Below are 225,993 nucleotides of genomic sequence, written 5' to 3'. Positions count from 1 at the left end.
GGCGCACCCGGCCGAGCCCGCACCCACGATCACGTAATCCGCTTGCATCAGTTCCCCTCCGCGAGCTGGGACCGGGTCAAGGATGCGCAGCACCGCCGCAGGCGGCCGAAGGTCCTTGAGGCGGGCGCGGCTCGCAAAACGCTTGTGGTGGCCTGTTGGACGGCCTGTTGGACGGCAGACCTGCCGGCAAACGGCCTCTCAGCAGAAAATCCCGGCAATGCCCTGGCGCGCAGCGCCAGAGCGGATCCGTCACAGGTCCTCATTGCAAAAATCGGCGCGCGGCAGCGCACATTTTCTAGAAACCCCATCTCAGAAAGGCGCCTCGATCTGGGTCATGCGCACGAAGACCGATTTCAGTTGCGAATAATGCTCGATCGCGGTCTTGGCGTTCTCGCGCCCGACGCCCGACATCTTGGAGCCGCCGAAGGGCACCTCGACCGGCGCGTCGTTGTAGGAGTTGATGAAGCACGACCCCGCCTGCAAGCGTCCGATCACCCGGTGCGCGCGGGTGATGTCGCGGGTGAAGACGCCGGCGGACAGGCCGAACTCGGTGGCATTGCCCCGCTCGACCGCCTCGTCCTCGTCTTCGAACTTCATCACAGACAGCACCGGTCCGAAGATCTCTTCCTTCGCAATGGTCATGTCGTCGGTCACGTCGGCGAAAAGCGTCGGCGCCACCCAGTAGCCGGGGCCGTCCAGAGCATGCCCGCCCGCCACCAGCCAGGCGCCTTCGTCCTTGCCCGTTTCGATGTAGTCCAGAACCTTATCGCGTTGCTCGGCGCTCACCAGCGGCCCGAAGTTCACTTCCGGGTCCATCGGGTCACCGGTTTTCACCCCCTTCAGCCGGTCTCCCATGCGTTCGACGAACGCATCGTAGATACCGGATTGCACGAAGACGCGCGTGCCGTTCGAGCAGACCTGACCGGAGGAATAGAAATTCGCCAGGATCGCGCCCGAGACCGCGTCGTCAAGGTCGGCGTCGTCGAAGATCAGCAGGGGCGACTTGCCGCCAAGCTCCATGGTGACGTTCTTGATGCCTTCGGCGGCGGCGGCATAGACCTTGCGGCCCGTCGGAACCGATCCGGTCAACGAGACCTTGGCGATGCGCGGATCGGCAATCAGCTTAGCGCCGACATCGCCGCGCCCCTGCACCACGTTGAACAGCCCCGGAGGTGCGCCGGCCTCGACGAGGATCTCGGCCACCTTCAGGGCGCAGAGCGTCGTCGTCTCGGACGGTTTGAACACCATCGCGTTGCCGCAGGCCAGCGCCGGCGCCGCCTTCCAGCAGGCGATCTGGGTGGGATAGTTCCATGCCCCGATGCCGGCGCAGACGCCCAGCGGCTCGCGTACGGTATAGGCCCAGTCCGCGCCCAGTTGGATGTGCTCGCCGGTCAGGGACCCGGCCAGCCCGCCGAAATACTCCAGCGCATCGGCGCCCGACGTGGCGTCGGCCACGCTGGTCTCCTGATAGGGTTTGCCGGTGTCCAGCGTTTCGAGCTGGCTGAGTTCATGGTTGCGGTCGCGCATGATCTCGGCGGCCCGGCGCAGCACGCGCCCGCGTTCGGTGCCCGAGCGCTTCGCCCAGTCCCGTTGCGCGCTCACCGCTGCCGCGATGGCCTGCTCCAGTACGGAATCGGTGGCGCCATGCACCTTTGCGATCTGTTCGCCCGAGTAGGGATAGATCACCGCGATTTCGGGGCCGCTGTCGTCTTCGACATAATAGCCGCCGATGAAGTGGCTGGCCTTCGGTTGCGGGTCGGGCAAGGTCATGTTGCCGCCTCCTTCAATTCCATTTCGATCTGGTCCATCACGATCCGTGTGGCCCGGTTGCCGTCCGGAGGGCCGTTTCGCAGCGCCTCGCGCAGATAAAGTCCGTCAATCAGTGCCGCCACCCGGCGGGCGGGGTCCGCCACCGGACGCCCCGGCATCAGGTCGCGCAGTGCGTGGCGCAGGTTCGACCGCAGCCGCCGCTGGTAGATCTCGAGCAACCGGTGCGCCTGCGCCGACGACAGCGCCAGCGCGTAGAAGTTCATCCACGCGGTCACGATCGCGCGGGAAAAGTTGCCACCGGTGAATCCCGCACCTACGATCCCCTTCAGCCGGTCCATCGGGGTTCCGGCGGTTCGCAATTCTGCACGGACCTGCTGCCCATAGGTGCTCAGGATATGAGTCATCGTCGCCAGGAAGATCTGATCCTTGCCGCCGAAGTAATGGTGCGCCAGCCCGGAAGACACGCCGGCGCGGCGCGCGATCGCCGACACGGTGATGTCGAGCGAGCCCGTCTCGCCGATTTCGGCAATGGTGGCGTCGATCAGGGCCTGACGGCGGATCGGCTCCATTCCTATTTTGGGCATTTTTCGTGTCCGATGTTGCGATCCAGATGAATCATGATATTGATTGACTGATCAATCAATAAAAAATCAGGGAGTGAAAGACCAGATGAAAATGAAACTTACAGTCTCCGCGTTTGCCTTGGCCCTCGCGGGTCCGGCGCTGGCCGAATGCGATTCGGTCACTTTCTCCGACGTGGGCTGGACGGACATCACCGCCACCACCGCAGCCACGACGACGGTGCTTGAGGCGCTGGGTTACGAGACCGAGATCAAGGTGCTGTCGGTGCCTGTGACCTATACCTCGATCGAGAACGGTGACATCGACGTCTTCCTCGGCAACTGGATGCCGACGATGGAGGGCGATATCGCGCCCTATCGCGAAAAGGGCACTGTCGACACGGTGCGCGCCAACCTCGAAGGCGCCAAGTACACGCTGGCGGTGAACAAGGCCGCCGCCGATCTGGGCATCAAGGACTTCGCCGACATCGCCAAGCACAAGGATGCGCTGGACGGCGAGATCTACGGCATCGAGCCGGGCAATGACGGCAACCGCCTGATCCTGTCGATGATCGAGGAGAATGCCTTCGGTCTGGGTGAGTTCGAGGTCGTCGAAAGCTCTGAACAGGGGATGCTGGCGCAGGTCGCCCGTGCCGACCGTCGCGACGAGCCGGTGGTGTTCCTCGGATGGGAGCCGCACCCGATGAACGCCAACTACGAACTGACCTATCTGACCGGCGGCGACGACTATTTCGGCCCCGACTTCGGTGGCGCGACGGTCTATACCAACACCGCGGCGGGCTATGTCGAGGAATGCCCCAATGTCGGCAAGCTGCTTCAGAACCTCGAGTTCACGCTGGAAATGGAAAACGAGATCATGGGCGCGATTCTCGATGACGGCGAAGAGCCGTCCGAGGCGGCGAAGGCCTGGCTGTCCGAGAACATGGGCGTGCTGGACACCTGGCTTGACGGTGTGACCACCAAGGATGGCGGTGACGCCATGGCCGCGGTGAAAGCATCGCTGGAGTGATCTCTTCCGCTTCGAAAACAAGGGCCTCCGCCGTCAGGCGGGGGCTTGCGGTCTGCGCGTCAGTCGGGACGGGGCATCAGTGCATTGTCCAGCTCGATGGCGCGTATCGCGGCCGGGCGGCGAGCAAGCCTTTGCGCGTAATCGGCAAAGCCCGGGCGCTCGGGCAGGGTGCCGAATTGCAGCCCGAACTGGATTTGCGCACCGACATAGACATCCGCCGCGGTAAAGCGTGCGCCGCAGACATGGCTGCGCCCATCCGCCAGCATCGCGGCCAGTGCATCGGCCACGGCGTCGAGGCTGCCATAGCCCGAACGTCCCCGCGCCTCGTCCGTATCCGGCAGATCGAAGCCGAAGGCGGCATTGGTGATCGCGGCCTCGCCCGGACCTGCGGCCAGAAACATCCAGCGAAAGAAATCCGCGCGTTCGTCCGGTTCGGGCGCAAGGCCGGCCTCGGGGGCGGCAAAGGCGAGATAGGCACAGATCGCCGCCGCCTCGGTCACGACCTGTCCGTCATGGACAATGGCGGGCACCTTTCCCATCGGGTTGAGCGCAAGGTACTCCGGCGATTTCATCTCGGGCCCGTAGGCCAAGACCCGGGTCTCATAGGAAAGGCCGGTCTCTTCGAGCATCCAGCGGGCGATCCGGCCGCGCGACATCGGATTGGTATAGAACACAAGCGCCACTGGCGATCCCCCTCGGCTTTGGAGGAAAGAGTGACAGCAGACACGAAATTCGGCAACCCGGAGGCCCGCGCATGGATTGGCTGACCGACAACAAAATTCCGGTGGGCAAGGGCGCCGCGTGGGTTTTCGACCAGATGCAAACGCACGGCGCGTGGTTCTTCGACGGGTTGTCCGACGTGATGGATTGGCTGATCGAAGGCATCCTCTGGGTGTTGCAGACGCCGCATCCGCTGATCATCATCGCACTCTTCGCGGGTCTTACCTGGGTGTTGCAGCGCAACTGGAAGGTCACGCTGTTCGTGGTGCTGGGCTTCCTGTTCATCCTCAACCAGGGCTATTGGGAAGAAACCACCGAAAGCCTGACACTGGTGCTGTCGGCCTGCGTGGTCTGCATGGGGATCGGCGTTCCGGTGGGCATCGCGGTGGCGCATCGGCCCAAGCTATATGCCTGGATGCGGCCGGTGCTGGACCTGATGCAGACCCTGCCGACCTTCGTCTACCTCATTCCCGCGATCGTGTTCTTTGGCATCGGCATGGTGCCCGGTTTGATCGCCACGGTGATCTTCGTGGTGCCGGCGCCGATCCGGCTGACCCACCTTGGCGTGACCTCTACGCCTTCGGCGCTGCTCGAGGCGGCGGATGCCTTCGGCGCGACCGGCTGGCAGAAGCTGGTCAAGGTCGAGCTGCCCTATGCCTTTCCGCAGATCATGACCGGGCTCAACCAGACCATCATGCTGTCGCTGTCGATGGTTGTGATTGCGGCACTGGTGGGCGCCGACGGGCTGGGGGTGCCGGTGGTGCGGGCTCTCAACCAGGTCAACACGTCGCTCGGATTCGAGAGCGGTTTTGTCATTGTCGTGGTCGCCATCATGCTCGACCGCATGCTGAGGGTGGTTCGCAAATGAGCACTTCAAACAACGCCGTCGAGTTCGACAATGTCTCTATCGTTTTCGGTAATCATCCAGAAGAGGCCCTGCCGCTGATGGACAAGGGCCTCGACCGGGCCGAGATCCAGAACCGGACCAAGCAGGTGCTGGGTGTCCATAACTGCAATATCGAGGTCGGCGAGGGCGAGATCCTCGTGCTCATGGGCCTGTCGGGATCGGGGAAGTCGACGCTCCTCAGGGCGGTCAACGGGCTGAACCCCGTGGCGCGCGGCGCGGTGCGGGTGCGCTGTGGCGACCGGATGGTGGATGTCACCAACGCCGACAAGGCAACGCTGCGCGACGTGCGGCTGAGCCACGTTGCCATGGTGTTCCAGCAGTTCGGGCTGCTGCCGTGGCGCACGGTGCGTGACAACGTGGTACTGGGGCTTGAATTGGGCGGCATGTCCAAGGCCAAGCGCAATGCGCAGGCCGAGGAAGAGCTGGCGCTGGTCGGGCTGGCCGACTGGGCCGACCGCAAGGTCGGGGAATTGTCGGGCGGGATGCAGCAGCGCGTCGGATTGGCGCGGGCCTTCGCGACCAAGGCGCCGGTGCTGCTGATGGACGAGCCGTTCAGCGCGCTCGACCCGCTGATCCGCACCCGGCTTCAGGACGAGTTGCTGGACCTGCAACAGAGGCTCGGGCGGACGATCATCTTCGTCAGTCATGACCTCGACGAAGCGTTCAAGATCGGCGACCGCATCGCCATCATGGAAGGGGGGCGCATCGTGCAATGCGGCACCCCGCGCGAGATTTTCTCGAACCCGGCAACCGAGTACGTGGCGGACTTTGTGGCGCATATGAACCCGCTGGGTGTGCTCTGCGCACGTGACATGATGGCGGAGGGCCGGGCAGAAGGCGCGCCCGAAGTGGGACCGGAGACGCCGATCGACGCGCTGGTGCCGATGTTCTCGGACGAGGTCAATGCGATCCAGGTGGCCGACGAAGGCGGTAGTCTGGGTGTGGTGACGCGTGACACGCTGTTACAACGGCTGGCTGGGACGATGCCGGACCAGCAGGACCGGTCCCGGGCCTGACCCGGGACCTCATACCCCGGCCGGGCAGTGTGGCGGGGTAACGGCCCGAAGGCTCAGTTGCCCCGCTTTTCCGAATGAATGTCGCCGATGGTCAGCACCGGCGCGGCGTCGATGTCGCGGGCGTCCAGCATGGCGGCGACCCGTTCGAGCGAGGCGATGAGCTGCGCCTGCTCCCAGTCCTGCAGGGTGTTGAAGGAGGTCACGAAGCGCTGTTGCAGGGCGTCGGGCGAGGTTTCGACCGCCTTGCGGCCGGTTTCGGTGATGATGACGTTGGTCTGCCGCCGGTCACGCTGGGACCGCTGGCGCTGGACCATGGTGCGGGCCACCAGTTTGTCGACCAGGGTCGTCACCGTGGCCTGGCTGACCCCCATCTGCGCCGCCAGGGCCGAGGGTGTAGTGCCATCAGAGCCTTGCGAGGCCACTATCTGCAACACCCGCAACTGCGCTGAACTCAGGCCCGCGGCCTGCGCCAGCGACCGTTCGTAAAGCTCGGTCGCACGCAGGATTCGTCGAAGCGCGATCAGGCTTTGGTCGGTGCGGGGATTGTCTTGCGTCATCATGGCGACACCATCGCACGAATTTCCCACTGCGATCAATCGTTTGCTTTGTGCAGGGCTTCATCAGGAAGTCTAAGTAGTATTTTCCACTTTCCTTTAATAAAAATTGGCCTAAACGTGCCAAAATCGCGCTATTAGCGCATATTTTGCTTTAGATGTTGAAACAGTGGTCGCCGCTTGTTAGTTAGGTAGTCGAAGTAATCGAAGCGAGGATGACCCTATGCCGAAAGATCTCGATCTGCCCCGAAAGGGCACGCCCCGTCTGCGTAAACCCGAAGCGACGGACGGGGCCGAAATATGGGAGCTGGTAGGCAACTGCCAGCCACTCGACGAGAACTCGATGTACTGCAACCTGATCCAGGCCGATCATTTCCGCGACACCTGCGTGGTGGCGGAACTGGACGGCAAGATCGTCGGCTGGGTCTCCGGCCACATGATCCCCGGTCAGGATGCCTTCTTCGTCTGGCAGGTCGCCGTCAGCGCCGATGCGCGCGGTCTGGGCCTGGGCCGCAAGATGCTGGCCCACCTCGTGCAGCGCGACGAATGCGCTGATGCGAAAGAGATGAAAACCACGATCACCAAGGACAACGACGCGTCCTGGGGTCTGTTCCGCAGCTTCGCCCGCCAGATCGGCGGCGAGATGTCGGACGAGCCGCACTTTAAGCGCGATGCGCATTTCGACGGCCAGCACGCCACCGAACACATGGTGACGATCGAGCTGCCGGAAGAAGAGAAGCTGCTGCGCGCTGCCTGATCCCCGCGTCATCACCCTACAGATTTACCGAACCAAAGGAGGGCCTCATGACCGAGACCCAACAGAATACTATTTTCGAACGCCGCGAGAGCGAAGCCCGCTCGTACTGCCGCGGTTTCACCACCACCTTCACCGGCGCGTCCGGGTCGATAATGACCGACGTCGAGGGCCGCGAGTACATCGACTTTCTCGCCGGGTGTTCGTCGCTGAACTACGGTCACAACGACGCCGACATGAAGGCGGCGCTGATCGAGCATATCTCGAACGATGGCGTTGCGCATGGCCTCGACCTGCACACCAATACCAAGGCGGATTTCCTGAGCGCCTTCGAGGAGCACATCCTCAAGCCGCGCGATCTGGACCATAAGGTGATGTTCACCGGTCCGACCGGCGCCAACGCCGTCGAGGCCGCGATCAAGCTAGCCCGCAAGGTCACCGGCCGCACCAACGTGATCTCGTTCACCAACGGGTTCCACGGCGTGACGCTTGGTGCGCTGTCGGCCACCGGCAATGGCTATCACCGTGGCGGGGCAGGGACCGAACTGCCCGGCGTGACGCGGATGCCCTATGACGGCTACATGGGCGAGGATTTCGACACCACGCGCCTGCTAGAAAAGATGCTGGGCGACGCCTCGTCCGGCATGGACGCCCCGGCGGCGATCATCTTTGAAACGGTGCAGGGCGAGGGTGGCCTCAACGCTGCGTCTGCCGAATGGGTGCAAAAGGTTGCCAAGCTGGCCGAAGAGCACGGCGCGCTGCTGATCATTGACGATGTGCAGGCGGGCTGTGGCCGGACCGGCGGGTTCTTTTCGTTTGAGGAATTCGGCGTCACGCCCGATATCATCACCATGGCGAAATCCATCTCGGGCTTCGGCCTGCCGATGGGGCTGGTCCTTGTGCGTCCGCAGCACGACGTCTTCGGCCCTGCCGAGCACAACGGAACCTTCCGTGGCAACAACCACGCCTTCGTCACTGCCCGCGTCGCGATTGAAAAGTTCTGGGCCGACGACAGCTTTGCCGAGACGCTGAAGCGCCGCGAGCAGATCATTATTGACGGCCTGCAGGCCGTGGCCGACCTGTTCGACGGCGCCTACCTGAAGGGCCGCGGCCTGATGCGCGGCGTCGATGTCGGCTCGGGCGAACTGGCCGCCGACATCTGCGGGCGTGCCTTCGAAAAGGGTCTGGTGATCGAGACCTCCGGTCCGAACGACGAAGTGGTCAAGGTGCTGGCACCGCTGACCACCCCGGACGAGACCTTCAAGAAGGGCTTTGCCATCCTGCTGGAGGCCGCCGAGGAGGCCGCCAAGGCCAACGAAACCATGCAGATCGCAGCGGAGTAACACCATGATTGTCAGAGACTTCAACAAGATCGTCGAAAACCAGAAGTCGCGCGTCGTGTCGGATGCGGATTGGACATCGGTGCGTATGCTGCTGGCAGATGACGGGATGGGCTTTTCGTTCCACATCACCTTCCTCAAGGAAGGTTCGGAGCACACCTTCGAGTACAAGAACCACTTCGAGAGCGTCTACTGCATGCAGGGCAAGGGCTCGATCACCGATCTTGCCACCGGCGAGACGCACGAGATCGCGCCCGGTGTCATGTACGCGCTGAACGAACATGACCGCCACGTGCTGCGGGCCGAGGAAGAGCTTGTCATGGCTTGCTGCTTCAATCCGCCGGTGACCGGCAAGGAAGTGCACCGCGAAGACGGATCCTATGCGGCACCGGAGGAACTGGAGGACGCATGACCCATACAGTCGAGAAAATCGGCGGCACGTCGATGTCGCGGCTGGACGAGTTGCGGGACACGCTGTTTATCGGCGACCGTGACAACCTTTACGGCCGGGTGTTCGTGGTCTCCGCCTTCGGCGGAATCACCGACCTGCTTCTGGAACACAAGAAGACCGGCAAGCCCGGCGTCTACGCTGATTTCGCCAGCGCCGACACCGATCACGGCTGGCACGACGCGCTGGACCGCGTCGCTGCCGCCATGGTCGAGGCACATGAGACGGTGCTGGACCACACCGGCGATCGCGACCGCGCGGCGGAGTTCGTGCGCGAGCGTATCGAGGGCGCACGCAACTGCCTGATCGATTTGCAAAGGCTTTGTTCCTACGGCCATTTCCGGCTGGAATCGCACCTGTTGCAGATCCGCGAGCTGCTTTCGGGGCTGGGCGAGGCGCATTCCGCGCTGGTGGCCACGCTGCTACTGCAGCGCGCCGGCGTGAATGCACGCTTGGTGGACCTATCGGGCTGGCGCGACGAGGGCGTTGTGTCGCTTGACGAGCGCATCAACCAGGCGTTCGAGAACGTCGATCCGGCCATCGAGATGCCCATCGTCACCGGCTACGCGCAATGCGCCGAGGGCCTGATGCGTGAATTCGACCGGGGCTATTCCGAAGTGACCTTCTCGAAACTGGCGGCCCTGACCGGTGCGCGCGAGGCGATCATCCACAAGGAATTCCACCTCAGCTCTGCCGATCCCAAGCTGGTCGGCGCCGAGGCAGTGCGCAAGCTGGGCCGGACCAACTATGACGTGGCCGACCAGTTGTCGAACATGGGGATGGAGGCGATCCACCCCAAGGCCGCGAAGACCCTGCGCCAGGCGGAGGTTCCCTTGCGGGTGACAAACGCCTTCGATCCGGGCGATCCGGGCACGTTGATCGACGACCAGAAGACCGACACCCCGGCTGTCGAGATGGTCACCGGGCTGGACGTGATCGCACTGGAGGTGTTCGAGCAGGACATGGTCGGCGTGAAAGGCTACGACGCTGCGATCCTCGAAGTGCTGACGCGCCACGACGTTCGTATCGTGTCAAAGGTGTCCAATGCCAACACGATCACGCATTACGTCGACGCCTCGTTGAAGACCATGCGGCGGGTCGAGCGTGACCTGTCCAAACTCTATCCGCAGGCCGAGATTTCCTCGCGGACGCTGGCGATGGCCGCCGTAATCGGGCGGGACCTGAACGGCCTGTCGGTACTGACACGCGGGTTGCAGGCGATTGCCGACGCAGGTCACACTACGCTTGGCGCCAGCCAAGGGCCGCGCAACGTGGACACGCAGTTCATCCTCGAACGTGAGGACCTGAAGCCTGCCATCAAGGCGCTGCACAAGGTCTTCATCGAAGAGGCCGAAACGGCCGCCTTTCCGGTCGCCGCCTGAGCCGCCGCGATCGTGACGTGAAAGCCGCCCCTCCGGATCGGAGCGGGCGGTTTCCTTTTGGGCTATTTGCCGAGAATCTTACGGATATAGGTCTGCGTCTCCCGGTAGGGCGGCACACCGCCGTGTTTGCGCACCGCGCCCGGCCCGGCGTTATAAGCGGCAAGCGCCAGCCGCCAGCTGCCGAACCTGTCATATTGCTGGCTCAGGTATCGCGCCCCGCCGCGGATGTTCTGCACCGGATCATAGGGATCGACCCCCAACTCACGTGCCGTTCCCGGCATCAACTGGGCCAGCCCAATGGCGCCCACGGATGAGAGCGCCCTGGGGTTCCACGCCGATTCCTGACGGATCAGGGCTAAAAACAGCGCCTCGGGAATGCCATGCAGTCGCGCCTGTCTGCTAGCTTCATCACGATAGACCGCGATGGAATCGCCGTGGTCCGACCCTTCCGGTACAGAAGTCACGGGCGGGGCCACGCGCGTGCCGAGCGACGGCAGCGAGGCTTGCCAGAGGCTGCCGCGCGCGCCCGTGGCAGGGGGTATCTCGCTGGCCTGAAGTCCCGCGCCGGTCAGCGGAAGCCGCGGCGCATTTGTCAGCCCCAACCGATCGGCGCCGGCGGTGTCAAAAAGGCTCGCGGCCGCTGTGGCGGTAGGGCAAGCGAGGACACAGAGCAGCAGCATTCGGCCGGTCGCGGTCAAGGGCACATCCTTTTCGCACCTCGCTATCAGGCAAAACCTAACGAATTTAGAACACCGGTGCCGGAGACAGGCTGCACAGCTTGCCCCCGCCCATCGCTTTCCGTAAACCACCCCGAAACCGGAAGGAGAGCCTGATGGCGCGAGGAATGGGCCAGCCCAGCGAAGAGCGGGACAAGTCAAAGCAGATCGGCGCACTGGCCGCGCTCTGGCCATTCCTGAAGCCCTATCGCGGGCTGCTGGCCGCCGCGGCACTGGCGCTGATTTCGACCGCCTGCATTTCGCTGATCCTGCCGCTGGCCGTGCGCCGCGTAATCGACAACTTCAGCGCCGAAAACGGCGCGCTGCTCGATCTTTATTTCTCTGCCGCGCTGGTCATCGCTGCGCTGTTGGCCGTCGGCACGGCGCTGCGCTACGCACTGGTCACGCGGCTGGGCGAGCAGGTGGTGACCGACATCCGCAAGGCCGTCTTCGACAGGGTCATCGGCCTGTCGCCTGCTTTCTATGAAAAGATCATGACCGGAGAGGTCGTCAGCCGGATCACCACCGACACCACGCTGATCTTGTCGGTGATCGGATCCTCTGTGTCGATCGCGCTGCGCAACCTGCTGATCTTCCTAGGTGGCATGGCTCTGATGCTGATGACCTCGCCCAAGCTGACAGGGTTGGTGCTGCTGATCGTGCCGGCGGTCGTGGTGCCGATCCTGACGCTGGGCCGCCGGCTCCGGGTGCTGAGCCGCGAGAACCAGGACTGGATCGCCTCGTCCTCGGGCAGCGCGTCGGAAAGCCTGACCGCGGTGCAGACGGTTCAGGCCTTTACCCACGAAAGGCTGACCCAAGGCGCCTTTTCCGACGTCACCGACAAGTCGCTCGACGCCGCAAAGCGCCGCATCACCACCCGCGCGCTGATGACGGCAATCGTGATCTTTCTGGTTTTCACTGGCGTTGTCGGCGTGCTTTGGATCGGCGCCCGCGACGTAAGGGCCGGCGACATGAGCGCCGGGTCGCTGGTGCAGTTCGTGATATACGCGGTGATGGTGGCGGGGTCGACGGCCGCCCTGTCCGAGATTTTCGGCGAATTGCAGCGTGCTGCCGGGGCGACCGAGCGTCTGGTCGAGCTGTTGCACGCGCAGGACGCGGTGTCGGACCCCTCCGCGCCTCTGCCGCTGCCTGCCGAGGTCACCGGTGCGATCCGCTTTGAGGATGTCAGCTTCACCTATCCGCAGCGCCCCGACGTCTCAGCCCTGGATCACGTTGACCTGACCATCGCGCCGGGAGAGACCGTCGCCCTTGTCGGGCCGTCCGGGGCCGGCAAGACCACGATCATCCAGATGCTGCTGCGGTTCTACGATCCGGCATCGGGCCGCATCACACTGGATGGCGTCGACATTGCCGCGATGCGCCGCAGCGACTTTCGGCGCGCACTGGCGCTGGTGCCGCAGGACCCGGTGATTTTCGCCGCCTCGGCGCGGGAAAACATCCGATATGGCCGCCCCGATGCGACGGACGCCGAGATCGAGGAAGCCGCCCGCGCCGCTGCCGCCCACGACTTCATCATGAAGCTGCCCGAAGGCTATGACAGCCAGCTTGGCGAACGCGGCGTGATGCTTTCGGGCGGACAGAAGCAGCGCATCGCCATCGCCCGCGCCATCCTGCGCGACGCGCCGGTGCTGCTGCTGGACGAGGCGACAAGCGCGCTCGATGCCGAAAGCGAACGCGCGGTGCAGCGCGCGGTCGATGCACTCAGCCGCGACCGGACGACGATCATCGTCGCGCACCGTCTGGCCACGGTGAAGAAGGCCGACCGCATCGTGGTCATGGACCACGGGCAGGTCGTCGCCGTGGGCAGCCATGACGCGCTGGTGGCAGAGGACGGACTCTATGCACGGCTGGCCCGGATGCAGTTCACCGACGGAATCGCCGCCGAGTGACGCCCCGCGCCCGCGCTTGGACGCCGCGTCGCGCTGTGCTGGACCGTGCGTCACTCTTGCACGCGCGACATTTCGCGACCATCCTGCCGCGCAAGGAAAAGCCCGCGGGAGACGGGCTTTAGGGGAGGGAAAGACATGGGTTTTGCCAACGTTGCAGGTCGCGACGCCATTGAGAATGAAATGCCGTGGGAGGACCGCGAGGTTCCGGTCACAATCCACGGGTTGATCGACCGCGTCGCCACGCGGTTTCCGGATCGACCGGCAATCAGCTATCAGCTGTTTTCGGGCGCGACGGACCCGGCCGAGACCGCGACGTGGAAGCAGTTTCAGGAGCGCACCAATCAGGCCGCAAACCTGTTCCGCAGCCTTGGCGTCGGCGAGAACGACGTGGTGGCCTTCGTGCTGCCCAACTGCCTTGAGACCGCCTATGCGCTTTACGGAGGGATGATCGCGGGCATCGTCAACCCGATCAACCCGCTGCTGGAGCCCGAGCAGATCTCGGCCATCCTGCGCGAGACCAAGGCCAAGGTGGTTGTCACGCTGCGAAGCTTCCCCAAGACCGATGTGGCCCAGAAGGTCGCCACCGCGCTGGAAGACGCGCCCGGTGTCAAGCACGTGCTGGAGATCGACCTCAACCGCTATCTGACCCCGCCGAAAAGCTGGATCGTGCCGCTGGTGCGGCCCAAGAACCCGGTCGGGCACAAGGCCAAGGTCGCGAGCTTCGTGGCCGAGATGCAGCGCCAGAACACGAAACTGGATTTCGAGGACATCCAGAAGGACCGCGTCGCCGCCTATTTCCACACCGGCGGCACCACCGGCATGCCCAAGGTCGCGCAGCACCTCTATTCCGGGATGATCTACAACGGCTGGCTTGGCGCCCGGCTGCTGTTTGACGAGACCGACAGCATCATGTGCCCGCTGCCGATGTTCCACGTCTTCGCGGTGCACGTGATCCTGATGGCGGCCGTGAGCTCCGGCGCGCAGGTGGTGTTTCCGACGCCGCAGGGCTATCGCGGCGAAGGCGTCTTTGACAACTTCTGGAAGCTGATCGAACGCTGGAAGATCACCTTCATCATCACCGTGCCCACTGCCGTTTCGGCGCTGATGCAGCGGCCGGTGGATGCGGACATCTCTACGGTCAAGACGGCGTTTTCGGGCTCTGCTCCGATGCCGATGGAACTGTTCAAGCGGTTCGAAAGCGCCTCTGACGTGCAGATCATCGAGGGCTACGGGTTGACCGAGGCGACCTGCCTTGTGTCAGTCAATCCGACCGAGGGCGAAAAGAAGGTCGGATCGGTCGGCATCCCGCTGCCCTATTGCCACGTCAAGATCATCAAGCGGAACGGCAACGGCCCCGAGGAATGCGCGGTGGACGAGATCGGCGAGATCTGCGTCGCCAACCCCGGTGTCTACGCGGGCTCAACCTATACCGAGGCCGACAAGAACCACGAGTTGTTTCACGAGGATATCTATCTGCGCACCGGCGATCTGGGGCGCATCGATTCGGACGGCTACCTGTGGATCACCGGCCGCGCCAAGGACCTGATCATCCGCGGCGGCCACAACATCGACCCGGCCGAGATCGAGGAGGCGCTGCTGGAGCACCCGGCGGTGGCCTTTGCCGGCGCCATCGGACAGCCCGATGCGCATTCGGGCGAACTGCCCTGCGCCTATGTCGAACTTGTCGGCGGGGCCAGCGTCACCGAGGAAGAGTTGATGGCGCACTGCAAGACGCATGTCCACGAGCGCGCGGCGCAGCCCAAGCACCTGACAATCCTCGACGAACTGCCCAAGACCGCCGTTGGCAAGGTGTTCAAGCCCGACCTGCGCAAGCAGGCGATCAAACGTGTCTATGACGCGGCGCTGGAAGAGCGTGGGGTCAACGCCCACGTGGCCGAGGTGATCGACGACAAGAAGCGCGGCCTGGTGGCGCGCATCGCTCGGTCCGACACCGCCCGGGACGAGGATGTCAGCCACGTGCTCGGCGCCTACACCCGCCCATGGGAATGGGCCGAGTAGGACTGAACGAGGCGGCACCACGGCCGCCCCGCGCGTCTGCGCGACCCGGTCCCGGACGTGGTCCGGGACCTCACCGCCAACGTCTGAGAAGAGGTCCCGGATCAGGTCCGGGACGGTGGTTCCGTCTGTCGAGGCCCGTCTACTTCTGCCAGCGCCCGCCGAAATCTTCGGGCACCAGAAGCACATCGCGCCCGACATCGTTGATGTCGCGCTTGCCGCAGAGCGCCATCGACACGTCCAGTTCCTTGTGGATCACCTCAAGCGCCTTCGTCACCCCGGCCTCGCCCATCGCGCCCAGGCCGTAGATATAGGCGCGTCCGATCCAGGTGCCCTTGGCCCCCAGCGCCACCGCCTTCAGCACGTCCTGACCTGAACGGATGCCGCTGTCGAGATGCACCTCGATCTGGTCGCCCACCGCGTCCATGATCTCGGGCAGCACCCTGATCGAGGACAGCGCCCCGTCAAGCTGGCGCCCGCCGTGGTTCGACACGATGATGGCGTCGGCACCGACCTGAAGCGCCATTTTCGCGTCCTCGGCATCTAGTATGCCCTTCAGGATCACCTTGCCGCCCCACATCTCCTTGAGCTTGGCGATCTTGGACCAGTCGAGGGTCGGATCGAATTTCTCGGCCGTCCAAGCCATCAGCGAAGAAGGATCGGAGACGCCCTTTACGTGCCCCACGATATTGCGGAAGCCACGTCGTTTGGTCTGCAACATGCCCAATCCCCAGCGCCAACGCGTCGCCAGGTCGGCGATCACTGCGGGCGTCATTTTGGGCGGGGCTGAAAGGCCGTTTTTCAGGTCCTTGTGCCGCTGGCCGAGGATTTGCAGATCGAGTGTGATCACCAGCGCCGAGCACCCTGCGTCGCGTGCGCGTTCCAGAAGGCGGCGAACATAATCGTCGTCTGTCATTGTATAGATCTGGAACCAGAACGGCTTCGTGGTGTTTTCGGCCACGTCCTCGATCGAGCAGATCGACATCGTCGACAGGGTATAGGGAACGCCGAATTTCTCCGCCGCCCGCGCCGCCAGTATCTCGCCGTCCGCGTGCTGCATCCCGGTCATGCCGACCGGGGCCAGTGCCACCGGCATGGCCACGTCCTGGCCGATCATCTGCGTGGCGGTGGTGCGGTTCGACATGTCCACCGCAACCCTTTGACGCAACCTGATCTCTTCGAAATCCGAGGTGTTTTCGCGGAACGTCTTCTCGGTCCAGCTGCCCGACTCGCAATAGTCGAAAAACATCTTCGGCGCGCGGGCCTTGTGCAGGCGTTTGAGGTCTTCGATCGAGGTAATCACGGGCATGAGAGGACGCTATCCTTGAAATTGGTCAATATTTCTTACCGCTTTGCGGGTGCCCGCGCAAGTGGCGCGGAACCGGCTTAAGCCGGACTTTACCAATGCAGGTTTATTGGGGGAACAGGATGCGAAGGAGGAGCCGCATGAAGGGTATGGTATTCACCGAATTGCTGAGCATGGCCGAACAGACCATCGGCGAGGACGCGGTCGACGACATCCTCGACAACCTCGTGCTGGACAGCGACGGGGCCTACAATGCCGTCGGCAACTATCCGTGCAGCGAGCTGATGGCCATCGTTGACGCCATCGGCGATCACACCGGCATCGCCGTCCCCGAGTTGCAGCGCCGGTTCGGTCAATGGATCCATGGCCGCTTCGTCGAGACCTACCCCGACTTCTTCGCGGACAAGGCTAACGCCCTGATGATGCTCGACGCGATCGAGAACGAGGTGCACGTCGAGGTGCGAAAGCTCTATCCGGATGCCGAACTGCCCACCTTTCGCACCGAATGGCAGGGCGACCGCGCGATCAAGATGACTTACGCCTCCGACCGGCCGCTTGTGCCCTTCTGCAAGGGGATGATCGAGGCCTGCGTCGCGCATTTCGGTGAACCGGCCGAGATCTCGGTGGCACAGTCCGATCCCAAGAACGACAAGTCCGCGGAATTCTGCATCCGGCTCACCGGGTGACACCTTGGGCGAAGAGGCGCAAACCAAGGCCGATGGGCCGGTTTCCCGGCGGCGCTATCTGCGCGAACGCAAGGCGCGGGAAGAGGCAGAGCGTCTGCTTGACGGCAAGAGTCGCGAGCTGTTCGAAGCCAACGAAGCGCTGAAGCTGCAGGCGGCTTCCCTGGAAGAGCAGGTGCGCATCCGTACCGCCGCGCTGAACCGCGCCAAGGGTGAGGCCGAGCGCGCCAACGACGCCAAGACCGCTTTCCTTGCCATGATCAGCCATGAGATCCGCACCCCGCTGAACGGCATCCTCGGAATGGCTGAGGCACTGAACGAATCCGGTCTGGAGAACATGCAGAAGGACATGCTCGAGGTCATGACCGGCTCAGGTCAGGCGCTGCTGTCGATCGTCAACGACATCCTCGATCTGACGAAGATCGAGGCCGAGCAGCTTGAGCTGGAAACCATCGAGTTCGACCTGATCGAACTGCTGGACGGGGTTTTCCGCCTTTATGATCACAAGGCCGAGGCAAAAGGCCTGACCTTCACCCGCGATTTCAGTCTTGCGCCGGCAACGCGGGTAGTTTCGGATCCGACCCGCCTGCGTCAGGTCGTGTCGAACCTGGTGTCGAACGCCCTGAAGTTCACCTTGGCCGGGTCCGTCAGCCTTGCAGCCGAAATAACGCAAGGCGCGGAGGGCACGCAACTGGCGGTGACCGTCACCGATACAGGACCGGGCATCGCGGACGACAAGAGACACCTGCTGTTCAAGCCGTTCTCGCAGACTGACGCCTCGATCACACGGCGTCACGGCGGCACCGGACTGGGGCTTTGGATTTCGCGCAAGATCTGCCGATTGATGGGCGGCGACCTGACCTTTCAGCCCAATGCGAGGGGCGGCTCGGTCTTTACCGCGGTTTTCAATGTCGCCCTTTGCAAAGGCGACGAGGCCGTGCAGGAGACCGAGCGGCTCGACGCGGAAGCGGTTCTTTTCGCTCGGCCCTGGGCGATCCTTGCGGCCGAGGACAATCGCACCAACCAACTGGTGCTGCACCACATGCTGAAACGCTATCCGTTGCGGATGACGATGGTCGAAAACGGGGCCGAGGCGCTCAAGGCGTATCAGGCGGGCGGGTTTGACCTTGTGCTGATGGATGTGAACATGCCGGTGATGGGCGGGCTGGAAGCGGCAGCGGCGATCCGCGCGCATGAGGCGACCAACGGATTGCGCCACTGCCCAATCATCGCGCTGACCGCCAACGCCATGACCCACCAGGTCGAAGATTACCTGCGCCGAGGCATCGACAGCCACGTCGCCAAACCGGTCAAGCGCGAGGTCCTGGCCCGTGCCATGGCCGAATGGCTGGTCGCCCGGCTGGACTGATCAGGCGCTGTGCGCGCCGTCCGCCAACGATTTCACGAAGCTCAACACCTCGTCGGTGCTCTTGCCGTCGCCCAGCTTCTGCACGATGGCCGATCCCACCACGCAGCCATCCGCCACCGACGCCACGTCGCGCGCCTTGTCGGGCGTATTGATGCCGAAGCCCACGATGACCGGCAGATCGGTGCCGGCCTTGATCCGCGCCACCTCGGGGCCGACATCGCCGGCCTGCGCCTCGGCCGATCCGGTAATGCCGGTGATCGACACGTAGTAGACGAAGCCGCTGGTGTTCTGCAGCACCTTCGGCAGACGCTTGTCGTCGGTGGTAGGGGTGGCAAGCCGGATGAAGTTCAGCCCCGCGGCCTGCGCCGGGATGCAGAGCTCTTCGTCCTCTTCGGGGGGCAGGTCGACGATGATCAACCCGTCGATGCCGGCGTCCTTGGCCTGCCCGAGAAACTTGGCCACGCCGCGCGAATAGATCGGGTTGTAATACCCCATCAGCACGATCGGCGTGCTGTCGTCGCCCTCGCGGAACTTGGTCGCCAGTTCCAGCGTGCGGTCGAGCGTCATGCCACCGTCGAGCGCGCGCTGACCGGCCAGCTGGATGGTGGTGCCATCGGCCATCGGATCGGTGAAGGGCAGGCCCAGTTCAATCACGTCGACCCCGGCGCCCGGCAAGCCGCGGACCAGTTCCAGCGAGGCGTCGAAATCGGGGTCGCCAGCCATGACATAGGCGACGAAGGCCTTGCGGTTTTCATCCTTCAGCGCGGCGAATTTGGCGTCGATGCGGGTCATGGGTCCGGTCCTTGCAATCTGTCCCCGGACATGTGCCGAATTTGCGCGGGCTTGTCCATGGTCAGGGAGCGTGGCGGTGCTTGCGCTTGCCCCGCCGCGTCAATAGAAGCGGCCCGTACACAGGATAGGAGCGTGCGCCATGGGCTTCAGGATGGGGATCGTCGGACTGCCGAACGTCGGCAAGTCGACGTTGTTCAACGCATTGACGCGGACCGCCGCCGCGCAGGCGGCCAACTTCCCGTTCTGCACCATCGAGCCCAACGTGGGCGAAGTGGCCGTACCCGACGCCCGCCTTCACAAGCTGGCCGAGATGGCGAAGTCCAAGCAGACCATCCCGGCCCGCATGACCTTTGTCGACATCGCGGGTCTGGTGAAGGGCGCGTCCAAGGGCGAGGGCCTCGGCAACCAGTTTCTTGCCAACATCCGCGAGACCGACGCCATTGCTCACGTGCTGCGCTGTTTCGAAGACGGTGACGTCACCCACGTCGATGGCCGGGTCGATCCGGTAGCCGACGCCGAGGTGATCGAGACCGAGCTGATGCTGGCCGACCTGGAAAGCATCGAGAAGCGCCGCGCCGGGCTTGTCCGAAAGCTGAAGGGCAACGACAAGGAGGCTGCGCAGCAGGACCGCCTGCTTGCCGCAGCGCAGGAGATGCTGGAAGACGGCAAGCCCGCCCGTCTGGTCGAGGTCGATGAAGAGGACCGCAAGGCCTGGAAAAACCTGCAACTTCTGACGTCCAAGAAGATCCTCTACGTCTGCAACGTCGATGAAGCCAGCGCGGCGGACGGCAACGAGCATTCCGCCAAGGTCGCCGAAATGGCGGCAGAGCAGGGGGCCGGTCATGTCATCATCTCGGCCCAGATCGAAGAGGAAATCAGCCAGCTCGACGACGAGGAAGCCGCTATGTTCCTTGAAGAGATGGGGCTCGAGGAGGCCGGACTCGACCGTCTGATCCGCGCCGGTTACGACCTGCTGCACCTTGAAACCTATTTTACCGTCGGCCCCAAGGAGGCCCGCGCCTGGACCATCCGCGAAGGCACCCGCGCGCCGCAGGCGGCAGGCGTGATTCACGGTGATTTCGAAAAAGGGTTCATCCGTGCCGAGACAATCGCCTATGACGATTATGTCGCCGCAGGCAGCGAACAGGCCGCCAAGGAAGCCGGGAAGATGCGCGCCGAGGGCAAGACCTATGTCGTCAGGGACGGCGACGTGATGCACTTCCTGTTCAACACATGATCGCCATGGCTGGGCCGCTGCTCACGCTATGATTGCAAGCTGAAACATGATACCCTCTGGTATTTCCAGAGGGTATTTGCCGTGATTCAGCTAGAAATTCCAAATCTCGATTCCCAGAACCGGCTGTTCATGACCTGGGTTCCGATCCGGGTAAGGGTCCGACAGACCAATGTGCCCGCGGGGGCCCCCGACCTTGACCTGACCTTCCGCAACGGTGGGTCCACCGGCAGGTTCTGGTTTTCGCCCACGCGCGCCAACAGTGGCAATGACGAAATCGCCCTGACCATCCCGGCCAACGGTACGCCGGCTGAATTCTGGATGGCGGGCGAATTCGGCCAGCCCAGCGAAAGCTTCGGCGACGCGGCGCTGGAGGTGGCGATGAACGGTCAGGCACTGGGCGCGATCCCGGCGATGGTCCGCGTGCGCAAGAACGCCAACACCCTGACCGAGACCGAGCGTGACCGCTTTCTTGCGGCCTTCGGGACGTTGAACGGACAAGGCACCGGGCGCTTCGGCGACCTGCGCGCGATGCACACCAGCGAATCCGACCCCCAGGCCCATCGCGACAGCGGCTTCCCACCGTGGCACCGGGCCTACCTGCTTGATCTGGAACGCGAATTGCAGGCCATCAATCCCGAGGTCACGCTGCCATACTGGCGGTTCGACGAAGCTGCGCCGAACGTCTTCACGACGGAGTTCATGGGCGTCAACAGCCCATCCAACTTCGCCAGCTTCGCGCCCGGCCACGCGTTGGAGAACTGGGCAACGGACGGCAGCACCGGCATCCTGCGCACGATGAACTTTCAGCCGGACGAGGCACCGCCGCCAATTGTCTTTCCCGGCGGCAACTGGGTGATGAACGACGAAGTCACCACGTTGGGGCTGGGGGGCAACGACAGGGATTTCGGTCCCTTCCGCGCGGACTATGAAAGCAACCCGCACGGTTTCGCCCATGTCAGCTTTGACGGATACATCGGCGCCATCCCGACCGCCGCGCGCGATCCCCTGTTCTTCATGCTGCATTGCAACGTCGATCGTCTATGGGCCAAATGGCAATGGGTTCATGACCGCCACGATCGCAACACGCCCCAGACTTACGTGAACGGCAATCGCGATGGTCACCGGCTGGACGATACCATGTGGCCCTGGAACGGCGTGACCGGCGGCGGCCGACCGTCCACTGCGCCTGGGGGAGGGTTGCAGGGCTCTGTCGTGACCGATTTGCCCGGCGCGTCGCCGACGGTGGCGCAAATGGTCGATTACATGAATGTGACCGGTGCCTTGGAGACCGGCGCCGGTGGTGACATCGGGTTCTGCTACGATGACGTGCCCTTTGAAATCGAATCCGGAGCAGGCGCATGACCCCTGAAGAGCTCAAGCAACAGATCAAGGCCACTCTCGGCGGCAAGAGCGCCGACCGCTCTGCCTCGCCCGGATCGGATGCAAACGTGACGGAAAGCCTGTCCACGGTAGCAGACCCTGAAAAGCCCGAGCCGGAACGTCGCGGCGCGCTGCGCCTTTTGCAGGCAATGAATATCGCGGCCGACGATTTCGGACAGCACCGTCCGGGGTTTCTCGATGCTTTGCGTGGTATCGTGACGGATGACGACGCACCGCCGGCGCTCTATCGCGATGCGCTCGGCCTTCTGGCCATGGAGGCCGATGCCTTGGTCGAAGAGCTTCTTACTGCCACGCTGGAAGACAAGGACGGTGGGGCGCGCGTTTCGAAGGCCGAAGCGCTGCGGCTGCTGGCGACCGATGATCACAGCGATGTCCAGACCACGGCGCGGAAGCTGTTGGAAGAAAGCAGCGACGAGGAAACCCGTATCGAAGCCATGCGCGCGCTGTCGCAGGACGCCGGGGCGCAGGGGCTTATCAAGTCGGTCCTGGAAGACCGCGGCGAAACGCAGCAGATGCGCAGGGCCGCCGGCACGGCGCTTCGCAGCGTCGATCCCGACGGGTTTCGGGAGACCGCTTTGCGTATCGCGCGTGACGACGACGAGGACAGCGACTTGCGCGCCACGCTGGCCACGGGGCTGGCGACGCTGGAGAAAGAGATTGATGACGACCTGAAGGACGATCTGGGAAAGGTCGCCGCGGACCTCGAACGCAAGGGCTCGGCCGAGGCAGGCGGCCATGCCGCGCGCCTGCGCAGCCAGATGGCGCAGCCCAAGGCCGATCCGCAGCCGCAGGTCCTGCGCAAGGACGACTCGGCCACGGCTTCGATGGACGACGACACGCCGCTGATAAGCGTCACCAAGAAGTTCTGAGCACCGATGTCGGCCGTCAAACTGCAAACACTCGAGACCGGTCCCCCCCAAGAAGTCCGGTCTCGCATCGCCGCCGCGCTGGACGAACGCCACCCGATTTACGCGGGGCTGTCGCGCAACGCGGCAGACCGGCTGCGCGGCCACCTGATGGCGCGTCTGGCCGAGGTCGGGCTGCCGGACGCGGCCTTGCCCTTCATCCGCGAGGAATTGGAACTGGGCGACAGCCCCTATGTGGCCGCTGCTGCAGCCCGTGCACTGGCAGGCGCCGGGACCATGCCGGATTGGGCCGCCACCGCCCTTGATGCGGCGGCCCGACGGTTCGCCACCGCCGACGATACCATCTGGTTCAGTCCCCGCGCAATGATCCCCGCGGCGAAGACCACCGTATTGGGTGAGTTCGCGTCCGCCCGGTCGCTGGCGAAGAGACCTTCGTGTTGCTGCGGCGGTGGAGGGTCCGTGTCCGAGGGACGGGAGGTTAGCACCGGGCCGCTGCCCGGCGGCATCCGTCTGCAGGATCAGACCGGACGGGAAGGCAGCTTTGCCAGCTTCTTCGACGCCCCGGTGAACGTCGTGGCCTTCTTCTACACCCGTTGCATGAACCCGGCGAAATGCTCCGCCACCATCGAGAAGCTGGCGCCGCTTTCGCGTGCCTTGACGGCTGCCGGTTTGCCTGCCCGCGTCGGTGCCATCAGTTACGATCCCGACTACGACAGTCCCCGTCGTCTGGCGGCCTATGGCGGCAACCGGGACGTGACCGAAGACATTCCGCTGCTCCGCGCCACCGCGGGCATGGGGCATATCACCGATCATTTCGCGCTGGGCGTGGCTTATGGCGAGACCACGGTGAACCGGCACCGAGTCGAGGCGTTCCTGACCGATCCCGAGGGTCGCGTGTTCGACGCCCATCTCAGGCGGGCCTTCACCGTCGAGGATGTGGTGGCCGGCGTCACCCGGGCCCACGCCCGGGTGCTGCAACTCGACTGAAGGTCAGGCGAAGTCGACGAACTTGGAAAACGGCATCTCGCGCAGCCGCGTGCCAGTGGCGGCAAAGATCGCACCGGCCAGCGCCGGCGCGGCCGGCGGCACCGGAGGCTCGCCTATCCCGCGCACATTGTCGCCATTCTCTAGCCCGCGCACCGTAATCACCGGACATTGATAGAGGCGCATGCCCGGATAGCTGTCGAAGTTGGACTGTTGAGCCATGCCGTCTTCGTAGGTGATTTCGCAGTTCATGGCGTGCGCCAGCGCGAAGATCACCCCGCCTTGCACGAGGTTGTCGAAGTTCACCGGGTCGATCACCCGCCCGACCTCGGCCGCCACCCAGACGTTGTCGATAGTGATGCCGCTGTCGGTATTCGTAACTTCGATCACCTCGGCGCAGCGCACCCCGAAGCTGGTGGTCAGCGCCACACCACGGCCTTTGCCGTTGCCCAGAACGCCGTCCCACGACGACATCTCGCCCACCGCTTCCAGCACTTTCGCCGCCAGCGGATCGTCGCAGAGCCGCAGCCTTTCCTCCAGCGGATCGGCCCCCGCCGCATGGATCAACTCGTCCAGCGCGGCGTTCTGGAAGAAGCCGGCGTGCGAGGCCCCGACCGAGCGCCACGATGAGATCGGCGCCAGCGCATCGGCGCGGAAGCCCGTCACCCGGTGGTGCGGAACAGCAAAGGGTGCGTTCCATGCGCCCGAGACAATCTGACTGTCCGGTCCCGGCACGGAATAGCCCTGCCGGCCCATTTGCGAGGCCACGACCGAGGGCGCAGCGATCGACAGGTCCATCGCCTGTACCTGACCGTCCGCCACCTTGCCGCGCAGCCGCCCCATGGCGATCTGACGGGGGAAGTCGTGCGTCATGTCCTCTTCGCGCGAATAGGTCAGCTTGACCGGCGTGCCCTTCATCTGCACCGCGATCTCAGCGGCCTGCTTGACCACCTCGTCTTCGAGCCGGTGCCCGAAGGAACCGCCCATCATCTGTACGTGCAGCGTGACGTCGGCAGGCTCCAGCCCCGCGATCCGCGCCACATTGGCCTGCACGAAACGGGGGATCTGGGTCCCGGTCCAGACCTCGGCGCCATCCTCGTCGATCCGAACCACGGCACTGATCGGCTCCAGCGGAGCATGGGCAAGGTAAGGGGCGCGGTACTCGGCCGCGATCACATCGCCCTCGCTCAACGCCTCGTCGACATCGCCGACGTCCGTCTGCCGGCTGTCCTGCTTGTCCTTCGTGAAGGCGTCGCTGAGCGCCTGCCAGTGACCCTCCATGCTGGCGGGCATGGGCGAAGGCCCCCAGTCGGCCTCGATCGCCTCGACCGCCCGGAAGGCCCGCCAGGTGTTGTCGGCCACCACGGCGATGCCGCCGGTGACAGGCACCACGGCCTTCACGCCGCGCATCTTCTCGGCTTCCGCGCTGTCATAGCTGCGCAACAGGCCGCCACGCGCCGGGTTCACCCTCACGGCGGCATGGACCATGCCCTCGATCTCGGTGTCGATGCCGTAGGCTTGCGTGCCGGTGCACTTGGCCACCATGTCGATCCGGGCCATCGGCTTGCCGATGTAGCGCCATTCCTCGGGCTGGCGCAGCGGTACGTTCTGCACCACCTCGGCCTCAACAAGATCGGCAGCCAGATCGGCATAGGGCAAGGCGGTTCCATCAGGCAGCAGCACCGCGCCGCCTTCGGTCCGCAGGTCGCTAACCGCCACCCCGGCGCGCGTCGAGGCCGCGCGCTTCAGGGTTTCGCGGGCCGAGGCGGCGGCGGCGCGCAGCTTGTCGAAGCCATCCGGCACCGTGGTCGAACCGCCGGTGATCTGCATCCCCGAAAGCTTCATCACCGCACCCACGGCGCCCTCGGCCACGTTGCGCATGATGCCTGCAGCCGGGACCGAGAATTCCGCCACTTCCTCGGCCAGTGCCGTGTTCCAGTAGGCCGGGCCCGGCGGGCCGGGATCGACGCGCACGTCTTCAAGATCCACGTCCAGTTCCTCGGCCAGCAAGGCCGCTTGCACGTGATACGCGCCTTGGCCCTTGTCGGCGCGCGGCGTAATCAGCGTGACACCGTCCGCGTCGATGCGCACATAGGGCGTCAGCGCCGCCGTGCCCGGCTCAAGCTGCGCCAGCAGCGGATTTGCGGGTTCCTTGCGCACCTGGTAGACACCGAAAGCGACGCCGCCGGCGACGGCAGCGGTGCCGACGAGAAAGGCGCGGCGGGTAAAGGTCTTCATCTTTCCCATCTCAGCCCTCGCTCAGGCGGGTTGCGGCGGTATGCACAGCGGCGCGGATGCGCGGGTAGGTGCCGCAGCGGCAGAGGTTGCCCGACATCACCTCGTAGATGACCTCATCGGTAGGGTTCGGGTTCTCCGACAACAGCGCCGCCGCCTGCATGATCTGGCCGGACTGGCAATAGCCGCATTGCGCCACCTGATGTTCGATCCAAGCCGCCTGTACGACATGCAGCGCATCCGGCCGGCCCAGGCCCTGAATGGTGGTGATCTCTGCGCCTTCGGCATCGGCTGCCCAGACCTGACAGGACCGCACGGCTTCGCCATCAAGGTGCACCGTGCATGCGCCGCATTGCGCGATGCCGCAGCCGTATTTCACGCCCTTCAGGTTCAGTTCGTCGCGCAGCACCCAAAGGAGCGGCATGTCGTCTTCGACATCGACGTCATGCGCCGTGCCATCCACTGTAAGTCTCATCTACCCTCCCCCGGAATTGCCTGTCCTGAGAGGCAGATAAGCAGGGGGTGGGGCGGGGGCGAACCGAACGTAACGTAACCTGAAGAAGATTCAGAACAATTCCGCATCCCGTGCCACGATAGCGGCCTGCGTGCGATTGCCGACTTCGAGCTTGCGGTAAAGCGTCTTCATGTGAAGCTTGATGGTGGGCTCCGTCAGCCCAAGGTCGCGCGCGATTTCCTTGTTGGACTTGCCGCGCGTGAGACCTTCGAGCACCTGCAATTCGCGCTGCGTGAGCTTTTCGGCCAGTGGATGGTCCATCACTTCCGGCTCGGCGGTGAAGAAGTCGATCGGGGCGTATTGTTCGCCCATGGCCATGAAGCGGATCGCGCTGACCAGGGATTTGGCCGCCAGCGTCTTGGGCACGAAACCCGCGGCGCCCATCTCGAGCGCCTGTTCAGCGACCTCGCGTGTCGCCTGACCCGACATCAGCGCTACCCGCTGACCGCCGCAGAGCGACAATGCCTCGCGCAGACTGGCCAGACCGGCCATGCCCGGCATCTTCAGATCGAGGAGTACAAGATCGTAATTCGGCTGGGTCTCGATCTTCTTGCGCGCTTCGGGGAAGTTGGCGGCCTCGTCGGTGACTATGCCCGAATCTGCACTGAGAAACGCGGTCAAGGTATCGCGCAACAGGTCGTGGTCGTCTGCGATTAGGATGCGCACTAAACTTCCTCGTTCTAAGATTGAATACCTAGACGGAGCTGGGGGGCGAGGCAACAACTCATTCTCGCACCTGCATGTCTCGCCCTGTCTAGCGCGGCTGAATCGGTGTGTTTCCGACCGGCGGGCGAGGGGTGTTGCCGAGGCCGCGGCAACCGGGTACTCGGGTGTCGGAACCCGTCCCGAGAAGGAGCGGCACACGTGCCCGACGCCGTCTTGACGCTCTGCCGTCTATGCAATCCCGAGGCCCTTGACCGGCAGACCATCGACCTTCGCGCCGCTGTGTCGCGGGCGGGGCTGGACGTGCAGGTGCGCGGCCAGGATTGCCTGAACGCCTGTTCCCGGCCACAGGCCATGGCGGTGCAGGGGTCGGGCCGCGCGACATATGTTTTTGACGGTGTGGATCCGGAGACCGACAGGGACGACATCATCGGTACGCTCAACGCCTATTTCGCGGCGGAACGCGGCTGGATCGAGGATGCAGAGGCCTGCGGCCGCCTGCGCTTCTGCCTCCGTTCGCGCGTTGCGGCGCTGGACTGAGGCGTTTCACAATTAACCAGAGGCAGCGGGCATAGCGGGTGCGCTGAACGTGCCGCAGGGTTTTGGTTGTTCAGGGGTGTTCGACGTTGATCTGAACGGCGTCTGCGACCGGAGAACCGCCCACCACCAGCGGCCGGTGATCATTGCCGTAAAGCGCCGCTTTCACCGTCACCTCACCGGCGGGCAGGGCGTCCAGATGTACCCAGTCGCCGTAGGCCCGCATCACCTTTTCATCATTGACATAGACGTGCGCGTGGCCTTCGCCGGGAACATGCGTTGAGCTGACGCGCTCGGGTGCGAAGCGGAAGTTCCGCCGGGTCATCCGCAGGTTCCAGCCGGACATCGGATCGCGGGTCAGCGCGATGGTCAGGGCAGGGGCCCCGGGGCCTGCCGCGATCTCGATCGGCGTGGCATGGTCATGTCCGGCGCCTGCGGCGTGATGCGCAGGATCGCCGTGGTCATGGCCGGCGAGCGTCACGCCGTAGCCTGCGGCGGTGACAAAGCCGATGCCGCCGCCGAAGACCAGCCCGATCACGAGCATGGCAAGGGTCCGATCCATCAGGAGCCTCCGTTGCGCGGCGCTCAGGCCCGGCGCGCCGCCAGCGCCGCCTCGCCCTCGCGCTGCCAGAAATGGCCCGCAAAGACGCCGAGCATCACCCACGCCGCCAGTCCGACACCCAGTGCCCGCGACGCGAACAGCGCAGCGATCTCGGGCGGTACGGTGCCGGCAAAGGCTGCGGGATGCGGTGCGCCGACAAGATGCGGCACGAGCAGCAGCACCACGGCCGCGCCCCACATCGTCAGGCTGCGGCCAAAGGCGATCAGCCAGACCGCAACGCCCGAGGCAGCGACGGTGGCGAACCACCAGAATTGCCGCGCATCGACCTCTGCCGCGGCAACGCCGGGCACTTCCGGCGGCAACGAAACGGCAGGTGCAAGGTGAAAGACGACATAGCCTGCCAGACCCCACAGGATGCCCCGGCGGCCATCCACCACGACGCCACGCGCCTCGGCCAGCGCCATGCCGGCGATCAGCAGGAAGGCATAGCCGGTGTATGTCAGCATGGTGAAAAGGATGCTCAGCCCGTCACGCAGCGGGTCGAAACCGGATAGCGCCTGATGCGCCGAGGCGGTCTCACCCGCGCCGAAATGCACAAGCTGCCCACTTTCGTAAAGCTCGGCATGCAGAAGGACAGGCTGCACGAACAGCAGTTGCAGCAGCGCCGCGAGAACCCCGGCGGCTGCGCCAGCGAACAATGCGCTGGTCAGGATACGGCTGAACATGGCTCAGTGGCAGGGGAAACCGGTGGCGTGACGCACGTCATGAGCCGCCGCATGCAGGGTCGAAGCCTGAACGTGCCCGGTGACGCCGATGATGCCGAGGCCAAAAACGGCGGCAAAGATCACCGCGACAAGCGGCTGCGTGGCGGTCGAGGTCTGAACCGTCTGGGTCTGGGTCGTCATGGTCGTACTCCTTTCGCTGTCTCACCCGACAGCGTCGTCGGTTGCATTTGCAGGCAGGTCTCCTGGCTCGTGGATCGGCGCTGGCCCGTCCCCTTCCCCGTACCGGTGCACGAGTGGATCATGACGACAGCTACCCACTTACAGTCGCGGGGGCGGCTCCGGATTTCGCAGGCCGTGACCTGCTGCACCGGATTCCCTATTAAGCCTGGCCCGCACGCGGACCCCGGCACCTGTCTTCTCGTACCAGATAACGTCCGCGTTACGAAAGCCCAAAATGCGACCGGCGGGTCGCGAATTGCGTCAGTCCGGGGTGCCGCCGGCGGGTTTGACCTGCACCGGATAACCCGAGACGCAGAGCACCACCTCGTCGCAGGTCAGCGCAACCCGCTGGTTCAAGAGCCCCGCCTCATCGCGGAACATCCGCGCCAGACGGTTTTCCGGCACGATGCCGCCGCCGACCTCGTTTGTGACGAAGACCACCGGAGCGCGCTGCTCGGCGAGCGCCTCGATCAGCCCCGAGGTTTCGGCGCCGACGTCGCGGCCTGCATGCATCAGATTGGACAGCCACAGCGTCAGGCAATCCACCAGCCTCGGCGCATCGCCGTCGCTGTCATGCAGCGCCTGCGCGAGGTCGAGCGGCTCTGCGAGGGTGCGCCAGTCGTCGCCGCGCCTGGCCTGATGGGCCGCGATTCGCGCCGCCATCTCTTCATCGAAGGCCTGTGCCGTGGCGATGTAGACCGCCGGTCGCCCGATCTCGAGCACCCGCTGTTCGGCCAGAGCGCTCTTGCCGGAGCGTGCGCCGCCGGTAATTAGGATCGACTTTCCCATGGCAGCGTGACAAAGCAGATTCCCGATGCGGAAGGAAGCGACAATTCACGGCAGAACGTTGCCGGACGGCAGGGCCGCCGATAGGGGCGCGCCCGATGGCGTGCGCATCGAAAGCCATTTTGGTGAATGGTTGCAAGGGCGTATCGGGCCGGACGGACCGCTTGTGCTGCTCACCGTGGCTTGTCCGGTGCTTGGTGTATCGGCGCGGAGGCTCGGCAGCGGACCGCTGGAGATTGTGCAGAATCGACGGGTATTGACCGAAGCCCGCGCGAAGGCGTTCCTTGATCGGATCGGAGCCGCGACAGGCCGGTTTGCCCTGTCTGCCGACATGCCGCCGGGTGGCGGGGCAGGGGCATCGACGGCCGCCCTGCTGGCGCTGGCACGGGCTGCCGGGGCAGAGGGCGACCTCGCCCAAGCCTGTCTCATGATGGAAGGGGCCACCGATCCGCTGATGTTGCCCCGTCCTGACGCCGTGCTCTGGGCCCCGCGTGAGGCGCGTATCCACGGGCCGGTCGCCGCGTTGCCCGAGGCCGAAATCGTCGGCGGATTTTGGGGGGCGCCGCAGGCCACTGACCCCGCTGACCTCGACTTCCCGGATGTTACCGATCTGGCCGAGCGGTTCGCCAGCCCCTTGTCGCTGCCGGAGCTTGCAGAGATCGCCTCTACATCCGCCCGTCGCTGCACGGCGCTGCGCGGTCCCCGGAACGATCCGACCGCCGAACTGGCGCACAGGCTTGGCGCTGTCGGACACCTTCGTGCCCACACTGGGTCGGCCCGTGGTTTGATATTCGCCCCCGGCACCGTGCCATCACTGGCCGTGTCCACCCTCCGCGCGGCGCGCTTCACCGAAACCCTACGGTTTCCGACGGGCGGCCCATGAGCTTCGCCGCAATGATGCTTGTTGCCTGTCTGATCGACGCGGCGATCGGCTGGCCCGAGGCGCTTTATCGCCGTATCGGCCACCCGGTCACCTGGCTGGGTTCAGTTGTTGCGACCTGTGAGCGGCGCTGGAACCACGGCACCGCTGCAAAGCGTTTGCGCTGCGGAGCCCTTGCCACCTCGCTGACCGTCGCCGCTGCGGTGCTGCCGATGTGGGCGGTGCAGGCGATGCTGCCGGCCGGTGCGGTGGGCGTCCTGCTGGGCGGGATCCTGGCGTGGCCCTTCGTTGCCCTGCGCGCCATGCATGATCATGTTGCCGCCGTCGCCACCCCGCTGGCGGCTGGCGACACAAACGCCGCGCGCCAAGCGGTGTCCATGATCGTCGGCCGTGACCCCGCGCAACTGGACGACCCTGCCATCGCTCGCGCCGCGCTGGAGAGCCTTGCCGAGAACACCTCGGACGGGATCACGGCGCCGGTGTTCTGGGGCGTGGTGCTCGGACTGCCGGGCATTGCCGCCTACAAGGCGATCAACACGCTGGATTCGATGATCGGCCACCGTAACGACCGCTACGAGCATTTCGGAATGGTGGCTGCAAAGCTCGACGATCTGGTCAACCTGATCCCGGCGCGGTTGACCGGGGTGCTTTTCGCCGCCGTCTCGGGCCGGGCGCGCGAGGCTTGGGCCATCATGCGACGTGACGCACCGCAGCACCGGTCTCCCAACGCCGGCTGGCCCGAGGCCGCAATGGCCGCCGGTCTGCGAGTTCGCCTGTCCGGCCCGCGCAGCTACGGCGATCGCACGGTGCAGGAACCCTGGCTGAACGGCACCGATCCGGACCCGAAGGCCGGAGACGTCGCCTGCGGGCTTGCGCTCTACCGCCGCGCCATGGTTGGGATGGCCGCGATACTGGCGCTGCTGGCGCTTGTCTGAGGGAAGTTTCATGCGCGACCACGGCGGCGATCTGGACCGGGCACAAAAGACTTGGGGCGCAGGTGACTGGCTCGACCTGTCCACCGGCATCAACCCGGTGCCTTATCCGCTGCCCGCCCTGCCCGCGCGCGCATGGGGCGCCCTGCCGACCCACGCCGAGACCAGCGCCTTGGCCGGGGCCGCCCATCGCGCGTTTGGGGCCGGGGAGGCAACCCGGTGCCTGCCGTTGGCCGGGGCGCAGGCGGCGATCCAGCTGATGCCGAGACTGGGCGATCCGGGGCAGGCGCGGGTGGTGACGCCCACCTACAACGAACACGCCGCCGCGCTGCGCGCGCAGGGCTGGGACGTGGCGGAGGTGCCGGACCTTGAGGCGCTGAGCGGGGCCGCCCTGGGTGTCGTGGTCAATCCGAACAACCCAGACGGACGCAGCTGGACGCCCTCGGACATCCTCGGGGCGGCTGCGACGGTGGGCCTGCTGATCGTCGATGAAAGCTTCGCCGATCCGACCCCGGACCGCTCCGTCATCCCGCATTTGGACGGTGGCAACATCCTCGTTTTGCGCTCCTTCGGCAAATTCTACGGGCTGGCGGGCCTGCGCCTGGGCTTTGTGCTGGGCCCGGCAGATGTGATCGACAGGGTGCGCGCGCTTGCCGGGCCGTGGTCTGTCAGCGGGCCTGCGATTGCGGTCGGGCAAGCGGCGTTGGGCGATCTGCAGTGGCAAGAGGACACCCGCGCGAGGCTGGCGGAGGATGCCCGCCGGCTTGACACGCTGGCGGAGCGCCTTGGCTGGTCTCGTGTTGGCGGGACGACGCTGTTTCGCACCTATGAAACCGGCGATGCCCTCGCGGCGCAGGACCGGATGGCGCGGCATCACATCTGGTCGCGGGTGTTTCCCTACGCAAAGGGTTGGCTGCGGCTGGGTCTGCCGGGCGATGAGGCGGCATGGCAGCGGCTGGAAAGGGCGCTCCGAGACTGATCCTTCGATGGTCGCGGCTTGACGCAAGAGGTCACTGTAGGACGCTGCCGCGCGGGATCAAGGCCTTTGGCCGCCTGGCATCCGTCTACCTCCTCCTGAGAGGCGATATGGTGAGGGGCGCGCAACCGATCGAGGTTCTCGGGAGTCGAGGGTTCGAGTGGCCGCACCCCTGTCCTGTCCCCTCCCTGAAATGGCGGCTGTGCGGCTCGGCGTTCGGCGGCAACCAGAGAAGGTGGGTGTGATGACGCACCTTACGGCTTCGTCATGGTTCGCTGCAGCCTCTATCGGTGGCGCGGGGCCGTCTTCAACCCGCCGCCGCGAGCAGCCCGCCGACGTCCAGATGCGTCTCAAGATGCTCCGCCAACGCGTCGAGCACGCCATCCACCTCCGCATCATACCCAAGGTCCGATCCGACCCCGAAGCGCGCCAGCCACGCCGCTCTGAACCTGTCATCGCGGAACATGCCGTGCAGGTAGCTGCCCTGCACACGGCCATCGGTGCTGGCCGCGCCTTCGGGCTGGCCCTCCACAAAGGCAAAGGGACGCGCCCGGTCCGGCCCCTCGCTGCGGCCGATGTGGATTTCGTAGCCGTGCATCGACAGCCCGGTCGCCGCATGTTGCGCTTTGACCTCGCTCAGGTGCTTCTCCGGCGTCATCACCGTGTCGATCTGCAGCAGCCCCAGCCCCGGGTCGCTGCCCGCCGGCCCCTCGATTCCCTCCGGGTCCGAGACCACACGGCCCAGCATCTGGTAGCCGCCGCAAATTCCCAGCACATGGCCACCGCGCCTGACGTGCGCCGCAAGGTCCACGTCCCAGCCCTGCGCCCGCAGGAACGCGAGGTCGCCGCGGGTCGACTTGCTTCCGGGCAGGATCACCAGGTCGGCGTCACCCGGGATCGGCTCGCCGGCATTCAGCATGGTGAGCTTGACGCCCGGTTCCTGCGCAAGCGGATCGAGATCGTCGAAGTTGGCGATCCGGCTGAACCTCAGACAGACAATGTGGAAACCCTCGCACGCGCCGCCCGAGCGGATGTCCAGCGCATCCTCGGCCGGCAGCTTCCATGCATCCGAGAACCATGGCGCCACGCCATAGCCGCGCCAGCCGGTGCGTGCCTCGATCAGCGCGTAGCCGTCATCGAAAAGCCGAGGATCGCCGCGGAACTTGTTGATCAGGAAGCCTTTCACCAGCGCCGCATCGCCCGCGTCGATCACCGCCTGGGTGCCGACGATCTGTGCGATCACTCCGCCGCGGTCGATATCGCCGCAAAGAACCACCGGCAACCCGGCGGCCTGGGCGAACCCCATGTTGGCGATGTCGCCCGCCCGCAGGTTAACCTCTGCCGGCGATCCCGCGCCCTCGACGATCACGAGGTCATGCGCTGCCTTCAGCCGCTGGAAACCCTCCAGCACCGCCGTCAGCAGACCGGGCTTCAGCCCGGCATAGTCGCGCGCCTTTACCGTGGCGAGCCGCTTGCCCTGCACCACCACCTGCGCACCGACATCCGTCTCGGGCTTCAAAAGGACCGGGTTCATGTCCGTATGCGGCGGCAATCCGCAGGCCAGCGCCTGCAATGCCTGCGCGCGCCCGATCTCGCCCCCGTCTGCCGTGACCGCTGCATTGTTCGACATGTTCTGCGGTTTGAACGGCGCAACCGAAAGGCCTCGCAGCACCGCTGCGCGGCACAGCCCGGCCACCAGCATCGACTTCCCGACGTTGGAGCCGGTGCCCTGGATCATCAGCGCGCGGCTCATCCCTGTTTCGGCAGGAACGCCTCGACAGCCGCCTGCGCCACCACGGTGACTTCGCCGGTGTCGGGATTGGCTACGTCCAATCCGCCCAGCACGGCGCGGACCTCGGCCTTGCCGCGGGGCAGGGTGGCCGCCAGCGCGTCGCAGTCGACCGCGTCAGGCTCCTGCACACCCACCGTCACCTTGACTTGCATGTCATCATGGCTCAGCTCCAACACCCCGAACAGCGGGATCGACGAATGCCGCATGGCATCCTCGATCGCACGGTCGGCGGCCTTGGTGTAATCCTGCCCGTGCAGGTCGTTGCCCATGCCCATTTCGATGATGAACCGCTGCATCACTTGGCCTCCACGTCCAGCGCCACTGAGATCGCGACGTTGGCCATCACCGTCGGATTGCCGTCAGGCCGTGCCACATCCAGCCCGCCGCGCGTGACGTGGACCATGACCTGCCCGTAGGGAAACACCGCCTTCACGGCCTCCGCATCCACCAGTTCCGGCTGCGCCACGCCCACGTCGACTGTGATCTGCATGTCTTCCCTGGCCTTGCCGAATAGCTCGGCCAGATTGATCGAGTTGTGCCACAGCGCGTCCTTCACGGCCCGCGTCGCGGCCTCGGTATAGTCCTGACGGCGGAGCGAGGTGCCCATGCCGAATTCGGTGAGCAGGCGTTTGACGGGCATCAGAACTCCACCCCCTTCTGCGCCTTGATGCCGTCGCGGAACGGGTGCTTGACCAGGTTCATTTCAGTCACGAGGTCCGCCGCCTCGATCAGCTCCGGTTTTGCATTGCGTCCCGTCAGGCAAACATGGGTCATCGCCGGCTTCTCCTCCAGCAGGAACCCTACGACCTCGTCGATGTCCAGGTAGTTATAGCGCAAGGCGATGTTGATCTCGTCCAGCAGCACGAACCGAATATCTGGGTCCAGAATCTGCTCCTTCGCGATCCGCCAGCCGTTCTGCGCCGCCGCGATGTCGCGTTCCTTGTCCTGCGTCTCCCAGGTGAACCCCTCGCCAGAGACGAAGAACCGGCACTCCTCGGCGAAGCGCCCCTTCAGGAACTCTGCCTCGCCGGTCAGCCAGGCGCCCTTGATGAACTGGACCACCGCGCAGGGCATGCCGTGGGCGATGCAGCGCAGGATCATGCCGAATCCCGACGACGACTTGCCCTTGCCCGGCCCGGTGTGGACCATGATCAGGCCCTTCTCCTCGGTCTTGGTCGCCATCATCCGGTCGCGGGCGGCCTTGATCTTCTTCATCTTCTCGGCGTGGCGGGTGTTTTCGGCGTCCGACATCGGCGTCCCTTTCGCTTGACAAGCACCGGGCTTCCGGCGCAATTGCATCCCTGCTGGTGCCTGTCTAAACAGGTGAAAAGGGAATGTGCCAGCCCTGTCGACACAGGGTCAAGCGCAGCCGCCCCCGCGACCGTGACCGGAGAGGTCGTCCGTTTCGCCACTGGGTCCGCCCGGGAAGGCAGGATGACCGCGAGGCGAAGGGCCTCACATCCGCAAGCCGGGAGACCTGCCAGCCGAGAGACGAGACGAAAACCGGACGGGGTGTTCCGGTGTCGGGATGTGCCGGGCAAGAGGCCCGCTCCCGCCATCCGACCCGCGTGCCCCGAATTGGGACGGACGAGGTATGAAGGACACCAGCGTGGCTCAGACCGAACTGCTGGTCTGCGTCAAATGCCGCAGGGGTACGGACCTGCCCGAGGACGAACGCCGTCCCGGCCAGCGGCTTTACGACGAGCTCAGCGCCAACATGCCCGAGGGCGTGCGCCTGCGTGCCGTCGAGTGCCTGCAGAATTGCGACCACGGCTGCACCGTGGCGCTGCGCGGCCCGGGGCGCTGGACCTATGTGTACGGAAACATCCACGAAGTGTCGCATCCCGGCGTGATCGCCGACGGTGCCGCGCGCTATCACGCCACCGATGACGGGCTGATCCCGTGGCGCGAGCGTCCGGAGCATTTCAAACGCAACTGCATCGCCCGCATTCCCCCAGTGGAGGACTAAATGACCGATCTCGCAAAGCTTCCCGTCACCGTGATTACCGGCTTCCTCGGATCCGGCAAGACGACACTGATCCGCCACCTGATGCAGAACCCCGGCGGCAAACGCCTTGCCGTGGTGGTCAACGAATTCGGCGATGTCGGCGTCGATGGCGAGATCCTCAAAGGGTGCGCCATCCCCGATTGCCCGGAAGAGAACATCATGGAACTGGCCAACGGCTGCATCTGCTGCACCGTGGCCGACGACTTCATTCCCACCATCGAGGCGCTGATGGCGCTGGAGCCGCGCCCCGATCACATCCTGATCGAGACCTCCGGTCTGGCACTGCCCAAGCCGCTGCTGAAGGCTTTCGACTGGCCCGATATCCGTTCTAAAATCACCGTCGACGGGGTGATCGCGCTGGCCGATGCCGAGGCCGTTGCAGAGGGACGTTTCGCGCCTGACGTCGCCCGGGTCGATGCGCAACGTCTGGCCGACGACAGCCTTGACCACGAGACGCCGCTTTCCGAGGTATTCGAGGACCAGATTTCCTGTGCCGATATCATCCTGCTGACCAAGCCCGACCTGGCCGGACCAGAGGGTGTGGCCAAGGCGAAAGAGGTAATCGCCGCCGAGGCGCCGCGTCCCCTGCCGGTGATCGAAGTGGCCGAGGGTGCGGTCGACCCGCGCGTCATCCTCGGGCTGGAAGCCGCGGCGGAAGACGACATGGAGGCCCGCCCGAGCCACCATGACACGTCGCACGACCACGATCACGACGACTTCGAATCGATCGTGGTTGACCTGCCGGAACTGGCCGATCCAGCCGACCTTGTGCGCGCCATCGAGGGTCTGGCGACAAGCCACAACATCCTGCGTGTCAAGGGCTACGCAGCGGTCGCCGGCAAACCGATGCGCCTGCTGGTGCAGGCGGTGGGCGCACGGGTCAGGCACCAGTACGACCGCGCATGGAAAATCGGCGAGGATCGTCAGGGACGCGTTGTGGTGATCGCCGAGCATGACGACATCGACCCACAGGCCATCCGCGCCGCGTTGGGCGTGACCACGGCCCAAGCTGCAGAATGATGTAGGGCGGGTTTGCACCCCGCGCTCGGAAAGCTCTCATGCACGTCATCTTCCGCGAAAGCCATGGGTTGGAGGAAACCGACACCCCCCAGGACCTGGGTCAGACCCCAGCGGCGCTGGTGGTGATGTCCTTCTCCGACAGTGACCTCGGGGCATTTGCCGAGGCCTGGCGGCGGGGCGGGGGGAAGGAGGGCAAATTGCCCACCCTGCGCCTTGCCAACCTGACGGCGCTGAAACATCCGCTGTCGGTGGATACCTATGTCGAGCAGACGCTGTCCGGTGCCGAGGGTATCCTGATCCGGCTTATCGGCGGAGTGCCCTACTGGTCCTACGGGCTTGCCCAGGTCAAGGCACTGGCCGAGGAGAGGGGCATCGCTCTGGCGGTTCTGCCGGCCGATGGGCGGACGGATCCGCAGCTGGACGCGTTTTCGACGTTGCCGGTCTCGACGCTGCGGCGTTTGCAGCATCTTTGCGACGTGGGTGGCGCGGTCGCGGCGCAGGCGGCGCTGGCGCAGATGGCGCTGGCGGCGGGGCACTACGCGGGGCCGGTGATCGGGGCGAAGGTCCTGCCGTCGGTCGGGGCCTGGACGGCGGATCGGGGCGTGTGCTGTCCGGCGGTTGCGTGTTTCGAGCGCGTCGGAGGGGGGCAGCCCAATGCGGCTGCGCCGAACGCGTCGGGGGGCGGCGTCGCTGAAATACAGCGGAAGGTGCTGATCTGTTTCTACCGTTCGTACCTTGTGGCGGCGGATCTGGCACCGGTCGAGGCCTTGGTGCAGGCGTTCGAGGGCTTGGGCTACGCGGTGCAGGCGGTGTTCGTGCCGTCCCTGAAAGCGCCGGCAGCGGCGGGGTGGTTGCGGCGGCACATCAAGGCCTTCGGGCCTGATGGCATCGTCAATGCGACGGCGTTCAGCGGCCGGGGCGAGGGCGGTACTTCGCCTCTGGACACGGGCGGGGTGCCAGTGTTCCAGGTGGCGCTGGCGACCGCGTCGCGCGAGGCCTGGGACGGGTCGAACCGGGGGCTGTCTCCGGCTGACCTCGCGATGCACGTGGTTCTGCCAGAGGTGGATGGGCGTATCCTCGGCGGGGTGGCCTCATTCAAGGAGGCCGGGGTGCGCGACCCGGACCTGCAATTTGCCCGCACCGCGCACCAGCCCGAGCCCGAGCGGGTGGCGGCCATTGCCGCGCGGGTCGACGGGTGGTTGCGATTGGCCGCGCGGCCGGTGGCAGAGCGGCGCCCGGCGCTGATCCTGTCGACCTATCCCGGTAAGGACTGGAACATCGGTCACGCCGTGGGGCTGGACGCGTTGGCCTCAACCGGGGCGATCCTGTCTGACCTGCGCGACGGCGGCTATGATCTGCCGGCAGAGGTGCCGGAACTGGCAACCGCTCTGCCGGAAAGAGATATCAGGTGGCCGCTGTCGGAGTATGAGGCAGCGCTTTCCGCGTTGCCCCCGGAGTTGCGGGACGATCTTTTGGCTGCCTGGGGGCCGCCGGAAACCGACGCCGCAGACGGCGTCTTCCGCTTTGCCGCCCTCCAGCATGGCAAGGCGCTGATTGCGCTCCAGCCGGAGCGCGGCACGCCCGAGAGCCGCGACGACGATTACCACGATCTGGCGCGGGTGCCGCGGCACGCCTACGTGGCCTTTTACCTCTGGCTTCAGCAACAGGCAGACGCGCTGGTCCACATTGGTGCGCATGGCACGCTGGAATGGCTGCCGGGCAAGTCGGTGGCTCTGGGGCCTTGCTGTTGGCCGGAGGTGCTGACCGGCACGCTGCCGGTGATCTATCCTTTCATCGTCAATGACCCCGGCGAGGCGGCGCAGGCCAAGCGGCGGATCGGCGCGATCACCTTGGGCCACGTGCCGCCGCCGTTGAAGGTCAGCCAGACGCCCGACCGACTGGTGCGGCTGGAGGCGTTGCTGGACGAATTCTCCAATGCCGACGGGCTGGACCCACGCCGTCGCGACCGGCTGCAGGCGGACATTCGCACCGAAGCGCAGGCCTTGGGTGTCGAGGACGACCTCGGGCTCGACCGCGCCAGCAGCACCGCCGAGGCGATCACCCGCATCGACCGCTTCGTCTGCGACATCAAGGAAAGCCAGTTCGGTGACGGGTTGCATGTCTGGGGGCGTCCCGCAGCGGCAGGCGATCTTGATACCGGCGCGTCGGCAGAGGCCGAACGGCAGGCGCTTCTCGATGCGCTGGACGGCCGTCGCATCGCGGCCGGTCCCTCCGGCTCGCCCTATCGGGGCCGCAGCGACGTGCTGCCGACGGGGCGCAACATCTATACCACCGATCCCCGCGCGGTGCCGACGCGGGCGGCCCATGCGCAGGGGGTCAAGCTGGCCGAGGACCTCGTGCGCCGGCACCTGCAGGACGAAGGCGACTGGCCGCGTGGCTTGATCGTCGATCTCTGGGGCTCGGCCACCATGCGTACCGCCGGCGAAGAGTTCGCCATGGCGCTGCACCTGCTGGGCGTGCGGCCGGTCTGGCACCAGGGGTCCGAGCGCGTTTCCGGGATCGAGGTGCTGCCGATCGCCGAACTCGACCGGCCCCGGATCGACGTGACGCTCCGGGTGTCGGGGCTGTTCCGCGATGTCTTTCCGACGCTGTCGGCGCTGTTCGGACAGGCAGTGCGGGCTCTGGCCGGACGCGACGAGGCGGAGGACTGGAACCCCTATGCAGGGCGGGATGACCTCGCGCGGGTCTACGGGCCGCAGCCGGGGCACTTCGGGTTGGGCATGGGGCAGGTGCTGGAGGATTACAGCGACGAAGGCCGACGTGCCGCCGGAGAAGCCTGGCTTGCAGCCTCGTCCTGGGCGCTGGACGGCGACGCGGCGGAACGCGACGACAGTGGCATCCGGGACCGGGTGGCGCAGGCCGACAGCTTCGTGCACTTGCAGGACCTGCCCGAGACCGACCTGCTGCTCGCCGCCGATTATGCCGCGCACGAGGCCGGTTTCGCGGCCGCGCAGGAGCAGACAGGGACGGATACCGGGGGCAGGGCGGCGCTCTATCACCTCGACAACACCGATCCGGCGCGGCCCCGCACCCGGGCGCTGTCCGAGGAAATCGCCCGGGTGGTGCAGGCCCGCGCCGCCAACCCCGACTGGATCGCAGGGATGCGCCGTCACGGCTTCCGCGGCGCCGCCGAAATCGCCGCGACGCTGGATCACATGGCGGCCTTCGCGCATCTTGCGGGCGCGGTTGAGCCACATCTGTTCGACCTCTACCACGAGGCCACGTTGGGCGATCCCGAGACCGCGGCGTTCCTTGAAGACGCCAATCCGCAGGCCATCGCCGCCATGCGTGGCCGCTTCGCGGCACTTCTGGAGGCCGGCCTTTGGCAGACCCGGCGCAACTCTGTGCTGGCCGGGTTGGAGACGGGGGAATGAGGTCGCAGCCGAAGGGCTGGTGCCCCGGTGCCTGGCGGCCGATGATGTCCGGCGACGGGCTGATCGTGCGCATCCGGCCCTGGCGGGCGCGATTGACGGTCGAGCAGGTGACAGGGCTCTGCGACCTCGCACAGAGCCACGGCAGCGGCGTGATCGACATCACCAACCGTGCGAACCTGCAGATCCGTGGCGTGTCCGAACAGGACCACGAGACGCTGCTGCAAGGCCTCGCCGCGCTTGAGCTGCTCGACGCCGATCCGGAGGCCGAGCGCCGCCGCAATATTCTGACTGTGCCGTTCTGGCAGCGCGGCGACCGAACCGCGCGGATGGCGCGGACAGTAGCGGAGGGGCTGGGCGATCTTCCGAACATGCCGGCCAAGGTGGGCTATGCCGTCGACCTTGGGCCGAGCCCGGTGCTGGTCGACGATCCGGCAGACTTCCGTTTCGAGCGCGGCCGGACCGGCATGATCCTGCGGGCCGACGGGTGCGCTCGCGGACGTCCGATCACCGAAGACACAGCCGTCGACGCGCTGAAGGAAATGGCCGAATGGTTCGCCGCGCATCGGACCGACGGCCGCCGCCGCATGGCGCAGGTGCTCTGCGTGAATGCCCTGCCCGACGACTGGGCCAAGACGCCGCCGAAAGCCCGGGCCCCACGTCCCGCCCCCGGTCCGCATGACCTCGGCGCCCTGGTAGGGTGTGCTTTTGGCCAGATCGACGCGGCGACGCTGACGCAGGCCGTGACCCATGCCGACGGCCTCCGTGTCACGCCATGGCGTCTGCTGTTGCTGGAAGGGGCCGAGATGCCATCTGACGGCTTCATCACCGATCCGGCCGATCCGCTGCTCAACACCGATGCCTGTCCCGGCGCGCCCTTTTGCTCGCAGGCCAGTGTCGAAACCCGTCCGCTTGCCCGTCAACTCGCGCCCCTGACCGGGGGCACTCTGCATGTCTCCGGTTGTGCCAAGGGGTGCGCCCGCAAGGCCCCCGCCGAGATCACGCTGGTCGGTCGCGAGGGGCGTTTTGACCTTGTCCGCAAAGGCCACGCATGGGATGACCCCGGCCAGACCGGGCTGACCCCTGAGGCCATTCTCACCGGAGCCAATTGACCGCCGATGACCTACCATTATCAAACCGATGGCGCCGCGATCTACGCCGAAAGCTTCGCCACCATCCGCGCCGAGGCCGACCTCGCCCGCTTCTCCGAGGACGAGGAACCCATCGCCGTCCGCATGATCCACGCCGCCGGCATGGTGGGGCTGGAAAAGCACGTCCGCTTCTCGCCCGGTTTCTCGACCGTCGCCCGTGCAGCGCTGGTCCGTGGCGCGCCGATCCTTTGCGATGCTCGGATGGTCTCCGAAGGGGTCACTCGCCCGCGTCTGCCCGCCCGGAACAAGGTGATTTGCACCCTGCAGGACCCCCGGGTGCCGGAACTGGCGAAAGAGATGTCCAATACCCGCTCCGCCGCCGCGCTGGAGCTTTGGCGTGAGCATCTCGACGGTGCGTTGGTGGCCATCGGCAACGCGCCCACCGCGCTGTTTCACCTGCTGAACATGCTGGAAGACCCCGATTGCCCGCGCCCCGCGGCAATCATCGGTTGCCCGGTGGGTTTCGTCGGCGCGGCTGAATCGAAAGACGCGCTCTGGGCCGATCAGCCGGTGCCATGCTGCATCGTGGAAGGCCGTCTTGGAGGTTCCGCCATCACCGTCGCGGCCATCAACGCCATCGCGAGCCGCGCCGAATGAACGCGCCGCAGATCAAGACCGGCACCGTCTACGGTCTGGGCCTCGGACCCGGCGATCCGGACCTGATGACCGTCCGGGCCGACCGTCTGCTGCGCAAGGCACGCCACGTGGCGTTCTTTCGCAAGGCCGGTCGTAGCGGTCAGGCCCGTTCGATCGTCGACGGCATGATCCCCGAAGGCGCCTCAGAGATCCCCATGGAATACCCGGTCACGACCGAGATTCCTCTGACCGACCCGCGCTACAACGAACAACTCGCCGCCTTTTATGCCGATTGCACCGAACGTCTGTCTGCGCTGGCCGAGGCGGGCGAGGACGTGGTGGTGCTCTGCGAGGGCGATCCCTTCTTCTACGGCTCCTTCATGCACCTTTACACCCGGCTGTCGGGCAAGGTCCCGGTCGAAGTGGTGCCCGCCATCACCGGCATGTCCGCCGCCTGGACGGCCACCGGCGCGCCGATCACATGGGGCGACGACGTGCTGACCGTGGTCATGGGTACATTGTCCGAACGTGACCTTGTCCGCCGCATGGCCGACACCGACGCGCTGGTGGTGATGAAGATCGGCCGCAACATGGACAAGGTTCGGCAGGCGCTGCAAGCCTCTGGCCGCTACGATGACGCCTGGCTTGTGGAATACGCCGCAATGCCCAAACAGCGGGTCAGGCGGCTCGACGAGGTCGGCAAGGGCGGCGCGCCCTACTTCTCGATCATCGTGGTGCATGGCCGGGGCCGCCGGCCATGAGCGGTTGGCTGGCCATCGCCGGGCTGGGACCGGGGGACGAGGCCCTGGTCACGCCAGAAGTGCGGACAGCGCTGGCCGAAGCCACCGACGTGGTGGGCTACTTCCCGTATGTTGCCCGCGTGGCCGAACGCCCGGGGTTGACGCTGCACGCCTCGGACAACCGGGTCGAGATCGACCGCTCGCGCCACGCGCTCGAGATGGCCGCCGAGGGCCGCAAGGTGGTCGTCGTCTCCTCGGGCGATCCCGGGGTCTTCGCCATGGCCTCCGCCGTGTTCGAGGCGCTGGAGGCGGGACCGGCGGAGTGGCTGGGGATCGACATCAGCGTCCTGCCCGGCGTTACGGCCATGCTGGCCGCCTCCGCCCGGGCAGGCGCGCCGCTGGGCCACGATTTCTGCACCATAAACCTGAGCGATAATCTCAAGCCGTGGCCGTTGATCGAAAAGCGTTTGCGACTTGCCGTCGAGGCCGATTTCGCCATGGCCTTCTATAACCCGCGTTCGAAATCGCGCCCCGAAGGCTTCGCCCGCACGCTAGACCTCTTACAAGCCGCCTGCGGCGACGACCGTCCGGTGATCTTCGCGCGCGCCGTCTCGACCCCCGAGGAAGAGATAAGGGTCGTCCCGCTGACCCAATGCACGCCCGAAATGGCCGACATGCGCACCATGGTGATCGTTGGCTCCTCGACTACCCGGATCATCGCGCGCGACGGGGGCCCCATCGTCTACACCCCGAGGTCGGTCCCGGCATGAGCGATCCAGTCGAGCACCCCGGCCACGTCATGCGCCTCGCGTCGGTCGGGCAGGGCGGGGCGGTCGATCATGATGACCGGAAGGCCGAGCGTACGCGCCGCCGCCAGCTTGGCCGCCGCGCCGCTGCCGCCGGCGTTCTTGGACACCACCACCTCGATCCCGTGGTCCCGCATCAACGCCAGATCGTTATCTGCGGTGAAGGGCCCGCGATCCACCACCACATGCGTATCCGGCAAGGGCAAGGGCGCCTCGGGCGGGTCCACCAGGCGCAGGAGGTAGCGGTGCTGCGGGTTCGGCGCGAATTCCGCCAGGTGCATCCGCCCCACTGCCAGCATGACGTTTGCCCGGGGCCGGTCCAGCGCAGCCACCGCGCCCGCGATATCCGGCACGTAGTGCCAGTCGTCGCCCGGCTGGGCCACCCATGGGGCGCGGGTCAGCGCGATCAGCGGCACCCCGGCCTCCGCGCAAGCCGCGACCGCGTTGCGGCTCATCTGGGCTGCGAAGGGATGCGTCGCATCGACCACATGGGTGACCGCATGTTCGCGCAGATAGGTCACCAGCCCGGCGACCCCGCCAAACCCGCCCATCCGCTGCGGCAGCGGCTGGCGTACGGGCCGCTTCACCCGTCCGGCAAAGGACACTGTGCCGCGCAACCCGGCCTCGTCCAGCGCCCGGCACAATGCGCTCGCTTCCGTCGTGCCACCCAGCACCAGCAGGTTCGGTTCCATGTCTGAGGCCCCCTGGCTCACCATCGTCGGTCTGGGCGAGGATGGACCGGAGGGCCTGTCGCCTGCAAGCCTGTCCGCGCTGGCCGAGGCCGAGGTCGTCATCGGCCCGCCGCGTCACCTGTCGCTGCTGCCCGAGACCGGCGCCGAGCGGATCGAATGGCCGGTTCCCTTTGCCGACGGCATTGCGCGGCTGATGACCCTCAAGCCGCGTCGCACCGTGGCGCTGACCTCTGGCAATCCGTTCTGGTTCGGGGCGGGCACCAGCATCACCCGCCATATGCAACCCGGCGAATGGCGCGCGATCCCCGGGCCCTCGACCTTTGCGCTGGCCGCTGCCCGTCTCGGATGGCCGCTTGAGAGCACCGGCTGCTTCGGCTTCCATGCCGCGCCCTTCAGCCGCCTGCGCCCCTATCTCGCCCCCGGCAAGCGCTTTGTGGTCCTCCTGCGGGACGGAGAGGCCGTCGGCACCTTTGCCAGCTACCTCTCCGACGCCGGGTTCGGCACCTCGGCGCTGACCGTAATGGAGGCGCTGGGCGGCCCGCGCGAGCGCCTGACAACCACGACGCCGGCGACGCTGCCGGACCGCATCTACATGCATCCGGTCTGCGTTGCCGGCGTCGTGGCCGGGCCGGGTGATGTGTTGCCGCTGGCCTCCGGTCGTCCCGATGACTGGTTCGACAGCGACGGCACCATGACCAAGCGGCCAGTGCGCGCGCTGACCCTTTCGGCGCTTGCCCCGCGCCCCAATGAGTACCTGTGGGATATCGGCGGCGGCTCGGGCTCCATCGCCATCGAGTGGTTGCTGAGCGACGACACGCTGACCGCCGCCAGCATCGAGCCGCGTTCCGACCGTGCAGAGCGTATCAGCGCCAATGCCGCGCGGCTCGGGGTCGACCGGCTGAAGGTCGTCACGGGCGCGGCGCCCGAAGCGTTGACCGGCCTCGCCAAGCCTGACGCGATTTTCGTTGGAGGCGGTCTCAGCTCCGATCTTCTGGGCTGGCTCACCACGCAGTTCACCGGCACCCGCCTTGTGGCCAACGCGGTGACGTTGGAGACCGAGGCGCAGCTCATAGACGCTCAGGCGAAGCATGGCGGAGACCTGCTGCGCATCGACCTGTCGCAGGCCGCGCCGCTCGGGCCGCGCCGGGGTTGGAAAGCCAGCTATCCAATTGTGCAGTGGAGCGTCACCCTATGATCGTCGCCGGCTTCGGCTTCCGCTCGGCGGCCACCGTGCAGAGCCTCGCCAATGCCTATGCCAAGGCGCGCGGCGCCCATCGGCCCGACTGTCTTGCCACCGTTGCCGACAAGGCCGACACTGGGGTGTTCCGGTCGCTCGCGCGCGAACTCGATCTGCCATTCACCAAGGTCGATCCTGATGCGCTGCATGACGTTCAAACCATAACTCGTTCCACTTATTCGCAAAACGCCCGCGGCACCGGGTCGGTCTCCGAGGCCGCGGCGCTGGCTGCCGCCGGTCCGCATGCCCGACTCCTGACGCCTCGGGTGATATCCGACGACCACCTCGCCACCTGCGCGCTGGCCATGGGAGACGATACATGACCGTCCATTTCATCGGCGCCGGCCCCGGCGCGCCCGACCTGCTGACTTTGCGCGGCCGCGACATCATCGCGACCTGTCCCGTCTGCCTCTACGCCGGATCGCTGGTGCCCGAGGCGATCCTCGGCCACTGCCCGGAGGGTGCCCGGATCGTGAACACCGCGCCGATGAACCTCGACCAGATCATCGCCGAGATCAAGGCCGCCCACGCCGCCGGCCACGATGTTGCGCGGCTGCATTCCGGCGACCTCTCGGTCTGGTCGGCCATGGGCGAACAGATGCGCCGTCTGCGGGCGCTGAAGATTCCCGTGTCGGTGACCCCCGGCGTGCCGTCCTTCGCCGCCGCCGCTGCTGCACTGGGCACGGAACTGACGCTGCCGGGGCTTGCGCAATCAGTGGTGCTGACCCGCACCCCGGGCCGCGCCACGACGATGCCCGAGGGCGAGACGCTGGCCAATTTCGCCGCAACCGGCGCGACGCTGGCCATCCACTTGTCGGTGCAGAACCTCGCGCAGGTCACTGCCGACCTGACCCCGGCCTATGGCGCCGACTGCCCGGTTGCCGTGGTCTACCGCGCCTCGTGGCCCGACCAGCAGATCATCCGCGGCACGCTGGCGGACATCGAGGGCAGGCTCTCGGAGGAAATTTCGCGCACCGCGCTGATCCTCGTCGGCCCGGCCCTGGCGGGCGAGGGCTTTGATGAATCCTGTCTCTACGCGGTCGACTATGACCGCCGCTACCGCCCGCAAAGCGCCGACAGCCCCTGGGCCGGCTGGACACCGGAGGACGAGACCGCAAATGGCTGACGCAAAAGGCCTTCTGGTCTCCGCCCCATCCTCCGGCACCGGCAAAACCACGGTCATGCTCGGCCTTCTGCGCGCGCTCAGTGACGAAGGGCTGACGGTGCAACCGTTCAAATCCGGGCCCGATTACATCGATCCGGCGTTTCACCGCGCCGCCACCGGACGGGCGTCGTTCAACCTTGACACCTGGGCGATGGGCGACGGGCTGCTGAGGGCCATCGCCGCGCAGGCCGAGCGCGCGGATATCTGCATCGCCGAGGGCTCCATGGGGCTTTACGACGGGGTTGCCACGCGCGGCCAGCAGGGCTTCGGTTCCTCCGCCGAAACCGCGCGGCGCATGGGCTGGCCGGTGGTGCTGGTGCTCGACGTGGGCGGGCAGGCGCAATCCGCAGCTGCCACGGCGCTGGGCTTCCGCGAATACATGCCCGATCTGCCCTTCGCCGGTGTCATCCTCAACCGCGTTGCCTCGCCCCGGCACGAACGGCTGACGCGTCTCGGGATGGAACGCGCCGGCCTGCCGGTGCTGGGCGTCCTGCCCCGGCGCGGTGACCTGACGCTGCCGGAACGCCACCTCGGGCTGATCCAGGCCGTCGAGCATCCCGACCTTGACGCAGCCATCGCGGGCTATGCCGACTTCCTGCGCGACCACGTGGACCTGGCGGCGATCAAGGCCGCCGCGAAGGGCCTTGCCGTTCCACCCGCAACCGCCTTGCCGAAACCGCCGGCGCAACGCATCGCGCTGGCGCAGGACGCGGCGTTTTCCTTTACCTATCCGCATCTGCTGGAAGGCTGGCGCGCTGCCGGGGCCGAGATTCTGCCGTTCTCGCCACTGGCCGACGAGGCGCCCGATGCCGGGGCCGATCTGGTCTGGCTGCCGGGGGGCTACCCCGAGTTGCACGCAGGCAAGCTGGCCGCCGCGCAGACCTTCCGCGCGGCGTTGCGCAAACATGCCGAAACGCGCCCTGTCCATGGCGAATGCGGCGGCTACATGGCGCTGGGCGCGGCGCTGATCGACAAGCAGGGAGAGCGGCACGAGATGGCCGGTCTGCTGGGGCTCGTCACCAGTTACGAGAAGCGCAAGTTCCACCTCGGGTACCGCCGCGCCGTGTTGCAGGCCCCGTTGCCGGGCTTTGCCGCCGGCACCGCCCTGCGCGGCCACGAATTCCACTACTCCACGATCCTCGAACAACCCGACGCGCCCTTGGCGCAGGTGGCGGATGCCGATGGCAACCCGGTGCCGGAGACCGGATCGCAGAACGGCCATGTCACCGGCACGTTCTTTCACCTCATCACCGGAGAGGACGCATGAGCGGTTTCGTCAGTTTCGTGGGTTCCGGTCCCGGCGATCCCGAACTGCTGACCCTGAAGGCCGTGGACCGGTTGAAACGGGCCGATGCGGTACTGTTCGACGACCTGTCCTCGGGCCCGATCCTCGGCCATGCCCGGGCGGGCGCCGACCTTGTCGGCGTCGGCAAGCGTGCCGGCAGGCCATCACCGCGCCAGCACCACGTCAGCCGTCTGCTGGTGGATTACGCCGAAACCGGGCAGCGCGTGGTCCGGCTGAAGTCCGGCGACAGCGGCCTTTTCGGACGGCTGGAAGAGGAACTGGTGGCCCTGCGCGAGGCCGGGATACCCTATGAGATCATCCCCGGCATCCCGTCGGCCATCGCCGCCGCCGCCGCCGCCGGCATTCCCCTGACGCGCAGGCTGACCGCGCGGAGGGTGCAGTTCGTCACCGGCCACGACGTCAGCGGGCAGTTGCCGGACGACCTCAACCTTGCCGCGCTGGCCGATCCGCAGGCCTCGACCGTGGTGTTCATGGGCAAGCGGACCTTTCCGAAGCTGCTGGCGATCCTGACGGCAAACGGCCTGCCCGGCGCCACTCCGGCGATGCTGGCCGAGGGTGTCAGCACTCCGGATCAGAAGATCACCCGCCACACCGTCGCCTCGCTCGCCGAGGCCTTGGCCGACACCTACAGTGACCAGCCGGCGCTGATCCTCTACGGACCGTTGGCCGAAATGGGGGCCGGCCTTGACTGAGCTATGGCTGATCGGCATCGGCACCGGCAACCCGGGCCACGTGACGCTGGAAGGTCAGGCGGCGCTGCGCGCGGCGGCCACCGTGCTGATTCCGCGCAAGGGGCAGGGTAAGGAAGACCTTGCCCACCTGCGCCACGCCATCCTGCGTCAGGCAGGGGCCGAGGCGAGGGTTATCGAATTCAATATGCCGGTGCGGGACGAGGCGCTGCCTTACCAAGACCGCGTGGCCCGCTGGCACGACGCCATCGCCCTGCGCTGGACCGAGGCCCTGCAGGACGCCCCCGAAGGCCCGGTAGCGCTGTTGGTCTGGGGGGATCCCGGTCTCTATGACAGCACCCTGCGCATCTCCGAGCGGCTCACGCCCGCGCCGCAGGTCCGGGTCATCCCCGGTGTCACAGCCCTGCAGGCGCTGACCTCGGCTCATGCGATCCCGTTCAATACGGTAAATGGCGCGGTCGTCGTCACCACCGGGCGGCGCCTGCTCGATCATGGCTGGCCGGGGGGCGCGGACACCGTGATCGTCATGTTGGACGGCGCTTGCAGCTTCCAGAGCCTCGATCCTGAGGGCCTGCACATCTGGTGGGGCGGCTTTCTGGGCATGCCGGAGCAGGTCCTTGTCGCGGGCCCACTGGACGAGGCCGCGCCCCGCATTCTGGCCGCACGTGAAAAGGCCCGAGCAGAACACGGCTGGATCATGGATACCTATCTGCTGCGCAGGACCTGACATCTGTCGCAAGACCGGCGGCCACGATAGCCCACGGTTGACCTTTACCGTACCCAACAAACCGCATCTGACATCGGTTGCCGGTCCGCAATTGGGCCGCGTTTCGTGATTTGCACAAGGGCGTTGGCCCGTTCGATGTCCCGCATGGGTTAAGCCGTGTTCAGCGATGCGGCGGGCTAGCGGACGGTCCAGACTCATCCTGACGCCGTGCATTCGAACGGACGAAACCACACGGCTTGACTTCTCGCGGCAACCTGCACTAGCTTTCGCATTATCGGAATTCAATACCGCATGGTAGAATTAGGGGAGGAGACCCAATGAAGACCCTGCTAGCATCCACCGCAGCTGTGCTGTGTATGGCCACGGCGACGATCTCGTCGGCCGAGACCACGCTGATCCTTGGGGAAGCGGGGCCGAATCGCGGCGCCCGTGCCGAGGCTCTGCAATCCTTTGCCGATGATGTGACCGCGCGCACCGACGGCGAGGTGAAGATCGACATCCAATGGGGTGGCGCGCTTTTCAAGGCCAATGCCGCCGCGCAGGCCATCGCCGACGGCGTGGCCGATCTGGGCACCGTCATCGCGGTCTACTTCCCGCAAGAGATGCTGGGCTACGGCTTTGCCGACCTGCCGATGCGCAACGCCGACTCCTGGGTCGGGATGCGTGCCACGGATGAGCTGATGCGGACGTCGGACGCCATCGCCGCCAACCTGGCGGACCAGAACCTTGTCTATCTCGGCACCTTCACCACCTCCGAGGTCAACATCGCCTGCAAGGACACCGCGATTCGCTCGGTCGACGATATCGAGGGCCTCAAGGTCCGCGGCGTCGGCGCCTATGGCGACACCTTCCGCGACTTCGGCGCAAACATGGTCGCGATGTCGATCTACGACGCCTATCAGGGCCTCGACACCGGGCTGCTGGACTGCTCGCAGGGCTATTCCTACGCCGTCGCGGCGCTGAAGCAGCAGGAAGTCATGACCAGCTACACCCTGCTCGATTGGGGTCAGGTGGGTGCGCTGGGCATCTTCATGAACAAGGACGCCTACGACGATCTGGACGTCGAAACGCAGGCCGCCATGGGTGAGGCCGGCGTCGCCATGGCCGACAAGCTGGGCGAGTTGATCACCGCCGACAACGAGGCCGCCGTGCAGACCATGAAGGACGCGGGCGTCGAGATCATCGAACTGCCTGCCGAAGAGCGTGACAAGCTGGTGCAGCAAGGCCAGCAATATGTCGACGAATGGGTCGAGCGCGCCAATGCCGCCGGCCTCGACGGAACGGCGCTGCTTGAAGAGTACCGCGCCCTTCTGACCAAGTACGCCGAAGAGCGTGACACCCAGGGCTATCCCTGGACGCGCGGGTAGAACCGGGCGCACCTGAGGCTGCGGCGTCCCATCGGGCGTCGCGGCCACTTCCCGAGACATTTACCGGAGGAGACCGATGCTGCGTCGTGTCGAAAGGCTGCTGCTCGACTTGGCCGTCATTGCCGTCATCGGCCTTGGCGTGCTGATCACCGCAAGCGTGCTGCTGCGGATCACCGTCAACTCCGGCATTCCGGACACCATCGTCATGGTGCGCGAGCTCATGGTCGTCGCCATCGTGTTGCCACTGGCCGCCGCCACCGTGGACCGGGCGCATATCGTCGTCGAATTCCTCAGCAACAAGATGCCTGTCCGCGTGCAGGACTGGCTGGTGGTGCTGGGCAGCGTGATCGGACTGTTCGCGTTGCTGCCGCTGATCTACGCCGGCTGGCGCGAGGCCACGCATACGCTGGAAAACGGCGCCTTCTTCTTCGGCCAGCTCAACCTGCCGAAATGGCCCGGGCGGGTCGTCTTTCTGGTGGGCATCTCGTTCTGCTGGCTGCGGCTGCTGGTGATGACCGTCAGCGACATCCGCACCATCCGCGCCGGCGGCAGCATCACCGCCCCCGCCCATGACCATGAGGAGAGCGTCTGATGGACGGCACCCTGATCGGCATCATCGCCTTCGCCTCGGTCATCGGGCTGCTTGCGGTGCGCGTGCCTATCGCCTTTGCGCTGGCCAGCGTGGCGACCGTCGGAACCTTCCTGATGTTCGCCTTCCGCACCGGGGCCTTCACCCCGGACCGCGCCATCAGGCCCACGTCCTCGCTGGTGTTCTCGAATTCCTTCGACCTGATCCATTCCTACGACCTGTCGATGATCCCGCTGTTCATTGCGCTGGGACACATCGCCTATCGCGCTGAAATAACGACGAAAATCTACCACGCTGCGCGGGTCTGGCTGGCGCAGGTGCCGGGCGGGGTTGCCATGGCCTCGGTGGTGGGCTGCGGCGGGTTCTCGGCGATTACCGGATCCTCCATCGCCTGCGCCTCGACCATGGGCCGCATCTGCTCGCCCGAGATGCTGCGCATGGGCTATGACAAGCGCCTAGCCACCGCCAGCGTCGCGGCGGGCGGAACGCTGGGCTCGCTCATTCCGCCGTCGGTGCTGTTCATCATCTACGGCATCTTCACCGAAACCTCGATCAGCGCGCTATTTCTCGCCGGTATCCTGCCGGGCATCATTTCGCTGCTGGGGTTCATCCTTGTGATCTACATCTGGGTCCGCCGCTCGCCCGAGGATGCGCCGCGCTTTCAGGGCACCATCACCATGGGCGACCGGGCGAGGGCGGCGCTGGAGTCTTGGCCCGCCATCGGGCTCTTCGTGATCATCGTCGGCGGCATCTACGGCGGCTTCTTCACTGCCACCGAAGCCGCCGCGATCTGCGTCTCCGCCGCCACCGTGATCGGCTTCGTGCAGCGCAAGCTGACCTTCCGCGGCCTGATCGAGTCGCTGCGCGAAACCTGCATCCAGACCGCCAGCATTTTCCTGATCGCCGCCGCCGCCAAGATCTTCGTGGCCTTCATCGCCCTCACCGGCGTCGCGCCCACAATCGTCAACGCCGCGACCGAGGCGCAGCTGTCGCCGGTCATGCTGATGGCCGCAATCGCGGTGATCTACCTCGTGCTGGGCATGTTCCTCGATCCCATCGGCATCATGGTCCTGACCCTGCCGCTGATGATCCCGCTGGTGGAAACCTACGGCTTCGACCTGATCTGGTTTGGCGTCGTGGTCATCAAGCTGCTCGAGATCGGGCTTATCACGCCGCCCGTGGGGCTCAACGTCTTCGTCATCGCCAATGTGGTCGGCAAGGAGGTATCGATCGACAAGATCTTCTCTGGCATCCTGCGCTTCCTGACGGTTGACGTGATCGTGCTGATCCTGATCATGGCCTTTCCGATCATTTCGCTGCTCATTCCGAATTCGATGTGATCATGGCCCGACAACGCACCGAGGACACCATGGCTGACCCAATCGAGACCGACCGCAGGTTCGCCACCACGCTGGCACGGGGGCTGAGCGTCCTGCGGGCGTTCCGGCCTTCGGACGACGGGTTGGGCAATGCCGAGATTTCGGAGCGGACCGGCCTGCCGAAATCAACCGTGTCCCGCCTGACGTTCACATTGCAGAAGCTGGGTTACCTGAACCACGCGCGGCGGCACGACCGCTATCGCCCGGGCCCGGCGCTGCTGGCGCTGGGCAACATGGCCAGTGCGTCGATTTCCTTTGTCGACCTGTCGTCGCCCCTGATGCAGCGGCTGGCGGACGAGACCGGAACCCTTGCGCTGCTGCTGGTGCGTGACGGCGACAAGCTTCTGATCGTCAAGACCTGGCGACCGCGCGGCGTGGCATCGCTCTGGTTAGAGGTCGGACACCGGCTTCCGTTCAACGGCTCGTCATCCGGGCACGCGCTGCTGGCCTCGACGTCCGAAGAGGGCTTCGCCGAGATCGTGACCACCGCCGACGGTGACCGCGGCCTGACGCCGGAACGCGCGAACGAGGTCCGGCGGACCGCCCACAACCAGCTGGTGACCGCGGGCTTCGTAGTGACCGACCCGGGCGAATATTTCGCGGCCAATATCCACGCGGTCGCGGTGCCGTTCCATTCCCGCGACCTGACGGAGCCTGTGATCTTCACCTGCGGTGCATTGCCAGAGGTGCTGTCGGTGCCGCGGATGCGCTCCGAAGTCGGACCACGGCTGCGCGAGACGGTGCAGGAACTCGAACGGATGATGGGTCTCGGATCTTCCCTGGCCTATCGGGAACTATAATCCGATAAATTCTGCATAGTGGAAATTAGTATTGCATGTTGAAATTTGTGCGGGTTGAGGTATGAAGACAGTGAAGCTGGAAGGAGCGTCGTGATGGCAACCGTGTCCTACGAAATCGAAGACCGCGTGGCAGTGGTGACCGTCGACAATGCGCCGGTCAATGCCTTGTCGCACGCGATCCGCAGCGGGCTGTCGGAGGCCTTCACGCGCTTTCAGTCGGACGCCGCCGCCGACATCGCGGTGATCGTGGGCGCGGGACGCCTGTTCATCGGCGGTGCGGATATCTCGGAATTCGGCAAGACGCCGCAGGACCCGATCCTGCCGGACGTTATCCTCCAGATCGAACAATGCGCAAAGCCCGTGGTCGCCGCCCTTCACGGCATGGCCCTCGGCGGGGGCCTTGAGGTTGCGCTGGGAGCAAACTATCGCCTAGCCATGCCCGGCACCCGGCTGGGGCTGCCCGAGGTCAAGCTTGGCATCATGCCCGGCGCCGGTGGCACCCAGCGTCTGCCGCGCCTCGTCGGGGTGGATGCGGCTCTCAAGATGATCACCAGCGGGACTCCGGTGAGCGCGGAGGATGCGCTGGCATGGGGCCTGATCGATCGGATCGGCGAAGGCTCGGACGTGCGACAGGCCGGCATCGCCTTTGCCCGGTCGCTTCTGTCCGAGGGGGCCGCAGCGCGTCCTGTCAGCGACATCCCGCAGGCCACCGACGACGGCAGCCTGTCGGATTGGCGCGCGAAGCTCGGCAAGACCCTGCGCGGCGAGGTGGCTCCACTGGTCGCGGTCGATGCGGTCGAAGCCTCGGTGACCATGTCCTTTTCCGAGGGGCTGGCGGAAGAACGCCGCCTGTTCAAACATCTGATGCAGACCCCACAGCGCGAGGGGCTGATTCACGCCTTCTTTGCCGAACGCGCCGTGGCGAAAATCCCCGATATCAAGGGCATCGCCCCGCGCGCCTTCGGCCACGTCGGCGTCATCGGTGGCGGCACCATGGGCGCCGGGATCGCAACCTCCGCCGTACTGAACGGGTTGAAAGTGACGCTTGTCGAACGTGACGACGAGGCTGCCGAGAAAGCCCGCGCCACCATCACCCGCAACCTAGACACGGCCGTAAAACGCGGCAAGCTGGATGCCAGGAAACGTGACGCCATCCTGCAAGACGCCCTGCGCACCACAACCGGCTACGGCGCCTTATCCGACGCCGATCTGGTGATCGAAGCGGTGTTCGAAAGCATGGAGGTCAAGAAGGAGGTCTTCACGCGGCTCGACGCGGTCATGAAGCCCGGCGCGGTGCTGGCGACGAACACCTCCTACCTCGACATCAACGAGATCGCGGCCGCGACGTCGCGCCCCGGTGACGTGATCGGGCTACACTTCTTCTCGCCCGCGCACATCATGAAACTGCTCGAGGTCGTCGTGGCCAACAAGACTGCGCCCGACGTGGTGGCCACGGCCTTTGCGCTGGCGAAGAAACTCGGCAAGACGGCAGTGCGGGCCGGGGTCTGCGACGGCTTCATTGGAAACCGTATCCTGTCGCATTACCGCACGGCGGCCGATCACATGGTGCTGGACGGCGCCAGCCCGTTCCAGATCGACCGCGCGCTGACTAATTTCGGCTTCGCCATGGGGCCCTACCAGGTTTCGGACCTTGCCGGCCTCGACATCGGCTTTGCCACCCGCCAGCGCAAGGCGGCGGACGCGCATCCCCGCGATAGGGCACCGACCTTTGCCGATGCGCTCTATCACAAGGGCCGGCTGGGTCAGAAAACCGGTCGCGGTTACTACATCTATGACGAGGGTGACCGCAAGGGCCGCCCCGATCCGCAGGTCGACGAGATCGTCGCCGATGCCCGCCGCGTCGCCGGCATCACCCCGCGCGACTTCACTGACGAGGAGATCGTTAGCCGCTACATGGCCGCGATGGTCAACGAAGGCGCGCGCGTGGTGGCCGAGGGCATCGCGCAGCGGCCGCTCGATATCGATGTGGTGTTCCTCTACGGCTACGGCTTCCCGCGCTGGCGCGGCGGGCCGATGAAATACGCCGACATGCGCGGATTGGACAGCATCTTTGCCGACATCCGCAGCTTCGCAAAAACCGACGATCACTTCTGGACCCCCGCGCCGCTGCTCGAACAGCTGGTCGCCGAGGGCCGCAACTTCGACAGCCTGAACCAGCGCTGAAAGGGACCCCCATGTCACAAGCCGTCATCGTCTCCATCGCCCGCACGCCCATCGGCAAGGCCGGTCGCGGGGCTTTCAACATGACCCATGGCGCGACCATGGGCGGCCATGTCGCCGCCGAGGCCGTCAAACGCGCAGGCATCGACCCGGCGCTGATCGAGGACAGCATCTGGGGCTGCGGCTATCCGGAATACGTCACCGGCGGCAACATCGCCCGCCAGATCGTCATCCGCGCCGAGCTGCCCGTCAGCATCGCCGGCACCACCGTCAACCGGTTCTGCGCCAGCGGTCTTCAGGCGGTGGCGATGGGCGCGCACATGATCGAACGTGAGGGCGTCAAGGCGGTACTGGTAGGTGGGGTCGAGAGCATCTCGATGGTGCAGCCCCCGGTTCGGCTTTCGCGCGAAGCCTGGATCGAAGAGCACAAGCCCGACCTTTACCTGCCGATGATCGAGACCGCCGACATCGTGGCCCACCGCTACAATGTCAGCCGCGACGCGCAGGACGCGCTGGCTCTGCAAAGCCAGCAGCGCACTGCCGCCGCGCAGGAGGCCGGTCACTTCGACGACGAAATCGTGCCGATCACCGTGACGATGGCGAAAAAGGACAGGGCCAGCGGCGAAATCTCCGAGGTTGAGACCACCATCTCGCGGGATGAATGCAACCGTACCGGCACCACGCTGGAGGGCCTTCAGGGTCTCCAGCCAGTGCGCGGCGAGGACCAATTCATCACCGCCGGCAACGCCTCGCAACTCAGCGATGGCGCGGCGGCGTTGGTGATGATGGACGCGGACGAGGCCGAGCGCCTGGGCCTGACCCCGCTGGGCGCGTTCAGGGGTTTCGCAGTGGCGGGATGCGAGCCCGATGAGATGGGCATCGGCCCGGTCTTCGCGGTTCCACGCCTGCTGGAGCGGCAGGGGCTCAAGGTCGACGACATCGACCTGTGGGAACTGAACGAAGCCTTCGCCAGCCAGGCGATCTATTGCCGCGACAAGCTGGGTATCGACAATGAACGCCTGAACGTCGACGGCGGCTCGATTTCCATCGGCCACCCCTTCGGCATGACCGGCGCGCGGATGACCGGCCACCTGCTGACGGCGGGCCGCCGCCGCGGTGCCAAGCTGGGCGTGGTGACCATGTGCATCGGGGGCGGCCAGGGGGCTGCCGGCCTGTTTGAAATCTACTGAGGGAGACGCCCGATGGACCTGAACTACACTGTTGACCAAAAGGCGTTCCGTGACGAGGTGCGCAGCTACCTGTCAGAGCGTCTGCCAGAACGGCTGTCCGAAAAGGTCCGGCTGGGCAAGGTGCTGACCAAGCAGGACCACGAGGAATGGCACGCCATCCTGAACGAAAAGGGCTGGCTGGCCGGCAACTGGCCGAAACAATTCGGCGGCGCCGGCTGGGACGCCGTGCAGCGCCACATCTTCGAAGACGAGATGACCCGCGTCCACGCGCCCCGCATCGTGCCATTCGGCCTCGCCATGCTGGGGCCGGTGCTGCAGAAGTTCGGCTCGCAAGAGCAGCAGGACCACTACCTGCCGCGCATCCTGAATGGTGAGGACTGGTGGTGCCAGGGTTATTCCGAACCCGGCGCCGGGTCCGATCTCGCCTCGGTCCGCTCCACGGCGGAGCGGGACGGCGACCACTATGTCGTCAACGGACAGAAGACATGGACCACGCTGGGCCAGCACGCCAACATGATCTTCTGCCTGGTGCGCACCTCGAAGGAGGGCAAGCCGCAGGAGGGCATTTCCTTCCTGCTGATCGACATGGAAAGCCCTGGCGTCAAGGTGCGTCCCATCGTGCTGATCGACGGCGAGCCGGAGGTGAACGAGGTTTTCTTCGATGACGTCCGCGTGCCGGTCGAGAACCTCGTCGGCGAGGAACACAAGGGCTGGACCTATGCCAAGTACCTGCTGACACACGAACGGACCAACATCGCCGGGGTGGGCTTTGCCGCGGCGGGGCTGGAGAACCTCAAGCGGATCGCCCGCACCGAGCGCGCCGGCGGCCGCCCGCTGATCGAAAACCCGCATTTCGCCGCCCGCATTGCGCGGCTCGAAATCGACCTGATGGCGATGTCCACCACCAACCTGCGGGTGATCTCGAAGGCGGCTGCGGGTCAGGCGCCCGGGGCCGAAAGCTCGATGCTCAAGGTCAAAGGCACCACGATCCGGCAGGAGATCAATGCCCTGACACGCTCGGCCGTGGGGCCCTACGCCATGCCCTTCGTCTCGGAACAACTCGACGGCAGCAACGAGGTGCCGGTGGGACCCGACTATGCCCATGCGGCCACGCCGCAATACCTGAACAACCGCAAGCTCTCGATCTACGGCGGATCGAACGAGATCCAGCGCACCATCATCAGCAAGGCCATTCTGGAGTTGTAAGCATGAATTTCGAACTGACAGAAGAACGCCAGATGCTACAGGACGGCCTGCGCCGGTATCTGCGGGAAAGCTATACCCCCAGCCTGCGCGCCGGGCTGGCGGAGCAGGACGGCGGCTTCGATCGCGGCGTCTGGTCCGGTCTGGCCGAAATGGGCGTGATCGGCGCGCTGTTCACAGAGGACGACGGCGGCTTTGCCGGCGCGGGCTTCGACATCGCGCTGGTGTTCGAGGAATTGGGCCGCGTCGGTGCGGTGGCCCCATTGATCGACACCGCCGTACTCGGCGGCGGGTTGATCGCGGCGCTTGGGACCGACGCGCAGAAAGAGACCATCGACGAATTGATCGGCGGCGCGGTGCAACTGGCCTTTGCCCACGGTGAACCCGCCAGCCGTTATGACTTGTCGCGGGTCGAGACCACTGCTGTGAAGGTCGGGGACGGCTACGTGCTGAACGGACGCAAGGCGGTCGTCGTCAATGCGCCGGTGGCCGACCACATACTCGTCAGCGCACGGACCTCGGGCGAGGCTGCGGACAGAGACGGCATCAGCCTGTTCCTTGTGCCTGCCGATGCGCAGCGCCTGACGCTACGCAGCTATCCGCTGATGTCCGGTGGTGTGGCAGCGGAAATCGAACTGGAGGACGTGAAGGTCGACGCCGGCGCTTTGCTGGGCCGGAAAGGTGCGGCCTATGAGTCCATCGCCGATGCCAATGCCCGCGCCGTGCTGGCCATTTCGGCCGAGGCGCTGGGGCTGATGGAGGCGATCCGCGAGCTGACCACCGATTATCTCAAGACCCGCAAGCAGTTCGGCAAGCCCATCGGCAAATTCCAGGCGCTGCAACACCGCATGGCCGATGTGCTGATCGAGATCGAACAGGCGCGCTCGGCGGTCATCAATCTGGCCGGGCACCTCGACGGGCCAACGGAAATCCGTGACAAGCACGTCAGTGCCACCAAGAACCTCGTCGGCAATGCCGCCAAGCTGGTGGCCGAGGAAAGCATCCAGATGCACGGCGGCATCGGCATGACCGAGGAATACGAACTCGGCCACCTCGCCAAGCGTCTGGTCATGGTCGATCACCGCTTCGGCGACGCACTGCACCACCTCGAACGCTTCATAGCGCTGGCGGTGGCCTGATCCATGGCGGGCGAGTTGATCGAGAACGAGACCGGCACGCAAAGGCTGATCGGCTATGTGCTCGACGTGGGCCAGCCGGACAAACGCGCCCGCTGCATGCTGACGCTGACCGAGATGCACCTGAACCGGCACGGCGTCCTGCACGGCGGCATCGCTTCGGTGATGCTCGACAGCGCGATGGGGGCCACGGGAAGCCTCTCGGTCGATCCGCGTGGTCGTGCGCCGTTCCTGACCATCTCGCTCACGACGCAGTTTGTCGCCCCGGCGCAGGGCGGCTCGGAGCTTACCGCCACCGGCAAGGTCACCGGCGGGGGACGTTCGACCCTGTTCATCGAAGGCGCGTTGCACGACGAGGCAGGCAGGCTGATCGCGACCGCGACAGGCGTCTTCAAACGTGTGCCGCAGGACAAGCTGACCACCGGGGGAGACGCCTTATGACCCTTGCCCGCATCGAGGACCACGGCGACCGGCTGGTCGTCGTCAACATGAACGCCAGCAGGCGCAACGCGCTCTCGCCCGAGTATTACACCGTCCTGCACGAGGCCATGACCCTCGCCACGAAAGAGCCGCGCATCACTTCCGTCATCCTGCGCGGTGAAGGCGGCTATTTCTGTGCCGGCGGCAACCTCAAGATGCTGGCCACCCGCCGCGACCTGCCGCGTGACGAGCGTCTGGCCAGGATCGAGGACCTGCACGACGTGATCCGCGCCGTCATGGCCTGCCCCAAGCCGGTGATCGCCGCCGTCGAAGGCGGCGCCGCCGGGGCAGGGGTCTCGCTCGCCTTTGCCTGCGACATGATCGTCGCCGACCGCGTGGCGCAGTTCACGCTGGCCTACATCAAGGCGGGGCTGGTGCCGGATGGCGGCGTGACAAGCACGCTTGCCGCGCACCTGCCGCGCGCGGTGCTGATGCGCATGGCGCTGCTGGGAGAGCCGGTGACGGCCGAGCGACTGCATGCGTTGGGCGCTATTTCCCAGCTTAAAGCCGCCGATCAGGTCGTGCCCGCCGCGATGGCCCTGTCCGACCTGCTGGCGGCTGGTCCCTCTGTCGCGCAAGGCCGCGTCAAGGCATTGGTCAATGCGGCACATACCACACCCGTGACCGCGCAGATGAATGCGGAACGAGACGCGATGGCCGATGCCGTTGCCGCGCCCGAGGCCGGGGAGGGCATCGCTGCCTTCCTCGAAAAGCGCCGCCCCGACTTCGCCAAGACAAGAGGCCGCACATGACCGATCCGGTGTTCAATACCCCCGTGACGCGTGCCTTCGGCTGCCGCCTGCCGATCGTGGCGGGCGGGCTGATGTGGCTGTCCGATGCGGCCTATGTCTCTGCCGGTGCGCGGGCGGGCGTCATGTCCTTCCTCACTGCCGCCAGCTTTCCCGACCCCGCCGACCTGCGCGCAGAGATCGCGAAATGCCGCAAGCTGAGCGGCGACCGCCCCTTTGGCGTCAACGTCTCGATGCTGCCCAAACTGGTCGAGGGCGAACGCATTGCCGACACCTTCCGCCTGATCGCGGACGAAGGCATCAAGTTCGTCGAAACCTCGGGCCGCAACCCGGAAGCCTTCCTGCCGATCCTCAAGGCCGCAGGGATCACGGTGCTGCACAAGGTGCCCTCGGTCCGCTACGCGGTGAAGGCGCAGTCGGTGGGCGTCGACATGGTTTCCATCGTCGGGGCCGAATGTGGCGGGCATCCGGGGATGGACCTGATCGGCAGCCTCGTGAACCTCGGGCTCGCGGAGCAGAGGCTCGATATTCCCTTCCTGATCGGCGGTGGCATTGGTTCTGGCGGTCAGATTGTCGCCGCGCTGGCTGGTGGCGCCTCGGGCGTGGTGATCGGAACACGCTTTCTGGTGGCCGAGGAGATCTCGGCCCATCCCGGCTATAAGCAGGCGCTGGTCGAGGCCGGCGAGCGCGACACCATGCTCACCATGGGCAGCGTGCGCAACACCATCCGGACGCTGAGCAACGAGACCACCGAGGCCGTGCGCCGATTGGAGACAGAGAACCCGAACGTCGGCATTGCCGAGCTGATGCCGCTGGTGTCGGGGGCCATCGGTCGCAAGGCCTATGAAACTGGCGACGTGTCGAAGGGCATGCTCTCGGCGGGGCAATCGCTGGGACTGACCGACCGCATCGCACCGCTGGCCGAGATCGTCGGGCAGTTGGAAGCCGAGGCCGAGACCGCACTGGCCCGCCTGCGGCTCGCACCTGCCCCCCACCGCGCGGAGGCGCTGACATCATGAGCAATAGTCCCCGTCTCCACCACCTTGTCGAGGACAAGGCGCGCGAATATCCCGACGTGACCGCCGTGATGGACGGCAAGGGCTACAGCCTGACCTATGCCCGATATCTGGACGCAATCGCCGAGGCCGCCGAGTTGCTGAAGGGGCAGGGCGTCCAACCCGGCGACCGGGTCGCCATCGTGGCCGAGAACTGCCTTGTCACCGCCGTCTTCATCTTTGCCGCCAGCGGTGCCGGTGCCTACGCCGTGCCGGTCAACGCCCGCATGACCCCCGCCGAGATCGCCCGCGTCATGGACCACGCCACCCCCCGCGTCACCGTCTACACCACCGAGGTGTCGGCGGAGGCGGCAGCCCATGCGAAAACCGCCGAAGCCACCACTCACGGAACGACTTTCGGTACTTTCGCATGGGCCGTCACCGGACCCAGCAGCCCCGAACCGATTGTCGACGGACCGGACGAGACCGCCGTCCTGCTTTATACCACGGGCACCACCGGCGACCCCAAGGGCGTGATGCTCACCCATGGCAACGTGCTCTTCGCAGGCAAGGCCTCGGCCGAGCTGCGGGGAATGGATCACGGCGACCGGGTTTACGGCGTGCTGCCGCTAACCCATGTCTTCGGGCTGGCCTCGATGCTGGTTGCCGCGACCCACGCAGGCGCGACGGCCCAGCTTGAACTGCGCTTCCGCCCGGAACCGGTGTTCGCGGCATTAATGGACGGCGCGACGATCTTCCCGGCGGTGCCACAGATGCACGCGCTGCTGATGAAATACGCCGCCGATCAGGGAATGGAGAGGCTCGAGAACAGCAAGCTGCGCTATGTCTCTTCGGGCGCCGCCCCACTTGACCCGACGTGGAAGCGCAAGGCCGAGGCGTTCTACGGCCTGCCGTTGCAGAACGGCTATGGCATGACCGAAAGCACCGCCGGCATCTGCGGCACGCGCAATCCCATCGGCCTGCCCGACACCAGCGTCGGCACTGCCCTTCCGGGGGTCGAGATGCGCCTGGACACCTCCGTCGGCGCCGAGACTGACCCGCAGGTCGGCGAAATCCTCACCCGTGGTCCGCATGTCATGAAGGGGTACTTCCGCAACCCGGTCGAAACCGCCCGCGTGCTCGACGCCGAAGGCTGGCTGCGCACCGGCGATCTCGGCAAGTTTGACACGGCGGGCAAGATGCACGTCGTCGGCCGCTGCAAGGAGCTGATCATTCGTGGCGGCTTCAACGTCTATCCGCCCGAGGTCGAGGCCGCGCTGAATGACCATCCCGACGTCATCCAGTCGGCGGTGATCGGCCAGCCTCTCGCCAACGGAGACGAGGACATCCTGGCCTTCGTGCAATGCGCCGATCCGCAGGCGCTTGACCTCGAGGCCCTGGCGGCTTTCGCGGCAGAGCGGCTGGCAGGCTACAAGCGCCCTTCGCGCATCATCCTCGCGACCGAGCTGCCGGCGGCGCCCACCGGCAAGATTCTCAAGCACAAGCTGCTGGCGTTCTTCGCCGACAGGTGACGCGCCAAACGGTTTACAGCCCCCGACGGACGCAGTAGCAGGCACGGCGGCCAGACGGCCGCCTGTCTGCATCCAGTCCGGGGCTCCACGCATGACCATCACCCACCTTGTCACCCATTCCGGCGGATTCCACGCCGACGAGCTTTTGTCGTCGGTCATCCTGACCCGGCTGTTTCCCGATGCCGAAATCGTCCGTTCCCGCGCGCTCGAATGGATCACGCCGGGCGAGGGCCGGATCATCTATGACGTAGGCCGCGACTATGACGCCCAACAGCGGCTTTTCGATCACCATCAGCGGCCCGCTCCGCTGCGCGAGGACGGCCAGCCCTACAGCTCTTTCGGGCTGATCTGGAAGCATTACGGACGCGACTATCTGACGGCCTCGGGCATCCCCGAGGGCGATCTCGACGCCATCCACCACGGCTTCGACCAGAGCTTCGTGCTGCCGGTGGATCTTGTGGACAACGGCGCGCTGGCGCCCGCGACCGCCGGGCAACTAGCCGGGATGACGCTGCCGGTGCTGTTGGAGACCCTGAAGCCGGTGTTTGACGATCGCAGCCCGGATGCCGACGACCGCGCTTTCGCCGCCGCAATGCAGGTTGCGCGCGCCTTTGTCGAGGCCGCCGTGGCCGAGAAAGCCGCAAAGCGCCGCGCCGAGGCCATCGTTATGGAGGCAATTGAGGCGGCAGGGGATGCGCGCATCCTTGAACTGCCGATGGGCATGCCCTTCCGCCCCTCGGTCGAAAAGGCTGGCGCCAATCGCCTGCTCTTCGTCGTGCATCCGCGTGACACCGACTGGGCGGTCAATACCATCCGCAAGAGCGGCCAGAGCTTTGAAGCCCGCGCCGACCTACCCGAAGCCTGGGCCGGGCTGACCGACGCGGCACTGGAAGAGGCCAGCGGAGTGGAGGGAGCGAAGTTCTGCCACAACGCCCGCTTCATTGCTGTCGCTGCCACCCGCGAGGCCGCATTGCGTATGGCCGAGCTTGCCGTGGCCGAGGCTACGCGCACCTGAGCCCAGAGAAACTTTTTGCCGGTCCGGGCGTTTCCTGTGCATTCAGGAGGAAACGTCATGGCTTCACGCGCCGTCTGGAAGGGCCAGTTGCGTCTTTCGCTCGTCTCGATTCCGGTCGAGCTTCACTCTGCAGTGCAGTCGGGCGCAAGGCTGTCGTTCCGGCAGATCCACGGTCCCACGGGCAAGCGGGTGCGCTATGAAAAGACCGTGCCCGGCGTCGGGCCGGTCAAGGCAGAGGATATCCTCAAAGGCTATGAACTGGGCGACGACGAATACCTTCTGCTCGAGAAGGACGAGGTCGACGCGATCAAGCTGGAGACCAAGAAGACCCTCGAACTGGTGCAATTCGTCGGCGCCTGCGAGATCCCGCCGCTCTATTTCGACCGTCCCTACTACGTCGTGCCCTCCGACGATCTGGCCGAAGATGCATACCGCGTGGTCCGCGACGCGCTGCGTAAGTCCGAGAAGGTGGGCCTCGGACAGCTCACCATGCGCGGCAAGGAATACCTCTGCGCGATCAAGCCCTGCGGCGACGGCATTCTGCTGGAAACGCTCCGCTACGCCGATGAAATCCGCAAGGCCGACCCTCTGTTCTCCGAGCTTGAAGACGACCCCGCCGACGACGACCTGCTCGAGGTCGCCGCTCAACTCATCGAGCGCAAGACCGATACCTTCGACGCCTCGGCCTTCACCGACCGCTACGACCAGGCGCTGCGCGATCTGATCGAAACCAAACGCAAGTCCAAGTCGACGCCACGCGCCAAGGTCGGCGACGACGATTCCGCGCCCTCTGGTGGCAATGTGGTCGACCTGATGGCGGCGCTGAAGGAAAGCCTGAAAAAGGACGGCAAGCCGCCGGCCAAACGCAAGACCTCCACGTCACGTTCGAAAGCAACCACGAAGAAGAAATCGGCCTAGATGGGACGTCTCGACCGATACGTCGAGATGCGCGACTTCTCGCAGACGCCGGAGCCCTCCAGCGGCGGCACGCGGCACCTCGCACCGCGCTATTCCGTCCAGAAGCACGACGCCACGCGCCTGCACTTCGACCTGCGGCTCGAATGGGACGGCGTGCTGCTGTCATGGGCCGTCACCAAGGGGCCGTCCTTCGACACCAAGGAGCGGCGGCTGGCGGTTCGTACCGAGGACCATCCGCTCAGCTACATCGGCTTTGAGGGAACGATCCCGAAAGGCAACTACGGCGCTGGCACGGTCATGCTCTGGGACATGGGGCATTGGGAGCCGCTTGATCCTGTGGAAAAGGGCCTCAAAAAGGGCCACCTGAAATTCCGCATTCACGGCGCACGGCTGACCGGCGACTGGAACCTGATCCGCATGAACACCAAGGAAAAGCGCGAGAACTGGCTGCTGGTCAAATCCGATGATGAGGCCGCGGGCGCCCGCGATCCCGTCACCCGCTACCGCCGCTCTGTGGCCACACACCGGACCTTCCGTCAGATCGCCGCCGAGGACGCGCCGCAACAGCCGCACACCGGCAAGGGTCCGAAATTCGCGAAACCCCAGCTTGCCACCCTGTCTGACGATATGGTCGACGGTGACGACTGGTGGCACGAGGTCAAGTTCGACGGCTACCGCGCGCTTATCGCGCTGGGCGCGGGCGGGCCGAAGGTCTTTACCCGCAATGGCAAGGACTGGACCGACCGCTTCGACAGCCTGCTGCCCGCCTTCACCGAAGTCGATTGCGACAGTGCGCTTATTGATGGCGAAATCGTTGCCGGTGCGGGGCTGCAGGGGTTCTCGAACCTGCAAAAGGCGATCACCGCGGGCGGGCCGTTCCGGTTTTATGCCTTCGATCTGCTGAGCCTGAATGGTGATGACCTGACCGGCAAACCTCTGACGGAACGCCGCGCATTATTGGAGGCGCTGCTGAAGCCGCTTCCAGAGCTTGCCCCTGCGCAGCTCTCGCTGGTTATTCCCGAGAACGCCGAAGAGGCGTTCATGACCATCTGCGGGGCAGGGGGTGAGGGCCTGATCGCCAAGCGCATCGACGCCTCGTACCGCAACAGCCGCACCAAGGCCTGGCGTAAGATCAAATGCCAGCGCCGCGATGAATTCGTCATCCTCGGCTGGCAGGAAAGCGACAAGCGCGGCCGTCCGTTTTCATCGTTGGCTCTGGGCGCGCAAACCGGTGACGGGTGGAGCTATCTCGGCAAGGTCGGCACCGGTTTCGATGCCGCGCAGATGGATGTGCTTGCCGCCGCGATGAAACCGCTTGCCCGCAAGACTGCACCCGCCAAGGTGCCGGAACGCGAAGCCCGCGGTGCCCACTGGATCACGCCGAAGCTGGTCGTCGAAATCGCCTATGCCGAGCGCACCGACGAGGGCCGCCTGCGCCACGCGGTGTTCCAAGGGCTGCGCGAGGATAAGCCTGCACGAACCGTCACACTGGACAATGACATGCCAAAAGAAGATCGAACCGAGGTGGCCGGAATCGCGGTGTCTAGCGGTGATCGGCCCGTGTTTCCCGATGCCGCCTTCACCAAGCTCGACGTCGCCCGCTACTACGAGGTCATGGCCGATCGGATATTGGAAACCGCCGCCGACCGTCCATTGTCACTCGTGCGCCTTCCCGAAGGGCTGGAGGGGCAACGCTTTTTCCAGAAACACGCCGGCAAGGGATTTCCAGACGCCATCAAGACCATCGCCATCAAGGAATCCGATGGCGACACCGAGGATTACATGTTCGTCTCGGAAGCCGCCGGTCTTGTGGCTGCGGCCCAGATGGGCACGATCGAGTTCCACATCTGGGGCGCTACCCGGGACAAGCTGGACCACCCCGACCGCATGGTCTTCGACCTCGACCCCGACGAAGGGCTGGACTTCGCGGATGTCAAAGCTGCCGCAGTCGAAATACGCGACATGCTGGACACCCTCGACCTGCCGTCATGGCCGATGCTTACCGGAGGCAAGGGCATCCATGTCATCACCCCCCTGCGCCGCACGGCAGGCTGGGATACAGTCAAGCTTTTCTCGCGCATCTTCGCGCACCTCATGGCCAACCGTCACCCCGACAGATACGTGGCGCAGATGTCCAAGGCCAAGCGCAAGGGCCGCATCTTCATCGACTACCTGCGCAATGAGCGCGGGTCCACCGCCATCACCCCGTTCTCGCTCCGCGCCCATCCGGGTGCCCCGGTTGCCGTTCCGGTCTCGTGGTCCGAGCTTGAGGACATCGATACCGCCCGCGCCTTCGATCTGAAGACCGCGCAGAAACGCGACTGGAGCGCCCTCGACCTGCCCAACCCGATCAGCATCACCGAGGCGCGCATCGCCCGGCTGGAACAGGCCCTCTCCGAGGCGAAACAGGCCTGACCAACTCTTGCCCCCCGCGCCGAAACCCGGCAGATAGGGGACAGCGGTCCCTTAGCTCAACTGGATAGAGCAGCTGACTTCTAATCAGCAGGTTGAGGGTTCGAGTCCTTCAGGGATCGCCATGAACATCGCTACTGTCCACTGTCCGTGGTCGCGATAACGGGCGATGCCCGGACGCTTTGCATCGCGACATTGGCCTATGTGGGGAGCGCCTCCATTTCGCGCTCCGTGACAGCCTTCAAGGCCCGACGAGCTGCGCAGCGTTCGATCCACGCCCGAACAGACGGCTGGTCGGGCTGGGCGTCCGGCAGCCATTGGAAGGGGCTCGACAGCAGCAGGTCGACCGCAGAGTAGTGATCTCCCAGAAGGTAGGGTTGGCGGTCGAGTGCCTCGGACAGGCGGGCGAAGACGGTGTCTAGATCGCGAAAGGTCGCCTGCACGACCGGATGGTCGATCCCGGCCCAGCCGTGAACCAGCACCGGCTCCATCACGCCCTGATAGTAGAACAGCCAGCTCAGGAAGGCGCCGCGCTGCGGGTGACCGACGGAACGTCCCAGTGCGTTGTCGGGAAACCTGTCCGTCAGATAGGCGACGATGGCGCCGCGCTCGCGGATATGATCGTTGCCGTCGGTCAGGTAGGGCACCTTGCCCTCGGGATGCGGATTGCGCGGGTCTGGAGCTCCACTGCCATCCGGGCGCCTGACGGTGACGTCAACAACGTCGATGCGGTCGGAGACGCCCAGCTCCTCAATCAGCGCGAGGATGGATGTCGAGCGGGAATTCGGGGCGTGGTAGAGTGTCAGCATCAGGGCCTCCTTGGCGTTCAGGTGAGAGCCCTTGCCTTAACCACACCCTGCTGACAGATTGCGTCAGCATGGCCCGCACTGATCGCCTGATGCGCCTTATGGATGCGCTGCGCCGCCTGCCGGTACCGGTCACCGCCGCACGGTTGGCGGCCGAAACAGGCGTGTCGCGGCGCCAGCTGTATCGCGACATCGCCACCCTGCGCGCCGGCGGTGCGCTGATCGACGGCGAGGCCGGAGTGGGATATCGCCTGACCGAGGACCCCGCGTTGCCGCCGCAGAGCTTCTCGCAACTGGAAATAGAGGCGCTGGTCCTCGCGGTCGGAGACTTGCGGCGAACCGGCGACACGTCGCTGGAGGCCGCCGGCCGGTTGGCGCTCGCCCGCATCATCGCCACGCTTCCGGACGGCCAGTCGCGGCAGGCCATGCACACTGTGCTGCGCAGCTTCCGGGCGCCCGCAACCCGCGTGGCCGTCACCGCCGACATGGCGCTTCTGCGTCAGGCCTGCTGGGAGGAACTGGCGCTCGATCTCCGGTATCGCGACCTCAAGGAGCAGGTCACCGAGCGCGAGGTCTGGCCGTTGGGTATCAGCTATTCGGACAATACGCTGATGCTGCTGGTGTGGTGCTGCCTGCGGCAGGACTGGCGCGTATTCCACGTCGCGAGGATCGAAAGTGCCTGCCTCAATGGCCGCAGTTTCAGGCCCCGCCGTGTGCCTTTGCTGCGGGACTACGCGGCCCAGCAACAGGACAATTCGGTTGCGTCACAAAAAGGGTAGGGCGCGTTCGGCGCAGCACTCACGTGCCTGCGATCCCGGCTGCTGGATAGGGCCGGACCTAGGCTTTGGTACGGGTTCCTGTCGGGTCATACATCGGTTTCAGGCTGGCCTCCGCGCGGAAACGCCGGCCCGCGACATCGATCTCATAGCTGGAGGCGAGCAGCGCCTCTGCCATCTCGCCTTCGCATGGCACATAGCCGAGTCCGATCGCGCCGCCCAGATGATGGCCGTAGTTCCCAGAGCTCAGATAGCCGACGATCTTGCCGTCCCGCAGGATCGGCTCAGCGTGATACAGCAGCGGCTCCGGGTCGGTCAGGCGGAACTGCATCATGCGCAGCTTCAGCCCCTCTTCGCGCTTGCGGAGAACCGCGTCGCGACCGATGAAGTCTGGCTTCGAGGTCTTGACGGCAAAACCCAACCCGGCCTCAAGGACGTGGTCCTCGCAGGTGATGTCGTGGCCGAAATGGCGGAAACCCTTTTCGATACGGCAGCTGTCCATCGCGTGCAGCCCGCAGAGCTTCAGCCCGGAACCGGCGCCCGCCTCCATGAGCGTTTCGAATACATGGCCGGCCATGTCGGTGCTGACGTAGATCTCCCACCCCAGCTCACCCACGTAAGAGACACGATGCGCCCGGGCCAGCCCCATGCCGATCTCGATCTCGCGGGCGGTGCCGAAGGGATGCGCCTCGTTCGAGAAGGTGTCGGGCGATGCGGCCTGCATCACCTCGCGCGCCTTCGGGCCCATCACGGCAAGGACGGCCTCGCCCGCGGTCACGTCGGTGATGACAACCGCGCGGTCGTTCGCCTGGCGCCGCAGCCAAGTCTGGTCGGCCAGCCGGGTCGCCGCCGGCGTCACGACAAGGTAAGCGGTTTCGGTCAGGCGGGTGACGGTCACGTCTGCCTCGATCCCGCCGCGTGGGTTGAGAAACTGGGTATAGACGATCTTGCCTTGCGCCACGGCCATGTCGGCACCGCAGACATGGTTCAGGAAGGCCTCGGCATCGGGGCCTTCGACACGGATTTTGCCGAAGGAGGACATGTCGTAAAGGCCCACCCCGCCACGGATCGCTTCGTGCTCGGCCTTCTGGTTGTCGAACCAGTTCTGGCGGCCCCAGCTGTACTGGTAGTCCCGCGTCTGCCCGGAAGTGGCAAACCAGTTGGCGCGCTCCCAGCCGGCAAGTTCTCCCATAACTGCACCCTGTTCCAGCAGGTGGGCATGAAGCGGGCTGCGCCGGATGCCGCGCGCGGTGGCCTTCTGGCGGTAAGGGTAATGGTCGGCATACAGCAGTCCTAGCGTTTCGGTGGACCGCTTGGCCAGGTAGGTCTTGTTACCCTGAAAGGGCTGCATCCGCCCGATGTCCACGTCGCCCAGATCAAAGGGCTTCTGGCCATCCTCCATCCACTGCGCCAGCGCCATGCCGGCACCACCCGCCGACTGGATGCCGATCGAGTTGAAGCCGGCGGCCACCCATACATTGTCCATCTCGGGCGCCAGCCCAAGGTGATAGGCGTCGTCGGGGGTGAAGCTCTCCGGCCCGTTGAAAAAGGTGTGGATACCGGCGTCGGCGAGGATCGGCATGCGATTGACCGCCTTCTCGAGCACCGGTTCGAAATGGTCGAAGTCCTCGGGCAGCTGGTCGAACTCGAAGGTTTCGGGGATGCCGTTCAGCGCCCAGGGCTTGGCCACGGGTTCGAAAGCGCCCAACAGGATCTTGCCTGCGTCTTCCTTGTAATAGGCATATTCGTCCGGAACGCGCAGGACCGGAAGCTCGGTCAGGCCAGGCACTGCCTCGGTCACGATATAGAAGTGTTCGCAGGCCTGAAGCGGTATGCTGGTGCCCAGCATCTTTCCCACGGCGTGACCCCACATGCCGGCGCAGTTGATCACATGCTCGGCCTCGATCCTGCCCGACGCGCCGTCCTCACTGGCCCAGTCCACGGCGGTGATGCGGCGACCGTCGCGGGTGACGCTGGTGGCCTTCACGCGCTCGGCGACGGTCGCGCCACGCTGCCGCGCGCCCTTGGCCAGCGCCAGCGCGATATTCGCGGGGTCGCCCTGACCGTCCCTCGGCAGATAGACCGCACCGGTCACGCCGTCGATGTTCACATGCGGGTACTTGGCCAGCACCTCCTGCGGGCCGATCTCTTCAACCTCGACACCGAAGGCGCGCGCCATCGCAGCCTGGCGATAGATCTCTTCCTTGCGTTCGCCGGTCAGCGCCGCGGTGATCGAGCCGACGCGCTTGAACCCGGTTGCGACACCGGTTTCCGCTTCCAACGCGCCGTAGAGTTCCTGCGAATACCGCGCAAGCCGGGTCATGTTCTGGGTCGCGCGCAACTGGGCGATCAGGCCGGCGGCGTGCCACGTTGTGCCGCTGGTCAGTTGCTTGCGCTCCAGCAGCACAACATCGGTCCAGCCCAGCTTCGTCAGGTGATATGCGACGGAGCAGCCGATCACGCCGCCACCGATGATCACTGCGCGGGCCTTGCTCGGGATCTTGTTCATAATGGGTCCTCAGGAGGTGTGTCGGGCAACGCGCCGACAGGGCCGCGTGGCGGAGTGCAAATGGCAAAGGGTGGCCGTGGCCCGCGGCATCGAGATGTCGCGCGGGGCTGTGTCCGGCAGGCCGGTTCTGGACGACCGAAACGAGTGGTGCTCTTTGTCACGTTCCCATTCACCGTCATATGAAAAAATCCGCAATTTTTTCATTATGTCGCGGCTGCGGGGTCTGTTCAAGTTCTCTCTTTGCGAAACGGTTGGGCCGTAAGCGCTATGCTGGACGCGCCGTCAGCGCATCGCCCGAACACAAAAGACCAGAGCTGTCATGGATAGGCTTTGCAGGGGTGAATCACGTCCAGGATCGAGAATCCCTGGATCGTGGCTCCGTCCCGTAACGCAAATTGAGGCAAGGCTGCATCCCGTCATCCCATGGCGCATACACCCGTTTTCGCACACCTCAGTCCCTCTGCCGTACCCGTAAGAACCGAAATATGTTGCTAAATCAGCCGAGCAGTGCTCAGCTTGGCGAAAATGATAAGGGAGGATGTCATGAAGAAAATCACACGGAAGGCTGCCGGTTCGGTTCTTGCCCTCACCGTTTCGGCAGGTGCGGGCTATGCCGAAAATCTCACGCTCTATTGCTCGGCACAGGAAGACTGGTGCCAGCTCATGGCGCGCAGCTTCGAGGACGCGACGGGTATCGATGTCGACATGACCCGCAAGTCCTCGGGCGAGACGTTTGCGCAAATCCGGGCTGAATCCTCGAATCCGAAGGGCGACGTCTGGTGGGGCGGGACGGGGGATCCCCACCTTCAGGCTGCCGAAGAGGGCCTGACGATGGAATACATGTCGCCGATGCGTGACCAGCTTCATGACTGGGCGATCAGCCAGGCCGAAAGCGCCGGCAACAAGACGATCGGGATCTACTCGGGCGCGCTGGGGTACGGCTACAACACCGACCTTCTGGAAGCCAACAACCTGCCCGAGCCGTCCTGCTGGAAGGACCTTCTGAAGCCCGAATACAAGGGGCATGTGCAGATGGCGAACCCAAATTCGTCCGGCACGGCCTACACCACCCTGGCCTCGATGGTGCAGATCTTCGGCGAAGACGAAGGCTTCGAATTCATGAAGGGCCTGCACAAGAACATCAACCAGTACACCAAGTCCGGATCGGCCCCGATCAAGGCAGCCGGCCGTGGTGAAAACACCATCGGCATCGTGTTCATGCATGACGCGGTGAAGCAGGCGGTGTCAGGTTTCCCGATCAAGGTCGTGGCGCCCTGCGAAGGCACCGGCTACGAGATCGGTTCGATGTCGATCATTGACGGGGCTCGCAACGAGGACGAGGCCAAGCAGTTCTACGATTGGGCACTGAGCGCCGAGGCACAGAATCTGGCGCTGCAGGTCAACGCCTTCCAAGTGCCGTCGAACAAGAGTGCGGACACCTCTGAAAGCGCGCCGGACATGTCGACGATCAAGCTGATCGACTACGACTTCAAGAAGTATGGCTCGTCCGACGAGCGCAAGCGCCTGCTCCAGAAATGGGATGAGGACGTCTCGGTACTGCCGCAATAATTGCCTGACGCATTTAAAAAGACATCCCACCCGGTTCTGCTCTTCTGGATCATAACCGGGTGGGTGGGATACCTTGTCCTGCCCTGGTACATGGTGGACGGCGGGCTTTGGTCCTTCGAATGGCTGTTCGACGGCTATCCCTTCGACACCGACTATGCGCCGGCCGCGTTCCTGATCGGGCAGGGCGAAAAGCTCTGGCTGGCACCACTTCTGGTGCCGCTGGCCTTGCCGCTGTTGGCGCTTGGACGCGCCAGGTCAGACCCTCTCCATGCACAGATACTCATCCTGTCCGGCGCGCTCGGATTCGGCTGGCTGATCGCGCAGGGCTTCAGCATCGGCATCCGCGGGTTCAATTATGACTGGCTCGACGCCTTGTTCGGAGAACCCCGGATCCGCCAGTTCGGCATGGGCTATGGCGCGATGATCTGCGCGTCGGCCTTCCTGTTCCTGTTGACCCAAGGCGTCGCCGCGAGGGGCGCGGTCAATGGCGATGTGTTCGTTGTCGGGGCGATCGGCGGCGTGATCACGATCGTCACAGCGTTCGTCTTTTTCCCGATCGCCAAGATGCTGTTCGCCGCCTTCGTGACGGAAGACGGGGCCTATTCACTATCGGTCTTTGTTTCGAAATTCTTCGATGACCGGCTTTGGGGGCTGGGCTGCTTCGCCGGAGCCAAATGCGGGGCGGCCTGGAATTCGCTGTTTCTTGCCGTTCTGGTCGGGTTGATCACGACCGCCCTTGGCCTTTGTTTCGCACTGGTCGTGACGCGGTCCGGCTTCCGGTACAAACGCGCGATCCGTGCGCTGACGGTCCTGCCGATCATCACGCCGCCCTTCGTGATCGGCCTTGCGCTGATCCTGCTCTTCGGTCTTTCGGGGTCCGTTACCGTTTTCGTCTCGGACCTGTTCGGGGTTCAGCCGACGCGCTGGCTCTATGGGATGCCCGGTGTCCTGATTGCGCAGACGCTTGCCTTCACACCCATCGCGTTTCTGGTTCTGATCGGCGTGGTCGAAGGTGTATCACCTTCGATGGAAGAGGCGGCGCAGACGTTGCGCGCCAATCGCTGGCAGACGTTCCGCACCGTGTCGTTGCCATTGATGCGCCCGGGATTGGCGAATGCCTTCTTGCTCGGCTTCATCGAATCCATGGCCGATTTCGGCAATCCGCTCGTTCTGGGCGGCAATTTCGACGTGCTGTCGACCGAGATCTTCTTTGCCATCGTCGGCGCGCAATACGATCAGGGGCGCGCGGCCGTGCTGGCCATGGTGCTCTTGTTCTTCACCCTTTCGGCTTTCTACGCACAGCGCGCGTGGCTCGGGAAAAAGAGCTACACGACCGTCACCGGCAAGGGCGATGCAGGTGTTCACCCCCTGATGCCGACCGGTCTTTCGGTTCCGGTCATGATCATCGCGCTGGTCTGGGCGATGTTTACCGCCGTCGTCTACGCGATGATCGTTTACGGCAGCGTGGTCGAGCTTTGGGGCGTGAACAACTCGCTCACCTTCAAGCATTACGTCACCGCCTTCAGCATCCGGATCGAAGACGAAGGCATCCGCTGGACCGGTGCGGCATGGGACAGCTTCTGGACGACGATCACCATCGCTGCCATCGCCGCGCCGCTGACGGCGGCCGTCGGTCTGGTTACGGCCTATCTGCTGACCCGGCAAAGCTTTGCGGGCAAGAACGCGTTCGAATTCGGTACGATGCTCAGCTTTGCGATACCCGGAACGGTGATCGGCGTCAGCTATATCCTTGCGTTCAACGTCCCGCCGATCGAGATCACCGGCACCGGCGTCATCCTCGTCGTCAGTTTCATCTTCCGTAATATGCCGGTTGGTGTCCGCGCGGGCATCGCGTCGATGAGCCAGCTCGACAAGTCGCTCGACGAGTCTTCCCTGACGTTGGGCGCGAATTCGTGGCAGACGTTCAAGCGGGTGATCCTGCCGCTATTGCGCCCGGCCATCCTTGCGGCGCTGGTCTACAGCTTCGTGCGCGCCATGACGGCGATTTCTGCCGTCATCTTCTTGGTGTCAGCCCGGTATGACATGGCGACAAGCTATATCATCGGGCGCGTGGAAAATAACGACTACGGTCTGGCGATCGCGTATTCGACCACGTTGATCTTCGTCATGCTGGCGGCGGTCGGATTGCTGCAATTACTAGTGGGTCGCGTTCAGATCGGCCGGCGAACCCAGCTTGCGTTGGAGGCAAAGCCATGAGCGAAGCGATCATCAGTTCCAAGGCCGCGCCAGTCCGGTTCGAGAAGGTCTCGAAGGTCTTCGGCAGAGATGTCGTCGCCGTCGACGCCATTGACCTGCAAGTCGACGCGGGAAAGCTCGTCACGCTTCTGGGCCCGTCGGGCTGCGGCAAGACGACGACGCTGCGCATGATCGCAGGGCTCGAGATGGCCAGTTCCGGCCGCATCCTGATCGGGGATCGTGACGTCACGAAGTTGCCGGCGACGGACCGGGACGTTTCGATGGTGTTTCAGTCCTACGCGCTGTTCCCGCATATGACGGTTCTCGAAAATGTCATGTACGGGCTCACCTTCTCCGGCTTCAAGAAGGATGAGGCGCGCAGCCGTGCGCTGGCAGGCCTCGACCTTGTGGGATTGAAGGGGTTCGACAACCGGCTCCCGTCCGAACTGTCTGGCGGGCAGCAGCAAAGGGTGGCGGTGGCCAGGGCGCTGGTGCTTGAGCCACAGGTTCTGCTGTTCGACGAGCCGCTATCCAACCTCGACGCGAAGCTGCGCCGCCAGGTGCGCGAAGACATCCGCGCCATTCAACAGGACCTTGGCCTGACGGTCGTCTATGTGACCCACGATCAGGAAGAGGCGCTGGCCGTGTCGGACGAAATCGTTGTCATGCGAAACGCGGCAATTGCACAGAAGGGTACCCCGCGCGAGCTTTACGACGCGCCGAACGACCGGTTCGTGGCGGATTTCATCGGAGAGGCGAATCTTCTGTCCTGTAACATCGTCTCGGTCGACGGGGATGCTGCAACGATCGAGATAGAAGGCTATCGACACATCCTGCCGTCGCGCGGTCTTCCCCTGGGGCCGGCCAAGCTGGCAGTCAGGCCGTCCCGTATCACCCTGGGCGGCGACAGCGGCATTCCGGCGACGATCGCCAAGGCGACCTATGTGGGGGTTCGCATGGAATACACGCTGACCGGCGCGTTCGGGCAGGTCTTCGCCGTGCACGAGGATGTCGACGAACCGCTTGAGCCGGGTACGTCAGTCCATATGGCCTTTGCCGCCAAAGGTCCGGTTCTGCTGCCGGAGTGATTGCGCGGCGTCGCAGTCACTTTGCCCAGGCGTCATCGACGATAGAGACGAGTTCGGGAAAAACCGCCGGCGTCCCAACCACCACACGGCCACCGGCCCGGATCATCTGATAGGGATCCTGATCCTCGATCTTGCCGCCGGCTTCCTTGATGAGCAGTTGTCCGGCAAGGCAGTCCCAAGCGTTCATGTGCTCTTCGACGTAGCCCAGAAGCCGGCCGGCCGCGACATAGGCCAGCGAAAGCGCACCGCTCGCATTGCGGTGGTACATTGCGCCGCGCTCGATCAGGGCGGCAATGACCGGCAGGACGTTATTCGCCTCGACGCGGTTGGAATACCCGACCGAGACGGTGCCGGCGTCAATGGCCACATCGGCCGCCACGGACATCGCCTTTCCGTTCAACGTCGCGCCCATGCCGCGCTCGGCGACATACATCTCGTCCACGTTTGCATCGTGGATGACGCCGATCTGGGTGCCCTTTTCGGAAACACCGGCAAGCACGATGGTCCAGGCGGGGATGCCGTTGACGAAATTGGTGGTGCCGTCGATCGGATCGATGACCCAGTCGAACCCGCTCGTTCCGCCTTTCGAACCGTGCTCTTCTCCGAAAATTCCGTCCTCCGGCCACGCGGCCGAGATTTCCTGCCGAATGAACGTCTCGACATTCTTGTCGGCCTCGCTCACCCAATCCTGGGCACCCTTGACGTCGACAACCAGATTGTCGCGATCGCGGAAGTATCTGAGCGCGAGGTCTCCGGCGGCGCGGCAGGTTGCAACCGCAAATGCCTTTCGGCGAGAGATTTCACTGTCCAAAATTCCGCTCCCTCGAATGGTGTGAAAGGCACGGTAACGCCAATCGAGTTGAAGCTGAACTGCATTTCACCGCCCGTGCAAATGGCTCGCGCGGCGCCTTTGCACTTGGCGGGAGTCTGATACACCCGCGTCCTGAGCTCAATTTCGGCACATTCGGTCCGCATTTGCAGGCTATTCATGTGTCAGGGAATTGGACGGAGATGCCCCTTGAACATGACCGCTGCTCTCGGATCCGAGACCGGACAAGTCCTCTGCATGACAAGGATCGACAGTCTCGATGGGCTGAACGCGCTGCGTCGCGGTTGGCAACGTCTTGCCGAGATCGACCCGCACTCCGGCATCTTCCTGTCCTGGGACTGGATGCACAGACTGCTCACCGACAACCCCGGATCCTGGCATGTGATGGTCGTGCGCGACCGCTCTGATCATGACGATATCGTCGCCATCCTGCCTTTGCGCCATGCCTTCTACTGGAGCGACAGCGGCGCAGCGTGCCAGACCCGGTATGATGCGGCCGGCCGTCTCGGCCTGAGTGACGCGACCGGGTTCCTGTGCGATCCCGAACGTGAAGATGCCGCCCTCACGGCGCTGGCGCATGGCGTCGCGCGCCTGCCGTGGAAGCGCATGTCCCTGCGCTATGTCTCGGCCCCGCACCGGGGTCGGATTTTCGCCTCGGCACTGGACACCTCCGGTTTCCGGGTCGATTGGCCGTCCTACACCGGCAACACCGAAACCACCAATCAACTCCGGGTGCCGACCGTGGCATTGCCCGACAGCTTCAAGGCCTACCTGCACGGAACCGTGAGCAAGAGCACCCGCAGCAAGATCCGCCGCTTTCGCCGCAAGTATCTGGAGGGCGGACCCTATCGCATCTCTCTGACGACGCCGGAGACCTTCGACAGAAATGCAGACGCATTGCAGCGCCTCTGGCGGTCGCGCTGGGGCGATACACTTTCAGCTTCTGCGTTGCACAGCTATCAGAAAAAGCAGCGTGCACTGCTTGAGAGATGCCAGAGCATGAATGCTCTGTTCATGCCGGTGCTGTGGAACGACACTCAACCCATAGGCATTCTGGCCCGGTTGATTGATCTTCCGCACAGCACCATGATTGGCCTTGTTGCCGCACGTGATCGCCGTGATACGTTGCCCTGCATCGGCTTGCTGTTGAATGCCTACTGCATCGAAGGCGCCATCGGCATGAATTTGACCAGCTACGAGCTGGGTCACGGAAACGAGCCCTACAAATACCAATACGGCGCAGCCGACAAACATCTGGCGTATCTGACCATACGCCGCCGAAGCGACGACCCGTCCGAGGTTTTCGACACAGGTTCGATCGCCCATGCCGCGCGCCGCGCACGCGAAGAGCTTCAGAAGGGCAGGCTTGAGCGTGCCGGAGAAATCCTGACCCAGATCGAGACCGTCAGCCGCCGCTAGAAAAACCTTGAACCCTCACCGCTTGACTGATCCGGTCGCCCGCGAAGACTTCCGGTCTGGCGGTGAGCGACAGCCTTGCGACGTCTTGCACGCGGAAGGTCTTTCCGGCAGACACGACGTCAATAGCAAGCCGTTATCAGATCACGGCGGCGGCCTGCGCAATGGCGCTGTCGCTGCCGGATGACCTTGAATACGGTGTCCCGGCTGGAGAAGGATGCAGACATGGAGCTAATCGCAAAGGCAACCGCGTTGGTGGGCGGCACTGTCGCATTCCTGCGGCGCATGGGGGCGCCCGCGCATCAGGCCGTCGGCGCTGACCCGGACATTCCCGAGGCCCGCAAGCAGGGGATCATGACGCTGAAGATGCCCGTCGCGGAAGGCTGGAAGGATGGCCGCCTGCCGATTTGCGCACCCGGCCTGAAGGTCAATGCCTTCGCCGCCGGGCTGGATCACCCCCGGTGGATCGAAGTATTGCCGAACGGCGACGTGTTGGTGGCGGAATCGAAGGAACAGGCCGGACCGCCGAAGACCCTGATGGATCATGCCGCGCAGGCAACGATGCGGCGGGTCAAGGCAATCGGCAAGAGCGCTAACCGCGTGACACTGTGGCGCGACGCCGACGGTGACGGCACGGCCGAGATCCGCAAGGTCTTCGTCGAAAATCAGAACCAGCCGTTCGGCATGGCTTTGGTTGGCCACAGGTTCTATCTCGGCAATACCGACGGTATCCGCGTCTTCGACTATTCGCCCGGTGACACCGCGCTGTCCGGCGCAGGCGAGAAGCTCGTTGATTTCAAGCCGCACGGACACTGGACGCGCAGCCTGATCGCCTCGCCCGATGGCAAAAAGATCTACGCCGGCGTCGGTTCGCTGTCCAACATCGGCGACGACGGTATGGAGGCCGAAGAGGGCCGCGCCGCGATCTGGGAACTGGATCTGGAGACTGGCGAGGCCCGCATCTTTGCTTCGGGCCTGCGCAATGCGGTCGGAATGGCGTGGGAGCCGGTGACAGGCAAGCTCTGGACCGCCGTCAACGAGCGTGACGGACTTGGCGACGAAACGCCGCCCGACTATCTCACGTCGGTCGCGGACGGGGGCTTTTACGGCTGGCCCTATTGCTACTGGGGCCAGACGGTGGACGACCGTGTTCCGCAGGACCCCGCGATGGTCGCCAAGGCGATCACGCCGGACTATGCCTTGGGCGGCCACACCGCGTCGCTCGGCCTGTGCTGGATGCCCGAGGACACCCTGCCGGGGTTCGGGGAAGGCATGGTAATCGGCCAGCACGGATCGTGGAACCGGTCGAAGCTGAGCGGCTACAAGCTGATCTTCGTTCCGTTCACGGACGGCAGGCCGAGCGGCCCATCTCGCGATATCCTGTCCGGGTTCCTGTCCGAGGATGAAAAGCTGGCCTATGGACGCCCCGTCGGCGTGACCCTCGGGCCGGACGGCAAATCGCTTCTGATGGCCGACGACGTGGGCGACATCATCTGGCGCGTGACGGGCGCCGCCTGAGAATGGGCGCGACGGTGCCTGTTTTGCACTGGCGCGCTGCCGGGGCCAAATAGGGCAGGGCCTGGGATCGGATGCACGTCTGCGGGTTCGGGCCGAAACGCCTTGCCATCCGCTGCGGGCCGGTGGCAACAGAATTCCCTTTCGCTTTGCCCGGTTCTCTTCGCCTCCAGGTCTCCGGCAAACGCACAATCACATGACCCAGCGCACGCCCGTATTTGCCCCGTTGTGATTTTGTCCTGAACATCGCGGGTGCACCCCAAGCATAACCCGCGTTCGTCGCGGCCCCGCCAACCAGAGGCTGATACGTCGCGGACAGGCGCCTAAAACACCATTGTGTCTGGCTAGGGCGGAAATGAAAACTATACCAATCTCTTGGGGACAGAGTCCTTGTGACCCGAATTCGTATGGAGACACCTGTTGCACGACGAGAGACTCGAACGCTCTGCAAGTCCTTCCCAAGAAGGCGAAATGGAACAGCTGATCCGGGCTCATGACTGGGACGCTTCACCTTTGGGGCGGCCCCGCGACTGGCCGCAGGTTCTGCATGTGCTGATCGACCTGATGCTGGCGTCGAGCCAACCGATGTTCATCGTCTGGGGTCCGGAACGAACCTTGCTTTACAACGATGCCTATAGCGAGATCCTGGCGGCGAAGCACCCGTGCCTCGGCATGGCATTCGAACGCGTCTGGAGCGAAATCTGGGATCAGGATCTCAAGCCGATCGTGCAGCGCGCCTACGATGGCGAGGCGCTGCACATGGCCGACATTCCGCTGATGATGCTCCGCAAGGGATACCTTGAAGAGACGCACTTTTCGTTCTCATACACGCCGGTTCGCGGCCCTGACGACACCGTGCAGGGCTTCCTCTGCCCCTGTCTGGAGATCACCGAACAGGTGCTCGAGGAACGCCGGGCGCAGATGCGAATTCAGCTGACCGAAATATTCCGCACCGCGCGCGATCCGGCAACGCTTTGCGTCGATCCCGCCGCGCTGCTCGCCCGCCACTTCGGGGTATCGCAAGGCGCATATGCCCAGATCGACGAGACCGGGGAATACGCGATTATCCATCGCGACTGGAATGACGGAAGCATACCAAGCTGCGCCGGGACACACCGGCTGCAGGAATTCGGCCCTGATTTCATCGCCGACCTGAAGCAAGGCCGCAGCATCGTCATTTCCGACGTCAGCAAGGATCCCCGTACGTCCACACCCGAGGCGCTTCACAACTTCGCGGGACGGGGCATCCGCGCATTCCTGAATATCCCGCACCTGCGCAATGGACAGCTTGTCGCGGTGCTGGCCCTCCATTCGCCGCAACCGACCTTCTGGAACCCCGCCGATGTCGCACTGGCCGAGGAGGTCGCGCAGCGCACGCATTCCGCACTGGAAGCATCCCGCGCCGACGCGGCCCGCCGGGTCAGCGAACAAAGCTTGCGTGAAACCCGTGATGCGCTGGCGTTGGCGACAAAGGCCTCCAGCCTCGGATGGGCAACATGGGATTTTACCAACGGGTCGGCCAGCGTAGACGCTTGCGGCACCGAAATCATGGGCTTCGAGACGGGCGATGTGATGATCGAAGACTGGGTGAATCGGGTTCACCCCGACGATCTTGCACGGTTCGACGAAGAGGTTCGCAATTGTCTGCGCGAGGGGCGGCCGTTCGATTTGGAATACCGCATCCTGCACCCTGACGGCAGCTTGCGGCACCTGCACGGCACCGGCGTCTTCCAGACGGACGAGGACGGCGAACCCGTCCTCGGCACCGGTTTCGTCCGCGATGTCACCGAACGCAAGCGGTCCGAGCAGCGCCAGAACATGCTGATGGCCGAGCTTGACCATCGCGTGAAGAACATCCTCGCCGTCGTGCAGTCGATCGCGCGCCAAAGCCTTGCGCGCGGTCAGGGCGACAAGAAGGAGGCCGCGGACCGCCTGGTCGGACGAATCTCGGCCCTGGCCCAGTCGCACTCCCTGCTGGCTCGCAGCCGCTGGCAGGGTGCCAGTTTCGAAGTGCTGGTCGAAAACGCCCTCGCGCCCTATCGCGGCGAAGGCGCCGAGCGCGTCCACCTTGACGGCCCCGAACTCAAGGTCACTCCAAAAGCGGCGCAGACCCTGACGCTTGCCTTGCACGAACTGGTCACCAATGCGGCGAAATACGGTGCGCTCTCTGGTCAGGACGGCATGGTTGCGGTGACATGGCATCTGGCCGGTGTTGAGGATCGACGGTTGGTCATAGACTGGCGCGAAACCGGTGGCCCGACGATCGAAGCCCCGCCCAGCCGAACCGGATTCGGCGCCATCCTGATTGAGAGCATGCTGACCGCTGATCTCGGCGGCTGTGTGACGCTCGACTATGCCCGTGACGGGCTGCATGCGCTGATAGACCTGCCGCTCGACAATCTGCGGGCCGAGGTTGTGCAGTCCGACCATCCGGTGAACCCGGTCAGGGTCCCTGCGGGGGATCAGGCGCTGCTGGCCGGCAAACGGGTTCTGGTGGTCGAGGATGAACACCTCGTGGCGCAGGAAACCGTCGCGGCATTGCAGACCGTTGGCTGCTCGGTGGTCGGCCCCGTCGCCACGATGGAGGCCGCGCTGACAATGGCGGCGAATGAAAGCTTCGACACCGCGATCCTCGACGTCAATCTGAACGGCGATCTGGTCTGGCCTGTCGCGCGCGTCGTCCAGTCGCGCGGCATGCCGTTCGCGTTTGCCACCGGTTATTCCAGGATTATCGAAATTCCGGCCGAATTGAACGGCACGCCCTGGATCGAGAAGCCCTTTAGCCCGGACCAGCTGATCCAGACCCTTGGAGCGGCGCTGGACGGACACAGCGCGGACTGAGCGGTCTCAGAACACGCGCACGCCCTGGTTCCAGGCGCATCGCGGCACCGGGGTCTGCCCGATCAGCCCGATGCGCAGCAGGTCCCCCCGCAGCCCGGTCTCCAGCCGTCCGCGGTCCTTCAGCCCGGTCACTTCGGCCGGGCGCGCAGTGACCGTCGCCATGGCGCGCGGAAGGTCATTCCACAGCGCGCCCAGCCGGAAGGCCGACAGCAGCAGCGCCGAGGGCACATAATCCGACGACACGATGTCCAGCAGGCCCCGCTCGGCAAGATCAAAAGCAGAGACATTGCCGGAGTGCGATGCACCACGAATGATGTTGGGCCCGCCCATCATCACCGCGATGCCGGCGGCACGGCAGGCCTCGGCCGCATCAATCGTGGTCGGAAATTCCGCGAACCGCGCACCGTGATCCGCCGACCGCGTCACCTGCGCCGCGGTGGTATCGTCATGGCTGCACAACACCGCCCCATAGCGCCGGGCCTCCGCGACTGCGATAGCCTCGTGGCGCTGGCCGTTGCTTTGTTGCAGGTCCATCAGATGCGCCGCGTGATCCTCGAACTCAGTGTCAGTCATGCCCCGCTTCTTGGTGATATGGGTCCTCAGCTTCGCCATGTCGCGAAACTGCCGCTGGCCCGGCGTGTGGTCCATCAAGCTGACAATACCGACCCGGTCCTCCGCCCCGAACGAGGCCATTTCCTCGATCAGCGTCTCCGAGCAGATCTCGGCGCGCAGATGCAGGAAGTGGCTGATCCGCAGGGCCCCCTGCGCGCGCAGAGCCAGCAACTCGGTGGCCACCTGCCGCGCATAGGGTTTGTAACGCGCGCTGCTGTCGTGGATCGAGCCGACGCGCATGGCGTCGAACACGGTGGTGATCCCGGCAGAGGCCAACTGGCCGTCATGCGCAAGTATCGCCGACAGGTGCGGCCAATCGACTTCGGGTCGGGGCTCCAGGTGTCTTTCGAGATTGTCGGTATGCAACTCGACCAGCCCGGGAGACACGAAATCGCCGCCGCAGTCGATGGCTCCGTCCGGCACCCGGTCTCCCTCTTCGATGGCCGAGATCCGTCCGTCTTCGACCGTAATGCACCCCGTCATGACGGCAGCGGGCAGGATAAGGCGCGCATTCGCAAGGCACAGGGTGTCAGTCATGGAGATGTCGGCAGCCTTTGGATGGGAGGATGAAGTTGTCGAACCGTTCATGTCTGGCACGCGGATGTCAATTCTCTGCCGGCGCATCCGCCTTTTTCGACCGTCCGGCACCTACCGCTCGGTAGATAAAACGCCTGTCCCTGCCGCCCGCGAATTCGCGATTTCGGTGCATCATGGGCCTCCTGCGGCGCCCGCGACGGACCCATGGGTGCAAGGACGCGGGCTGGTGACCGGAGGTGGCTTTGTGGGACCCGGGGTCCCATGGTAAAGTTGACGTTAGGTCCGTTGCCGTCAAGCCACAGCCCGTGATCGGCGCCTCTTCAGCCGCGCGGCCTGCCTGCCGCGCGGGCAGAGTCCGAAAAAGCCCCATAATCCTAAGGAGAATCTGGATGTCACCTGCCGGGTCGCGACACGGGCGCGCACTTTATCCACATCCAAATCGCTGTGGATCGTGTTGCAAATGCACGGCTTTCAGTAGGTGAGTGGAAAAAGGTCTTTTTTGGGGCATACCGATCGGGTATCGCTAAAGGCAATGAAATGACGTGGCCCGCAAAAAATAATGAGGCTGCGCGAGGTAGAGCGGTGTTATCATGAATGCGATCGAGTACGTCGTCCGCACGGATGCGGGCGTTATCCAAGGTGATGCGGTGCAGCCGGGGGCTGTTCAGACGCTTGTTCCGGTGCATACCGGAAGTGAAATTTCCTTCAATCTGTCGAAGTCGGACATGCGGGGCTACACCCGCGTCGGCAACGACCTGCACATCGAACTGGCCGACGGCCGGGTGGTGGTGCTTGACAGCTACTTCGCAGCGTCCGCGGACAAGCCACGCCTGTTCATCAGCAGCGACGGCGATCTGCACGAGGTGTTCTTCGTCGATGGCGGCGACGGTGTGCTGTTCGCCGAATACGGACCGACCGCCGAATGGGGCAAATGGTCGCCGGATGATGCTCTGATCTTCCAGGACCGGCCGCAGGTCGCCTCGGTCGAAAGCTACGCGGCTGGCGGAAACGACGTGTCCATGCTGGCCGCGGGCCTTCTGGGCGGCACGCCGCTTCTGGGCGCGCTCGGCCTTGCCGGTGCCACGGCCGTCGGCGCGGCCACGCTTGGCAGTGACGCCGACAGCGGAGGCGGCAGCGGCAGCGGCAGAGACGTCGGCGGCGAAGGTGATGGTGAGGGCGGCAGCGGCGGCGAAGGCCACGGTGGCGGCGGAGAAGGGTCTGGTGGCGGCGGGCCCGTGATGCCGGCCATCGACGACACCGCCATCATCGTCGGCGGTGACGGCGCAACCGAAGAGATCGTGATCACCGGGACCGGGCAGGCCGGCGACGAGGTCAGCGTGACCATCGACGACATCACGCTGGACACCGTGATCGACGGCGACGGCAACTGGTCGGTGATCTTCGACGGCGATAACTTCCCAGACGACGGCATTCATGACGTCGTGGGCGAAATCGCGGTGTCGATGCCGGATGGAACCGAGGTCATTGTCCTCGACGGGCCGGAGGTCACCATCGACCTCACCGGACCTGTGCTTGACGTGACCGGCGGCACCATGGAAGCCGGCGACCTGATCAACCTTGCCAGTCACCCGCAGGGCCTGACCGTGACCGGGACGGGCGAGGCGGGGGCAAGCATCACCGTCACCATCGACGGCGTCAGCCGCGACACCGTGGTGGGCGACGACGGCAGCTGGCAAGTGGACTACACCGCAGATGAGATTGCACCGGGCGAATATCAGACCGAGGTCTTGGTGGTCTCGGCCGACAGCTACGGCAATACCACGACGCTGGCTCAGACCCTGACGGTCGACACCATCCCCAACGACATCACCATCGATCCGGTGAGCGGCGGACTGGTCAACGGCGCAGAGGCCGCTGGCGAAATGACCGTTTCCGGCACCGCCACTGCGGGCGCCACGCTCGAAGTCACCGTGGCAGGCGTCACCCAGACCGTCACCGCCGACGATCAGGGCAACTGGAGCTTCAGCCTTCCGGCCAACAGCTTTGCCACCGGCGAATACGACGCGACGATCACTGCGACGTCGGTCGATGCGGCGGGCAACACCAGCAGCGCCAGCGGCACGTTCGAAATTGACACCTTCGTCGATCCGCTTACTGCCAACGCAACTGGCGGCGCCGATCAGATCGTCAACGCGGCGGAAGCCGCGCAGGGGCTGACCCTGACCGGAACGGTCGAACCCGGCAGCAGCCTGATCGTCACCCTGGCCGGGGTCAGCCAGCAGGCGACCGTCGCGGCCGACGGCAGCTGGAGCGCCAGCTTCGCGCCCGGCGATCTGCCCTCGGGCGAGGTTGATGTTACCCTGGAGCTGGCCGCGACCGATGCCGCCGGCAACACCCGGACCGAAAGCCGGACGGTCCAGTTCGACACCGTCGCAGGCACCCTGACGCTGTCGTCCGACCCGATCGAAGGTGACGATGTGGTCAATGCGGCCGAGGCCTCTGACGGCGTGGTGATCCATGGCACCTCGGACCCCGGCGCCGTGGTCACAGTGACGCTGGCCGGTGTCACCCACACCACCGTCGCCGGCGCAGACGGCACCTGGACCACCACCTATGCCGCGGGCGAAGTCGTGCCGGGCACATATCAAGCCGATATCACTGCCGAGATCACCGACGCGGCGGGCAACCACCTTCAGGTCTCGGACACCGTCGCCATCGACACCGAGGTGGTGAACTTCGCCAATGTCGCGGTGGGCGCGGGCGCCGACGGTGTGGTCAACGCCGCCGAGGCCGCACAGGGCATCAGCGTCACCGGCACCACCGAACCCGGCGGTTCGGTCTCCGTCACCATCGACGGCGTGACCCGCCCGGCGGTGGTGAATGCCGACGGCAGCTGGGAAGCAGTGTTCGAAAACGGCACGCTGGCCTCCGGAGAATACGACACCACCGCCATCGTCGACACCACCGACCCGGCTGGCAACACGGCCCAGCTGACGCAGGTCGTCCACGTCGATACCTACGTCAATACGCTTGACCTGGGGGCGACTTCGGCCGGCGCGGACGGTGTGGTGAATGCGGCGGAACTGGCCTCGGGCGACGCGCTGTCGCTCTCGGGGCAGGTCGAGGCCGGATCGACGGTCTCGGTTCGGTTCAATGGCGCCGACTACCTTGCTACCGTTGCCGGGAACGGCAGCTGGACGCTGGACATCCCGGCAGCCGACGTGGCACAGGGCGACTACGACGCAAGCTTCGTGATCACCGCCACCGACGCGGCGGGCAACACCAGCACGATCACCGAGACGCTGCACATCGACACCGAAGCCCCCGATGCGCCGAACATCGTGACAGTCACCCAGGATGTGAACGGTTTCCCCGGTATCTCGACCGAACTGGCTGAGGATGCGCAAGACATCCTCGCCGTGGCGGCGGACGGTTCCATCACCGATGTGCCGCTGACCGAGATCGACCTGGCCGCCCGGGGAGAAACCGCCTTCTTCTTCGACCAGTCGGTGCCCGATGGGTCAGACCTGATTGTCAGCACCTCGGATGTGGCCGGCAACACCCGGTCGACCTACCTCGTACTCGACGACGGGGCGACAGGGACCGAGGTGACGCTGGATAACGCGGCCCTCGGCGCGCACAACGTCGAAGCGGTCGATCTGGAATTCGCCGAAGAGGCGCATCTGACGCTGACCGAAGCCGATGTGCTGGCTTTGTCTGCGGCGTCCGACACGCTGACCGTCCACGGCGACAGCGCCGACCGGGTGACGCTGACCGGGGCCACATACACCGGCAACGTCAGCGAGGGTGGCGAAACCTATGCCGCCTATCAGCTTGGCGAGGCTACTGTCCTGATCGACGACGACATCACCAACGTGGTGATCTGAACAGGATGACGGGGGCGCGGCAACGACCGCGTCCTCCACCGACAAAAAGACAGAAGCGCGAAAGGCAGTGCGCGTATGAGGCGGGGCAACCATCAGAGGGCACGAGCGGCATTGCTGCTGACAGCGATGCTGGCGGTATCGGGCTGTGGCGGTTTGCAGGCGCGCCTGGGCTTTGGTCCGGGCGGCGACGGCAATGTCGTGAGCCGCTTCCTGCAGGGCGATTTCCTGCCCAAGCCGGTGGCGATCACCACGGAAGAGGCCGCCATGACCCAGGGCGCGCCCTCGACCATCGTGTCGACCCTGCAAGAGCGGCGCAGCATTCTTGATCCGGTGTCGCCCTACGGTCGGGTCTCGGCGGCGGTGATGGCCTCGTCGGCGCGCGCGTCCGAGGCCGACCTGCGCGCTGCCCGGCTGCGGGCGCAGGCGGCAGCCAAGAACTGGCTGCCCTCGATCGGGCCGAACCTGTCGCTCAGCTCGATGGGCGAATTCGTGGCCTCGCTACTGGTCGAACAGGTGCTCTTTGACAACGGCCGCAAGAAGGCCGAGCGCGACTTTGCCGCCCATGACGTCGAATATTCCGCCGTTACCCTGACCGAGGACACCAACGCCCGGGTGCACGAGGCGCTGACGCTCTACCTTGCCGCCGAAGAAGGGCGCGAAACGGCCCAAACAGCCGACCGCTCGCTCGAAGACATGGGCCATTTCGAATGGGTCATGGCGCAGCGGGTCGAGGGCGGTGTGTCGGACCGCTCCGACCTGAACGTCATCCGCCAGAAACTTGCCCAGATCAGGGCCCAGCGCGAGGCCGCACTGGCCGATGCCCGCGCCGCGCTGGCCGAGTTGCAGGCCATGGCCGGGCGTCCGCTCGACAAAATCCGTGGCGTGCCGGCCATGCACGTCGACGCCGGCGAAGCCGAACCGCTCTCGGTGCTCAAGGCCGCCGCCGACCGTGACCGCAAGATCGCCCAGGCCCGCATCGCGCGCGCCGGTCATCTGCCCGGGTTAAAGGCCAGCGGTTCTATCACCGGGTCGGGCAGTACCAGTGGCGGCCTGACGGTAGCCGCCGATCAGCTTCTGGGTCTGGGCACCGGCGCCAGCCTGCAGGCCATCGACGCCGCCAAGGACGCTGCCGAACGCCAAGTCACGCAGGCCGGTGAGGACGCCCGCCGTCGCATGGCCGCGTTGCGCCAGAAGGAAACCGCGCTGGCGCTGCAACTGGTCGAGGCCAACAACCTGACGCGGCAGGCCAAGCGCAACCTCGATCTGTTCCAGGCCCAGTACAAGGGCGGCGCCCGCAAGGTGATGGACGTGGTCGGCGTCTATGAAACCTGGGCCCAGCAGAGCCAGACCGCGATTGCCTTGAAATACGATCTTGCCCGGGTGCAGATCGAGATGGCACGTGATTACGGGTTGCTGGCCGACGGAACCGACATTTGAGCCGCTGGCTGAAATCGGTCGCGCCGAAGATGGCCGCTTTGCGTGCGGTGAAGACCCCTGCGAACACGCCCGGCCCGGCCAAGGCCGATCACGACCAACGCATTCAAAACCGCGCAAAGCTGGCACGGACCTACGCCGGGCTTCTGGGCCGCGAGGTGCTCGCGCTGGACATCGAACAGGCGCTGGCCGGACGCATGGGCCCCGACGGGCAGGTGACGGCCGCCGCGCTGGCCGAAGCGATGGCCTCGACCGGCCTGCTGGCCACGGCACAGTCGACGCAGGCCTTGACGCCTGACCTGTGGCCCGCGCTGGCCGAGATGACCTCGGGGCAATGGGTGCTGGTGCTGGCGCAAGAGGGCAACGGCCTGACGGTTTACGACAGTTCGTGTTCCGGCAACCGCGCCTCGGTTCCGCTGACCGAGTTTCAGGCCTACTTCGCCGGCGAATTGGTTCGCGCCGAAGCGCCCTTGGCAGAGGTCGCGCGTGGCCATGAAACAGGCGGACCCCGGACGCATTGGTTCTGGGGGCAGTTCCCGAAGTTCTCGCGCTATTTTGCCGAAGTCGCGGTGGGGTCGTTCGTGGCCAACCTGCTGGCGGTCGCGGTGGCGCTGTTCTCGCTCCAGGTCTACGACCGCGTGATTCCGCATCAGAGCCAATCGACGCTTTGGGTGCTGGCCGCGGGCGCGGGGCTTGCACTGCTGCTCGAAGCCGGGCTGAAGATCGCCCGCGCGCGGCTGATCGACGGTGCGGGACGCCAGATCGAGATGAACGTGCAGACGCTGCTGATGAACCGCCTTCTGGGGATGCGCTCGGACATCGCGGGGCGCTCGCCCTCGCAACTCTTCGCCTCGATGCGCGAGTTTTCGTCGGTGCGCGAGTTCTTCACAGCCTCGACCGTGGGCGCGGTGGCCGACATTCCCTTCATCTTCGTCTTCCTGCTGCTGGTGGGCTCGATCGGCGGCAGCCTTGTCTGGGTCCTGGTGCTGGGCGGCGTGCTGATGGTGCTGCCCTCGGTGTTCCTGCAAAAGCGCATGATCCGGCTGACGCAGGAAATGCAGGGCGCTTCGACCCGGTCGTCGCGTCTGCTGCACGAAGCGGTGGCCGAGCTGGACACCATCAAGACGCAACGCGGCGAGGACCGGTTTCGCCGCCTCTGGGCTGAGCTGACGGCGCTGCAATCGCTGAAGTCCTCCGATCAGCGCAAGCTGTCATCGACCCTGACCTTCTGGTCGCAGGGCGTGCAGCAGGCAACCTATGTAAGCGCGGTGATAGCCGGAACCTACCTGGTGTTCGCCGGGCAATTTACCGTGGGCTCGATCATTGCCGTCGGCATCCTGACCAGCCGCACGCTGGCGCCGCTGACGCAGCTTGCCGCCACCATGGCACGCTGGGGCAACGTCAAGGCAGCGCTGGACGGGCTCGACACCATCGCACAGGCGCCGCAGGACGCGGCCGACGATCGCAGCTACCTGCGCCGGGACCGGCTCGAAGGTGGGTTCGAGCTGCGCGAGGTCACCTATCGCTATGACGAGGACGCGCCGGCGGTGCTGGACGTCCCCGGCGTCGGCATCCGTCCCGGCCAGATCATCGCGGTGCTGGGCGCAAACGGCTCGGGCAAGTCGACGCTGCTGAAGCTGATGAGCGGGCTCTACGCGCCTACATCGGGCCGCATCCTGCTGGATGGCACCGACATGGGGCAGATCGCGCCCAAGGATGTGCGGCGCGGGGTGGGCTATCTGGGGCAGGAGGTGCGGCTGTTCTCAGGCACGCTGCGCGACAACCTCAACCTCAGCCAACTCGAGCAGGACGATGAAAGGATCTTCGCCGCGCTGGACTTCGCCGGGCTGGGGCAATTCGTGAAGACCCATTCCCGGGGGCTGGACCTCGAGATCCGCGATGGCGGGGCCGGGCTGTCGATCGGCCAGCGCCAGTCGATTGGCTGGGCGCGGTTGTGGTTGCAGGACCCGGTGGTCTGCCTGCTGGACGAACCCACAGCGGCCCTGGATCAGACGCTGGAGAAGACGCTGATCTCGCGGCTGGAGACATGGCTTGAGGGGCGCACGGCGGTGATTGCCACGCACCGCGTGCCGATCCTGACGCTGGCCTCGCGCACCATGGTGCTGCAGAATGGCCGGCTGGCGGTGGACGGGCCCCGCGACAAGGTGTTGGAGCATCTGGCAACGACGCGGGGGACGCGGGCATGAGCACGACGAACCTGGCCGGACAGATGGAGGATCGGCTCCGCGGGCCGTCGCTGACAATCTGGCTCTGTGCCGCCACGGTGCTGGCCTTCGTCCTGTGGGCGGCCTTTGCCTGGATCGACGAAATCGTGCGCGCGGATGGCGAATTCATTTCGTCGTCGCGGCCGCAGATCATCCAGAACCTTGAGGGCGGTATCCTGGCCGAGCTGATGGTGAAGGAGGGCGACGTCGTCATGCAGGGCGACATGCTGGCGCGGCTGCACACCACGCAGTTCCAGTCCTCGGTGGACGACCTGCAGGACCAGATCGCCGCGCTCGAAGTCCGCCGCATCCGGCTCGAGGCCGAACTGGCGGGGTCGGATGCCTTCACGGCCCCCGACGACCTGCTGGCGCGGCTGCCCGAGATGGTGGCCTCGGAGCGCGCCTTGCTGGCAGCGCGGCAGAGCGACTTCCGCAGCCGGCGCGAGGGCGCCAAGCAGGTGATGGATCAATCCGCCAGCGAATTGCGCCTGATGGAGAACATGCTTGCCAAGGAGGTCGTTGCCCTGATCGAGGTGACGCGCGCGCGCAAGGCCCATGCCGACGCCAAGATCCGCTTCGACGAGGTGGTCACCCAGACCGAGCTGGAGCGGGCCGAAAGTTACTCGGAGACGCTGAAGGAGCTGGCGACGCTGAAACAGAACCTCAAGGCGTCGCAGGATCAGCTGAACCGGACCATCCTGCGCTCACCCATGCACGGCGTGGTGAACAAGCTGGGTGTCACCACCATCGGCGGGGTGGTGCGGCCCGGCGAAGAGATCCTGCAGATCATCCCGCTGGACGAGGAATTGTTCGTGGAGGCCCGGGTGCCGCCCGAGGATATTGCCAACATCCGCCGCGGGCAGGAGGCGACGGTGAAGCTGTCGGCGTATGATTACACCATCTACGGCACGCTGAAGGCGCGGGTGGAGTTCATCTCTGCCGATACCTTCAAGGACGACCGCGTGCGCGAGAGCGAACAGGACCCCTTCTACAAGGTCACGCTGCGGGTCGACATGGTCGCGCTGACCGACCGTCAGGCGCAGATCGAGATCCGCCCTGGCATGCAGGCGCAGGTCGAGTTGCACACCGGTGAGCGCACCGTGCTGCAATACCTGATGAAGCCGCTTTACAAGAGCCGCGAGGCCCTGCGCGAGCGCTGAGACCTGTCAAATCGAGCGCCTGCGGCGCACAGGGTTCCGGAGCCTGATCAGATGCGAGCCCGTCATTGCAGAAGTTGCGGTGGCGGCAGGCGCCTCCGGCGGGAGTTTTCCCGGCAAGATGAAGCGATTGGTCAGTTTTCGGTGTCGAGCCAGATGGTGACAGGGCCGTCGTTGGTGAGGCTGACCTTCATATCGGCGCCGAAGCGGCCTGTTTCGGTGGCGACACCCAGCGCGCGCAGTTCCTCGGCAAAGGCGAGGTAGAGCGCTTCGCCCTGGTCCGGCGCGGCGGCGGCGGAAAAGCCGGGGCGGTTGCCGCGGCTGGTGTCGGCGGCGAGCGTGAATTGGCTGATGACAAGGGCGGTGCCGCCAGTATCGGTGATGGCGCGGTTCATCTTGCCGTTGTCGTCGGTGAAGATGCGCAGTTTCGCGACCTTGGCGGCAAGCTTCTGCGCCTCGGCACCGGTGTCGCCCTGCATGCCGCAGACAAGGATCATCAGGCCGGACCCGCATCGGCCGATCACTTCGCCATCGACGGCGACCTCTGCCCCCGTGACACGTTGCAGCAGCGCCCTCATGCCAGTTCCCCGGCCCAGGGCGGGTTTGCTCCGGCGCGGCTGACAGTGACCGCGGCGGCCCGCATTCCCAGATCGATCGCCGGGCGGAAATCGTCGAGCCGCGCGGCGGCGAAGGCCGATTTGGTGGCGAGGTCTTGTTGTTCAAGCCCGGCCAGCATGCCGGCGTTGAAGGTATCTCCGGCACCCACGGTATCGACCACGGTGGCCTTGTGCGCGGGCATGTCGAGCGTGCCATCGCGGGAAATCGCCAGCACGCCCTCGGCGCCGCGCGTCATCAGCACCAGGCCGACGCCGCGATCCAGCAGTGCCGCCGGATCGGTATCCCCGGTGATCCAGGCAAGGTCCTCGTCGGAAACCTTGACCACGTCGGCCTGGCCCAGCATTGCGTCGAGCCTTTCGCGATAGCGGGCCTCGTCGCGGATGAAGCCGGGCCGGATGTTCGGGTCGATCATGATCAGGCGGTCGCCGGCCTCACGCGCGGCCAGCGCCGCATAGGTTTCGCCGCAGGGTTCGACTGGCAGGCTGATGCCGCCGAAGAACAGGGCGGTCACGTCTTCGGGCAGCGCGGGAAGGTCATCCTGCGCCAGCATCCTGCCGGCGGTGTTTTCGTCATAGAAGGCATAGGAGGCATGGCCGTCGGTCAGCGTCACGAAGGCCAGCGTCGTGGGCCGGTCGCTGCGCGGCGCCAGCACGGTGTCCACCTTGGAGGCGACGAGGTCCGCTTCCAGCAACTGGCCGAACATGTCGGTGCTCAGGCCCCCGAAATATCCGGCCGCCGCACCCAGACGACCGAGCGCGATGGCGGTGTTGTAGACCGCGCCGCCGGTATGCGGCGCATAGGCGGGCTCGCCTTGCGTCGATTCGCGGGGCAGCATGTCGATCAGGGCTTCGCCGCAGCAGAGGATCATGTGGAACTTCCCGTCCAAGGGTGGATTGTTTGCGCTAACATGCCGTAAGCTGGCCTGTGGTGCAAGGCTTTGCCGGACCTGTGGCGCAAGGTCGCGGACGCACACCGGCATGAGGGATCGATCTGTGGCATACTAGTGGATGCCGGAGCACCCGCCAACCTTGTGGGCTGAGGGAGCAAGTTGGCAGGGTCCTGCGGCAATCGGTTCGGGATAAGCTTGCACGCGCTGGTGCGCCCGGACGGCGCGCCAGCCTATTGCTGCTGGGTGGTGGCCCAGAGATATCCCAGCCCGGCGGCGATGATCAGCCCAATGATCACGGCGATAGCGATCTTGATCTTGGAATAAGGCCGTTCGCCCTGCACCTGACCGGTGCGCCCATTGACCACGAAGCGGTAGGTTTCGCCGCGGTACTTATAGGCGGCCAGCCAGACCGGCAGCAGGATGTGCTTGAAGGTGATGTCGCTGACTTGGGTATCGATGGCGCTGATCCGCTGACGATCGCCGCCGATGTCGAACTTGACGTCACGCTGGATCATCGCGTCCATGTGGGCACGGGCCTCGGTGAACCCCTCGGAAAGCTCGACCGAATAGCCCTCGGCGCGGAACCCGGCAAGGAACTCGGGGCGGTAAGGCTCCATCGCCGCCAGGTCCCAGGGCTCCAGCGCGTCGGTGTAGCGCTTGGGCAGCGAACGTGAGGCCAGCACCAGCACGTCATCGAAGAACCGCGCCACCCGGCCCGAGACAGAACGCCAGCGCACCTTGGCGACGCGCTGCTGCACCCGCTTGCCGTTGCGGGTGACGGTGCGGGTCTCGTAATAGACGGTGCCGCGCTGGCCCCGATAGCTGCTTTTCGTATCGGCATCGAAGGTCCAGTAGGGGACGTAGATGCCGCTCATCTTCCGCCCCTTGCGGGCGTATTCCTGCAAGCCGTTCGGCGCGAACCAGAGCTTGCCCAGCCAGTCGTTCATCGCCTTGTGGGCGTCGCGTTCGACCAGCGCAAAGGGCAGCAGGCCGCGCGGCTTGATGTGTCGGTGGGTGCCCGTGTCGATCACCACCGGCGTGGCGCAGAACGGGCATTCGCGGGCATGCACCTCGGCGTCGAATTCCACCTGCGCGCCACAGTTGGGGCAGGTCGAAACGCGGGTGACTTCGATTTCCTCCTGCGGCAGGCGCTGCGCGAGCGCGGTCTCGAAGTCCAGCTCCTTCAGCGCGGCACCGCCCCAGGGGCCGGTCTGAATATCCGCGGTGTTGCCGCAATGGTCGCAGGTCAGCCCGCCGGTGGCCGGGTCGAACCGCATGTCGGCGCCGCAGACGTCGCAGGGAAAGCGATGCTCGTCCTCTGGGGCCGGGGCGGGGGGCGGATCGAAGGTGTCGGTCATGCGGGCGGGCTTTCAAGGCTCGGGGCGGAAGGGGGCTCTGCCCCCGGACTGCGTTCTCCCCCGGGATATTTGCAGAACCGAAGAAGGACCGGACGGCTCAGGCGCCGGGCGGTGGCGGCGGCAGGATGGTGAAAAGCTGCGCCAGTTCCCGCACGTCCTCGGCGCGCTTCCAGCCGTCCTGACCGGCGGTCCAGACATAGGTCTCGCGGGTAATCTCACCGTTTGTGGCCATGCGGCCCAGCTTGGCCTTGGAGAAGGGGCCCTTGGTTTCGCCCGCCTCGGCAATGTGCCAGACGTGTTCGACCGGGGGCGGCGGTGGTGCGGCGCGCTGCTGCGCAGGCTGCTGACCCCACGGGCCCGCGTTGCCTGACATCTGGCCTGACATCTGGTTGGCCATCGCCATGCCCATCCCCATGCCAAGCCCGGCACCCATGCCGCCGCCACCGTTCGGGTTCGAGGCCGCCTTGGTCATCGCTTCGGCCGCCGAATACTGGGTGAACTTGCCCAGATCACCGGCCAGCCCCATCGAGGTGCGCTTGTCCAATGCCTCTTCCACGGCGGGCGGCAACGAGATGTTCTCGATATAGAACTCGGGGATCTCCAGCCCGTAGCCGGCGACGATCTGGCTGATCTCGGCGGCGATCATCTTGCCCAGGTCGGCGGTGTTGGCGGCCATGTCGAGCACCGGGATGCCGGAGCCTGCGATCACGCGGCTGAACTCCTGCACGATGATGTTGCGGATCTGGAAGCTGATCTCGTCCATGGTGAATTCGCCGTCGGTGCCGACGATCTCGGTCATGAAGAGCGCCGGGTCCTTCACCCGGACCGCATAGGTGCCGTAGGCGCGGATGCGGGTCGGGCCGAACTCGGGGTCGCGCAGCATGATCGGGTTCTTGGTGCCCCATTTCAGATCGGTGAAACGGGTGGTGTTGACGAAGTAGATCTCGGACTTGAAGGGCGACCGGAAACCGTGATCCCAGTGCTGCAGCGTCGTCATGATCGGCATGTTGTTGGTCTCGAGCATGTAGAGCCCGGGGGTGAACACGTCCGCCAGCTGCCCTTCGTGCACGAAAACCGCGGCCTGGCCTTCGCGGACCGTCAGCTTTGCGCCGTACTTGATCTCGTGCCCGTGGCGTTGGAACCGCCAGACCATGGTGTCGCGGGTGTCGTCGGTCCAGTGGATGACGTCGATGAACTGGCCGCTGAGAAAATCGAAAATACCCATCGGGTCTCTCCCTTGGTTACGTCGGTCCGCCGATCAACTCGTCGGCAATCGTTTCGACAATCGGTTTTGCCTGTTCCCAGGTCATGCCGGCGCGGAGCCTGCGGTCGTAGAGCATCTTCAGCAGAAGCTCGTCGTGCGAGGTCAGCAGCGCGAATTCGTCGTCGTCGTTGAAGATCGACGGCCGGGCGCGCGGGCTGTCGTTCGCCAGCCCCAGACCCTGCGCCAGCTCTTCGTGCACGCAGGACTTTCGCAGAAGCGACGGGTGCTCGGTACGGATGAGCGCGATGGCCTGCGCATATTCGTGACCGCCGGGCTGCGACGAGAAGGCGATCACCAGGCAATGGATCGAGCGCGGCAGATCTCGGAAAATCCCCAGCGCGTTGTCATTGATCCCCGGCACTATGGCCTTGATCCGGGCGGGCAGGGTGCCGGCATCGTCCTCGGACATGTAGAGAACGTGATAGTTCGGATTGGCCTGCGACATCGAGATCGGGTGCCCGCTGAGACGTGACAGCCGCGCCGCATAACGTGCCACCTCGCGCCGGTCAGTGGCTTTCTGCGCCTCGGACGCGCCCGAACCATGCTCGACCGCCATGCGGATGGGCTGGCCCCAGCGTTTCAGGCGGCTCTGCGATTCGGACGCAGCGGTCAGCCCGCCGCCGCGTTGGTATTCGTCATAGAAGGCGATGCGCTCGAAGTTCTCGATCAGCATGCGGCGGCTGAACTGGGTATCCGGTCCGCCACCGTCGGTGCGCAACAGTCCCTGCGCCACCAGCTGCGTCTCGACCTTGCCGTAATAGGCGGCGAGTTGCAGACTGCGTTCGGAGGGTTCGCTGACCGCCGCCGGCGGCGGTGTCGGCGTGACGGGACGCTCCGGCGGCACGGGCACTGGGTCAAGAGGTTCACAGGCGGCGAGGAAACCCGCGCCGCTTGCAATTGCCAGCCATGCCCGCCATCCGCGCATTCAGGTCACGCCGCCGGAACGGACGTGCCGGCGGTATCGCCCAGCCCGGTCTTCTTGGCCTTGGCCGAGGCCAGCGTGTCGCGCAGTTCGGCCTCCATCTTCTGAAGCTCTTCCTCGGCCTTGGCCCGCCGCGCCTTGCCTTCGTCGGCGATCTGCAGGCTTTCCTGAATTGTGCCGATCAGATCGGCATTGGCCTGCTTCACCGCTTCGATGTCAAAGACACCGCGCTCCATTTCCTCGCGGATCACCTTGTTGCTTTCGCGGAGGTTCTTGGCGTTGGCGGTCAGCAACTCGTTGGTCAGGTCGTTGGCTTCGCGCACCGCGGCTGCCGCCTCGGACGACCGCTGGATGGTCACCGCCTGCGCCAGCTGGGTTTCCCAAAGCGGCACGGTGTTGACCAGGGTAGAGTTGATCTTTGTCACAAGGCTCTTGTCGTTTTCCTGCACCAGCCGGATCGAGGGCAGGGACTGCATTGTCACCTGCCGCGTCAGCTTGAGGTCATGCACCCGGCGTTCAAGGTCATCCCGCGCGGCGCGCAGGTCGCGCAGCTCCTGCGCCTTCATCACCTGTTGATCCTCGGGCGCGGCGTTGACTTCGGCCTCCTTGGCCGGAATGTCCTTGCTGTCGAGCTGCTTCAGCTTCTCCTCGCCGGCCGCGATATAAAGCGCCAACTCATCGTAGAAGGCCAGCGTCTTTTCATAGAGCATATCCAGCGACTTGATGTCTTTGAGCAGTTTGTGCTCATGGCTCAGAAGGTTGTCGGTGATGCGGTCGATCTGGTCCTGCACCTCTTCAAAACGGGCGGTGAACTTGGCGAAGGGCGCGGCCTTGCCCAGCAGCTTTTCCCACCACGAGCGTTCCCGACGCACGTCCAGTTCAGAAACCGAGAACCCCCGGATCGTCGTCACGATCGAACGCAGGGAGTCGCCCGCAGGCCCGACATCCTTGTTGCGAACGTCCTGCAGCATCGACTGGCTGATTTCCTGCAACTCGGCCTGCGCGGCCGAACCGAAGGACACGATGGAGTTGGTGTCCTCCATGTCGATCTCGTCCATCCGCTGGCGGATCTCCGTGCTCAGGTCGGGGTCGGCTTGCTCCAGCGGCACGATGGCGTTTGCCTCCTTGGGTTCGGGCAGTACCACGGCGGTGACCTGTTGCACCTGCGCCAGATCCTGCTCTGCCTTCTGTCTCACGTTCTCGGACATGTCTTCCCTCGCTTTCCGGGCTCAGTCGAGCCGCACCCCTTCACGCTGCAACCGGTCGCGCAGCACGTCGATTTCGATGGCCAGGTCCGCGTTGCTGTCGTCCAGCAGCTTGCGGGTCTTGGCGGTGTAGTTCTCTTCCAGATCAGTCAGCAGCATCAGGTAATCCGATTTCGCCGCTGCGTCGCGGTCGCGCCCATAAATGTCGGCGAACTTGATCGTCGCGTCCCGCGCGCCCATCAGGTAAACGCCCAGGTAGCGGCGCGCCGAAGTCAGATCGCGCGGATCCTCCTCCACCGTGCGCAGCATTTCCCGAACCGTCTGCTGAAACCGTTCCACCCGCGCCTCGAGACGCGGATCCTCGGCGCGGCGGATGGCGGCCCGCATCGCTTGCAGATGCGCCTCGGCCTCGTCGATCACGCGGGCAACACGGTCCTGCTGGAACTCGTCAACGCCCTCCAGCGCCTTGTTTCTCAGGGGGTCCGGCCCGAAGGCGGTGATGTGCAACGCGGCCGCGATCACCCCGTAGAGCGCGCTTGCGGTCAGGCCCAGATCCTTGGACAGCCCGGCCAGCACCATGCCGCCGCCAACCAGAAACGACCCGAGGATCTTGCGCGGCAGGGCAGGGCGCCGTGCCACCTTGCGTTCGTGATAGGCCGCCTCAGCCTTCAGCCCCTCGCGCGTCAGCCAGGCCGCCAGTGTCCACACCGCCGCCCCGGCCAAACCCAGCGCCAGTCCCTCGGGGCCGCCGCCGAAAGAGGTAAAGGCCAGCAGCGCGCCGGGAGCGAACAGCAGGTTCGACCGCGCGCCGGTAGGGCTGACCGTCACCCGCGGATGTTTGGTGTCCCGGCCCTGCGGGGTCTTGCCCCCGGGGCTGTAGGCGCCGCCATACCGTTGTGCCATCAGTCCACCCCCAGCCAGCCGACGGTGACGCCGCCCATCACCGCCAACAGGCAGACATAGGCGATCTTCTGAACGTTGGTCAGCTTGCCCTGTCGGCTGTCTTTGCCGCTTGACCAGACGGCGACGACAACCGCGCCCACGGCGACGACGACCGCGGCCAGCAACAGCAGCGTGACGATCCGGATCATGCTCACTTCCCCTTTGCCTTCGCACGCAAGATAGGTCATCCGCACGGCCGCCGCCAGTGGCGTCCTGACCCTGATGCTCGCAAGCCCCGACAGCAGGGCCCCGGAGGTCGAAACCGGTCGGGTGCCGCGCTTGCCATCTACAAGGGGTCAACGGGTCGGTCCGGGTACCGGTTCCGGCGCCTGTCGCGCATGCGCGGCAAACTGCGCCGGTCAGCGCCGTTTGCGCGGCGGGCGCGTCACCTTGGGCCGGTCGGGTTTGGCGCCCTCCAGCCCCAGTTGATCGCGCAGGATGCGCGGCCGCACCTCCTGCACCTCGCCGGGCTTCAGCTGGCCCAGCTGGAACGGGCCATAGGACACCCGGATCAGGCGGTTGACGCTCAGGCCGATGCTCTCCATCGCGCGGCGGATCTCGCGGTTCTTGCCTTCGCGCAGCCCGACGGTCAGCCAGGCGTTCGCGCCCTGCTGGCGATCGATCGAAACGATCATCGGCTGGTAATCCGTGCCCTCGACGTTGATGCCCTTGCGCAATGGCTCAAGCGCCGCATCGCTCGGGCGGCCCTTGACGCGCACCCGGTACTTGCGCATCCAGCCGGTCGAAGGCAGCTCCAGCTTGCGCTTCACGCCGCCATCATTGGTCAGCAGCAGCAACCCTTCCGAGTTCAGGTCAAGCCGCCCGACGCTCATCACCCGTGGCAGGTCTTCCGGCAGATCGTCGAAGATCGTCGGCCGCCCCTGTTCATCCTTGTGCGTCGTCACCAGCCCGGTCGGCTTGTGATAGAGCCAGAGGCGCTCCGGTTCGGGCGCGTTCAAGGATTTGCCGTCGACCTCGACCTTGTCCGCATCGGTCACGTTCAATGCTGCCCGGTCGATCTTCTTGCCGTTGACCTTGACCCGCCCGGCCTCGATCATGCGCTCTGCTTCGCGCCGCGACGCAATGCCGGCGCGGGCGATGACCTTGGCGATGCGGTCGCCCTGGGGTGTCTTGTCAGCCATGGCCGAGCCTTAGAGCGTTGTCATGGGCCGCGCAAGCGGGCAAGAGGGGCCATGGTGTTCAGATCGCACATGGAAACGGCATTGTCCGAGGCCCGCGCCGCCGCGTCACGCGGCGAGGTGCCGGTGGGCGCGGTGCTGGTGGATACGGGCGGCCGGGTGGTGGCGCAGGCCGGCAATCGCACGCGCGAGCTGTCCGACCCCACGGCGCACGCCGAGATCCTCGTAATCCGCGCCGCCTGCGCCGCGCTGGGATCCGAACGCCTCCCCGGCCACGCCCTCTATGTCACGCTGGAACCCTGCGCCATCTGCGCCGGCGCTATCGCCGCCGCCCGTATCGCCCGTCTCTACTATGGTGCCTCCGATCCCAAGTCGGGCGGGGTCGCCCATGGTGCGCGCGTCTTCACCCACCCCCAGGCGCACCATGTCCCGGAAGTCTATGACGGGATCGCCGCGGGCGAGGCCGAGGCGCTGCTGAAGGCTTTCTTCCGGGGCCGCCGATGACCCGCCTGATCCTGTTCCACAAACCCTTTGGCGTGCTCAGCCAGTTCACCGACAAGGGCACCGAGAGCAGCTCCCGCGCCACGCTGTCGGATTTCATCGACGTGCCCAAGGTCTATCCCGCCGGCCGGCTCGACCGCGACAGCGAAGGCCTTCTGCTGCTGACCGACGATGGCCGGCTGCAACACCGTATCGCGCATCCCAAGGCCAAGCAGCCCAAGACATACTGGGTGCAGGTCGAGGGCCTGCCCGACGACGCCGCACTCGACGCGCTCCGCCGGGGCGTGACCCTGAAGGACGGCAAGACCCGCCCCGCCAAGGTCCGCCGCATCGACCAACCCAGCCCGCTCTTTCCCCGCGACCCGCCGGTGCGGTTCCGCAAGTCCGTCCCCGATTGCTGGATGGAGCTGACCATCACCGAAGGCAGGAACCGGCAGGTCCGCCGCATGACCGCCCACGTCGGCCACCCCACGTTGCGCCTGATCCGCGCGCGGATCGGGGAATGGCACCTCGGCGGTCTGCGGCCGGGCGAATGGCGCGACGGCCCGTAGGCCGGGCTTCAGCCCGGCACCCCCATCACACCCATTTCGCCAAGGGCGGCAGAGACATCAGCACCGCGTCCGGATCGTGCCCGGTGGCCAGCCCGAATTTCGTCCCCCGGTCATAGACCAGGTTGTATTCGGCATAGAGCCCGCGGTGGATCAGCTGGGCCTCCTTGTCGGCGTCGGTGAAGGCGATCATCCGCCGCTTCTCGACCAGCGGCAAATAGGCCGGCAGGAACGCCCGGCCGATGTCCTGCGTCAGCGCGAAATCCGCCTCCCAGTCGCCGGTGTTGCGGTCGTCCATGAAGATGCCGCCGACGCCGCGCGCCCGCTTGCGATGCGGGATGTAGAAATATTCGTCCGCCCATGCCTTCAGCCGCGGATATTCCGCCTCGCCGTGCGGGTCGAGATGCGCCCGCTGCACGTCGTGGAAATGCGCCGTATCCTCGTCGTACTCGATGCAGGGGTTCAGATCCGACCCGCCGCCGAACCACCAGGCATGCGGCGTCCAGAACATCCGCGTGTTCATGTGGACCGCTGGCACATGCGGGTTGCGCATATGCGCCACCAGCGAAATTCCCGAGGCCCAGAACCGCGGGTCTTCCTTCATCCCCGGCAGGCCCTTGCGCGCCGCCATTGCGTTCTGCGCCGCATCGCCCAGCTCGCCATAGACGGTGGACACGTTCACGCCCACCTTCTCGAACACCCGGCCGCCGCGCATCACGCTCATCAGCCCGCCGCCTGCGTCCGATCCGTCGTCGGCCACACGCGTGGTCTCCGTCACCTCGAACCGGCCCGGCGCCATCTCGGTGAACGGGCCCTCGTCGTGACTGTCCTCCAATGCCTCGAATGCTGCCACGATCCCGTCGCGCAGGTCGCGGAACCATGCCGCCGCGCGGGCTTTCTCTGTCTCGAAGTCGTCCATTCCAGATCCCCTTACTGCGCTCACCCCGGGCCTTCTTCCGTTCGCAATTGCTTTCGGGGGTGAGGCCGCGGGCCAACAGGGCAGACAGCCCCTCGACCCGCTCAGCCCGAATTCGCTCGCGCGATCAATGCGCCGGGGCGCCCACGGGGTCAAGCAAGGTCCGGCCGCCGTCTACGGTGATGATCTGACCGGTGACAAAGCCCGCGCCCTCCGAGGCCAAAAACTGTGTCGCCTCGGCGACCTCACCGGGGGCGGCGATCCGGCCCAGCGGCGTATGTTCCTCGATATCCTCACGATACTCGCTGTTGTCCTTCAGCGCGCCCTTCAGGCTGGCGGACATAACCGACCCGAAGGCCACCGCGTTCACCCGGATGCGGTTGGGGGCCAGGGCAACCGCCATCGACCGCGTCATCTGGTCGAGCGCGGCAGTCGAGACCGAATAGCCCAGCAGTTCGGGATGCGTCCGCCGCGCCGCGATCGACGACATGTTGATGATCGAGCCAAGCTGCCCGTCCTCCTGATCCTCGCCCTGCTTGATCATCCGCTTCGCCACCAGCTGCGACAGCCGAAGCGAGGTCATGAGGTTCTGCTGCAACAGCTGCTCGACACTCTCGTCGTCCATGTCCAGCGGGTCCGAGGTCATGATCTGCCGGCTGCCGTTTACCAGGATATCGACCCGGTCGAAGGCGTCGATGGTGGCCGACAGCAGATTGGCCAGCGTCAGGCGCTGTCTCAGGTCGCCGGCAAAGTACCGCGCGGGACCTTCGTCGGCGGTGCTGCCCAGCTCATCCTTCAGCCGGTCCTCGTCCATGTCGGCAAAGACCACATTGGCGCCCTTGTCGAGGAAGTGCCGTCCGATGGCCAGCCCGATGCCGTTGGCCGCACCGGTCACGATGGCGGTCTTGCCTTCGATCGAGAAACCCATGTCTCACTCCTGATTCCCTGAACGCCAGCCTAGCGAGGCTCACCGCTTGCCGCGAGTGGGTCTCTGGCCCGTCAGGATCTTGAACCGATTGTCGCCGGCCAGTTCCTCGACAGCCGCGAAACCGGCCTGAAGCGCGGCCTCATAGGGCAGATGGCGGTTGGCGACAAGCACCAGCCGACCCGAGGGCTTCAGGATCCGCGTTGCCGTGGCAATGAACGCCAGCCCCAGGTCGGGCGCGCCCTTGCGGCCCTGATGGAAGGGCGGGTTCATGATCACCGTGTCGAACTGCACCGGAGCCTGCCACCGGGTGACATCGGCCCAGTGAAACCGGGCGCGTGGGTCGGCCACATTAACCTTCGCGCAGTCCAGCGCGGCGGCGTCTGCTTCGACCAGGTGCAACTCCTTGACGCGCTCATCCTGCAGCACCGTCGCGGCCAGATACCCCCAGCCGGCACCCAGATCGGCGACGTACCGGCCAAGTCCCTTCGGCAATGCTTTGGCCAGCAGGGCGGATCCGGGATCGACCCCATCGGCCGAGAACACGCCGGGCAGGGTGCGAAACCCGTCCGCGTCCAGCGGCGCGGCCTGCCAGTCGTCGAATTCCCGCGCCGCCTGAAACCAGAACGCGCGGCCATGCGCCTTGGTCATCTGTCCAAGAACATCGACCCGTGCCCGGCATGCCTTGAACAACGGGTCCACCCCGTCGGTCTTCTGCCCATCGACAACGATCAGCCCCTCCGGGCATGCCGCCACCGCCTCGGCCACCAATGCCCGCGCCAGCGCCTTGGCTCGCGGCACGATCACCACCGCCGCGGCCAGCGGCCCCTCGGCCTCGGTGCGGCAGTCAAATCCCTGCAAGGCCCCATGCACCACCGCGTCGCGGCTCACCACCTGCCAGCGCTCGCGGGGCAGGGCGCTCAGGTCGGTCTCGCTCGTCGGGCCGAACACCGCCACCCGCCCGGTCTCGGGCAGGCCGGCTTCGGCCAGCGCAAGGGATAATCGTGAGGATGCCATGAACGAACGACGCGGACCCCGCGTCTATTCCTTTTCCATGGTGCATTGCAGCGGATGCTGGTGCCGGCGGGCGAAATCCATCACCTGCGCGACCTTGGTCTCGGCGATCTCGTGGCTGAACACGCCGACCACCGCGAGGCCCTTCTTGTGCACCGTCAGCATGATCTCGAAGGCCTGCGCGTGGTTCATGCCAAAGAACCGCTCAAGCACATGCACAACGAATTCCATCGGCGTGTAATCGTCGTTCAGCAACAACACCTTGTACAACGGAGGTCGCTTTGTCTTCGGACGCGTCTTGACCTCGACGCCGACATCACTGTCGCCGTCCTTGTCCTGCGACACCGGCGGGCGGGCCATCTGAAAGATCGTCTCGGTCATGGTCTGCGTGTCGCGTCCAATAGGGTCATCGGTCTATCCGGACCTTCTATATAACGTCGGAGCGAATTGAGAAAAGAGCAAGTCGTCGCATCACACGCGTTTCCCGACATGGACTCACCGCGCGGCAGGACCGCCGAAGGCGCGTCACAATCAGCCACAAAGGCGCCACAAAGCTGACACAATCCCCTCTATTGCGTCGCCCCTTTTTTCGGTCGCAACATATGGGCCGCCCGTTAGGCAGAAAGATGAAATATCTAGTGTGGTTAAGGGTTTGACGCGCGAAGCTGATATGGTAGCGTGATCTTAATAATAAGCCGACCAGAATACTGGCGGCACGAGGCAGAAGGCAGTGTGTATCGTGAAGGTCCGGAACGTGGAGTCCGCCCGCCTGGGCGTAATGGTTCTTGCAATCCTCTGGCTGTGCGTGGTGCTTCCGCTCAGCGTGGCGGCCGCCCCCTACGCGGCGATGGTGATGGACGCCAGGTCCGGCAAGGTGCTGCATTCCGAAAACGCCAACACCCGGCTGCATCCGGCCTCGCTCACCAAGATGATGACGCTCTATGTCGCTTTCGAAGCGGTCCAGAACGGCGAGATCTCGATGGATACTCTGGTCACCATCTCGCCCAAGGCCGCGTCCGAGCCGCCCTCGAAGCTGGGCCTGCGGTCCGGACAAAAGATCAAGCTGCGCTACCTTGTGCGCGCGGCGGCGGTGAAATCCGCCAACGACGCCGCCACCGCCATCGGCGAGGCGATCTCAGGATCCGAGGCCGCCTTTGCCCGCCGCATGAACCGCACCGCGCAACTGATGGGGATGAGCCGGACCACCTTCAAGAATGCGCATGGGCTGACCGAAAGCGGTCACCTCAGCACCGCGCGTGACATGACCGTTCTCGGGCGTCACGTGATCTATGATTTTCCGATGTACTACAACCTGTTCTCGCGTCAGTCGGCCGATGCCGGCGTGCGCCAGGTGAACCACACCAACCGCCGCCTGCTGAGCAGCTATACCGGTGCCGACGGCATCAAGACAGGTTATACACGCGCCGCCGGCTTTAACCTCGTGGCCTCGGCCGAGCGCGGCCGGGAGCGGGTGATCGCCACCGTGTTCGGCGGCCGGTCAACCACCACCCGCAACGCCCGCGTGGCGGAACTGCTTGACCTCGGATTCCAGCGCGCACCAACCCGCGTGGCGCTGTCGCGTCCGGCCAAGCCACGTTACCTCGGCAACAAGGGCCTGATCTCCGGCGGCTCGGACGTGGCGATTGCCTCGACGGTGGCCACCGGCGCGGCGGTCAAGCTCGCGGTCAACAGCAGCATCCGTCCGAAACAGCGCCCCGCGCCCACCATCAAGATCCCAGAGGCCATCGTCGTCGCCGCGATGGAAGAAACCGTCACCGAGGCCGCAGCCGAAGCCACCGCCGAAAAGATCGCCAAGGCGTCGCTCTATACCGGCAACAACCCGGCGACGCCGGCCATCCGCCCCGCGGCACGCCCCACCGATTTGGTTCTGGCCAGTGCCTCTGCCGTCAAGCCCGCCGCCGCCGATCCGATCGTCCGCGAGCAGGTTCAGGAAATCATCACCCGCGTCTCGACCTCGGGTGGCCGCCATTGGGGCATCAACATCGGCCGCTATGGCTCCCATTTCGCAGCTGAAAAGGTGTTGCTGAAAACCGCCCTGACCGAGATGTCGACACTCGACGGAGCGCTGCGCAAGGTCAACAAGCGGTCGAACGGTTTCGATGCGAACTTCATGGGACTGACCCGCGAAACCGCTGACCTCGCCTGCCGCCGTCTGCAGGCCCGGAACATATCATGCTTCATGATCGGACCGTCCTGACCGCCTGAAAGGGGCCACAGGCAAGGCCAAGTCATGTGGATAACCATGAATTCGTACGCTGTAGCAGAGGCTTAGCGGCCTCGGTTCATAAGGTAAACAACCTGTCGGTCTCCGCGCTTGCGAGGGTGCTAGGCAGGACGATCCTTGATATCAAATATAGAACCATTGGGGCGCGTTAAGCGGCATATATTGCTCGATTTCATGTCTATATCGAACTTTTCGAAGATCTTCCTGTCCCTGCGAAAGGGTCTAAAAAAGTCAGCAAAGCAAACCGCCGAAACACACGGTCAAATCCGCGCCGCGCCGCAATTGTATCCCCTGAATCATCCACAGACCCACCCGACGGGCTGATTGCCCCTCTGACGGATCACCACAAATTCAGAGCGTTACAGCCATCTCTTGACGTCCGTCCCGACAGCCTCGGCAACCGTGGCAAACCCATCCTCTCGCAGCAGGGTTTCCAGCCCGCGCGCGATGTCCTCCACCAGCGACAGCCCGCCAAATACCAGCGCCGTATACAGCTGCACCGCGGTCGCCCCCGCGCGGATCTTGGCGTATGCCTGTTCCGCCGAGCCGATCCCGCCGACCCCCACCAACGGGATGCCCCCGCCCGTCAGATCGTAAAGCCGCGCCAGGACCCTCGTGGAGCGGTCGAAAAGCGGCGCCCCGGACAGCCCGCCCTGTTCGCCGCGATGCGCAGAGACAAGCCCGTCCCGCGAGAGCGTGGTATTGGTGGCGACGATCGCGTCCAATCTGGCCGCCAGCGCAACCTCGGCGATTTCCGACAACGCCGCATCGTCCAAATCCGGCGCGATCTTCAGGAACACCGGCACCCGCCGCGCAAGCTCGGCGCGGGCCGCCATGACCCCCTCCAACAGCGCCATCAGCGCCTCGCGCCCCTGCAGGTCGCGCAGCTTTTCGGTGTTGGGCGAACTTACGTTGACGGTGACGAAATCCACGTGCGGCCCGCAATGGCGCAGCACCTGCGCGAAATCCGCCGCGCGATCCTGTGACGTCTTGTTGGCGCCTAGGTTCAACCCGGTCACCACGCCCTGCGGGCGCTCTGCCAACCGTGCGCCGATGGCTTCCATCCCGTCGTTGTTGAAACCGAAGCGGTTGATGGCCGCCCGGTCCTCGGTCAGGCGGAACAGCCGGGGCCTGAGGTTGCCGGGCTGGGGCAGGGGCGTCGCCGCGCCGACCTCGAGAAACCCGAAACCCGCCCGCGACAGGCCCGTCAGCGCGGTCGCGTTCTTGTCGAACCCGGCCGCAAGCCCCACCGGGTTGGGCAGGTCCAGCCCCGCCAGCCGCACCCGCAGCCGCTCGGAGGTGATAGCACCGGGCGCAGGCGTCACCCCTATCTGTAAGGCGCGAATCGCCAGCCCGTGCGCCGCTTCGGGATCGACGCGATAAAGCGCTGTCAGCCCCAGCCGCTCGATCAGCTTCACGCCATGTCCTCCGGAAAGGCGTGGCCGGTTTCCGTCAGGGGCAACGCCCGATCCCACAGCACATCCGCCCGACGCAACTCCCGGTACAGGTGCGGAAACAGCGCGCCGCCGCGCGACGGTTCCCACTTCAGGTCGTCGCCCAGCATGTCCGGGTCGAGGCCGAGCAGAACCAGCCCGTCCTCGCCGGCGAAATGTTTCGCCGCGGTCTCGCGCACCTGCGCCGCGGTCGAAAAATGCACGTAGCCATCGGCGACGTCGACGGGCGCGCCTGGGGTTGCCCCGTCACGCTGCAGGGCGGCCCATTCGTCGGCGCGGAATATCTTGTAGATCAGCATGGCCGTCCTATCCCGCGCCACAGTCCTCCGGTCAAGGGGCTCTGTCATGCGCCTGTCACGGCACGGGCCCAATTTGACGACGGACGCGACGGCAGGGCCCGACGCAAGTCTTTGACAACCCCCCGGTCCCGTTGCAGCATCGCGTCATAAAACAACGGAGAGGTTACACCTATGTCTGTTCGCCTGATGACGAGCGCCGCCGCCCTTGCCCTGAGCGCGGGGGTCGCGAGTGCCGAGTACTCCCTGACCATCCTGCACACCAACGATTTCCACGCCCGATTCGAACCGATCAGCAAATACGACAGCGGCTGTTCCTCCGAGGACAATGCCGCCGGCGAATGCTTCGGCGGCTCGGCGCGTCTGGTGACTGCCATCAACGAAGCCCGCAGCCGGTCGAACAATTCGATCCTCGTTGACGGCGGCGATCAGTTCCAGGGCACGCTGTTCTATACCTACTACAAGGGCAAGCTGGCCGCCGAGATGATGAACAAGGTGGGCTATGACGCGATGACCGTCGGCAACCACGAATTCGACGACGGGCCCGAAGTGCTGCGCGGCTTCATGGACGCGGTGGACTTCCCGGTGCTGATGTCCAACGCCGATGTCTCAGGCGAGCCGCTGCTGGCCGACGTGATCCAGAAATCGACGGTGATCGAGCAGGGCGGCGAAAAGATCGGCCTGATCGGCCTGACGCCACAGGACACCGACGAACTGGCCAGCCCCGGCCCGAACGTGATCTTCACCGAGCCCGCGGGCGCCGTGCAGGCCGAGGTCGACAAACTGACCGAAGAGGGCGTGAACAAGATCATCGTGCTCAGCCACTCGGGCTACAACGTCGACAAGCAGGTGGCCGAGAACACCACCGGCGTCGATGTCATCGTCGGCGGCCACTCCAACACGCTTCTGGGCGACATGGAAGGCGCGGCGGGCGCCTATCCCACCATGGTCGGCGACACCGCGATCGTACAGGCCTATGCCTACGGCAAGTTCCTGGGCGAGCTGAACGTGACCTTCGATGATGACGGCGTCATCACCGAGGCCAAGGGCGCGCCGCTGATCATGGACGGCAATGTCACCGAGGACGAAGAGACCGTGGCGCGCATTGCCGAGGCCGCCAAGCCGCTGGACGAGATCCGTAACAAGGTGGTGGCTGAAACCGCCGAGGCCATCGAAGGCGACCGCTCGGTCTGCCGCGCGATGGAATGCCCGATGGGCAACCTTGTGGCCGACGCCATGCTCGACCGGGTCAAGGACCAGGGCATCGAGGTCGCCATCGCCAACGGCGGCGGCATCCGCGCCTCGATCGACGCGGGCGAAGTGACCATGGGCGAGGTGCTGACCGTGCTGCCGTTCCAGAACACGCTGTCCACCTTCCAGGTCAGCGGCGCCACCATCGTCGAGGCGCTGGAAAACGGCGTCAGCCAGGTTGAGGACGGCGGCGGCCGTTTCCCGCAGGTGGCGGGGATGAGCTTTGCCTTCGACGCCTCGAAACCGGCGGGCGAACGGGTCTCGGACGTGATGGTGGGTGGTGAACCCATCGACATGGAAAAGACCTATGGCGTGGTGTCCAACAACTACGTCCGCAACGGCGGCGACGGCTACAAGATGTTCACCGACGCGGCCAACGCCTATGACTACGGCCCCGATCTGGCCGACGTGACGGCGGAATATCTGGCCGCACAGGGCGCGTTCAAGCCCTACACTGACGGTCGTATCACCGTGAAATGACCCATCGGGGCGGCGTCTTAGGTCGCCGCCCTTGCAACCTTCGGGGGCCCGGCGCATGGACCATCCGCTGATCGACCTGATCGATGCCCGCATCCGCGAGGCCGAGTTGCGCGGCGAGTTCGACAACCTGCCCGGCGCCGGCAAGCCGCTCCCGCACGAGGACGATCCCGAGAACGCGCTGCTCAACCGGCTGGTCCGGGAAAACGGCGGGGTGCCGGAGTTCGTCAGCCTGTCGCGCGAATTGTCCCGCCTGCGCGCAGAGCTGCGCGAGACCGGCGACCGCACGCGGCGGCGCGATATCCTGAAGGAAATGTCGCTGATGGAAGCCAAGATCGCCATGGCACGCCAGGCTTACAGGTAGCGCTGAAAATCTCTTCGAAGAGATTTGCAAAATCCGTCGACAGATTTTCCACCGCGCCGCGGCAATTGCCTTGCATCGCTGCGAACCTCCCGGCAAACCCGATCCGAACAGAGCCGAGGTCCCCATGGTCAGCGTCAGAGAACATTACGAGGCCTATCCCTATCCCGAACGCGACCCCGAGGACGAACGCAAACGACTGATCACCGGCTCGCCTTCGCACCCGGTGGAACTGGATCATTTCCTTTTCGCCGGACGGCGCGACTGGTCACAGCCCCTGCGGGTACTGGTGGCCGGGGGCGGCACCGGCGACGGGTTGATCCAGCTGGCCCACTACCTGACCGCTGCGAAACGGACCTACCAGATCACCTATGTTGATCTCTCCGAATCCGCCCGTGCCATCGCCGAAAAACGGGCGCAGGTGCGGGGCCTCAAAGGCATCACCTTCCACACCGGCAGCCTGCTCGATGCGGCCCAATACGGCCGGTTCGACTACATCGACTGCTGCGGCGTGCTGCACCACCTGCCGGACCCGGACGAAGGCTTTCGCGCGCTCCGTGCCGCGCTGGCCCCCGGCGGCGGCATGGGCTTCATGGTCTATGCGCCCCATGGCCGCTCCGGTGTCTACCCGCTGCAAGAGGCCTTCGGCGCGCTCTTTGCCGACCTGCCGCCGAAGAAGCGGCTGAAGGCGGCGAAGGCGGCCTATGCCAAGCTGCCCGAGGGCCATTCGTTCAAACGCAACCCGCACCTGACCGACCATCAGGTCTCGGACGCCGGGTTCTACGACCTGCTGCTTCATGGGCAGGACCGCGCCTATGACGTCACCGCTCTAGTGGCGACGCTGCAACGCACCGGATGGACGCTCGCTTCCTTCACCACGCCGGCATATTACGATCCGTCTCGCTTCGCCCCGGTGCCCGACGGCATGGACCCGGTCGCCCGCATGGCGCAGGCCGAGAAGCTCTGCGGCGCCATGCGGCTGCACGTGGCCTATGCGGTGGCCGATGACGCGGGCGAGAACCGGATTGCCGATGGCGGCTGCCCCGACCTCGTGCCGCATCTGATCGGCGTCGCTCCGGCGGCACTTGCCAAGGCCGTCTCGGACGGCCGCCCGGTGCCGGTGAAGAAGGGCGGTGAGCGCATCGAACTGCGGCTGCCGCGCGATGCCGCGCCGCTGCTTGCGGGGATCGACGGTCGCCGCACCCTGTCCGAGATCGCGCAGGCAAGGGGGCTGGCGCAGGACAAGTTCACCCGCCTTTGGACCCGCGCGGCGACGCCGCTGACCGGCTGGGGCTTGCTTCTCTACTCCGGCCTTCTACGCTAGGAGCATGTGCGGACGTTTCGCGGTCACCCTTCCACCTGACGCCATGGCGCAGCTCTTTGATGCCATCCCGGCCAACGATTTGCCGGAGGTGCCGAATTTCAACGTCTGCCCGACCACCCAGGTCGCCACCGTCCGCGCCGGGGATGACCGTCGCCTGCTGGCGCCGATGCGCTGGGGCTTCCTGCCGCATTGGTACAAGACGCCGACCGACGGCCCGCTTCTGATCAATGCCCGCGCCGAGACCATCGCCGAGAAACCCGCCTTCCGCGCCGCGTGCCGAGAGCGGCGCTGCATCGTGCCGGCCAGCGGGTTTTACGAATGGACCAAGGACGCCGAGGGCATGCGCCTGCCGTGGTACATCCGGCGCAGTGACGAGGCGCCGATCGCCTTTGCCGGCATCTGGCAGGACTGGGCGCGCGGCGACGACGCGTTTCGCACCTGCGCCATCGTCACCACCGCTGCCAATGACGCGATGTCGGCGATCCATCACCGAATGCCAGTGATCCTCGAGCCCGAGGACTGGCCGCTCTGGCTGGGCGAGGACGGCAAGGGCGCGGCGGCGCTGATGACGGCGGCAGACAATGACGTGCTGCGGTTTCACCGGGTCGATCCGAAGGTGAATTCGAACAAGGCGCGCGGCGCGGACCTGATCGAGCCGGTATAGGCGCGGCGACTGGCGGAAATCCGGACTGACCGACTCGCGCGAAAAGCGCTATCATGGCGGCGTTTTCATCTTCAGAGAGTATTCGCCATGTCCATTACGCTTGATATCCAGCAGCCGCAGCCGTTCGACCTTGTCGATTCGAAAATCCTCATTGCGGGCAATGCCGCCGCGTTCGAGGGAACGCTCAGCATCACCGTGTCGGAGGGCCACGACGAATTCTCCTCCTTCACCCAGGTCGGATCGCTGGGCCTGCGCCAGTTTCAGGGCTTCATCGACATCCCCGGCACCAACGCCTTTCAGCTCAGCCGGCTGTTCCTGACGCTGTCGGACGACACCGGCAATGAAAATGGGCCCTCGGTGGTGATCCCGGTGCTCTTCGGTCCGAAGATCCTGCCGGGCTACAACCGCTGGGTGCCCTACACCGTGCAGCCCGGCGACACGCTGACCAAGATCGCGCAGGATCAATACGGCAACAGCAACTTCCAGCCGATCTTCGAGGCCAACCAGAACACCATCGCCAACCCGAACCTGATCTTCGTGGGGCAAGAGCTGCGTATTCCGCGCAACGACTGACCTCGGCCTATTCCGCCGGGGCCGCCACCGCGAAGCCGCTGAACACGGTTTCGCGCCCCGGCTCGGGGTGGCGCGGAATCAGCAGCGCCAGCAAGAGCGAGCCACCGGCGATGCCCGCCGCGCCCATGAAGACCGCCGCCGGCGAAATCAGCCAGAGATAGCCCAGCAGCGCCGGCAAAAAGACCGCGGCGATGTGGTTGATGGTAAAGGCCACGGCGGCGGTGGGGGCGATGTCGCGGGGATCGGCGATCTTCTGGAAATAGGTCTTCAGCGCCAGCGCAAGCCCGAAAAACAGATGGTCGATCACATAGAGCGCCGCCGCCAGCGTCACACCCCACCCGAACACATAGATGCCGCCATAGGCCAGAAACACGCCGGCCAGCCCGGCGTATTCGAAGGTCAGTACCGCACGTTCCCCGAAGCGGCCCACTGCGTGGCCCATCAGCGGCGCGAACAGGATGTTGGCGACCAGCGTGATCAGGAACAGCGACGTGACCTCGTGGACCTCGAAGCCGAAGCGCTCGACCAGCATGAAGCCGGCGAAGACCACGAAGATCTGTCGCCGCGCCCCGCTGAGGAATTGCAGCGCGTAGTACAGCCAGTAACGCCGCCGCAGAACCACCGCCTTGATCTGCGGATCGGGGGCCTCGAACCGGGGGTAGGCCGCCATGCAGAACACGGCCAAAGCGGCGGTGATCCCGCCTGCGATCATGTAGACATGGGTATAGGTAAGCCCCAGTGCCTCCCACGTGATGACGATGGCGCTGTAAGCCACCAGCGTCGCTGCCGATCCGGCGGCCAGCAGCAGGCCCAGCAGCCTTGGCGCCTGTGCCTTGGGCAGCCATTGCAGTTGCAGCGACTGGTTGACCGTCTCGAAATAATGGAAGCCGATAGACGACAGCATGGTGATCGTCAGGATCCCCGCCAGGGACGGATAGAAGGCGGTCAGCGCCGTTGCCATTCCGAGAAGCAGCAATGCAACCAGCCCCAGCACCTGCTCGTGCAGGAAGACCAGCAAGGCGATCACGCCCACCGCCAGAAAGCCCGGAACCTCGCGCACCGTGTGCAGCCAGCCGATGTCCGATCCGTCGAAACCCGCGACCTCGATGACGAAATTGTTCAGGAGTGCCGACCATGTGGCAAAGGCAATCGGCATCGCCATTGCCATGACGAACAGCAGCGTGATCGGGCGGCGCCACAGCGGCAGCGCGCGCGCCTGGGAGAGAGGAACGGAACCTACCATCTGGTATCCATACGCTGGAACCGGGATCCGGTCGAGAGGTCTGCGTGCGCACAGTCACCGTGCGCCGGTGCACAGCAGTGGTTTATTCCGCCGTCCCGGGGTGTTACCAGAGGCCATGCTGAGTGCCCAAGACATCGAACCGCTGTTCACCCGTGCCGACGGGTCCTATCATTTCGCCCGCTGGGGACGGCCCATCGCGCCCATCGTCTTTGGCGTGACCGAGGGCACGCTGCCGGTGATCAAGGGCGCGCTCGAAGCGGTGGTGGCCATGGCCGGGCATCAGATGGCCGAGACCGACCCGGAACTCGGCTCGAACTGCATGTTCTTCTTCTTCCGCGACTGGGATGAGCTGACCGAGGTGCCCGACCTCGACAAGCTGGTGCCCGATCTCGGCCCGCTGGTGACCCGGCTCAAGGCGGCTGAGGCGAACCAGTACCGGGTGTTCCGCTTCGACGAGGCAGGCGCGATCAAGGCCTGTTTCGTGTTCCTGCGCATGGACGAGGCCCTGGGCGCGATGGCGGCGGAGGACCTCGCGCTGGGACAGGTGGTGCACGTCATGCTGCTCTGGGCCGAGGCCGCCTTCGCCACGACCTCTCCGCTGGCGATCGTGGGCGACAAGACCGTGCTGAGGCCGGAAGTGGGCGCGGTGATCCGGGCCGCCTATGACCCGGTCATGCCGGCGTCATCGCAGGACGGGACCCATGCCCTGCGGCTTGCGGCCCGGGTCGGTATGGCGCAGTAGATTTGTTTCGCGCGCGAAACATTTCGTATTTACAATTGGTTAACAGTTTCCAGGGCGGCGCGTGCCGACACGGGTGCGGCGCCCCGTGAGGCGCCGCTGGCATGCTGTTACCTAGTCGTCGTGCTGGCCCGGCGCATAGTCTTTGCCGTTGGTCCGGCCGTCGAGGTTGCGGTCGTCTCCGACGCTGGCGGAATAGCCGGGCGAATAGTCGCCGCCGTTGGCTTGACCGTTGCCATTGCGGTCGCCGATGTCGTCGGGGTTGTTTTTTGCGACCTGTCCCGGGGGATTGCCGCCTTCATGCAAGGCAAGCGCGGGGCCCGCGACGGCCATGATGCCGAGTGCAAGAACGAAATATTTCATAGTCTACTCCCTTTTTAAAAAATGACCGTGGCGTCGGTCATGGGGGAGTTACGTAACGGGGCGGTAAATAGTTTCAACGTCCGCGCCTGCGGGGGTCTCGGCGGGAATTCGAAGCGCCCTAGGCCACCTGTTGCGCGCCTGTCGCAACGGTTTGCCTGTCGGCAAGGGGCCAGTCGGCTATCAGGTCTTTCAGCAGGGGAAAGGCGGTGTGCATCTTATCCATTTCGGCCGCCTGCACGATGTCTTCGGAAAATTGCGCCCGGCTGTCGTTGCTGTCGTGCACAGCACGGATATAGGCCGGCTGGCGCGAATAGATCACCCGGCAGGGGCGGCGTTCGAGGATCTTCTTATGGGCGATGCCGAAGGGCTGGCGGCGGCTGGCCGTCGGCGCGACACATGCCAGCCCGAGGTTGGTGGCCGCGTTCAGCCGGTGGCGCAGCGACATCTGCCCGTCGCGGAACACCGCCGAGATGCCCCGGGCATGGGACAGAAAGCAATATTCCTCGCCGGGGGCGCGGAGCTTCTTGGCCGCCAACGCCTCGGCGCGGAGCCGGGCGGTGAAATCGGCGGAAACCGCATCGTCGTCGTCCAGCACGATCTGGCAGGTCCAGGGATCGCGGGCGAAGGTCCGCTTGCGGTATCTCTGGAAGCAGTCGCCGGCACTGGCGGGCGGCTCGAAGATCACATGCGCCCGGTCGCCCAGCACATCGCCGCAGACCTGCCGCAGACGGTTGGCATGGTGCGCGGGCAAATCCTGAGCGGTCAGCACGATCAGCGCAAAGTCGGTATCCGTCTGATCGGCCAGCGACCGCAGGGCGATCCTTTCGAGGAAGTAGTGGCGACTGTCGAGGCGTGCGTCATCAAAAAGCTGCGCCTTGTCGGACGAGGCCGCCGATCTCCAGCCGGACTGGCCGAAGTAGGAATACCGCATCTCGTAGATCATGTGCATTGCTCGCGCCTCACGCTTCAACTTTTGGCAAAAGTGTAGCGATCGGGCGCGTGGCGGCCAAGCAGAGGACGGAGGCCGGGCCGATTGGCGGCGGCGCTGTTGCGGAATCGTCGTCGCTCAGCCGTGTGGCGCGGTTAGCGGCCAGTCCGTCATGAGGTCATGCAGCAGTGGAAAGGCCGTGTGCACAGCCGCCATCTGGTCGGGCCTGACGATCCGGTCGCCGTATTGCGCGCGGCTGTCGTTGGCATCGTGCACGGCGCGCCGATAGGCCGGGGTGCGGGAATGGATCACCCGCACCGGGCGGCGGTCCAGCATCTGCTTGTGCGCGAAGTTGAAGGGGTTGCGGTTGGTGCCGGTGGGCGCCACGAGCGCCAGGCCGAGGTTGGTGCCCGGGCTGTTGCGATGGCGCAGCGACAGGGTGCCGTCCAGCATCAGCGCGGTGAGGCCGCGCGCATGCGACACGATGCTGTAGGCTTCGCCCGGTCCGCGCAGGTCACGGGCGGCGGCGGCCTCGGCGCGCAGGCGGGTGGTGAAATCCACGGCGAGGGCGTCATCGTCGTCGAGCACGATCTGCGCGGTCCAGGGCCGGGCGGTGTGGTGCTGCCTCAGGTGACGGACGAACCAGTAGCCGGCCTTGTGCGGCGGGCGTCCAATCACCTGCGCCCGGTCGCCCAGGAGGTCGCCACAGGTCTCGCAGAGGCGGGTCAAGTGGGGCCGGGGCAGGTCGTCGGAGGTCAGCACGACAAGGGCGAAATCGCGGTCGCTCTGGTCGGCCAAGGACCGCAGGGCGAGCTTTTCGAGGAAGTAATGCCGCGTCTTCAGACGGGCCGCGTCGAAGAGTTGCGCCTTGTCCCACGCCGCCGCCGATTTCCACCCTGAGGTGCCGAAGAAGGAATAGCGCATCTGATAGATCATCTGCATCGGCGGTCTCTGCTGTGGCAGGGCTGCTTGCGCGCCGTTCCGGTTGCTGGTTTGACTGGGTAGCGACAACCCCTGAAGGAACCCTTGATGAGCCACGACTTCACCTGCCGCGTCTATTACGAGGACACCGACATGGCGGGCATCGTCTATCACGCCAATTTCCTGAAGTTCATCGAACGCGCGCGCAGCGAATGGGTCGAATCGCTGGGCATCGACCAGCGGGCGATGAAGGACCGCGACGGCGTGGCCTTCGTGGTGCGCCGGATGGTCTGCGACTACCTGCGCCCCGCCCGTTACGGCGAGACGCTGCGCGTCGAGACCTGCCCCGAACAGGTCACCGGCGCGCGGATGGTGCTGCGTCAGGTGGTGTGGCGCGATGAAGACAGGCTGTTCGAGGCCTCAGTGACGGTGGTGGTGCTGGGTCCGGAGGGGCAGGCCCTGCGGTTGCCGCAGGAGATCCGCAAGCGGGCGTTGGGCGCGGGCTGATCGGCGCTGGCGCCTGCCGGGGCGGGGCAGTAATGTCCGCCCATGACTCTGCCCGCGCTGACATTTTCCGAAGATCAGGCCGATGCCTATGACCGTGTGACCGAGGCCCTCCGGGGTGTCGGCGTCGATGTCGAGGACGGCGTGCTGAAACCCCCGCGCGACGGCCGTTCCGGCGTGATGGCGGTGACCGGCAAGGCCGGGTCGGGCAAGACGCTGCTGCTGGCGGAGCTATACAAGGCGCTGAAGGACGCGGGCGTCGACGTGGTGTCGGGCGATTGGGAGGGCAAGCGCCGCAAGGACCGGCGCACGCTTGCGATCCTCGCCCCCACCAACAAGGCGGCCAGCGTGCTGCGCATGCGGGGCGTGCCGGCGACCACGATCCACCGCATCCTCTATACCCCGGTCTACGACCCCGAGTATGAGCGTATCGCCGAATGGCTGGCGGACAAGGGCGAGCGGCCCCAGATCGAGGGGCTGACCGAGGCGGCGCTGGACCGGGCGCATGCCTTTTATCAGTCGAACAATTCCATTCCCGGCGCGCTGGCGGCGGCAGGGCTGCGCGGATCGGACTTCATCACCGGCTGGAAACGCCGCGACGAGGAACTGGACATCGGCTTCGTCGACGAAGCCTCGATGCTCGACGACAAGCAGTTTGAGGACCTGCGCGAGATCTTTCCGACGCTCTTGATGTTCGGCGATCCGGCGCAGCTGGCGCCGGTGAACCAGTCCGGCACTATGGTGTTCGAGAAGCTGGACGAGGGGCAGGTGATGCACCTCAACCGCATCCACCGGCAGGAGGCCGACAACCCGATCCTCGATCTGGCCCATGCGCTGGCCGATCCAAGCCTCGAATTCCATGACTTCGAGCAGATGGTGGAGGACAAGGCCCGCACTGATGACCGCGTGGTCTGGGGCCAGCGGGTCGAGGTTGACCTGATGGCGCGCTCGCCTGTGCTGGTCTGGCGCAATGCGACGCGCATCCGTCTGATCAACGCCTTCCGCAAGGTGCACGACGCCCCCGACGACCGGCTGCTGGAGGGCGAGCCGCTGATCTGCGACGGCATCGAACTGCCCCTGAAGCACCGCAAGAAGCGGCTGGACCTTGAGGCGCGGGGTCTGATCAAGGGCGCGCAGGTGATCTATCTGGGCGAGGGACGCAAGCCCGGGTTCTCGCGCCTGCACGTGATGGGGGCGGAAGACCCGCGCGTTTCGGCCGCCTCGATCGTCAAGATCGAGAAGCCCGACGAGGAAGAGCCCTTCATCCCTTTCGCCGCCCGCATGGGCGCGACGTTCCTGCATGGCGCGGCGGTCACGATCCACAAGGCACAGGGAAGCCAGTGGGACGCGGTACAGGTGTTCGCGCCGGACCTTTTCGTCGCCGCGCGGATGGGCCGGGTCGAGGCCGGGCAGCCGCTGTGGAAGCGGCTGGCCTATGTGGCGATCACCCGTGCGCAGGAGCGGCTGATCTGGGTGGTCCGCAACCGGCTGGCGCGGCCGACCTACGAGCTGCGCATAGACGACCTGCCGGTGCCGCAACAGGCGCTGACGCTGGAGGTCGAAGAGGGCTAGTCCGGGATGCGCCCGGTCAGGAGGTTCCGGCGCGGGCGCCGGGACGGGCATCGCCTGCCTGATGACCCTGCGTGTTAACGGTAACTTTGCCTCTGCACATTCGCCGCCGGCACGGTTAGGATCGCCCGAAACCGCGACCGAGAGGGGAGACAGGCGCATGACCCACATACTTGCAATCGATCAGGGCACCACCTCGACACGGGCCATCGTGTTCGACGAGACGCTGACTATCGTCGCCTCGGCGCAGGAGGAATTCGAACAGCACTTCCCCGACAGCGGCTGGGTCGAACACGCGGCCGAGGACCTGTGGAACACCACCGTGGCGACCTGCCGTGCGGTGCTGCAGAAAGCCGGGGTCGCGGCCGGGGACATCGCCGCCATCGGCATCACCAACCAGCGCGAGACGACGCTGGTCTGGGATCGCAAGACGGGCGAGCCGGTCTACAAGGCCATCGTCTGGCAGGACCGACGCACCTCGGCGCTGTGCAAATCGCTGAAGGAAGAGGGCTTCGAGGAAGTGGTCACCGACCGCACCGGGCTGCTGCTCGATCCTTATTTCTCGGGCACCAAGCTCAAGTGGATCCTCGACAACGTCGACGGCGTCCGGGCGCGTGCCGAGGCGGGCGAACTGGTCTTCGGCACCGTCGATACCTGGCTGGTGTGGAAGCTGACCGGCGGCAAACAGCACCTGACCGACGCCACTAACGCGGCGCGCACCATGCTCTATGACATCCGCAAGGGGCGCTGGTCGGCCACCATCTGCGACAAGCTGGGCATCCCGATGGAGATGCTGCCCGAGGTGCGCGACTGTGCCGCCGATTTCGGCGCGACCGAGGCGGAACTGCTGGGCGCGTCGATCCCGATCCTAGGCATCGCGGGCGATCAGCAAGCGGCGACCGTGGGGCAGGCGTGCTTCAAGCCGGGCATGTTGAAATCGACCTACGGCACGGGGTGCTTCGCGCTCCTTAACACCGGGGATACTCCGGTCCGGTCGGAAAACCGCCTGCTGACGACGATCGCCTACCAGCTTGACGGAAAACCGACCTATGCGCTGGAAGGGTCGATCTTCATCGCCGGCGCCGTGGTGCAATGGCTGCGCGACGGGTTGAAGATCATCGGCTCGGCCGGTGAGACGCAGGGGCTTGCGGAAAAGGCCGATCCGCAGCAGCAGGTGGTGCTGGTGCCAGCCTTTACCGGGCTCGGCGCGCCCTATTGGAACGCCGAGTGCCGGGGCGCGATCTTCGGCCTGACCCGCGCCTCGGGTCCGGCAGAATTCGCCCGCGCGGCGTTGCAGAGCGTCGGCTTTCAGACACGGGACTTGTTGCAGGCGATGACGGCGGATTGGTCCGGCGACAGCAACACCGCGCTGCGCGTCGATGGTGGCATGAGCGCATCGGACTACGCGATGCAGTTTCTCGCCGATATCATCGACGCGCCGGTCGAACGCCCGGCCCAGCTTGAGACAACGGCGATGGGCGCGGCCTGGCTGGCGGGCCACAAGGCGGGTCTCCTGCCGGGGATGGAAGAGTTCGCCGCCGGGTGGCAGGCGGATGCACGGTATGAGCCGGACATGGAGGCGGACCGGCGCGACGCGCAATACGCGTGCTGGCGCAAGGCGGTCGAGGCCACCATCGGCTACGCGTCCTGAGGCTGCGGGCAACCCGGTCCCGCACTTGGTCCGGGACCTCCACGTAAGCGCCACCCAAGAGGCCCCGGATCAGGTCCGGGGCACGGGTGCGCGTGACCGCAGGGGGCGCGCACTGACGACGAGTACTTCAGGGATGAGATGGAGCGGGCGACGGGAATCGAACCCGTATCATCAGCTTGGAAGGCTGAGGTCTTACCATTACACAACGCCCGCCCGCTCGTTGCCGGTGTTAGGACATGGGGTTTTGGGGGTCAAGCGCGATTTGCCGAGACTCCGGTTCCCTGAGGGCCGGGATTTCTCAGGCGGTGGGTTGCAGCGCGGCGAGGGCTTTGCTCACCCGGTGGTGTAGGTCCTGGCAGACCGGCGACTTGCCGTCGCGATCCTGCAATTCGCATGCCAGTTCCCGGCGCAGTTCCTCGAGGGTTCGGCGGGCAGTGCGTAGCTTTTCATATTCGACCATTTCGGGCCTCCTTGATCCGGTGACGGGTTCAGGGGCGTGTCGGACCGATGTGCACGACGTCGGCACCTGAACCATCGTGTCATGAGGAAAACCGTTCCTCCGCCCGGTTGTTCCCGGTGACGGACCGCGCCGCATGACGACCAGCGAAGTACCGCGCGGCATTGGTGCCGTCGGCAGAGACCGACACACAGTATGACAGATCCATGGCGCAGATGTCGGGAGACGCCCTTGGCGCGAAGGGTCAAAATCGTGGGGTGTTCAGGAAGAAGTGGCAGCCCGTAGGGGAATCGAACCCCTCTTTCCAGGTTGAAAACCTGGCGTCCTAACCGATAGACGAACGGGCCACTCTGGGTCGCTGCGGGGGCGGATCGTCTCCAACCCTGCGGCGTGAGGCGGGTTCTAAGAAAACCGACGGATATGCGCAAGGGGAAAATTCAAAAAATCGCTGCACGGTCGAAAAAATCCACCCGAATGGCGATCTGTCTGGCAAGCGGTTGATCGGTAAGGAAAATTCTGTCGGCGCTAGTGTATGTCGGCCACCGGAGGGCGCGACGGGGGCCGGGCCCTGCAGGGACGGGGTGCCTCAGCCTTCGGCGCGGGCTGCATCGTCGAGGCGCAACTGTACCTTTTGCCGACCGCCCCAGGTGTTGATGTCGAGCTTGCCGGCGAGATGGAAGCGCGCGCCGCCATGGTTTTCAAGGACCGCGCCCAAGGGTCCGTCGTAGGCGCCGAAGGCGATGGCGTCGAGGGGGGGCACGACGCCGTCGGTGAAGCTCAGCCGCAGGTGGCTGTCGCCCGCCCGCTTGGCGAAACGGATCGCCATGTCGGGGAAGGCAAAGCGTGGACCGGCGGCCGAGGCCCCATAGGGGCCGGCGGTCTCGAGCCGCGTCACAAGGTCGGGGGTGGCAGCGCCGGGCATCAGCGCCCCGTCAAGGCGCAGGTCTACCGGGCCGGCCTGTCCGGCACCCTGCCGGGCCAGCAATGCGCTCAGCCGTTCCATTGCAGGCTCCAGCTGCGCGCGGCTCAGGCTGAGGCCCGCCGCCATCTTGTGGCCGCCGCCCTTCTGGATCAGCCCCTCGGCGGCCAACTTCTGGATCGCGGCGCCGAGGTCGACCCCGGCCACCGACCGGCCCGAGCCCTTGCCATCATCGCCGTCGAAGCCGATCACCACGGCGGGGCGGTTGGTCAGTTCCTTCAGGCGCGAGGCGACGATGCCCACCACGCCCGGGTGCCAGCCCTCACCGGCGGCCCAGACCAGCGGCGCGTCGAGACCGCGCCCCTCGGCCTGGTCGAGCGCGGCAGCGCGGACCGCGGCCTCGATCTCGCGACGTTCGCCGTTCAGCTGGTCGAGCCGCTCGGCCATGGCGCGGGCCTCGTGGTCATTGCCGCAGCACAGCAGCCGGGCGCCAAGGTCCGCCGCGCCGATGCGGCCGCCGGCGTTGACGCGCGGGCCAAGCACGTAGCCCAGGTGATAGGCGGCGGGGGCACAATCCAGCCGTGCCACATCTGCCAGCGCCACCAGCCCGGGGCGTTGGCGGCGCGACATCACCGCCAGCCCCTGGCGCACCAGTGCGCGGTTCACCCCGGTCAGTGGCGCCACGTCGGCCACTGTCGCCAGCGCCACAAGGTCGAGCAGGGCCATCAGGTCGGGGCCGCGCTTGCCGGCCTCGCGCAGCTGCCGGCCGGCTTCGACCAGCGCAAGGAACACCACGCCGGCGGCACAGAGGTGCCCAAGTGCGCCGTCTTCGTCCTGGCGATTGGGGTTCACCACGGCCAGCGCGTCGGGCAGCGTCTCACCGCCCAGGTGATGATCCAGCACCACCACGTCAGCGCCCGTCGCCGCCGCAATGGGGCCATGCGAAAGCGTGCCGCAATCGACGCAGAGGATCAGGTCATGGTCCTTGGCAAGTGCCGCCATGGCCGGTTCATTGGGGCCATAGCCTTCGTCGATGCGGTCGGGGATGTAGAGCGTCGCCTCGCGTCCGAAGTGCCGGAGCCAGTCGATCAGCAGCGCCGCCGAGGCGCCGCCGTCGACGTCGTAATCGGCAAAAACCGCAATCCGCTCGCGCCGGTCCAGCGCCCGCACTAGCCGGGCGGCGGCTGTCTCCATGTCGCGCAGGCTGCGCGGATCGGGCAGCAGGTCGCGCAGGGTGGGGGCGAGGAAGCCCTCGGCCTCGTCGACCGCGACGCCGCGCCGCGCCAGCACCAGCGCCAGCGCGCGGGGCAGGGCGGTCGCCTGCGCGATCATGTCGGCCTGTCGCTCGACCTCGAGCCCCGGCCCGATCCAGCGGCGCCCGGTCAATGAGGCGTCGACGCCGAGAAAGGCGCTCATGTCCGGGCTCCGAGGATGTCCGAAACGCTGCGCGCGGTGACGAATTCGCCGTGCAGGTGCGAAACAGCCATGGAGTGGATGTCCTCGGCAGAGGGATGCGGCAGCCCCGGCGACCAGCCGGTATCGGCATTGCCTGCAAAGGCCGCGCAGGCGTCATGCGCCAGCGTCACCCGGAAGCCGAGATTGGCGGCCATCCGGGAGGTGGTCGAGACGCAATGCGGCGTGGTCAGACCGCAGATTACCAGGTGACGCGCGCCTTGCCCGCGCAGCGTGACCTCCAGTTCGGTGCCGATGAAGGCGGAGTTCACCGATTTCTCGTGCTGGGTCTCACCGTCGCGGGGGGCGAACCCCGGCAGGAACCCGGTGCCTTCGCCGCTGAGGGGGCTGCCGTCCTCGACACTCAGATGCCGCACGCAATGCACCGGCCAGCCGCGGTCGCGCGCGCGGTCCAGCAGGGCAAGCGCCCGGTCTTCGGCATCGGGATTGTTGCGCGCCCCCCAGACCGGATCGCGAAAGCCCATCTGGAAGTCGATTGTCACCAGCGCGGTGTCCGCCATCACTCCTCCGGGTGGCGATAGATCATGCGCCGCACCGATCCGGTCTTCGACCGCATCAGCAGGGTCTCGGCGGTGGTCCAGCCGGGTGTGCGCTTCAGCCCCGGCAGGAGCGAGCCCGAGGTGACGCCGGTGGCGGCGAAAATCACGTCTGCGGTGACCATGTCGTCGCGGGTGTAGACCCGGTCGAAGTTGGTGATGCCGGCGGATTTGGCGCGGCCCTTCTCGTCATCGTTGCGGAACAGCAGCTTGCCGAAAATCTGTCCGCCCATGCATTTCAGCGCGGCGGCGGCCAGCACGCCTTCGGGGGCGCCGCCCGATCCCATGTACATGTCGATGCCGGTCAGCTCGGGTTCGGCGCAATGCATCACGCCGGCAACGTCGCCGTCGGTGATCAGCCGGATGGCGCAGCCGGTGGCGCGCAACTCCTCGATCATGTCCTCGTGGCGCGGGCGTTCCAGCACGCAGACGGTGATGTCGCGGGTCGAGCAGCCCTTGGCGGCGGCCAGTGCCGACACCCGCTCGGACGGCGACATGGTCAGTGTCACGACGCCCGGCTTGAAACCCGGCCCGATGGCCAGTTTCTCCATGTAGACGTCGGGCGCGTGCAGCATCGAGCCGCGCGGGCCCATGGCGATCACGGTCAGTGCGTTGGGCATGTCCTTGGCGGTCAGCGTGGTGCCCTCCAGCGGGTCGAGCGCGATGTCGACCTCGGGTCCGGTGCCGCTGCCCACCTCTTCTCCGATATAGAGCATCGGCGCCTCGTCGCGTTCACCCTCACCGATCACCACGGTGCCCTGGATGTCGAGCTGGTTGAGCTGGTCGCGCATGGCGTTGACGGCGGCCTGGTCAGCAGCCTTCTCGTCTCCGCGACCGATCAGCTGGGCCGAGGCGATGGCCGCCTGTTCCGCCACCCGTGCGAGGCCGAGCGAGAGCATGCGGTCATTGAAATCGGTGGGGGCCATGGGGAAATCCTTTGTGCAAGACGGTTGCCTGTTGACTACCTTGCGGGGGGACGGGGCCGCAAGGGGCTAGCGGCGCTAACAATCCGCCGGGTAGGGTCGTATGCGGCCCGAAGGGCGTCCGGGCGGGCGTTGCGAAAGGGGGCGCTGCCTCCTCGGAGTATCTTTCCGGCAAGATGAAGGAGAAGCGAACGCCTGGTCTTCATCTTGCTCGTAAACTCTGGGGGGTCTGGGGGGCAAAGCCCCCCAGCCGGTCGACGTGCGCAGGCACGGCGAAGAAATTGCGGCCATGTTCCGCCCCAGGCTGGACCCACGGGACCGGGTCATCTCAGGCAGCCGAAAGGTAGGGCACCGGGTGTCAGACGCTTTCGATCCGCAGCGCTACCGGATCGCCCAGCACCACGCCGGTTTCGGCGATCGCCTCCATCGCCTCGTTCAGCGCGGCGCGCTGGGTCTTGTGGGTCACGATCAGCACCGGCGCGGCCTCGTCGGCATGGCCATACTGGCGCATCCGGTCGATCGACACGCCCGAAGCCCCCAGCACGGTGGCCACCTTGGCCAGCGCACCCGGTTTGTCCTGCAGCGTCATGCGCAGGTAATAGGGCGCGGGCGTCGCGCTTTGGGCGGGCGTGGCTTCGGTCAGCGTGCTGGCCGGCTGGCCGAAGGTCGACACCCGCAGGCCACGCGCGATGTCCATCACGTCGCCCATCACCGCGCTGGCAGTCGGGCCTTCGCCGGCGCCGGGGCCGCGCAACACCACCTGTTCCACCGCGTCGCCCTCGATCACCACCATGTTGGTGCCGCCCTCGAGCTGGCCCAGCGGCGAGGACGCCGGCACCAGACAGGGCGACATCCGCTGCTCAAGCCCGCGTCCGGTCATCTGGGCAACGCCCAGAAGCTTGATGCGATAGCCCATGTCGGCGGCGGCACGGATGTCCTCGATCAGGATGCGGCCGATGCCTTCCAGTTCGACCGCGCCGAAGTTGACCTGCGTGCCGAAGGCGATGGCCGACAAGATCGCCAGCTTGTGGCCGGCGTCGATGCCCCCCACGTCAAGCTCGGGGTCGGCCTCGAGATAACCCAGCTTGTCGGCCTCGTCGAAAACCGTGTCATAGGGCAGGCCGGCGCTCTCCATCCGGGTCAGGATGTAGTTGCAGGTGCCGTTCATCACCCCCAGCACGCGCGTCACCTCGTTGCCGGCAAGGCCCTCGGTCAGCGACTTGACCACCGGGATGCCGCCCGCGACAGCGGCCTCGAACCGCAGCACCCGGCCATTGTCCTCGGCCAGCTGCGCGAGGTCCTGACCGTGCAGCGCCAGCATCGCCTTGTTGGCGGTGACCACGTCCTTGCCGGCCTTCAGCGCAGCCTCGGTCGCGGCCTTGGCGGGGCCGTCGGGGCCGCCCATCAGCTCGACGAAGACATCGACATCGTCGCGAGTGGCCAGCGCGACGGGATCGTCCTCCCAGTCGTAATGGCTGAGGTTCACGCCGCGGTCCTTGTCGCGAGTGCGGGCCGATACCGCGGAGATCTCGATCTTGCGCCCCGCGCGTGCCGCCAGCAGGTGCGCCTTTTGCCGCACGATGCGGACGGTGCCGGTGCCGACCGTGCCGAGCCCGGCAATTCCGAGGCGCAAGGGTGTGGTCATGGACGGGTCCTCCGGCAACAGATGCATGTTGGTGCCGCGATGTAGCGGCAAGCGGAGCGGCGTGCAATGGCGGGCAGGGTGGAATGGGGAATTAGGGTGGCGAGCGTTCGTGGTGCCTCCGTCCCGGATCAGGTCCGGGACGCGGGCGCTTCCGGCGGCACCCTCACCGGACCCCGCGCGCCATCCGCGCCCGTGTTGCCTGGTCCACCACCGGCCCGCCCAGCCGTGCGGCGCGGGCCTCCAGCGCCCGGATACGCGCCAGCAGCGAGGCCTCGACCGTCAGGGTCTCGGAACTGGCCGGGATCGCCCGCAGTTCCTGCGCGGTCAGCAGGCGGGGATAGGCCGCAGCCTCGACGCCCGGTCCCTCGGCGGTGGTAAGGTCCGGAAAGTCGGAACACCCGGCCAGGGCAATGCATAGGCTGTACCGGATCAGGCGCATGACGGCTCCGAAAATAGGACGTGTCCCGTTGTGACCGATGCGGTCGCGCAGGGCAAGGATTGGCAATTGATTTGAACAAATGTTCAGTTCTATTATGTGGCATGGCACGCACACAAGGTTCACACTCCGGCATCACCGGCCCTCGCATCCTCGACGCGGCAGAGAAACTTTTTGCCCGGCACGGCTTCGCAGCGGTCTCGATGCGGCAGATCGCCGGCGAGGTCGGCGTACAGGCCGGCGCCCTCTACAATTACACGCCCGACAAGCAGACCCTGCTGTTTTCGCTGCTCAAGGGGCACATGGACGACCTGCTCGAAGCCTGGGCGAAGGAGCCGCGCGAACAGGACGTGCTGCGCCGGTTGCGGACCTTCACCCGATTTCACATCCGCTTCAACGTCGAGCGCCCGGCGGCGATCTTCATCTCCTACATGGAGCTGCGCAACCTCGAGCCCGAGAATTTCGCGGTGATTGAAAGCTTGCGGCGAACCTACGAGAACGAGCTGGAATCGATCCTGCGCGCCGGCGTGGCCGAGGGCCGGTTCGAAGTGCCGGACCCGAAGATCGCCACCATGGCGGTGATCGCCATGCTGACGGGCGTGAACACCTGGTATCGCGCTGCCGGGCGGCTGACGCTGGACGAGGTGCAGGAGATCTACTGGGACATGGTGCGCCGCACGGTGGGGGCCGCCGACGTCACCCGGTAGGCCGGGCTTCAGCCCGGCACGGCCATCGCCGGGCTGAAGCCCGGCCTACAGCACAGAACGAGGTCAGCGCCTCACGTGCCCCGCCGCTTGGCCCGCAGGGTCGGGTCGGCCTCGCGCGGGTCTTCCGGCCAGGGGTGGCGCGGATAGCGGCCGCGCATGTCGCGGCGCACGTCGGCATAGGAGGTTTCCCAAAAGCCGGGGATGTCCATCGTCGTTTGCACCGGGCGCTGCGCCGGGGACAGCAGTGTGACCCGCAGCGGCTGTCCGGCCACCGTGGGATGCTGAGTCTGGCCGAACATCTCTTGCAGGCGCAGGGTGATCTCGGGGTGCTCGCCGGAATAGTCGATGGGGATCTTGCGGCCCAGAGGCGTGGTGAAGGCCGCGGGCACCGCGCGGTCCAGCGCCTGCTGCTGGTCCCAGCTCAGCCGCGCCAGCAGGGCGTCATGGATGTCGAAGCCCTTCCACTGCTCGGCGGTCTTCACACCGGTGAGGTAGGGCAGCAGCCAGTCGTCCAGCGTCTCCATCAGTGCCGAGTCAGAGGCATCGGGCATGTCGAGCCCGCCGGCCCGCGCCACGGCGATCCGCGCCCGCAGACGCGCCGCCCCCTTCGACACCTTGAGCCCGAGATCGCGGACCCCGTCCAGCATCGCCCGGGCCACCGCATCGGCAGGGACGTCCTTCCAGATGCGGTCCTGAAGCACCACCTGTCCCAAGCCTTCCTGCTGCCGGGCCACCACCCGACGGTCGCGCCGCGACCACGCGCAGACGTCCCGCCAGCCGATCTGTTTGGCGAAAAGCGCCCGAACTTCCGGCTCGGTGATCGGCATCGCCTGGCGGATGCGGGCCTCGCGCGGGTTGCCGTCGGTGTCGGTGACGACGATCAGGCGCTGACCGGCCAGCGGGTCGGCCTCGTCCATGACCGCGCCCTTGCCGCCCGAGAGCACGTAGCGCGGGGCGTCGCCCTTGCGCCGCAGGCCGATGCGGTCGGGATAGGCCAGCGCGGCCATCTGGGCGGCACTCCATGGGGCCGTCGAGGCGGGCGCCTGTCGCCCCAGCCGTTTCGCCTCTTGCCGGATTCGGTCGAGGGCAGGGCGGTTCACCTCATAGGGGCGCCGGGCGCGAAATCCCTTGGCGTCGCGCAGGGCCTCGAGCCTGAGCGACAGGTCCACCGGTGCACCGCGCAGCGGATCGCGGTCGGCCAGCAGCGCGGCCAGCGGCGCGGCCTCCGGTCCGGCCTCGGCCAGCATATGCGCCAGACGCGGATGCAGCGGCAGCGCGGCCAGCCTGCGGCCGTGCGGTGTGATGCGGCAGTCGTGGTCCAGCGCGCCCAGCATCCTCAGCAGGGCCTGTGCTTCGGCCCAGCTTCCGGGATTGGGCGGTGTCAGCAGCGACATATCCTCGACCGCGCCGCCCCAGAGCGCCAGTTCCAGCGCCAGCCCCGCAAGGTCGGCCACCTCGATCTCGGCGGGGGCGAAGGCGGGCAGTGCGCCCTCTTCGCCGCGTGTCCAGAGCCGGTAGCAGGTGCCTGGGGCCACCCGCCCGGCACGACCGGCGCGCTGCGTGGCCTCGGCGCGGCTGACCTTTTCGGTCACCAGCCGGGACATGCCGGAACCGGGATCGAACCGGGCGCGGCGCGCGCGGCCGGCGTCAACCACCACGCGGATGTCCTCGATGGTCAGTGAGGTCTCGGCGATCGAGGTGGCCAGCACCACCTTGCGGCCCTGCGCCTCGGGCCGGATCGCGGCGCGCTGCTGGTGAAAGGGCAGGGCGCCATAAAGCGGGCGGATGTGGCACTCCGCCCCGAGCCGCCCCTGCAACAGGCCCTCGCAGCGCCGGATCTCGCCTTCGCCGGGAAGGAAGACCAGCACGCCGCCGTCGGTCTCCGCGACCGCCTGCGCCACAAGGTCGGCGCAAGCCTCGGCGATCCGGGCCTTCGGCGCCAGCGGCTTCGGCAGCCAGCGGGTCTCGACCGGAAAGCTGCGCCCTTCCGATGTCACCACCGGGGCATTGCCAATCAGCTCGGCCACCGGCCCTGCGTCCAATGTCGCCGACATCACCACCAGCCGCAGGTCGTCGCGCAGCGCGCCCGCGATTTCGAGGCAGAGCGCCAGCCCGAGGTCCGCATTCAGCGACCGTTCGTGAAATTCGTCGAAGATCACCGCGCCGACGCCGGCAAGTTCGGCGTCGCTCTGAATCATCCGGGTCAGGATACCCTCGGTGACCACCTCGATCCGGGTCTTGCGGCTGACCTTGGCCTCGCCGCGGATGCGATAGCCCACCGTTTCGCCGGCCTGTTCGCCCAGCGTCTCGGCCATTCGTTCCGCCGCCGCCCGCGCGGCAAGCCGGCGCGGTTCCAGCATGACGATGCGGCCCGCGACCAGCCCGGCCTCGAGCAGGGCCAGAGGCACCCGCGTCGTCTTGCCCGCACCCGGCGGCGCCTGCAGGACCGCGCGGCCGTGCGCGGATACCGCCGCCAGTAGGTCCGGCAGCGCATCGTCGATGGGAAGGGGGGATCGGCGCGGGGTCACGCCCGCCTTATCGCCGAATGAGCAGCGCCCGTCCACGCAGAGTTTGCGCCTCGATCCGGCTCACCTTCCAGCGCTTGCCGTCGGGCGCATAGGACAGCGTGAACGAAAACTCGCGCCCCTCTTCCAGCTGACCCCTGGAAAAGCCGCCCTCGCGGATGTAGCGCCCCTTGCAGGTCACGATGTCGCTGCTCCGCCGCGCCCCGGACGTGACCATGCGCACCCGGCGCTGGCCATCGAAAGAGGTTACGTCGAGCTTGCAGAGATCATCTCCGGCGCGGTCGCGCAGCAACTGCCAGAAGGCCGTCATCGGATCGAGCGTGCCTTTCTGCGTCGCCGGGTCCAGCCAGTGATCCTTGCGCTTGTCATTGCCCTGCGGCACCGGCACGCCGCCCTGATACCGGATCTCGGTGTCGTCGTCGCGCTTCGACGAGCGCACCTTTTCGGTGTAGACCGCAGGCTGATACCGGTTGCCCGCGACCGCGCCCTTGACCGAGGTTTCATAGCGGAAATCCGCGAATGCGGCGATCAGGCCGGAGGAATTCACCCGGCCCGTCGCCGCATACTGCCCGCCTTCCTCTGTCATGCCGTAGGTCAATTCGCCGGCCTTGAGCCCCAGCACGTAGACGTCGAAGCGCCCGTTTTCGCGCAGCGGTTCAGCCGCCGTTGCCTGGGACACCGCCAGCCCGAATGTCAGCCCGACGGCGAATAGAAGGGTCCTCATCTGCTGCCCGATCCTGCTCTGCCTGAATGGATTGCCCGAGGCGTGATACCCCGTTGCTCTGGACTACAGAGCCAGCGGAGTGCAGAAAACGCCAGACAGGGGCGACGGCCGGGCGGCGACGCGCGGGACCTTGCCCAAAGCCGGGCCGTGGTTGTGCGGAAACATGCCGGTGGCGAAAATGTGAGGGGCGGATGGACATCACGGGGCTTGCAGAGCGCATCATCGCGGGCGAACGGCGCGCGCTGGCACGGGCGATCACGCTGATCGAAAGCGGGCGCGAGGATCACCGGGCCAAGGCGACCGAACTGATGGAGGCGCTGCGCGGGGCCGACCGGCAGGCGCTGCGAATCGGGCTTTCGGGGACACCGGGGGTGGGCAAGTCCACCTTCATCGAAAGCTTCGGGCTGATGCTGACCGCGCAGGGCAAGCGCGTCGCGGTGCTGGCGGTCGATCCGTCCTCGGCGCGGTCGGGAGGGTCGATCCTTGGTGACAAGACCCGGATGGAGCATCTGAGCCGCGATCCCAACGCCTTCATCCGGCCGTCGCCCAGCCAGACCCACCTTGGCGGCGTGGCGCGGCGCACGCGTGAAGCGGTGGCGCTTTGCGAAGCGGCGGGCTTCGACGTCGTGCTGATCGAGACCGTGGGCGTAGGCCAGTCCGAGACGGTGGTGGCCGAAATGTCGGATCTCTTCCTGCTGCTGCTGGCGCCCGCCGGCGGCGACGAATTGCAGGGCGTCAAGCGCGGCATCATGGAGATGGCAGACCTGATATTGGTCAACAAGGCCGATGGCGACCTGAAGCCCACCGCGATCCGCACCTGCTCCGACTATGCCGGCGCGTTGCGGCTGCTGCGCAAGCGCCCGCAGGACCCCGAGGGCTTTCCCAAGGCGCTGACGGTTTCGGCGCTGGAAGAGCAGGGCCTGCAGGCCGCCTGGGACGAAATGCAGACGCTGGCCGAATGGCGCCGAAGCCACGGCCATTTCGACGGCCGCCGCGCCGAGCAGGCCCGCTACTGGTTTGCCGAGGAGGTGCGTCAGGCGCTGCTGGCGCGGCTGGACACGCCTGACGCCCGCGCCGCGATGGACCACCTGTCCGAGCAGGTGGCGACGGGTGAGACCACCCCGGCGCTGGCCGCCCGCGAATTGCTGTCGCAGCACCTGGGGTCATGACGCCCGAGCGTCTCTTTGACGGCGATCTGATCCGCGCGACGGTCTTCAACCCGGGGCAGGAGCGGCTGTTCGTCAGCTTCCGCCAGCGGCTTGACACGCCCGGCGCCTTTGCCGAACCGCGCCCGGTGCGCAGCTTCACCGGCAAGGGCATGACCCATCTGCACCTGCAGGCGCGCTGGAACGACTGGTACGTCAACAACGAGACCGAGGCGCTGGAAGCCGCGCTGTCCGACTTCGCCGAAGGCTTTACCCATGCCTGTGCCATGGGCTTCTCGATGGGCGGCTACGCGGCCCTGCGCTTTGCCGGGGCGCTGCGGCTGAGGCAGGTGATCGCGGTGTCGCCGCAGTATTCCATCGCGCCCGAACACGTCGGCTTTGATCGCCGTTACCGCGACTGCGCCAAGGGGTTCGACGCGGCGCTGGGCGATCTCTCGCGGCGGGGCACCGACCTGCAGGGCGTGATCCTCGCCGACCCGTTTCGCCCGCTCGATATCCGCAACGCCGAGATGATCTGCGCCGCCTTTCCTGCCTTGCGGATCGCGCGCCTCGCCGCCGGCGGACACCCCGCGACCGGCGTGCTGGGCGAAGGTGGCCGATTCCCGAAGCTGCAGGCCCAATTGACCAAGCGGAGGGTACCGTTGCGCCGGGTCATCATGTTGCACCGCAACGCGCGCCGGGGCAGCGCAAAATACTGGCGTCATCTGGCGGCGCAGGCCCGCAAATCCGGCCGCGCGACCCTTGCCGCCACCGCCGAGGCGCGCCTTGCGGCCCTGGGCGAAAACCCCGGCGTAACATCACCATCAGCCCCTTGACGATCCCTCGTTCGGCGCGTAATAGCCTGCAAACCAGATTCCGGGCGCCCGTGAGCGGCGCCCTTGATATTTGCGGGGCGCGTGCGGGCATAGGGTCCGATGTCCTGCACCAGAGACGAGGATGATCACATGTCGCGCCGCTGCGAACTGACCGGAAAAGGCCCGATGACTGGCAACAACGTCAGCCACGCCAACAACAAGACCAAACGTCGCTTCCTGCCGAACCTGAACGACGTGACCCTGCAGTCCGAAACCCTGAACCGCGGCATCAAGCTGCGGATCAGTGCGGCGGCCTTGCGGTCGGTGGATCACCGTGGCGGTCTGGACAAGTACCTCGCCAAGGCGAAGGACACCGAGCTTTCGGACAACGCGCTGAAAGTGAAGAAGGAAATCGCCAAGGCGCAGGCCGCCGAGGCGTAAGCCTTCACGATTTGCGGCAGTCTCGATGACAGCCCGACCCTCGCCGGCCCACCCGGCGGGGGTCTTTTGCTTTCTGCGCCCGGCAAGGTTTCCGCCTGTGCGTCAATCTCATAAATTCCAGCGAGTTACGCTGCGTTCTTCATCGAATCTATGCGGACGTATAGCAGCGTTTACCTTATGAGCTTTTGCGACGCTGCCGGGCGCGGGCTAGAACGTGATGGCTCGTCGAGTGATCCGTTTCGCGGCACCACCCCTGGAGCGGTCCAAGGCCAGAACGGTCGAGCCATTCCCTGCTCCGGACCGGGTCACTCACGGCACTTCCTCTGGACACGCAGAGCGCGGGACAGGCTCATCCAGCCTGCCCGCGTTTTGTACAATTTGTACAAAAGTACCCCTGGTTTTGTACAAAAGCCCCCTGGCGGTTATTTCGCCTTTTGCGCGCCGATGTTGAGCGGCTTGCCGAGGTTGGAATTGGCGGTGGCGCTGACCTTGGGCTTTTCCTGCTTCGGCTTCTTGGCTTCGCGGTTGCCCTTGTTCTTGCTCTTGGACATTTGGTGATCTCCGATGGGTTGCCCTTGGCGGGAATCGCCGAGGGGTCGTCGCATCGTCAGGCGATCAGGGTTGCCCGCTGGGACGGGGCGATGATCCTTGGGAAGCGGCAGGGGGTGAGTCGTCTCACCAAGCCTGCGGAGTGCAATGTATGCTTGCGCGAGGTGTCCGGCAAGAGGGATGCTGTGGACCGTCCGGACTCCTGTGGGCGGTTCGGTGTGTCCCCGGCCCGGAATCAAGGCGAAGCCGCCGGGCCAGCGCCTGCCCGCCCCAACCGGGCTGGCGCTATGGGGAGGCTGGGTGGCAGGGTCTGAGCGATGCAGTTGAAGGCGGTATAAAGCGTGCCTCATGAGCGTTGCAGCGCCATCCCGCGGGCAGGCGCTGGGCCAATCAAATACAACGAGCCTTGACTTGTTATATAACAGATATTATATAACAAGCATCCGATGACGGACTATCATCGGACAAACCTAGAGTTCGATTTCAGATCGAACTCCTCACTGGAGCATTAGGAGCAACACATGATGTGCAGAAAAAGAGGACAACTCGCGATCAGAGAGCAGGCCGCCCTGGCCTGGCGCTAGTATGATCGCTGTTGGGCAATTCCAAGAAGAAGTTCTGAGGGCCGTGAGGTGCCTCGGGAGCCAAGCATATGGGATGAAAATCCGTAACTTCTTGGAAGAAAAATCAAAAGACAGGGCTATTCATATGCCACAAGTTTACGCAGCGCTGAGCCGCCTTGAAGCTCTAGGGTTGGTGAACTCGCATCTGGATAGTCAGGGTTCTGCAGGCCGTAGAGGCCGTACGCGTCGCATATACGAAATTAATGCGCACGGCCTGCAGTTGATCAATGCACGCGGACGGCACTCTCAAGGCGGAGGGCCAAAGGAGCCCGACCTTTATGCGGAGAGCGAAGCGCCCGCCACGGCCTAAAAAGTGGACGATGGTTGTTATTGGAAGCTGTAAGTTTCTACATGATGATCGGGACGAAATCCTCTTGAACTTCCGCGCGGAGTATCGAGAGAAGTTGAAGGTCGGTCGGCGGCGCGCTGATCATTTTGCTAAGGCAGAGGCTTTGCGAATGCTCCTAGCAACCACAAAGGAACTTTGTGTTAGGCTGGGAATAATTGGGAAGCAGATCTGGCTTGGATGACATTGCGCGGGCGAGGATCGGAGTAGTCAAAAAGGCCAGACGTAAAGTCTGGCCTTTTTTAGACATCCAACTCCTCAACGAACTTCGCATTCGCCTGGATATACTCGAAGCGTTTCTCCGGCTTCTTGCCCATCAGACGCTCCACCAGATCGCCGGTCTCGCCGGGTTCGTCCTCGTCTATGGAGACGCGGATCAGTTTGCGCGTCGCCGGGTTCATGGTGGTGTCCTTGAGGTCCTTGGCGTCCATCTCGCCCAGGCCCTTGAAGCGTGACACCGCGATCTGGCCCTTGCCGCCGAGACCTTTCTCCATCCAGATGTCGCGCTCGCGTTCGTCGAGGCAGTAGACGCGTTTCGCGCCTTGCGTCAGGCGGAACAGCGGCGGGCAGGCGAGGTAGAGGTGGCCGGCGTCGATCATCGGGCGCATCTGGGTGAAGAAGAAGGTCATCAAAAGCGCCGCGATATGCGCGCCGTCGACGTCGGCGTCCGTCATGATGATGATCTTTTCGTAACGAAGATCGTCGATGTTGAAGCGCGTGCCGAGACCGACGCCAAGCGCCTGCGTCAGGTCGGAGATCTCGGCGTTGGACCCGAGCTTGGAGGAGGCAGCCCCCAGAACGTTCAGGATCTTGCCGCGCAGGGGCAGCAGAGCCTGGGTCTTGCGGTCGCGGGCCATCTTGGCGGAGCCGCCGGCGCTGTCGCCTTCGACGATGAACAGTTCCGTGCCCTCGCGCGAGGTGGCGGAGCAGTCGACCAGCTTGCCGGGCAGGCGCAGCTTCTTGGTGGCGGTCTTGCGGGCGGTCTCTTTTTCCTGACGGCGGCGGAGGCGTTCCTCGGCGCGGAGCACGAGGAAATCGAGGATGGCGCCGGCGCTTTTGGTGTCGGAGGTCAGCCAGTGGTCGAAGTGGTCGCGGACCGCGCCTTCGACCAGTTTCGAGGCCTCGGTGGTGGCGAGGCGGTCCTTGGTCTGGCCGACGAACTCCGGCTCGCGGATGAAGCACGACACCATGGCGCAGCCGCCGGTCATCAGGTCGTCGCGGGTGATCTGCGCGGCCTTGCGGTTGTTGGACAGCTCGCCATAGGCGCGGATGCCCTTGAGGATCGCGGCCCAGAAGCCGGCCTCGTGGGTGCCGCCCTCGGGCGTGGGGACGGTGTTGCAGTAGGAGTTGATGAAGCCGTCGCGCGAGGGGGTCCAGTTGATCGCCCATTCGACCTTGCCGGGGGTGCCGAACTTTTCGCGGAAATCGACCAGCCCGGCGAAGGGCTTGTCGGCGTAGGTGGAGGCGCTGCCCAGCGTTTCGGTCAGGTAGTCCGAGAGGCCGCCGGGAAAGTGGAAGGTGGCCTCGGTGGGGGTTTCGCCGTCGTCGATGGCGGATTTCCAGCGGATCTCGACGCCGGAGAAGAGGTAGGCCTTCGACCGCACCATCTTGAGCAGGCGGGCGGGCTTGAAGCGGTGCTTGCCGAAGATCTCCTCGTCAGCGTGGAAGGTGACGGTGGTGCCGCGCCGGTTGGGGGCGGCGCCGACCTTGGCGATCGGGCCGAGCGGGATGCCGCGCGAGAAGCGCTGTTCGTAGAGCTCCTTGTTGCGGGCGACCTGAACGACCATGCTATCGCTGAGCGCGTTGACCACCGAAGCGCCGACACCGTGCAGGCCGCCCGAGGTCTCGTATGCCTTGCCCGAGAACTTGCCGCCGGCGTGGAGGGTGCAGAGGATGACCTCCAAGGCGCTCTTGTCGGGGAACTTGGGGTGCGGGTCGATCGGGATGCCGCGGCCGTTGTCGCGGACTGTGAGGGCGTAGTCCTCGTGCAGTTCGACCTCGATGCGGTTGGCGTGGCCGGCGACGGCTTCGTCCATCGAGTTGTCGAGCACCTCGGCGACCATATGGTGCAGGGCGCGTTCGTCGGTGCCGCCGATATACATGCCGGGGCGTTTGCGGACCGGCTCCAACCCTTCCAGCACCTCGATGTGGCTGGCGTCGTAGTCGGAGTCGTTCACCGGGGTGAGGAGGTCGTCGGCCATGTCCACTGCTCTTTGTCTGCTCTTGATTGGCGGCAATTATGGCAGAGCGGGCGGGGCGGGGGAAGGGTGTGGATATCTTCGGCCCGGGCCTTGCGGATCGGGCGCGGATGGCCATGAATGCGGGCCTCAAGGGAGGAGATCGTCATGCGCATCGCGTTTACCGGAGGCAGCGGCAAGGCCGGCCGTCATATCGTTCCATGGCTGCGCGAGCGGGGGCACCGGGTGCTGAACCTCGATGTCGCGGCACCGCAGGAGCAGGACAACCTGTCGGTGGACCTGACCGACAGCGGGCAGGTGTTCAACGCGCTGTCGAGCCTCTCGGGCTTTGATGAACTGGACTTGCCGGAAAAGCCCCGGTTCGACGCGGTGGTGCATTTCGCGGCGCTGGCGCGGATCCTGATCCGGCCCGACAACGAGACCTTTCGCGTCAATACGCTGTCGACCTACAACGTCATGGAAGCGGCGGTGAAGCTGGGAATTCCCAAGGTGATCTTCGCGTCGTCGGAGACCACCTATGGCGTCTGTTTCGCGCAGGGCGAGGTGATGCCGGATTATCTGCCGGTGGACGAGGATCATCCGACGGTGCCGCAGGACAGCTATGCGATGTCGAAAGTCTGCAACGAGGCCTGCGGACGGTCGTTCCAGGCGCGGTCGGGGATCGATGTCTATGGCCTGCGCATCAACAACGTGATCGCGCCGGAAGAGTATGCCAGCGACTTCCCGGCCTTCATGAAGGAGCCGGAGCTGCGGCGGCGGAACATCTTCGGCTATATCGACGTCCGCGATCTGGGCCAGATGGTCGAGCGCTGCCTGATGACCGACGGGCTGGGCTATGAGGTCTTCAACGTGGCGAACGACGACCTGTCGGTGGGGCTGACCAACGCCGAGGTGCGCGCGCGGTTCTATCCCGGGGTGCCGGTCACGCACGAGATGGGCGAACACGAAACGATGTATTCCAATGCCAAGGCGAAGCGGATGCTGGGGTTTCAGCCCCGGCATTCATGGCGCGATGTGCTGGGATAAGGGGCGGCCCCTGATGCCCGTGGACCACACGGGCAGGGCGCGTCGATCCTGCGCTGGCGGCCCTGCCGTCACGGGAGGGTCCATTCTTTTTGCCAAGGGCCGCATAAGTGCTAGGCTCTTTTCAGCGAGAGGGAGGAGCGGACGCGAATCGCAGATAGTTTAGAGCTAAACTATCTGCCATGCGTCTGGTGCATGAAGGCTATGCGTCTGCGTGACTACGTGGCGGAAACCTCTTGTGCTAAAGCCTCCCCAGACTGTTGAAAGCCTGACGCCAGCAATGGCGCATGTCGGAACGCCGGCGCTACGGAGGAGTAGTTTAGGGCTAAACAATCGCGCGATGGTCCGCGCAAAGAGGGAAGAGGATATATGACCGACCAATCCCAAGACATCGACCCGATTGAATCCCAGGAATGGCAGGACGCCGTTCAGGATGTGATCGAACGCGACGGTGCGAACCGGGCGCATTTCCTGCTGGACAAGGCGGTGCAACAGGCTCGTGCAGCCGGGGCAACGCTGCCGTTTTCAGCCACCACGCCCTATCAGAACACCATCCCCGTCGACGATCAGTACGAGTTTCCCGGCGACATGGAGATGGAGTGGCGCATCCGGACCATCAACCGCTGGAACGCCATGGCGACGGTCGTGCGGCGCAACAAGGTCAGCAGCGAATACGGCGGCCACATCGCCAGCTTCGCGTCCTCGGCGGCGATGTACGACATCGGGCTGAACCATTTCTGGCGGTCGAAATCCGCGATCCACGGCGGCGACCTGGTGTTTTTCCAGGGCCACGTGATCCCCGGCATCTACGCCCGGTCCTTCATGGAAGGCCGGATCAGCGAGGAGCAGCTGGAGAATTTCCGGTCGGAAGTGAACGGCAACGGTCTGTCGTCCTATCCGCACCCCTGGCTGATGCCGGATTACTGGCAGTTCCCGACCGTCAGCATGGGGCTTGGCCCGCTGATGGCGATCTATCAGGCGCGGTTCATGAAATACATGCACAACCGCGGCCACATCGACATGGGCGATCGCAAGGTCTGGTGCTTCCTCGGTGACGGCGAGATGGACGAGCCGGAATCGATTGGCGCGATCCACCTGGCTGCGCGCGAAAAGCTGGACAACCTGATCTTCGTGGTCAACTGCAACCTGCAGCGGCTGGACGGTCCGGTGCGCGGCAACGGCAAGATCGTGCAGGAGCTGGAAGGCAACTTCCGCGGCTCGGGCTGGAACGTGATCAAGCTGCTCTGGGGCAAGGGCTGGGATCAGCTGCTGGAGAACGACACCACCGGCAAGCTGCGCCAGTTGATGGATGAAACCGTCGACGGCGATTACCAGACCTTCAAGTCGAAGGACGGCGCCTATATCCGCGAGCATTTCTTCGGCAAGTACCCGGAAACGGCGGCGCTGGTCGAGGACTGGACCGACGATCAGATCTGGGCGTTGCGCCGGGGCGGGCACGATCCGCAGAAGGTCTATACCGCGTTCAAGAAAGCGACCGAGACCAAGGGCCAGCCGACCTGCCTTCTGGTCAAGACGGTCAAGGGCCATGGCATGGGCTCGGCCGGTGAGGGGCAGAACACCACCCACCAGCAGAAGAAGATGAACGAGGAGCAGTTGCGGGCGTTCCGTGACCGGTTCCAGATTCCCGTCAGCGACGAGGATGTGGCGAAGGCGCCGTTCGTGGCGCTGAACAATTCGCAGAAGGCGTATCTGGCGGATCGCCGCAAGGCGCTGGGCGGGGCGTTTCCGAAGCGGACAAGCGATGCGCCGAAGCTGGAGATCCCGGAGCTTGCCAAGTTCAAGGGCCAGCTTGAGGGCACCGGCGAGCGCGAGATTTCCACCACGATGGCGTTCGTGCGCATCCTGACGACGCTTCTGCGCGACAAGAAGATCGGCAAGCAGGTGGTGCCGATCGTGCCGGATGAAAGCCGGACCTTCGGGATGGAGGGGCTGTTCCGCTCGGTGGGGATTTATAACCCGCTGGGGCAGAAATACACGCCTCAGGACGCCGACCAGATGTCCTATTACAAGGAATCGGAGTCGGGTCAGGTGCTTCAGGAAGGCATCAACGAGGCCGGCGCCATGGCCGACTGGATCGCGGCGGCGACGTCCTATTCCAACCACGGCGTGCCGATGATCCCGTTCTACATCTATTACTCGATGTTCGGGTTCCAGCGGATCGGCGACCTGGCCTGGGCCGCCGGCGACAGCCGGGCGCGCGGCTTCATGCTGGGCGGCACCGCTGGGCGGACCACGCTGAACGGCGAGGGGCTGCAGCACGAGGACGGCCACAGCCATATCCTGGCCTCGACCATCCCGAACTGCATCACCTATGACCCGACCTTCCAGTTCGAGGTTGCGGTGATCGTGCATCACGGACTTCAGCGGATGTTTGTCGATCAGGAGGACGTGTTCTTCTACCTGACCCTGATGAACGAGAACTACAGCCATCCCGACATGCCGATGGGCTGCGAGGAAGACATCATCAAGGGGCTCTACCGCTTCTCGAAGACCGAGAAACCGGGCGAGAAGCACGTAAATCTCATGGGTTCCGGGACGATCCTCGTGCAGGCGATGAAGGCGGCGGAGATGCTGAAGGAAGACTTCGGCGTGACCTCGGACATCTGGTCGGCCCCCAGCTTCAACGAGCTGGCCCGCGACATGCAGGACTGCCTGCGCCACAACCGGCTGAACCCGCTGAGCGAGGAAAAGGTGCCGTTCGTCACCGAGCAGCTGAGCAAGGCGCAGGGTCCGATCGTCGTCGCCACCGACTACATGAAGAACTATGCCGAGCAGATCCGCGCCGCGGTGCCGAACCGCTATACGGTGCTGGGGACGGACGGTTTCGGCCGCTCGGACAGCCGCGTGAACCTGCGGCGCTTCTTCGAGGTGGACGCCAATCACATCGCCGCCGCGGCCATGGTCGACCTCTACCGCGAAGGCGCGGTCAGCGAGGACGACGTGCAGAAGGCGCTGAAAAAATACGAAATCGACGGCGACAAGCCGAACCCGCGTCTGGTGTAAGCGGGAAGGAGGAACAGTATCATGGCAATTGAAGTAAATGTCCCCGATATCGGCGATTTTTCCGATGTCCCCGTCGTGTCGATCCTCGTGGAAGTGGGCGACACCGTCGCCGAGGAAGACCCGCTGCTGGAGCTTGAATCCGACAAGGCGACCATGGAGGTGCCGTCGCCGGCCGCCGGCAAGGTGAAGGAGATCAAGGTTTCCGAAGGCGACAAGGTGTCTGAAGGCACGCTGATCGTGGTGCTGGAGGGTGAGGCCGGCGGTGCCGGTGACGCGCCGAAGGAAGAGGCCAAATCCGAGGCGCCGAAGGCCGAGGCGCCTGCCGCTGGCGCCGTGCCTGCGCAATCGACCGCGCCGGCCCCCGCCGCCGTGACCGATGCAGGTTTCGGCAAGGCGCATGCCTCGCCGTCGGTGCGCGCCTTTGCCCGCCAGCTCGAGATCGACCTGGCCAAGGTCAACGGCACCGGGCGCAAGGGCCGCATCCTGCGCGAGGACGTGACCAAGTATCTGAAGTCGTCTTCCGCCCCGGCGGCGGCGGCCTCGGGCGGTGCACAGGGCGGCATGGGCATCCCGCCGATCCCCGCCGTGGACTTTTCGAAGTTCGGTCCGGTGGAAGAGGTGGAGATGAGCCGGATCAAGAAGATCTCGGGCCCCGCGCTGCACCGGTCTTGGCTGAACATCCCGCATGTCACCCACAACGACGAGGCCGACATCACCGAGCTGGACAAGTACCGCAAGGAGATGGACACGCAGGCCAAGGAAGAGGGCTATCGCGTCACGCTGCTGTCGTTTGTCATTAAGGCGTCGGTCTCTGCGCTGAAACAGCACTGGGAGTTCAATTCGTCGATCCATCCCGACGGCGACAAGCTGATCAAGAAGGATTTCTACAACATCGGCTTCGCCGCCGATACGCCCAACGGGCTGATGGTGCCGGTGATCAAGGACGCCGACCGAAAGGGGTTGGTGGAGATCTCGAAGGAGCTGATGGATCTGTCCAAGGCGGCACGCGAAGGCAACCTGAAGTCCAAGGACATGCAGGGCGCGACCTTCACCATCTCGTCGCTGGGCGGCATTGGCGGGACTTCGTTCACGCCGATCGTGAATGCGCCTGAAGTGGCGATCCTGGGCCTGACGCGGTCCAAGATGGCACCGGTCTGGAACGGCGAAGAGTTCAAGCCGCGCCTGATGCAGCCGCTGTCGCTGTCCTATGACCACCGTGCCGTCGATGGCGCGCTTGCCGCACGGTTCACCGTGACGCTCAAGACGCTGCTCGGCGATATGCGCAAGTTGATGTGGTAAGGAGAGGTGACGATGGAAGTCAAAGTACCCGATATCGGCGATTTCTCTGACGTGCCCGTGCTGACCGTGCTGGTCGCGGTGGGTGACACGGTGGCCGAGGAAGACCCGCTGATCGAACTGGAAAGCGACAAGGCGACGATGGAAGTGCCGTCGCCTGCCGCCGGCAAGGTGGTGGAGATCAAGGTCTCGGAAGGCGACAAGGTGTCCGAAGGGACCGTCATCATGGTGCTGGAAGGCGCCGATGACGGAAGCTCGGACGATGCGCCCAAGGAAGACGCGGGAGGTGCCGGATCAGGTCCGGCACAGGGCCGGTCTTCTCAGGCGGAGGCCCCGAAGGCGATCGAAGCCACGGGATCGGCGTCCGGCAAGGGCGACATCCATGCCGAGGTGGTTGTTCTGGGCTCCGGCCCCGGCGGCTATACGGCGGCTTTCCGCGCTGCCGACCTGGGCAAGAAGGTGGTGTTGATCGAGAAGTATCCGTCCTTGGGCGGGGTCTGCCTGAACGTCGGCTGCATCCCGTCGAAGGCGCTGCTTCACGTCGCCAAGGTGATCACCGAGGCCGAGGAGATGGGCGCGCATGGTGTGTCCTTCACCAGGCCCGAGATCGATCTGGACGAACTGCGGGCCTTCAAGGACAAGGTGGTCGGTCAGTTGACCGGCGGCCTGAAGGGCCTGTCGAAAGGCCGCAAGGTCGAGGTGGTGCAGGGCTACGGCAAGTTCACCGGGCCCAACATGATCGAGGTCGAGGGCGACGGTAACAAGAAGACCGTGTCCTTCGATCAGTGCATCATCGCCGCCGGGTCCGAGCCGGTGAACCTGCCGTTCATTCCGCATGACGACGAGCGGGTGATCGATTCCACCGGCGCGCTGGAACTGAAGGACATCCCCGAGCGGATGCTGGTTCTGGGCGGCGGCATCATCGGGCTGGAGATGGCCTGCGTCTATGACGCCTTGGGATCGAAGATCACGGTCGTCGAACTGATGGACCAGATTATTCCGGGTGCCGACAAGGACATCGTGAAGCCGCTGCACAAGCGGATCGAGGGCCGGTACGAGAACATCCTTCTGAAGACCAAGGTCACGGCGGTCGAGCCCGGCAAGAAGGGGCTGAAGGTCACTTTCGAGGACGAGAAGGGCAAGACCAGCACCGACACCTTCGACAAGATCCTCGTCGCGGTGGGCCGCAAGCCCAACGGCAAGCTGATCGACGCCGAGAAGGCGGGCGTGGCGGTCGATGACCGTGGCTTCATTGCCGTCGACGGGCAGCAGCGAACCGGGGTGAACCACATCTTCGCCATCGGTGACGTGGTGGGCCAGCCGATGCTGGCGCACAAGGCGGTGCACGAGGGCAAGGTCGCGGCCGAGGTCTGCGCCGGGCAGAACCGCTACTTCGACGCGCGGCTGATCCCCTCGGTGGCCTATACCGATCCGGAAGTGGCCTGGGCCGGGATGACCGAGACCGAGGCCAAGGCGCGCGGCATCGCCTATGAGAAGGGCGTCTTCCCCTGGGCGGCCTCGGGCAAGGCGTTGTCGAACGGGCGCAGCGAGGGCATGACCAAGCTGCTGTTCGATCCGGAAGACGACCGGGTGATCGGCGGGCTGATCGTAGGCACCAACGCCGGTGATCTGATCGCCGAGGTGGCGCTGGCAATCGAGATGGGCGCGGATGCGGTGGACCTCGGTCACACCATCCACCCGCACCCGACGCTGTCGGAGACGGTGAATTTCGCCGCCGAGATGTTCGAGGGCACGATCACCGACCTGATGCCGCCGAAGAAGCGGAAAAAGCACTGACCGGGATTTGGCCGGGGTGTGATCGAAACAAGGGAAGGACCGGGTGCAGCACCCGGTCCTTTTTGTCTGCGCGTGGCGAGGTGTGGCAGGCGCGGTGCCCGTCCGGGTAATGCGTCGCCGTTTAGCAGCGTGACGATGTGCTAAAGGTGCGAGGAGTGGGCCGTCGTGGTTAATCGGCGCGGCTGGGTTGGCCCTGAGCCGACCTCGGCGCTCCGCGCGGCGAACGGCAGCTTCGAGCCCAAAGTGTCGAATGCTGCAAGGCGCACGAATGTCTGCAATGCGCCTTGCGATCAGGTTTGAGGCTTGCGCACCTATTTCAGCAATGTTTCTGCTGCCAGTCTCCCAAAAGCATTCGCGGCCTTGGGGCTTGCACCCGTAACTAGACGACGATCAATATGGCATGATGCATCTGCTTTTGTGTTGGTGATCTGCGCGCCCAGAGCAGTTAACTTCTCACACACCCACCACGGCATCGGACCTGGCAAGTAGCCGATCATGGGGGTTTGTTTGTCCACTGAATCTGGGAACACGGTCATCTTGTACCCGTCATACAAGAACCCATTTTCAGTTTTGGCGGCCAATAATGCGGCGGGGCCGTGACACAGTGCTAACGTGAATAGATCCTTATCATGCGCCCAGTGCAGGACTTTCGCCACGTCGCCATTGTCGGGTAGCCCGAGCATCGCACCGTGGCCGCCTGGAATGAATACAGCGGCATAAGAGGCCGCATTTTCCATGTCGTTCGCAACAAAACCTGCAAGGCTGCCAGGATTTGAAAAGGCATCTGCATAATCACGATACAGCCGTTTGACGTCTGCATCATTTGCAGGCATCGCCCATTCCTCGATCGCCACCGGAGCACCGGTTGGCGTCACCACATCAATTTCAAAGCCTGCATTTATCAGATGAAGCATTGGCAGGCCGATCTCGACCGGATGGTTGCCCGTCGAGAATTTTTTGCCGTTGGCCATCGTCATATTGCGCTCTTCGGTACAAACCATCAGCACGCGGTTTTTGCCGCCCTTGTAAGGCGTGGCATAGGCCCCACCGTCATAATCCGTGGTGGGCGACGTTCCCAATTTGATCGCCAAGGGGGATGGGCTGAACGCGCCGTCAGCGGTAGGCCGAGGTGTCGCGCGGAACAGTTTGCGCAAGATTCCCATATCAGTTGACCTCGGTGACGATGGTGTCGCGCGATTTGCGGACTTTGCCCATCGGCAGCAGCCAATCACCACCTTCGTCGCGATACCCCAGCGGCATCAAAACGACGGATCGCAAGCCTCGTTCTTTCAAGCCAAGGATCGCATCCACGGCTGCAGGATCAAAGCCTTCCATGGGTGTGCTGTCGACCTCTTGCTCGGCGGCTGCGACAAGGGCGATGCCGAGAGCGATATAGGCCTGACGGGCGGCATGCGCGTAGTTCACTTCGGCGTCGCGGGGCAGGTAATTCGCCTTGAGGTTATCGTAATAGCCGTGGATCAGAGGAAGATCGCCTCGGGCCGCAACATTCAGATCAACGACGTTGTCGATACGCTCGGCGGTGTAATTATCCCAGGCCGCAAAGACCAGAAGGTGCGAGCCGTCGGTAATCTGCGCCTGTCCGCCAGCTGCCTCGGTGATTTTGCTGCGAATGTCAGCGTTCGTGACCACGATCAGTTCAAACGGTTGCGTGCCGCTGGATGTCGGGGCCATGAGGACTGCCTCGACAATGGCATCAACCTTTTCCTGCGGGACGGCTTTGGTCGCGTCCATCTTCTTTGTGGCGTAGCGCCAGTTCAAAAGGTCGTTGAGTGGCTTCGCGGTCATGGATCTCATCCTATTGTCAGCGCCCTGTTTGAGCGGTATATATTTGTGACTGACTATCTATGAGGTACCAGAATGGGCCGCAAGAAGGCACATTTCTGAACCTTGGTCACAAGAAGGGAACCGAACATGCTGGACGACAAACAATGCCCTGACTGCAAACGCATCAACGAGGTGCTGTCGCGTGTAGGGGATCGGTGGAGCGTGCTTGTCGTGATCTCTTTGGCCGAATACGGGACGCTGCGGTTCAATGAACTCAAGCGCAACCTCGGTATTTCGCAACGGATGCTCAGCCTGACCCTGAAAGAGTTGGAACGCGACGGCCTTGTGAACCGAACCTATTACCCAACGATCCCGCCAAAGGTCGAATATAACCTCACCGAAATGGGCCAGTCGTTTCGTGAGCCGGTTAGTGCGTTGGGCATTTGGGCACTGGAAAATCTATCCAGGATCGATGTCGCCCGCGAAACCTATGACGAGGCCGTTGGGAAGTAGGCAACCATGCGAAGAGCCGTGGTCGCGTCGAAGAAAGCAGACATTGGTGTTGGCGCAGCGAATTCACACATTGTCCGCTGAGCTGACCTTCGCCCGAATTGCAGCAAAGGTCAGCTCCCCGCCCATGCTGATAAAGCTGCAAGTGGCCCAGCCGTCGGCCTCCGATCGATCATGCTGCGATGCAGCGCGTCGAGGCTGTCAGGTGCGGGATTTTTCGAATTCGGACCAGGCTGCGGCGAAATCCTCGAAGGTGAAACCCGTCTTGCGGGCCGCCTCCAGCACGATTTTTTCGGTGTCCAGAAGCTTCCGGATCGCGGCTTCCAGATGGTCGAACACCTCCGGCGGGATCACCAGCGCGCCGTGGCGGTCGGCGTGCACGAGATCGCCGTTCGTCACGGTCATGCCGAAGATCTTCACCGGGGTGCCAATTTCCTTCACATGCACGAAACCGTGGCTCGGCCCGATCGAGCCGGCCACCACCGGGAAGCCCTTGGGGCAGTCGCCAAGGTCGCGCATTACGCCGTTAGTCAGCGCGCCGGCCATGCCGAAACCCTTGTGCACGGTGGTGTTGATCTCGCCCCAGTAGGCGCCGATGCAATCGGGGAAGTCGGTGTCCTCGACCACCGCCACGCTGGGGCCTTCGCCCGCGGACATGTGCCTGTAATAGGCCATGCGGCGGTCCCTGATCACCTCCGGCGCTTCCTCGGGCGGGGTCAGCGCGGCGATCTTGGCGGTCCGGGCAAAGCCTACGATGGCGGGGTCCTCGGGGGCCGAACATAGCATGGTGCCCCGGGTGAAGTCGTTGAAGCCGCGCTTGCCTTGCGCCACTTCGATGGCGTTGCAGACGGTGGGCGTGTCGACGCTTTGCAGGAGTTTCAGCAGGGACGGGGTCATATATCCTCCAGCCAGCGGGCCAGCGCCGCCGTGGTCTGTTCGGGTTGTTCCAGCACCGGCAGGTGGCCGGCATTTTCGATGATCTCGAAACGGCTGCCTTGCAGCAGGCTGTGCATCAGGTCGTGCCGGTGCAGCGGGCAGAGCGCGTCGTCGCGGCCGCAGAGCACCAGCGACGGGCCGGCGTAGCGGCGCAGGGTCTCCGTCTGGTCCGGGCGGTTCATCAGGGCAACGGACTGGTTCAGAAAGACCTGATCGCCCAGATCCATCGCCATCGCCATGCAGAGGTCGAGGATCGCACCCTGTCCCGGCCCGTCGGCCAGGTAATTGGGCTTCATCTCCTCGCGCATCACCCGCCAGAGCCCGCCGTTGCGGACAGACTCCATCTGCGGTGCGCGGCGGGCCTGTATCGCCGGCTTTTCGGCCAATGGGTTGGTGTCCAAGAGCGCCAGCCCGGCCACCCGCTCCGGTGCCTGCCGCAGCACCTCCATCGCGACGATGCCGCCCATGGACAGGCCGGCCAGCGCAAATCGGGGCGGCGCGTGTTCCAGTACGTCGGCCGCAAGTTCCTGCACCGAGGCATGGTCGCCGATGGGGGCGCACATGACCCCACGCGTGCCGGAGAAGGCCGCGATCTGCGGCTGATACAGCCGGGCATCGCACATCATGCCCGGCAAGAGCAGCAGCGGGGTCACGGACGCCCCGACGCGAGGTTCGCGCCTTCGCAGAGCGCGGCCAGCTTGGCGTAGGCGATGTCGGGGTCCACCGCGCCGAAGCCGGCAAAGGTGCCGAAGCCGCAATCGCTGCCGGCGATCACGCGGGTCGCGCCGACGATATTGGTGAACCGTTCGATGCGCTGCGCCACCAGTTCGGGGTGCTCGACGAAATTGGTGGTGGTGTCGACCACACCGGGCACGAGGACTTTATCGTCCGGGATTTCGGCCTTGCGGTCGCGGAACACGGTCCATTCGTGCGCGTGGCGCGGGTTGGAGGTTTCGAACAGCAGATACTGCGCCTTGGCGCGCATCAGGGTGGAGAACACGGTGTCCATGGGAATGTCGCAGCAATGCGGGCCTTCGTAGTTGCCCCAGCAGATGTGGACGCGGACCTTTTCGGCCGGCACGTTTTCAAGCGCGTGGTTCAGCGCTTCGACATGCATGGCCGCGACCTTGAGGAATTCGTCATCGGAGAGGTCGTTGAACAGCATGTGGCGCGACAGGGCGAGGTCCGGGCAGTCGAGCTGCAGGTCGAGGCCGGCCGCCACGATGGTTTCGTATTCGTCTTTCATGGCATCCGCGAGCGCCGCCAGGTAAGCCTCGCGGCTGACGTAGAAGTCGTTCTGCAGGAACAGCGAGATCACGCCGGGCGAGGCGGCGTTCATGAAGCCGCGGTCCGCGCCGTGGTCGGCCATGGCGGCTTTCAGGTTGGCGATGTCCTTCTGCAATTCCCCCTGACCCTTGGAGCGCACCTCGCCGGTGCACATCGGGCGGGCGTATTGCGGCGTGCCGCCGTCATCGGCGAGCCGCTTCAGGAAGCCGGGGAACATCTTCAGGTCGGTCGGCGCATTGCGCGGGCTGTCACCGGAAAAGCCGGTGTAGCGGTCCTTGACGTAGGTGGCGTAGGAGATTTTCGAGGTCTCGCCGTCGCTGACGATATCGATACCCGCGTCCACCTGTTTCTTCACGGTGTCGCTGACCGCTGCGGTCATGCAGGCGTCAAATTCGGCCTGATCGTAAGGCTTCTCGTTCTCGCGCGCGAAGATGAAATCCACCACGTCCTGGCTGCGCGGCAGCGAGCCTACATGCGTTGTCTTGACCAATGAACTTCTCCTTTATTGCCTGTGATGACGTATGCCCCCGGTGCGCCGCATGATGCCGCACCGGGGGCGCGCTTCGTATTAGCCCTGCCAGGTGGCGCCGGCCGGGTCGTCGGTCGCGGTGATCCGGTAGAGCCCGGCCTCGCCGGTCATCGAGGGCGCGGCAAGATAGCTTTCGCCGGGCAGCACGAGTGCTGTGTCGCCGACCGAGATCGTGGTTTCGACATCATCGATCCTGATCCGCCAGTGGCCGCTGGCCGGCATCAGCACGACCGGTTTCGCCGCCTTGACCGGCGCGTCCTCGGCAGAGCCGCGGCTCAGGAAATCGACCTCGAAGCCCGGCCTGTCCTTCAGCAGTGCATCCTCACCGATCACCTTGGCCGATTTCTTTGCGCTCAGCGCCATCAGATCCCAGTAGCGGGCGACATGGCCGGGGAGGACGTCCTCGACCGGTACTTCCGGGAAGGCCTTCAGTTGCTCTTCGCCCAGCACCGGCATCGGGTTCACGTTGTGCGGCAGGCTTTCGCCCTTCTTGCTGTCGTAGAGCACGCCGTTTTCACCCAGCATAAGCCCGTGCGCCTGTGCCTCTTCGATGACATGCGGTGCCCATGTGACGCCGCCGCCGGCATCGTCGCCGCCGAGGATGGCCATGATCATCCCGTAGTCCTGACCGACGTTTTCGAAGCCGCGAAAGATGCCGGTGGGAATGTTGAAGATATCGCCTTCCTCGGCAATGAATTCGCCCGCGGTGCCGTGCAGGCCCCAGAAGAACCGCCAGCGGCCCTTGGCGACAAAGAACACTTCCGCCGTGGTGTGACTGTGCAAGGAGTTGCGGCATTTCGGCGGCTGGCCGGCGGCGCCGATGTTGAAGCCAATCTTGTCGGTGATGTGGACGTGCTGATCGGGGCTTTCGGACACCCCGCCGCCGATGATGGTGAAGTTTTCCTTCTGATCGGACCCGGGTGTATGGGCGTCGATGAAGGCGGTCTTGCAGGGTTTCAACTCGCCGTAGCGGACGATGCGGGACTGGATGGAGCTCATGAAACTGTTCCTTGGTTGGAGACGATGTGAGAGATGCGAGGCCTCCCTCGTCCCGGCGGGCGGTTGTTCAGCCGGCGCGCCCGCAGCGAGGCGCGGTGCACGTGCGAGCGCCGCGTTCCCTGCCGGTTGTCCAGCTGATATGACCCGCAGGACAGCACCCTTTACCCGGTCTGAAGCAGGATCTGTTTCCAGATCGAGGTTTCATCGAAGATGCAGAATTCGCGACGCAGCCTGGGATCACCGCTGATCAGCGCGCCAAACTCGGCGTGGCATATGCCCAAGACATAGACCTCGGCGCCGGTGGGCGTGCCGAAGCGGCCCCAGCCGTCGTGCTTTCCGGTAAGGCTCCAGCGGACCGCGGCGCGGGGCGGCATATCGGGGTCGCTGCGGCCAATCTGGTGGTGGATCTCGAACCTTGCACTCGGGAAGGACGCGCGCAGGCCCATCCAGAAGTTATCGACCGCGCCGTAGGAATGGCCGGTGACGCCACCGGGGTATTCGGCCTGCACCGCGCGGTCGTAGTCGCGCTCGATCGTGGCAATGTCGGCATTCATGATGCGGGTCAGGATTTCGGCGTAGCGCTGGCCCCATTCATTGTCATTGCCATGGCCCTTGTAGGGGCCTTCCTGATCGGTCGCCGGGGTCAGCGGCTTCACGCAGTTTTCCGGCCCGCCTTCCGTTTCGATCAGATCGGCGGCATAGGCTTTCGGGTCCCAGCCCATCTGGCGCACGATGGCGCCCTGATCGCGGATCAACCATTCGTCGTTGATCTGGTTATCGATCGCATGGCAATCGGCCAGGATACGATAGGTCAGCTTCTTGCCGGTGGCCGTGCCATAGACGCCGTCGCCCAGGTGGGTGGCGGTCGACAACAGCCGGTGCGACGAGAGCATGCCTTCCTCCGGCGTGCCGGACCAGATCACATCCTCGCCCAGCAGGGTGCGGTCGGGGAACTCTGCCAGCGTGGCCATGGTGGCGCCGATCACTTTCTGGTTGCCCACCACCACCGAGCCGGGCGAGCGCACCACGATGTCGTCACTGTAGTAGTGGTGCAGGGTGGCGAGGCCGCGGTCTTCCCAGATCTCCTTGGTGATGCCGATGATGTAGTCTGGAAAGTCTTTGAATTTCGGGTCAAAACCCTTCATGTATTCCATCCTTCAGGTATGCGGGCGGAGCCGCGAACTATCAGTGGCCCGTCGATCTCGACCCGGCGCGGCCGGGAGTCGGGGTCTTCGATCTTGCCGAGGAGAATTTCGACGGTTTCCGCCACCATGCGGTTGGCAGGCTGCCGCATGGTGGTGAGGTTGTACGTGGGCCAGGCGGCAGCGGTGACATCGTCGTAGCCAATGACCGAGACGTCATCCGGCACCTTGAGGCCAAGTTCGAAGCGCAGCGTGTCCATCACGGTAATGGCCATGTGGTCATTGGCGACAAAGACCGCTTCGGGCGGATCGTTCGCGAACATCCGGCGGGTGGCGTCCTGGGTCTGTTCGGTCACGAAATTTCCCACCTCGCGGGCATAGAGGGCGACGCCGGCCTTTTGCAACACGGCGCGGAAGCCGGCCTCGCGGTCGCGCTGGGTGGAGGCGCCCTCCCATCCGGCGATATAGCCAATTTTCCTGTGGCCGCCCGCCAGCAGGAATTCGGCCGCCTTGCGCCCGCCGGCGATATTGTCGGAGGTCACGGCCGACATAGACGGGTCGTCCTGCGCGCGGTTGAACAGCACCATCGGCACGCCTGCCGCCTGACAGCGGGCGGAGAGGTCCGACGAAAGCGCAACCGAGGCCGCGATGATGCCGTCGACCTGAAAATCGAGGATTTCCTCGACCACGCGGTCGACGTTGTCCGCGGTGTTCGAGGCCAGAAAGACCAGCACGTGATAGCCGCGTTCCTGCAGCGCGTTGGTCATTTTTTCCAGCGCTTCGGGGTAGAACTGGTTGTTCAGATAGGCGACCACCAGACCGATGATTCCGCTTTTGCCGGACACCATGGCACGGGCCAGCACGTTCGGCCGATAGCCCAGCTCCTCGGCTGCCTTGCGCACCTTCTCGATGGTCTTCTTCGAGGCGGAGGCGCCGGGGGTGAACACCCGGCTGACCGCGGATTGGCTGACCCCGGCAAGGCGGGCGACATCAAGGGAGGTGACCTTCTCTGCCATCAGTCCGCCGTCCAACCTCCGTCCACCATCATCGCCGTCCCTGTCACCAGCGACGCGGCATCCGAGGCGAGGTAGGCCACCGCGCCCATGATATCCTCGACCTCGCCGGGGCGGCCGAGCTTAATCTTGTCCAGCACCCAGGCGCGCTTGTCCGGGTCGTCGAAGGTCGACCGGGTCAGGTCGGTGAGAATGAAGGTCGGGCAGATCGTGTTGACGCGGATTTTTGCAGACCCGAATTCCAGCGCCATGGCCTTGGTGAAGCCTTCGACGGCGAACTTGGAGGCGCAATAGACCGCGCGCTCGCGGCCGCCGACATGGCCCATCTGGCTGGAAATGTTGATGAGCGAGCCCGGCCGGCCGGCGGCGAGCAGTCCCTTGGCGACGGCCTGTGTGAGGAAGTAGGCGCCGCGGACGTTGACCGCCATCACCGCGTCGAAGTCTTCCGGCGCGGTGTCGGTGGCCTTGCCGTGGCGGGCCAGACCCGCCGAATTGACCAGGATGTCGAAGGGGCCGTTTTCGGCCACCGCCTCGGCCGTTGCTGCAACATCGGCGACATCCAGTTTCAGCACGCGGGCGGTCCAGCCACGGGCCGTCATCCCGGTCGCGATGTCCTGCAGCGCGTCGGTGCGGCGGGCGGCAAGCGTGACCTCGGCACCCTGTTCCGCCAGAGCCACGGCGCCGGCCATTCCGATGCCGGAGGAGGCGCCCGCCACAAGCGCGTGTTTGCCGTTCAGGCTGAAACTGGGGGTGCTGGGAAAACTGGTCATGTCATACCTCGCCGACAGGGAATGGAATCTCGCCTGACACGCGGGCCTTGTTGAATTCGCGCAGGCGCGCGAAGACGTCTACGCCCAGCTGCCGGTAGACGTCCAGCAGGTCGACCGTCACCCAGTTCTCGCGGATGCGGCCGTTTTCGAGACGCCAGAAATCCAGCGAGCGCAGGGTGATGCGCTGGCCGGACGGCGCGATGCCCATCCAGCCGTCGTGGGTGACGGTCTGGATCATGTCGGGCCAGCCGGTCACCGCGGCGTAGTCGCCATCGCCAAAGAAGTGAAAGGTGATGTCTTCGTCGTGTTTGCCGCGGTCGGGCATGCCGTTCAGGAAGGGGATCTGGTGCCAGTTGCGGAAGCCCGCGATGCCGCGGGCGGTGCCGATGCCTGCGGGGCCGTACCAATTCATCCGTTCGTTCCAGAACCTTGGCATCTCCATCACCTCCGGGCCGCCCTGGCGCGGGTGCCTTTGAAGGTGCTCCAGCATCGCGAGGATATGCGCGCAGGAGGCCTGCGACTTCTGCGCGTCCCGCGGCCCCGGCACGATGCCATCCTGCGTTGCCGGGCCGGGGATGCAGAATTCCCGGCCGAGCGAGGGCGCCATCGGCCAGGCCCCGGCCTGCATCATCACTTCGGGAATGTCCCAGATGGCCTGAATCTCGACCACGCGGCCATCCTCGAAGCGGTAGAATTCGTGGAAGCGCATGTGGGTCAGGTGGCCGGTCGGGGGGATGTCCAGCCAAGGCCGCACGAAGGTGCCGTGGTAGTGGCCGCCGCAGCCGATCCAGTCGCCGCCGTGTTCGGTGCGCCCGCCCATGACGATCCAGTCGCGGCGCTCAAGGTCGGGCATCGCGGTCAGCAGCGGCGCATAGCAGGCATCGTAGAGTTCCACAGCACCGGTCAGATTGCCGAACGGGTGGCACATCTGCACCACCGCGTCCGGCGCCAGCAACGCTTCCAGCGCGGCGCGCACGCCCGTTTCGCTGAAATCGCGCATGGCCTTCCGTAACGGGGCGATCTGCGCCTTGTTGCTGCTGTGGACGTCCATGGTTACTCGGCGGCCATGCCATAGGGCACGTTCTTGCCGCCATAGCGGCGGACACGGATGTTGCACTGCTCGGCATGGCCGACAAAGCCTTCCAGCATGCAGAGGCGCGAGCCGTATTCGCCGATCATCGTGGCGGCCTCGTCGGTCGTGACCTTCTGATAGCTGTGGGTCTTCAGGTACTTGCCCACCCAGAGCCCGCCGGTGTAGCGGCCCGCCTTCTTGGTCGGCAGGGTGTGGTTGGTGCCGATCACCTTGTCGCCGTTGGCGACATTGGTGCGCGGACCGAGGAACAGCGCGCCGTAGGAAGTCATGTTCTCAAGGAACCAATCGTCACGGTCCGTCATCACCTGCACGTGCTCGGAGGCGATATCGTTGGCGACCTCGAGCATCTCTTCATAGGTGTCGCAGACGATCACCTCGCCGTATTCCTCCCACGAGACCTTGGCGGTGCCGGCGGTCGGCAGGATGCCCAGCAGGCGGTCGATTTCGCTCAGCGTCGCCTCGGCCAGCTTGCGCGAATTGGTGAGCAGCACACAGGGTGAGTTGTAGCCATGCTCGGCCTGACCCAGAAGGTCGGTGGCGCAAAGCTCGGCATCGGCGGCGCTCTCGTCAGCGATCACCATGGTCTCGGTCGGGCCTGCGAAAAGGTCGATGCCGACGCGGCCGAACAGCTGGCGCTTGGCTTCCGCCACGAATGCGTTGCCGGGGCCGACCAGCATGTGCACGGGGTCGATGGTTTCGGTGCCGATGGCCATCGCGCCGATCGCCTGAATGCCGCCCATCACGTAGATCTCATGCGCGCCGCCGAGGTGCATGGCGGCGATCACCGCCGCGTTGGGCTTGCCGTTGAAGGGCGGCGTGCAGGCGATGATGCGCGGCACACCGGCGACCTTGGCGGTGGCGACCGACATATGTGCCGAGGCGACCATCGGGAACTTGCCGCCGGGGACGTAGCAGCCCACGGATTGCACGGGGATGTTCTTGTGGCCGAGGATCACGCCCGGCAGGGTCTCCACCTCTATATCCAGCATCGAGTCGCGCTGGGCCTGGGCGAAGTTGGTCACCTGCTCTTGCGCGAACTTGATGTCTTCCAGTTCGCGCTCGGTCAGCGAGGCGATCAGCGTGTCGATCTCCTCTTGGCTGAGGCGGAAGCTTTCCGGGCTGTAGTTGTCGAACTTTTCGGACAGGTCGCGGACCGCGGCGTCGCCGCGGGCCTCGATATCCTTCAACGTCGCTTCGACCACGGCGCGGGTCTTGGCGTCATCCTCGGCACGGTCTGCTTCGGGCTTGCCGCGTTTCAGGTACTCGATGGTCATTTGTGCAATCCTCGAATTGGGGTGGCGGGGCGTGGCCCCCGCCGGGAAGGGTCAGTGCGCGGGGCGCGGCGGTGTCTTTTCGCCGCGGTCAAATGCTTCCCAGCCTTCGCCGTTGAACAGATCAACGCCGAGCTGGGCGGCGACATGGGGAAAATCGACGTTCACCCAGTTGTCCACGATCTTGCCGTCGACAACTTTCCAGAAGTCCATGTAGCGAATCTCGATCCGCTTGCCGGTGGCGGGGATGCCGAGGAATTCGCCCGAGTGGGTGGCCTCCTGGCGGCCGAAGGCGGCGGCCCATTCGCCCATGTAGAGGCGGGCCTCGTCGATGCAGACCTTGTCGGAAAACGCCGCCTGAAAGGGGCGCTGCCAGTTGTCCTGGAATTCCTTCAGGCCGGTCTTGGTGCCGCAGCCCTGGTTGCCCATCCAGCGGAAGCCTTGCGAGAAGAATTCGCCGATGTCGCTGATGCGGTGGTCGTTCAGCCCGTCCACCATGTTTTCGATCACGGCGCGGGTTTCTTCGGTCTTGCTCATGTCCGTGTCTCTGGTCAGCACGGCCTGTTCGGGGCGGGAACCTTTCATGGGTCAGTCCTTTGTTCGGGTTGCCAAGGGAAATTCGGGGCAGTCGGGGAGGATCATCCGGCGGTCAGAAAATCCCTTGGCATCCGGTTGAGCGCCGGGTGGCGCCCAACAGCGTTATGTCTGGCAGACGAGCTCATGCGGCCTGTTCGGAGAGGTCGGCGAAAACATCGTATCCAAGCTGAAGCAGCACGTGCGGGACGTCGACGAACACCCAGTTTTCCACCAGCAGATCATCTTCGCGCCGCCACCAGTCACAGACGCGCATGAACACGCGTTCGCCGCTGGCGGGCTGTTCCAGAAGCGGTTTGACGTTCACCCCTGTCAGCGCGGGCCAGCCGCCGGAACAGGTGTAGTTTCCGTCGCCATAGCGGGTGAAATGGCGGGTCATGCCATTGCCCTTGGAGCCACCGGACCAGCCTTCGAACGTGGCCTCGAAGGGCACCTGGAACGACGCGAAATGCTCGACCCCGATGAACGAGCCGAAGGCGCCGGGGCCGTACCACATCATGTTTTCGTCCCAGTAGGGGCGCCAGGCTTCGTCTTCCGTTGCCAGTTTCAGCAACATGTCCGACACGATTTGATAGCTCTTGTCCGAGGCCGCAGGGTCTTGCGAGCCGGTCATGACGCCATCCTGCGTCGCGGGCCCTTGGATCAGCCCGGTGTAGCCGCGTTCAAGCCCCGGCCCGGTGGCAATGGGCCATTGTCCGCTTGCGATCATCAGTTCGGGGATGTCCAGAAAGACGTAGCTTTCCACCGCCTGGCCGTTTTCCATCCGGTGGAATTCTCCGAACCGCAGATAGGCCAGCCGGTCGGTCGCGCGGATGCCCAGCCAGTCGCGCGCGAAATGGCCGACGTAGTAGCCGGTGGCGCTGATCCAGTCGCCATCCTCGAACTGGCCTGCCATGACGATATCGTCGCGACGATAGAGCCCGTCGAAAGCGGCCTGAAGCGGTACCAGAACAGCCGCGTGATATCCGGCGCCATTGCCGGTGTTGTTGAACGGGTGCACGACGTTGATGTCGGCGGTGTCTGCGAAGAACCGCGCGGCGGCCTTGGCGAAATCACCGGGGCGGCGCTGTGCGGCCGAGTATTGCAGGTAGGGGGTGCGGTCGGGGGTACCCATCTGGGGTTCCTTTCAGGAGTGAATTCGATTTGCCTGCGCGGTGCGGGCGCGGGGGCCTGCACGCATCAGGGCAAATGGAATTCTCCCGGCCCGTCTGGCGCGCGTTGCGGCCAGGGCGAGGGCGGCCGAGACAAGCCTCGCCTGAACGGACTGGGGATGGGTGCGTCCCACGGGGTTACCCTTTCACCGCGCCGGCGGTCAGGCCGCCGACGATCTGGCGCTGGAAGAACATCACAAGGATGAACAGCGGAACGGTGGCCGAGACCACGGCGGCGACGGCGAACATCACGTTGCCTTCGGTCTGCGTGGTCCCAAGGAAGGCCGCGATGGCAGGCACCATCGTCCGGTTGCTTTCGGACAGCAGCATCGCGCCCACCGCAAAGTCGTTGTAGGCCAGCAGGAACGAGAACAGCCCCGTCGTGATGACACCCGGCCACATCACCGGAATGATCACCCGGCGGAAGGCCTGGAACTGGTTGCACCCGTCGACCTTGGCGCTTTCGTCCAGCTCGCTGGGGATGTTCTTGAAGAACGAATGCAGCATCCAGAGCGTGAACGGCTGGTTGATCGCCACGAGCACGATGATCGTGGTCGGCAGGATGCCCCAGATGTTCCATTCGAAGAAGGGCAGCAGATACCCCGAGACAAGCGTGATCGGCGGCATGGCACGAAAGATCAGCGCCGTGATCAGAAGCCAGAAGGTGTAGTTGTAGGTCGACCGCGACAGGGCGTAGCCGCCGAGTGTCCCGATCGTCAGCGAGATGGTGACGACAAAGAAGCAGACGATCCCGGTGTTCAGCACGTTGCGCCAGAATTCTTCCTGTATCCACGCGCCCTCGTACCCGGTTGTGGTGAAGGGCGAGCCATAGACCGCCTCGGTCCGGGCGCCGGTGATGGCGTTGGTCCAGTCCGCGATCGAGAAGAAGTCGAGCTCTACCTTGAACGATCCCCAGACCGTCCAGAAGAACGGAAATGCGGCAAGGATGAACCAGAAGAGCACGAACACGGACGAGGCGATCCGAAGCCCCTTGGGCATTCTTTGTGCGCGGCTAGCCATGTTATCGTGCTCCTTTGAAATCGCGCCAGGTGCGGACAAGCACGGGCGAAAGAAGAATGGCGACCCCGATTATCGTGATCACGGAGGTTGCGGCCGCCGAAGACAGTTGCCGGGTCTCGCCGCCGAGGTCGTTGAAGATGAACGTGCTGAGCGATTGCGCATGTGCGCCCGCGCTGAACCCGATGATCGGTTCGAACACCTTGAAGTTGTCCATCAGCTGGATCAGCGCAACGAACGTGACCAGTGGCATGAGATGGGGAACGACCACGAACTTGACCTGCTGCCAGCGCGTCGCCCCGTCGATCTGGGCGGCCTCGATCTGGTCCTGCGGCAGGGTTTGCAGTCCGGCGTAGAATACCACGAAGGCAAAAGGTGCGGCGTGCCAGACGCCATAGACGATCAGCGCCACCCACATCAGACCGGTCGAGGCCTTCAGGCTGAAATCCGGGTCTCCGGCCAGGTACAAGAGGGCGTTGCCGATGATGCCGCGGCTGTCGATCATCCAGAACAGGATGAGCGAGCCGATCAGCGGGGTCACGATCATGGGCAGGAGCGAGAAAAAGATCATCAGCCCCTTGAGGTGCCGATGCAGGGAGTTGACCGCCAGGGCGATCATCAATCCCAAAATGATGGTCAGCGGGGTCACGACGAATGTGAATGTCAGCGTGAAGGCCATCGCCCGGTAGAAGGGCAGGTTGCCAAGTTCGGAGAAGAAACCGCTCCAGGTGTCGTTCGTCAACCAGATCTGACCGACTTCCTCTATCGCGAGGTGGCCGCGGTTGAAATAGATGTCCAGTCCCACAAACCGGCCCAATGGCTTCTCGGCACGAAGGGCGGCTGTCGCCTCCTGGTCGATGGTGGTCTCTGTCGTGCATCCGATGAGCGGGGTGCAGTTTTCGACCTCCATCAGAACTGCCGGGTGCGGGGCAAAGATCGATTGGGTCACCGCCGAGACAATGGGCATCGCGATGAACAGCAGCATCGCAAGACCTGTAGGCAGGAAGAACCAGAGAAATGTCTTGTGGCGCATGTCGCGATCCTTGCATCGGGTTGCTTGTGCGGACGCCGTTCAGGGACGCCCGCACAAGGCACGTCTTATTGGAGGTAGCCTTGCTCGGTCGCGGCAGCGCGATAGGCAGCTTCGACATCGGCCAGCGCCTGCTCGGCGGATTCCTTGCCTTGCATGAAGTCCGAAAGTTCGTTGCCGAGAGCGGTGTGCATCAGGCCCATGTAAGGCAGCATCGGATAGGGCGGTGTGCCCATCTTGGCCGCAGCGAACACACCCTGGGAATCATCGCCCGGCTCGTAGCCTTCGATCAGCCAGACCGCCAGCGGTGTGGTCTCATCATTCAGCATTTCCGGGCGGATACCGTGTTTCATGGCGATGAACGTGGCTTCGGCCTCTTCATCCGAGATGTTCTTGCCGACTGTCCAGCCGTCCCACCACAGGGTCGAAGCAGGGGTCGAACCGCCGCCGACCGTCAGCGGACCCGCGATAGCGTGACCGTCGATCACTTCCTGCAGAACGCCTTCGGTCGAGGTCTGCTGCGACGCGCGCGATCCCCACATGTTCATGATCGCCACGTTTCCTGCGCGGTATTCGGCGTTGGTGGCGTTGGAATCGTGGGTCAGGAAGTCGGGGTTCATGTATTCCGACAGCGCCTTCATCATGTTGAGGGCGTTGACGCCGGCCTCGGTGTTGACGTTCGGCTCGGCAGTTCCGGGTTTGAAGTGGCTGCCGCCATAGCCAAGGAACATGTTGTTAAATTCCTGCGCCAGGTTCCAACCCGAAGCGTAAGCGCCACCGACCGGGTTCTGCATGATGCCCTGCTCGCGAATTGCCTTGGCCACCTCGAGCATTTCCTCGTAGGTGGTCGGCACTTCGACGCCGGCCTGTTCCAGCACATCCTTGCGGTACATCAGGTGCTGGGCATTGGCCATGAAGGCCACCGCCATGATGTCGTCACCGATCTTGATCAGCTGTCCCGGCTGCAGATCCTGACCATGTTTTTCAACCAGATCATTGAGCGGGCGAATGACATCTTCGTTCATCAGCGCCACGATCGAGCTGTTGGCGATGATGGCCGTCGTGTATTCCGACGGATTGCCGGACAGGCCGGCCACGTTGATGGTCTGGTGCTCGGACGTCAGGTTGGACTCGACCGGTGCGCCGGTGCATTCCTTGGCAGCCGCAGCGACGGCCTGAATGGCCGCGAATTCGTTGCCGACGATGTTGACCCGTGCCCCGATTTCACAGGCAGAACCTGTGCTTGCTGCAAAGGCGGCCAGTGATCCGGCCAATGCGATTTTCTTTAGATACATTCGTATTCCTCCCTTAGAGAATGGGTGCATCTTCGAAGTCTGCACCCTGGTTTGACCCGCTTTGACGGGTGTGGATTCCGGTTTTCAGCCCTTAAAGGCGCGCCCCGGTCTGTGCGTCGAACAGATGGCAATGCTCATTCGGGATCGCGATCGAGATCGGATCGTCGATTTCGGCCCTGAAGGTCTTGTCCGCCTTGGCGCTGACCAGGGCCCCGCCGATCCGGACCGAGATCATGGTCGCGTCGCCAAGCAGTTCCATCGTGTAGATCGGCGCATTGATCTGGCCTTCGCCGGTGGCGGCGATCGCCGCATCCTCTGCGCGGAAGCCGAGCGTCACCTTGCCGTCAGGCGCGTTCAGACCGGAGATCTGGGTGTTGGGTGCGGTGAAGGTGCCGTTCCTGATGTCGCCGTCCACCAGATTCATGGCCGGGTTTCCGATGAAGCTGGCGACAAAGGCATTTGCCGGGGTGTCGTAGATCTCGGTCGGGCTGCCGACCTGCTGCACGACGCCCTGCTTCATGACCACCACGCGGTCGGCAAGCGTCATCGCTTCGATCTGGTCGTGCGTCACGTAGATCGTGGTCACGGCGAGTTCGTGGCTGAGGTTCTTGATCTGGGCGCGGGTGGACACCCGCAGCTTGGCGTCGAGGTTGGACAGCGGCTCGTCCATCAGGAAGACGTTCGGCTCGCGTACGATGGCGCGCGCCAGGGCCACGCGCTGGCGCTGGCCGCCGGAGAGCTCGGCCGGTTTGCGGTGCAGGAAGTCGTCCAGTTCGACCATGGCGGAGGCGCGGCGCACCTTCTCGTCATGGGTCGCGGTGTCGATGCCGCGGACCTTGAGCGGGAAGCGGATGTTTTCGTAGACGTTCATGTTGGGATAGAGTGCGTAGGACTGGAACACCATCGCCACGTCGCGGTCCTTGGGCTCCATGTCGTTGACGCGCTGCCCGTCGATCAGGATGTCGCCTTCGGAGGCATCCTCCAGCCCGGCGATCATGCGCATCGTGGTGGTCTTGCCGCAGCCCGATGGCCCCAAAAGCACGAGAAACTCCTTGTCGGCGATGGTCAGGTCGAAGTTTTCGACACCGATGAAAGAGCCCCAACGCTTGCCAACATTTCGAAGTTGTATCTCGGCCATGAATTCCCCCTGACGGCCCTGTCCAGCCATCCTTGCATACGTTTGCAAGAGGGTAGACTTATAGGTGACATTTTGGCAAGACTTTTTTGCAGGCGTATGCAAGGAGCGACCGTCCATGTTTGACTTTTCAGCGGAAAAGCAATTGATCAGAGACCTTTACGCTGAACTGGACGGGTCAGATCCGGGGCAGGAGAGCGATATCCTCGCGCAGCACTATGCGTCGAATCATAAATGGCGCGGCTTCCATCCGTTCGATGAGCAGCAGGGCGCCGAGGCTGTGGCCGAGGTGTTCTGGACCCCTTTGCGCGGGGCGCTGAAGCACATGCAGCGACGCGAGGACATCTTCATGGCCGGCGCCAACGAAATGGACAGTTTCGGGTCTGTCTGGGTGGTGTCCATGGGGCATGTGATGGGGCTGTTCGATGCGCCCTGGTTGGGGATCGCCCCGACCGGCAAGATGGCGTTCCTGCGCTATTGCGAATTCAACCGGGTGGAAGACGGCAAGGTCACTGAGACGGCGATGTATTTCGATATCCCGCATCTGATGATTCAGGCCGGATTGCAGCCCTTCCCGCCGCAAACCGCGGCGCATCTGGTCCAGCCGGGGCCGCTGACGCACGACGGGTTGATGTTGACCCCGCAGCCGCCGGAGGAAGGCGAAAAGACCCTTGCCGCGATCAACGCGATGATCTCCGACCTCGGCCAGTGGAACAGCGGGCTGACCCTTGAGGACGAGCTGCGCCGGACCTGGACCGACGACATGATCTGGTGGGGCCCGGCGGGGATCGGCGCGACCTACACGATCGAACGCTATGCCAAGCAGCATTCGGGGCCGTTTCGCGCGGGCTTCACTGACCGCTCAAAGACCAAGCATATCTGCCGCATGGCCGAAGGCAGCTATGGCGGCTTTTTCGGCTGGCCGAATTTCACCGCTCGCGCGACTGGCGGCTTCATGGGCATGCCTGCCACTGGCAAGCCGGGCGAATTCCGGGTGATCGACATCTACCGGCGCGAAGGCGACAAGCTTGCCGAGAACTGGATTTTCATCGACCTCCTGCACTTCTGGCACCAGCAGGGCGTCGACATTCTTGGGCGCACCACGGGGATCGCAGGCACATGAGGATCGACGCGCACCATCACCTCTGGAATTTGCAGCAGGTTCATTACCCTTGGCTGATGGAGAAGGGCGCGCCGCGGTTCTTTGGCGATCCCGCCGCGATCCAGCGTGATTATCTGATCGATGAATTCCGCCGCGACGCGGAAGCCCGCGGTTTCGCTGGTTCGGTGCATATTCAGGTGGGGGCGGCTGATGGCTGGCAGGAGGCTGAATGGGTGCAGACCGTTGCGGATGACAATCCGGACTGGGTGATGGCGCAGGTGGTGTTCTGCGACCTGACCGCAGCAGACCGCAAAGGGCAGCTTGACCGTTTTCAGACGCTTCCAACCGTCCGTGGCGCTCGCCAGATCGTCGGCCGCGCCCCGGGTGAGGACGCAAGAACCGGCACCAACGCGCTGCTGGACGATCCGCGCTTCGTTGGCGGCCTGCAGGAGCTGGGCCGCCGCGGGCTGTCCTTCGACCTGCAGCTTCTGCCGGAGCTGATGGAAAAAACCGCCGCGGTTCTGGTGCGGGCACCGGACACCAAAGTGGCGCTCTGCCACGCGGGGTCGCCGCATGACCGAAGCGCAGCCGGAATTCGAGACTGGGCCAAGGCGCTGGCATCGCTGTCGGCGCTGTCCAATGTCTTCTGCAAGCTCTCGGGCCTCGGCATGTTTGACCATGGCTGGACCGCCGAGACAATCCGCCCGGTCGTGGAGACCTGCCTGGATCAGTTCGGACCGGAACGCTGCATGTTCGGGTCGAATTTTCCGGTCGACAGCCTGAGCTCGGATTACGAAACGCTTGTGACGGCCTATGACGCCCTGCTTCCGGAGGCGGCGAAACCTGCGGTCTTCGGATCGACGGCCGCGGGGTTTTATGGGCTGGACCGGTGAACGGCGGAGGTGTTCAGAAAGTATCTGCCGGTCGCTGTTCGCGATGGTCGCGTGTGTGCCGCGCTGACGGCGCGGTGGAGATTTTGGGCTTGCCCGGAGATACTCAGCCCCGGGCTCTGCAGGCATTTTGATTATCCGCGCAGGGCCGGGAGACCGATGCCTGTACCTTCGAACCCGCCGTCGACGGCGATGCATTGCGCGTTGAGATAGGCGGCCTTTTCCGAGCAGAGAAAGCAGATTACCTCGGCCAGTTCGCGTTCGCTGCCGTAGCGATTGAGCGGGATGGCGTCGTGGTAGGCGGCGATGATCTCGGGCGAGTGCACGGCCATCGACAGCTTGGTCTTGACCGGGCCGGGGGCAACGACGTTGGCGCGGATGCCGTATTCGCCCAGTTCGACCGCCTGTTGCAGGGTAAGCTGGATGACGGCGGCTTTGGAGGTGCCATACGCCACCCGCAGGGTCGAGGCGCGCAGGCCGGAGATCGAGGCGATGTTGACGATGGCGCCACGGGTCTTCTTTAGGTCCGGGATCGCGGCCTGGGTCATCAGGAAGGGGCCGTCGAGGTTGACCTGCATGACGCGGCGCCAGCGGTCGAAGGTGGTGTCCTCGATGGGGCCGAAGTCGGCGACGCCGGCGTTGTTGACCAGCGCGTCGAGCTTGCCGAAGTGGGCCACGGTTTCGGCGATGGCGCGGGCGGCATCTTCGGGGTTGGAGACATCGGCGTGAACGGCCAGCACGTTGTCGAGATCGGCGCAGACCTTTGTGAGTTCGGGCCCGTCCCAGTCGAGCAGGGCGACGCGCCAGCCGTCTTCGAGAAAGAGTTGTGCAGTGGCCAGCCCGATGCCTCGGGCCGCGCCGGTGACGAGTGCGACCTTGCCTGTCATTGAAATCCCTCCGGTTTGGCGCCGAGACTGGCGCAGAACCGGAGGGGAGGGAAGTGGATCAGGCCTTTTTTCAGGCGACGTTTTCCAGCGTGACCCGCGGCGTGACGCCCAGAGCGAAACAGACATCGCGGGTCAGTTCCGGGCGGTTGAGGGTGTAGAAGTGCAGGTTCTCGACCCCCTCGGAGACCAGCCTGTCGCACATCTCGGCGCAAAGCGCGGTGGCCAGCAGGTCTTCGCGACCGTCGCGGGTGGCCTTGTCAAAGGCCTCGTCCAGCCAGGCGGGGATCGGGGTGCCGCAGCGGGTGGCGAAGTTGCGGATGCCCTTCCAGTTCTCGATCGGCAGGATGCCGGGGATGACGGGCGCGGCGATGCCGGCGGCGGCACAGCGGTCGCGGAACCGCAGGAAGGTCTCGGTTTCGAAGAAGAATTGCGTCAGGGCCTCATCTGCACCGGCGTCGATCTTGCGCTTCAGCCAGTCGACGTCGGCCTGTTCGGTCGCGGCCTCGGGGTGCTTGTCGGGATAGGCGCCGACGCGGATGGTGAAATCGCCGGCGTTTTTGAGCGCGGCGATCAGTTCGCAGCTGTCGCGGAAGCCTTGCGGGTGGGCCTCGAACCCGGCGGCGCCCTTGGGCGGGTCGCCGCGCAGGGCGACGATGTCGCTGACGCCGGCCTTGGCGAAATCGGCGGCGATGCCGAGGGTTTCCTCACGCGAGGCATTGACGCAGGTGAGGTGGGCCGCGACCTTGAGGCCGGACGATTTGTGCAGCGTGGCAACCGCGTCGCGGGTCAGTTCGCGCGTGGTGCCGCCGGCGCCGTAGGTGACCGAGACGAAGCGCGGTTGCAGGGGTGCGAGCACCTGAACGGTGTCCCAGAGGCGGAACGACGCCTCGAGGTCGCGGGGCGGGAAGAATTCGAATGAAACGGCGGGAACTGTCATGGTTACTGATTCCTGATCCAGGGTTTCCTCCTTGTCGCAAATCATCGGATGTGAGACAAACTCATAAATCTCATCACCATTATGAGTCAGACGGTAGGTCCCATGCATATCGAATTTCGTCACCTGCGCACGATCAAGGCCATTCACGACGCCGGCGGGCTGGCCAAGGCGGCCGATCAGCTGAACATCACGCAATCGGCATTGTCGCATCAGATCAAGGGGTTGGAGGACCAGGCGGGGGTTGAACTGTTTGTGCGCCGGTCAAAACCGATGAAGCTATCGGCGGCGGGATTGCGGCTGCTCAGAGCGGCAGAGACAATCCTCCCGGAGATCGAGAAATTGCAGGATGAGTTTAGCGGCCTGCGCGACGGCAAATCCGGGCGGCTGCATATCGCGATCGAGTGCCACGCCTGTTTCGAGTGGCTCTTTCCGGTGCTCGAGGCGTTCCGCAAGTCGTGGCCGGACGTGGATGTGGACATCAGGCCCGGGCTGGCCTTCGATGCCCTGCCGGCGCTTCAGAAAGAGGAGGTGGACCTTGTGGTGTCGTCCGACCCCGAGAGCCTGCCGCATGTGGAGTTCACCGAACTGTTCGACTATGCGCCGGTGTTCGTGGCGTCCAAGGCGCATCCGCTGGCTGCCAAGGCGTTCATCGACGCCGAGGATTTCCGCGGCCAGACGCTGATCACCTATCCGGTGGAGCGGACCCGGCTAGACGTGTTTTCGCAACTGCTGATCCCTTCACGGGTGGAGCCCGCAGCGATCCGGCAGGCGGAGCTGACGGCGGTGATCCTGCTTCTGGTGGCGTCGAACCGGGGCGTATCGGTGCTGCCGGACTGGGTGGTGCGCGAGGTGAAGTACAATTCGGACTACGTGACGCGGCCTTTGACGCAAAAGGGCATTACCCGCACGCTTTATGCCGCGACGCGGGTCGACGATGTGGCCAAGCCCTACATGCAGGAATTGATCGCGCTCGCCCGGTCCGAGGCGGCGCGTCTGCAGGCAGCTTGACGCGAAAACGGCCGCGCCGGTCCCGGGGGTCGCTTTCCCGGGCCTTCGGGCTGTCCTCGCTATGGTAAAGGTCAGGCGAGTTTGAGATCGGAGGCCATCTGGCGGCCGTCGCGGCCTTCCTCGAGCTCGTATTCCACCTTCTGATTGTCCGCCAGCCCGGTCAACCCGGAGCGTTGAACCGCTGAAATATGCACGAAGACGTCTTTGCCGCCCTCGCTCGGTTCGATAAATCCATACCCTTTCGTGGTATTAAACCACTTCACGGTGCCGCTTGGCATGTCCGCGTCTCCTTCAACTAACTTGCCGGACCACCCCTGCGGGCCCGGGTCTTGTGCGGCACCACCCGCCTCTCAGGCCGAGGCAGTCGGCTGATCGTCGAAGGTCACGCAGGGGAAGGATTACATGGGTTTGTAAAAAATCAAGGATTACGCGCTGGCGGCTGCGGGCGTGAGTGATAATTTGCGCATGCAATCATGGGGGGCAAGATGCGTCTGTACGGGCTGAAGACCTGCGATACCTGCCGCAAGGCGTTGAAAGAGTTGGAGAATGTCGAGTTCGTCGATGTCCGGGGCGCAGGTGTGCCTGCGGAGACGATGGCGCGGGCGTGGGAGCGCTTTGGCGAAAAGTTGATCAACGCGCGGTCGACAACGTGGCGCGGATTGTCCGAGCAGGAGCGCGCGACGCCTGCTTTGCAACTGCTGAGCGCGCATCCGACGCTGATGAAACGGCCCCTGATCGAAGCGGAAGATGGCCTCTATCTGGGCTGGGGGCCCGAGGTGCGGGCGGCGCTGACCGGCTGAGCGGGCTTGGATCCGGCGCTTGGCGTGACTAGGTGACACGCAGGCAGAGACAGGAGATGACATGCGCAACGCGGCCCTGACCCTTGGTGTGATCGGCGGGGTGATCGCCATGATCGTGGGATTTTTCAGCTACGGTTATACCGAGGCGGTGCATCGCTTCGGCGAGATCGAGGGGCTGGCGGAGCAGGTGAGCGATGTCGAATTGATCCGCGCGGCGGCGGTGGTGTCGCCGATCCTGGCGATTGCCGGTGGCGCGATGGCCAAGGCGCGGGCGCTGTGGGGCGGCGTGCTGATGCTGCTGGCGGCCGGACTGATGTATCACGCGCTGGGCTTCAACGTGTTTACCATGTTCCCGATCTCACTGGTCGGGTTGGGCGGTTTGCTGGCGGTGCTGGCCGGGCGGCCGGACGAACCGAAGGCGCATTTCTGAGGTGACGACCGGTCCGAAGCTGGGTGCGCTAGCGGTGCTGGTCGAAGACGGCAGGGTGCTGCTGGTCAGACGTGGCGCGGGCAAGGCAGATGCCGGGCTTTGGGGGTTTCCCGGCGGTCATGTAGAACCGGGCGAGACCGTGGCCGAGGCCGCCCTGCGCGAGTTGCGCGAGGAATGCTGCCTGTCGGCCAGGGCCGGGCGGGTGCTGGCGCATCTCGACCTTATCCGCCGCGACGACGCGGGGGCCCTGCTGTTTCACTATGTCCTGATTGCCGTGCTCTGCGACGCGGCGGAGGGTGTGCTGGCGGCTTGCGACGACGCGGAAGCCGCGGCGTGGCATCCGGTGGGCGACGTTCTGGATGGTGCGGTGCCGTCGAGTGCGGATGTCGCGCGGGTGGTGCGGGTGGCGCTGGGCGAGGATGGGTGAAGATCACCCGGCACCGGTCACGCTTCCTTGGGTCGGCCCAGCACTTCGCGGCTGAGCATCCAGTCTAGCGACAGGACGCCCGCGCCCTTGATGACCAGCACCAGCAGCAGGAACACCCAGAAGGCGCGTTGGTCGAGGATTGCCGCGTCCGGCACGCGGTCGAACCATGTGCCCAGCGTTTCGGGATGGGCGATGCCGCCGTGGCCATAGAGGTCGGTCAGGCTTTGCACGGCGATGAAGCCGATCATGCCGAGCGCCGCAAGCCGCGTGGCCAGCCCGATGACGATCAGCAGCGGCAGGATGAATTCGGCCCACATGCCGGCCACCACCACCAGCCAGTGAAAGACGCCCAGCTGGCTGACGTCGTAGCCGACCGCCTCCATCTGCCGGGGAAAGATCTGCGCGTAGGCGCCGGTCGACGGTTGCAGGAAGCCCAGCACCCCGTCGCCCAGCTTGGTCAGGCCGGAGTTCCAGAAGTACATCAGAAGCACCGCCGCGAAGATGAACCGCGCCAGAAGTGGCAGCAGGCCGGAAAGGCTTCGTTCCAGCGCCTCGAAGATCATGTCGTGCAGGTTCACAAGGGCGGTCATCGCGTGTCCTCCGTTACGGCCGTCAAAGCATTGCCCGCGAGCAGCAGCGTCAGCACGCGGGAGAGGTCGAAGTTTTCGGTCTGCGCGGCCTCGAAGGCGGCGCCGAGTATCTGGCCGTCCTGAATGGCGTGCAGGAAGGCCGCGCCGCCGGGGGGCAGCACGTGCGGTTCTGGGTCGAAGCCGGGGCGCAGGATCAGGGCGTCTTCGGCCCCGCCTTGCGGTTTGGGGCTGTCCGGGACCATGTTGTAGCGCCAGATCGACACCACCGGAAAGCGCGAGCGGAGCACCCGGACCGAGGGGGCCAGCGTCAGGCGGGCGGCCATCAGGGCGTCTGGCGCCAGCGCCAGGGCGTCGGGCGTCACGGGGGCGGCATCGGCGGCGTGGTAGCTTTCGCGCAGGGCGTATTCCAGCCGGGCGACATCGCCGAGGTAGGGGTATTTGCGCAGCGCGTCGATGCCGTCGAGGAAATCCGCGAAGCCGGCGCCATAGAGCATCATGCGCGGGCTGTCGGGCGGGGTGGTCCGCAAGTGGCGCGCGGCGAGGGTTTTGAAGTTGGTCTCTCCGAGCAGTTTCGCCACCGCCGGGAAGCCGGTGGCCAGCGCATCGCCCAGAGCGGTAACGATGTTGTTGCGGTAGACGTTGTAACGGCGGCCGGCGGGGTTGCCGTGACCGTCGTGAAGACCGTCGGGCCCCGGCTGCGCGGCATCCAGCAGCCCGGCGCGGAAATCGGCCTGACCGGTCATGCGGGCACCCGGGCGAGCGCCCCGGCGGCGCGTTCCGCCTCGGATCGGAGCACGGGCCAGTCGGGCACGTCGTTGTCCCATTCCACCAGCACCGGGCGCGCGCCGGAGCGCGCCAACGTGTAATCGAGCAGCGCCCAGACCGGATCCACCACCGCGCGACCGTGGCTGTCGATCAGGAGCGGCGCGCCGTGGTCGTCTTCGTCCTCGTCATGGCCGCCGAGGTGGATTTCGCCGACGCGGGCCAGCGGGAAGGCGTCGATGTAGCCCTGCGGCGAGAATCCGAGGTTGGTGGCCGAAACGAAGACGTTGTTGACATCGAGCAGCAGCCCGCAGCCGGTGCGGCGAACGATCTCGTTCAAGAAGGCGGGCTCGTCCCAGGTGCTTTCGGCGAAGGCGAGGTAGGACGAGGGATTTTCCAGCAGCATCTGGCGGCCCACGGCCTCTTGCACTTGGTCAATATGGGTGCAGACCCGGGCGAGGGTGGCGTCGGTATAGGGCAGCGGAAGAAGGTCGTTGAGGAAGTGGCTGTCGTGGGTCGACCAGGCGAGGTGTTCGGAGAAGCTGGCCGGTTGCAGCCAGTCGCACAGGTGCCCGAGGCGGGCGAGGTGGTCTTCGTCCAGCGGCATCTCGCCGCCGATCGACAGGCCGACGCCGTGGACGGAGATGGCGAAACACTCGGACAGGGCCCGGAGTTGCGCCAGCGGTCGGCCGCCGTCGCCCATGTAGTTCTCGGCATGGATCTCCAGCCATTCGACAGGAGCGGCGCCGTCAATGATCTGGGTGTAATGTTGCGGCTTGTAGCCGACGCCGGGCGCGGCGGGCAGCGACGGATGGTTGTGGCTGGCGTCCATGGCGGCGTCCTTGGTGGCAGGATGGGTGCCGTGCACCCACCCTGCAATTCGGTCTCAGCTTTCCGGAATGTCGCGTTCCAGCGCTTCAAGCGATCCCATGCGCAGGCTGCCGTCGGCCATCTCGGGCAGTTCGATGTCTGCGCAGGTGCCGGCGTCGACCAGCGTCCATGCGTTGCCCTGATAGTCCACGGTCGAGGTGCCCGCGCAGGTGGTGCCGGGGCCGGCGGCGCAATCGTTCTGACCGGCCAGCGACACGCCGTAGCACTTCTCTTTTTCCTGGGCGGTGGCGGTGGTGGTCTGGGCGGCCAGAGCGGCTGCGACAGCGCCTGCGACGGCAGCGGTTTTCATGATGTTCGACATATGGTGCATCCCTTTTGGTCTTTGATCTCAGATGGTTCGTCCAAGGCCGCCCCTGCGGCGGCTGAAACAAGACTACGCCCGGTGGGGCCTGCCGATCACTTCACAGGCCCGTTGATCACGGATGCGTAACCCGACGTCAGGCGCATGTGATGCCGCGAATGCGAGGATAGCGCGAAAAGCCTTTGAAATCAAAGAGGCGCGTCACCTGCCATGTGACGCGCCGCGGGGTTCCAGCGCTGGAATGTTACAATTGGTTGCAAAGCGCGTTTAAACCGGGCCGCCCGATCACGGGACGGCCCGGAATGTTACAGCTTTACGCCGCCGGGACACGGTCGGGCGGCAGCGCCTGGGTGGCGAGGTCCTGAACCACCTCGTCCAGCGCCGCGACGCGGGTCTGTTTCTCGCCAAGGCGGCGGACGGTCACGGTGCGTTCCTCGACCTCGCGCGCGCCGATGGCGAGGATCACCGGGACCTTGCCGAGCGAATGCTCGCGGACTTTGTAGTTGATCTTTTCGTTGCGGGTGTCGGCCTCGGCGCGGACGCCCTGAGCTTGCAGATTGGCCACTACCTCGGCGACGTAGTCGTCTGCGTCCGAGACGATGGAGGCCACCACCACCTGCCGCGGCGCCAGCCAGAACGGCAGCTTGCCTTCCCAGTTCTCGATCAGGATGCCGATGAAGCGTTCAAAGCTGCCCAAGCACGCGCGGTGCAGCATGTAGGGGCGGTGCTTGTCTCCATCCGCGCCGATGAAGCTGGCGCCGAGCCGTTCGGGCAGGTTGGGATCGACCTGAAAGGTGCCGCATTGCCAGACCCGGCCGATCGCGTCGGTCAGGTAGAAGTCAAGCTTGGGGCCATAAAAGGCGCCGTCGCCCGGCTCGAGCGTGTAGTCGCGGCCCACCGCCTTGATGGCGTTCTCCAAGGCGCCTTCGACGTAGTCCCAGCTTTCGTCCGAGCCCACGCGCTTTTCCGGGCGGGTGGCGAACTTGATCTCGAATTCAGGGAAGCCCAACTCTTCGTAGATGTTGGCGAGGAAGTCGATGAACTTGGCGCATTCCTCCTGGATCTGATCCTCGGTGCAGAAGATATGGGCGTCATCCTGGGTGAAGCCGCGCACCCGCATGATGCCGTGCAGCGCGCCCGAGGGTTCGAACCGGGCGCAGGAGCCGAATTCGGCCAGCCGGAGCGGCAGGTCGCGGTAGGACTTGAGGCCCTGGTTGAAGACCTGCACGTGGCAGGGGCAGTTCATCGGCTTCAGCGCGTTGATCCGCGTCTGTGCCTTGTCCTTCACGGCGGCATCGTCGTTTTCGCCGTCGCGGCTTTCATCGACCTCGACGAGGAACATGTGGTGCTGGTATTTTTCCCAGTGGCCGCTGGCCTCCCACAGCTTGCGGTCGACCACCTGCGGCGTGTTGATTTCCCTGTACCCGCCGGCGCGTTGCTTGCGGCGCATGTAGTCCTGAAGCTGGGTGTAGATGGTCCAGCCGTTCGGATGCCAGAACACCTGGCCGGGGGCCTCTTCCTGCATGTGGAACAGGTTCATCTCGCGGCCCAGCTTGCGGTGATCGCGCTTCTCGGCCTCTTCGAGGAAGTTGAGGTATTTGCGCAGCTGGTCCTTGTTCTGGAAGCCGACGCCGTAGATCCGCTGAAGCTGGGCGTTCTTGCTGTCACCGCGCCAGTAGGCGCCCGACACGCGCATCAACTTGAAGGCATCCGCCGGCACCTGACCGGTGTGCGCCAAATGCGGGCCACGGCAGAGGTCCTGCCACTGCCCATGCCAATACATGCGGATCGGCTGACCGTCGTCGGGAATGGCGTTGACCAGTTCGACCTTGTAGGGCTCGCCGTTGGCTTCGTAATGCGCGATGGCGTCCTCGCGCGACCAGACCTCGGTGCGGACGGGATCGCGGGCGTTGATGATTTCGCGCATCTTCTTTTCGATTTCGCCCAGGTCTTCGGGGGTGAAGGGCTCGGCGCGGTCGAAATCGTAGTACCAGCCGTTTTCGATCACCGGACCGATAGTGACCTTGACGTCGGGCCAGAGCTCCTGCACCGCGCGGGCCATGATATGCGCGAGGTCGTGCCGGATGAGCTCCAGCGCCGGGGCCTCGTCCTTCATGGTGTTGATCGCGACATGCGCGTCTTCGGTGATAGGCCACTGAAGATCCCAATGCGCGCCGTTGACGTTGGCCGATACGGCCTTCTTGGCGAGCGAGTTCGAGATATCGGCAGCCACATCCGCGGGGGTCACGCCAGCGTCGTACTGTCGTGCATTGCCATCGGGGAAAGTCAGGGAGATTTGAGCCATATCGGCCTCCTCGTCGGTTTGGCGCCTACAAAACGCCCGGTTGCGGGTATGTGGTGGGGTCGTGTGGCCTCTGCGCGGCTTTGTGTCAAGTCCGAACCCTTGGCGGAGCGATGGCAACCGGCCGCTGGCGGGGAGCGCCGATCCATGGATGGATCGGGTCTGATCCGTTGACGGATCACGGAGCGTCAGGTCGGGGCGGCGAGGCGGCGGAATTGATCGCTGAGGGATGCGGCCTATCCTTGACGGATCACCATAGGGGATCGGGACCATAGCAGAGCGCATCTTTCATCGCATCGCGGGCGAAAGCACCGGCGATACCGAGGCCCGGAACGGGTTGCGCCACATCCTGGCGCTGACCGCGTCGAAGCTGGCGGACGGGCTGGTCGATCCGAAGCTGATCCTGTCGTGGCTGCTGACTGCGCTGGGTGCGCCGGCGGTGCTGATCGGCCTGCTGGTGCCAATCCGCGAGGCCGGTGCCCTGCTGCCGCAAATCCTGCTCTCGGGCTGGCTGAGGCGGCTGCGGCGGCGCAAGTGGTTCTGGGCGGCGGGGGGCGTCGGGCAGGGGGTCTCTGCGGCGCTGATCGCGCTGGCGGGGCTGACGCTGACGGGATGGGCCGCGGGGCTGGCGGTCTGCGGCGCTCTGGCCGCGCTTGCCTTGTCACGCGCCGCCTGTTCGGTCAGCTACAAGGACGTGCTGGGCAAGACCGTCGGCACGTCGCGGCGCGGCAGCGTGACCGGCGCGGCGGGCAGTGTCTCGTCGGCTGGGGTGATCGTGCTGGGCGTGCTGTTGCTGACCGGGGTGTTGACCGAGCGGATCGCGGTGATCCTTGCCATCGCGCTGGCGGCCGGTCTGTGGATGGTGGCCGCGCTGGTCATGGTGCGGCTCGAGGAAGACCCGAGCGAGACCGAAGCGGCGGTGCTGCCGGACCTGTCGCCTCTGCGCGAGGACCGGCAGTTGCAGGTCTTCATCCTCGTCCGGGGACTGCTGGTGCCGACCGCGCTGGCGCCGCCGTTCTTCGTGCTGCTGGCGGCGCACGAGGCCGAACTGGCGCTGGATCGGCTGGGCGTGCTGGTGCTGGTGTCGGCGCTGGCCTCCTTCGCCAGTTCCTATTTTTGGGGCCGCATGGCGGACTGGTCGAGCCGCTTGGTGCTGATGCTGACCGGTGTGCTGGGGGCAGCGGCGATGCTGGCGGCGGTGGGCTTCGCCTGGACCGGGGTGGCGCAGACCGTCTGGGCGATTCCGGCGACGCTTTTCGTGCTGATGCTGGCCTATCACGGCGTGCGGCAGGGCCGGTCGGTCTACCTTGTGGACATGTCGCCGCCCGAGCAGCGGTCGACCTATGCGGCGCTGGCCAATACCGTGATCGGCACCATCCTGCTGGTGACCGGTGCGCTGGGCGGCGCGGCGGCGATGATCGGACCCGAGGCGGCGCTACTGGGGTTCGCGGTGCTCTGCCTTGCGGCCAGCGGGGCGGCGCTCTGGCTGAACGAGGTCGAGACGCGGGCGTGACACCGTAGGATGGGTGCTGAGCACCCATCCTACCCCGGTTGCGCTGATCCGCGACCCCCGGCACTATCGCCGCCGGACACCGCACAGGAGACCCCATGCCCCAGACCCATGAGACCGCGCAAGGCCGCCGCATCGCCTATTACAAGACCGCGGGCGACAGCCCCACCATCGTCTTTCTCGGCGGCTACAAGTCCGACATGACCGGCACCAAGGCGGTCTGGCTGGAAGAGCATTGCCGCGCGCGGGGTCTGGCCTATCTGCGGTTCGACTATTCCGGGCACGGGCAAAGCTCGGACCGGTTCGAGGACGGTTGCATCGGCGACTGGGCCGAGGATGCCGAGGCGGTGATCCGTGCCACCTGCGACGGGCCGCTGGTGTTGGTGGGCTCGTCCATGGGCGGCTGGATCTCGCTGTTGCTGAGCCGGCGGCTCGACAACGTCGCGGGGCTTGTCACCATCGCCGCCGCGCCGGATTTCACCGAAGACGGCTTCTGGGCGGAGTTCAGCGACGACCAGAGGGCGCAGGTCATGGAGCAGGGCTATTACGACCGGCCCTCGGAGTACGGCGATCCCTATCGCGTCACCCGGCGGCTGATCGAGGACGGACGCCGCCACCTCGTGCTGCGGTCACCGCTGGCGCTGCCGTTTCCGGTGCGGTGCCTGCAAGGAACCGAGGATAACTCGGTCAGCCGCGACACCGCGTTGCGCCTGCTGGATCATGCCGACAGCCCGGACATCGCGCTGACCTTTCTGAGGGGGGCGGATCACAGTTTCTCGGCGCCCGACTGCCTGCCGCTGATCGCCGGCGCGCTGAACGCGGTCATGGGCCGGCCCAAAGGGTAAGCCCGAAAGGCCGCGGCGCATTCAAAGGCGGCGCGGGAGATCCCGTATCAGGCCCGGGACGGCGTCGGAGCGATGGAGGTTGGGCCTGACGCGGCGGACCTCAGACCCCGATGTCCGGGCCGAGGCACATCATCGGCTTGTCATCCTGGTTGGCCTCGTAGAGCAGCGTGCCCTGCGGATCGTCCTCGAAGCGCGCCAGCAGGCCCCCGCCCGGGCTGCGCTCGAAATTCCAGCACTGCGGTTCGGGGGTGTCTTCGTAGACGAAGCAGATCATGCCGCGGCTGTCCTCGTACCAGTAGCCATCGCGGCAGCGCCCGTCGAGAAACGACCAGCGCACGCGGCGGTTCTCGCGGTACTCCTCGACCCCGTATTCGCGCCCGTCCGACCCGAAATAGAGCGTCTTGCCGGTGGTATAGGCCTCGAACTCGGCCGCCGACATGCCGGCGACGGCAGGGGTCGCCACCGCAAGCGCAAGCAAGGTGAACAGATGCTTCATCATGTCCCGACAGTGGCAGAGGCGCGGGCCGCGGGGCAAGTCACAAATCCGCAACTTCCCGACCGTTGGCCTGCCAGTGCGCGGCGCGCGGGTCCATGATCTGCCGCCAGCGCCGCGGCCAGAGCGCGAGCAGCGCCATGACCGGCAGGGCGTAGGGAAATGTGGGCATGGCACGATCGTCGAGCTTCAGCCCGGGATAGGCGACACGGGGCCGGACGTGGTGGTCGGAATGGCGCGGCGCGTTGAGCATCAGCGCCGACGAGAACCACTGCGGCGCGTTCCAGCTGTGCTGTGGGCCGCAGGGCTCGGTGCGGCCCTGCGCGTCGGTCCGGCGCGACAGCCCATAGTGCTGCACGTAGTCCGTCACCAGCAGCTGCGACTGGGTATAGGCCGCAAGCGCCAGCAGCGACACCGCCCCGGCCAGCCCGCCGATCAGCATTGCCACGGTCAGCGTGGCCAGCGAGATCAGCGCATAGATGCGATAGGGATGCAGGCCGGTTTTTCCGACGCGGGCCCTGCGCGCGGTTTCGGCCTTACGCCCGGCGCGGTATTCGCCGCGCACGGCACGCCAGGCGAAGCGGTAGAAGCTTTCGCGCCCGCGCGGTGTATTGGGGTCCGCGGGCGTGCCGACGTGGACGTGATGCACCAGCGGATGCGCCGAGGCATGGTGGCCATGAAACACCGAAGCATAGACAGTGACGCCCAGCCGTCTGAGCCTGCGGTCGGCGCGGTGGATCAGCTCGTGCGCAATGGAGTTGCTGACCTGCCCGAAGAACAGGCCGAAGGCGAAGAAGCCCGCGATCCGCGCGTCCCAGGGCGCGCCGCTGCCGCCCGAGACCAGCCAGACCGCCAGCGCCAGCAGCGGGAAATGCGCCAGCCCCAGCATCACCGACAACACGGTGCCGGCGGGAAGCTCCGCCCCCGGATCGGCGGGCGCCGCCATGGCGCGCAACTGGTCCAGCCCGAACACCAGCAGCGTCAGATAGGCCAGCGCCGCCCAGATCCAGACGCCGCCTGCCAGCGCCGCAAGCGCGAGCAGCACGACCGGGGTGAGCGTTGCGGCGGCAAATCGGATCAAGATGGCGTCTCCGGGCTGAGTCGTGCCGCAGATACGTTAGGAACTGGGCCGACCGAGGGCAAACCGATCCTCACCCCCGCCTGATCCTTCTTCTGGCCGACAATATCCCGGAGGTCTGGAGGCAGAGCCTCCGGGGCGCGCGCAGCGCGCCACCCCCCGGCGACGCGCGCAGCCGCGGCGCAACCCTCAGGCTCGCGACAGCGTCTCGACACAAAGCACCGTCGGCAGGTGCCGCGCCACCTCGGACCAGCTTTCGCCCGCGTCACGGCTTGCGAAGACCGAGCCGGAGTTGGTGCCGAAATAGACGCCGGCCGGGTCGCCCGCGTCCACTGCCATGGCCTGGCGCAGCACGGTGAAGAAGCAGTTTTCCTGCGGCAGCCCCTTATGCTTTTTACGCCAGCTGTCGCCGCCGTCGACGGATTTCCACACCGCCGCGCTGGCCTCGGGCGGATAGCGCCCGGCCATGTCGCCGTTCAGCGGGAGGGTCCAAATGGTGCGGGCCTCGCGGGGATGGACGCAGATCGGAAAGCCGAACTTCGAGGGCAGCCCCGCGCTGATCTCGTGCCACGACCTGCCGCCGTCCTGCGAGCGGAAGACGCCATGGTGGTTCTGCTGGTAGAGCAGGTCGCCGTTGGCACCGCCGGCGCGCACCATGTTGTGCACGCAAAGCCCGGTCTCGTCGCCCTGCCCGGCGGCGGGGTGGGGGTCCTCGGGGGCGGGGCCGTCTGCGTTCGAACGACGGTTGCGGCGCTCCCAGCTTTCGCCCCCGTCTTCGCTGGCGAAGACCCCGGCGGCGGAGATCGCCAGCCAGAGCCTGCCCGGCGTCTCGGGGTCGGTGACGATGGTGTGCAGGGTCAGGCCGGCGGCGCCCGGCTGCCAGTCCGCGGCGGAGGGATGCTCGTTCAGTGCCGGCAGCTTCTGCCAGCTGGTGCCGCCATCGTCGCTGGCAAAGAGCGTCGCGGGCTTGGCCCCGGCATAGAGCCTGCCATGGGCGTGTTTCAGCGACCAGATCGCCGAGACCTCCTTGCCGAAGGGCGCCGGGGGCGGCGGCGTCATGCCGAATTGCGCCGCCGTGTCGGGGTCATTGCGCAGCCAGTCGTCCAGCTCTCCGTCGGACAGCTTGCTGAGCGACCATGTGTCTCCCCCGTCAGTGGAGCGCCAGACGCCGGCGCCGGTCCAGTCGCCGCCGCCGCCGGCCCAGAGGGTGCCGGTTTCGGGATCGCCTGACAGGTGATTGATCGGCCAGCCGTCGCAGAACGGGCCACGCAGCGACCAATTTTCACGGTCCGGAGTGTCGAGCAGGAAGGCGCCCTTGGTGGTGCCGATAAGCAGGGTCATGGAGGTCATGGCAAACAGACCTTTGCAAAGACGGTGACGTCCGCGAGGGTATCACGGGGCAGGGAAGTTGCCGAACGCAATTCTTCGGCCAGCCTGATCCCTCACCGGGTCAGTCCCGATCCGGCGACGGATCGGCGCCCGCCCGGGTGAAGGCGAGGCGGCTGTGATGGCGATAGGTCTCGCCTGGCTTCAGCAGCGCCTGCGGTGCCCAGCTCTGGTTCGGCGCGTCGGGCCAGGCCTGCGGCTCGAGCGCGAGGCCGGCGTGGGGCCCGTGGCTGCGCCCCGCCAACCCGGTCTGGCCGGTGCGGTCCAGCGCCGCGCCGTCGTAGACCTGCAGGCCCGGCTCGGTGGTCGACAATTGCATCGACAGCCCGTCCACCGAAAGCGTCGCCGCATGGGTCAGGGCGCGGCGGGCCTGCGCGAGGCAGAAGTTGTGGTCCAGCGGCCCCGTCACCGGCTTCGACGCGCGGAAATCGAGCCCGCCCGCCACTGGCGACCGGCGGCCCAGGGGGATCTGACGCTGATCCACCGGCAGATAGCTTTCGGCCATGACCGAGAGCCTGTGATCCGAGACATCCCCGGCACCCGACAGGTTGTAATACGAATGATTGGTGAGATTGCAGTAGGTCGGCGCATCGCAATTCGCTGTCAGTACGATATCCAGCGCCGCACCACGGGTGCGGTAGGTGCAGTGCGCCTCGAGCTTGCCGGGAAAGCCCATGTGGCCGTCCTCGAGCATGATCGCGAGCGTCAGGTGATCCGGTCCGTGGTCGACCGCCTGCCAGCTGAGCGCCTGCACGCCCTCGGCGCCACCGTGCAGGCAATGGCCTGCCGGGTCGTTGCGGTCGAGTTCGCAGACCTGTCCCTCCAGCGTGAAGCGGGCGTCGGCGATGCGGTTTGCGCAGCGCCCGACCACCGCGCCCAGCTTGTGCGGATTGCGGGCATAGTCCATCGGATCGGCATATCCCAGCACCAGCGGCGGCGCATGGCCGGCGAGTCTCAGGTCCTGCAGCACTGCACCTAGCGTCAGGACCCGCGCCTGCAGTTCGGCGCTGCCGATGCGGAAAACCCGGAGTGGTTTGCCATCGGGCGCGGTGCCGAGGGTCTGGGGCGCGGGCGGGGCCATGGCGGTCTCCTTCGGCTTGCAGGAAACGCCAGCGCTGCGCCCGGGTCAATGCGAAAGCCGGGCCTACTTGGTGAGGATCAGCTTGCCCGCTCTGGTGATGCGCAGGGTGTAGATCATGCCATCGAGACGGATGCGCGCGGTGCCGCCGGTGCCGACCAGCAGGCGGGCGTCATAGACCGGACCCGCAGCGGGAATTTCCTCGGCCGTCAGGGACTGCAGTCTGAGCGAGATGGCATTCATAACCGCGCCTCCAGCAGGTCGAGCAGGCGCTCCAGCGATGGCCGCGACGACCGGCGGGGAGCGAGGGAAATGCCGTTGTCCGCCCAGGGCGGCGGGACGAGCGTGATCCGGCGGCGTTCGTGTGGCATGGGATGTCTCCGGTTGCGGTGGGAAACCGGGCTTTCCAAGTCTGGATGGCTGGGTCTTGCGAATAACCTGACTGAATCTCTCGGGTATGTCAAGCCAGCCCTTTAGACGGGCCGACCATTGGTGGCGGCGCGTCGTCCGCCACTCGTTTAAGAAAACTCCGGGCTCCTCGCCCCAGCCTGTCGGCCTGCACGGACGCTGCGAGTCTTATCAATCCTCGGCCGAAAGCTCTTCGAGGATGGGACAGTCGGGGCGGTCGTCGCCTGCGCAATGCTCGACCAGGTCCGAGAGGGTTTCGCGCATACGGGTGAGGTCGGCGATCTTGCGGTCGATTTCGTCCAGATGGCCGCGCGCGATCTTGCGGACATCGGCGGAGGCGCGCTGCTTGTCGCCCCAGAGCGCCAGCAGGGCGCGGCAGTCCTCGATCGAGAAGCCGAGCGCGCGGGCACGGCCGAGGAAGGCCAGCTTGTGCACGTCCGATTCGCGGAAGGCGCGGTAACCGTTGGCGTTGCGCAGCGGTTTGACCAGTCCGATTTCCTCGTAATAGCGGATGGTCTTGGCGGGCAGGTCCGCGCGGTCGGATACTTCGCCGATGTTCATGCGATGGCCTCTTTGGTCCGGTGTGGTGTCGTGTGGGCTGGGCGGGATGTCTTTCGGCCGATCCAGCGCAGGCGCAGCGCGTTCGAAAGCACGAAAAGGCTCGACAGTGCCATGGCGCCAGCGGCCAGCGGCGGCGACAGCATCGGCCCGCCGAAGATCGCCAGCACGCCGGCGGCGACGGGAATCAGCAGCACGTTGTAGCCGAAGGCCCAGCCGAGGTTCTGGCGGATGTTGCGCAGGGTCATGCGCGACACGCGCAGCGCGTCGGTCACGGCGCGCAGGTCGCCGGACATCAGCACCACGTCGGCGGCCTCGATCGCCACGTCGGTGCCGGTGCCGATGGCGATGCCGACATCGGCATGAGCCAGCGCGGGCGCATCGTTGATGCCGTCGCCGACGAAGGCAACCGGACCGGGCAGGTCCGACAGCGCCGCGACCTTGCCGTCGGGCAGCACGCCGGCGCGGACTTCGTCGATGCCCAGATCGGCGGCGATGGCACGGGCCGTGGTTTCGGCGTCGCCGGTGATCATGGCGACCTTCAGGCCCATGTCATGAAGGTCTTTGAGCGCTTCGCGGGTGCCGTCCTTGACCGGATCGGCGATGGCGAAGACGGCCTCGGCCCTGCCATCAAGGGCGAGGTGGATGGTGGTCTTGCCCTGAGCGGCGAGGGTGTCGGTCGGCGGGGTCTCGATGCCTTCGGAGGCCATGTAGCTGGCGGACCCGATCAGGATGCGGTGACCCTCGACCGTGGCGGCGAGGCCCTTGCCGGTGGTTGTGCCGAAGTCCTGCGCCTCGGGCAGTTCCAGACCGCGCGCCTCTGCTGCGGCGACGATGGCACGGGCGAGGGGGTGTTCGGATTGCGCCTCGGCGGCGGCGGCAAGGCGGAGGAGTGTGGCCTCGTCGCCCGTCGTCACGATGTCGGTGAGGGCAGGCTTGCCCTGGGTCAGGGTGCCGGTCTTGTCGAAGGCCACTGTGCGCACCCCTTGCAGCGATTGCAGCGCATCGCCCTTGCGGAACAGCACACCCATTTCGGCGGCGCGGCCGGTGCCGACCATGACGGAGGTCGGCGTGGCGAGGCCCATGGCGCAGGGGCAGGCGATGATGAGCACGGAGACGCCGGCGACGAGGGCATGGCTCATCGTGGGTCCGAAGATCAGCCATGCGAGGGCGGTCAGGGCGGCGACAACCATCACTACGGGCACAAACCAGGCCGTGATGCGGTTGACGAGGGTCTGGACCGGCAGGCGGGCGGACTGGGCGCTTTCGACCATGGCGATGATCTGTGCCAGCACGGTGTCGCCGCCCACCGCGGTGGCGCGGAAGACAAGTGCGCCGGTGCCGTTGACGGTGCCTGCGGTGACGTCATCGCCCTTCTCCTTGGCAACGGGGACCGGCTCGCCGGTGACCATGCTTTCGTCAATCCACGACTGCCCCGAAGTGACGCGGCCATCGACGGCGATGCGGCCCCCGGGGCGGACGTGGATGCAGTCGCCGCGGGTGATTTCGGCCACCGGGACCTCGGAGACCTTGCCATCACGTTCGACAAAGGCGGTGTCGGGTGCCAGCGTCATCAGCCGTCGGATTGCGGCGCCGGTGCGGCCCTTGGCGCGCGCTTCCAGCGTGCGGCCGAGCAGGATCAGGGTGACGATGACGGCGGCGGCCTCGAAATAGACGGCACGGGACGCTTCGGGAAGGAGACCGGGCAGGAACAGGGCCAGCGAGGAATAGAGGAAGGCGGCAGTGACGCCCAATGCCACCAGCGCGTTCATGTCGGGCGCGCGGCGCAGCAGGCCCTTGTAGCCCAGTGTCATGATCTCGCGGCCGGGGATCACGAGCACGAGCGCGGTCAGGACGAACTGGATCAGCCAGCTTGCGGTCTGGCCGATGGTGGCATTGATGGCATGGTGGATGGGAGGGTAGGCATGGCCGCCCATTTCCATCAGGAAGACCGGAAGGGTCAGCAGGGCAGCGGTCCGGAACCGGCGGCGCTGGCGGGTGGCCTCTTGGCCTTGCCGGTCCTCGGCGGGCTTGCTGGCGTCCTTGAGCCGCGCGGTTTTGCCAGTGCTGGCGACCGCTTCGATGAGGGCCTCGGGGTCGCGCAGGCGGGTGTCGACCTGCGCTTCGCCAGATGCGAGGTTGACGCGGGCGGAGGTGACGCCAGGGGTTTTCAAAAGCGCGGATTCCACGGAGGCCACGCAGGAGGCGCAACTCATGCCGTCAATCTCCAGCTTGACGCGGTGGTTGCGGGGGCCATAGCCAACCTTGTCGAGCGCCTCGAGCGCGGCGGTCCGGGCGGCAGGGTCGGCGGTGGTCGCACGAGCGCTTTGATCGGCGAGGTTGACGCTGACGTCGGTCAGGCCCGGGACACCGGAAAGGGCGGTGTCGATCCGTGTGGCGCATGATCCGCAGCTCATGTTGTCGATCTCGACCGTGAAGGTCCGGGGTGTGTTATCTGTCATGATCCAACAGATAAGGGTTCCCGTCACGGGAAGGTCAAGGGTTTAATGGTGAGAGGTGCTCATATGCTGTGGGGACAAGAGCCGTCATTTGGAAATTAGGGTGACTTCCCCTTCTACTGATATCCGTCTGGGTCTTTGGGGGCGTTAAGCAATGTGCCTTCGAACGCGTCGAGATCATCAGTCAATTGCAGCCATGGCAACTTGCTCTGCTTGTTGACGTGAAAAGTCGGTTTGAAATCTTCCGGGTTTTCGAGCGACGCAGCATAAAGGTGCATACGACCCGGATAGTGATCGGCTTCGAATCCCATGGGTGACCCGCACGCCCCGCAAAAGTGCCTGACAACGCCTTTGGAACTTTCATAAATACGGGGTTTGTCACCGGTCCACCTAAAGCGTTCCATCGGCACACCGAACCACGCAACCACCGGCGCGGCACAATTCCGACGGCAGTCATCGCAGTGACAGTAACATGCCCTTAATTGATCACCTTGGTAGACCCAGCGTGTTTTTCTACACAAGCAGTTTCCACGCGTCGCCATCCTATTTTCCTCCAAACCTCGGGAAACATAGGACGCAGGCGGCTCTTGAGATGGAGACTTTTGGACGTTTCATCAGCAAAAAACGTCGCAGCTCAGGTCCAATTTGGGCTCAGTGCTGTCATCACTCGGACATTGCGGCGTGTCGTGACGCGCCACACTGGGGTCCACCGGTTGGATCCCGGCCTGCCTCGCTGCGACTTTAGCCCGCCGAAACGGCGTGCGCGCAACGGCGTCAGGCCACCGCGGCCAGCAGGGTGCGGGCGTAGGCGGTCTGGGGGGCGTTGAAGATCTGGTCGGCGGGGCCGGCCTCGATCACGTCGCCCTGTTTCATTACCATGACGTGGTGCGACATGGCGCGAACGACCTTGAGGTCGTGACTGATGAACAGGTAGGCGAGGTCGTATTTGCGCTGCAATGCGCGCAGCAGGTCGACGATCTGCACCTGCACCGTCATGTCGAGCGCGGAGGTCGGTTCGTCCAGCACGACAAGCTTGGGCCGCAGGATCATCGCGCGGGCAATGGCGATGCGCTGGCGTTGACCGCCCGAGAATTCGTGCGGATATCGGTCCATCATCGCGGGGTTGAGGCCCACCTCCTCCATCACCTCTGCCACCTTCTCGCGTCTGGGACGCTTGTCGCCGCGGTCGCCGTGAACGCCCAGGCCTTCGGCGATGATTTCGGCGCAGGACATGCGGGGGGACAGCGAGCCGTAGGGATCCTGAAAGACGATCTGCATCTCCGAGCGCAGCTTGCGCAGGTTGCGGGTGTTCAGTCCGCGCAGGTCGCGACCGTCGAAGGTGATCTGCCCCTCGGACGGGATCAGCCGCATCATCGCCAGCGCCAGCGTGGTCTTACCAGAGCCGGATTCGCCCACCAGACCGATGGTCTCGCCAGCGCGGACCTTGAAATTGGCGTCGTTGACCGCCTTGACGTGGCCGACGGTGCGCTTCAGCAGGCCCTTCTGGATCGGGAACCAGATCTTGAGGTTTTTCGCCTCGGCCACGACGGGGGCGCTCGGCTCTACCGGGTCGGGCTGGCCGGTGCTTTCGGCGGCGAGCAGCTTTTGGGTGTAGGGATGGCGCGGGTTGGCGAAGATTTCCTCGGTCCTGCCGGTTTCGACGATCTCGCCGTCCTTCATCACGCAGACGCGGTCGGCGATGCGGCGGACGATGCCGAGGTCGTGGGTGATGAACAGAAGGGAGAGGTTTTCAGCCTCCTTGAGATCGGCCAGAAGGTCGAGGATTTGCGCCTGAATGGTGACGTCGAGCGCGGTTGTGGGTTCGTCCGCGATCAAGAGGTCAGGGCCGTTGGCCAGCGCCATGGCGATCATGACGCGCTGGCGCTGGCCGCCGGAAAGCTGGTGGGGGTAAGCGGTGAGGCGATCCTCGGGGTCGCGGATGCCGACCTTGTTGAGCAGGTCGATGATGCGGCGGCGGGCCTCGTCGCCCTTGACGTTCTGGTGCAGCTCCATCGACTCGCTCAACTGCTTTTCCAGCGTGTGCAGCGGATTGAGCGAGGTCATCGGCTCCTGAAAGATGAACGAGATGTCGTTGCCGCGGACGTCGCGCAGGAGCTTGTCGGAGGCGCCGATCATCTCGGTCCCGTTGTACTTGACCGAGCCGTCGACTTCGGCCGAGCCGCCGAGGAGCGAGACGGTGGACAATGCCGTCACCGATTTGCCGGACCCGGATTCGCCGACCAGCGCCACGGTTTCGCCCTTGGCAACCTCGAAGGACACGCCCTTGACGGCGCGGGTAGTCTGGCCGTCCTGACGGAACGAGACGTTCAGGTTCTTCACGCGAAGCAGGCTCATTGGAAGGTCTTCCTCGGGTCGAAGGCATCCCGGACGCCCTCGAAAATGAAGACGAGCAGCGAGAGCATGACGGCGAATACGGTGAAGGCGGTGAAGCCCAGCCACGGCGCTTGCAGGTTCTGCTTGGCCTGCAGGGTCAGTTCGCCCAGCGAGGGCGACGACGAGGGCAGGCCGAAGCCGAGGAAGTCGAGGCCGGCGAGCTGGCTGATGGTGCCGGTGACGATGAAGGGCAGGAAGGTGACGGTGGCGACCATGGCGTTGGGCAGCATGTGGCGGAACATGATGGTGGTGTTGGAGACACCGAGCGCCTTGGCGGCGCGGACGTATTCGAGGTTTCTAGCGCGCAGGAATTCGGCGCGGACGACGCCGACGAGGGCGGTCCAGCCGAACAGCACCATGAGGAAGACCAGCAGCCAGAAACTTCGCCCGAGGATCGCGAAGAGGATGATGATGATGTAGAGGCTGGGGGTCGAGCTCCAGATCTCGATGATGCGCTGGAAGATGAGATCGAGCCAGCCGCCGAAGTAGCCTTGCAGCGCGCCGGCGATGATGCCGATGACGCTTGCCAGCACGGTCACGATCAGGGTGAAAAGGATCGACAGGCGGAAGCCGTAGATGATGCGGGCCAGCACGTCACGCTTGGTGTCGTCGGTGCCCAGGAGGTTCTGCTCGTTCGGGGGCAGGGGGGCGGCGCCGGAGCGGTCGACGGGCGTGTCGTAGCTGTAGGGGATGGGCGGCCAGAGCGCCCAGCCTTCGACGAAATCGCCCGAGGGGGTGTCGCCGGTGTCGATGCGTTCGATCAGGCCTTCGGGGTCGTCCCAGCATTCCTCGAGCCCGCCGGAGCGGATCAGGCATTTGACCTCGACATCGCGGTAGACGGCCTCGGTCCGGAAGTCGCCGCCGAACGCGGTTTCGGGATAGAAGTTGAAGACCGGGGTGAAGAACTCGCCGCGGTATTTGACGAGGATCGGTTTGTCGTTGGCGAGGAACTCGGCGAACATGGCGAGGCCGAAGAGGATCAGGAAGATGATCAGGCTCCACAGCGCGCGGCGGTTGGCCTTGAAGTTGCGCCAGCGGCGTTTGTTGATGGGGGAGAGGGTCATGGTTAGAGCCTCCCGCCGGTAGCTATTCGCGAGACAAAAGTAGCTGAGAACCGCCCGGCGCGCATGCGCCCTGCCCGACCTCCCCCCCGGGAGGGCAGATTCCGACATATGTCACATTTGGTGCAGGTGGGGTTACTGCGAAGCATTTGCCTCATGTAGCTGATAGGCCCTCCCGAGGTCGGGCAGGGCGCATGCGCGCCTGATGTTGCGATTGAGTGCATGGTCAGCCCTCCCGCTTTTCGAAGTCGATGCGGGGGTCGACGAAGACGTACATCAGGTCGGACAGGATGCCGACGACCAGCCCCAGCAGGCCAAAGACGAAGAGCGTGCCGAAGATCACCGGGTAATCGCGGGCCACGGCGGCCTCGAACCCCAGACGGCCGAGACCGTCGAGCGAGAAGATGGTCTCGATGATGATCGAACCGCCGAAGAACACGCCGATGAACACTGCAGGAAAACCCGCGATCACGATCAGCATGGCGTTGCGGAAGATGTGGCCGTAAAGGACCTTGCGCTCTGACAGGCCCTTGGCGCGGGCGGTGATGACGTATTGCTTCTTGATCTCGTCCATGAAGCTGTTCTTGGTGAGCAGCGTCAGCGTGGCGAAGGCCGAGATCGTCGAGGCCAGCACCGGCAGGGTGATGTGCCAGAAGTAATCGACGATCTTGCCGCCGAGACTGAGGTTCTCGAAGTTGTCGGAGGTCAGCCCCCTGAGCGGGAATATCTGCCAGTAGGAGCCGCCCGCGAAAAGGACCAGCAACAGGATCGCAAAAAGGAAGCCGGGGATGGCGTAAGCGACGATGATGATACCGCTCGTCCATGTGTCGAACTTCGATCCGTCATGCACGGCCTTGCGGATGCCCAGCGGGATCGAGACGATATAGGCGATCAGCGTTGACCAGAGGCCCAGCGTGATCGACACCGGCATCTTTTCAAGCACCAGTTCCATCACCCCGATCGAGCGGAAGTAGCTTTCGCCGAAGTCGAGCCGCAGGTAGTTGCCCATCATGATGCCGAAGCGTTCGATCATGCCTATGGGCTGTTTCACGCAGCCTTCGACATCGAGATCCGGTTCGCCCTCGAAGCCCGGTTCGCAGACGATGCGGGCGAAGCCGAAGTCCACCTCGAGCTGTTCGATGAAGCCCTTGTCCAGCCCACGCGCGCCGACATAGGCGCTGTCGGAGCCGAAGGTCTCTTCGCCCACGTCCTCGCCACCGCCGGAGAAACCGCCGAAGACGTCGCCCTCGCCCTGTACGCGGGCGATCATCTGCTCGACCGGCCCGCCGGGGACGAATTGCGTCAGCGCGAAGTTGATCAGCATGATCCCCAGCAGCGTGGGAATGATCAGCAGCAGCCGTCGGAGGATATACGCGCCCATGGGTTACTTCAGCGCGCCCTTGGCTTTCAGATCGGCGAATTTCTCGTCGTTGAACCACCAGAAATCTAGTACGCCCAAGGCATAGGGGGGCAGGGTCTCGGGACGTTCGAACATGTCGTAGTAGGCGACCCAGTATTCGGGGACAAAGCCGTCGTGGGTGACGATGCGTTCGTACCTGAGCGCCCGGTCGAGTGCCTTCAGCGCGGCGATCTCGTCCTCGCGGTTGTCGGTGTCGAGCGCGGCCTGAATGATTTCATCCACCAGCGGGCTGCGCAGGGCGGCCCCGTTGTAAGACGAAACTTCGGCGGTTTCCGACCCGAACAACTGGTTCAGCCCGGTGCCAGCGGCGGCGAAGGTCAGGTAACGGGTGTGGATCAGGTCGTAATCCTTGTCGAGGAAGCGCTGCTGGCCCTGCGCGCTGTCCACCGCGTCGGCGGTGACCGAGATACCCCAGGCGTCGAGCGTCTGTGCGTAGGTTTCGATGATCGCCTTGCGGGTGTCGTCCCAGCTGGAGAGCACCAGGAAATCGAGCGTGAACGGCTTGCCCTCGGCATCGACCATGCGGCCGGAATCGTTGACCGTGTAGCCTTCGTCGGCCAGCAGCTTCATGGCCTTGCGCTGGTTGCGGCGGTCGTTGGGGCTGGCGGGGTTTGAGGTGTGGGGCATGACCGGTTCCTCGGTCAGCATCTCGGGCGGCACGAGGTCGCCAAGGGATTCCAGCAGCGCCAGTTCCTTGCCCTCGGGCACGCCGACGGCTTCCCATTCCTGTCCCTCGACAAATGACTTGCGCTGCGTGGTCAGGCCGAATTGCAGCGACTCGCGGACCCATTCGAAGTTGAAGGCCAGCGACAGCGCGTGGCGGATGTTGCGGTTGTCGAGCGGCGCGCGCAGGGTGTTGAAGATGATGCCTGAATTGTTCGGCGCGGTGCCATCGGGGATCTCTTCCTTCACCACGTAGCCGTTGTTGAGCGCCGGGAAGTCGTAGCCGGTGGCCCAGCGCTTGGTCGAGCCTTCCGTGCGGAAGGTGTAGACGCCGGCCTTGAACGCCTCGAACTCGGCGGCGTCGTCGGCGAAATACTCGATCCGCACGCGGTCGAAGTTGAAGCGGCCGATGTTTGCGGGGTGGTCCCAGCCCCAGTAGTTGGGGTTGCGTTCGTAGACCACGTAGCGGTTGAACTCGTAATCGCCGACCTGGTAGGGGCCCGAGGCCATGGGCGACTGCACCGAGGGCTCGTCAAGGCGTTCGCCGGTTTCCTTGTACCATTCCTCGGAGAAGATCGGCGTGCCGCCGACCTGAGAGATCAGCGAGCGGCGCGAGATGTCGTCGGCGAAGGTGTAGCGGACAGTGAGGTCGTCGATCACCTCGACCCCGGTTATGCGTTCCTTGACGGCGCGGGCGTAGGAGCGGATGCCCTGTTCGAGAAACAGGTTGTGGGTGAAGGCCGCGTCCTGGGCGCGCAGGGGTTCGCCATTGCGGAAAGTGACGTCGTCACGCATGTGGAAGACGCACCAGGTCTTGTTCTTCGGGTATTCGACCTCGCGCGCGATCAGGTTGTAGCTGTCGGTGATCGAATCCGCCGGCAGCCCGCCGCCCCACGGCATCTCGCCGAACATCGCCTCGGCCACGACGCTGGAATTGCTTTCGGCGTTGCCGCGCCACGCCCAGCGGTTGAACCCGTCGAAGGTGCCACGTGAGGACAGCGAGATCTGCCCGCCTTTCGGCGCATCGGGGTTCACGTAGTCGAAATGCGGGAAATCCTTGGGATACTTCAAGTCGCCGTAGAACGAGTAACCGTGGCTGATGATGGTTTCATCGCCCTCCGCGGTCTGGCCAATCACCCGCGTGCCCGGCAGCGCGGCGCCCAACGCCGAGGCGCCCAACAGGCCCAGCGCGCCGCGGCGCGTGAAGTTGAACCCGGTGCGCGGAATCAGAAGATCTCTGGTCATGTGGTCGCTCCTCTCGGGCCCGTGAGCGCGGGCCGGCATCCTGCTCTGTCGGCTTCGTACGCTAAGGCGCTGCGAAGGGGGCAATCAAGTCGATACTTCGTGAATGTAGGTGAAGTTGCGGCGGGGCAAGGGAAAAGCGTATTGAGTGAGGCGGGCGGAGCGATGGGCCTGTCGGCCGAGGGTGAATGCTCGGGCGGGTAGAACTGCACGCTGAGCCACGCATCGCCGGGCCGAGGTGTGGCGAACCTATTTCAATGGGAGCCACTTGATGGCTGTGGTTGCGGTAGACCATGAGATGTTCAGGCGTCCATCGACGATATCGCCGTGCCTTGGAGCGGCCCGGCAATGCGGGGCGGCTTCGCCGCCGTTAATCCGCTGGGTGTGTCCCGGAGTCCTTGCAGGGGGCGGACGGGCCAGCATTCCAATGAAATAAGGCCGCCGCACCGGGGTGCAGCGGCCTTGTAATTCGCAAAGCGACGGAATCAGCCGTCGATGCTGTCGAGCCACGCGATCAAGTCGGCGCGGTCCTCGGCCTTCTTGAGACCTGCGAAGGACATCTTGGTGCCGGGCGCGTAGCCCTTGGGATCCGCGAGGAAGCCGCTGAGGTTCTCGGGCGTCCAGACGTCGGCCACCGCAACCAGCGCACCGGAATAGCCGAAACCGTCGACCGAGCCGACCTCGCGGCCAACGACGCCGTAGAGGTGCGGGCCGGTGCCGTTGACGCCGTCCTCGACCTTGTGACAGGCGCGGCACTTGCCCCAGACGCGTTCGCCCTTGGCGGGATCGGCCGCGGCCAGCAGCTCTTCGAAGGGCACGCCGGCCTCTTCTTCGCCACCTTCGGCCTCGCCGGTATCGATCACATAGGCCTGTTCGGCATCGCCATGGCCGCCGCCGTGATAGATCAGTTCGCCGGCCCACTTGCCGAGAAGGAAGATCAGGAAAGCTCCGCAGAAGCCGCCCAGAATCTTGGTCGAGGTCATTGTATCCATGTCACGCAGTTCCTTACGTCCGGTCCTTGGGCGGGGTCTTACGTCTTTCCCCGGGCTGTCGCAAGGTATAGAAACCGCGACGAAACGCCCGGGCGGGGCCGAAATTACGGAAAAACATCATGACAGCACGTATCGCGTTTCAGGGCGAACCGGGGGCCTACAGCGACGAGGCCTGCCGCGACGCGAGACCGGACATGGACCCCCTGCCGTGCCACTCCTTCGAAGAGGCGATCGCTGCTGTACGCTCGGGCCAGGCGGAACTGGCGATGCTGCCGGTCGAGAACACCACCTACGGCCGCGTGGCCGACATTCACCGGCTGCTGCCGGCCAGTGGGCTGCGGATCGTGGGAGAGGCCTTTGTGCGGGTCCATGTCAGCCTGATGGCGCACGACGGCGTGCAGATCGAGGAAATCGACACCGTGCGCGCCCACCAGGTACTTTTGCCGCAATGCGCCGACTTCCTGAAGCGCTACGGCATTCGCGGCGAGGCGGCGGCGGACAGCGCCGGCGCGGCGGCGGAACTGGCGGCGAGCGGCGACCGGCGCTCGGGGGTGCTGGCCTCGGACCTCGCGGCCGAGATCCACGGGTTGCACATCCTTGCGCGGCATATCGAGGATCACGCCCACAACACCACGCGGTTCCTGCTGATGGGACGCGAGCCGGACATGCGCCGGCGCGGCGATCACGGGATGCTGACCACCTTCGTCTTTCAGGTGCGCAACATTCCGGCGGCGCTTTACAAGGCGATGGGCGGCTTTGCCACCAACGGCGTCAACATGACCAAGCTGGAAAGCTACATGGTAGGCGGGTCGTTCACGGCGACGCAATTCTATGCGGACATCGAGGGGCATCCGGACGACGCGGACGTGCAGCGGGCGCTGGAGGAGTTGGACTACTTCACCGACATGTTGGAAATCCTCGGAACTTATCCACGCGATCCTCGGCGGGACTGAGGGGCAAAATCCATCGACGGATTTTGACAAATCCGTTGACGGATTTGGCACCGTCAGATCAGCAGGCCGGCGGCGCCCTCGTGACGAAGCAGCCAGATTTTGGTTTCGACGCCACCCGCGCCGGAATAGCCGCCAAGTTTCTGCGCGCCGAGAATGCGGTGGCAGGGGATCAGCACCGGGATCGGGTTTGCGCCGCAGGCCTGACCGATGGCCTGTGCCGACGCGCCCAGTTCTTTGGCCAGATCGCCGTAGGTCCGGGTCTCGCCGAAGGGAATGCACTGCATGGCTGCGCAGGCGCGTTTGACGAGGTCGCTGCCGTCAGGCGCGAGGGGCAGATCGAAGCCTTTGCGAGAGCCGCTGAAATAGCCCGCAAGTTGCGCCGCCGCCTCGTCGAGCAAAGGGGAGGTGTCATGCCCGCCGTCACGCCATTCCAGCGCGCTGATCGCGTCGCCGGTCTGGCGCAGGGTCAGGCGGCCCAAAGGGGTATCGAGGCTGCGTTCCGGCATGGACACAGATTGGCCCCTGCGGGACAGGGGCGCAATCCGGATCCTGCGTTCTGGTCTCAGGCGACCTTGAGCTTGTCCTGGGTCAGGGTCTCGAAGTCGCGGGCCGAGTGACGTTCGTGCAGTTGCATGGCGGGGTCGCCGCCGGTGCGGTTGACCATGCGGCCGCGCTGAACGGCGGGCCGTGCGTCGATCCGCTTGGCCCATTCCACCACGTGGGTGTAGCTTTCGACGTCCAGGAATTCGGCAGCATCATAGAGGCGGCCCAGCACAAGCTGTCCGTACCACGGCCAGATCGCCATGTCGGCGATGGTATAGGTGTCTCCGGCCATCCAGTCGTTTTCAGCCAGGTGGCGGTCGAGCACGTCCAGTTGCCGCTTGCTTTCCATGGCGTAGCGGTTGATCGGGTATTCGTACTTCTCGGGCGCGTAGTTGTAGAAATGGCCGAAGCCGCCGCCGAGGAAGGGGGCGCTGCCCATCTGCCACATCAGCCAGGACAACATTTCCGCGCGATGTTCGGGGGCGGTCTGGAAGGCCCCGAATTTCTCGGCCAGATGCATCAGGATGGCGCCGGATTCAAACACGCGGACGAGTTTGTCGCCGGAACGGTCCATGAGCGCGGGGATCTTGGAATTCGGGTTGATGTCCACGAAGCCCGAACCGAACTGGTCGCCGTCGCCGATGCGAATGAGCCAGGCGTCGTACTCGGCGTCATGGCCCGCCTCGAGCAGCTCTTCGAACATGATGTTGACCTTCACCCCGTTCGGCGTGGCCAGCGAATAAAGCTGGTACGGATGTTCGCCCACGGGCAGTTCCTTGTCGTGGGTGGCACCAGCGATGGGACGGTTGGTGGAGGCGAATTCGCCGCCATTCTCGGCGTCCCACGTCCAGACGGCGGGCGGGGTGTAGGTGGGGTCGGACATTGCGGAAGGGCTCCTTTTGCCTTTCCGGCCTACTTAAGGCGCCTGTGGCCAATGCCAACCCGTTTAGCGCCGCACAGGGGATGTGCGCGGCGTCACATCAGGCATTCGCGGCACGGTAGCCGCTCTTGCCGGCGTCCTGTGCCTTCTGCATGGCGGACTTGGCCTCTTGTGCCGTCAGCAGCTTGGTCGTCGCTCCGCCGGACATCGCCCCGGTCGCACCCACCGCCATCACGGTGGCGGCCGCGGTCTGGTCATCCGGAGCCTCGAGCAGCGCGACCACGTCCTCGCGTCCGAAGCAGAAGAATAGGTGGTGCAGCTTGCCGCCCATGGCCTCGATCAGCTTGCGGGCCTCGGCCTCGCGGTCCTGCGGATTGTCGACCATGTGCTTGATGGAATCGGCCGAATAACGGCCTTGGAACATGTAGAAAGGCATTGCGAAATCTCCCTGAATGACAATCGCGGGAGGAAGGGCTGAAAATGGAACGACATGAAAAATGACGGGCCGACGAACGGCACCGGAACATCCCCCTCCGCGCGGGGAGCATAGCACAGCGGGCGGGAAAAATCCCCGCCCGCGCGCATTTCGTCAGCCGGTCGTCAACCCAGCGCCGTGTTGCAACGCTTGCAGGTGGCCGGGTTACGATCTCGTGTGAAGCGATACCAATTTCCAGCGTTTTTCCTGTTCATCTTGTTCGACGACGCCTTCGGCTTCCAACATAGAGAGCACTGTGCGTGAAATGTGGCCGACATGTTCAACGTGACCGGCATAAATCCCGAGCGTCTTCCCAATATCGACATTTCTAAGACCATCCTCGGGGCCTTCTTCCAGCACGGTTCTAACCGCCGACTTGATGTCTGAAATGGCGCGTTGAGCTTTGGCGTAGGCTTCATCTACTCGTGACATGTTCATTCCTTGTGTCTAAAGACTTGCTAGCTCAGCGCCGCGTCGCACCGCTTGCAGGTGGCCGGGTGCGCGTGGGTGCCGACGTCGGGGAGGATCTTCCAGCAGCGCTGGCACTTCTCGCCCTCGGCCTTTTCGAACACCACGCCCACGCCTTCGACCTCGGGCAGGCGGAAGGCTTCGCCGGGCACCGGATCCGCCGTGAGGTACATGCCCGAGGTGATGCAGATGTCGTCGAAGCTGACGGACTTCAGCGCCTTGAGCATCTCGTCGTCGCGCACGTGGACCACCGGCGCGGCTTCCAGCGAGGCGCCGATCACCTTATCGGTGCGCTGCACCTCGAGTGCGGCCGTCACCACCCGGCGGGCGCGGCGCACCATCGCCCATTTCGCCGCAAGCGGTTCGTCCAGCCAGTCGGCCGGCGTGTCGGGGATGTCGGTCAGGTGGACCGAACTGTCTTCGCCGGGGAAGCGTTCCAGCCAGACCTCCTCCATAGTGAAGACCAGCACCGGCGCCAGCCATGTGGTCAGCCGGTGGAACAGCAGGTCCATCACCGTGCGCGCGGCGCGGCGGCGCGGCGTGTCGCCGTCGCAGTAAAGCGCGTCCTTGCGGATGTCGAAGTAGAAGGCGCTGAGTTCGACGGTGGCAAAGTTGAACAACTGCTGGAACACGCCCTGGAAATTGTACTCGGCATAACCCTTGCGGACCATGTGATCGAGTTCGGCGAGGCGATGCAGCACCCAGCGTTCCAGTTCGGGCATCTCCGCCGGTTCGACGCGGTCGCCTTCCTCGAAGTGCGCCAGCGCTCCCAGCATGTAGCGCATGGTGTTGCGCAGCCGGCGGTAGCCGTCGGCCACGCCCTTGAGGATTTCCGGCCCGATGCGCTGGTCGGCGGTATAGTCGGTCTGGGCAACCCAGAGCCGCAGGATGTCGGCACCGTACTGGCGCACCACCTCGTCGGGGACGATGGTATTGCCCAGCGACTTGGACATCTTGTTGCCCTTCTCGTCGAGCGTGAAGCCGTGGGTCAGCACGCCGCGATAGGGCGCACGGCCTTTGGTGCCACAGGATTGTAGCATCGACGAATGGAACCAGCCGCGGTGCTGGTCGGTGCCTTCGAGGTAGAGATCGGCAATGCCGTCCTCGGACCCGTCCTCGCGGTCACGCAGCACGAAGGCATGGGTGGAGCCGCTGTCGAACCAGACGTCGAGGATGTCGAAGACCTGTTCCCAGTCGTCGGGGTTGTGGTCCGAGCCGAGGAAGCGTTCCTTGGCGCCTGCCTTGTACCATGCGTCAGCGCCTTCGGCCTCGAACGCCTCAAGGATGCGGGCGTTCACCGTTTCGTTGCGCAGAAGGTAGTCGGCGTCGGTGGGCAGAGCGCCCTTCTTCACGAAGCAGGTCAGCGGCACGCCCCAGGCACGTTGCCGCGACAGCACCCAGTCGGGGCGCGACTCGATCATGCTGTAGAGACGGTTGCGGCCCGTTTTCGGCGTCCATGTGACCAGCTGATCGATCGAGGTCAGGGCGCGTTCGCGGATGGTCTTGCCATAGGTGTCCTGACCGTCGCCGACAGCGCGGTCGATGGCGGCGAACCACTGCGGGGTGTTGCGGTAAATCACCGGCGCCTTGGAACGCCATGAGTGCGGGTAGGAGTGCTTGATCTTGCCGCGCGCCAGCAGGCCGCCGACCTCGACCAGCTTGTCGATGATCTTCTTGTTAGCGTCGCCTTCGCCGCCCTTGCGCGACAGGATGTAGCTGCCGCCGAAAAACGGCAGGTCGGGCCGGAAGGACCCGTCGTCCATCACGTTGTAAGTGATGACCTGTTCCAGCATGTTCAGATCACGGTAGAGCTCGTATTCCTCCATCCCGTGCGAGGGCGCGCAGTGGACGAAGCCGGTGCCTTCCTCGTCGGTGACGAAATCGGCGGCGCGGAAATCGCGGGGGTCGTCCCATTCTCCGTTCGCGCCCTCGGCCCCGGCCAGCGGGTGGGCGAGGGTCATGCCGGCCAGCAATTGCGGCGGCACGTCGCGGACCCGCCGGTACATGCTGTCGTTGAGCCGCGCCCGCGCAAGGACATCCTCGGCCAGCTTGTCGGCGAGGATGAAGCGGTCGCCGACGGAGGCCCAGCATTCGTCGGGCGTGCCCGTGACTTCGTAAAGGCCGTAAGTGATGTCCTGTCCGTAGACGACCGCCTTGTTCGACGGGATGGTCCAGGGCGTGGTGGTCCAGATCACCACCTGGGCACCGATCAGGTCGTGGGCCACCTGTTCCTCGGCTGCCATGATGGCGCTGCCTTCCTCGATGCCGGTCTCTTCGCCGGCCAGCGTCAGGTCGGGAAAGTCGAGGTCGGTGACGCGGAACTTGACCCAGACGGTGAAGCTTTCCTTGTCATGGTATTCGACTTCGGCCTCGGCCAGGGCGGTCTGTTCGATGGGCGACCACATGACGGGCTTGGAGCCCTGATAGAGCGTCCCGTTCATCAGGAATTTCTGGAATTCCTCGGCGATGACACGTTCGGCGTGGAAGTCCATGGTCAGGTAGGGCGCAGGCCAGTTGCCGGTGACGCCGAGGCGCTTGAACTCTTCGCGCTGGATGTCGATCCATTCGGCGGCGAAGCGGCGGCATTCCTGGCGGAAGTCGATGACGTCGACCTCGTCCTTGTTCTTGCCCTTCTTGCGGTATTGCTCTTCGATCTTCCATTCGATGGGCAGGCCGTGGCAGTCCCAGCCGGGGATGTAGCGTGCATCGCGGCCCATCATTTGTTGGCTGCGGACAACCATGTCCTTGAGGATCTTGTTGAGCGCGTGACCGATGTGCAGGTGGCCGTTGGCATAGGGCGGGCCGTCGTGCAGGGTGAAGGGTTTGCGGCCGTCACCCTTGTCGCGCAGGCGGTCGTAGATGCCGATCTTCTGCCAGCGGTCGAGCCATTCGGGCTCGCGCTTGGGCAGGCCCGCGCGCATAGGGAAATCGGTCTGCGGCAGATTCAGGGTGTCTTTGTATTCGGGCGTGTCGGCGCACATGTCGGGCGTCCTTGTCGGATTTTTTGGAGGTCTCGGGGTGGGTGCGGCGCGGCGGGCCTGACGCCTTTGTCCCGGCGGCTCGTGCTGTCAGAGCGCCGGGCATATAATTCGGATGATGATCGCGAATTGTGCCATGTCGGGGTCGCTTATAGGGGTGGGGGAAACGGGCGTCCAGAGGCCATCCGGACACGCGGAAAGGCCGGCCAGGGTGGAGCGATGCGCCATCCAGGCCGGCCCAATCTTGGAACACGCATCGGACAAGCCAACGCGGCAGTTAGGTCATAGGGCCTTGCGGCCCGGCAAATGCGTTGTAAAAAAGTCGCCCCCCTAGAATATCGCGGCAGGTGCGACAAACTGGCACCGAATCTGAAGCCCGGTAAACTTGAAATTCGTGAATTCGCGCTGGATTTCGTGAATGCCCTGGGGTCAACTGATCACGATGCGCCAAAGTTTAGCGAATATTATCGGTTCGGTCGGGTGGGAACGTAAGATTCTCGCATTCCTGATCGGCGTGTTGGTGCTGGCGTTGACCGGTCCGTTCGGCACTTACGCGTCCATGGGGTTCTATGAGCGGCTGGTATTCTGGCTGATCGTATTTACCGGCGTCGGCCTTTTCATGCACATATTCATGGTGACGTCGCTCAGCAGCCACATACTGCGCGGCTTGCCGCGATTGCTGCGGCTGGGTGTGGGGGCCGTGCTGGGCGCGTTGCCAGGTGCGGCGGTGGTGATCTTCGTGCATGGCGTTTTTCGGCCGCCGCTGCTTTCGGCCGAGGCGCTGCCGGTGCTTTGGGCGCAGGTGGCGCTGATCGGCTGGGTTGTGGGAATTCTCGAGTTCTACGACTTCGGCCGGAAGGCCCCCGACACGCAGACGCCGGCACGCGCCCCGTTTCACAAGCGGCTGCCGCCAGAACTGGGCGACGATATCGTGTCGATCTCTATGCAGGATCACTATGCCGAGGTGACGACGACCCTTGGCAACCACATGGTCCTGATGCGGTTGTCTGATGCGATGGCCGAGTTGGAAGGTATGCCAGGGGTACAGTTGCACCGCTCGCATTACGCGATGGTTTCGCATTTGGTGCGGCTGCACAGAAAGGGCGGGCGGCAGTTCGTGGAACTGTCGGACGGACGCACGCTGCCGGTCAGTGCGAGCCATGCCGAGGAAGTCCGACAGGTCATGTCCGCGGAGGCGGCCCAGACGCAGTGAGCGCCCGCGGCAGGCCGATTTACCGATCGACAGCGGAAGGACCGCAGGGGCAGAATCATCGAATGACGCCGCGTGCTTGCCTCCGGCCCTGCTTGCGGGTCACGACGGCGGTGACCCTGTACTTATGTCGCACCCCGGCCGGGCCGGGTGTTAGCGTCGCAACCTTGTGCTGATTTCCGGGCGGATGACCGAAGGTCAGCAGCAGGCTGATCGGCAAGCCATTGATATCAGGCATTTTAAAGGGGACATTCGCCCAATTTTACAACTTTTCACCTGAGGCTGTAGATTTATTTACAAAGAAATCCTTTGCGGTCCGTGAGGATGGTCACTTCCGCGCAATATTCTGTAAACTTGCCGCAACGTTGATCTGCCGGGCAGGCGGAGGAGCCTTTTGCCCCGGAATTCAAAGAAAAAGGGGGGAATCATGCCCAACGATCTATCCGCACGCCCGTATCACGTCGACGCCGCCACGTATGACGAGATGTACGCCGCTTCGATCAAGGATCCGGAAGGATTCTGGGCGGAGCAGGGCAAGCGCATCGACTGGATGAAACCCTATTCGCAGATCAAGGACGTGAGCTTTGCCCCCGGCGATATCCGCATCAAGTGGTTTCACGACGGTACTCTGAACGTCAGCGCCAACTGCATCGACCGGCATCTGGAGACCCGTGGCGACCAGACGGCGATCATCTGGGAACCGGACGATCCCGAGGAAGCGGCGCAGCATATTTCGTACCGCGAACTGCATGCCAACACCTGCAAGATGGCCAATGTCCTGAGCGATCTGGGCGTGACCAAGGGCGACCGGGTGGTGATCTACCTGCCGATGATTCCGGAAGCCGCCTATGCGATGCTGGCGTGTGCGCGGATCGGGGCGATCCATTCGATCGTCTTCGCCGGCTTCTCGCCGGACGCGCTGGCGGCGCGGGTCAACGGGTGCGACGCGAAGGTCGTAATCACCGCGGACGAGGCGCCGCGGGGCGGGCGCAAGACGGCGCTGAAGGCAAACGCGGACAAAGCGCTGGCCAACTGCGGCGACAGCGTGAAGTGCCTTGTGGTCAAGCGCACCGGTGGCGATGTCGCCTGGAACGACGCGCGCGACGTGGATTGCAACGCCAAGGCCGCGGAGGCGTCGGACAGCTTCGCCCCTGTGGAGATGAACGCCGAGGACCCGCTGTTCATCCTCTACACCTCGGGGTCGACCGGCCAGCCCAAGGGCGTGGTGCATTGCTCGGGCGGCTACCTTGTCTATGCCGCGATGACGCATGAGATCGTCTTCGATTACCACGATGGCGACATCTACTGGTGCACGGCGGACGTGGGCTGGGTGACCGGCCACAGCTATATCGTCTATGGCCCGCTGGCCAACGGCGCGACCACGCTGATGTTCGAGGGCGTGCCGACCTATCCGGATGCCTCGCGCTTCTGGCAGGTCTGTGACAAGCACCAGGTCAACCAGTTCTACACCGCGCCGACGGCGATCCGCGCGCTGATGGGGCAGGGCGACGACTTCGTCAAGAAATGCGACCTGTCCTCGCTGCGGCTGCTGGGCACCGTGGGCGAGCCGATCAACCCCGAAGCCTGGAACTGGTACAACGAGGTGGTAGGCCATGGGAAATGTCCGATCGTCGACACCTGGTGGCAGACCGAAACCGGCGGGCACATGATGACCCCGCTGCCCGGCGCACATGAGTTGAAACCGGGATCGGCACAGAAGCCGTTCTTTGGCGTCAAGCCGCTGGTTCTGGAGCCGACCACCGGCGAGGTGATCGAAGGCAATGGCGTCGAGGGCGTGCTGGTCATCGCCGACAGTTGGCCGGCACAGATGCGCACCGTCTGGGGCGACCACGAGCGCTTCGAGAAGACCTATTTCAGCGACTACAAGGGGTACTATTTCTCGGGTGACGGCTGCCGCCGCGACGAGGATGGCGATTACTGGATCACCGGGCGGGTCGATGATGTGATCAACGTCTCGGGCCACCGGATGGGCACCGCCGAGGTCGAAAGTGCCTTGGTGGCGCATCCGAAGGTATCGGAAGCGGCGGTCGTCGGCTATCCGCACAAGGTCAAAGGGCAGGGCATCTATTGCTATGTCACGCTGATGTCCGGCGACGAGCCGTCCGAGGACCTGCGCAAGGAGTTGCGCAACTGGGTGCGGCAGGAGATCGGACCGATCGCCAGCCCCGACCTGATTCAGTGGGCGCCGGGCCTGCCCAAGACACGCTCGGGCAAGATCATGCGCCGCATTCTGCGCAAGATCGCCGAGAACGACTACGGCGCGCTGGGCGATACCTCGACGCTGGCCGATCCGTCGGTCGTCGACGACCTGATCGACAACCGCATGAACCGGGACTGAGGTGATGGACGCATCTGTTCAGACCCGCCCCGCCGTTTACATCCTGCTGGGGCCGCCGGGCGCCGGCAAGGGCACCCAGGCGCGCAAGCTGGAAGAGACGTTCGGGCTCGTGCAACTATCCACCGGCGATCTGCTGCGTGAGGCGGTTGCCGCGGGCACCCCGGCGGGCCAGCAGGCCAAGGCGGTGATGGAAGCCGGCGAGCTGGTCTCGGACGAGATCGTCATCGCCATCCTGCGGGATCGTCTGGCCGAGGGCGACACCGGTCGAGGTGTGATCCTCGACGGCTTTCCACGCACCACGGTGCAGGCCAGGGCGCTGGACGGGCTGCTGGCGGAAAGCGGCCAGCAGATCGACGCGGCGATCTCGCTTGAGGTCGACGACGCGGCGATGGTCGAGCGTATCTCGGGCCGCTATACCTGCCCCGATTGCGGCGAGGGCTATCACGACAGCTTCAAGCAGCCCGAAACGCTGGGGGTCTGCGACAAGTGCGGCGGCACCGAGTTCAAGCGCCGCGCCGATGACAACGCGGAAACCGTAGCGCAGCGGCTGGTGGCCTATCACGCGCAGACCGCGCCGCTGATCGACTATTACGAAGGCAAGGGCGTGCTGCGGCGCGTCGATGCCATGGGCGGGATCGGCGAGATCGCCGGATCGCTCGGAGAGATTGTCGCCGCGACCCGCTGAGGGCCACGGCGACGACCACCCAGGACTTCATGGGTCGGGAAACACGCGGGAGGCATAGGCCGCCCGCGAATGGGGATCGTATGTCCGTGGCCATGGTGGCAGGACAAGTATGAGAGGGGAGGAACCGACATGTCGGACAACTCTGAAAGCTCGGGCTACTGGCAGGCGAACATCCGCCTTGTCACGATCTGCCTGATTATCTGGGCCATCGTGTCCTTCGGCTTCGGCATCCTGCTGCGCCCGATGCTGGCCGGCATTCCGGTCGGCGGCACCGACCTGGGCTTCTGGTTCGCGCAGCAGGGGTCGATCATCGTCTTCCTGGCGCTGATCTTCTTCTACGCCTGGCGGATGAACAAGCTCGACCGCGAACACGGCGTCGACGAGCAATAAGGAAACAGGATCATGGATCAGTTTACCATCAACCTGCTGTTTGTCGGCGCGAGTTTCGCGCTCTACATCGGCATCGCGGTCTGGGCCCGGGCGGGTTCGACCTCTGAATTCTATGCCGCCGGACGGGGCGTGAACCCGGTCGTCAACGGCATGGCGACGGCGGCCGACTGGATGTCGGCAGCCTCGTTCATCTCGATGGCCGGCCTCATCGCCTTTGTCGGCTATGACAACTCGACCTTCCTGATGGGCTGGACCGGCGGCTACGTGCTGCTGGCGCTGCTGCTCGCGCCCTACCTGCGCAAGTTCGGCAAATACACGGTGTCCGAATTCATCGGCGACCGCTTCTACAGCCCGACAGCACGGCTTGTCGCCGTGATCTGCCTGATCGTCGCCTCGGTGACCTATGTGATCGGCCAGATGACCGGTGTCGGCGTGGCCTTTGGCCGCTTCCTTGAGGTCAGCAACACCACCGGTCTGCTGATCGGTGCGGTTGTCGTCTTCGCCTACGCGGTGTTCGGCGGCATGAAGGGTGTGACCTATACCCAGGTGGCGCAATACTGCGTGCTGATCATGGCCTATACCATCCCGGCCGTCTTCATCTCGCTGCAATTGACCGGCAACCCGATCCCGGGTCTGGGCCTGTTCGGCGATCACACCGCTTCCGGTGAGCCTCTGCTGCAGAAGCTCGACCAGATCGTGCGTGAACTGGGCTTCTCGGAGTATACCGCCCACAACGGCGACACCTTCAACATGGTGCTGTTCACCCTGTCGCTGATGATCGGCACCGCCGGTCTGCCGCACGTCATCATGCGGTTCTTCACCGTGCCGAAAGTGTCGGACGCGCGCTGGTCGGCCGGCTGGTCGCTGGTGTTCATCGCGCTGCTCTACCTGACCGCTCCGGCTGTCGGCGCCATGGCGCGGCTCAACATCACCGAGCAGTTCTGGCCGAATGGCACTGACGGTGCGGCGGTGTCGGTCGAGACCATCGAGTCCGATCCCGCCTATGCCTGGATGGGCACATGGCAAAAGACCGGCCTTTTGGGCTGGGAAGACAAGAACGGCGACGGTCTGATACAGTACTACAACGACGAAGACGCTGCGATGCAGGAAAAGGCGGCGGCCAATGGCTGGACCGGCAACGAGCTGACCAAGTTCGACCGTGACATCCTGGTGCTGGCCAACCCCGAGATCGCGAACCTGCCCGCATGGGTGATCGGTCTTGTGGCGGCGGGCGGCCTTGCGGCGGCGCTGTCGACGGCGGCGGGTCTGCTGCTGGCAATCTCCTCGGCGGTGTCGCATGACCTGCTGAAAGGCCAGCTGACGCCCAACATGTCGGAGAAATCCGAGTTGATGTCGGCACGGATCGCAATGGCGGTTGCCATCGCGGTGGCCACTTACTTGGGCCTCAACCCTCCGGGCTTTGCGGCGCAGACCGTGGCACTGGCCTTCGGCCTGGCGGCGGCGTCGATCTTCCCGGCGCTGATGATGGGCATCTTCTCGAAGCGGGTGAACAACGTGGGCGCGGTTGCGGGCATGCTGGTCGGCCTGATCGCGACGCTGATCTACATCTTCCTGCACAAGGGCTGGTTCTTCATCCCCGACACCAACAGCTTCACCGACGCCGATCCCCTGCTGGGCACGATCAAGTCGACCTCGTTCGGTGCTGTCGGTGCGATCCTGAACTTCGCGACCGCGATCATCGTGTCGAAGCTGACCGCGGCCCCGCCGAAGCACATCCAGGAGCTTGTCGAAAGCGTGCGCGTGCCACGTGGTGCGGGTGCGGCTGTCGAAGGCCACTGAGCGTGACCGCCGGACCGGTGCTGCCTCATGGCGCCGGCCGGCCCACTGCGGCGCGTCCCCCTCCGGACGCGCCGTTTTTTTGTATCCATGGCTTGATTTGCCTCAATGCCACGGGCTTTTCTTTCCGCCATGACGGGCCTGGACATCGGAGACAGTTTGCATGCGCCCTGAGCTGAACGGCACCGAAGGCTTCCTCCGCTCGGTCCATCCCTACGACGCGCTCAGCCCGTCGCGGCTGGCGCAGGTGGCGCAGGCGGTGAAGACCCTGTCGTTCGCGGCGGGAGAGGGGATCTATGGCTACGGCGCGGCGTTGCCGGGACTTTACCTGATCGTGTCGGGTACGGTGACGATCCGGGATGGCAATGGCGTGCAGGTGTCGGAACTGGGACCGCGCAATTCCTTCGGCGAGCGCGGGTTGCTCAAGGATGGCCGATCGGTGACGCAGGCCGAGGCCAAGGCCGAGACGCAACTGCTGCTGCTGCCGATCGCGGTGTTCGAAGAGTTGCTGCGCGACGAACGCGCTTTCGCCCGGTATTTCGACCGGGCAAGACCGCGGCGCGCAGGCGGTCAGGATTTGGCCGAAATGCGGGTGAGCGACCTGATGGCGGCCGATCCGCTGTCCTGCCTGCCGGAGACCAGCGTGCAGGAGGCGGCGTCGATGCTGCGCGCGGCGCGGGTGTCGTCAATCGGCGTGGTCGAGGGGGGGCAGCTGACCGGCATCCTGACCACGCGGGATTTCACCACGCGGGTGCTGGCCGAGGGTTTGCCTGGAACCGTGCCGGTGTCCGAGGTGATGACCCGCGATCCCAGTTCGCTGAGCGTGAACGACCTTGGCTCGGACGTGCTGCAACTGATGCTCGAGAAGCAGATCGGCCACGTGCCGGTGACGGAGAACGGGCGCTTTCGCGGCATCATCACCCAGACCGATCTGACGCGGTATCAGGCCGTGGGATCGGCGGTAATCATCAGCGACATCGCCCATGCTGAAACCGTGGAGGACCTTTGCCGCTTCACCGCGCTGATCCCGCAACTGCTGGCGCAACTGGTGGCCACCGGCAAACCGCACGACGTGGTGACGCGGCTGATCACCGATATCGCCGACGCCGTGACCCGGCGGCTGCTGGCGATGGCCGAAGCGGAGCTGGGCGCGCCACCGGTGCCCTATCTCTGGCTGGCCTGTGGGTCGCAAGGCCGGCGTGAGCAGACCGGGGTGAGCGATCAGGACAACTGCCTGTTCCTGCACGATGACGTCCAGCCCGAGCATGACGCCTATTTCGCGGCGCTGGCAAAGAGTGTCTCGGACGGGCTCGATGCCTGCGGGTATTTCTTCTGTCCCGGTGACATGATGGCCACCAACCCGCGTTGGCGTCAGCCGGTGTCGCGCTGGCGCAGCTACTTCCGTGGATGGGTGGCGACGCCCGACCCGATGGCGCAGATGCTGGCCTCGGTGATGTTCGACCTGCGGCCGATCGCGGGCGACCGCCGGCTGTTCGCGGACCTTCAGGCCGAGACGCTGGAGATGGCGGCGCAGAACTCGATCTTCGTGTCGCACATGGTGGCGAATTCGCTGAAGCACGTGCCGCCGTTGAGCTTGTTGCGCGGCTTCGCCACCATCCGCTCGGGCGAGCACAAGGATACCATCGACCTGAAGCACAACGGCGTGGTACCGGTGGTGGACCTGGGACGGGCCTACGCGCTGCAGGGGCGGCTTTCGGCCGTCAACACCCGCGCCCGGCTGATGGCGGCGAGGGAGGCGGGGGTGATCTCACAAACCGGTGCGCGCGACCTGATCGACGCCTATGACCTGATCGCGCAGACGCGGCTGGAACATCAGGCCCACCAGATCAAGCACGGGCTCAGGCCCGACAACTTCATGGCCCCGACCAGCCTGTCGGATTTCGAACGCGGCCACTTGCGTGACGCCTTTGTCGTCGTGCGCACCATGCAATCCGCCATCGGCCATGGCCGCGGCACCCTGGGATAGACGCTCATGTTCTACGAACTTCTCGCCACGATTGTTGCAGGTTTTGTCGGGGGCGGGCTGGTGTATCTGGCCAGCCGCCTGACACGCGGCTTCGTGCCACGGTCGCTGGTGCTGGTGGTGGCGGCGCTTGCCATGCTCGGGTTCTCGATCTGGAACGAATACAACTGGTTTCCGCGCAGCCGCGCGCAATTGCCCGAGGGCGTCGCGGTGGTGGCAGTGAGCGAAAGCCAAGCCTGGTATCGGCCCTGGACCTATGCCACGCCATTCGTGAATCGGTTTGCCGCGCTGGATACCAATTCGGTCCAGCGCAACGAGCAGGTGCCACACCAACGCATCGCCGATCTCTACCTGATGGAGCGCTGGCGCACGGCGCTGGGTGTCAGGATCGCCGTCGACTGCGAGAAGCCGGGTCAGGCCCGGCTTGACGACGTCACCTATGGCGAGGGCGGCACGATGGTGAGCGACCGGTGGGAGGTGCTGGACGCCGACGACCCGCTGATCGAGGCGGCCTGCGGGTAGATGACGATGGAGGGCGCAAACATCCTGCTGGTGGAGGACGAACAGAACATCGCTCTGGCGCTGAAGTTCCTGATCGAACGGATGGGCCACAGGGTGACGCATATCGACGACGGAGCTGCCGCACTGGCGCAGGTGGAGGCGCTGGCGCCGGACCTCGTATTGCTTGACGTGACCTTGCCGGGGGCCTCAGGGTACGAGATCTGCCAGCATATCCGGGCGTGCCGGTCTCTGGATGCGACGCGGGTGCTGGTGCTGACAGCGCGCGGCGCGGATATCGAACGCAGGAAGGCCCTGGCGCTTGGGGCTGACGGGTTCATGTCGAAACCCTTCGAGATGTCCGACCTTCAGGCGCGGGTGAGCGACCTGCTGGCTACTCCGCGGGAGGTGTGAATGGCCGTGTGCGACGCTCCACCGCGGGTTGATGGCGATCAAGCCGTGCCGCAGCGCCGGGCCGTCCCTCGGACCCGGGATATGGCATCTGCTCGCGCTGCGGATCGGGGCCATGCGGCAATTGCCGGGCATAAGTGGCCGCTGCCGACGTCGGGTCGCCGCACCGGGGCTGGCCGTTGCACGGCTTGGGCACAGTTGGCGGGGGGCTGACCATGTCGCTCCGTCTGCGCTTGTTTGTGGTGTTCGCGCTGCTGGCCTTCGGCGCGGTAGTGCTGATCGCGGGCGGTCTCTGGCTGGGCTGGTCACGGTCGGAGCCTCGGTCCGATCCGGCAGGGTTCATCCTCGGCGGTGCGGCGGCGGGTTTCGCGGTGCTGGGGCTGATGACTTGGGTGTGGCGGCATCTTGACGAGACCTTCGCGCGGCCGGTGCAGGCGCTTGCCGCGCGGCTGCGTATCATTGCCCATGCCGATGATACCCCGGCGCCCGAGATGACACCTGCTCCCCTCGGCGACCTGATCCCGGCGGCCGAGGCCATGGCCGACCGGCTGACCGCCACCCGTGGCGACCTTGCCGAGGCGATCGAACGCGAGACCACGCGGCTGGCCGAGGAGAAGACCCGCCTCGAGACCCTGCTGGCCGATGTGGATGCCGGTATCCTGCTGTGTTCCGACGACCATGCGGTGGTGTTCTACAACTCCGTGGCCCGAAAACTGCTGCAAGGCGGCAATGCGCCGAGGCTCAACCAGAAAGTCACCGGGTGCCTGCGCGAAGGGCCGTTGCTGCACGCCTATGAGCGGCTGACCCCGGATGGACCGGGCGAGACCCAGTTCCTCTGTGCGACGCGGGACGGCGCGGCGATGTTCTTTGCTACGATGCGGCTGGCGCCGAAGGGCTATGTGCTGACCCTGCGCGACGTGACCGCCGACATCGGGCTTCACGCCGAGCGCGAGGCGCTGCTGGCCGAGATGGTCGAGGACATGCGGCGCAAGGCGGCCAACCTCGATACGCTGTCGCGGCTGCGCGAGGGAGACGATCCGCTGGAACTGGCCTTCCTGCAGGAAACGCAGGACCTCGCGCGGGCGGTCGATCGCTTCGGAGCGCGCTACAACGACGGCGCGGGCAGCTGGTGGCCACGGTCCGTGATCGACGCGCAGGATCTGATGGACAGTCTGGGCGCACGGCTGCGTGGCGTCGGGATCACGGTGACGACCGAGGCCGAGCCGCTGAGCCTTTCCTGCGATGGCTTCATGGTGGTCTCGCTGCTGGCGCAGTTGTCCGAACGGCTGGCGGCGGAGGGCCGCGGTGTGGCGCTGCGGCTGAAGCTGGCGGCAGACGAGGAGGGTGACGCGCTGGTGACGCTGGATTGGCAGGGTCCGTCGGTGGCTCTGGCCGATCTTGAAGGCTGGCTGACCGAGCCGCTGGACATCGGTCAGGCGGAACTGACCGGGCGCTTCGTGCTGGCGCGGCATCACACCGACATCTGGCCCGAAGCCGGGGCGGGCGGCAGCAACCGCCTCTGCCTGCCCCTGCCGCAGGGGCTGGGCGCCAGCGATCACGATCTGCGCGACGCGGTCTACGACTTTTCGCTCTTTGATCGGGCGCGGGGGGCGCCGCTGGCCGAGATGGCGCTGGACGATCTGACCTACGTGGTCTTCGACACCGAAACCACCGGCCTGCAGCCGGGGCAGGGCGACGAGATCGTGCAGGTCGCGGCGCTGCGGGTGGTGGGCGGCAAGATGCAGGAGGCCGAGCGGCTGGACATGCTGGTCGATCCGGGGCGGCGGATACCCGAGGCCGCGACCCGGATCCACGGGATCACGCAGGATATGGTGCACGGCGCGCCCACGATCGACGCTGCCGGGCAGGCGCTGCACGATTTCGCCGAGGGCGCCGTGCTGGTGGCGCATAACGCGCCCTTCGACATGGCGTTCCTGCACAAGCATGCCAACCGCATCGGCCGGCGCTTCGACCATCCGGTTCTGGATACCGTGTTGCTTTCGGCGGTGCTCTTCGGGATCACCGAGACCCATACGCTGGATGCGCTCTGCGACCGGCTCGGGGTCGTGATACCGCCGGATGAACGGCACACCGCGATGGGCGATACGCGGGCCACCGCGCGGGTTCTGGTAAAGATGCTGGAAATGCTGAAGGGGCAGGGGCTGACCAGCTTCGGCGCGGTACATGACGCCATGCAGAAACAGACGCGGCTCTATCGGCGCTGATCTGGCGGTGCGCCTGCGGCGCGCCGGTTGGTGCGGTTGGGGGTCAGCCCCCAAACCCCCGGGATATTTTTGAACCAGAGAAGTAACGGAGCTTCTAGGCTGATCGGCAAAGCTTGCGCGGCGGAACAGGCGGTGACGCCGATGGCCGCAACCGGAGAAGCCCCCTGCGTCCGTAATGGCGCAGGGGTGGACCCGGGATCATCTGTCTCTGGTCTGTATCCCCGCCGGAGGCACGCATGTTCCGGCGGGGCATTGGCCTCAGGCGGCGTCCTGCGTCTTGGTGAACCGGCCGTAGAAGCTCTGGTTTTTCGCAGCCATCTCGCGCAGCAGGTCAGGGCAGGCAAAGCGCTTGCCGTGGGCCTCGGTCAGCTGGTCGCAGCGCTCGGCCGCGTAGGGCGCGCCGATCATGTCGAGCCATGAGAACGGACCGCCCGACCACGGCGCGAAGCCCCAGCCGAGGATGGCGCCGACGTCGCCTTCGCGGATGTCTTCCAGTACGCCTTCTTCCAGAGCGCGGACCGCCTCAAGCACCTGGGCGAACAGCAGGCGGTGCTGCACCTCGGTCAGATCGGGCTGATCCTCGGATTGCGGGAAACGGTCCTTGATCTCCTGGCTGAGACCCTGGCGCTTGCCGGCCTCGTCGTAGTCGTAGAAGCCCTTTCCGGCCTTGCGGCCCAAGCGGCCCTGCTCTTCCATCCAGAAGATGATCTCGTCGACCTCTTCATCCGGGTAGGCATCGCCCATCGCGGCCTTGGTGGCGCGGGCGATCTTGGCGCCGAGGTCGATCGAGGTTTCGTCGACCAGTTGCAGCGGACCCAGCGGCATGCCGACCATCTTGGCCGCGTTTTCGACCAGCACGGGCGAGACGCCTTCCTTCACCATGCGCATGCCCTCGTTGATGTAGGGGATGATGCAGCGGTTGGCATAAAAGAAGCGTTCGTCGTTGACCACGATCGGGGTCTTGCGGATCTGACGCACGTAATCCAGTGCTTTGGCCACCGCGCGATCGCCGGTCGCCTTGCCCTTGATGATCTCGACCAGCAGCATCTTTTCGACCGGCGAGAAGAAGTGGATGCCGATGAACTGCTCGGGCCGCTTCGACGCCTTGGCGAGCTGGGTGATCGGCAGGGTCGAGGTGTTCGACGCGAAGATGCAATCCTCGCTGATGACCTCTTCGACCCTGGCGGTGACCTCGGCCTTGATCTTGGGGTCTTCGAAGACCGCCTCGATGATCAGGTCGCAGCCTTCAAGCGCGGCGTAATCGGTGGTGGCAGTGATCAGCGAGAGGGTGGCCTCTTTCTTCTCTTCCGTCACCTTCTTGCGCTTGATGCCCTTGTCCATATAGCCGGCGGTATAAGCCTTGCCCTTGTCCGCCGCTTCCTGCTTCTGGTCGATCAGCACCACTTCGATGCCGGCCAAGGCCGAGACCAGCGTGATACCGGCGCCCATCATGCCGGCGCCCAGCACACCGACCTTTTTCACCTTCTGGTCGGGTGCCTCGGGACGGTTGGCGCCTTTATCAAGCGCTTCCTTGTTGATGAAGAGCGACCGGATCATCGCCGCCGACGAGGGGTTCATCAGCACGTTGGTGAACCAGCGGGCCTCGACCTTGAGCGCGGTGTCGAAGGGCACCAGCGCACCTTCGTAGACAGCCGACAGCAGGGCTTTCGCGGCGGGATAGACGCCCTTGGTCTTGCCGTTGACCATGGCGGAGGCGCCGACAAAGGTCATGAAGCCCGCCGGGTGATAGGGCGCGCCTCCGGGGATTTTGTAGCCCTTCTCGTCCCAGGGTTTGACGAACTTCGGCTCGGACAGAATCCACTCCTTCGCGGCGGCCAGCGGGTCTTCGGATACCTCATCGATGATGCCGGCCATCTTGGCTTTCTTCGGGTCCGACAGCTTGCCCTCGAGCAGGAAGGGCGAAGCCGCCATGGCGCCCATCTTGCGCACCAGACGCGTGGTGCCGCCGGCGCCGGGGAAGATGCCGACCATGATTTCGGGCAGGCCGATCTTGGCCTTCGGGTTGTCAGCGGCGAAGATGCGGTGGCAGGCCAGAGGGATTTCCAGCCCGATGCCCAGCGCGGTGCCGGGCAGGACCGCGGCGACGGGCTTGCCGCCCTTGTTCTTGTCGTCCATGCCGCCACGCTCGATCCGGCGGAGGATGGCGTGCATCTGCATCGTGCCCTCGAAAAGGCCGCGGGCCGGATCATCGCCGGCGCTTTCCTTCATCTTGGCAATGACGTTGAGATCCATGCCACCGGCGAAGTCCTTCTTCGCCGAGGTGATGATGACGCCCTTGACGGCATCGTCGGCCAGCGCGGCTTCGACATGGCCATCCAATTCCCTGAGGCCGTCGAGCGACAGCACGTTCATGCTTTTGCCCTGCACGTCCCAGGTGATGACGGCAATGCCATCGGCGCCGGTCGTCATGGTGAAATCGGTCATTCGCGGGTCTCCCGTTCAGTATTTTGCGTGTCCGGCCTGTGCAGGCGGAAGGTTTTGTCTTGTATGGTGGCCCGGCCAAGGGTCCAGTTGATGTGGCCGAGCGAGGATCGGATGGCGCCGATGCGCCAGCCTGCGTCGGTGTCGCGCAGGACGAATTGGGCGCGGAACGGCTCGACCGCCAGCCCGCCATGGGTGAAGAAGGTGTTCAGCGTCGTGACCTCGACCCAGTCGGCAGCGATCTCGACCACCGAGACCACGTCGCGGCTGATATCGGTGATGCGATGGATCTGCATCGACGAGACATAAAGCTGCAGGTCTTGGCGCAGGGCCTCCTCGGTGGCGATCGCGTAGGGCTTGCCGTCACGCGGCTCGATCTGCACCGGCAGGCGGAACGCGCTGCGATAGAGATCGAAGTCGTTGCCCAAAAGCGCGCCGGTCAGCCGCTCGCCCAACTCTGCGAATGCCAGGTCCACGATCAGCCTCCTCCAGCTTCCAGCGTGCTGCCGCCAGACGCTTCGTCGCGCAGCCGTTCATGGCCGAGGATTGTCCGAGTAGGGTTACCAATTGGTGAATGGCCGCCGATGACCCGCCCGGGGGATTGCCTTGACGCCATTCCCCCGGCGCGCGCGATTTCCGCGACCCCGCCACTGCGCGCTGCGACCGTATCATGCAGCCCTGCGACGCCGGGCCTCAGGGTTGCCCCGGAAACCCGGCCGCAAGACGGCTGCAAGTTGTCGGCCGCGCTGCGCACGCCTTATACCCGTTCGATGATCGTGGCCGCACCCATGCCGGAGGCAATGCAGAGCGTTGCCAGCCCGGTGCCCTTGCCGGTGCGTTCCAGCTCGTCCAGCAGGGTGCCGATGATGATCGCACCGGTGGCGCCTAGCGGGTGCCCCATGGCGATGGAGCCGCCGTTCACGTTGACCTTGTCATGATCCACGTCGAAGGCCTGCATGAACCGCAGAACGACGCTGGCGAAGGCTTCGTTAACTTCGAACAGGTCGATATCGCTGATGCTCATGCCGCTGTCGGCGAGGATCTTCTCGGTCACCGGCACCGGGCCGGTCAGCATGATCGTGGGATCGGTGCCGATCTTGGCAGTGGCGCGGATGCGGGCGCGGGGTTTCAGCCCGTGCGCCTCGCCGAACTCCTTGTTGCCGATCAGCACGGCGGCGGCGCCATCGACGATGCCAGAGGAGTTCCCGGCATGGTGGATATGATTGATCCGCTCAAGGTGCGGGTACTTGAGCAGCGCGACGTTGTCGAAGCCCGGCATGGTCTCGCCCATGTCCTTAAAGGCGGGCTTGAGCGAGCCGAGGCTCTGCATGTCGGTGCCCGGACGCATGTATTCGTCACGGTCGAGGATCGGCAGGCCGTTGACGTCGCGCACGGTGATCACGGACTTGACGAAACGCTTGTCCTCCCAAGCGGCGGCTGCGCGCTTCTGGCTCTCCATCGCCAGTTGATCGGCGTCATCGCGGGAAAAGCCGTACTCGGTGGCGATGATGTCCGCGCTGATGCCCTGAGGCACGAAGTAGCTTTCCATCGCGAGCGAGGGATCGACGGCAATCGCCGCGCCGTCGCTGCCCATGGCGACCCGGCCCATCATCTCGACCCCGCCTGCGATATAGGCGTTGCCGGCACCGCCGCGCACCTGGTTGGCGGCAAGGTTGACGGCCTCCATGCCCGAGGCACAGAAGCGGTTGATGGCCAGGCCCGGGATGCGTTCGTCCAGGTTCGAGGCCAGCACGGCGGAGCGCGCAAGGCAGCCGCCCTGTTCGCCGACCTGGGTCACATTGCCCCAGATCACGTCCTCGACGGCGTGACCGTCGAGCCCGTTACGCTCTTTCACCGCGTTCAGGGTCTGCGCCGAAAGCCGCAGCGAGGTGACCTCGTGCAGCGATCCGTCCTTGCGGCCCTTGCCGCGCGGAGTGCGAAGCGCGTCGTAGATATAGGCGTCTGTCATGGTGTCCTCCTCAAAGTCCCCGGTCGGCAGGCGAGCCGGGCATCAGTTCATAGGGGTGCTTCCACCCCGGTGTCTCGGAAAGTCGGGTGAGCCAGGCGTCGATATGGGGCCAGTCGGCCCGGTCAAAGCCGAAGGGCTCGGGGTAATAAAGATAGCCGCAGCACGACAGGTCGGCATTGGTGATCCCGTCACCCACGACCCAGTCACGGCCCTCAAGATGCGCATTCAGCACCTCGTAGGCGGCTTTCAGGCGTCCCTGCTGGAAGGCGATGACCGGGGCGGGGCGCTTATCCTCGGGGATGAAGTTCATCAGGAAACGGGTGGCGCCGGCCTGGCCCGAGAGCTTGTGGTTGTCCCACAGCACCCAGCGCATCACCTCGCGCGCCTCCGACGCGTCGCGACCGCCGAACTTGCCGGTCTTCTCGGTGACATACATCTGGATCACGCCCGATTGGCTGAGCCGGGTGTCGCCGTCGACGAGCACGGGCACTTCGCCCATCGGGTTGATGTCCCTGCGGTATTCCGGGGTGCGGGCCGCGCCGTTGAAGAAATCGACAAACACCGGTTCCCAGTCGAGACCGGAGAGTTCAAGCGCCAGCGCGGCCTTGTAGGCATTGCCGGATTCGCCGAAGCAGTGAAGTTGCATGGTCATGTCTGTCCGTCCTGAACCCGTCGTTTCTGGCTGGTGTCGGAGTGGGGGTTTCACACCCCCACACCCCCGTGGAGTTTACCTGGCAAGATGAAGAAGCAGGTCTATTCCTCTTAACCCGGTGTTAAGCATGATCCGTCCATTCTTGATGCGCGTCGCAAACTGGAGAGTTGAGGGGCGTGCAAGGTGAAGCTCCGTCATCGTGCCCGCGTTCCGCGTGGCGGTCGGTCATGATGGCGGAGTGGGCCGCTCCAGCTTCATCTTGCAGAATAAACTCCCGCCGGAGGCTCCCGCAGCCCGCAACCCGCGCCTTCATTGGCGCGAACATGCCGCCGGTCCGTGTCACCTTTTCCGTGCCTCCAGTTCCGAGTTGAACAGCCGTAGCCGGTGGGTCAGCGCCTCGTCGTCGGTGATGCTGTCGAAGTGCTCGAAAACGAAGGACATTGCCTCGCCCTCGTCCAGTCCGGCAGCCTCGGCAAAGCGACGCAGCCGGCGATAACCGTCCTCGGTCATCGCCGCGTTGAACCGCCGCGTCAGGCGAAAGCGTTTCGGCATCGGGTTCTCCTTCGGTAGGATGGGTGCTTGCGCATCCATCGTGCCTTCAGAACCGCGCCTCTGCCAGCCCCATCACCGGCTCGGCGCCGGTTTCGATCCGCGCCAGGTGAACCTTGGTCATCGGCAGTTGCCGCGCCATGTAATAGCGTCCGGTGGCAAGCTTGGCTTCGTAGAATTCGGTGTCCGACGCGCCATCCGCCAGCGCCGCCAGCGCCGCCTTGGCCATCCGGGCCCACATCAGCCCGAGGCAGACGTGACCGAAGAGGTGCATGAAATCATAGGAGCCGGCCAGCGCCGCGTTCGGGTTCTTCATGCCGTTCTGCATGAAGAACATGCCGGCGGTCTGAAGGTCCTTCGAGGCGGCCTTGAGCGGCTCGATGAATTCGTTCAGGCCCTCGACCTCAGCGTTCTCCTTGCAGAAGGACTTCACCATCTCGAAGAAGCCCATCACGTGCTTGCCGCTGTCGGCGGCCAGCTTGCGGCCGACCAGGTCGAGAGCCTGCACGCCGTTGGCACCTTCGTAGATCATCGCGATACGGGCGTCGCGGGCGAATTGCGACATGCCCCATTCCTCGATGTATCCATGGCCGCCATAGACCTGCTGCGCACCCACGGTGCAATCGAAGCCCTTGTCGGTCAGGAAGCCCTTGATCACCGGCGTCAGCAGCGAAATCAGGCCGTCGGCCGAGGCGTCGCCGTTGCGGTGCGCGCGGTCGATCAGGCTGGCCCCCCAGAGACCGAAGGCCCGGCCACCTTCGACAAAGCTCTTCTGGTCCAAGAGGTTGCGGCGGATATCTGGATGCACGATCAGCGGATCGGCCGGCCCGTCGGGGTTTTCCGCCCCGGTCACGGCACGTCCCTGAAGCCGGTCCTTGGCATAGGTCAGCGCGTTTTCGTAGGCCACCGCGGCCTGTCCCAGCCCCTGCAGGCCCACGGCGATCCGCGCCTCGTTCATCATTGTGAACATGGCCCGCATGCCCTTGTGCTCGGTGCCCAGAAGCCAGCCCTTGGCGCCGTCATAGTTCATCACGCAGGTCGAGTTGCCGTGGATGCCCATCTTCTCTTCGATCTTGCCGACCGAGACGCCGTTGCGCTCGCCGAGCGAGCCGTCTTCGTTGACGATGAACTTCGGCACGATGAAGAGTGAAACGCCCTTGATGCCTTCGGGGCCGCCCGGGATCTTGGCAAGCACAAGGTGGATCACGTTCTCGGACATGTCATGGTCGCCGGCGGAGATGAAGATCTTCTGGCCGGTGACGGCATAGGAACCGTCGTCCTGCGGCTCGGCCTTGGTCCGCATGAGCCCGAGGTCGGTGCCGCAATGCGGTTCGGTCAGGTTCATGGTGCCGGTCCAGTCACAGGTGACCATCTTCGGCAAATAGGTGGATTTCTGTTCGTCCGTGCCATGCGCATGGATCGCGGAGTAGGCGCCGTGGGTCAGGCCCGGGTACATCTGGAACGCCATGTTCGCGGCGGTCAGCATTTCGCCCACCGCCGTCTGCACCAGGTAGGGCAGGCCCTGACCGCCATACTCCGGATCGCAGTCCAGCGCCGTCCAGCCGCCCTCACGCAGCTGGTCGAAGGCCTGCTTGAAGCCTTTCGGCGTGCGCACCACGCCGTTCTCCAGCTTGCAGCCCTCGGTATCGCCGACCACGTTCAGCGGTGCCAGCACGTCCCGGGCGATCTTGCCCGCCTCTTCCAACACCGCGCCGGTGAAATCAGCGTCAAGATCGTCATATCCGGGGACGTCTTGTTCGGACGCTTTCAGAACCTCGTGCAGGACGAATTGCAGGTCCTTGGTCGGCGGGGTGTAGCTGGGCATGCGGGTCTCCGTTGGTATTCTGCGGCGGCCGTTATTCAGCCGCCTTTTTCGTCTGGTTCATCGAGGCGAGCATCTTTTCGCCCCAGTTCAGCTGTTCTTCGAGATCGGCGATATTGGCCTCCATCTCGTCGCGTTGCCGCCGCATCTCGGCCAGCCGGAGCTGCGCCTTTTCGTACACCATGCGCAGCTGGGTCTGCTGCTGGTCGCCGATGTCGTAGAGATCGAGCAGCTGCCGGATCTCTTCCAGAGCGAAACCGAAGCGCTTGCCCCGCAGGATCAGCTTCAGCCGGGCCCGGTCGCGCCGGGTGAACAGCCGTTTCTGACCGTCGCGGATCGGGAACAGCAGTTCCTTCGCCTCGTAGAAACGCAGCGTCCGCGGGGTCACTTCGAATTCATCGCACATCTGGCGAATGGTCATGGTCTTGTCGTTGTTGTTCTGCACCTGGGGTCTCCTTGTTGTCCCCAAGTCAGTTACAGCGGCATCGACTTCCTACAATGCCGAAAACGGATAGTGTAACTCATACGCTACGTCATTTTTCCGTTGACGTAACATCACTGCGCGTAAACATTCCAAATTGAATATATATTTCTTCTGCAACGCAGAGATCAAAGCCCTTTGAGAGCCTATCTTACGGGGAAAGTTCGGCCGCCGTGCGATCGCGCAAATCCTTCAGTTCGCGCATCGCCTCTTCCAATTGGGCCTTCTGTTCGGTCAGCGCGGCCATCTGCCGGTCGGCCATGTCGATGAATACCTGCATCTGCACGTCGGTGCCCTGGTGATCGTAGATCAGCAGCCATTGACGGCAATCCTCCAGCGAGAATCCGAAGCGGCGACCCCGCATGATCAGCTCCATCCGGGCAATTTCGCGCGGTCCGTAAAACCGCGACCGGCCCTCGCGTTCCGGGGTGAGCAGTTCGATATATTCGTAATAGCGCAACGTCCGCGGCGTGACGTCGAATCTCGCGCACATCTCTTTAAAGCTCAGCCGTGTCTCGCTCATGTCTCGCACCCCGTATTCAGGTTCGCCGCCACCCGCCGGAGCGTCACCGAGATGTGCATCCCGGTGACATGGCGGGCCGTTTGCCGCAGCCGTACTGGCAGACTAGGCAATGCACCGCGGGGGTGCAACGGGGCGCGCGCGGGTCGGGTGACTTGCAACCTGCTGCGGGCAATGTGCATAACGAAACCGCAAGTGGAAGGACGCCCGATGCCCGTCGACAAGAAAGATTTCGCCCGCAAGTTCATCGAGCAGATCCCGCATTCGCGCGAACTGGGGATGCAGGTGTCAGAGGTGGGCGACGGAACCGCCACAATGACCATGGACTACAGCGAAAGGCTGGTGGGCGATCCCAAGACCGGCGTGATTCACGGCGGCGCGGTTTCGGCCCTGATGGACACCTGCTGCGGCACCGCCGTGGTGGCCCATCCGGACGTGCCCGGCCCGACGGCGACCATCGACCTGCGCATCGACTATATGCGCGCCGCCACCCCCGGGCAGACCATCACGGCCAAGGCTGAATGCTATCATGTCACCCGCTCGGTGGCTTTCGTGCGCGCCACCACCTATGACGAGGATTTCGACCGTCCGGTCGCCGCCGCCACCGGCACCTTCACGGTCGAACAGAACAAGGCAGAGCGCTGATGCATCAGGATCGCCGAGAACCGCTCCAGCAGGTCAAGCAACGCCGTGACGCCGCGCTGAACGCGCTGGCGGGGGGTATTCCCTATGCCCAGTACCTTGGAATCACCTTCGACCGGCGCGGCGACGAGCTGACCGCCGTGCTGCCCTACGACGACAAGCTGATCGGTAATCCGATGCTGCCCGCCCTGCATGGCGGCGTCACGGCGGCGTTTCTCGAGGTCACCGCCATCGTCGGCCTGTCGTGGTCCTACCTTTGGGAGGACATGGAATCGGGCGTGCTTACGTTTGAGCAGATGCAGGCGGGCGATTTGCCACGGCTGCCCAAGACAATCGACTTCACGGTGGATTACCTGCGCTCGGGCCTGCCGCGCGACAGCTATGCCCGGGCCAAGGTCACCCGGTCGGGACGGCGCTATGCCAGCGTCTTTGCCGAAACCTGGCAGGACAACCGCGACCGGCCGCATGCGCAGGCGACCGGACACTTCCTGATGCCGGCGCGTGGCTGAACCGGCACCCCTGACCCACCGACGCGTGCTGAAGATCGCCGTGCCGATCATGCTGGCGACGGTGACGGTGCCGATCCTCGGCGTGGTCGACACCGGCGTGGTGGGACAGATCCCCGAGCCCGAACCGATTGCGGCCGTGGGCGTCGGCGCCATCATCCTGTCGGCGATCTACTGGATCTTCGGCTTTCTGCGCATGGGAACAACGGGGCTGACCGCGCAGGCGGCGGGGCAGGGCAACGACGCCGAGGTGGCGGCGCTTCTCACCCGTGCGCTGATGATCGGCCTCGCTGGCGGCTTCGGCTTCATCCTGCTGCAACCTCTGCTCTACCGTGCGGCCTTTGCCATCTCGCCGGCCTCGGAGGAGGTCGAGACACTGGCCCGTGGCTACATGCAGATCCGCATCTGGTCGGCCCCGGCCGCCATCGCCATATATGGCATCACCGGCTGGCTGATCGCGCAGGAGCGGGCGCGGGCGGTGCTGGCGCTGCAATTGTGGATGAACGGCGTCAACATCGGGCTCGACCTGCTGTTTGTGCTTGGGCTGGGATGGGGCGTCAACGGGGTGGCCTTTGCCACCTTCATTGCCGAGTGGAGCGGGTTGGCGATGGGCCTCTGGCTCTGCCGCGCGGCCTTTGCGCATCCGTCTTGGCGCGACTGGGCGCGGGTCTTCGACCGGGTTCGCCTTAAGCGCATGGCCGCGGTCAATACCGATATAATGATCCGTTCGCTGCTGCTGCAGGCGATCATGGTCTCTTTCCTGTTGTTCGGTGGCCATTTCGGGGACACCACGCTGGCCGCCAACCAGGTCCTTTTGCAATTCGTCTACGTGACCGGCTATGCGCTCGACGGCTTTGCCTTTGCCGCCGAAGCGCTGGTGGGCCGCGCCTTCGGGTCACGGGCCGTCGCCCGTCTGCGCCGCGCGTCGCTGTTGGCAAGCTTCTGGGGGCTGGTGCTGGTGCTGCTGCTGGCCGTAGCCTTCCTGACCCTCGGCCCGACCATCGTCGACACCATGGCCAAGGATCAGGGTGTGCGCGACACGGCCCGCCAGTATCTGCCCTGGATGGTGCTGGCCCCGCTGACCGGGCTGGCAAGCTGGATGCTGGACGGCATCTTCATCGGCGCCACCCGGTCTGCCGACATGCGCAACATGATGGCCATTTCGACGGCCCTCTACTTTGCCGCGGTCCTCGCGCTGATGCCGCTGATGGGCAACCACGGGCTCTGGCTGGCGCTGCATGTGTCCTACATCGCACGCGGCCTGACCCTGCTGCTGCGCTACCCGGCGCTGGAACGCGCTGCCGCCAATCAGCCCTGATCCGGTCCGTCCACCGATCCAAAACCACTTTGCGGCAAGGCCGTCATCCTGCGGCGGTCTCGCGGATAACCTGCTCCAGCTTCTGCAACAGCACCCGGTTGTCGAAACGCGCCTCCGCCACCTGCCGCGCCTCGAGCGCCATGCCGTGACGGCGCGGCGTTTCCATCGCGGTCCGGATGGCCGTGGCGAAGCCGGCTTCGTCGTGTTCATCGACCAGCCAGCCGGTCACGCCATCGTCCACGGCTTCGGGGATCCCGGCGTGGCGCGTCGAGACCGTCAGACAGCCGCAGGCCATCGCTTCCTGGATCGCGGTGGGCAGGCCCTCGGTATTGCCATTGGCGGCGGTGATCGAATGCTGGAGGAAGAACTCGGTCTTGGCCAGCTTTTCGCGCACAGCGTCATGTGGCAGGGCGCCGTGGAAGGTCACCTTGCGCTCGGCTCCGGCTGCGGTGACAAGCGCCTGCGCCGGGTCGAGCAGCGGCCCGTCGCCGATGAAATCGAGATGCGCGTCTTCCATGCCCTCGGTCGCGGTCAGGAACGCCCGCAGGGTCACCAAGGGCGCCTTCTTCTCCACCATGCGTCCCACGGCAAGACAGGATCGGGGCACCTTGTCGCCGGGACGGAACAGCCGGACATTCACGCCGGAGGGGATGACGTGGGCATTGTCGTGACGGATGCCGCGCGCCGCCAGATTGTCGAGCAGGAACCGCGACACCGAGATCACCCCGGCCAGCCTGGGCATCAGTTTGGCATAGGCACCGGGTATGTTGCTTTGGCTGAGCGCCTTCGAGGCGTCGGTGCCGCGAAAGTAGGAAAAGCAGGGGATCCCCATTTCGTTCGCCAGCGGCGCGATGACCAGGGCCTGGGTGCCGAATTCGGCCAGGATAACCTCGATGCCATGGCTTCGCAGGAACGCCCGCAACTCTGCCTTGGTCCGGCCGTAGGGGGGGCGCCCGGTGCCGTGCCGCAGGCGGTTGACTGCCATGGCAAAAGGCGCCGCCACCCGGTCCCCGAGGGGCGTCACCCGTCCGCGCCGGTTGAAGAACGGCACGTCATAGGGGTTCTCGCCATGGTATCGCCCACAGACCACCGCCGTCGCGCCGCCGAAGATATGCTGGATGTGGCGGTTGATGAAGGTTTCGCCGGGCAGATGGTATTCCCCGGTGACGATGCAGGTCCGCATGGGGCGGCGCTCCTTTGGTTTGGGCGCCTGCCTAGCAGCGCCCCGTCGCCCGGGCAAGCGTGGGCGGCTCAGGCGTTGAACAGCGTCCCGACGAAATAGGCGATGCCCGCCGCCACGCCGCCGATCAGAAGGGTTTCACCGCCCGAGGCCCACCACGAGGCCAGCGACCAGCGGCTTTTGACCGCGCCGATGAAGAAGAACACGCCAAAGGTCAGCACGGCGGACAGCGCAAAGGCCTGCGGCAGGCCGAGGAGGAAGGGCAGCAGCGGGATCATGCCCGCGGTGAGAAAAGCGAAGAAGGTGACCAACGCGGCATGAAGCGGATGCGGCTCGACCTCGGTGACGCCGTATTCCGCCTCCATCATCATCGCGATCCAGCGTTCGCGGTCGCGGCTGATTTCCTCGGTTGCGGCCTCCAGGGTCTCGCCGCTCAGACCCTTGGCGCGCAGGATCTCCTTCAACTCCCGCCGCTCGCCCTCTGGATAGCGGTGCAGGTGGTGCTCTTCGACGCGGCGCAGGCGGCGGGCATTGTCCAGTTCGGCCTTGGTGCCAGAGTAGTTGCCCGCCGCCATGGAAAAACCGTCGGCGAGCACGTTGGCCAGCCCCAGTGCGACGATCACGAACGGCGACAGCCCAGCGCCTGCAACGCCCGCGACGATGGCGAAAGTGGTGACCGAGCCGTCGATGGCACCGTAGATCGCATCGCGCAGGTGGCCCGCGTTGCGGCTCTGGTTCAGCCGCGCGCGAATTTCGGTCTCGCTGTGCCCGGGCAGGGACATGGATTTCCTTCCAATGGGTTAAGAGGCGGACTTGAACAAGCCACCAAGCGCGCTTTGGATGATGCGGCGGACAGATGGGCGGGTGTTGCGCAGGAAGGGCACCGGGCGACAGACATCCATTGCCGCGACACCGACCCGTGCGGTCAATGCGCCGTTCACCAGACCTTCGCCGAACCGGCGCGAGACCTTGGCCAGCACCGACCCGCCCAGCACCGGCTCGATCAGGTCGTCGCCCACCGCCACTGCGCCGGTCGCCACAAGATGAGCCATCACCGCCCGGGTCAGCCGCCATGATCCGAGCGTGCCGGCCCGTCCGCCGTAAATCTCGGCTATCCGCCGGATCATGCGCAGGTTAGAGGCCAGCGCCGCGACCACGTCGGCCAGCGCCAGCGGCACCACCGCCGTTACCGTCGCCACCTGCCGCGCTGCCGCCTCGACTTCGCGGCGGGCGGCCGCGTCCAATGGTGCCATCAGGTCCAGTTCAATCTCGCCCAGCATAGTCTCGACGTCGAAGGAATCTTCCATCCCTTCGCGCAGCTTCTCACGCCCCCAGCGGGTATCCTCGCGCCCCGAATAGAAGCCGATCAATTCGCCGGCCAGCGCCCGCGCCGCTTTTACATCGCTCTCGGCCAATGCCCGGTCGGCCTTGATCCGCAGCCTGTCGATCCGGCGCAGCCGTCCGAAGGCGGAAAGTTCCTTTAGGCAGATCAGCAGCGTGACCAGCAGAAGCAACCCGATCAGCCCGGCGATCAGGTAGCCCAGCACCGGCTGCCGTTCGATCATGCCCCAGGCAAAATCCCAGGCCGCGACCGAGATTATCGCGCCGATCACCGCGCCCAGCAGCCCCCAGAACCAGCGTGCCAACCGCGACGGCGGACGCGCCGCCAGCGTGGCGGCGGTCTGCATCGCCTGACCCTGTGGCGACGGCGTGCCGAGATCGGGCACCGGCGGTGCCTCGGAGGGCGAGGGCGCGGGATCTTCGAGGTCGATCAGCACCGGTCCCATGTCAGGGCCTTTGCGCGGGCTCATGTGGATGTCTCCCAGACAAATCGGATATCGGGAAGGCCTTCGTCGTTGTCCCGGCCGTCTGTCCGCCGCGCCTCGGCAAAGCCTTCGCGTTCATAGAACCGCCGCGCCCCGGTGTTGAGCTGGAAGCACCACAGCGCCAGCCGGTTGCAGCGCGCCTTCAATTCGTCCACCAGCAGCTTGCCGAGGCCCTGGCTGCGTTCCGGTCCGGCGATATAGAGCGCATGCACTTCCTCATGCTCAAGCGCGAAGAAACCCAGGATGCGTCCGTCCTCGTCCTCGAGCACGCTTACCCAGCCCTTGTCGATCATCTGCCCGCAATGGGCGATGTCCTGTGCGCCGCTATATAGCTTCGATTTCCACGGCGGGGCGGCATTGCCTTCGGTCAGGATGGTGCCGATCTTGCCGGCATCGGTCGTCCTGGCCGGGCGGATGTAATGGCTCACAGCTTGTCTCCGATCAGGAACTGCGCCGCCCGGTCGAGCCGAATGTGAGGCGGTCCGTCGCCGGGCTTGAGCGTCAGCGGCGCCGGGGCAAAGCGCATGGCCTGGAAATCGCCGTCGAGCCAGCGTTCGACACCCTCGCGGGCGGGGCCCAACAGCACGTTGGGATCCTCCGGCAACTCACCGGGATAGAAGGCCGCCTGCTTGCCGCTGTCCAGAAGGGTGCCGCGCACACAGTCGAGCTCGCGGCCCTGGTGCGGCAGGGTCTGCTCGGTCGTGGCACGCAGGGCGGCGATCGACATGGCGGCGGTCTCGGCCCCGGCAAAGCGTGCACGGTCGCGTGCGTCGCGGGTCAGCGCCTCCATGATCGCGGTCAGGCGGGGGTGTTGGGAATGGTGCAGGTGGTCGGCCTTGGTGGCAGCGAAGAGGATTTTCTCGACCCGCTTGCCGCGCAGGAGCCGCGTCAGGAAGTCGTTGCGACCGGGCCGGAAGGCCGAGAGAATGTCGGCCATCGCGTGCCGCATGTCTTCGACCGCCCTCGGCCCCCTGTGGATCGCGCCCAGCGCGTCGACCAGCACCATCTGCCGATCAATGCGGGCAAAGTGATCGCGGAAGAAGGGTTTGACCACCTCGCGCTTGTAGGCCTCGTAGCGCCGCTCCATCTCGCGCCAGAGCGAGCGGCGCGGAGGGGCGTCGGGTTCCGGCAGCGGCGCGAAGGTCAGCACCGGCGCACCTTCGAGATCTCCGGGCAGCAGGAAGCGCCCCGGGGTGCAATCGTAGTAGCCGTTGTCGCGGGCGGTTTTGAGATAACGCGTGAATGCGGCGGCGAGGGCCTTCGCAGTTGGTTCCTGAAGGTCTGCCGAGGGGTCGACTTCGGCAGATAACGACACGAATTCAGCTGCTTCCGGGCGCGTCTTTATCCTTTGCATCACCTCGGCGGACCACACGGCGTAGCTCTTGTCCAGCAGGGCCAGATCAAGCAGCCATTCACCGGGATAGTCGACGATATCGAGGTGGACAACGCGCGGCCCCTGAAAGCCCGACAGGAAGCCACCGGGCTGGATTTTCAGCGACAGGCGCAGCTCGCTGACGGACCGGGTGCTGTCGGGCCAGGCGGGCGTGCGCGAGGTGAGATCGGCGAGGTGCGCCTCGTAGTCGAACCGCGGTACGGTGTCGTCGGGCTGCGGTTGCAGGTAGGCGGTCATGACGCGGCCCTCGGCGGCGGCCACCAGACCGGGCATGCGGCCCCGGTCCATCAGGTTGGCGACCAGCGAGGTGATGAACACGGTCTTGCCCGAACGCGCGAGGCCGGTCACCCCGAGCCGGATGACCGGCTCGAAGAGTGCGCCGCTCACCGTTCCGGTGACCGTCTCGACGCCGCGCAGCACGCCGTCCGCCAGAGTGTTGATGACCAAACCTGCCCTCGTGTGTTGTTGCGTAAAGGATAGGTGGCCGGGGGCGGGGTTTCCAGAGGTCATCTCGCCGGTTGCCCCGACATGAAACGCGGCCCCGGAACCGATCCGGGGCCGCGCG

Annotated in this window: 212 protein-coding genes, 3 tRNA genes and 2 riboswitches (1 of these 217 only partly in view); of the genes, 102 read left to right on the top strand and 113 right to left on the bottom strand. The window is 65.2% G+C overall.

The features are described from left to right. The 3 genes from betA to betI all read right to left on the bottom strand — a co-directional run. A protein-coding gene (gene betA, locus AC04PT_RS11135) for a choline dehydrogenase (protein WP_482873757.1) crosses the window boundary here: on the bottom strand, positions 1-48 show its beginning. The gene continues 1,611 nt to the left of window position 1, outside the view; only the first 48 of its 1,659 coding nucleotides appear in the window; the start codon lies at positions 46-48; its stop codon lies beyond the left edge, outside the window. 261 nt (positions 49-309) lie between these two features. Continuing rightward, positions 310-1,770 carry a betaine-aldehyde dehydrogenase gene (gene betB / locus AC04PT_RS11130; protein ID WP_482873756.1) on the bottom strand — a complete coding sequence of 487 codons (1,461 nt, stop codon included), beginning with the start codon at positions 1,768-1,770 and terminating at the stop codon, positions 310-312. After that, positions 1,767-2,354: a transcriptional regulator BetI gene (betI, locus tag AC04PT_RS11125; RefSeq protein WP_482873755.1), complete on the bottom strand. Its 588-nt coding sequence runs from the start codon at positions 2,352-2,354 to the stop codon at positions 1,767-1,769. The genes betB and betI overlap by 4 nt, the downstream gene beginning before the upstream one ends. Positions 2,355-2,439: 85 nt before the next feature. Between betI and AC04PT_RS11120 the strand changes: the two genes are divergently transcribed. Further along, positions 2,440-3,360 (top strand): choline ABC transporter substrate-binding protein, encoded by a 921-nt coding sequence (locus AC04PT_RS11120; protein WP_482873754.1) that lies wholly within the window; start codon positions 2,440-2,442, stop codon positions 3,358-3,360. Positions 3,361-3,419: 59 nt separating this feature from the next. Here the strand turns inward: AC04PT_RS11120 and AC04PT_RS11115 are convergent, their stop codons facing one another. Next, entirely contained in the window at positions 3,420-4,043 is a 624-nt protein-coding gene (locus AC04PT_RS11115; RefSeq protein ID WP_482873753.1) for a glutathione S-transferase family protein, read from the bottom strand. A gap of 71 nt (positions 4,044-4,114) precedes the next feature. On the opposite strand from AC04PT_RS11115, the gene choW reads away from it, so the two are divergent. Together choW and choV are read left to right on the top strand one after the other, a co-directional pair. Then, on the top strand, positions 4,115-4,948 hold the full coding sequence (gene choW, locus AC04PT_RS11110; RefSeq protein ID WP_482873752.1) for a choline ABC transporter permease subunit: 834 nt from the start codon (positions 4,115-4,117) through the stop codon (positions 4,946-4,948). After that, entirely contained in the window at positions 4,945-6,003 is a 1,059-nt protein-coding gene (choV, locus tag AC04PT_RS11105) for a choline ABC transporter ATP-binding protein (protein ID WP_482873751.1), read from the top strand. Before choW ends, choV begins: the two co-directional genes overlap by 4 nt. A 53-nt stretch (positions 6,004-6,056) precedes the next feature. On the opposite strand, the gene AC04PT_RS11100 is transcribed toward choV, so the two are convergent. Next, entirely contained in the window at positions 6,057-6,563 is a 507-nt protein-coding gene (locus AC04PT_RS11100; RefSeq protein ID WP_482873750.1) for a MarR family winged helix-turn-helix transcriptional regulator, read from the bottom strand. A 217-nt stretch (positions 6,564-6,780) separates the two neighbouring features. On the opposite strand from AC04PT_RS11100, the gene ectA reads away from it, so the two are divergent. The 4 genes from ectA to AC04PT_RS11080 are packed head-to-tail and all read left to right on the top strand — an operon-like array spanning position 6,781 to position 10,481. Continuing rightward, entirely contained in the window at positions 6,781-7,314 is a 534-nt protein-coding gene (gene ectA, locus AC04PT_RS11095; protein ID WP_482873749.1) for a diaminobutyrate acetyltransferase, read from the top strand. A 47-nt stretch (positions 7,315-7,361) separates the two neighbouring features. After that, a complete protein-coding gene (gene ectB / locus AC04PT_RS11090) occupies positions 7,362-8,654 on the top strand; it encodes a diaminobutyrate--2-oxoglutarate transaminase (RefSeq protein WP_482873748.1) in 1,293 nt (430 codons plus the stop codon). Positions 8,655-8,658: 4 nt separating this feature from the next. Further along, complete coding sequence (locus AC04PT_RS11085) at positions 8,659-9,063, top strand: ectoine synthase (protein ID WP_482873747.1); 405 nt, start codon at positions 8,659-8,661, stop codon at positions 9,061-9,063. Further along, on the top strand, positions 9,060-10,481 hold the full coding sequence (locus AC04PT_RS11080; protein WP_482873746.1) for an aspartate kinase: 1,422 nt from the start codon (positions 9,060-9,062) through the stop codon (positions 10,479-10,481). Before AC04PT_RS11085 ends, AC04PT_RS11080 begins: the two co-directional genes overlap by 4 nt. 62 nt (positions 10,482-10,543) lie before the next feature. Here the strand turns inward: AC04PT_RS11080 and AC04PT_RS11075 are convergent, their stop codons facing one another. After that, positions 10,544-11,161 carry a lytic transglycosylase domain-containing protein gene (locus AC04PT_RS11075; protein WP_482873745.1) on the bottom strand — a complete coding sequence of 206 codons (618 nt, stop codon included), beginning with the start codon at positions 11,159-11,161 and terminating at the stop codon, positions 10,544-10,546. 152 nt (positions 11,162-11,313) lie between these two features. Between AC04PT_RS11075 and AC04PT_RS11070 the strand changes: the two genes are divergently transcribed. Next, on the top strand, positions 11,314-13,107 hold the full coding sequence (locus AC04PT_RS11070) for an ABC transporter transmembrane domain-containing protein (RefSeq protein ID WP_482873744.1): 1,794 nt from the start codon (positions 11,314-11,316) through the stop codon (positions 13,105-13,107). Between the two features lie 135 nt (positions 13,108-13,242). Next, a complete protein-coding gene (locus AC04PT_RS11065) occupies positions 13,243-15,126 on the top strand; it encodes an acyl-CoA synthetase (protein WP_482873743.1) in 1,884 nt (627 codons plus the stop codon). A 139-nt stretch (positions 15,127-15,265) separates the two neighbouring features. On the opposite strand, the gene AC04PT_RS11060 is transcribed toward AC04PT_RS11065, so the two are convergent. Continuing rightward, positions 15,266-16,432: an alpha-hydroxy acid oxidase gene (locus AC04PT_RS11060; RefSeq protein WP_482873742.1), complete on the bottom strand. Its 1,167-nt coding sequence runs from the start codon at positions 16,430-16,432 to the stop codon at positions 15,266-15,268. 137 nt (positions 16,433-16,569) lie between these two features. Here AC04PT_RS11060 and AC04PT_RS11055 point away from each other — a divergent pair, with 137 nt between their 5' ends. Both AC04PT_RS11055 and AC04PT_RS11050 read left to right on the top strand, forming a co-directional pair. Further along, a complete protein-coding gene (locus AC04PT_RS11055; RefSeq protein ID WP_482873741.1) occupies positions 16,570-17,115 on the top strand; it encodes a heme NO-binding domain-containing protein in 546 nt (181 codons plus the stop codon). Positions 17,116-17,119: 4 nt separating this feature from the next. Next, on the top strand, positions 17,120-18,481 hold the full coding sequence (locus AC04PT_RS11050) for an ATP-binding protein (protein WP_482873740.1): 1,362 nt from the start codon (positions 17,120-17,122) through the stop codon (positions 18,479-18,481). Here the strand turns inward: AC04PT_RS11050 and trpA are convergent, their stop codons facing one another. Beyond that, complete coding sequence (gene trpA, locus AC04PT_RS11045; protein ID WP_482873739.1) at positions 18,482-19,273, bottom strand: tryptophan synthase subunit alpha; 792 nt, start codon at positions 19,271-19,273, stop codon at positions 18,482-18,484. Between the two features lie 139 nt (positions 19,274-19,412). On the opposite strand from trpA, the gene ychF reads away from it, so the two are divergent. From ychF to AC04PT_RS11025, 4 genes are all read left to right on the top strand, one after another. Beyond that, entirely contained in the window at positions 19,413-20,510 is a 1,098-nt protein-coding gene (gene ychF / locus AC04PT_RS11040) for a redox-regulated ATPase YchF (RefSeq protein WP_482873738.1), read from the top strand. A gap of 129 nt (positions 20,511-20,639) precedes the next feature. Then, a complete protein-coding gene (locus tag AC04PT_RS11035) occupies positions 20,640-21,872 on the top strand; it encodes a tyrosinase family protein (protein ID WP_482873737.1) in 1,233 nt (410 codons plus the stop codon). Continuing rightward, complete coding sequence (locus AC04PT_RS11030; protein ID WP_482873736.1) at positions 21,869-22,780, top strand: hypothetical protein; 912 nt, start codon at positions 21,869-21,871, stop codon at positions 22,778-22,780. The genes AC04PT_RS11035 and AC04PT_RS11030 overlap by 4 nt, the downstream gene beginning before the upstream one ends. Before the next feature lie 6 nt (positions 22,781-22,786). Beyond that, positions 22,787-23,764 carry an SCO family protein gene (locus AC04PT_RS11025; RefSeq protein ID WP_482873735.1) on the top strand — a complete coding sequence of 326 codons (978 nt, stop codon included), beginning with the start codon at positions 22,787-22,789 and terminating at the stop codon, positions 23,762-23,764. A gap of 3 nt (positions 23,765-23,767) precedes the next feature. On the opposite strand, the gene AC04PT_RS11020 is transcribed toward AC04PT_RS11025, so the two are convergent. From AC04PT_RS11020 to AC04PT_RS11010, 3 genes are all read right to left on the bottom strand, one after another. Further along, positions 23,768-26,008: a xanthine dehydrogenase family protein molybdopterin-binding subunit gene (locus AC04PT_RS11020; RefSeq protein WP_482873734.1), complete on the bottom strand. Its 2,241-nt coding sequence runs from the start codon at positions 26,006-26,008 to the stop codon at positions 23,768-23,770. Between the two features lies 1 nt (position 26,009). Beyond that, positions 26,010-26,471, bottom strand: a complete 462-nt coding sequence (locus AC04PT_RS11015) for a (2Fe-2S)-binding protein (RefSeq protein WP_482873733.1) — start codon at positions 26,469-26,471, stop codon at positions 26,010-26,012. 90 nt (positions 26,472-26,561) lie between these two features. Beyond that, entirely contained in the window at positions 26,562-27,176 is a 615-nt protein-coding gene (locus AC04PT_RS11010; protein ID WP_482873732.1) for a response regulator, read from the bottom strand. Between the two features lie 198 nt (positions 27,177-27,374). Between AC04PT_RS11010 and AC04PT_RS11005 the strand changes: the two genes are divergently transcribed. Next, a complete protein-coding gene (locus AC04PT_RS11005) occupies positions 27,375-27,713 on the top strand; it encodes a DUF1636 family protein (RefSeq protein WP_482873731.1) in 339 nt (112 codons plus the stop codon). Positions 27,714-27,783: 70 nt separating this feature from the next. On the opposite strand, the gene AC04PT_RS11000 is transcribed toward AC04PT_RS11005, so the two are convergent. The 4 genes from AC04PT_RS11000 to cobU all read right to left on the bottom strand — a co-directional run bounded on the left by AC04PT_RS11000 (position 27,784) and on the right by cobU (position 30,005). Further along, the gene (locus tag AC04PT_RS11000; RefSeq protein WP_482873730.1) at positions 27,784-28,272 is read right to left on the bottom strand and encodes a hypothetical protein; all 489 of its coding nucleotides are present in this window, start codon (positions 28,270-28,272) and stop codon (positions 27,784-27,786) included. A gap of 23 nt (positions 28,273-28,295) precedes the next feature. Then, positions 28,296-28,997: a CbtA family protein gene (locus AC04PT_RS10995; protein WP_482873729.1), complete on the bottom strand. Its 702-nt coding sequence runs from the start codon at positions 28,995-28,997 to the stop codon at positions 28,296-28,298. Positions 28,998-29,000: 3 nt separating this feature from the next. After that, positions 29,001-29,177, bottom strand: a complete 177-nt coding sequence (locus AC04PT_RS10990; protein WP_482873728.1) for a CbtB domain-containing protein — start codon at positions 29,175-29,177, stop codon at positions 29,001-29,003. 35 nt (positions 29,178-29,212) lie between these two features. Further along, a riboswitch (cobalamin riboswitch) is annotated at positions 29,213-29,426 on the bottom strand. Between the two features lie 51 nt (positions 29,427-29,477). Beyond that, a complete protein-coding gene (gene cobU, locus AC04PT_RS10985; RefSeq protein ID WP_482873727.1) occupies positions 29,478-30,005 on the bottom strand; it encodes a bifunctional adenosylcobinamide kinase/adenosylcobinamide-phosphate guanylyltransferase in 528 nt (175 codons plus the stop codon). A 58-nt stretch (positions 30,006-30,063) separates the two neighbouring features. On the opposite strand from cobU, the gene AC04PT_RS10980 reads away from it, so the two are divergent. The 3 genes from AC04PT_RS10980 to cobD are packed head-to-tail and all read left to right on the top strand — an operon-like array spanning position 30,064 to position 32,793. Next, the gene (locus AC04PT_RS10980) at positions 30,064-30,885 is read left to right on the top strand and encodes a propanediol utilization protein (RefSeq protein ID WP_482873726.1); all 822 of its coding nucleotides are present in this window, start codon (positions 30,064-30,066) and stop codon (positions 30,883-30,885) included. Continuing rightward, entirely contained in the window at positions 30,882-31,817 is a 936-nt protein-coding gene (cbiB, locus tag AC04PT_RS10975; RefSeq protein ID WP_482873725.1) for an adenosylcobinamide-phosphate synthase CbiB, read from the top strand. Before AC04PT_RS10980 ends, cbiB begins: the two co-directional genes overlap by 4 nt. Before the next feature lie 10 nt (positions 31,818-31,827). Further along, the gene (gene cobD, locus AC04PT_RS10970; protein ID WP_482873724.1) at positions 31,828-32,793 is read left to right on the top strand and encodes a threonine-phosphate decarboxylase CobD; all 966 of its coding nucleotides are present in this window, start codon (positions 31,828-31,830) and stop codon (positions 32,791-32,793) included. A gap of 304 nt (positions 32,794-33,097) precedes the next feature. Here the strand turns inward: cobD and AC04PT_RS10965 are convergent, their stop codons facing one another. From AC04PT_RS10965 to cobO, 4 genes are read right to left on the bottom strand one after another with little or no spacing between them, the layout of a single operon-like run. Continuing rightward, a complete protein-coding gene (locus AC04PT_RS10965) occupies positions 33,098-34,543 on the bottom strand; it encodes a cobyric acid synthase (RefSeq protein WP_482873723.1) in 1,446 nt (481 codons plus the stop codon). Next, positions 34,540-34,878 carry a Lin0512 family protein gene (locus tag AC04PT_RS10960; RefSeq protein ID WP_482873722.1) on the bottom strand — a complete coding sequence of 113 codons (339 nt, stop codon included), beginning with the start codon at positions 34,876-34,878 and terminating at the stop codon, positions 34,540-34,542. Before AC04PT_RS10960 ends, AC04PT_RS10965 begins: the two co-directional genes overlap by 4 nt. Then, positions 34,878-35,222, bottom strand: coding sequence for a Lin0512 family protein (locus tag AC04PT_RS10955; protein WP_482873721.1), 345 nt, complete (start codon positions 35,220-35,222; stop codon positions 34,878-34,880). Before AC04PT_RS10955 ends, AC04PT_RS10960 begins: the two co-directional genes overlap by 1 nt. Then, the gene (cobO, locus tag AC04PT_RS10950; RefSeq protein WP_482873720.1) at positions 35,222-35,833 is read right to left on the bottom strand and encodes a cob(I)yrinic acid a,c-diamide adenosyltransferase; all 612 of its coding nucleotides are present in this window, start codon (positions 35,831-35,833) and stop codon (positions 35,222-35,224) included. Before cobO ends, AC04PT_RS10955 begins: the two co-directional genes overlap by 1 nt. Before the next feature lie 37 nt (positions 35,834-35,870). After that, a riboswitch (cobalamin riboswitch) is annotated at positions 35,871-36,081 on the top strand. Positions 36,082-36,176: 95 nt separating this feature from the next. Here cobO and AC04PT_RS10945 point away from each other — a divergent pair. From AC04PT_RS10945 to cobJ, 7 genes are read left to right on the top strand one after another with little or no spacing between them, the layout of a single operon-like run. Then, entirely contained in the window at positions 36,177-36,551 is a 375-nt protein-coding gene (locus AC04PT_RS10945) for a DUF1636 family protein (protein WP_482873719.1), read from the top strand. Further along, positions 36,552-37,610 carry a cobalamin biosynthesis protein CobW gene (gene cobW / locus AC04PT_RS10940; RefSeq protein WP_482873718.1) on the top strand — a complete coding sequence of 353 codons (1,059 nt, stop codon included), beginning with the start codon at positions 36,552-36,554 and terminating at the stop codon, positions 37,608-37,610. 38 nt (positions 37,611-37,648) lie between these two features. Then, positions 37,649-41,005: a cobaltochelatase subunit CobN gene (gene cobN / locus AC04PT_RS10935; RefSeq protein ID WP_482873717.1), complete on the top strand. Its 3,357-nt coding sequence runs from the start codon at positions 37,649-37,651 to the stop codon at positions 41,003-41,005. Continuing rightward, positions 41,002-42,114: a precorrin-3B synthase gene (cobG, locus tag AC04PT_RS10930; RefSeq protein WP_482873716.1), complete on the top strand. Its 1,113-nt coding sequence runs from the start codon at positions 41,002-41,004 to the stop codon at positions 42,112-42,114. Before cobN ends, cobG begins: the two co-directional genes overlap by 4 nt. A gap of 6 nt (positions 42,115-42,120) precedes the next feature. Continuing rightward, positions 42,121-42,750 (top strand): precorrin-8X methylmutase, encoded by a 630-nt coding sequence (locus tag AC04PT_RS10925; protein WP_482873715.1) that lies wholly within the window; start codon positions 42,121-42,123, stop codon positions 42,748-42,750. Further along, positions 42,747-43,490, top strand: a complete 744-nt coding sequence (locus AC04PT_RS10920; RefSeq protein ID WP_482873714.1) for a precorrin-2 C(20)-methyltransferase — start codon at positions 42,747-42,749, stop codon at positions 43,488-43,490. The genes AC04PT_RS10925 and AC04PT_RS10920 overlap by 4 nt, the downstream gene beginning before the upstream one ends. Next, positions 43,487-44,239, top strand: coding sequence for a precorrin-3B C(17)-methyltransferase (gene cobJ, locus AC04PT_RS10915; RefSeq protein WP_482873713.1), 753 nt, complete (start codon positions 43,487-43,489; stop codon positions 44,237-44,239). The genes AC04PT_RS10920 and cobJ overlap by 4 nt, the downstream gene beginning before the upstream one ends. On the opposite strand, the gene AC04PT_RS10910 is transcribed toward cobJ, so the two are convergent. Beyond that, positions 44,212-44,967 (bottom strand): cobalt-precorrin-6A reductase, encoded by a 756-nt coding sequence (locus tag AC04PT_RS10910; protein ID WP_482873712.1) that lies wholly within the window; start codon positions 44,965-44,967, stop codon positions 44,212-44,214. The two genes, cobJ and AC04PT_RS10910, sit on opposite strands and share 28 nt — an antisense overlap. Here AC04PT_RS10910 and cbiE point away from each other — a divergent pair. The 22 genes from cbiE to AC04PT_RS10800 all read left to right on the top strand — a co-directional run bounded on the left by cbiE (position 44,966) and on the right by AC04PT_RS10800 (position 68,162). Then, complete coding sequence (cbiE, locus tag AC04PT_RS10905; protein WP_482873711.1) at positions 44,966-46,162, top strand: precorrin-6y C5,15-methyltransferase (decarboxylating) subunit CbiE; 1,197 nt, start codon at positions 44,966-44,968, stop codon at positions 46,160-46,162. The two genes, AC04PT_RS10910 and cbiE, sit on opposite strands and share 2 nt — an antisense overlap. Continuing rightward, positions 46,159-46,527: a cobalamin biosynthesis protein gene (locus tag AC04PT_RS10900; protein WP_482873710.1), complete on the top strand. Its 369-nt coding sequence runs from the start codon at positions 46,159-46,161 to the stop codon at positions 46,525-46,527. Before cbiE ends, AC04PT_RS10900 begins: the two co-directional genes overlap by 4 nt. Then, the gene (gene cobM / locus AC04PT_RS10895; protein WP_482873709.1) at positions 46,524-47,330 is read left to right on the top strand and encodes a precorrin-4 C(11)-methyltransferase; all 807 of its coding nucleotides are present in this window, start codon (positions 46,524-46,526) and stop codon (positions 47,328-47,330) included. The genes AC04PT_RS10900 and cobM overlap by 4 nt, the downstream gene beginning before the upstream one ends. Next, positions 47,323-48,636 (top strand): cobyrinic acid a,c-diamide synthase CobB, encoded by a 1,314-nt coding sequence (locus AC04PT_RS10890; protein ID WP_482873708.1) that lies wholly within the window; start codon positions 47,323-47,325, stop codon positions 48,634-48,636. The genes cobM and AC04PT_RS10890 overlap by 8 nt, the downstream gene beginning before the upstream one ends. Then, positions 48,633-49,367, top strand: a complete 735-nt coding sequence (cobA, locus tag AC04PT_RS10885) for a uroporphyrinogen-III C-methyltransferase (RefSeq protein WP_482873707.1) — start codon at positions 48,633-48,635, stop codon at positions 49,365-49,367. Before AC04PT_RS10890 ends, cobA begins: the two co-directional genes overlap by 4 nt. After that, positions 49,360-50,091, top strand: coding sequence for a precorrin-6A synthase (deacetylating) (cobF, locus tag AC04PT_RS10880; protein ID WP_482873706.1), 732 nt, complete (start codon positions 49,360-49,362; stop codon positions 50,089-50,091). The genes cobA and cobF overlap by 8 nt, the downstream gene beginning before the upstream one ends. Before the next feature lie 317 nt (positions 50,092-50,408). After that, on the top strand, positions 50,409-51,458 hold the full coding sequence (locus AC04PT_RS10875; RefSeq protein ID WP_482873705.1) for a C4-dicarboxylate TRAP transporter substrate-binding protein: 1,050 nt from the start codon (positions 50,409-50,411) through the stop codon (positions 51,456-51,458). Between the two features lie 76 nt (positions 51,459-51,534). Continuing rightward, the gene (locus AC04PT_RS10870) at positions 51,535-52,050 is read left to right on the top strand and encodes a TRAP transporter small permease (protein WP_482873704.1); all 516 of its coding nucleotides are present in this window, start codon (positions 51,535-51,537) and stop codon (positions 52,048-52,050) included. Further along, positions 52,050-53,387, top strand: coding sequence for a TRAP transporter large permease (locus tag AC04PT_RS10865; protein WP_482873703.1), 1,338 nt, complete (start codon positions 52,050-52,052; stop codon positions 53,385-53,387). Before AC04PT_RS10870 ends, AC04PT_RS10865 begins: the two co-directional genes overlap by 1 nt. A 2-nt stretch (positions 53,388-53,389) precedes the next feature. Continuing rightward, positions 53,390-54,226 carry an IclR family transcriptional regulator gene (locus AC04PT_RS10860; protein ID WP_482873702.1) on the top strand — a complete coding sequence of 279 codons (837 nt, stop codon included), beginning with the start codon at positions 53,390-53,392 and terminating at the stop codon, positions 54,224-54,226. Positions 54,227-54,319: 93 nt separating this feature from the next. Continuing rightward, positions 54,320-56,410, top strand: a complete 2,091-nt coding sequence (locus AC04PT_RS10855; RefSeq protein WP_482873701.1) for a 3-hydroxyacyl-CoA dehydrogenase NAD-binding domain-containing protein — start codon at positions 54,320-54,322, stop codon at positions 56,408-56,410. A gap of 11 nt (positions 56,411-56,421) precedes the next feature. Then, complete coding sequence (locus AC04PT_RS10850; RefSeq protein ID WP_482873700.1) at positions 56,422-57,597, top strand: acetyl-CoA C-acyltransferase; 1,176 nt, start codon at positions 56,422-56,424, stop codon at positions 57,595-57,597. A gap of 12 nt (positions 57,598-57,609) precedes the next feature. Further along, positions 57,610-58,803 (top strand): acyl-CoA dehydrogenase family protein, encoded by a 1,194-nt coding sequence (locus AC04PT_RS10845; RefSeq protein WP_482873699.1) that lies wholly within the window; start codon positions 57,610-57,612, stop codon positions 58,801-58,803. Positions 58,804-58,805: 2 nt separating this feature from the next. Beyond that, on the top strand, positions 58,806-59,939 hold the full coding sequence (locus AC04PT_RS10840) for an acyl-CoA dehydrogenase family protein (protein WP_482873698.1): 1,134 nt from the start codon (positions 58,806-58,808) through the stop codon (positions 59,937-59,939). 3 nt (positions 59,940-59,942) lie between these two features. Continuing rightward, positions 59,943-60,377, top strand: a complete 435-nt coding sequence (locus tag AC04PT_RS10835; protein ID WP_482873697.1) for a PaaI family thioesterase — start codon at positions 59,943-59,945, stop codon at positions 60,375-60,377. Then, positions 60,374-61,168 carry an oxepin-CoA hydrolase, alternative type gene (locus tag AC04PT_RS10830; protein WP_482873696.1) on the top strand — a complete coding sequence of 265 codons (795 nt, stop codon included), beginning with the start codon at positions 60,374-60,376 and terminating at the stop codon, positions 61,166-61,168. Before AC04PT_RS10835 ends, AC04PT_RS10830 begins: the two co-directional genes overlap by 4 nt. Further along, the gene (locus tag AC04PT_RS10825; RefSeq protein ID WP_482873695.1) at positions 61,165-62,184 is read left to right on the top strand and encodes an NAD(P)H-dependent flavin oxidoreductase; all 1,020 of its coding nucleotides are present in this window, start codon (positions 61,165-61,167) and stop codon (positions 62,182-62,184) included. The genes AC04PT_RS10830 and AC04PT_RS10825 overlap by 4 nt, the downstream gene beginning before the upstream one ends. Further along, positions 62,181-63,692: a class I adenylate-forming enzyme family protein gene (locus tag AC04PT_RS10820; protein WP_482873694.1), complete on the top strand. Its 1,512-nt coding sequence runs from the start codon at positions 62,181-62,183 to the stop codon at positions 63,690-63,692. Before AC04PT_RS10825 ends, AC04PT_RS10820 begins: the two co-directional genes overlap by 4 nt. Positions 63,693-63,783: 91 nt before the next feature. Then, positions 63,784-64,707 carry an MYG1 family protein gene (locus AC04PT_RS10815; protein WP_482873693.1) on the top strand — a complete coding sequence of 308 codons (924 nt, stop codon included), beginning with the start codon at positions 63,784-63,786 and terminating at the stop codon, positions 64,705-64,707. 57 nt (positions 64,708-64,764) lie between these two features. Then, positions 64,765-65,625 (top strand): non-homologous end joining protein Ku, encoded by an 861-nt coding sequence (gene ku / locus AC04PT_RS10810; protein WP_482873692.1) that lies wholly within the window; start codon positions 64,765-64,767, stop codon positions 65,623-65,625. Further along, a complete protein-coding gene (gene ligD, locus AC04PT_RS10805) occupies positions 65,626-68,040 on the top strand; it encodes a DNA ligase D (RefSeq protein ID WP_482873691.1) in 2,415 nt (804 codons plus the stop codon). Positions 68,041-68,085: 45 nt separating this feature from the next. After that, positions 68,086-68,162: transfer RNA gene (locus tag AC04PT_RS10800), tRNA-Arg, on the top strand. 75 nt (positions 68,163-68,237) lie between these two features. Here AC04PT_RS10800 and AC04PT_RS10795 read toward each other — a convergent pair. Then, a complete protein-coding gene (locus AC04PT_RS10795; protein ID WP_482873690.1) occupies positions 68,238-68,846 on the bottom strand; it encodes a glutathione S-transferase family protein in 609 nt (202 codons plus the stop codon). Between the two features lie 68 nt (positions 68,847-68,914). Between AC04PT_RS10795 and AC04PT_RS10790 the strand changes: the two genes are divergently transcribed. Beyond that, positions 68,915-69,622, top strand: coding sequence for a helix-turn-helix transcriptional regulator (locus tag AC04PT_RS10790; protein WP_482873689.1), 708 nt, complete (start codon positions 68,915-68,917; stop codon positions 69,620-69,622). 58 nt (positions 69,623-69,680) lie between these two features. Here AC04PT_RS10790 and AC04PT_RS10785 read toward each other — a convergent pair whose 3' ends face one another. Continuing rightward, on the bottom strand, positions 69,681-72,128 hold the full coding sequence (locus tag AC04PT_RS10785) for a GcvT family protein (RefSeq protein ID WP_482873688.1): 2,448 nt from the start codon (positions 72,126-72,128) through the stop codon (positions 69,681-69,683). Between the two features lie 543 nt (positions 72,129-72,671). Here AC04PT_RS10785 and AC04PT_RS10780 point away from each other — a divergent pair. The 3 genes from AC04PT_RS10780 to AC04PT_RS10770 all read left to right on the top strand — a co-directional run bounded on the left by AC04PT_RS10780 (position 72,672) and on the right by AC04PT_RS10770 (position 76,981). Beyond that, positions 72,672-73,697, top strand: coding sequence for an ABC transporter substrate-binding protein (locus AC04PT_RS10780; protein WP_482873687.1), 1,026 nt, complete (start codon positions 72,672-72,674; stop codon positions 73,695-73,697). Positions 73,698-73,787: 90 nt separating this feature from the next. Continuing rightward, complete coding sequence (locus AC04PT_RS10775; RefSeq protein WP_482873977.1) at positions 73,788-75,914, top strand: ABC transporter permease; 2,127 nt, start codon at positions 73,788-73,790, stop codon at positions 75,912-75,914. Further along, positions 75,911-76,981 (top strand): ABC transporter ATP-binding protein, encoded by a 1,071-nt coding sequence (locus tag AC04PT_RS10770; RefSeq protein WP_482873686.1) that lies wholly within the window; start codon positions 75,911-75,913, stop codon positions 76,979-76,981. The genes AC04PT_RS10775 and AC04PT_RS10770 overlap by 4 nt, the downstream gene beginning before the upstream one ends. 16 nt (positions 76,982-76,997) lie before the next feature. On the opposite strand, the gene AC04PT_RS10765 is transcribed toward AC04PT_RS10770, so the two are convergent. Further along, positions 76,998-77,792, bottom strand: coding sequence for an inositol monophosphatase family protein (locus tag AC04PT_RS10765; protein WP_482873685.1), 795 nt, complete (start codon positions 77,790-77,792; stop codon positions 76,998-77,000). Between the two features lie 213 nt (positions 77,793-78,005). On the opposite strand from AC04PT_RS10765, the gene AC04PT_RS10760 reads away from it, so the two are divergent. From AC04PT_RS10760 to AC04PT_RS10750, 3 genes are all read left to right on the top strand, one after another. Further along, positions 78,006-79,229 (top strand): GNAT family N-acetyltransferase, encoded by a 1,224-nt coding sequence (locus AC04PT_RS10760; RefSeq protein ID WP_482873684.1) that lies wholly within the window; start codon positions 78,006-78,008, stop codon positions 79,227-79,229. 222 nt (positions 79,230-79,451) lie between these two features. After that, complete coding sequence (locus AC04PT_RS10755) at positions 79,452-80,744, top strand: PQQ-dependent sugar dehydrogenase (RefSeq protein ID WP_482873683.1); 1,293 nt, start codon at positions 79,452-79,454, stop codon at positions 80,742-80,744. Between the two features lie 468 nt (positions 80,745-81,212). After that, positions 81,213-83,582, top strand: a complete 2,370-nt coding sequence (locus tag AC04PT_RS10750; RefSeq protein WP_482873682.1) for an HWE histidine kinase domain-containing protein — start codon at positions 81,213-81,215, stop codon at positions 83,580-83,582. 6 nt (positions 83,583-83,588) lie between these two features. Here the strand turns inward: AC04PT_RS10750 and AC04PT_RS10745 are convergent, their stop codons facing one another. Then, complete coding sequence (locus AC04PT_RS10745; protein WP_482873681.1) at positions 83,589-84,731, bottom strand: alpha-D-ribose 1-methylphosphonate 5-triphosphate diphosphatase; 1,143 nt, start codon at positions 84,729-84,731, stop codon at positions 83,589-83,591. 590 nt (positions 84,732-85,321) lie between these two features. Between AC04PT_RS10745 and AC04PT_RS10740 the strand changes: the two genes are divergently transcribed. From AC04PT_RS10740 to AC04PT_RS10725, 4 genes are all read left to right on the top strand, one after another. Beyond that, positions 85,322-88,579 (top strand): Ig-like domain-containing protein, encoded by a 3,258-nt coding sequence (locus AC04PT_RS10740; RefSeq protein WP_482873680.1) that lies wholly within the window; start codon positions 85,322-85,324, stop codon positions 88,577-88,579. Positions 88,580-88,690: 111 nt separating this feature from the next. After that, positions 88,691-90,016, top strand: coding sequence for a TolC family protein (locus AC04PT_RS10735; RefSeq protein WP_482873679.1), 1,326 nt, complete (start codon positions 88,691-88,693; stop codon positions 90,014-90,016). Positions 90,017-90,045: 29 nt separating this feature from the next. Next, entirely contained in the window at positions 90,046-92,220 is a 2,175-nt protein-coding gene (locus tag AC04PT_RS10730) for an ATP-binding cassette domain-containing protein (RefSeq protein ID WP_482873976.1), read from the top strand. Continuing rightward, the gene (locus AC04PT_RS10725) at positions 92,217-93,398 is read left to right on the top strand and encodes an HlyD family type I secretion periplasmic adaptor subunit (protein ID WP_482873678.1); all 1,182 of its coding nucleotides are present in this window, start codon (positions 92,217-92,219) and stop codon (positions 93,396-93,398) included. Before AC04PT_RS10730 ends, AC04PT_RS10725 begins: the two co-directional genes overlap by 4 nt. Before the next feature lie 131 nt (positions 93,399-93,529). Here the strand turns inward: AC04PT_RS10725 and dtd are convergent, their stop codons facing one another. From dtd to AC04PT_RS10680, 9 genes are all read right to left on the bottom strand, one after another. Continuing rightward, a complete protein-coding gene (dtd, locus tag AC04PT_RS10720) occupies positions 93,530-93,973 on the bottom strand; it encodes a D-aminoacyl-tRNA deacylase (protein WP_482873677.1) in 444 nt (147 codons plus the stop codon). Next, entirely contained in the window at positions 93,970-94,881 is a 912-nt protein-coding gene (locus AC04PT_RS10715; protein ID WP_482873676.1) for a carbohydrate kinase family protein, read from the bottom strand. The genes dtd and AC04PT_RS10715 overlap by 4 nt, the downstream gene beginning before the upstream one ends. Before the next feature lie 251 nt (positions 94,882-95,132). Further along, positions 95,133-96,260, bottom strand: coding sequence for a TFIIB-type zinc ribbon-containing protein (locus AC04PT_RS10710; RefSeq protein ID WP_482873675.1), 1,128 nt, complete (start codon positions 96,258-96,260; stop codon positions 95,133-95,135). A gap of 97 nt (positions 96,261-96,357) precedes the next feature. After that, positions 96,358-97,485, bottom strand: a complete 1,128-nt coding sequence (locus AC04PT_RS10705; protein ID WP_482873674.1) for an SPFH domain-containing protein — start codon at positions 97,483-97,485, stop codon at positions 96,358-96,360. Positions 97,486-97,501: 16 nt separating this feature from the next. After that, positions 97,502-98,449 carry a DUF2927 domain-containing protein gene (locus AC04PT_RS10700; protein ID WP_482873673.1) on the bottom strand — a complete coding sequence of 316 codons (948 nt, stop codon included), beginning with the start codon at positions 98,447-98,449 and terminating at the stop codon, positions 97,502-97,504. A gap of 5 nt (positions 98,450-98,454) precedes the next feature. After that, positions 98,455-99,654, bottom strand: coding sequence for a toxic anion resistance protein (locus AC04PT_RS10695; RefSeq protein WP_482873672.1), 1,200 nt, complete (start codon positions 99,652-99,654; stop codon positions 98,455-98,457). 21 nt (positions 99,655-99,675) lie between these two features. Further along, positions 99,676-100,554 (bottom strand): 5-bromo-4-chloroindolyl phosphate hydrolysis family protein, encoded by an 879-nt coding sequence (locus AC04PT_RS10690; RefSeq protein WP_482873671.1) that lies wholly within the window; start codon positions 100,552-100,554, stop codon positions 99,676-99,678. Beyond that, on the bottom strand, positions 100,554-100,742 hold the full coding sequence (locus AC04PT_RS10685) for a hypothetical protein (RefSeq protein WP_482873670.1): 189 nt from the start codon (positions 100,740-100,742) through the stop codon (positions 100,554-100,556). The genes AC04PT_RS10690 and AC04PT_RS10685 overlap by 1 nt, the downstream gene beginning before the upstream one ends. A 210-nt stretch (positions 100,743-100,952) precedes the next feature. Continuing rightward, the gene (locus tag AC04PT_RS10680) at positions 100,953-101,735 is read right to left on the bottom strand and encodes a pseudouridine synthase (RefSeq protein WP_482873669.1); all 783 of its coding nucleotides are present in this window, start codon (positions 101,733-101,735) and stop codon (positions 100,953-100,955) included. A 51-nt stretch (positions 101,736-101,786) separates the two neighbouring features. Here AC04PT_RS10680 and AC04PT_RS10675 point away from each other — a divergent pair, with 51 nt between their 5' ends. Together AC04PT_RS10675 and AC04PT_RS10670 are read left to right on the top strand one after the other, a co-directional pair. Then, on the top strand, positions 101,787-102,236 hold the full coding sequence (locus AC04PT_RS10675; RefSeq protein ID WP_482873668.1) for a nucleoside deaminase: 450 nt from the start codon (positions 101,787-101,789) through the stop codon (positions 102,234-102,236). Continuing rightward, complete coding sequence (locus tag AC04PT_RS10670; protein ID WP_482873667.1) at positions 102,233-102,784, top strand: rRNA large subunit pseudouridine synthase E; 552 nt, start codon at positions 102,233-102,235, stop codon at positions 102,782-102,784. Before AC04PT_RS10675 ends, AC04PT_RS10670 begins: the two co-directional genes overlap by 4 nt. A gap of 25 nt (positions 102,785-102,809) precedes the next feature. Here AC04PT_RS10670 and hemF read toward each other — a convergent pair whose 3' ends face one another. The 4 genes from hemF to clpS all read right to left on the bottom strand — a co-directional run bounded on the left by hemF (position 102,810) and on the right by clpS (position 105,996). After that, positions 102,810-103,700 carry an oxygen-dependent coproporphyrinogen oxidase gene (hemF, locus tag AC04PT_RS10665; RefSeq protein ID WP_482873666.1) on the bottom strand — a complete coding sequence of 297 codons (891 nt, stop codon included), beginning with the start codon at positions 103,698-103,700 and terminating at the stop codon, positions 102,810-102,812. 124 nt (positions 103,701-103,824) lie between these two features. Next, positions 103,825-104,625, bottom strand: a complete 801-nt coding sequence (locus AC04PT_RS10660) for an SDR family NAD(P)-dependent oxidoreductase (protein WP_482873665.1) — start codon at positions 104,623-104,625, stop codon at positions 103,825-103,827. Positions 104,626-104,664: 39 nt separating this feature from the next. Beyond that, positions 104,665-105,639 (bottom strand): class I SAM-dependent methyltransferase, encoded by a 975-nt coding sequence (locus AC04PT_RS10655; RefSeq protein WP_482873664.1) that lies wholly within the window; start codon positions 105,637-105,639, stop codon positions 104,665-104,667. Between the two features lie 24 nt (positions 105,640-105,663). Next, positions 105,664-105,996 (bottom strand): ATP-dependent Clp protease adapter ClpS, encoded by a 333-nt coding sequence (gene clpS, locus AC04PT_RS10650; RefSeq protein ID WP_482873975.1) that lies wholly within the window; start codon positions 105,994-105,996, stop codon positions 105,664-105,666. Between the two features lie 418 nt (positions 105,997-106,414). Here clpS and AC04PT_RS10645 point away from each other — a divergent pair, with 418 nt between their 5' ends. After that, positions 106,415-107,854: a D-alanyl-D-alanine carboxypeptidase family protein gene (locus AC04PT_RS10645; protein WP_482873663.1), complete on the top strand. Its 1,440-nt coding sequence runs from the start codon at positions 106,415-106,417 to the stop codon at positions 107,852-107,854. Between the two features lie 386 nt (positions 107,855-108,240). Here AC04PT_RS10645 and AC04PT_RS10640 read toward each other — a convergent pair whose 3' ends face one another. Together AC04PT_RS10640 and AC04PT_RS10635 are read right to left on the bottom strand one after the other, a co-directional pair. After that, complete coding sequence (locus AC04PT_RS10640; protein ID WP_482873662.1) at positions 108,241-109,299, bottom strand: quinone-dependent dihydroorotate dehydrogenase; 1,059 nt, start codon at positions 109,297-109,299, stop codon at positions 108,241-108,243. Further along, entirely contained in the window at positions 109,296-109,634 is a 339-nt protein-coding gene (locus AC04PT_RS10635) for a DUF952 domain-containing protein (RefSeq protein WP_482873661.1), read from the bottom strand. Before AC04PT_RS10635 ends, AC04PT_RS10640 begins: the two co-directional genes overlap by 4 nt. A gap of 171 nt (positions 109,635-109,805) precedes the next feature. Between AC04PT_RS10635 and AC04PT_RS10630 the strand changes: the two genes are divergently transcribed. The 5 genes from AC04PT_RS10630 to AC04PT_RS10610 all read left to right on the top strand — a co-directional run bounded on the left by AC04PT_RS10630 (position 109,806) and on the right by AC04PT_RS10610 (position 114,281). Then, a complete protein-coding gene (locus AC04PT_RS10630; RefSeq protein ID WP_482873660.1) occupies positions 109,806-111,362 on the top strand; it encodes a bifunctional metallophosphatase/5'-nucleotidase in 1,557 nt (518 codons plus the stop codon). A 55-nt stretch (positions 111,363-111,417) separates the two neighbouring features. Continuing rightward, positions 111,418-111,723, top strand: coding sequence for a DnaJ family domain-containing protein (locus tag AC04PT_RS10625; protein ID WP_482873659.1), 306 nt, complete (start codon positions 111,418-111,420; stop codon positions 111,721-111,723). A gap of 124 nt (positions 111,724-111,847) precedes the next feature. Continuing rightward, positions 111,848-113,044: a class I SAM-dependent methyltransferase gene (locus AC04PT_RS10620; RefSeq protein ID WP_482873658.1), complete on the top strand. Its 1,197-nt coding sequence runs from the start codon at positions 111,848-111,850 to the stop codon at positions 113,042-113,044. 4 nt (positions 113,045-113,048) lie between these two features. After that, positions 113,049-113,708: an SOS response-associated peptidase gene (locus tag AC04PT_RS10615; RefSeq protein ID WP_482873657.1), complete on the top strand. Its 660-nt coding sequence runs from the start codon at positions 113,049-113,051 to the stop codon at positions 113,706-113,708. Between the two features lie 87 nt (positions 113,709-113,795). Continuing rightward, on the top strand, positions 113,796-114,281 hold the full coding sequence (locus AC04PT_RS10610) for a LysM peptidoglycan-binding domain-containing protein (protein ID WP_482873656.1): 486 nt from the start codon (positions 113,796-113,798) through the stop codon (positions 114,279-114,281). A gap of 7 nt (positions 114,282-114,288) precedes the next feature. Here AC04PT_RS10610 and AC04PT_RS10605 read toward each other — a convergent pair whose 3' ends face one another. Beyond that, complete coding sequence (locus tag AC04PT_RS10605) at positions 114,289-115,524, bottom strand: MFS transporter (protein WP_482873655.1); 1,236 nt, start codon at positions 115,522-115,524, stop codon at positions 114,289-114,291. A 115-nt stretch (positions 115,525-115,639) separates the two neighbouring features. On the opposite strand from AC04PT_RS10605, the gene AC04PT_RS10600 reads away from it, so the two are divergent. Beyond that, the gene (locus AC04PT_RS10600) at positions 115,640-116,266 is read left to right on the top strand and encodes a hypothetical protein (protein ID WP_482873654.1); all 627 of its coding nucleotides are present in this window, start codon (positions 115,640-115,642) and stop codon (positions 116,264-116,266) included. Between the two features lie 111 nt (positions 116,267-116,377). On the opposite strand, the gene AC04PT_RS10595 is transcribed toward AC04PT_RS10600, so the two are convergent. From AC04PT_RS10595 to AC04PT_RS10585, 3 genes are all read right to left on the bottom strand, one after another. Continuing rightward, positions 116,378-116,626, bottom strand: a complete 249-nt coding sequence (locus AC04PT_RS10595) for a hypothetical protein (RefSeq protein WP_482873653.1) — start codon at positions 116,624-116,626, stop codon at positions 116,378-116,380. 118 nt (positions 116,627-116,744) lie between these two features. Beyond that, positions 116,745-117,575 carry a glycosyltransferase gene (locus tag AC04PT_RS10590; protein ID WP_482873652.1) on the bottom strand — a complete coding sequence of 277 codons (831 nt, stop codon included), beginning with the start codon at positions 117,573-117,575 and terminating at the stop codon, positions 116,745-116,747. Between the two features lie 117 nt (positions 117,576-117,692). Then, on the bottom strand, positions 117,693-118,496 hold the full coding sequence (locus AC04PT_RS10585) for a glycosyltransferase (protein ID WP_482873651.1): 804 nt from the start codon (positions 118,494-118,496) through the stop codon (positions 117,693-117,695). A gap of 87 nt (positions 118,497-118,583) precedes the next feature. On the opposite strand from AC04PT_RS10585, the gene ybgC reads away from it, so the two are divergent. The 3 genes from ybgC (at position 118,584) to glpK (ending at position 122,199) form a co-directional block, all read left to right on the top strand. After that, positions 118,584-118,982: a tol-pal system-associated acyl-CoA thioesterase gene (ybgC, locus tag AC04PT_RS10580; RefSeq protein WP_482873650.1), complete on the top strand. Its 399-nt coding sequence runs from the start codon at positions 118,584-118,586 to the stop codon at positions 118,980-118,982. A gap of 42 nt (positions 118,983-119,024) precedes the next feature. Next, positions 119,025-120,551: an ATP-dependent DNA helicase gene (locus AC04PT_RS10575; RefSeq protein ID WP_482873649.1), complete on the top strand. Its 1,527-nt coding sequence runs from the start codon at positions 119,025-119,027 to the stop codon at positions 120,549-120,551. Positions 120,552-120,708: 157 nt separating this feature from the next. Beyond that, a complete protein-coding gene (gene glpK, locus AC04PT_RS10570) occupies positions 120,709-122,199 on the top strand; it encodes a glycerol kinase GlpK (protein ID WP_482873648.1) in 1,491 nt (496 codons plus the stop codon). Positions 122,200-122,338: 139 nt separating this feature from the next. Here glpK and AC04PT_RS10565 read toward each other — a convergent pair. The 8 genes from AC04PT_RS10565 to AC04PT_RS10530 form a co-directional block, all read right to left on the bottom strand. Beyond that, positions 122,339-122,412 (bottom strand) — tRNA-Gly (locus AC04PT_RS10565). A gap of 85 nt (positions 122,413-122,497) precedes the next feature. Further along, positions 122,498-122,659, bottom strand: a complete 162-nt coding sequence (locus AC04PT_RS10560; protein ID WP_482873647.1) for a hypothetical protein — start codon at positions 122,657-122,659, stop codon at positions 122,498-122,500. Between the two features lie 269 nt (positions 122,660-122,928). Continuing rightward, positions 122,929-123,003 (bottom strand) — tRNA-Glu (locus AC04PT_RS10555). 239 nt (positions 123,004-123,242) lie between these two features. Then, positions 123,243-124,991 (bottom strand): single-stranded-DNA-specific exonuclease RecJ, encoded by a 1,749-nt coding sequence (gene recJ, locus AC04PT_RS10550; protein ID WP_482873646.1) that lies wholly within the window; start codon positions 124,989-124,991, stop codon positions 123,243-123,245. Next, the gene (locus AC04PT_RS10545) at positions 124,988-125,548 is read right to left on the bottom strand and encodes a cysteine hydrolase family protein (protein ID WP_482873645.1); all 561 of its coding nucleotides are present in this window, start codon (positions 125,546-125,548) and stop codon (positions 124,988-124,990) included. The genes recJ and AC04PT_RS10545 overlap by 4 nt, the downstream gene beginning before the upstream one ends. Beyond that, positions 125,548-126,510: a class II fructose-bisphosphatase gene (gene glpX, locus AC04PT_RS10540; RefSeq protein ID WP_482873644.1), complete on the bottom strand. Its 963-nt coding sequence runs from the start codon at positions 126,508-126,510 to the stop codon at positions 125,548-125,550. The genes AC04PT_RS10545 and glpX overlap by 1 nt, the downstream gene beginning before the upstream one ends. A 355-nt stretch (positions 126,511-126,865) precedes the next feature. Next, positions 126,866-128,152, bottom strand: a complete 1,287-nt coding sequence (locus AC04PT_RS10535; protein ID WP_482873643.1) for a homoserine dehydrogenase — start codon at positions 128,150-128,152, stop codon at positions 126,866-126,868. 163 nt (positions 128,153-128,315) lie between these two features. Then, positions 128,316-128,591, bottom strand: coding sequence for a hypothetical protein (locus AC04PT_RS10530; RefSeq protein WP_482873642.1), 276 nt, complete (start codon positions 128,589-128,591; stop codon positions 128,316-128,318). Between the two features lie 101 nt (positions 128,592-128,692). On the opposite strand from AC04PT_RS10530, the gene AC04PT_RS10525 reads away from it, so the two are divergent. Continuing rightward, a complete protein-coding gene (locus AC04PT_RS10525) occupies positions 128,693-129,295 on the top strand; it encodes a TetR/AcrR family transcriptional regulator (protein WP_482873641.1) in 603 nt (200 codons plus the stop codon). Positions 129,296-129,366: 71 nt separating this feature from the next. Here the strand turns inward: AC04PT_RS10525 and hrpB are convergent, their stop codons facing one another. Together hrpB and AC04PT_RS10515 are read right to left on the bottom strand one after the other, a co-directional pair. After that, positions 129,367-131,823 carry an ATP-dependent helicase HrpB gene (gene hrpB, locus AC04PT_RS10520; protein WP_482873640.1) on the bottom strand — a complete coding sequence of 819 codons (2,457 nt, stop codon included), beginning with the start codon at positions 131,821-131,823 and terminating at the stop codon, positions 129,367-129,369. Positions 131,824-131,830: 7 nt separating this feature from the next. Beyond that, positions 131,831-132,544, bottom strand: a complete 714-nt coding sequence (locus AC04PT_RS10515; RefSeq protein ID WP_482873639.1) for a DUF3108 domain-containing protein — start codon at positions 132,542-132,544, stop codon at positions 131,831-131,833. A 191-nt stretch (positions 132,545-132,735) separates the two neighbouring features. Here AC04PT_RS10515 and meaB point away from each other — a divergent pair, with 191 nt between their 5' ends. The 3 genes from meaB (at position 132,736) to rpmB (ending at position 134,945) form a co-directional block, all read left to right on the top strand. Further along, positions 132,736-133,713 carry a methylmalonyl Co-A mutase-associated GTPase MeaB gene (meaB, locus tag AC04PT_RS10510; RefSeq protein WP_482873638.1) on the top strand — a complete coding sequence of 326 codons (978 nt, stop codon included), beginning with the start codon at positions 132,736-132,738 and terminating at the stop codon, positions 133,711-133,713. Further along, complete coding sequence (locus tag AC04PT_RS10505; RefSeq protein ID WP_482873637.1) at positions 133,710-134,525, top strand: alpha/beta fold hydrolase; 816 nt, start codon at positions 133,710-133,712, stop codon at positions 134,523-134,525. Before meaB ends, AC04PT_RS10505 begins: the two co-directional genes overlap by 4 nt. Before the next feature lie 129 nt (positions 134,526-134,654). Next, entirely contained in the window at positions 134,655-134,945 is a 291-nt protein-coding gene (rpmB, locus tag AC04PT_RS10500) for a 50S ribosomal protein L28 (RefSeq protein ID WP_482873974.1), read from the top strand. 422 nt (positions 134,946-135,367) lie between these two features. Here the strand turns inward: rpmB and AC04PT_RS10495 are convergent, their stop codons facing one another. Then, positions 135,368-135,496 (bottom strand): hypothetical protein, encoded by a 129-nt coding sequence (locus AC04PT_RS10495; protein ID WP_482873636.1) that lies wholly within the window; start codon positions 135,494-135,496, stop codon positions 135,368-135,370. 583 nt (positions 135,497-136,079) lie between these two features. Here AC04PT_RS10495 and AC04PT_RS10490 point away from each other — a divergent pair. Then, positions 136,080-136,427: a PadR family transcriptional regulator gene (locus AC04PT_RS10490; protein WP_482873635.1), complete on the top strand. Its 348-nt coding sequence runs from the start codon at positions 136,080-136,082 to the stop codon at positions 136,425-136,427. Positions 136,428-136,705: 278 nt separating this feature from the next. Here AC04PT_RS10490 and parE read toward each other — a convergent pair whose 3' ends face one another. Further along, positions 136,706-138,664 carry a DNA topoisomerase IV subunit B gene (gene parE, locus AC04PT_RS10485; RefSeq protein WP_482873634.1) on the bottom strand — a complete coding sequence of 653 codons (1,959 nt, stop codon included), beginning with the start codon at positions 138,662-138,664 and terminating at the stop codon, positions 136,706-136,708. 144 nt (positions 138,665-138,808) lie between these two features. On the opposite strand from parE, the gene AC04PT_RS10480 reads away from it, so the two are divergent. The 4 genes from AC04PT_RS10480 (at position 138,809) to lpdA (ending at position 145,801) form a co-directional block, all read left to right on the top strand. After that, the gene (locus AC04PT_RS10480; protein ID WP_482873633.1) at positions 138,809-139,687 is read left to right on the top strand and encodes an NAD-dependent epimerase/dehydratase family protein; all 879 of its coding nucleotides are present in this window, start codon (positions 138,809-138,811) and stop codon (positions 139,685-139,687) included. 366 nt (positions 139,688-140,053) lie between these two features. After that, entirely contained in the window at positions 140,054-142,708 is a 2,655-nt protein-coding gene (gene aceE, locus AC04PT_RS10475; protein ID WP_482873632.1) for a pyruvate dehydrogenase (acetyl-transferring), homodimeric type, read from the top strand. Between the two features lie 21 nt (positions 142,709-142,729). Continuing rightward, positions 142,730-144,007, top strand: coding sequence for a dihydrolipoyllysine-residue acetyltransferase (gene aceF, locus AC04PT_RS10470; RefSeq protein WP_482873631.1), 1,278 nt, complete (start codon positions 142,730-142,732; stop codon positions 144,005-144,007). Between the two features lie 12 nt (positions 144,008-144,019). After that, complete coding sequence (gene lpdA / locus AC04PT_RS10465; RefSeq protein ID WP_482873630.1) at positions 144,020-145,801, top strand: dihydrolipoyl dehydrogenase; 1,782 nt, start codon at positions 144,020-144,022, stop codon at positions 145,799-145,801. A 311-nt stretch (positions 145,802-146,112) separates the two neighbouring features. Here the strand turns inward: lpdA and AC04PT_RS10460 are convergent, their stop codons facing one another. Beyond that, positions 146,113-146,892, bottom strand: a complete 780-nt coding sequence (locus tag AC04PT_RS10460) for a DJ-1/PfpI family protein (protein WP_482873629.1) — start codon at positions 146,890-146,892, stop codon at positions 146,113-146,115. A gap of 73 nt (positions 146,893-146,965) precedes the next feature. After that, positions 146,966-147,607 carry an NAD(P)H-dependent oxidoreductase gene (locus AC04PT_RS10455; protein WP_482873628.1) on the bottom strand — a complete coding sequence of 214 codons (642 nt, stop codon included), beginning with the start codon at positions 147,605-147,607 and terminating at the stop codon, positions 146,966-146,968. Between the two features lie 126 nt (positions 147,608-147,733). Here AC04PT_RS10455 and AC04PT_RS10450 point away from each other — a divergent pair, with 126 nt between their 5' ends. After that, positions 147,734-148,099 carry a winged helix-turn-helix transcriptional regulator gene (locus tag AC04PT_RS10450; RefSeq protein WP_461406698.1) on the top strand — a complete coding sequence of 122 codons (366 nt, stop codon included), beginning with the start codon at positions 147,734-147,736 and terminating at the stop codon, positions 148,097-148,099. Between the two features lie 198 nt (positions 148,100-148,297). Here the strand turns inward: AC04PT_RS10450 and AC04PT_RS10445 are convergent, their stop codons facing one another. The 15 genes from AC04PT_RS10445 to AC04PT_RS10375 form a co-directional block, all read right to left on the bottom strand. Next, positions 148,298-148,993, bottom strand: coding sequence for an RraA family protein (locus tag AC04PT_RS10445; RefSeq protein ID WP_482873627.1), 696 nt, complete (start codon positions 148,991-148,993; stop codon positions 148,298-148,300). Then, a complete protein-coding gene (locus tag AC04PT_RS10440) occupies positions 148,990-149,685 on the bottom strand; it encodes an alpha/beta fold hydrolase (RefSeq protein WP_482873626.1) in 696 nt (231 codons plus the stop codon). The genes AC04PT_RS10445 and AC04PT_RS10440 overlap by 4 nt, the downstream gene beginning before the upstream one ends. Continuing rightward, positions 149,682-150,809, bottom strand: a complete 1,128-nt coding sequence (locus AC04PT_RS10435; RefSeq protein ID WP_482873625.1) for a cobalamin-independent methionine synthase II family protein — start codon at positions 150,807-150,809, stop codon at positions 149,682-149,684. The genes AC04PT_RS10440 and AC04PT_RS10435 overlap by 4 nt, the downstream gene beginning before the upstream one ends. Before the next feature lie 78 nt (positions 150,810-150,887). Continuing rightward, entirely contained in the window at positions 150,888-151,847 is a 960-nt protein-coding gene (locus AC04PT_RS10430) for a cupin domain-containing protein (RefSeq protein ID WP_482873624.1), read from the bottom strand. A gap of 161 nt (positions 151,848-152,008) precedes the next feature. After that, positions 152,009-152,992, bottom strand: coding sequence for a nuclear transport factor 2 family protein (locus tag AC04PT_RS10425; RefSeq protein ID WP_482873623.1), 984 nt, complete (start codon positions 152,990-152,992; stop codon positions 152,009-152,011). Further along, complete coding sequence (locus AC04PT_RS10420) at positions 152,989-154,008, bottom strand: LacI family DNA-binding transcriptional regulator (protein WP_482873973.1); 1,020 nt, start codon at positions 154,006-154,008, stop codon at positions 152,989-152,991. The genes AC04PT_RS10425 and AC04PT_RS10420 overlap by 4 nt, the downstream gene beginning before the upstream one ends. Further along, positions 154,005-154,772 carry an SDR family NAD(P)-dependent oxidoreductase gene (locus tag AC04PT_RS10415; protein WP_482873622.1) on the bottom strand — a complete coding sequence of 256 codons (768 nt, stop codon included), beginning with the start codon at positions 154,770-154,772 and terminating at the stop codon, positions 154,005-154,007. Before AC04PT_RS10415 ends, AC04PT_RS10420 begins: the two co-directional genes overlap by 4 nt. A gap of 1 nt (position 154,773) precedes the next feature. Next, positions 154,774-155,823: an ester cyclase gene (locus tag AC04PT_RS10410; protein ID WP_482873621.1), complete on the bottom strand. Its 1,050-nt coding sequence runs from the start codon at positions 155,821-155,823 to the stop codon at positions 154,774-154,776. A 2-nt stretch (positions 155,824-155,825) separates the two neighbouring features. Beyond that, positions 155,826-157,139 (bottom strand): histidinol dehydrogenase, encoded by a 1,314-nt coding sequence (gene hisD / locus AC04PT_RS10405; RefSeq protein ID WP_482873620.1) that lies wholly within the window; start codon positions 157,137-157,139, stop codon positions 155,826-155,828. Between the two features lie 51 nt (positions 157,140-157,190). Next, positions 157,191-157,721: an ester cyclase gene (locus AC04PT_RS10400; RefSeq protein ID WP_482873619.1), complete on the bottom strand. Its 531-nt coding sequence runs from the start codon at positions 157,719-157,721 to the stop codon at positions 157,191-157,193. A gap of 133 nt (positions 157,722-157,854) precedes the next feature. Then, the gene (locus AC04PT_RS10395) at positions 157,855-158,844 is read right to left on the bottom strand and encodes a hypothetical protein (protein WP_482873618.1); all 990 of its coding nucleotides are present in this window, start codon (positions 158,842-158,844) and stop codon (positions 157,855-157,857) included. A 175-nt stretch (positions 158,845-159,019) separates the two neighbouring features. Further along, the gene (locus tag AC04PT_RS10390) at positions 159,020-159,901 is read right to left on the bottom strand and encodes a carbohydrate ABC transporter permease (RefSeq protein WP_482873617.1); all 882 of its coding nucleotides are present in this window, start codon (positions 159,899-159,901) and stop codon (positions 159,020-159,022) included. Between the two features lies 1 nt (position 159,902). Beyond that, on the bottom strand, positions 159,903-160,931 hold the full coding sequence (locus AC04PT_RS10385) for a carbohydrate ABC transporter permease (RefSeq protein ID WP_482873616.1): 1,029 nt from the start codon (positions 160,929-160,931) through the stop codon (positions 159,903-159,905). Positions 160,932-160,996: 65 nt separating this feature from the next. Beyond that, the gene (locus AC04PT_RS10380; RefSeq protein ID WP_482873615.1) at positions 160,997-162,223 is read right to left on the bottom strand and encodes an ABC transporter substrate-binding protein; all 1,227 of its coding nucleotides are present in this window, start codon (positions 162,221-162,223) and stop codon (positions 160,997-160,999) included. A 91-nt stretch (positions 162,224-162,314) separates the two neighbouring features. Next, a complete protein-coding gene (locus AC04PT_RS10375) occupies positions 162,315-163,361 on the bottom strand; it encodes an ABC transporter ATP-binding protein (protein WP_482873614.1) in 1,047 nt (348 codons plus the stop codon). A 115-nt stretch (positions 163,362-163,476) separates the two neighbouring features. On the opposite strand from AC04PT_RS10375, the gene AC04PT_RS10370 reads away from it, so the two are divergent. Then, the gene (locus tag AC04PT_RS10370) at positions 163,477-164,481 is read left to right on the top strand and encodes a nuclear transport factor 2 family protein (protein WP_482873613.1); all 1,005 of its coding nucleotides are present in this window, start codon (positions 163,477-163,479) and stop codon (positions 164,479-164,481) included. Further along, the gene (locus tag AC04PT_RS10365) at positions 164,478-165,353 is read left to right on the top strand and encodes an amidohydrolase family protein (RefSeq protein WP_482873612.1); all 876 of its coding nucleotides are present in this window, start codon (positions 164,478-164,480) and stop codon (positions 165,351-165,353) included. The genes AC04PT_RS10370 and AC04PT_RS10365 overlap by 4 nt, the downstream gene beginning before the upstream one ends. Positions 165,354-165,484: 131 nt before the next feature. On the opposite strand, the gene AC04PT_RS10360 is transcribed toward AC04PT_RS10365, so the two are convergent. Beyond that, positions 165,485-166,237 (bottom strand): SDR family NAD(P)-dependent oxidoreductase, encoded by a 753-nt coding sequence (locus AC04PT_RS10360; protein ID WP_482873611.1) that lies wholly within the window; start codon positions 166,235-166,237, stop codon positions 165,485-165,487. Between the two features lie 70 nt (positions 166,238-166,307). Beyond that, a complete protein-coding gene (gene metF, locus AC04PT_RS10355; RefSeq protein ID WP_482873610.1) occupies positions 166,308-167,174 on the bottom strand; it encodes a methylenetetrahydrofolate reductase [NAD(P)H] in 867 nt (288 codons plus the stop codon). A gap of 102 nt (positions 167,175-167,276) precedes the next feature. Here metF and AC04PT_RS10350 point away from each other — a divergent pair, with 102 nt between their 5' ends. Beyond that, positions 167,277-168,182 (top strand): LysR family transcriptional regulator, encoded by a 906-nt coding sequence (locus AC04PT_RS10350; RefSeq protein ID WP_482873609.1) that lies wholly within the window; start codon positions 167,277-167,279, stop codon positions 168,180-168,182. A 71-nt stretch (positions 168,183-168,253) separates the two neighbouring features. On the opposite strand, the gene AC04PT_RS10345 is transcribed toward AC04PT_RS10350, so the two are convergent. Next, positions 168,254-168,460: a cold-shock protein gene (locus AC04PT_RS10345; RefSeq protein ID WP_482873608.1), complete on the bottom strand. Its 207-nt coding sequence runs from the start codon at positions 168,458-168,460 to the stop codon at positions 168,254-168,256. 207 nt (positions 168,461-168,667) lie between these two features. Between AC04PT_RS10345 and AC04PT_RS10340 the strand changes: the two genes are divergently transcribed. From AC04PT_RS10340 to AC04PT_RS10330, 3 genes are all read left to right on the top strand, one after another. Beyond that, on the top strand, positions 168,668-168,982 hold the full coding sequence (locus tag AC04PT_RS10340) for an ArsC/Spx/MgsR family protein (RefSeq protein WP_482873607.1): 315 nt from the start codon (positions 168,668-168,670) through the stop codon (positions 168,980-168,982). A 61-nt stretch (positions 168,983-169,043) separates the two neighbouring features. Further along, positions 169,044-169,412, top strand: a complete 369-nt coding sequence (locus AC04PT_RS10335) for a hypothetical protein (protein ID WP_482873606.1) — start codon at positions 169,044-169,046, stop codon at positions 169,410-169,412. A gap of 1 nt (position 169,413) precedes the next feature. Further along, entirely contained in the window at positions 169,414-169,839 is a 426-nt protein-coding gene (locus AC04PT_RS10330; protein WP_482873605.1) for an NUDIX hydrolase, read from the top strand. Between the two features lie 17 nt (positions 169,840-169,856). On the opposite strand, the gene AC04PT_RS10325 is transcribed toward AC04PT_RS10330, so the two are convergent. The 5 genes from AC04PT_RS10325 to thrS form a co-directional block, all read right to left on the bottom strand. Continuing rightward, positions 169,857-170,429 carry a DoxX family protein gene (locus tag AC04PT_RS10325; protein ID WP_482873604.1) on the bottom strand — a complete coding sequence of 191 codons (573 nt, stop codon included), beginning with the start codon at positions 170,427-170,429 and terminating at the stop codon, positions 169,857-169,859. Beyond that, positions 170,426-171,172 carry an HvfC/BufC family peptide modification chaperone gene (locus AC04PT_RS10320; RefSeq protein WP_482873603.1) on the bottom strand — a complete coding sequence of 249 codons (747 nt, stop codon included), beginning with the start codon at positions 171,170-171,172 and terminating at the stop codon, positions 170,426-170,428. Before AC04PT_RS10320 ends, AC04PT_RS10325 begins: the two co-directional genes overlap by 4 nt. Further along, the gene (gene bufB, locus AC04PT_RS10315) at positions 171,169-172,023 is read right to left on the bottom strand and encodes an MNIO family bufferin maturase (RefSeq protein WP_482873972.1); all 855 of its coding nucleotides are present in this window, start codon (positions 172,021-172,023) and stop codon (positions 171,169-171,171) included. The genes AC04PT_RS10320 and bufB overlap by 4 nt, the downstream gene beginning before the upstream one ends. 54 nt (positions 172,024-172,077) lie before the next feature. Next, positions 172,078-172,383, bottom strand: coding sequence for a BufA1 family periplasmic bufferin-type metallophore (locus AC04PT_RS10310; RefSeq protein ID WP_482873602.1), 306 nt, complete (start codon positions 172,381-172,383; stop codon positions 172,078-172,080). Between the two features lie 313 nt (positions 172,384-172,696). Continuing rightward, positions 172,697-174,688, bottom strand: a complete 1,992-nt coding sequence (thrS, locus tag AC04PT_RS10305) for a threonine--tRNA ligase (protein ID WP_482873601.1) — start codon at positions 174,686-174,688, stop codon at positions 172,697-172,699. Between the two features lie 334 nt (positions 174,689-175,022). On the opposite strand from thrS, the gene AC04PT_RS10300 reads away from it, so the two are divergent. Together AC04PT_RS10300 and AC04PT_RS10295 are read left to right on the top strand one after the other, a co-directional pair. Beyond that, positions 175,023-176,198: an MFS transporter gene (locus AC04PT_RS10300; RefSeq protein ID WP_482873600.1), complete on the top strand. Its 1,176-nt coding sequence runs from the start codon at positions 175,023-175,025 to the stop codon at positions 176,196-176,198. Positions 176,199-176,293: 95 nt separating this feature from the next. Further along, positions 176,294-177,040, top strand: coding sequence for an alpha/beta hydrolase (locus AC04PT_RS10295; protein ID WP_482873599.1), 747 nt, complete (start codon positions 176,294-176,296; stop codon positions 177,038-177,040). Between the two features lie 100 nt (positions 177,041-177,140). Here the strand turns inward: AC04PT_RS10295 and AC04PT_RS10290 are convergent, their stop codons facing one another. The 14 genes from AC04PT_RS10290 to AC04PT_RS10225 form a co-directional block, all read right to left on the bottom strand. Continuing rightward, on the bottom strand, positions 177,141-177,536 hold the full coding sequence (locus AC04PT_RS10290; protein ID WP_482873971.1) for a hypothetical protein: 396 nt from the start codon (positions 177,534-177,536) through the stop codon (positions 177,141-177,143). Positions 177,537-177,576: 40 nt separating this feature from the next. Beyond that, positions 177,577-178,614 carry an alkane 1-monooxygenase gene (locus AC04PT_RS10285; protein ID WP_482873598.1) on the bottom strand — a complete coding sequence of 346 codons (1,038 nt, stop codon included), beginning with the start codon at positions 178,612-178,614 and terminating at the stop codon, positions 177,577-177,579. 186 nt (positions 178,615-178,800) lie between these two features. Next, complete coding sequence (locus AC04PT_RS10280; RefSeq protein ID WP_482873597.1) at positions 178,801-179,961, bottom strand: WD40/YVTN/BNR-like repeat-containing protein; 1,161 nt, start codon at positions 179,959-179,961, stop codon at positions 178,801-178,803. Between the two features lie 100 nt (positions 179,962-180,061). Beyond that, positions 180,062-181,078 carry an aldose epimerase family protein gene (locus tag AC04PT_RS10275; protein ID WP_482873596.1) on the bottom strand — a complete coding sequence of 339 codons (1,017 nt, stop codon included), beginning with the start codon at positions 181,076-181,078 and terminating at the stop codon, positions 180,062-180,064. A 63-nt stretch (positions 181,079-181,141) separates the two neighbouring features. Continuing rightward, the gene (gene hemP / locus AC04PT_RS10270) at positions 181,142-181,318 is read right to left on the bottom strand and encodes a hemin uptake protein HemP (RefSeq protein WP_482873595.1); all 177 of its coding nucleotides are present in this window, start codon (positions 181,316-181,318) and stop codon (positions 181,142-181,144) included. Beyond that, entirely contained in the window at positions 181,315-181,446 is a 132-nt protein-coding gene (locus AC04PT_RS10265; RefSeq protein WP_482873594.1) for a hypothetical protein, read from the bottom strand. Before AC04PT_RS10265 ends, hemP begins: the two co-directional genes overlap by 4 nt. Before the next feature lie 208 nt (positions 181,447-181,654). Next, positions 181,655-182,044: a Cu(I)-responsive transcriptional regulator gene (cueR, locus tag AC04PT_RS10260; protein WP_482873593.1), complete on the bottom strand. Its 390-nt coding sequence runs from the start codon at positions 182,042-182,044 to the stop codon at positions 181,655-181,657. Next, entirely contained in the window at positions 182,041-184,503 is a 2,463-nt protein-coding gene (locus tag AC04PT_RS10255) for a heavy metal translocating P-type ATPase (protein ID WP_482873592.1), read from the bottom strand. Before AC04PT_RS10255 ends, cueR begins: the two co-directional genes overlap by 4 nt. Positions 184,504-184,616: 113 nt before the next feature. Further along, the gene (locus AC04PT_RS10250) at positions 184,617-185,042 is read right to left on the bottom strand and encodes a GFA family protein (RefSeq protein ID WP_482873591.1); all 426 of its coding nucleotides are present in this window, start codon (positions 185,040-185,042) and stop codon (positions 184,617-184,619) included. A gap of 232 nt (positions 185,043-185,274) precedes the next feature. Continuing rightward, a complete protein-coding gene (locus tag AC04PT_RS10245; RefSeq protein ID WP_482873590.1) occupies positions 185,275-186,855 on the bottom strand; it encodes an ABC transporter ATP-binding protein in 1,581 nt (526 codons plus the stop codon). Further along, positions 186,852-187,958 (bottom strand): ABC transporter permease, encoded by a 1,107-nt coding sequence (locus tag AC04PT_RS10240; protein WP_482873589.1) that lies wholly within the window; start codon positions 187,956-187,958, stop codon positions 186,852-186,854. Before AC04PT_RS10240 ends, AC04PT_RS10245 begins: the two co-directional genes overlap by 4 nt. Positions 187,959-188,181: 223 nt before the next feature. Next, positions 188,182-189,336 (bottom strand): microcin C ABC transporter permease YejB, encoded by a 1,155-nt coding sequence (locus tag AC04PT_RS10235; protein WP_482873588.1) that lies wholly within the window; start codon positions 189,334-189,336, stop codon positions 188,182-188,184. A gap of 3 nt (positions 189,337-189,339) precedes the next feature. Continuing rightward, complete coding sequence (locus AC04PT_RS10230; RefSeq protein ID WP_482873587.1) at positions 189,340-191,283, bottom strand: extracellular solute-binding protein; 1,944 nt, start codon at positions 191,281-191,283, stop codon at positions 189,340-189,342. 482 nt (positions 191,284-191,765) lie between these two features. Beyond that, a complete protein-coding gene (locus AC04PT_RS10225; protein ID WP_482873586.1) occupies positions 191,766-192,272 on the bottom strand; it encodes a c-type cytochrome in 507 nt (168 codons plus the stop codon). Between the two features lie 119 nt (positions 192,273-192,391). Here AC04PT_RS10225 and AC04PT_RS10220 point away from each other — a divergent pair, with 119 nt between their 5' ends. Next, entirely contained in the window at positions 192,392-193,225 is an 834-nt protein-coding gene (locus AC04PT_RS10220; RefSeq protein ID WP_482873585.1) for a prephenate dehydratase, read from the top strand. A 53-nt stretch (positions 193,226-193,278) separates the two neighbouring features. On the opposite strand, the gene AC04PT_RS10215 is transcribed toward AC04PT_RS10220, so the two are convergent. The 5 genes from AC04PT_RS10215 to ileS all read right to left on the bottom strand — a co-directional run bounded on the left by AC04PT_RS10215 (position 193,279) and on the right by ileS (position 198,572). Beyond that, positions 193,279-193,731, bottom strand: coding sequence for a methylated-DNA--[protein]-cysteine S-methyltransferase (locus AC04PT_RS10215; RefSeq protein ID WP_482873584.1), 453 nt, complete (start codon positions 193,729-193,731; stop codon positions 193,279-193,281). A gap of 56 nt (positions 193,732-193,787) precedes the next feature. Then, positions 193,788-194,651 carry a glutathione-dependent disulfide-bond oxidoreductase gene (gene yghU / locus AC04PT_RS10210; protein ID WP_482873583.1) on the bottom strand — a complete coding sequence of 288 codons (864 nt, stop codon included), beginning with the start codon at positions 194,649-194,651 and terminating at the stop codon, positions 193,788-193,790. Between the two features lie 97 nt (positions 194,652-194,748). Beyond that, complete coding sequence (locus AC04PT_RS10205; protein ID WP_482873582.1) at positions 194,749-195,084, bottom strand: GYD domain-containing protein; 336 nt, start codon at positions 195,082-195,084, stop codon at positions 194,749-194,751. A gap of 204 nt (positions 195,085-195,288) precedes the next feature. Continuing rightward, entirely contained in the window at positions 195,289-195,555 is a 267-nt protein-coding gene (locus AC04PT_RS10200; protein WP_482873581.1) for a hypothetical protein, read from the bottom strand. Positions 195,556-195,581: 26 nt separating this feature from the next. Beyond that, positions 195,582-198,572: an isoleucine--tRNA ligase gene (ileS, locus tag AC04PT_RS10195; protein WP_482873580.1), complete on the bottom strand. Its 2,991-nt coding sequence runs from the start codon at positions 198,570-198,572 to the stop codon at positions 195,582-195,584. Positions 198,573-199,011: 439 nt separating this feature from the next. Here ileS and AC04PT_RS10190 point away from each other — a divergent pair, with 439 nt between their 5' ends. Further along, the gene (locus AC04PT_RS10190; RefSeq protein ID WP_482873579.1) at positions 199,012-199,782 is read left to right on the top strand and encodes a LytTR family DNA-binding domain-containing protein; all 771 of its coding nucleotides are present in this window, start codon (positions 199,012-199,014) and stop codon (positions 199,780-199,782) included. A gap of 55 nt (positions 199,783-199,837) precedes the next feature. On the opposite strand, the gene AC04PT_RS10185 is transcribed toward AC04PT_RS10190, so the two are convergent. After that, positions 199,838-200,017 (bottom strand): hypothetical protein, encoded by a 180-nt coding sequence (locus tag AC04PT_RS10185; RefSeq protein WP_482873578.1) that lies wholly within the window; start codon positions 200,015-200,017, stop codon positions 199,838-199,840. A gap of 189 nt (positions 200,018-200,206) precedes the next feature. Here AC04PT_RS10185 and acs point away from each other — a divergent pair, with 189 nt between their 5' ends. The 8 genes from acs to AC04PT_RS10145 all read left to right on the top strand — a co-directional run bounded on the left by acs (position 200,207) and on the right by AC04PT_RS10145 (position 210,128). After that, the gene (gene acs, locus AC04PT_RS10180) at positions 200,207-202,138 is read left to right on the top strand and encodes an acetate--CoA ligase (protein WP_482873577.1); all 1,932 of its coding nucleotides are present in this window, start codon (positions 200,207-200,209) and stop codon (positions 202,136-202,138) included. Between the two features lie 4 nt (positions 202,139-202,142). Further along, positions 202,143-202,823 carry an adenylate kinase gene (locus tag AC04PT_RS10175; RefSeq protein WP_482873576.1) on the top strand — a complete coding sequence of 227 codons (681 nt, stop codon included), beginning with the start codon at positions 202,143-202,145 and terminating at the stop codon, positions 202,821-202,823. A 129-nt stretch (positions 202,824-202,952) separates the two neighbouring features. Next, positions 202,953-203,213 carry a DUF4212 domain-containing protein gene (locus tag AC04PT_RS10170; protein WP_482873575.1) on the top strand — a complete coding sequence of 87 codons (261 nt, stop codon included), beginning with the start codon at positions 202,953-202,955 and terminating at the stop codon, positions 203,211-203,213. Between the two features lie 12 nt (positions 203,214-203,225). After that, a complete protein-coding gene (locus AC04PT_RS10165) occupies positions 203,226-205,013 on the top strand; it encodes a sodium:solute symporter family protein (RefSeq protein ID WP_482873574.1) in 1,788 nt (595 codons plus the stop codon). 160 nt (positions 205,014-205,173) lie between these two features. Further along, positions 205,174-206,997 carry a DUF294 nucleotidyltransferase-like domain-containing protein gene (locus AC04PT_RS10160; protein ID WP_482873573.1) on the top strand — a complete coding sequence of 608 codons (1,824 nt, stop codon included), beginning with the start codon at positions 205,174-205,176 and terminating at the stop codon, positions 206,995-206,997. Positions 206,998-207,003: 6 nt separating this feature from the next. After that, positions 207,004-207,516, top strand: coding sequence for a hypothetical protein (locus AC04PT_RS10155; protein ID WP_482873572.1), 513 nt, complete (start codon positions 207,004-207,006; stop codon positions 207,514-207,516). A gap of 6 nt (positions 207,517-207,522) precedes the next feature. Continuing rightward, positions 207,523-207,906 (top strand): response regulator transcription factor, encoded by a 384-nt coding sequence (locus AC04PT_RS10150; RefSeq protein WP_482873970.1) that lies wholly within the window; start codon positions 207,523-207,525, stop codon positions 207,904-207,906. Between the two features lie 212 nt (positions 207,907-208,118). Then, a complete protein-coding gene (locus AC04PT_RS10145; RefSeq protein WP_482873571.1) occupies positions 208,119-210,128 on the top strand; it encodes a 3'-5' exonuclease in 2,010 nt (669 codons plus the stop codon). Between the two features lie 258 nt (positions 210,129-210,386). Here the strand turns inward: AC04PT_RS10145 and AC04PT_RS10140 are convergent, their stop codons facing one another. From AC04PT_RS10140 to AC04PT_RS10105, 8 genes are all read right to left on the bottom strand, one after another. Beyond that, positions 210,387-212,573, bottom strand: a complete 2,187-nt coding sequence (locus AC04PT_RS10140) for a 3-hydroxyacyl-CoA dehydrogenase NAD-binding domain-containing protein (protein ID WP_482873570.1) — start codon at positions 212,571-212,573, stop codon at positions 210,387-210,389. Continuing rightward, positions 212,570-213,046 (bottom strand): hypothetical protein, encoded by a 477-nt coding sequence (locus AC04PT_RS10135; RefSeq protein WP_482873569.1) that lies wholly within the window; start codon positions 213,044-213,046, stop codon positions 212,570-212,572. Before AC04PT_RS10135 ends, AC04PT_RS10140 begins: the two co-directional genes overlap by 4 nt. Before the next feature lie 281 nt (positions 213,047-213,327). Continuing rightward, a complete protein-coding gene (locus AC04PT_RS10130) occupies positions 213,328-214,539 on the bottom strand; it encodes an acetyl-CoA C-acetyltransferase (protein ID WP_482873568.1) in 1,212 nt (403 codons plus the stop codon). A 10-nt stretch (positions 214,540-214,549) separates the two neighbouring features. Beyond that, on the bottom strand, positions 214,550-215,191 hold the full coding sequence (locus AC04PT_RS10125) for a glutathione S-transferase family protein (RefSeq protein WP_482873567.1): 642 nt from the start codon (positions 215,189-215,191) through the stop codon (positions 214,550-214,552). A 339-nt stretch (positions 215,192-215,530) separates the two neighbouring features. After that, positions 215,531-215,743, bottom strand: a complete 213-nt coding sequence (locus AC04PT_RS10120) for a hypothetical protein (RefSeq protein ID WP_482873566.1) — start codon at positions 215,741-215,743, stop codon at positions 215,531-215,533. A gap of 46 nt (positions 215,744-215,789) precedes the next feature. Beyond that, complete coding sequence (locus AC04PT_RS10115) at positions 215,790-217,565, bottom strand: acyl-CoA dehydrogenase C-terminal domain-containing protein (RefSeq protein WP_482873565.1); 1,776 nt, start codon at positions 217,563-217,565, stop codon at positions 215,790-215,792. 31 nt (positions 217,566-217,596) lie between these two features. Beyond that, complete coding sequence (locus AC04PT_RS10110; RefSeq protein ID WP_482873969.1) at positions 217,597-217,983, bottom strand: MerR family transcriptional regulator; 387 nt, start codon at positions 217,981-217,983, stop codon at positions 217,597-217,599. A 211-nt stretch (positions 217,984-218,194) separates the two neighbouring features. Further along, a complete protein-coding gene (locus AC04PT_RS10105; RefSeq protein WP_482873564.1) occupies positions 218,195-218,566 on the bottom strand; it encodes a MerR family transcriptional regulator in 372 nt (123 codons plus the stop codon). A gap of 207 nt (positions 218,567-218,773) precedes the next feature. Here AC04PT_RS10105 and AC04PT_RS10100 point away from each other — a divergent pair, with 207 nt between their 5' ends. From AC04PT_RS10100 to AC04PT_RS10090, 3 genes are read left to right on the top strand one after another with little or no spacing between them, the layout of a single operon-like run. Then, the gene (locus AC04PT_RS10100) at positions 218,774-219,208 is read left to right on the top strand and encodes a PaaI family thioesterase (protein ID WP_482873563.1); all 435 of its coding nucleotides are present in this window, start codon (positions 218,774-218,776) and stop codon (positions 219,206-219,208) included. Continuing rightward, positions 219,208-219,714: a PaaI family thioesterase gene (locus AC04PT_RS10095; protein ID WP_482873562.1), complete on the top strand. Its 507-nt coding sequence runs from the start codon at positions 219,208-219,210 to the stop codon at positions 219,712-219,714. The genes AC04PT_RS10100 and AC04PT_RS10095 overlap by 1 nt, the downstream gene beginning before the upstream one ends. A 49-nt stretch (positions 219,715-219,763) precedes the next feature. Then, the gene (locus AC04PT_RS10090; protein ID WP_482873968.1) at positions 219,764-221,029 is read left to right on the top strand and encodes an MATE family efflux transporter; all 1,266 of its coding nucleotides are present in this window, start codon (positions 219,764-219,766) and stop codon (positions 221,027-221,029) included. A gap of 43 nt (positions 221,030-221,072) precedes the next feature. On the opposite strand, the gene AC04PT_RS10085 is transcribed toward AC04PT_RS10090, so the two are convergent. The 5 genes from AC04PT_RS10085 to AC04PT_RS10065 all read right to left on the bottom strand — a co-directional run bounded on the left by AC04PT_RS10085 (position 221,073) and on the right by AC04PT_RS10065 (position 225,875). Then, entirely contained in the window at positions 221,073-222,212 is a 1,140-nt protein-coding gene (locus AC04PT_RS10085) for a glycosyltransferase (protein ID WP_482873561.1), read from the bottom strand. A 68-nt stretch (positions 222,213-222,280) separates the two neighbouring features. Next, positions 222,281-222,991, bottom strand: a complete 711-nt coding sequence (locus AC04PT_RS10080) for a VIT1/CCC1 transporter family protein (protein ID WP_482873560.1) — start codon at positions 222,989-222,991, stop codon at positions 222,281-222,283. Between the two features lie 18 nt (positions 222,992-223,009). Beyond that, the gene (locus AC04PT_RS10075) at positions 223,010-224,020 is read right to left on the bottom strand and encodes a YcjF family protein (RefSeq protein WP_482873559.1); all 1,011 of its coding nucleotides are present in this window, start codon (positions 224,018-224,020) and stop codon (positions 223,010-223,012) included. Then, a complete protein-coding gene (locus AC04PT_RS10070) occupies positions 224,017-224,463 on the bottom strand; it encodes a GNAT family N-acetyltransferase (RefSeq protein ID WP_482873558.1) in 447 nt (148 codons plus the stop codon). Before AC04PT_RS10070 ends, AC04PT_RS10075 begins: the two co-directional genes overlap by 4 nt. Beyond that, on the bottom strand, positions 224,460-225,875 hold the full coding sequence (locus tag AC04PT_RS10065) for a YcjX family GTP-binding protein (RefSeq protein WP_482873967.1): 1,416 nt from the start codon (positions 225,873-225,875) through the stop codon (positions 224,460-224,462). The genes AC04PT_RS10070 and AC04PT_RS10065 overlap by 4 nt, the downstream gene beginning before the upstream one ends. Positions 225,876-225,993: the final 118 nt, after the last annotated feature.

This window comes from Litorisediminivivens sp. KMU-197 (assembly GCF_056858395.1).
This window is presented reverse-complemented; position numbering and strand designations above follow the sequence as displayed.

Excerpts from the sequence above, each read along its gene's own strand:
- yghU (WP_482873583.1), bottom strand. The coding sequence starts at position 194,651 with ATGTCCGACCCCACCTACACCCCGCCCGCCGTCTGGACGTGGGACGCC.
- AC04PT_RS10620 (WP_482873658.1), top strand. The coding sequence starts at position 111,848 with ATGGTCAGCGTCAGAGAACATTACGAGGCCTATCCCTATCCCGAACGC.
- AC04PT_RS10775 (WP_482873977.1), top strand. The coding sequence starts at position 73,788 with ATGGTGGACGGCGGGCTTTGGTCCTTCGAATGGCTGTTCGACGGCTAT.
- AC04PT_RS10625 (WP_482873659.1), top strand. The coding sequence starts at position 111,418 with ATGGACCATCCGCTGATCGACCTGATCGATGCCCGCATCCGCGAGGCC.
- AC04PT_RS10250 (WP_482873591.1), bottom strand. The coding sequence starts at position 185,042 with ATGGCGACGCGTGGAAACTGCTTGTGTAGAAAAACACGCTGGGTCTAC.
- bufB (WP_482873972.1), bottom strand. The coding sequence starts at position 172,023 with ATGGACGCCAGCCACAACCATCCGTCGCTGCCCGCCGCGCCCGGCGTC.
- AC04PT_RS11015 (WP_482873733.1), bottom strand. The coding sequence starts at position 26,471 with ATGAGACTTACAGTGGATGGCACGGCGCATGACGTCGATGTCGAAGAC.
- AC04PT_RS10990 (WP_482873728.1), bottom strand. The coding sequence starts at position 29,177 with ATGACGACCCAGACCCAGACGGTTCAGACCTCGACCGCCACGCAGCCG.
- AC04PT_RS10560 (WP_482873647.1), bottom strand. The coding sequence starts at position 122,659 with ATGGTCGAATATGAAAAGCTACGCACTGCCCGCCGAACCCTCGAGGAA.
- betB (WP_482873756.1), bottom strand. The coding sequence starts at position 1,770 with ATGACCTTGCCCGACCCGCAACCGAAGGCCAGCCACTTCATCGGCGGC.
- AC04PT_RS10100 (WP_482873563.1), top strand. The coding sequence starts at position 218,774 with ATGCCCGTCGACAAGAAAGATTTCGCCCGCAAGTTCATCGAGCAGATC.
- hisD (WP_482873620.1), bottom strand. The coding sequence starts at position 157,139 with ATGACCATCGAGTACCTGAAACGCGGCAAGCCCGAAGCAGACCGTGCC.
- cobA (WP_482873707.1), top strand. The coding sequence starts at position 48,633 with ATGAGCGGTTTCGTCAGTTTCGTGGGTTCCGGTCCCGGCGATCCCGAA.
- AC04PT_RS10455 (WP_482873628.1), bottom strand. The coding sequence starts at position 147,607 with ATGACCGCGAAGCCACTCAACGACCTTTTGAACTGGCGCTACGCCACA.
- AC04PT_RS10700 (WP_482873673.1), bottom strand. The coding sequence starts at position 98,449 with ATGCGCGGATGGCGGGCATGGCTGGCAATTGCAAGCGGCGCGGGTTTC.
- AC04PT_RS10340 (WP_482873607.1), top strand. The coding sequence starts at position 168,668 with ATGCGTCTGTACGGGCTGAAGACCTGCGATACCTGCCGCAAGGCGTTG.
- ligD (WP_482873691.1), top strand. The coding sequence starts at position 65,626 with ATGGGACGTCTCGACCGATACGTCGAGATGCGCGACTTCTCGCAGACG.
- AC04PT_RS10755 (WP_482873683.1), top strand. The coding sequence starts at position 79,452 with ATGGAGCTAATCGCAAAGGCAACCGCGTTGGTGGGCGGCACTGTCGCA.
- AC04PT_RS11065 (WP_482873743.1), top strand. The coding sequence starts at position 13,243 with ATGGGTTTTGCCAACGTTGCAGGTCGCGACGCCATTGAGAATGAAATG.
- AC04PT_RS10830 (WP_482873696.1), top strand. The coding sequence starts at position 60,374 with ATGACCCTTGCCCGCATCGAGGACCACGGCGACCGGCTGGTCGTCGTC.
- AC04PT_RS10220 (WP_482873585.1), top strand. The coding sequence starts at position 192,392 with ATGACAGCACGTATCGCGTTTCAGGGCGAACCGGGGGCCTACAGCGAC.
- AC04PT_RS10820 (WP_482873694.1), top strand. The coding sequence starts at position 62,181 with ATGAGCAATAGTCCCCGTCTCCACCACCTTGTCGAGGACAAGGCGCGC.
- AC04PT_RS10085 (WP_482873561.1), bottom strand. The coding sequence starts at position 222,212 with ATGCGGACCTGCATCGTCACCGGGGAATACCATCTGCCCGGCGAAACC.
- AC04PT_RS10855 (WP_482873701.1), top strand. The coding sequence starts at position 54,320 with ATGGCAACCGTGTCCTACGAAATCGAAGACCGCGTGGCAGTGGTGACC.
- aceE (WP_482873632.1), top strand. The coding sequence starts at position 140,054 with ATGACCGACCAATCCCAAGACATCGACCCGATTGAATCCCAGGAATGG.
- AC04PT_RS10635 (WP_482873661.1), bottom strand. The coding sequence starts at position 109,634 with ATGCTGATCTACAAGATATTCCGCGCCGACGAATGGGCCGCCCTGCAG.
- AC04PT_RS10910 (WP_482873712.1), bottom strand. The coding sequence starts at position 44,967 with ATGGAACCGAACCTGCTGGTGCTGGGTGGCACGACGGAAGCGAGCGCA.
- AC04PT_RS10120 (WP_482873566.1), bottom strand. The coding sequence starts at position 215,743 with ATGCCGAAACGCTTTCGCCTGACGCGGCGGTTCAACGCGGCGATGACC.
- AC04PT_RS10325 (WP_482873604.1), bottom strand. The coding sequence starts at position 170,429 with ATGACCGCCCTTGTGAACCTGCACGACATGATCTTCGAGGCGCTGGAA.
- AC04PT_RS10490 (WP_482873635.1), top strand. The coding sequence starts at position 136,080 with ATGATCGCTGTTGGGCAATTCCAAGAAGAAGTTCTGAGGGCCGTGAGG.
- ybgC (WP_482873650.1), top strand. The coding sequence starts at position 118,584 with ATGAGCCACGACTTCACCTGCCGCGTCTATTACGAGGACACCGACATG.
- AC04PT_RS10170 (WP_482873575.1), top strand. The coding sequence starts at position 202,953 with ATGTCGGACAACTCTGAAAGCTCGGGCTACTGGCAGGCGAACATCCGC.
- AC04PT_RS11075 (WP_482873745.1), bottom strand. The coding sequence starts at position 11,161 with ATGCTGCTGCTCTGTGTCCTCGCTTGCCCTACCGCCACAGCGGCCGCG.
- AC04PT_RS10335 (WP_482873606.1), top strand. The coding sequence starts at position 169,044 with ATGCGCAACGCGGCCCTGACCCTTGGTGTGATCGGCGGGGTGATCGCC.
- AC04PT_RS10155 (WP_482873572.1), top strand. The coding sequence starts at position 207,004 with ATGTTCTACGAACTTCTCGCCACGATTGTTGCAGGTTTTGTCGGGGGC.
- AC04PT_RS10505 (WP_482873637.1), top strand. The coding sequence starts at position 133,710 with ATGACGCCCGAGCGTCTCTTTGACGGCGATCTGATCCGCGCGACGGTC.
- AC04PT_RS10480 (WP_482873633.1), top strand. The coding sequence starts at position 138,809 with ATGCGCATCGCGTTTACCGGAGGCAGCGGCAAGGCCGGCCGTCATATC.
- AC04PT_RS10890 (WP_482873708.1), top strand. The coding sequence starts at position 47,323 with ATGGCTGACGCAAAAGGCCTTCTGGTCTCCGCCCCATCCTCCGGCACC.
- AC04PT_RS10535 (WP_482873643.1), bottom strand. The coding sequence starts at position 128,152 with ATGACCACACCCTTGCGCCTCGGAATTGCCGGGCTCGGCACGGTCGGC.
- cobO (WP_482873720.1), bottom strand. The coding sequence starts at position 35,833 with ATGTCGGACGCCGAAAACACCCGCCACGCCGAGAAGATGAAGAAGATC.
- AC04PT_RS10610 (WP_482873656.1), top strand. The coding sequence starts at position 113,796 with ATGTCCATTACGCTTGATATCCAGCAGCCGCAGCCGTTCGACCTTGTC.
- AC04PT_RS11030 (WP_482873736.1), top strand. The coding sequence starts at position 21,869 with ATGACCCCTGAAGAGCTCAAGCAACAGATCAAGGCCACTCTCGGCGGC.
- AC04PT_RS10945 (WP_482873719.1), top strand. The coding sequence starts at position 36,177 with ATGAAGGACACCAGCGTGGCTCAGACCGAACTGCTGGTCTGCGTCAAA.
- AC04PT_RS10370 (WP_482873613.1), top strand. The coding sequence starts at position 163,477 with ATGTTTGACTTTTCAGCGGAAAAGCAATTGATCAGAGACCTTTACGCT.
- AC04PT_RS10955 (WP_482873721.1), bottom strand. The coding sequence starts at position 35,222 with ATGCCCGTCAAACGCCTGCTCACCGAATTCGGCATGGGCACCTCGCTC.
- AC04PT_RS10870 (WP_482873704.1), top strand. The coding sequence starts at position 51,535 with ATGCTGCGTCGTGTCGAAAGGCTGCTGCTCGACTTGGCCGTCATTGCC.
- AC04PT_RS10780 (WP_482873687.1), top strand. The coding sequence starts at position 72,672 with ATGAAGAAAATCACACGGAAGGCTGCCGGTTCGGTTCTTGCCCTCACC.
- AC04PT_RS10360 (WP_482873611.1), bottom strand. The coding sequence starts at position 166,237 with ATGACAGGCAAGGTCGCACTCGTCACCGGCGCGGCCCGAGGCATCGGG.
- AC04PT_RS10630 (WP_482873660.1), top strand. The coding sequence starts at position 109,806 with ATGTCTGTTCGCCTGATGACGAGCGCCGCCGCCCTTGCCCTGAGCGCG.
- AC04PT_RS10345 (WP_482873608.1), bottom strand. The coding sequence starts at position 168,460 with ATGCCAAGCGGCACCGTGAAGTGGTTTAATACCACGAAAGGGTATGGA.
- AC04PT_RS10165 (WP_482873574.1), top strand. The coding sequence starts at position 203,226 with ATGGATCAGTTTACCATCAACCTGCTGTTTGTCGGCGCGAGTTTCGCG.
- AC04PT_RS10365 (WP_482873612.1), top strand. The coding sequence starts at position 164,478 with ATGAGGATCGACGCGCACCATCACCTCTGGAATTTGCAGCAGGTTCAT.
- cobU (WP_482873727.1), bottom strand. The coding sequence starts at position 30,005 with ATGGGAAAGTCGATCCTAATTACCGGCGGCGCACGCTCCGGCAAGAGC.
- AC04PT_RS11100 (WP_482873750.1), bottom strand. The coding sequence starts at position 6,563 with ATGATGACGCAAGACAATCCCCGCACCGACCAAAGCCTGATCGCGCTT.
- AC04PT_RS10695 (WP_482873672.1), bottom strand. The coding sequence starts at position 99,654 with ATGTCCGAGAACGTGAGACAGAAGGCAGAGCAGGATCTGGCGCAGGTG.
- AC04PT_RS10685 (WP_482873670.1), bottom strand. The coding sequence starts at position 100,742 with ATGATCCGGATCGTCACGCTGCTGTTGCTGGCCGCGGTCGTCGTCGCC.
- AC04PT_RS10605 (WP_482873655.1), bottom strand. The coding sequence starts at position 115,524 with ATGGTAGGTTCCGTTCCTCTCTCCCAGGCGCGCGCGCTGCCGCTGTGG.
- AC04PT_RS10400 (WP_482873619.1), bottom strand. The coding sequence starts at position 157,721 with ATGAAAGGTTCCCGCCCCGAACAGGCCGTGCTGACCAGAGACACGGAC.
- AC04PT_RS10960 (WP_482873722.1), bottom strand. The coding sequence starts at position 34,878 with ATGCAGCGGTTCATCATCGAAATGGGCATGGGCAACGACCTGCACGGG.
- AC04PT_RS10075 (WP_482873559.1), bottom strand. The coding sequence starts at position 224,020 with ATGAGCCCGCGCAAAGGCCCTGACATGGGACCGGTGCTGATCGACCTC.
- AC04PT_RS10095 (WP_482873562.1), top strand. The coding sequence starts at position 219,208 with ATGCATCAGGATCGCCGAGAACCGCTCCAGCAGGTCAAGCAACGCCGT.
- AC04PT_RS10130 (WP_482873568.1), bottom strand. The coding sequence starts at position 214,539 with ATGACAGACGCCTATATCTACGACGCGCTTCGCACTCCGCGCGGCAAG.
- AC04PT_RS10280 (WP_482873597.1), bottom strand. The coding sequence starts at position 179,961 with ATGACCTCCATGACCCTGCTTATCGGCACCACCAAGGGCGCCTTCCTG.
- AC04PT_RS10815 (WP_482873693.1), top strand. The coding sequence starts at position 63,784 with ATGACCATCACCCACCTTGTCACCCATTCCGGCGGATTCCACGCCGAC.
- AC04PT_RS10715 (WP_482873676.1), bottom strand. The coding sequence starts at position 94,881 with ATGATCCTCTGCTGCGGCGAAGCCCTGATCGACATGCTGCCCCGCGAA.
- cobM (WP_482873709.1), top strand. The coding sequence starts at position 46,524 with ATGACCGTCCATTTCATCGGCGCCGGCCCCGGCGCGCCCGACCTGCTG.
- lpdA (WP_482873630.1), top strand. The coding sequence starts at position 144,020 with ATGGAAGTCAAAGTACCCGATATCGGCGATTTCTCTGACGTGCCCGTG.
- AC04PT_RS11055 (WP_482873741.1), top strand. The coding sequence starts at position 16,570 with ATGAAGGGTATGGTATTCACCGAATTGCTGAGCATGGCCGAACAGACC.
- glpK (WP_482873648.1), top strand. The coding sequence starts at position 120,709 with ATGACCCACATACTTGCAATCGATCAGGGCACCACCTCGACACGGGCC.
- hemF (WP_482873666.1), bottom strand. The coding sequence starts at position 103,700 with ATGGACGACTTCGAGACAGAGAAAGCCCGCGCGGCGGCATGGTTCCGC.
- AC04PT_RS11000 (WP_482873730.1), bottom strand. The coding sequence starts at position 28,272 with ATGGATCGGACCCTTGCCATGCTCGTGATCGGGCTGGTCTTCGGCGGC.
- trpA (WP_482873739.1), bottom strand. The coding sequence starts at position 19,273 with ATGACCCGCATCGACGCCAAATTCGCCGCGCTGAAGGATGAAAACCGC.
- AC04PT_RS10350 (WP_482873609.1), top strand. The coding sequence starts at position 167,277 with ATGCATATCGAATTTCGTCACCTGCGCACGATCAAGGCCATTCACGAC.
- AC04PT_RS10125 (WP_482873567.1), bottom strand. The coding sequence starts at position 215,191 with ATGACCATGCAACTTCACTGCTTCGGCGAATCCGGCAATGCCTACAAG.
- ku (WP_482873692.1), top strand. The coding sequence starts at position 64,765 with ATGGCTTCACGCGCCGTCTGGAAGGGCCAGTTGCGTCTTTCGCTCGTC.
- AC04PT_RS11025 (WP_482873735.1), top strand. The coding sequence starts at position 22,787 with ATGTCGGCCGTCAAACTGCAAACACTCGAGACCGGTCCCCCCCAAGAA.
- AC04PT_RS10865 (WP_482873703.1), top strand. The coding sequence starts at position 52,050 with ATGGACGGCACCCTGATCGGCATCATCGCCTTCGCCTCGGTCATCGGG.
- cbiB (WP_482873725.1), top strand. The coding sequence starts at position 30,882 with ATGAGCTTCGCCGCAATGATGCTTGTTGCCTGTCTGATCGACGCGGCG.
- AC04PT_RS10105 (WP_482873564.1), bottom strand. The coding sequence starts at position 218,566 with ATGAGCGAGACACGGCTGAGCTTTAAAGAGATGTGCGCGAGATTCGAC.
- AC04PT_RS10670 (WP_482873667.1), top strand. The coding sequence starts at position 102,233 with ATGACCCGCCTGATCCTGTTCCACAAACCCTTTGGCGTGCTCAGCCAG.
- metF (WP_482873610.1), bottom strand. The coding sequence starts at position 167,174 with ATGACAGTTCCCGCCGTTTCATTCGAATTCTTCCCGCCCCGCGACCTC.
- AC04PT_RS10825 (WP_482873695.1), top strand. The coding sequence starts at position 61,165 with ATGACCGATCCGGTGTTCAATACCCCCGTGACGCGTGCCTTCGGCTGC.
- AC04PT_RS10845 (WP_482873699.1), top strand. The coding sequence starts at position 57,610 with ATGGACCTGAACTACACTGTTGACCAAAAGGCGTTCCGTGACGAGGTG.
- AC04PT_RS11120 (WP_482873754.1), top strand. The coding sequence starts at position 2,440 with ATGAAAATGAAACTTACAGTCTCCGCGTTTGCCTTGGCCCTCGCGGGT.
- cueR (WP_482873593.1), bottom strand. The coding sequence starts at position 182,044 with ATGAACATCGGCGAAGTATCCGACCGCGCGGACCTGCCCGCCAAGACC.
- AC04PT_RS10900 (WP_482873710.1), top strand. The coding sequence starts at position 46,159 with ATGATCGTCGCCGGCTTCGGCTTCCGCTCGGCGGCCACCGTGCAGAGC.
- cobD (WP_482873724.1), top strand. The coding sequence starts at position 31,828 with ATGCGCGACCACGGCGGCGATCTGGACCGGGCACAAAAGACTTGGGGC.
- AC04PT_RS10745 (WP_482873681.1), bottom strand. The coding sequence starts at position 84,731 with ATGACTGACACCCTGTGCCTTGCGAATGCGCGCCTTATCCTGCCCGCT.
- AC04PT_RS11020 (WP_482873734.1), bottom strand. The coding sequence starts at position 26,008 with ATGGGAAAGATGAAGACCTTTACCCGCCGCGCCTTTCTCGTCGGCACC.
- AC04PT_RS10675 (WP_482873668.1), top strand. The coding sequence starts at position 101,787 with ATGGTGTTCAGATCGCACATGGAAACGGCATTGTCCGAGGCCCGCGCC.
- parE (WP_482873634.1), bottom strand. The coding sequence starts at position 138,664 with ATGGCCGACGACCTCCTCACCCCGGTGAACGACTCCGACTACGACGCC.
- AC04PT_RS10410 (WP_482873621.1), bottom strand. The coding sequence starts at position 155,823 with ATGGACGTCCACAGCAGCAACAAGGCGCAGATCGCCCCGTTACGGAAG.
- AC04PT_RS10200 (WP_482873581.1), bottom strand. The coding sequence starts at position 195,555 with ATGTCACGAGTAGATGAAGCCTACGCCAAAGCTCAACGCGCCATTTCA.
- glpX (WP_482873644.1), bottom strand. The coding sequence starts at position 126,510 with ATGGCCCCCACCGATTTCAATGACCGCATGCTCTCGCTCGGCCTCGCA.
- AC04PT_RS10835 (WP_482873697.1), top strand. The coding sequence starts at position 59,943 with ATGGCGGGCGAGTTGATCGAGAACGAGACCGGCACGCAAAGGCTGATC.
- AC04PT_RS10190 (WP_482873579.1), top strand. The coding sequence starts at position 199,012 with ATGCGCCAAAGTTTAGCGAATATTATCGGTTCGGTCGGGTGGGAACGT.
- AC04PT_RS10790 (WP_482873689.1), top strand. The coding sequence starts at position 68,915 with ATGGCCCGCACTGATCGCCTGATGCGCCTTATGGATGCGCTGCGCCGC.
- AC04PT_RS10430 (WP_482873624.1), bottom strand. The coding sequence starts at position 151,847 with ATGAGCTCCATCCAGTCCCGCATCGTCCGCTACGGCGAGTTGAAACCC.
- AC04PT_RS10110 (WP_482873969.1), bottom strand. The coding sequence starts at position 217,983 with ATGACCATTCGCCAGATGTGCGATGAATTCGAAGTGACCCCGCGGACG.
- AC04PT_RS10375 (WP_482873614.1), bottom strand. The coding sequence starts at position 163,361 with ATGGCCGAGATACAACTTCGAAATGTTGGCAAGCGTTGGGGCTCTTTC.
- hemP (WP_482873595.1), bottom strand. The coding sequence starts at position 181,318 with ATGAATGCCATCTCGCTCAGACTGCAGTCCCTGACGGCCGAGGAAATT.
- AC04PT_RS10725 (WP_482873678.1), top strand. The coding sequence starts at position 92,217 with ATGAGCACGACGAACCTGGCCGGACAGATGGAGGATCGGCTCCGCGGG.
- AC04PT_RS10175 (WP_482873576.1), top strand. The coding sequence starts at position 202,143 with ATGGACGCATCTGTTCAGACCCGCCCCGCCGTTTACATCCTGCTGGGG.
- AC04PT_RS11070 (WP_482873744.1), top strand. The coding sequence starts at position 11,314 with ATGGCGCGAGGAATGGGCCAGCCCAGCGAAGAGCGGGACAAGTCAAAG.
- AC04PT_RS10965 (WP_482873723.1), bottom strand. The coding sequence starts at position 34,543 with ATGAGCCGCGCGCTGATGATCCAGGGCACCGGCTCCAACGTCGGGAAG.
- AC04PT_RS10310 (WP_482873602.1), bottom strand. The coding sequence starts at position 172,383 with ATGTCGAACATCATGAAAACCGCTGCCGTCGCAGGCGCTGTCGCAGCC.
- AC04PT_RS10925 (WP_482873715.1), top strand. The coding sequence starts at position 42,121 with ATGACCTACCATTATCAAACCGATGGCGCCGCGATCTACGCCGAAAGC.
- ectB (WP_482873748.1), top strand. The coding sequence starts at position 7,362 with ATGACCGAGACCCAACAGAATACTATTTTCGAACGCCGCGAGAGCGAA.
- AC04PT_RS11035 (WP_482873737.1), top strand. The coding sequence starts at position 20,640 with ATGACCTGGGTTCCGATCCGGGTAAGGGTCCGACAGACCAATGTGCCC.
- dtd (WP_482873677.1), bottom strand. The coding sequence starts at position 93,973 with ATGAGGGCGCTGCTGCAACGTGTCACGGGGGCAGAGGTCGCCGTCGAT.
- thrS (WP_482873601.1), bottom strand. The coding sequence starts at position 174,688 with ATGGCTCAAATCTCCCTGACTTTCCCCGATGGCAATGCACGACAGTAC.
- AC04PT_RS10160 (WP_482873573.1), top strand. The coding sequence starts at position 205,174 with ATGCGCCCTGAGCTGAACGGCACCGAAGGCTTCCTCCGCTCGGTCCAT.
- AC04PT_RS10395 (WP_482873618.1), bottom strand. The coding sequence starts at position 158,844 with ATGGGTACCCCCGACCGCACCCCCTACCTGCAATACTCGGCCGCACAG.
- AC04PT_RS10850 (WP_482873700.1), top strand. The coding sequence starts at position 56,422 with ATGTCACAAGCCGTCATCGTCTCCATCGCCCGCACGCCCATCGGCAAG.
- AC04PT_RS10255 (WP_482873592.1), bottom strand. The coding sequence starts at position 184,503 with ATGACAGATAACACACCCCGGACCTTCACGGTCGAGATCGACAACATG.
- AC04PT_RS10615 (WP_482873657.1), top strand. The coding sequence starts at position 113,049 with ATGTGCGGACGTTTCGCGGTCACCCTTCCACCTGACGCCATGGCGCAG.
- AC04PT_RS10785 (WP_482873688.1), bottom strand. The coding sequence starts at position 72,128 with ATGAACAAGATCCCGAGCAAGGCCCGCGCAGTGATCATCGGTGGCGGC.
- AC04PT_RS10450 (WP_461406698.1), top strand. The coding sequence starts at position 147,734 with ATGCTGGACGACAAACAATGCCCTGACTGCAAACGCATCAACGAGGTG.
- AC04PT_RS10290 (WP_482873971.1), bottom strand. The coding sequence starts at position 177,536 with ATGAAGCATCTGTTCACCTTGCTTGCGCTTGCGGTGGCGACCCCTGCC.
- AC04PT_RS11085 (WP_482873747.1), top strand. The coding sequence starts at position 8,659 with ATGATTGTCAGAGACTTCAACAAGATCGTCGAAAACCAGAAGTCGCGC.
- AC04PT_RS10645 (WP_482873663.1), top strand. The coding sequence starts at position 106,415 with ATGGTTCTTGCAATCCTCTGGCTGTGCGTGGTGCTTCCGCTCAGCGTG.
- AC04PT_RS10730 (WP_482873976.1), top strand. The coding sequence starts at position 90,046 with ATGGCCGCTTTGCGTGCGGTGAAGACCCCTGCGAACACGCCCGGCCCG.
- cobW (WP_482873718.1), top strand. The coding sequence starts at position 36,552 with ATGACCGATCTCGCAAAGCTTCCCGTCACCGTGATTACCGGCTTCCTC.
- ectA (WP_482873749.1), top strand. The coding sequence starts at position 6,781 with ATGCCGAAAGATCTCGATCTGCCCCGAAAGGGCACGCCCCGTCTGCGT.
- AC04PT_RS10150 (WP_482873970.1), top strand. The coding sequence starts at position 207,523 with ATGGAGGGCGCAAACATCCTGCTGGTGGAGGACGAACAGAACATCGCT.
- AC04PT_RS10145 (WP_482873571.1), top strand. The coding sequence starts at position 208,119 with ATGTCGCTCCGTCTGCGCTTGTTTGTGGTGTTCGCGCTGCTGGCCTTC.
- AC04PT_RS10590 (WP_482873652.1), bottom strand. The coding sequence starts at position 117,575 with ATGCACATGATCTACGAGATGCGGTATTCCTACTTCGGCCAGTCCGGC.
- rpmB (WP_482873974.1), top strand. The coding sequence starts at position 134,655 with ATGTCGCGCCGCTGCGAACTGACCGGAAAAGGCCCGATGACTGGCAAC.
- betI (WP_482873755.1), bottom strand. The coding sequence starts at position 2,354 with ATGCCCAAAATAGGAATGGAGCCGATCCGCCGTCAGGCCCTGATCGAC.
- AC04PT_RS10415 (WP_482873622.1), bottom strand. The coding sequence starts at position 154,772 with ATGACCAGTTTTCCCAGCACCCCCAGTTTCAGCCTGAACGGCAAACAC.
- cobG (WP_482873716.1), top strand. The coding sequence starts at position 41,002 with ATGAGGTCGCAGCCGAAGGGCTGGTGCCCCGGTGCCTGGCGGCCGATG.
- AC04PT_RS10425 (WP_482873623.1), bottom strand. The coding sequence starts at position 152,992 with ATGAAGGGTTTTGACCCGAAATTCAAAGACTTTCCAGACTACATCATC.
- AC04PT_RS10265 (WP_482873594.1), bottom strand. The coding sequence starts at position 181,446 with ATGCCACACGAACGCCGCCGGATCACGCTCGTCCCGCCGCCCTGGGCG.
- AC04PT_RS10185 (WP_482873578.1), bottom strand. The coding sequence starts at position 200,017 with ATGCCTGATATCAATGGCTTGCCGATCAGCCTGCTGCTGACCTTCGGT.
- AC04PT_RS11060 (WP_482873742.1), bottom strand. The coding sequence starts at position 16,432 with ATGCCCGTGATTACCTCGATCGAAGACCTCAAACGCCTGCACAAGGCC.
- cobN (WP_482873717.1), top strand. The coding sequence starts at position 37,649 with ATGCACGTCATCTTCCGCGAAAGCCATGGGTTGGAGGAAACCGACACC.
- AC04PT_RS10525 (WP_482873641.1), top strand. The coding sequence starts at position 128,693 with ATGGCACGCACACAAGGTTCACACTCCGGCATCACCGGCCCTCGCATC.
- AC04PT_RS10240 (WP_482873589.1), bottom strand. The coding sequence starts at position 187,958 with ATGACCCTCTCCCCCATCAACAAACGCCGCTGGCGCAACTTCAAGGCC.
- choV (WP_482873751.1), top strand. The coding sequence starts at position 4,945 with ATGAGCACTTCAAACAACGCCGTCGAGTTCGACAATGTCTCTATCGTT.
- AC04PT_RS10995 (WP_482873729.1), bottom strand. The coding sequence starts at position 28,997 with ATGTTCAGCCGTATCCTGACCAGCGCATTGTTCGCTGGCGCAGCCGCC.
- AC04PT_RS10275 (WP_482873596.1), bottom strand. The coding sequence starts at position 181,078 with ATGGCCCCGCCCGCGCCCCAGACCCTCGGCACCGCGCCCGATGGCAAA.
- AC04PT_RS10385 (WP_482873616.1), bottom strand. The coding sequence starts at position 160,931 with ATGCGCCACAAGACATTTCTCTGGTTCTTCCTGCCTACAGGTCTTGCG.
- AC04PT_RS10245 (WP_482873590.1), bottom strand. The coding sequence starts at position 186,855 with ATGAGCCTGCTTCGCGTGAAGAACCTGAACGTCTCGTTCCGTCAGGAC.
- AC04PT_RS10115 (WP_482873565.1), bottom strand. The coding sequence starts at position 217,565 with ATGCCCAGCTACACCCCGCCGACCAAGGACCTGCAATTCGTCCTGCAC.
- AC04PT_RS10390 (WP_482873617.1), bottom strand. The coding sequence starts at position 159,901 with ATGGCTAGCCGCGCACAAAGAATGCCCAAGGGGCTTCGGATCGCCTCG.
- AC04PT_RS10760 (WP_482873684.1), top strand. The coding sequence starts at position 78,006 with ATGACCGCTGCTCTCGGATCCGAGACCGGACAAGTCCTCTGCATGACA.
- AC04PT_RS10530 (WP_482873642.1), bottom strand. The coding sequence starts at position 128,591 with ATGCGCCTGATCCGGTACAGCCTATGCATTGCCCTGGCCGGGTGTTCC.
- ychF (WP_482873738.1), top strand. The coding sequence starts at position 19,413 with ATGGGCTTCAGGATGGGGATCGTCGGACTGCCGAACGTCGGCAAGTCG.
- AC04PT_RS10750 (WP_482873682.1), top strand. The coding sequence starts at position 81,213 with ATGGAACAGCTGATCCGGGCTCATGACTGGGACGCTTCACCTTTGGGG.
- AC04PT_RS10795 (WP_482873690.1), bottom strand. The coding sequence starts at position 68,846 with ATGCTGACACTCTACCACGCCCCGAATTCCCGCTCGACATCCATCCTC.
- AC04PT_RS10515 (WP_482873639.1), bottom strand. The coding sequence starts at position 132,544 with ATGAGGACCCTTCTATTCGCCGTCGGGCTGACATTCGGGCTGGCGGTG.
- AC04PT_RS10495 (WP_482873636.1), bottom strand. The coding sequence starts at position 135,496 with ATGTCCAAGAGCAAGAACAAGGGCAACCGCGAAGCCAAGAAGCCGAAG.
- AC04PT_RS10595 (WP_482873653.1), bottom strand. The coding sequence starts at position 116,626 with ATGAAATATTTCGTTCTTGCACTCGGCATCATGGCCGTCGCGGGCCCC.
- AC04PT_RS10140 (WP_482873570.1), bottom strand. The coding sequence starts at position 212,573 with ATGACCGATTTCACCATGACGACCGGCGCCGATGGCATTGCCGTCATC.
- AC04PT_RS10080 (WP_482873560.1), bottom strand. The coding sequence starts at position 222,991 with ATGTCCCTGCCCGGGCACAGCGAGACCGAAATTCGCGCGCGGCTGAAC.
- AC04PT_RS10545 (WP_482873645.1), bottom strand. The coding sequence starts at position 125,548 with ATGGCGGACACCGCGCTGGTGACAATCGACTTCCAGATGGGCTTTCGC.
- AC04PT_RS10235 (WP_482873588.1), bottom strand. The coding sequence starts at position 189,336 with ATGGGCGCGTATATCCTCCGACGGCTGCTGCTGATCATTCCCACGCTG.
- AC04PT_RS10920 (WP_482873714.1), top strand. The coding sequence starts at position 42,747 with ATGAACGCGCCGCAGATCAAGACCGGCACCGTCTACGGTCTGGGCCTC.
- AC04PT_RS10090 (WP_482873968.1), top strand. The coding sequence starts at position 219,764 with ATGCTGGCGACGGTGACGGTGCCGATCCTCGGCGTGGTCGACACCGGC.
- AC04PT_RS10215 (WP_482873584.1), bottom strand. The coding sequence starts at position 193,731 with ATGCCGGAACGCAGCCTCGATACCCCTTTGGGCCGCCTGACCCTGCGC.
- AC04PT_RS10295 (WP_482873599.1), top strand. The coding sequence starts at position 176,294 with ATGCCCCAGACCCATGAGACCGCGCAAGGCCGCCGCATCGCCTATTAC.
- clpS (WP_482873975.1), bottom strand. The coding sequence starts at position 105,996 with ATGGCCCGCCCGCCGGTGTCGCAGGACAAGGACGGCGACAGTGATGTC.
- AC04PT_RS10705 (WP_482873674.1), bottom strand. The coding sequence starts at position 97,485 with ATGGGTATTTTCGATTTTCTCAGCGGCCAGTTCATCGACGTCATCCAC.
- acs (WP_482873577.1), top strand. The coding sequence starts at position 200,207 with ATGCCCAACGATCTATCCGCACGCCCGTATCACGTCGACGCCGCCACG.
- AC04PT_RS10740 (WP_482873680.1), top strand. The coding sequence starts at position 85,322 with ATGAATGCGATCGAGTACGTCGTCCGCACGGATGCGGGCGTTATCCAA.
- AC04PT_RS10770 (WP_482873686.1), top strand. The coding sequence starts at position 75,911 with ATGAGCGAAGCGATCATCAGTTCCAAGGCCGCGCCAGTCCGGTTCGAG.
- choW (WP_482873752.1), top strand. The coding sequence starts at position 4,115 with ATGGATTGGCTGACCGACAACAAAATTCCGGTGGGCAAGGGCGCCGCG.
- AC04PT_RS10575 (WP_482873649.1), top strand. The coding sequence starts at position 119,025 with ATGACTCTGCCCGCGCTGACATTTTCCGAAGATCAGGCCGATGCCTAT.
- aceF (WP_482873631.1), top strand. The coding sequence starts at position 142,730 with ATGGCAATTGAAGTAAATGTCCCCGATATCGGCGATTTTTCCGATGTC.
- AC04PT_RS10320 (WP_482873603.1), bottom strand. The coding sequence starts at position 171,172 with ATGACCGGTCAGGCCGATTTCCGCGCCGGGCTGCTGGATGCCGCGCAG.
- AC04PT_RS10710 (WP_482873675.1), bottom strand. The coding sequence starts at position 96,260 with ATGACCGACACCTTCGATCCGCCCCCCGCCCCGGCCCCAGAGGACGAG.
- AC04PT_RS11080 (WP_482873746.1), top strand. The coding sequence starts at position 9,060 with ATGACCCATACAGTCGAGAAAATCGGCGGCACGTCGATGTCGCGGCTG.
- AC04PT_RS10225 (WP_482873586.1), bottom strand. The coding sequence starts at position 192,272 with ATGGATACAATGACCTCGACCAAGATTCTGGGCGGCTTCTGCGGAGCT.
- AC04PT_RS10230 (WP_482873587.1), bottom strand. The coding sequence starts at position 191,283 with ATGACCAGAGATCTTCTGATTCCGCGCACCGGGTTCAACTTCACGCGC.
- AC04PT_RS10690 (WP_482873671.1), bottom strand. The coding sequence starts at position 100,554 with ATGGCACAACGGTATGGCGGCGCCTACAGCCCCGGGGGCAAGACCCCG.
- AC04PT_RS10840 (WP_482873698.1), top strand. The coding sequence starts at position 58,806 with ATGAATTTCGAACTGACAGAAGAACGCCAGATGCTACAGGACGGCCTG.
- ileS (WP_482873580.1), bottom strand. The coding sequence starts at position 198,572 with ATGTGCGCCGACACGCCCGAATACAAAGACACCCTGAATCTGCCGCAG.
- cobJ (WP_482873713.1), top strand. The coding sequence starts at position 43,487 with ATGAGCGGTTGGCTGGCCATCGCCGGGCTGGGACCGGGGGACGAGGCC.
- AC04PT_RS10445 (WP_482873627.1), bottom strand. The coding sequence starts at position 148,993 with ATGACCCCGTCCCTGCTGAAACTCCTGCAAAGCGTCGACACGCCCACC.
- AC04PT_RS10655 (WP_482873664.1), bottom strand. The coding sequence starts at position 105,639 with ATGGCATCCTCACGATTATCCCTTGCGCTGGCCGAAGCCGGCCTGCCC.
- meaB (WP_482873638.1), top strand. The coding sequence starts at position 132,736 with ATGGACATCACGGGGCTTGCAGAGCGCATCATCGCGGGCGAACGGCGC.
- recJ (WP_482873646.1), bottom strand. The coding sequence starts at position 124,991 with ATGAGCGCCTTTCTCGGCGTCGACGCCTCATTGACCGGGCGCCGCTGG.
- cbiE (WP_482873711.1), top strand. The coding sequence starts at position 44,966 with ATGTCTGAGGCCCCCTGGCTCACCATCGTCGGTCTGGGCGAGGATGGA.
- AC04PT_RS10680 (WP_482873669.1), bottom strand. The coding sequence starts at position 101,735 with ATGGCTGACAAGACACCCCAGGGCGACCGCATCGCCAAGGTCATCGCC.
- AC04PT_RS10600 (WP_482873654.1), top strand. The coding sequence starts at position 115,640 with ATGCTGAGTGCCCAAGACATCGAACCGCTGTTCACCCGTGCCGACGGG.
- AC04PT_RS10380 (WP_482873615.1), bottom strand. The coding sequence starts at position 162,223 with ATGTATCTAAAGAAAATCGCATTGGCCGGATCACTGGCCGCCTTTGCA.
- AC04PT_RS10860 (WP_482873702.1), top strand. The coding sequence starts at position 53,390 with ATGGCCCGACAACGCACCGAGGACACCATGGCTGACCCAATCGAGACC.
- AC04PT_RS10875 (WP_482873705.1), top strand. The coding sequence starts at position 50,409 with ATGAAGACCCTGCTAGCATCCACCGCAGCTGTGCTGTGTATGGCCACG.
- AC04PT_RS10585 (WP_482873651.1), bottom strand. The coding sequence starts at position 118,496 with ATGCAGATGATCTATCAGATGCGCTATTCCTTCTTCGGCACCTCAGGG.
- AC04PT_RS10660 (WP_482873665.1), bottom strand. The coding sequence starts at position 104,625 with ATGGGTTTCTCGATCGAAGGCAAGACCGCCATCGTGACCGGTGCGGCC.
- AC04PT_RS10205 (WP_482873582.1), bottom strand. The coding sequence starts at position 195,084 with ATGCCTTTCTACATGTTCCAAGGCCGTTATTCGGCCGATTCCATCAAG.